Source organism: Amycolatopsis mongoliensis, assembly GCF_030285665.1.
GTDB classification, from domain to species: domain Bacteria; phylum Actinomycetota; class Actinomycetes; order Mycobacteriales; family Pseudonocardiaceae; genus Amycolatopsis; species Amycolatopsis mongoliensis.
Genome location: NZ_CP127295.1, coordinates 9058637 through 9289322 on the forward strand (window position 1 = coordinate 9058637; position 230686 = coordinate 9289322).

A 230686-nucleotide genomic window follows, 5' to 3' on the forward strand; every position below is an offset into this window, starting at 1 on the left:
ACGCTGAACATCGTCAGCGCTGCCGTCGCCGCCGATGACACGGTCGACGTGACCCTCGCCTACACCTGCGACCAGGCGTTCCACGGGACGCTCATCGCTTACGTCAACGACACCGACGCGGCGGCCTTCGGCGCCAGCGACGAATTCGCCGCCACCTGTGACGGCACCGGCCACACCGCCGTCCTCTCCGTCGACAACGAGAACGACGCCACCACCTACGCAACCGGCGACACAGCGGTCGTCGCCGCGGCGATCGACGCGACCAAAGCGGGCTCGCCGGACCAGAATGCGGCCCAGGACGTGACTCTTGCCCTCGGCTGACCCCTGCCGGTTCACTCTGGTTCCGTGACTTGCACGACCAAACACTCTCGCGTGCGCACCACGTAGCGCAAACCCCAGTGGTACCAGCGAGGCAGGACCGGAGGTAGTTCGCCGATGCCCACGAGCCGCGGCTCGGTGAGCCGGAGCAGCTCGCCTTCGAGCAAGACCTCGCACCGGCCCTGGCCATCGAACGAGCGCTCGCAGCAACTACACCTCGACCTCGCTGTCGAAGACCTCGACCGCGCCGAACACGCAGCGATCCGGTCGGGTGCCACCAAAGAAACGCACCAGCCCGATCCTGGACGCTTTCGCGTACTTCGCGATCCGGCCGGCCACCCATTCTGCCTGCGGGGTTGAAACCTTCGAGCGCACGTCCGGGCTTGGTCATGCTTCCGCCGCCGACGACAACGCCAAGCCCGCTTCAGCCACTGCAGACGACGCGGCTACCCACTCACCTGACTGCCGTTGCTCGTCAGCCGGAAGAGGTGCGCGGCCGGCGCCGGACTTCGGCCGTCGAAGACCAGGAAGCGGCGACCGTAGCTCAGGAAGGACGGCGGTCGGCGTGGGCCGGGTCCCGGATGTGTGGCTCAGAGGGTGATCTTGTCGAGGGCTCCCGACGCGCCGGCCTCAGCCGAGGGCCGCGTCGAGGGTGACCGCGGCGTCGATGAGGGCGAGGTGGGTGAAGGCCTGCGGGAAGTTGCCCAGCTGCTCACCGGTCGGTGAGATCTCCTCGGCGTAGAGGCCGGCGTGGTTGGCGTACGTCAGCATCTTTTCGAACGCCGCGCGCGCCTCCTCCAGCCGGCCGGCGCGGGTCAGCGCGTCCACGTAGGCGAAGCTGCACAAGGAAAAAGTGCCTTCCGAGCCCGCCAGCCCGTCCGGGGACGCGGCCGGATCGTAGCGGTGGACGAGGCTGTCGGTGACCAGATCGGCGCCGATCGCGTCGAGGGTCGACAGCCACAGCGGGTCCCGGGCGGCGAGGAAGCCGGTACGGGGCATCCGCAGGAGCGCCGCGTCCAGCTCGTCGCCGGTGTAGTGCTGGACGAACGCGTGCCGCGTCCGGTGCCAGCCCCGGTTCAGGACCTGTTCGTAGATGCTGTCGCGCTGCCAGGTCCAGTCCTCCACCGGGGCCGGGCGGCCGTGCTTGGCGGCCAAGCGGAGGCCGCGGTCGAAGGCGACCCAGCTCATCAGCCTGCCGTAGGTGAAGCACTTGCGGCCCGCCCGGGTCTCCCAGATCCCCTCCTCCGGCTGGTCCCAGTGTTCGCCGAGCCAGTCGAGCGCCGCGCGGACGGCGGTCCAGCCGCGGTGGGGAAGCCCGAACCCCGCCCGGTCGGCGGCGAAGACGCTGTCCAGTGCCTCGCCGTAGATGTCGAGCTGCAGCTGCCCGGCCGCGTCGTTGCCGATCCGGATCGGCAACGACCCGCGATACCCGGACCAGTGCGCGAGGCTCTCCTCCGCCAGGTCCGACGAACCGTCCACCCGGTACAGCACGGCCAGCGGTCCGCCGGCACCGCCGTCACCTTCGCGGATCCGGTCACCCAGCCAGCCGCCGAACCGGGCGGCCTCCTCGGCGAAGCCGAGTGCCAGCAGCGCGGAGACGGAGAACGACGCGTCCCGGACCCAGGTGTAGCGGTAGTCCCAGTTCCGCTCACCCCCGACCCGCTCCGGCAGGCCGAGGGTGGGTGCGGCGACCAGCCCGCCGGTGGGCGCGTAGGTGAGCAGCTTGAGGGTGATCGCCGAGCGGGCCACGATCTCCCGCCAGCGACCGCGGTAGGTGGAGCGGGCCAGCCACGCCCGCCACCAGCCGACCGTGGTGTCGAACAGTGCGGTGAACTCGGCGAGGCGGATCTCGCGCGGCGGTTCCGCGGCGCCCGTCTCGAGCACGACTCCCCGGGCCTGGCCGGCGGTCAGGACGAGCCGCAGGCGGACGTCGCCGCCGTCGACGTGCGCCTCGGTGAGGTGCTCGTCGCCGGGTTCGCGGACCGGGTGCAGCGCCAAGGAGATCTCGTTCGCGACGAAGACGGCTCCGTTCTTGACGAGGATCGCCTTGTGCGGACGGCGGCCGTAGTCGAAGCGGGGCGCGACCAGCACTTCGAAGGCGATCCGGCCGCGGACGCAACGCACCAGCCGGGCGATCCGGTGCGTCACGGAAGCGGCGGTGTCCTGCGGTGGCATGAAGTCGACGACCTCGCCGATCCCGTCCGCACCGCAGAACCGGGTGATCAGCACCGCGGTGTCCGGGTAGTACAGCTGGGTGCTGGTGTGGGGCCCGGCCGGGCGGATGCGGAACCGGCCGCCGCGCTCGTCGTCGAGCAGCGCGCCGAAGATCGACGGCGCGTCGAAGCGAGGACTGCAGAACCAGTCGATCGACCCGTCGGTGGTCACCAGCGCGGCGGTGTGCAGGTCGCCGATCAGCCCGTGCTCGGCGATCGCGGTTTCGGTCATGGTTCCTCCACAAAAGGGGCACGGGTTCGGACGCGATCACCGTCGTCGCGGCGGGCGGGAGCCGCCTCATCCGCGCGGGGTGAGGTGGCCCGGACGCGGTCGCGACACCGTGTGCGGCACCAGCGACCGGGAGGACCCCCGCCGATGACCGTGCTGCCGCTCGCCCTCGCCCAGTTCGTCGCCAGCTACGCCGCGACCACCATGACCGTGGCCGTCAGCGCGATCGCCGCCGATCTCGGCACGACGGTGCTCGGCGTCCAGACCGCGATCACGCTGTTCACGCTCACCATGGCGTCCCTGATGGTGCCCGGCAGCAAGCTGACCGACGTCCTGGGCCGCAAGCGGTGTTTCGTCGCCGGCCTCGTCGTCTACGGCGCCGGCGCGCTGCTCGCGTCGGCCGCCCCGGGGCCGGGGCTGCTGATTCTCGGGTATTCCTTGCTGGAGGGGATCGGTTCGGCGCTGATGATCCCGCCGATCTACATCCTGGTCACCGTGACCAGCTCCGACGTCGGGACCCGAGCCCGGCGCTTCGGTGTGGTCAGCGGAGCCGGCGCGCTCGGCGCCGCCGCCGGGCCGCTCGTCGGCGGCCTCGTCACGACCTGGTTCGGCTGGCGCGCTTCCTTCCTGCTGCAGGTGCTGCTCGTCGGGTGGATCGTGTTGCTGGCGCGGCGGGTCACCGAGCCGCCACGACCGCCCGGCAGGCCGCGGTTCGACGTCGCCGGCGCGGTCCTGTCGGCGGCCGGTCTGTTCTTCGTCGTGTTCGGCGTGCTGCAGTCGGGGACCTACGGCTGGTTCGTTTCGCGCGCGGACTTCGTGGTCGGCGGGGTGGTGCTGCTGCCGGCCGGCGGGCTCTCGCCGTTGTGGCTGTTCGCCGGGATCGGCGCCGGGATCCTGGCTCTGTTCTTCGCGCAGGTCCGCGCGCGGGAGCGGGCGGGTGGAGTGCCGTTGGTGCCGTCCGCGCTCTTCCGCGACCGCGTCACGGGTCTCGGCCTGCTCACCCAGCACGTGCAGTGGCTCGTCCTGCAGGGCTCGTTCTTCGTGATCGCCGTGTTCCTCCAGCAGGTCCGGGGGTACGACGCGATCGAGACCGGCCTCATGCTGCTGCCCGCGACGATCGGCATCCTGGGGTCCTCGGCGGCGGCGGGGCGGATGGCGCGCCGGCACTCGCAGCGCCGCCTGATCCGCGGCGGGTTCGTCCTCGCGATCGCCGGACTCGCGCTCGTGCTCGCCCTGGTGCGCGTGGACTCGGGGGTGGCGAGCGCGGTGCCCGGCCTGTTCCTGCTCGGCGCCGGGGTCGGGATCATGCTGACGGCGTCGGTGAACCTGGTGCAGTCCCGCTGCCCGGACTCGGCGCAGGGAGACATTTCGGGGGTCTCGCGCTGTGTGTCCAACCTGGGCTCGTCGGTGGGTACGGCGCTGGCCGGTTCCGTCCTCGCCGGGGCGCCTCGCCCGGGCGGGACGTCTTTCGCCCTGGCCCTCGCCACCCTCGGGATCGCCGCGGTGGCCGGGCTGGTCGCGGCCGTGCTGCTCCCGCGTCCGGGCGCCGGCGCGCCGGCGCCCGGCTGAGCTGTCCGATGTGGACGAACGCCGGTGCCGCACCGCGGTCACGATCACGCGCAGCACGACGCTCAGCACCACCAGGTCGGCGAGCATCTGGATCGTGACCCCGACCCGGGCCGTCGTCGAGACCGGCGTGATGTCCCCGAACCCCACGGTGGCGAACACCGTGACCGTGAAGTACAGGGCGTCGGTCCGCGTCAGCGCGGAGCCGAACGAGCCGGGCCGGTCGTGGCCGAGCACGTAGTAGAGGTCGGCGAACAGGAGCAGGAACAGCGGGACGATCAGGGCGAGCGCCTGGACACCCTGCCAGGCGGGGAACGGCGAGCGCAGGATCATCCGCACTTCGCCGACGACGAGCAGGACCACGACGGCGAGGCCACCGGCGAAGACGGCCACGGTCCAGGGCCGCAGCCCCTGGTCGACCGGGAGCAGGTAGTACAGGCAGACCAGCGCGGTGACCGTGGCCAGGGGGCGGAGCACCGCGAGGTGGACGAACCGCCACCGCCGCGCCGGGGTCAAGGCGCGAGCGCCTTGCGCTTGAGGGCCTGGTACTCCTCGTCGTCGATGACGCCCTGGTCCAGCAACCGCCTGGCCTCGGCGATCTGCGCCGCGCCGGTCCGGTCCGCCGTGGACACCGAGCGGACGTAGTCCTCGAACCGGCGCTGCGCGTCCAGTTCGCGCGCCCGCCGCCGCTCCCCCAGGTGCCTGCCCTGAGTGCCCAGGTAGAGCAGAACGCCGAGGAAGGGCAGCACGATCACCAGCAGCGTCCAGGCGACCTTGCTCCATCCGGACACGTCGGGCCTGCGGTAGAGGTCCCCCAGGACGACGAACAGCAGCCAGAACCAGGCGACCCAGCAGAAGAACACCAGCATCGTCCACATCAGCTCGAGGAACGGGTACTCCGCGCTCGCCAGGGTCATGACGTCTCCATAAGATTGTTGGTGTTCAGGACGGGATGTTCTGGATGCCCAGGGCGATGGGGTGTGGCTGATGATGTCTTGCCTCGTGAGGTGGCTTCTGAGGAGTGGCCGCTCTGTCGTTCTGGACGCCCTGGCCGCTGATTGAGATCTGCGCTCGGTCGCTGTTTATGGAGATGCCGGCGGGTCGTCCACGGGGTGAGCTGGGAAGACGGGAGGACAGGCCGGGTGGCCGTGGGCAAGGTGTGGGTCGGGATCGACGTCGGCAAAGGTTTCCACCACGCGTGCGCGGTGGATGAGACCGGCAAGATCGTGTTCTCTCGGAAGGTGGCCAACGGGCAGGCCCCGATCGAGCAGCTGATCGCCCGCACCACCGCGAAAGCGTCCGAGGTGGTGTGGGCAGTGGACATGACTTCCGGTGCGGCCGGTTTGCTGATCACCCTGTTGCTGGCCACCGGACAGCCGGTGGTGTCGGTGCCGGGCCGGCTGGTCAACCGGATGGCCGGTGCGTTCGTCGGTGAGGGCAAGACCGACGCCAAAGACGCCCGCACGATCGCCGAAACCGCGCGTCTGCGCGGTGATCTGACCCCGATCACCAGCCCGGATGCGGTGGTGACCGATCTGCAGGTGCTCACCGCGCGGCGGGAGGACCTGATGGCTGACTGGGTGCGCGGGGTCAACCGGATCCGTGAGCTGCTGGCGAGTATTTTTCCTGCGCTGGAGCGGGCGTTCGATTACTCCACCCGCTCGGCGCTGGTGCTGCTGACCGGTTTCCAGACCCCGGCCGGGATCCGCGCTGCCGGGGCGGCCGGTGTGTCGGCCTACCTGGACGAGCACGGTGCGTGGGCCAGGGGTATTCCGTCCATGGTGGACAAGGCCCTTGCTGCCGCTGCCGAGCAAACCGTTGCGTTGCCGCAGGAATCGGTGACCGCGCCGCTGATCGCGCGGCTGGCGCGGCAGCTTTTGGAGCTGGATCGGGAGATCAAGGATCTGGGCAAGCAGCTCGCTGACCGATTTGGTGAGCATCCCGACGCGGGGCGCATCACCAGTCTCGACGGGTTCGGTCCGATCCTGGGTGCTTCGCTGCTGGCCGGGACCGGCGGTGATCTGCGGGCTGCGTTCGGCAGTTCCGCGCATCTGGCGGCCTATGCCGGGCTGGCGCCGGTGCCGCGTGATTCCGGGCGGGTGCGGGGCAACCTGCACCGGCCGAAGCGCTATCACCGTGGGCTGCGCCGGGTGTTCTACCTGGCTGCGTTGTCGGCGATCAAACGTCCCGACGGTCCCTCCCGGGCTTTCTACCTGCGCAAACGTGGTGAGGGGAAACGGCACACCCAGGCGTTGATCGCACTGGCCCGCCGCCTGGTCGACGTCATGTGGGCGTTGCTGCGCGATGGTCGTGAGTTCCATCATTCACCGCCGGTCACGGCTGCTGCTTGACACGATCATTGAAACTCCTCACACCGGGGATCGGGGTGGCTCACTCGACCGGATCCCGGGCGCGCTCGCCTCACCCACGCCGGGTGAGGCGAGCGGACGTCAGCTCGTGAAGTCGGTGAGCTCGGTGTCGAGCAGGCCGCGCCGGAGCGCGATCGCCACGGCGTCGCGCCGGCTGCGGACGTCGAGCTTCGCGTAGATGCCGCGGACGTGGGTCTTGACGGTGTTCGGCGAGACCGTCAGGTCCTGGGCGATCTCGTCGATGGACCGCTGGGTGGGCAGCAGGCGCAGCACGCTGCGCTCGCGTTCGGTCAGCGGCGCCGGCATCGGCGGGGTGTGCAGCCGGCGGCGCAGGGCGAGCACTTGACCGGCGAACCGTTCGCCGCGGCCGAGCCTGCCGAGCCGGGCGGTCAGGAACGCGACGACGTCGGGGGGTGCGAAGACGAACGGGAAACGGACGTCGGCGGGTTCGGCGGTGCGCAGCGCGTGGTCGAGGAACCGCACCGCCCGTTCCTGCGCCCTGGCCGCCAGTGCTGCCTGCACACTGATCACGGACGCCTCGATCGCCACCCACGGCAGCACCATCGGCGCCTCCTCGTCCGCCAGGGAGCGCAGCACGGAACTCGCCGCGCCCGGGCGGCCGAGCCGCAGCTGGGTGCGGGCCCGCAGCACGAGCAGTTCACCCGAGCGGGCCAGCATCGGCTGAGCCCAGCGGACCGTCTCCCTGGCCTGTGCCGCCGCGCCGAGCCGCAGCGCGGCGCGGTGCTCCAGCACGGCACACAGCGCGGCGTGTTCGGCCGGGCAGGCTCGTCCGGCGCCCAGGTGCGTCCGGGCCCGGCGCATCCGCCGCAGTCCCGCCTGCCAGCCGCCGAGTTCGAACTCGGCGGCGCCACGCAGTGTTTCGGCGATCAGGCGGAGGTTGCGGGCCGTACGGGCGGGCGCGTCGCCGAGCAGCCGCCCGATCCGCTTCGCCTGGTCGACGCATTCGGCGGGTTCCCCGCGCAGCAGGGCACCGTACGCGAGCAGGGCGCAGGCCTGCGCGCCCTCGAGCGAACGCCGGGGGGCGTCCGCCGGGCAGCGGGCCGCGACGCGGCGGGCCAGCGTGTCCATCACCCGGTAGTCGCCGTCGTAGCAGGCCAGGCCGCCGAGCGTGGTGAGGCACCGGGCCACCAGGAAGTCCTGGCCGTGGTCCTGGGCGGCGTCCAGGACCCGCACCAGCTCCTCCCTCGCGGGTCCCCGCTCGTGGCAGGCGATCAGGACGCCGGTCCGCTGCAGGGTCGCGAGCCCACCGAGTCCCGTGTGCCCGGCCAGCTCCTCGTCGACCCGCTCGGCCGCCCGCACGGCCTGGACCGGGCTGCGGTCGAGCTGGGCGAGCCGGGAGTACGCCAGCTGCCGCAGCACGGTCAGTTCCGCCGAAGGCCGGTCCGGCCACGCCGCTTCCGCCCGGGCCAGCTGCAGCCCGGCGGCCGAGGTGTCGCCCGTCTCCAGGCACAGCGCCGCCGAGACCAGCGCCAGCAGCGGGTCGGCGGTGACCTGCCTGCCGTCGAGCACGGCGAGAGCCAGCCGCAGGACGTGGTGGTCGCCGCTGAGGAACAGCGTCACCGCGTGCCGGCGCAGCTGCTCGCGGAGGCGGGTGGCGTTCCCCGAACGGACGCTGTGCAGCAGCGCCGAGGCCGGCCGGTCGTGGTCGGCGAACCAGCGTGCTGCCGTCGCGTGCAGGGTCCGGGTCCGCTCCGGTGCCCGGCGCAGGAGCTCTGCCCGCAGGTAGGTGCGCAGCAGCGGGGGGAGCCGGTGCTGTGGTGGGGTCCCGCCGGAATGGACGACCCGGGCGGCCGGTTCACCGAGCTCCCGGAGCATCGCTTCGGCCTCCGGCCGGCCGCCGAGCGCGGCGGCGAGTCCGGCCGGGACATCGTCGCAGATGCTGATCGCTCGCAGCAGGTCCCGCTGTGCGGTGGTCAGCGGGGCGAGTACCTCGTCGACCAGGTAGTCGAGCACGGCCTGGTCGCGGCCGGCGAAGAAGTCGCGCAGGCTGCCGGACCGGGCCGCGGCCGCCGCGGCGAGGCGGAGCCCGGCCGGCCAGCCCTCGGTCCGGGCGACGAGCAGGCCGAGCTGCTCCGGCGGGATTCCCGCGCCGGTGCTCCGCACGAAGGTCGCGGCTTCTTCGGCGGAGAACCGCAGCTGCGGCGGCCCCAGTTCGACGAGGTCGGCCGCCAGCCGGGCACGCACCAGGGCAAGCGGCGGCTCCCGGCGGCTCGACACGGCCAGGCGCAGCCCCGCCGGCCGGTGGCGGACCAAGGCTCGGAGCCCGCGCCAGACGCAGGACGCGGTGATCTCCTGGGTGCCGTCGAGCACCAGCAGCACGGGCCCGGGCAGTGCATCGAGGGACTCGGCGACCTGGGCGAGGAAGCCGAGGTCCGTGCTCGGTGCGCGGGGCACGGCGAGCTGCCGGAGCGGGCTGGCGGCGGGAATCCGGGCGCAGCCGCAGAGCGCTTCGAGGATCGCCGACCAGAGGAGCCGGTCGTCGTTGTCGCCGGCGTCGGCGGACACCCAGGCGACCCCGCCGCGGCCGCGGCGGTGGGCCCAGTCCGCGAGCAGCACGGTCTTGCCGAACCCGGCGGGCGCGCCGACGAACACCATGACCGCGTCGCTCGCTTCGTCGAGGAGGGTGAGCAACCGCGGCCGGGAAACGAGATCCGGCGGTGGCACCGGAATCGTCACCTTGGTTCCCGGAACTCGTCTTCGGGGAAAAATGTCGTGACGGATCGGCATGCACCCTCCTTGTTTTCGGTCAGTTTCACACTGGCAGGCGGATCTTGCCACGCAATTCGCCCACTTCACCCGCGGTGGGCGAGGAAACCGTCCCGCGGACCCAGAATTGTGTGGCCCGTGAACGGTCGTGGACATTCCCGAAATAGCCGAGCAATCCGTAATCCACCGAAGCGAGGATGCGTCGCCACGCGGTTCTTGTGGGTCGGCCCGGGCGAGCTCGTCGTGCTCGACGTGCTGCGGACGGGCCGGATCGGGACCGCTGCCGTGCTGCTGTCGCTGGCGGTCGCGCTCGCGGCCCTGCCGTCCGCGACCGCGGTGAGACTCGGCCTCCGCGCCGGGATCGACGCGGTGGCACGGCTGCTCTTCCTGCCGTCACACGCTTGGTCGGCGGCCGTGCTGCTGGTCGACGTGGTGCTGATCGCCGCGGCGTGGCACACGGCGGGCCGGGCCGGCCGCCGGGCGGGTGAGCGGTGAGCCGCCACCCGGAACGGGCCCACCGCGCGCCGACGGGGCCGAATTACGTCTTCCGGGGCTGCGGCCGGATTCCCGAACAGGCGGAGGGTTCGGTAGACGATTTCCAGGGAATGCTCGTCGTGCCCGTTCCACCGGAGATGATCGTCTTCGCCACGGTCGCCGATCCCGGAAGTCTTCCGCGAATCCTGCGCCGGCTCGAGACGCTCGGGATGCGAGTGGACTCGGTGCACCGGGTCCGGGAACTCCCGCAGTCGGCACACCGGGGAATTCCGTGAATACCGGCGGCGAATCGCCGAAAGGGACACGCCGGACCGGCGCCGCGCCACGCCGGCGCCGCTGCCGGCGAGCCGGTGCCCACGAGCGCCGCGATCCCGCGGCCGACCGCGAGGCTGCCGAGCCGGAACAGCCCGGCCACCACGGCGATCGCCGCGTGGTCCGGAACCGGCACCGCTCCTCCGTGTCTGTCATGGAAGCAGGATCGGCACGGCCGCGGCCGTGCCGCTTCACCCCGGCGAGGTGATTGCTCACGGGCCGGACGCCACCGCGATGTGGCCGCGGCGGATCGCCGAGCGCAGCGCGGTGTGGTCGCGCTCGTTCTGGTCGGCGCAGGCCACCGCGAACTCGCGGACGGCTTCGGCGAACCCCGGGCCGGAGCCGAGATACGCCGCGATCGCGAGCGGGTCCCCGGTACGGGCGTGCGCCCTGGCCAGGGTCCACCCGCACAGCCGGGCGTAGGCCCGCAGCACGTTCGCCGTCATCGTCGTGACCTCGGCGACGCCCTTGCCGTCGCACAGCCTGCGGACGTAGAAGTCCCGGACGCGACCGTCGAACCCCGTGGTGCGGACCCAGCCGAGGAAGACGTCCCCGACCGCCTGCATCAGTCGCTGCCCGGTGACCACCCGCCGGCCCGCCTCGCAGCGCACGGCGGCGCCGGTGAACTCCTGCAGCACCGACGGCCCGGCTTCCTTCAGCTGGAGGAAGAGCGGGTCCTCGGCGCCGGGGCCGACGAGCAGGGCCAGCCAGCACCGGGTGCCGACACTGCCCACCCCGACGACTTTGCGGGCGACGTCGGCCAGCCGGTAGTGGTCCAGCACGGCCCGGCGCTCGGGCGCCAGCGTGCGCCGGTAACGCGACAGGACGTCGCCGAGGCGCTCCTCGAGCGTCCCGGGATCGCCGTCGCCGGCGAGGCGGCTGACCGGGACGACCAGCGGCGGACGGGCGGACAGCCGCAGCCGTCCGTCGCGGATCTCGGTGAACCGGTGCAGGGCGTCGACGTCGTTCCTCGCCCGGGCGCGGGCCAGCGTGCGGTCGAACCGGCGACGCCCCGAGGATCCCAGGCGGTGGGCCGCGATCGCCCGGAGAGCGTCGGCGTCGGCGTGGGCGTGGAAGACCTCGAGTGCCGTCCGGCCGGCGAAGTCGTGCATCGCCTGGCGGTAGGACTCGACCGCGGCGAGCACCCCGCGACGGCGCTGCGCGGGCGGGTGGGCGTTCTCCCGGGCGGCGACCTCGACACTCGCCGCGAGCCGCTTGACGTCCCATTCCCAGGGCGCGGGCAGGGTTTCGTCGAAGTCGACGAGGTCGAACACGAGCCGGCGCTCCGGCGAGGCGAACAGGCCGAAGTTGGTCAGGTGAGCGTCGCCGCACGCCTGGACGACGAGCCCGGTCCGCGGGGTCGTCGCGAGGTCGGCGGCCGCCGGCAACGCGGCGCCGCGGAAATAGGCCAGTGGGGAGGCGGCCATCCGCCCGTACCGGATCGGTACCAGCTCCGGGACCCGGTCGGCGTCCTGCCGGGCGAGCAGGGCCAGCGGATCCGGCCGCCGGCCGGGCGGCGGGAACTCGGCGTGGTGCGACCTCGGCACGGCGGCGCGAGCGGTGCGGCCCCGGGCGATCCGGTCGTCGCGGGTCGCGGTGTCCTGGTTGGTGTGCGGCATGGGCGAATCGTCGGCCGTGGCGACGGCGGAGGCGTCGCCCGCCCGGGGTGAACCGCGGCTCATCCGCCGCGGGTGACGACCCGGGACCGGCCGGCCCGCAGGGTGGGCGGCGGAGGTGCGGCGATGGCGGAACGGGCGGACGGGCGGCCTCCGGTCATCCGGCGGGTGGGTGCGGGGATCTCCGTGGCGGCCCTGCTCGCGGCGTTCGCCGTGGTGCTCGGTGCCCTGTTCCGCCACCCGGTCCAGCTGGTGCTCGCGGTGCTCCTGCTCGGGGGCGTGCTCGGCGCCGGCTGGGCGGCACTGGTGCGCCGCGGGCTTCCGGCGGTGGCCGCGGCGGCGCTCGGGGGCGTCGCCGCGGTCCTGCTCGTGCTGCTGCCGGGGGTGCACGCCTACGCACTGCTGGCGACCGCCGCGGGCCTCGCCGGCGTGTCGTTCGCGACCGCCCGGACCGCACTGGGCCGGGACCTGCCACGCCCGCCCCGGATCTGTCGCACCGGACCCGCGCGCTCGGGCGTGTTGCTGCTCAACCCGTTGTCCGGCAAGGGAGTGGCCACGGCTTCCCGGCTCGGTGACCGGGCCCGCGGGTTCGGTGCCCGGCCGGTGGAGCTGGGGCTCGGAGAGGACCTGCGCGAGGTCGCGGAGCGGGCCGTGGCCGGTGGCGCGGACGTGCTCGGGATGGCCGGGGGTGACGGCTGCCAGGCGGTGGTCGCCGACGTCGCCCGCCGGCACGGACTGCCCTTCGTCTGCGTCCCGGCGGGTACCCGCAACCACTTCGCGCGCGATCTCGGGCTGGACCGCGAGGACCCGGCGGGCGCGCTGGCCGCCTTCGGCGAAGCCGTCGAGCGGCGGGTCGACCTCGGGGTCGTGGACGGCCGGGTGTTCGTCAACAACGTCTCGCTCGGGGTGTACGCGGCCGTGGTCCGGGTTCCCGGCTACCGCGAAGCCAAGGTCGCCACGATCGCCCGGTGCCTGCCCGAGCTGCTCGGCCCGGACGCCCGCAGCCGGCTGCGGTTCCCGGGCCCGGACGGGCCGCCGGGGAGGGCCGCGGACGTCGTGCTCGTGTCCAACGGGCCCTACCGGCTCGAGCGGCTGAGCGGGTTCGGCAGCCGGGAACGCCTCGACGGCGGCGTGCTCGGCGTCGTCACGGTCGTCGTCGACCGGGCACGGGACGTGCCGGAGCTGGTCACGGCCGAGCTGAGCGGGAACGTGGCCCGCTTTCCCGGGTACCGGGCCTGGACGACCTCCGCGTTCACGGTGGAGTCGGCGGACCCGGTCGTCGACCTGGCGGTCGACGGGGAACCCCTGCGGTGCGCGCCGCCGCTGCGGTTCCACGCGCTGCCCGGTGCGCTGCGGGTGCGCCTGCCGCCCGGCGCTCCCGGGGCGTCACCGGCCGCGGCGGCCCCGAAGGGCGTCCGGCGGGCGGTCGCCGCGCTCCTGCGGGTGCTCGCCGGGCGTCCCGCACGGGGATGACGTCAAAGCCGTTCCGCTTCCTCCGGGGTGTCGGCCTGCGGGGTCTCGGCGAACGCCTCGCGCAGCCGCTCCTCCTCTTCGGTGGAGAGGTTGGTGGTCAGCAGCGAGGCGCCGGTCTCCTTGAACGGCTCGACGACCCGGTCCAGCACGGTGTCACCGGCCAGCACGAACAGCGCGGACGTCCCCGGCCGCACCTGCGCCCGGACGGTCTCGATGAACTCCTTGTCGATGCCGACGTGGGCCAGTGACCCGGTCAGCGCGCCGATCGCGGCGCCGACGGCCATCCCGAGCAGGGGGACCAGGAAGATCAGGCCGAACAGCAGGCCCCAGAACCCGCCACCCAGCGCGCCGGCCCCGGTCAGGGTGCCGAGGTCCTTGGTCTTCGGCTTCTTCCTGCCTTCGGGCCACGTCACGTACGCGGCGTCGCTGATCGAGATGAGCTGCTGTTTCTGCAGCTGTTCCAGGAGGCCGAGCGCGTTTTCGGCGCCCTCGGCGGTGGGGAAGCTCCAGACGGTCAACGTGGTCATGGTGACGCCTTTCTCGCTCCGGGATCGGGTGGTCCGTGCGGCACAGTGCCCCGGGGTCCCGGTCCGCGGCATCGCCCGTGCCGTGTGAGCCGGGGGCCGGGCCGGCGCGATCCTGATCTCACCTGACGTGGGCGAGGCCGTCCCGGTGGCGGACCGACCATGATCGCCCGGGTCCGCAAGTCCCGTCGTTCCACGGAGAGAGGGACCATGAGTGAACACACGCAGCCCAGGACCGGCGCGCCCGGAGCGGGGGCACCGCCGTCGCCGCCGGACCGCGCCGTCGCCCGGTCGCGCCGGGTCGGCTGGATCTGGTTCGCCGGGGTGATCACGGTCCTCGCCGGCCTGTTCAACGTGGTGGAGGGGCTGGTCGCGCTCTTCGCCCGCGACTACTACGTGCTCAGCCCGGTGGGTCTGCTGGTCTTCGACCTCACCGGCTGGGGCTGGCTCCACCTGATCGTCGGGATCCTCGCCGTGCTGACCGGCCTCGCGCTGTTCACCGGCGCGCAGTGGGCCCGGGTCGTCGCCGTCGCGCTCGCCGGCTTCAACGCGCTGGCACAGCTGACGTTCCTGTCGGCGTACCCGGTTTGGGGCGTCGTCGTGATCGCCCTCGACGTCTTGGTGATCTGGGCGGTCGTCGTGCACGGCGACGAAGCCACCTACGAGATCTGGTGACCCCGGAAACCCTTGCCGGACAACGCACGCCGGTGATCAGTAAAGTCGTGGCCTCCGCCCGGCGCAGGACCTCGGGACCGGGACCGATCCCTTCCGACAGCCGAGAGGTCGACTTGCCCGCTCGAACGAGGTCGCGGCCCTGGCGGATACCCGCTGCCAAGGTGACGGTGCCGCGGGTGTCCCGGATCTTCGTCCCCCGTCCCCGGGTGGCCGCGTTGTTCGACCGGGCCACCGCCCTGCCGGTGACCGTGGTCCGGGCCCCGGCGGGGACCGGCAAGACCACGGCGCTGGCGGGCTGGGCCGGCGATCGCCGGGATGTCGCCTGGGTGTCCCTGGACCGTGACGACAACGACGAAAGCCGGCTGTGGGCGGCGATCCTCGGCGCGTTGCGCCGCTGCCCGGGTGTGCCCGAGGACGGCCGGCTGCACCGCCTCGCCCCGCCGTCGCCCGGCCGGCGGACGGAGTTCCTGGCCGACCTGGGTGACGCGTTCGCCGGGCTGCGCGCGCCGGTGCGGCTGGTGCTGGACGACTTCCACGAGATCTCCCGGGCGGAGCCCCTGGAAGCGCTCGGGGCGCTGGCGCGCCACCAGCCGGCCGGCCTGCGGCTGGTGCTGGCGACGCGGGTCGAACCCCGCCTGAGACTGGCACGCCTGCACGTCGAGGGGGCGCTTTCGCGGGTGGGCCCGGCCGAGCTCCGGTTCAGCGCCCGGGAGACGGCGAGCCTGCTGCGGGCCACCGGGGCGGTGGTCAGCGACGACCGTGTCCGCGACCTCACCGAGCGCACGGCGGGCTGGGCCGCGGCGCTCGGCTGGGCGGCGGTGTCGGTGCACGGCGCACCGGACGCCGACGAGCTCATCGCCGCCGTCGACGGGGATGACCGCGCCGTGGCGCGGTTCTTCGCCGACGAGGTGCTCTCCCGGCTGCCGGCGACCACGTCGGACCTGCTGCTGTGCATCAGCGTCTGCGACACGGTGAGCGCGACGCTCGCGGCCCGGCTGTCGGGCCGCCCGGACGCCGGGGTGGTGCTGGACGAGCTGGCGCGCGCGATGTCGCTGGTCGTGTGCACGCCGGCCGAGACCTACCGGCTCCCGCCATTGCTGCGCGGCTTCCTGCGGTCCGAGCTGGCGCGGCGGTGCCCGGCGCGGGTCCAGCGGCTGCACGGCATCGCCGCGCGCTGGTACGCCGGGGAAGGGCGGTTCGGCGACGCGCTGGCGCACGCGGTGGCGGGCCGGGACCGGCAGCACGTCCTTACGCTGGCGCGCAACCACGCCGTGCGCCAGGTGCTGGCCGGGGAAGGGGATCCCGTCCGGGTCGCCCTGACCTACCTCGGCGCGGCGACGGTGGCCGCCAGCCCGCGGCTGCGGCTGGCCTCCGCGCTGGAGCACATCCAGCGCGGCGAACTGGCCGAAGCCGCCGCGGATCTGGCCGGGGCGGGCGGCGACGACGGCCTGCACGCGCTGGCCGTCCGGCACCACGCGCTGGTGACCGGGCGGCGGCCACCGCAGACGACGGTGGCACCGGTGGCGCTTTCCCCGGCGTTCGACGCGTGGGAGAAGCTCGATCTCGCGTGGCGGTCGCTGTACCGGGGTGCCCGCCGGCACGCCGTCACGCGGGCGGAAGAGGCGTTGCGCCTGGCCCACGGTGAGCAGCTCGATCACCTGGTGCTCCACAGCCGGTTCGCACTGGCCGTCGCCACCGCGCTCCGCGGGGACCACCCGGCGATGCGGCGGGCCTGCACCGGGGCGCTCGCCGTCGCGCGGCGGCACGGCTGGCGCCGTTCCCCGGGAGTGGCGGAGTGCCACCTGATGCTGGCCTACGACGACCTCATGCGCGCCGAGCCGGTCGCCGCCGCGCGTGAGCTGGCCGAGGCGACGCAGGCGGAAGCGCCCGGGTGCGCGCCGGTGCTCGTCCCGCTCCGGTGCTTCTTCGACGGCGTGGTGCGCTTCGACGAGGGTGACCGGTCGGCCGGCTCGCAGGCGATGCGGGCGGCGCGGCACCGGTTCGCCGGCGTGGACCTGCCCCGCGAGATCGCGGGGGTCTGCGCGATCGCCGAACACCACGCGGCACTCGCCGTCGGCGAGCCCCTGCACGCCGCCGAGGTCGTCGCCTGGGCGCACGGGCGGCTGCCCCGCAGCGCCGAGCTGGCACTGCTCCAGATGCGCGCCCACCTCGCCGCCGGAGAGGCCGACCTGGCCGAAACGGTCCTGCACGAGGCCGCGGCCAGGCCGGCGCTGCTGCCGGCCACCCCGGTCGACATCTGCCTGGTCGAGACCGCGTTCGCGTTGCGCTCCCACCGGCGGACCAAAGCCCTGCACGCGCTGGATCACGCGCTCACCCTCGCCCGGCCGTACGAGCTGATGCGCCCGTTCGCGCTCACCGAGCCGGAGGTCGGGCGCCTGCTGATCGACCACTCGGGCGGCTTCGGCTCGCTGGACCGCTTCGCGCAGTCCGTCCACGGCAGGCTCACGCCGCACGCACCGCGCAGCACCCTGACCGACCGCGAACAGGTGGTGCTCCGTCGGCTTCCGTCGCAGCGTTCGCTGGACGAGATCGCCTCGGACCTGACCGTCTCGGTCAACACCGTGAAGACCCACGTGCGGGCCATCTACGGCAAGCTCGGGGTGAACAACCGCCGCTCGGCCGTGGTGGTCGCGCGGCAACACGGCCTGACCTGAGCTACTCGTCCCGGCGCGGCGCGCACAGGAGCGCGTCCGCCCACCGGGCCCGCGGGTCGACGTCCACGAGCAGCGCCTTGGCCAGCAGGGTCGCGGGCACGGCGAGGACCGCCCCGAGCGGGCCCAGCTGCCAGGTCCAGAACACCAGTGCGAGCACGGTGACCAAAGTGGACAGACCGACCGAGCCCGCGACGAACCGGGGCTGGATCAGGGACTGCACGACGAAGTTCAGCACGGCGTACACGATGAGCACCGCGAGCAGGGCGCGCCAGCCGCCGTCGAGGAGCGCGATGAGCGCGGGCGGCGCGACCCCGATCACGAAGCCGACGTTGGGGACGTAGTTGGTGACGAAGGCCAGCAGGCCCCACAGCACGGCCGCCGGGATGCCGAGCAGGGCGAGCGCGGCGGTGTCGAGCGCCGCCACCACCGCACCGAACACGGTCGTCACGAGCAGGTAGGTCCGGGTGCGGGTGGCGAAACGCCGGAGCGCGGCGGTGATCCACGGCCGGTCCCGGGCGATCATGCCGAGCCGCCGGCCGGCCCACGCCGATTCGGTGCTCAGGAACAGCAGCAGGGCCAGCAGGAAGACCAGGTTCGTGACCAGGCCGCCGACGCCGGCGAGCAGGGATCCGGCCAAGCCGATCAGCTTCCCGGCGTCCACGGAGGACAGCATGTCGCGGACCTGCTGTTCGCCGACGCCGAAGCGGCGCAGGACCGTCAGGCCGTCGCGCAGCAGGTCGTCGACCCGTCCGGCGTAATCGGGGAGCAGGGCCGAGAGCTGCGCCAGGCACACCACGACGACCACGAACAACGCGAGCAGTGCGGCGTAGACGGTGGCCACCAGCACGGTGACCGTGAGCCAACGCGGGAAACCCTTGCTCCGCAACCAGGTTCGCACCGGGTCGAGGGTGATCACCAGGACGAGGGCGAGGAACGCCGGGCCCACGAGCCAGGCGACCGCGCGCAGCCCGGCCAGCACGACGACCGCGGCGGCCGCCCCCAGCAGCACCACGACCGCACGGGGCAGGGGGGTACCGGTCGCCGGCTCGTCCGCGGGCGGCCACGACACGGGCGGTGGGTGCTCCTTCGCGGTGAACCGGCCGGTGAAGCCCCGGAAGGGATGGCGTGCGGCGCGCGGCTCCGCCGTCCGGTGCCGGGACCGCCGGAACGACCGGAACCGGTGGGCCGGGAAGTCGGTGAGCGAGACTCGCACCATGCGGCACCCTCCGGAGGCAGGCGGCGGTCGGCCGTCCCACGGTGGCAGGCCGCGCACCTCCTGGGGTCACCCGGCGCGGGCGAAAGCGGGCCGGGGCGCCGGCATCGCGTCGACGGTGCGGACCGGAAGACCGGCAGCCCTACTGAGTACCGCCGGTACCTCCTCCTGCCGATCACCGGCGGGTAGTGTCGGCCGGCAAGTGGCCTGCAGCGGGAGAGGCATGCTGGACATCATCGGTCTCCGGGAAACCGATCTCGACGTCTACCAGGCCTTCGCCGGCACCAGGTCGATGACTCTCGCCGAGATCCGGGAAGCGACGGCGCTCCCCGGCGAAGAACTCCTCCCCATCCTGGAAGTCCTCACCCGCAAGGGCCTCCTCGCCCGCCTCCCCGGGACACCTCGTGCCTATTCCCCGGTACAGCCCGAAGTGGCCCTCGAAGCGATGCTCCGGCGAAAAGACCAGGAGCTCTCCGCCGCGCGGCTGGTCACCGAACGGCTCAAGGAGCGGTTTCGCGAGGCTCCCGCGAAACATCCCGTCGACCTCATCGAGGTGATCGAGGGCAACGAGCGGATCACCGAGCGGGCCGATCAGCTGCTCCGGTCGGCCGAGAACGAAGTCGCCTTCGTCGACAAGCCGCCGTATGCACAGCCGCCCACGGTGCTGCACCCCGCCGAACGCGAACTGCTCGAGCGGGGCGTGCGGTTCCGCGGCGTGTACGACCGGAGTGCGCTCGACGAACACGACCTGCCCACCGATCTCGAAGCCGGGCTCGCGCTCGGGGAGGAAGCCCGGGTCGTCCCTTCCGCGCCGCTGAAGATGATCCTGGTCGACCACGACGTCGCGCTCGTGCCCTTGCGGTCCGATCTTCCCGTCGTCGGCACCGCGCTCGTGATCCGGCGGTGCGCCCTGCTCGACGCGCTCGGTGCCCTGTTCGGGCTCCTCTGGCAGGAAGGACTTCCGCTGCGGCTGCCCGCCGCCACCGGCGGGGAGCCGGGCGTCCTGCCGCTCGACGACGCCCGGCTCCTCGCGCTCCTCACCACCGGCCTGCCCGACCGGAGCATCGCCAAGCAGCTCGGCATGAGCTACCGGACGTTCCAGCGCCGGCTCAGCAACCTCATGACCGTCCTCGGCGCCAGCACCCGGTTCCAGGCCGGGCTCCAGGCTGCCGCGCGAGGCTGGGTCACTGCGGGCGAACCACGCCCGGGTCCGCGAGCGCATAGGCCCGCTGAACCGTCTGCGTGACCGTGTTCCCCGAGCTGTCACGGGCTTCCGTGCGCAGCCAGACGAACCCGTCGGTCGCCGGCGGCTGGTTCGCCGTGACCGTCCACACGGCATCGCCCTGCGGCTTGGCGACCGCCGCCGTCCACGTGCGGCCACCGTCCACCGAAGTGGACACCCGCAGCTGCGTCACCGGTCCGCCGCCGCGCGCGCCGGAATGCGACGCGGCGGCGACGTCGAAGGTGAACGACGGCCCCGCCGGCGCGCGGTTGGCCGGGTCCAGCGGGAACCGGTAGTCCAGCTGGATGAGCGGCTGGAAGGAACACGCTCCCCCACCCGGATAACACGAGAACCCGGCCGGCGGTGCGGCGCCGGACCGCTCCGAAGCGAACGTCCACGACGTCTCGGTCCGCGGGGCGTGCCGGAACAGGACACCGCTGGGCGTGCCGACCTGGGCCTGCGCCGGCATCACGTCGGTGACGTCGAGCCGGTACACCGCGGGTTCCGGGGCGAGCCGGAACACCGGGAACAGCGCCAGCGGATCGTCCGCATTGGAGCGCGGAACCTCGGCCCCGTTCCGGAACAGGCGAGCGGTGGTGCCGGTGAAGTACCGGGCGTTCTCGTACGGGCTCGTGAAGTGCCCACCGTCGGACCACTGCAGCGCGGGGACGAACAGGTCCGGGTCCTCGCCACCGCGGCACAGCGAGCACAGCACCGTCCAGCCGCTCGCGGTCGCCGGATAACGCGCCGGATGGTCCGCCGGCAGTTCCACCGCCGTGCTGTGGAGCGCGGCGCGGAACCAGTGCTCGTCCGGCCTCGACCGCTCCCCTCGGCGGTAGCCACCCTGGACGTTCATCGCCAGGGACGCCCGCCTGCCCGCGGCATCGGTGCCGGACAGGGTCACCACGCGCTTCCAGACCAGCCGGTCGTCGCCGGGCCCGGTGTACTCCGTCCACGAACCCGGCACGGGGATCTTCGCGCCCTGGACGAGCTGGGTCTTCCAGGAACCGGTCGGGAAGGCGTACCAGTTCTTCTGCCCGGTCAGCTCCGGCCGGTCGGCGTGGTAGGTCGTCTTCGTGGCCACCAGCGTGGCCGGGTCGACCCGGCGCACGAGGTCCTTCGGCACACCGTTGGCGTCGAAGTAGCTGAGGTTGTACATCGCGTCGGGAGCCGCGCGCACCACCAGCCGCACCGAGACGGACCCGGCGGCACGCAGCGCCTCACCCTGGTCGTGACCGAGGGAAAGCGCCGGCACCACCGCGCTCGTGAGCCCGGGGATCGGCGGAGCGCCCGCCACATCGGCGTACGGGAGCACCGCGGTCCCGCCCGCGGCGGCCACCGCACGGGCCGCGTCCGACGCGCCGAGGAAGACGTCGCCCGCCGGGTCGGCCGAACCGGCCGGGACCGGGATCCGCACGAGGACGGCCTTTCCGTGGACGTCCAGCCCGGCGAGCTCGCCGGCTCCGCCCGCCCCGGCGAACACGACGGGCAGGGTCCGCTCGCCCGGCAGTTTCGCCGTCAGCGTCGGCACGTCGTACGCCGGGTTCAAAACGGTCCCGCCGGCCCGGAGGTCGACGGCCGCCTGCGCCAGCACCGCGCTGTCCTGCAACGAAATCGTGCCGGTCGAGGTCGCCGCCGCCGGGGCCACCCGGACGTCCCAGGCTCCCCCGCCCGTCGACAACCCGGCTTCCCCGATGTAGCCGTTCGTGCCCGCGGCCGGGGGAATCACCCGCCGCAGCATCACGGTGCGGTCCCGAAGATCCGCCGGGGCCGGCGTGACCAGGGTGGCCGGGACGGCGTTCGCCGCGTTCAAGGTGATTTCGGCCGTACCCGGGACGACCACCCCGGAGGCGCTGACGGCCGACCAGCGGCGCGCCGTCGCGCCGCGTTCGACCACCCAGCCCAGCGCCGAGTACCGCCCGGCGGGCACGGCGACCCGGCCGGCCCCGCCCACCAGGTCGACCTGCTGGCTGACCTGGTCGAGGAAGGGGTCGTTGCGGTTCCCGCTGCCACCGTCGTCGTCGATCAGCTGCGCCGACGCCTGCTCGGCCGGCGCCCCCGCCGAGTCCAGCACGCGGACGGTGACCGGGACCAGCGCGGCCGCGTTGTAGGCGCTCACGGTGGTGCGCACCGACCCGCCGTCCGCGGTCGTCGCCACCACCGCACCGCCGTAGACCCCGGCGGCACCTTCGTTCGGGTCCTGGCTGAGTTCGACGGACCTGGTGGACTTCGGCGGAACGGACAGCGTCGTGCTCGCCAAGCGCATCCCGGTCGGCGGCTGGGCGTTCCCGTCCCACGGGCGCACGGCCAGCTTCAGGTTCAGCTCGAGCGGCCGGTCACCGGTGTTCGTGTACGACAGGCTCCGCACGACCTGCGCCGCGCCCGGCCCGGTGCGCTCGGTGCGGCCGAAGCTCGCCACCGCCGGACCGGTCGCCTGCTGCGAAACCGCCCGGCCGACGTCGAGGAGCCCGGCTCCCTGTTCGTACCACCGCAGGCCGACGTCCTTCGCCGTGCTGACCAGGATGTTCTTCAGCGCGTCCCCCGCCGTGCCCGGGTGTTGCTGGAGCAGGATCGCCGCGGCTCCCGCGACGTGCGGGGTGGCCATCGAGGTACCCGACACCCGGGTGTAGAAGTCGTCGACCGGATCACCCAGCGAGGTGCCGGCGGCGCGGGCGGCGGCGATCCCGACGCCCGGTGCGGAGATCTCCGGCTTGACCGCCGCGTCCCGCAGCCGCGGGCCGCGGCTGCTGAACCAGGCAAGGGTGTTGTCGCGGTCGAGCGCGCCCACCGTCAGGGCCGACGACGCCGAGCCCGGCGTCGTCACCGTGCGATCGCCCGGCCCCGCGTTGCCCGCGGCGACCACGAACAGGGTGCCGGTCTTCGCCGAAAGCGTGTCGAGCTGCTGGCTCAGCGGGTCGTAGCCGTCGCTCACCCCGGCGCCCAGGCTCAGGTTGACGATCTTCGCGCCCTGTGCGACGACCCAGTCGATCCCGGCCATCACCTGCGCGGTGTCCCCGGCGCCCGAAGCGTCGAAAACCTTGGCCACGATCAGCTTCGCGTCCGGCGCGACGCCCTTGTAGCGCCCGCCGGAGGCCGCACCGGTGCCGCCGATGATCGACGCGACGTGCGTGCCGTGGCCGTGGTGGTCCGCGACATCGCCTTCACCGCTGAAGTCCTCGGCCGCGATCGTCTTGCCCACCAGGTCCGGGTGCTGCGCGTCGATCCCGGTGTCGACGACGGCGACCGTCGTCCCGGCGCCGGTCAGGCCCTGCTTCCACGCGACCGGCGCGCCCACCTGCGCGGTGCTCCGGTCCAGGGCCACGTGCACCTTCCGGTCCAGCCGGACCTCGGAAACCCCCGCGGCCAGGGTGGGTTTCCCGGCCGGGTCGCGGGACACGAGAGACCGCCAGAAGTCGGCCGCGCCGGCCTTTTCGACCTGCAGGCCGACTCCGTTGGCCGTGGGCAGCGGGATCCGCCGGTGGGTCCGCGGGAACGCCTTCCCCTTCGCGTCCAGCGCCGTCGCGGAAAGCCCCGCCTTGCCGCCGTAACGCGCGATGACCGGGATCGTCGCGGACGCCGAGTCGTCCCGGCCGTCCTCGGCGAGCTCGGTCAGGTTGAACAGGTCCCGGCTCAACGCCCCGCTGCTGACCAGCGCGAGCGCGTCCGAGGGGTAGACGAGCAGCCCTTCGCCCGTCGTGGTGATGTGGAACGCGGGCTGCGGCCGGTCCGGGCGGACCGCCGGTTCGACCTGGGCGGTGCGGTGCCCCGCGCCGTCCTGCTCATAGGTGACCACGTCGCCGGTGAGCAACGTGATCCGGTGGACCGCCGGGGGCCCGGCGGCCGGGGGTCCGGACGGTGCGGCGCCGGCGACGCCCGGCACGGGCAGCGGGGACAGGACGATCGCGGCGACGACGGCCCAGCGGCTCCACGTGCGACGTGGGCGGCCGGCCGGGTGAGGGGAACGCGGGGACATCGGACCTCACTCTCCTCGGATACCACGCGGCGGCCGTGGATCACGGCCGCCGCGAGAGGGGTTTCCCGAGGATGAGGCAGGTTTTCCCGGAACGACATGGCTTTCCCTGGCGGTGTGTCGCCATCGGCGACACACCGCCAGGAGGAGGCCCGGGCCGTGAGGGCGGCCCGGGCCTGGCGGGGGGAGGCTCAGTTCTCCATGCCGGGGGTGCGCTGGTGCAGCGAGAAGTCCACGCGGTTGTTGTCGGTGTCCGTGCTCAGGATGTCGCGGGCACTGGCCGCGGCGAGCTGCTCGGTGGCCGCGGTCTCCGGCAGGGCGGCCTGGCCCTCCCGCGGGGTCGAAGCCGCCGCGTTGAACGCGACGCCGTCGACCTTGGTGCCGGTCTGGCTGAACACGGCGACCCCGCCGTTGGCCGGGATGCCCTCGGGGCCGGCCAGGAAGAACGGCACGACGTTGGTCTGGTCCGAAATGGTGCCGGAGAAGTTCTGGCCGGTGAGCACCACGAACTGGCCCGGGTTGCCCTTCGGCTGCAGCACCATGCCCGCCGGCAGGGCGATCGTGTCGATCACGTTGTTCGACGGGCCGTAGACGCGGATCGTGTAGCCGGTCAGGTCCTGCGCGCGGTTCGACACGTTGCGGATCTCGATGAACTCGTCGGTCGCGCCATTGGGGCCACGGGTCGAGAGCTCGTTGATCACCACCGACGACGAAACGAGCGGCTGGGCTTCGGTCGAAGGCTCGGCGGCCGCGGTCGCGACACCACCGGCCAGGGTGCCCGCCAGTACCGCCAGAATTGCCGAACCGCCCAGGAGACGACGCATGACTGAGTCCTTTCGAGGTGATTTTCGGGAATTTCGAATACCATTCTCCGCCGCGAGATTAACAGTTCTCCGCCGGCGGCCACTTCAGTATCCAGGGAAGATCGACGCGACCGGAAGGGGCCAGTTATCCGGTACTTTCCTGCTCAGCCGGTCGGCGCATTCTTCCGGCGACGTCGCCGGGCCACCGCCGCGGCGAGTTCGAGTTCGTCGCAGGGCGTGTCGAGCACGCGGCTCAGCCAGCTCCGCCAGTACGGGCCGGGGATGCGTTTCCCCCGCTCCCAGCGGGAGACTTCCTCACGGGTGACGCTCGCGTTGCCGGACATCGCGTGCAGTCTCGTGGCCAGGTCTTCCTGGGACCACCCTTTCGCACTCCTCCGCTCGGCGAGCAGCTCGCACATCGAATGGAACGGAGTTCTTTTCCCGCGTGTGCTTTTTGCGGGCACCACGGACACCTCTTTCGTCGTTTCTCGCGGGGACCGGCTGAGCCGGAAGTCAGCGCCGCGACCGCGCGCAGCTGAAGTCGGCCCGGTTGTCGTCGGTGTCGCGGCTGAAGGCGTCCCGGGACTCCGCCAGCCCGGGACAGGCGACCGCGGCGTCCCGTTCCCGGCAGGGTGACGCCGAGGTCCAGGCGACGCTGTCGACCCGAACCCGCCGCTGGTCCAGGAGCATCTGGCCGTCACCGGGGATCTCCGGCACGACCAGCCCCGCCACCTCGGTTCCGCCGAAACCACCGGCGGCGACCAGGAAGTGGCCGTCGGCGTAGATCTCGGCACCGACCGGCAGCAGGGCCAGTTCGACCGGCGCCGGGCCACCGGTGCACGACCGCAGGGACCAGCCGCCGAGATCCGCCGCGGCGGCGCCGACGTTGTGCAGGTCGAGGTAGCCGGCCGGACCGCCGAGCACCTCGTGGATCTTGACCTGCGGCGCGGGGGCGGCCGCGGGGGCCGGCGGGGCACCGAGTGTCAGGGCCAGGAGCAGTGCGTCGAACCGGGTCACGGAACCGGCCTCCCCTCATCGGGAAACGGCCGCACGGTCCCTTGCCTCGTCGACGCTGATGTGCTCACACCGGTCACATTAGGAAGAAGATCGCCGGCCCGCAGGATACGGCCGGTACCGAACCTCGTCCGGTCCCGGTACCCCCGGTACCTGCGGGGCGGTCAGCGGGCCGGCCCCGGTGGCCGGCCTGGGCCTTCGAGGCGGACCTGGCCCGCCCGGGAACCGAGTGCGTGCACCAGTTCGCGCCGGCTCGCGAACCCCAGTTTGTGCAGGATCCGGCTGGAGTAGTTCTTCACCGTCTGCCGGGCCAGGTGCAGCTCGCCGGCGATTTCGTCGTTCGACCACCGGCAGAGCATCAGCGCGAGGATGTCCTCCTCCCGCTTGGTCATCACGTTGGCGTGCGGCACGGCGTCCGCGAGCAGCGGCGTCGTCTCCCCGGCCGGAACCCAGACCCGCCCGCCGGCGAGCGTGGACCGCACCGCGGCGACCAGCCGGGCGCCGCTCACCGACTTGTGCACGAAACTGTCCGCCCCGGCGTTCAGGGCCGTCGCCACGGCCGCCGGCGAGGAGTCGCCGGCGAACACGAGCACGACTGCCCCTTCGAGGTGTTCCTTGGCGAACTGGCAGATGCCCGCCCCCGCCGGCTCCCCGGAGATCGACAGCTCGGTGATGACCATGTCGGGGTGGTTCTTTTCGCATTGCCGCAACGCTTCCCGTTCGGTGCCGGCTTCGGTCACCACCCGGACGCCGGCGTAGTCCTGCAGCAGCTGCCGGACCGCGTACCTGAGCACGGGCTGGTCGTCCACCACGAGCGTCGTGACGCAGTGCATGGTTCCCCTCGGTGTGTTGTCCGGTGCTCGGGCCTCTGCGATCGTCCCGCTTCCAGTACCGGGTGAGGACCGTCAACCGGGTGATACGGCCGTCCTCCCGCGGGGCCGGCGCCGGACGGTCGCCCCTCACCCGGGGGTGCAGGCGACCGCCGCGGCCAGCGCCTGGTCCAGGTGGTGCCGCAGCACAGGCGCCGACCTGGCGGCCAGTGCCTTCACCTCGGGCGACCACCCGTTGCGGGTTTCCCGCTCGCCCTGCGCGAGCCCCCGCAGGTGCGCGGCGATCTGGTCCCGCAGCCAGGCGGCGTCGAAGTCCCGACCGGACCGGGCCGACAGGTCGGCGATCTGCCCGAGCTGGCCGGGGTCGGGCACGGAGTACAGCGTGACGGCGACCTGCGCCGAGACGGCGACCAGGTCGGCGTCCAGTTCCGTGTGGTGCGCGGCGAACCGGGGACCGAGCTCCCGCACCCGGGCGCAGCTGCCCCGGCCCACCAGGTTGCCGGTGACGATTTCGAACAGGTTGTCCTGGTGCGTCCGGTTCAGGTACTCGCGATCCTGCGGGGACACGTCGGCGCGGACCGGCAGCGGTGCGGCGCCCGCGGCCGGCACGACCGGCAGCAGGACGCCGAGCAATGCGGCGACGACCGATGCGGACCGGATGTTCATGGTGATCTCCCTGGGTTCGGGTCGGGGGCGGCGGGACGATCGTCGGCGATCGATCACGGCGCAGGCAATCCGCGTCCCGAGCCACGACGTCCCGTTCGGGACTCAGCAATCGCCTTGGCGCGGACGGCAGTGCTCGATCGCGTCGAGCAGGATCGTGCACGCCACTTCGATCACATCGGGGGTCACGTTCAGAGGTGGCAGGAGCCGGACGACGCAGTCGCCGCGGCCACCGAGCTCGACGATGAGCCCGGCCCGCAACGCGTGTGCCTGCACCGCGCGGGCGTACCCGGTGGCCGGGTGGCCGCCCTGCGGGGAGACGAGTTCGATCCCCCACATCAGGCCGAGGCCGCGCACCTCCCGGACCCACGGCCGGTCGCGCAGCGCCGAGAGCGCCCGGCCGAGCTGCTCGCCGCGCCGCCGGACGTTGCCGAGGACGTCGTCGCGCAGCATGATCCGCACGGTCTCCGCGCCGGCGGCGAAGGCCGCTTGGTTGCCCCGGAACGTGCCCGTGTGCGCGCCCGGTGCCCAGACGTCCAGGCGACGGTCGTAGAGGATGACCGCCACGGGCAGGCCCATCCCGCTCAACGCCTTCGAAGCGACCACGACGTCGGGCTCGATGTCGTACTGCTCGAACGCGAACCAGGTTCCGGTGCGGCCGCACCCGGTCTGCACCTCGTCGAGCACGAGCGGGATGTCGAGCTCCCGGGTCAGCGCGCGGACCCGGCGGGCGAACGCGCGGCGGGCCGGGATCACCCCGCCCTCGCCCTGCACCAGTTCCATGACCACGGCAGCCGGCCGCGGCACGCCACCGAGCGGGTCGCGCAGCACGCGTTCGAGCAGCCCCACGCAGTTGATGTCACAGCTGTCCGGGGTCAGCCCGAGCGGGCACCGTGAACAGGACGAGTACGGGAAGAAGTGCACGCCGGGCACGCCGTGGGCGATCGGCTGCTTCTGCGCGACGAGGCCGGTCAGCGCCATCGCCGCGTGGCTCGCCCCGTGGAAACCGCCCTGGAAGGACACGACGTCCCCGCGTCCGGTCGCGGTCTTGCAGAGCTTGAGCGCGGCGTCCACCGCGTTCGCGCCGCCGGGCCCGCAGAAGTGCACCTTCATCCGCGATCGCAGGGCCGGCGGGAGCATCGCCAGCTGAGCGTCGACGAACGCGCGCTTCGCCGGGGTCGGGAAGTCCAGGCCGTGCGTGAGCAGCCGGAGCTGCTCGTTCGCCGCGTGGACCACTTCGGGGTGGTTGTGGCCCAGCGCGAGCACCCCGGCTCCGGACAGGAAGTCGATGAAGACGTTCCCGTCGACGTCCCGAACGTAGCTGCCGGCCCCTTCGGCGAGGGCGATCGGCAGGTTCCGCGGGTAGACCCGGGCGTTGGACTCCCAGCGCCGCTGGTGCGCCAGGAACTCCGCCGACCGCGGACCGGGCAGGTCACCGGTGACGTGCGGCTGCGTGATGCCCGTCCGGGCGCCGGTCACGACCGCCTCCCGGGTGCGACCGGTTCACCGGCGATCTCCGTGGCCGGGTTGCCCCGCCAGCGCGACCCCGCCGCCGTGACGGAGCCCTTCATCAGGAACGCGTCGGCCTCGACGACGCCCGCTTCGCCGATCGTGACGCCGTAGTGGACGAACGCGCCGACGCCGATGGTGCTCCCGGTGCCGACGGTGGTGTGGTCGGACTTGAACGTGCCGTCCTCGAGCGAGTGGCACTGGATCACGCTGCCCGCGTTGAGGGTGACGTCGTCGCCCAGGGTGACCAGCGACTTCTCCGGCATCGCGCACCCGTCGTCGAAGACGCGGCGGCCGACGCGCACACCCAGCAGCCGCCACAGCAGGCCCTTGACGGGCGTGCCGTTGAACAGCGCGAGGTACCGGCCGGGGCTCAGCTTCCAGAACCGTTCGTGCCGCCAGAAGATCGGGTCGTAGATCGAGCAGAACCGCGGCCGCAGCCGCCGGAAGCCCTGCGCCGCGCGTTCGGCCAGCACCAGGAACCCGACGGAGAACAGCAGCGCGGCCACGATGCCCCCGGCCGTGGCGAACGCCCCGAACCGCGGGTGCAGCCCGCCCGCGAGCACCCCGATGCCGACGATCCCGGTCAGGTTCAGCCACTGCACGAGCACGTACCAGGCGATGGTGACCGTGTTGTGCCGCAGCTTGGCCGCCAGGCCGCGGCGCCGGGCCGCCCCGGTCCACAGGTGGTCGAAGCCCCGGTCCCGCCGGACCGAGCGGGGGATCTCGAACGCCGGCGAGCCGAGCAGGCCGACGTCCTCCCGGACCGGACCGTCGAGCGGGACCAGCACCTTGGTCGCCAGCAGGCAGTTCCGGCCGACGCGGGCACCGGGCGGGTACGCGATGTCGTTGCCCAGGAACGCTTCCGGCGCGACGGCGGTCCGGCGGAGCCGGAAGGACGAACCCGAGTAGTCCGCGTTGAGCAGCGAAAGCCCGTCCGAGACCATGGTCCCGGTGCCGACCGTGCTCAGGAACGGCGTCTCGTGCTTGACCTCGACCCCGAAGTTGGACCCGGTCTGCCGGACCGCGGACAGGTCGTACCCCAGCCCGCGCAGGTAGTGCACGATGTAACTGCTGTCCCCGAACAGGTAGGTGAACGTGCGGACGTTCGTCAGCCGCGCGATCCACCGCTGGACGGCGTGGTGGAAGCCGTAGAGCGGGTAGACCCGGTCCGGGGCGAGGAACAGCGAGAGAAATCGCGGCACCGTCAAGACCACCGCCAGGCCGCCGACCAGCGCCCCGAAGTACAGCACCGTCGACTCGACGAACCGGGCGCCGTCGACGGCCCAGCCGGCGAGGTCCGCCCGGTCCGGCTGGAAGAACCGGACCAGCGCACTCGCGGCCGCGAGTGTCGCCGGTGTCGTCACCAGCAGGAGCGCCGACAGCTGGGCAGCCGCGAACGCCGTCCGGCGCGACCACCCGGCCACCCCGGCCGCGAGCGCCTGGTAGTCCACTGTGGAGGGACGGCCGGGTGAGCCGTGCCAGCGCTCCCCGGCCGGCACGGACTGTCCGGCGGCGAGCGCGGACGCGTGTCCGAGCTGGGCGTCTTCGCCCAGCTCCGTGTCGATGTCGAGCACGGCCGTCTCGCCGACGAACGCCCGGCGACCCACCGTCACCCGGCCGGTCCGGATGCGGCCCGCCTCGGCGCGGTAACAGGTGAAGGACGAGTCCTTCCGGACGACCGCGCCCTCGCCGACGGTCAGCAGGTCGGTGCACACGGGCAGGGTCCGCGACAGGATGAGCGCGCCCGCGCCGATGTCCGCCCCGAGCAGCCGCAGGTACAGCGAATACCACGGCGAGCCGGTGAACAGTGCCAGCGGGCAGAACCGGAGCACCGTCTTGACCGTCCAGAACCGCAGGTAAGCCGGGCTCCAGAGCGGGATCTCCCCGGGTTTCCAGCGCCCCACGAGGAGCCACTTCACCGCGATCGGCACCACACAGAGCGCGGCGAACCCGACCGTGCCGGCGGTGACCGCGCGCAGGTATCCGTCGAGCAGCCCGGTTGCCGCGGAAACCCAGCCGTAGGCCGTGTCCACGAGCAACGCGGACGCGGCGACGTAGGCCAGGAAGACGAGCAGCTGGTAGGCACCGCACAGCGCGTAGGCCAGGTTCCCGGCCCGGTGCGGGGTGCCGGTGGTGATCGCCGGGGCGACCCCGGTCTCCGTCCGGGCCACCGAGCGGGCCAGCTCGCGGACCGTCGGGTGCAGGTACAGCTGCTTCACCGGCAGCGGAGCGAGCTCTCCGCACTCCCGCACGCGCGAAGAGAACTTCGCCAGCAGCAGGGAATCCGCCGCGAGGTCGTCGAAGAAGTGCGCCGTCACCGAGACCCGGTCGAGCCGGAACACCTCGGCGAGCGCCTCCGCCAGGACCCGCTCGGTCCGGGTCTCCGGGGGCACGTACGCCGCTTCGGCCACCAGCGCCCGCGGGCCGCCCGGCGCCGGGAGGTTCGCCCGGTCCGCCTTGTGGCTCGGGGTCATCGGGATGCGGTCGAGCCGCTCGAAGTACACCGGCACCATGTAGCCGGGGAGGCGCTCGCGGAGCAGGCGGCGCAGCTGCGCGACGTCCACGGCGGCGGTGTCCCGGCGCAGGCTGTAGTAGGCGACCAGCTCGGTCACGCCCGGCTCCGGGTGGTGGGTGCCGACGACCGCCTGCGCGACGCCCGGTGCCCGCAACAGGATCGACTCGATTTCGGTGAGCTCGACGCGGTAGCCGCGGACCTTGACCTGCGTGTCCGTCCGCCCGTGGTACTCGATCTCGCCGTCCGCGGTGATCCGGCCCAGGTCGCCGGTGCGGTAGATCCGGCCGGACGGGTTGTCCTCGATGCCGAGGAAGTCCGGGACGAACGCGCGCTCGGTCAGGTCGGGCCGGTTCAGGTAGCCGGTCGCGAGCCCGATCCCGGCGATGCCGATCTCGCCGAGCTCGCCGGCGGGCAGCGCCCGCGGCTCTTCGGGATCGAGGATGACCACGGAGTAGGTGGGCAGCGGCACCCCGATGGTGACCGGCCGGTCGGGGTGCAGCACCGCCCACGTCGCGGTGACAGTCGTCTCGGTCGGGCCGTAGACGTTCAGGAAGCGGCGGCCGGGCCGGTGCCACCGGCCGACCAGGTCCTCCGGGCACGCCTCGCCCGAGACCAGCAGGAACCGCAGGTCCGGCAGGTCTTCGTCGAGGGTGGCCAGCAAGGTGGGCACGCAGCACAGCGCGGTGATCCGGTTCTCCCGCAGGAAATCCTGCAGCTCGGCACCGGCCGGCGCGGCGCCGCGAGGCCGCGGCACCAGCGTCGCCCCGGACAGCAGCGGCACCCAGATCTCCTCCACGGAAAAGTCGAAGGCGATCGTCATGCCCTGGTAGACCCGGTCGGCCGGGTCGATCCCGTAGACCTCGGCCGCGACGCGGACGAAGTTGACGATGGCGGCGTGCTCGATCGGCACGCCCTTCGGCAGCCCGGTGGAGCCGGAGGTGTAGACGACGTAACAGAGATCGCCGGCCGGCTCGCCGCGTTCGGCCGGCGTCAGCCGTTCGCCGGAGCGGGCGCCGATCCGGTCCTCCTCGCCGTCGACGCAGAGCAGGGCGGCGCCGTCCGCGGCGAACCGGTCCCGCAGCGACGACACGGTCAGCACCAGCCGGACCCCGGCGTCCCGCACGATGAACGTCAGCCGGTCGTCCGGGAAGGCCGCGTCGAGCGGCACGTAGGCCGCATTGACCTTGAGCACGGCGAGCATCGCGACGTAGCCGGTCACCGGCTCGTCGAAGAGCAACGCGATCCGGTCGCCGGGCCGCATGCCCTGCGTCCGCAGGTGCCGGGCGAGGCGGTTGGCCCGGGCGTCCAGCTCACCGAAGGTCAGCCGGAGCCCGCCCGCGTCCACGGCGAGCCGCCCGGCCTGCCCATCGCGGTCGCAGAGCTGCTCGAAGAGGTGGTCGAGCCGTTCCGCGCCCGGCCGGCGGCTCCGCCCGTCGAACCCGCCGCAGGTGAGGACGCGGCCACCGGCCGTCAGCACGCCCGCGGGCGTTTCGCGCGGGCTCACGACCTCGCCTCCACCGGCCGGTCGAGACGGAACGACCGGTGCAGCGCGCGGACGGCCTCGTCGAGCCGGTCGAGCGGCAGCACCGCGGTGAGCCGGCTGTCGGAGATCGCCATCGCCGGCATCGTGGCGCCGAGCTCACCGGCGATGCGCAGCACCTCGGCGGGCAGGGCGGGCCGGTCCAGCAGGCCCGTGCCGACCACGGACAGCGCGCCCAGGTCGTCGTCCACCGACCACCGGGCGCCGAGCGCCTCGACGAGGTCGCGAGCGGATCCGGCGAACGGCGCCGGGCCATGGAGCGTGAACCGCAGCTCGCCCGGGACCGGCCAGCTCAGCGTGTCCGGGCGGAGCCCGTGCGCGACCAGGTCCGTCAGCAGCCGGGCGCCGCGGTCCGGGGACAGCCCCGGCGCGTCGATCCGCAGCAGCCGGACGTCGCGGTCGTGCGCGATGCCGATGACCTCGGCGCCGCGTTCCAACGGCGGTTCCGCCGCCCGCACCCGGGTGCTCGGCCCGGTGCGCGAGGAATGCAACACGCGCACCGTCACCCCGCGCCGCCCGGCCAGCTCGACCGACCTCGGGTGCAGGACCCGGGCGCCGCCCCGGGCGAGCTCCGCCATGGCCTCGTAGGAGATCGACGGCACCGGCCGCGTGTCCGGCACGATCCGCGGATCCGCGGTGCGCACACCCGGGACGTCGGTGCAGATCTCGCATTCGGTCGCCCCGAGCGCGGCCGCGATCGCGACCGCCGTCGTATCGGACCCGCCCCGCCCCAGCGTCCGGAGCTCACCACGGGTGTCACGGCCCTGGAACCCGGCGACCACGACGACCCGCCCGGCCCGCAAGCCCTCGAGGACGCGGTCCGGGTCGATCCGCACGATCGTCCCGGCTCCCGGTTCACCGGTCACCTCGATACCCGCCTGGTCACCCGTGAGCGAAACGGCCTCGACCCCGCGCCGGGTCAGGGCCAGCGCCAGCACCGCGGCCGAGACCTGTTCCCCGGTCGCCAGGAGCTGGTCGAGCTCGCGAGGATCCGGCCGTTCGGCGAACTCCCCCGCCAGCGCGACGAGCCGGTCCGTGGCGTCGCCCATCGCCGAGACGACCACGACGACCTGCTTTCCGGCTCCGGCCAGCGCTGCGACCTGCCCGGCCGCCCCGCGCACCAGCTCCGGCGTGGCCAGCGAAGACCCACCGTATTTCCGCACCACGAGCCTCTCCGTACACACACCGATCCCGATGTCCGAAATGTCAGGTACGGCCATACCACACGTTTTATTCACCAATCGCCCCTCTGCCGACGCAACCGGACCACGCAGTGCTCGACCCGGAAACCGATCACTCATCGATCGCCAATCCGACCCGACATCGGGAGCCGACGCGATCCGCCCCTGACGCCGCGGCATTTCGATCGATCCGCGAGCGCGTCTTTTACGCGCAAGTGCACCTTCTCGGGCGGGAGACCACGACGATCGGCCGAAAAACCTCACCACCCAGCCACACACAACCGAAAGTAGTGCGCAATTCCGACGCGGGGTACCTCCGTACGCGGTAACCGGATAGCGCCACCGGGATCACGACTTGACACCGACCGGTTCATTCGGCCGACCGGCGACTCAGCCGAAATGACGACCCTTTCCGAGCAGTCCCTCGCCAATTCGTCGCCGCGCCCCGATTCCAGCCCGCCGGAGCATATTCTCCGGTCTCCTGGACCACGAAATCGGCGTCGATATCCCCTCACCCGGGGGTGTGCCCGCCGAAACCGGCAAAGGCACACCTCCGGAAGATGATTGAAATATCACACGCCAATGTCGCCGCATCACGATTGAATCGCGCGGGCGAGCGGCGAAGACCGGATTTTCCGGTATCGTCACCACCAACCCGGACCGCCCGGCGGACCCGGCCCGCCGTCACCCGGTTCCGGCCACGAATCCCTGGAGCACCTGTGAACGCTGCTGCGCAGACCGGCTGCCGCCGTCCGGAACCGGCCGCCATCGTCCTTGCGCAGCAAGTACTCCTGCGATTCGGCACCAGGGACTTCGCCGGTGTCGCGCAATTGCTCGCACCGCGCGTCGAGTGGTGCGGCCCCACCCCGGACCGACCGGATGGCACCCGCGAGACCTGTACCCGGCGACAGGTCGAATCGTTCCTGTTCGCCTTCGATTCGGCGATGACCGTCGCCGGGCTCAGTGTCGGCCGCTGGGTCTGCGAGGAGGACACCGTCGTGGTGCTCGGCCGGATCCACTGTCAGGATCGGGCCGACGGCGCGGAGTCGTCCTTCGAGTTCGCCGTGTCCCTCACGGCGGGGGCGGACCTCGTCGACTCGTGCTGGCTGCTCGCGCGGCGGGCCGGCACCTCCCCATGACCGGCACCGCCCGTGGCCGGCGGACGCGCGAAGAACTGGTCGACGCCGCCGCGGCGATCTTCGACCGGGACGGCTTCGCGGGCACCACGCTGGACACCGTCTGCGCGGAGGCCGAAGTGACGAAGGGGGCGCTCTACTGCCACTTCCCGTCCAAGGCGGCACTGGCCGCGGCCGTCGTCGAGCGATACTGCCCCCTGTGGTGGGAACTGGCGGCACGGTTGTCCGCCCGGTACCCCAGCCCGGCCCAGGTTCTCGTCGAGCTGACCTTCGAGGTGGCCCGGCGCCTGCAGCGCGATCCGGCGTACCGGGCGAGCGTCCGGCTGCCACTGCACGCCGAACTCGCCGACCTGCTCGCACCGGCACACTTCCTCGGCTGGCTCGCCGTGGTGCGGGAACTGCTGCGGCGGGCCCGGCGAGCGGGTGAGCTCCGCGGTGACGTCGACGTGCGGACAGCGGCCGAAAGCACCGTCGCGGAGTTCGCCGGCACGCACCTCGTGGCCCGGGCGACGGCCGGTGAACACGACCTGGTCGCCCGGGTCGGCGGGATGTGGCGGCAGCGCCTGCCGGGGCTGGTCGCTCCCGAGACCTGGGCGCGGCTGAGCCTCGATCCGCCGGGCGCGGACCCGGAACCGGGGTGACCGGCGAGGGGCGCCGGTCACCCCGCGCCGGTCAGAAGATGAACTCGCACCGGGACAACGCCTCGAACCGCGAATCACAGCGGTCGGCCGCACCGGGACCACCGTCTCCGAAGTCGACGCCCTCCGCGTCGGTGAGGGTGTCGTTGCCCTCGGCGCCGCGGACGATGTCGTTGCCGGTCCCGCCGTCGAGATCGTCGTTGCCCGCACCGCCGTCGAGGGTGTCGTTCCCGGAGTCACCGCTGATCCGGTCCGGGCCGGCCTGCCCGCCCAGTGTGTCGGCACCCGGACCGCCGTTGATCGTGTCGCCGCCGGCTCCCCCGTCGGCGTCGTCGTCACCCGCGCCGGCTTCGATGACGTCCACGCCCGCTCCGCCGCTGAGCGTGTCGGCACCGGCCCCGCCGTCCAGCCGGTCGGCGCCCTGGCTGCCGAGCAGGGTGTCCGCACCGGCTTCACCGTTCAGCGTGTCGGCGCCGGCTTCGCCGTCCGCCCAGTCGGCGCCGTCCCCGCCGAAGAACTGGTCGTTGCCGGCGCCGAGGCAGGCGGTGTCGTTGCCACCGAGGCCGAACACGACGTCGTTCCCGCCGAGCGCCACGAACACGTCCGCGCCGGGCGTGCCGTACAGCACGTCCGCGCCGGCCGTGCCGACCTCGGTGGCCGGCAAGCCGTGGCAGGTCGGCGCCTGCTGCGCCACCGCCGTTCCGGCCGGAACCAGCACGAAGCCCGCGGCCAGCGCCACCGGGCAGAGCACCCGGCCCGCGCGGCGGACGGCACCGTAACGCTGTTCCTTCATCGAAACCCTCCCCTTCCGGCAGGCGGCGAAGTTCGCCGCCTGCCGGAAAGGTACGAAGGGGCTGCCGGGCCGCCCAACCCCTCGCGGTGTGATACCCCCGGCATCCTCCGGTCCGCCGCCCCCCGGTGAGCGGGGCGGAAACCGCGCTACCCGCCGAGCCGCAGCGGCTGCGTCAGCAAGGGGAACGACAGGTGCAGCGAACGCTGCCACCACGGCCAGTTGTGCGTGCCCGGCCCGTAGAAGTCGGCCGTGACGTTCGCGCCGACGTCTCGCAGCCGCTGCGCGAGCGCGGTGTTCATTTCGGCGCACAGCGGTTCGATGAACAGGTCCGGCGGGGTGCCGGGTGGGTCCAGGACCCCGGGCGTCCCGTTGCCGCACGCCAGGTACAAGGGGATGCCGACGAGGTCGCGGGCCAGGTCGTACGGATTGTGCGCCGCCCAGACGGCCGCGTTCAGGCCCGGGTCGCCCCACAGGGCCGTGGGGTCGTACCCGTCCTTCACGAGCACACCCTGGATCAGGCTCGGCCCGCGGGAGCTCTGGTAGGTCGTGTGCACGACCCCGCTGTAGGACGCGGCCGCGGCGAACATGCCCGGATGCCGTCCCGCGTACGCCATGGCCCCCAGCCCGCCCATCGACAGACCGGCGATCGAGCGGACGGACCCGGCGCCGTAACCCCGTTCGAGGATCTGGCGCAGTTCGGTCAGGTGGAACGTCTCCCAGCGGGGCGCGCCGCCGGCGCCCCGGTTGAACCAGTCCGAATAGAAGCCGTCCCGGCCTCCCGAGGGCATCACCACGAGCATTTCGGCGCCGTGGGTGAAGGTGGCGACGTCGGTCGAACGCGTCCACGACGTGTAGTCGTCCCCGGCCCCGTGGAGCAGGTACAGGACCGGCCACGTGCGCGCGGCGCCGGGCGTCCAGTCCGCGGGGTGCAGCAGCCGCACCATCGCCGTGGTCGCCAGGGCCGGCGAATCGACGGTCAGGTCGAGCATGGTGGGGCTGAGCCGGTGTTCCGCGATCACCCGCGCACCGCTGTCGGCCACCGCGCCGGACGCCACGGCGGCGCGGGCCGCGCGGGGGATCCCGGCGGCGACGGTGAACGCGGACAGTCCCGCGGCTGCGCCGAGGACGAACTTCCGCCGGGACACGCGTGAGCACGCGGGCGCCCGGTCGGGTGCTGCCGCACGGGGCTGGATCTGACGGTTTTCGAGGGGCCTGGGCATCGTTGCCTCCAGGGTGGGTGAAGGGGTGCGACTTGGCGACGCCTGGCGTCCCCGGGCGTGCTCGGGCGCGCCGGTGCGACCGGCCCGGGGACGCCAGGCGGCAGGAGAGCGGACCACTCTCCTGGACCCGCGCCGGGCAAGGACCGGCGCGGGAGTCGGGGCCCCGGGCCGTCAGGGCAGCCGGGACCGGCCGGCGCGCCGGGAACCGCGCGCGGGCAGGGGAAGGTCAGCCGGGTTACCCCGGGATCACCGGTGCGGGGCGGCTATCGGGAACGCCGTTGGGCGTAACGCAGGGCCGACCGCTGCAGCTTGCCGCTGGGCGTCTTCGGCAGCTCCGGGACGAAGTGGACGATCCGCGGGTAGGCGTGCGCGGCGAAGCGCGTCTTGACCAGCTTCTGCAGTTCCTCGGCCAACTCCGGGCCCGCGTCGCGGCCGGGGCGCACCACGACGTGGGCGGCGAGCACCTCGCCCCGCAGCTCGTCCGGGACGCCGAAGACCGCGGCCTCCGCGACGGCGGGGTGGCCCAGCAGCACGGATTCCACTTCGGACGGTCCGATCCGGTAGCCCGCCATCAGGATGATGTCGTCGTCCCGGGCGGTGAAGTGGAAGTTCCCGTCGGCGTCCCTCGCGGCCGTGTCCCCGGTGAGGTACCAGCGCCGGTCCGGGGTGAACCGTTCGGCGGTGCGCCCGGGCGCACCGCGGTAGCCGGTGAACCACATCAGCGGGCTGGCGCTCAGGTCGACCGCGAGCCGGCCGCGTTCCCCGACGGCCGCGGGCTCGGCGGAATCCGGCCGCAGCGTGTCGAGGCGCCAGCCCGGCAGGGCGCGGCCCATCGACCCGCGCCGCCGCTCGGTGCGGAACTCCGGGTGCCAGGCGTTGGCGACCACCATGCCCAGCTCCGTCTGCCCGTAGTGGTCCAGGACCGGCACGCCGAGCACGCGCTCCGCCCAGTCACCGACCTCCGGTGGCAGGGGCTCGCCCGCGGACGAACAGTGCCGGAGCGCCAGGCCGGTCGGGAGCTGGTCTTCCGCGGCGCGCAGCGCGCGGTACACCGTCGGCCCCGCGGCGAAGTTGGTGACCCGGAAGGTGGCCAGCACCGCCCAGGTGAGCGCGGCGGAGAATCCACTGTGGAGCAACAGGCTGCGCCGGCCGAGCGCGAGCGGGCCGAGGACCGCTTGGTAGAGGCCGTAGGCCCAGCCCGGGTCCGCGGCGTTCCAGAAAACGTCGGACTCCTGGTGGTCGAGCCCGAACTCCTGGTAGGCCAGCATCGACGACACGGCCCACAGCGGCACGGGCACACCCTTCGGCGCCCCGGTCGTGCCCGAGGTGAAGAGCTCGACGAGGGTCGCGTCCCCGCCCGTCGCGACCGGGACCGCCTGCGGCGGTGCCTCCAGCAGGCGGTCGAAGCAGTGGTCACCGGGGTGTTCCCCGGCGCCGCCGGTGGTGACCACCGTCAGCCGCCACGCCGCCGGGATGTCGTCGTTCGGGCCGAGCTTGGCGCGCTGGGCGGGTTCGGTGACCACGATCCGTGCACCGCTGCCGCTGATCCGGAAGGCGATGGCCGGCGGGGCCAGCGCGGTGAACAACGGCACGTGGACGGCACCGATCCGCCAGATCGCGAGCACCGTCACGACCAGGTCGCCCGACTTGCCGAGCAGGGTCGCGACGCGGCTGCCCGGACCGGCGCCGAGCTCGGCCAGTGCGGTGGCCAGCCGGGCGGAGCGAACCCGCAGCTCACCGAAAGTCCAGTCGCGCCACGACAGATCCGGCTCGACGACGGTGAAGGCCACCGCGTCGGCGGGGTGCCGGTCGCACAGCAGTTCCGCGGCGCACGCCTGCGGACGGTCGAAGAGCGAAATCAGATCCTCGACATGGCGGTGGATGCTCGTCATGGGGACCTCCTGGAGCTACGCGATACCGCCGCAGTGCCGTACCGTTGACAAAATGTCCCATCGTGCGGACGACCCAGCTACCCCCGCGTGAGGGGAGCGGGATCTGTTCGCCCCGTTCCCGAGGAGGCGGGCGTGAACCCGAACGCCCCGGCCGACGACCGACCGGAGATCTACCGCGCGCTGGCCCGGATGCGTGACGCGACCGGGCTGCCGCTCACGTTCGGCGGCGAAGTCGGCGCCGGCCGGCAGGTGAAGCTGAGCCAGCTCGCCGGGCCCAACACCGGCGCGCTCCGGGGCGTCAGCCTCGAGTACGGGCGTGGGCTGGGCGGGAAAGCGGTGGCGCAACGGCGGCCCGTCGTCGTGGACGACTACGTGCGCTCGCCCGGGATCAGCCACCACTACGACCACATCATCCTGGCGGAGGGGCTGCGCGCGATGGTCGCCGTGCCGGTCGTGGTGACGCGGACCGTGCGTGGCGTGCTCTACGGCGCGTTGCGCAGCTCGATGCCGTTGGGCGACCGCGTGGTCCAGTCCGTCGTGGAGTCGGCCCGCGAGCTCGAGCAGAGCCTCGCCGTCCGGGACGAGGTGACCCGGCGGCTCGCCTGGCTCGACCGGTACGACGCGACCGACTGCAACCGGCCGCACTGGGAGCTGGTCCGCGAGGCCTACGCCGAGCTGCGGATCCTGACGCAGACGGTCGACGACCCGGTGCTGCGCAGCCGGGTCCGGGCGGTGTGCGAGACCTTGTCCGCCGTCGCCGGCCGCCCGGAGCGGCGCGGGAACGTCCCGGTGCTGTCGGCGCGGGAGCTCGACGTGCTCGCGTGCGTCGCCCTCGGCTGGACCAACCACCAGATCGCGGAGGATCTCGGGATCACCACGGAGACCGTGAAGAGCTATCTGCGCAGCAGCATGCGCAAGCTCGTGGCTCGCACCCGGATGGAGGCCGTGGTCACCGCCCGGCGGTTCGGTCTTCTGCCCTGAGGGTACCGATTGGGGTACGGTAGTACCCGTCGGCTGCCCCTCATCCGGGGGTGTGCGAGGCTACGGAACCATGACCGCGAAGCCACCTTGGATGACGCCACCGGGAGCGCGGACGGCGCGGAGCCGGCGCATGTCCGAGGGCAAGCGCGAGGAGCTGATCCTCCGCCTGGAAAGGCTTTTCCTGGACGAGGGCTTCGCCCGGCTGACCGTGGACGACCTGGCCGGCCGGCTGCAGTGTTCGAAGTCGACGCTGTACGCGGTGGCCGGCAGCAAGGAACAGCTCGTGGTCGTCGCCGTCCGGCACTTCTTCCAGGAGGCGACCGCACGGGTCGAGGAGAAGGTCGGGCCGATCACCGATCCACCGCAGCGCATCGCCGAGTACCTCGCCGGGCTGGGCTCCGAGCTGCGGCGGATGTCGCCGGAGTGCTACGCGGACCTGCTCACCTTCGAAGCCACCGCGGAGCTGTACGCCCGGTACTCGCTCGCCACGGCGCACCGCGTGCGGGAGTCCATCCAGGACGGCGTGGCCTCCGGGGCGTTTCGCGCGATCAACGCGGACTTCGTCGGCGCCGCGGTCAGCTTGCTCATCGACGGCATCCAGCACGGTGAGCTGCTCGACCGCTCCGGACTGTCCATGGCCGACGCCTACACCGAACTCGGTGCACTGGTCCTCGCCGCGCTGACCAACCCCGACGAGGAGTAACCGCCTCCCGACACCGGCCTGCGCAGGAAAGAGCCGGTGCCCGACCTCACCGTCTCCTTCCCGCGAGGGCTTGCGCCGTCCCCGCACGTGTGTCTAACGTACGGAATCCGGTACTAAAGTATTCGATCTCGTACCCGCCCGTGGGGGCGGAGCGGAGGCGGCGATGCCTGCACGCACGGAGACTGATCGGCAGTACGAGGTCGTGCTCCGGCGCGACGTCCGGATCCCCACACCCGAGCCGGGAGTCACGCTTTCCGCCAACCTGTTCCTGCCCGAAGGCCCGGGGCCGTTCCCCCTCCTGGTGACCGCCCTCCCCTACCGGCGGGACGTCGCGGCGCTGAACGGATCGCCCACCGAACGCTGGTTCGCCGAGCGCGGTTACGCGTCGCTGCTCGTCGATCTGCTGGGCACGGGCTCGTCCGACGGCGTCCAGCGTCCGCCGTTCGACCCGGGTGACGCCGACGACGCGCTCGACGCCATCCGCTGGGGCGCCGACCAGCCCTGGTGCACCGGCGCGGTCGGGATGTGGGGCGGTTCCTACGGCGCCGTCACGACGCTGCGCACCGCCGCCCGGCGCCCGGAAGCGCTGCGCGCGATCATCGCCCTCGAAGGTCCCACCGATCCCGGCCGCGACTTCGTCCACCCCGGCGGTTCGCGCGGCGCGTTCTCCCCGCTCGCGTCGTGGTCGGTGAGCACGCTGTTCAACCAGCTGCTGCCGCCGGTGGACGACTTCGCCGACCCGAACGAGCAGGCGCGGTGGCACCGGCGTCTCACCTTCACGCCGTATGCGCTGGACATGTTCCGCAACGGCCCCGGTTCCCCGGCGTGGGCCCGGCGCCGGATCGACGTTTCGGCCGTGGAGGTGCCCGCCCTCTGCGTCGCCGGCTGGCGCGACCTGTTCGTGGACGGGACGATCCGCGCCTACGAAGAACTGCGCGGGACCAAGGCCCTGATCGCCGGGCCGTGGATGCACGTCATGCCGCAGGAGTGCCCGTTCACGCCGATCGACTTCCTCGAGATCGCCCGGACCTGGTGGGACCGGTGGCTGCTCGGCGAGGAGGCGGACGACGGTGCCCCCGCTGTCCGCCTCTACGCGCAGGGCGACCGGCCGCGCTGGCTCGGTTTCGGTTCCTGGCCACCGGAAGGCACCACCCGGGCCGAGGACCTCACCGGCTGGCGGCGGACCGCGCCACCGGTCCCCGACCCGGCCACCGGCCTGCAGTCCGGGTTGTGGTCGACCCCCGCGGGACAGTTCGGGCTGCCGTTGGACCAGCACGGGGACGACACCCGGAGCCTGTGCTACACCTCGCCGCCGCTGCCCCGGCCGCTGCTGGTCAGCGGCCGGCCGGCGGTGGAGCTCACCCGGCCGTGGCCACGGGTGTCGGTGAAGCTCACCGACGTCGACCCCGCCGGGCGGTCCCTGCTGATCTGCGCCGGGCTCGAGTGCGCCGCGGAGGGCGATGACGAGCTCACCGTGCCGTTGACGCCGACCACCTACGAAGTGGCGGCGGGACACCGGCTCCGCGTCGTCGTCGCCCCGGGCGACTTCCCCCGCGTCTGGCCGAAGACGCCGCCCGAGGGGTGGCCGGCCGCGCGAACGCTCCGGCTCCCGGTCCCCGACCCCGCGAGCGAGGTCGAGTGCCCGGTGCCGGAGCTGACCGAATTCGCCGCAGCGGACATCGATGCGCGGTTCGACGGGGAACCCGGCGGCCAGGCGTCCTGGGAGGTCACCGAAGACCTGCTGCACGACACGATCTCCCTGCGGCTGGCCGGGGGTGACCGGATCCGCCCGGAAGACGTCCCCGGCGGGCGGCACACCGTACGCGTCGAGCAGGAGCTCGTCGCCTCCGCGCACCGGACCGACCCCGGCGAGTCCACCGTCACCGGGCGCATAGCCGGCACCATCGCCACCGAGACCGGCACCCACGTCACGGTCGACGTCACGGTCACGGCGACCGCCACCACGCTCGACGCCTCCGGAAAGGTCGTCCAGGACGGCGTTCCCCTGCTCGACCGGCACTGGCGTGGCTGACCGCCCGCCGGTACCCAGCGAAAGGTGCACCATGTCGTCCGCTGCCGTCCTTTCCCGCCGCGACTTCGCCTTCGGCGGCCTGCTGCTCGCCGCCGGACTCGCCGCCGGCGCGTGCGGCGCGCCCGGCAGCGAACCCGCCACCGGCCGCACCTTGCGCATCGGCCAGTACTGGCCACCGACCAGCCTCGATCCGGCGAAGGCGGGCGGGGAGTCCCAGCTGTTCCTGCAACCCGCCTACGACCCGCTGATCTACCGGGCCCCCGACGGCAGCTACCAGCCCCGGCTCGCGACGGCGTGGCGCTACCTCGGTACCGGGAACACCGCGTTCGAGATCACGCTGCGGGACGGCGTCACCTTCAGCGACGGCAGCCCGCTGTCCGCCGACGGCCTCAAGGCGAGCATCGAGCACTTCCGCCGGTCGGCCGGGCAGGCGGCCGCCTTCCTCGCCCCGATCGCCACCATGACCACGCAAGGGCGGCTGAACCTGCGGCTGACGCTGAACCAGCCGCATCCGCTGCTGCCTTCGCTGTTCACCCAGGACTTCCTCGCGGGCGACGTGATCAGCCCGGCCGCCGTCGCCGCGCCGGCCGAACTCGCGACACGCACCTTCGGCGCCGGGCCGTACGTCCTGCTCCCCGGCGAAACCGTCGCCAACGACCACTACACCTACGGCCCCAACCCGAAGTACTGGAACGCGGCCGGCCGGTTCTACGACAAGATCACCGTCAAGGTCCTGCCCAACGAGAACACCGCGCTCGCCGCGCTCAAGACCTCGCAGGTCGACGTCGTCGCAGGCAGCTACACCATCGCGGGCGGTGCGAAGGCCGCGGGGTTCAAGGTGGCGTCGAGCCCGGCCATCGTGATGGGCCTGCAGCTCAACGACCGGGCCGGGACGCTGTGCGCGCCGCTGGCCGACGTGCGGGTGCGGCAGGCGCTCAACTTCGCCGTCGACCGGGTGCGGATCACCTCGGCCCTGCTCGGCGAGTACGGCGTTCCCGTCGACCAGCCTTCGGCGCCCGGGGAAGACGGCTATTCCGAGCAACCCTTCTACGACCACGATCCCGGCAAGGCCCGGCGGCTGCTGGCCGAGGCCGGGCACGCCGCCGGGTTCGAGCTGCCGGTGGTGATCCCGTCGACCCCCGCGTTCCCCGGCGACATGGCCCAGGCGATCGCGTCGGACCTGCAGCGGATCGGCGTCACGCTCCGGATCACCACGAAGGAGCCGGCGGCCGCCAACACGGCGCTGACCCAGTTCCCGGCTTCCAGCATGGGCTGGGGCGTACTGCCGGCGTACTTCATGGGCCGCGGGCTCTGGCTGCGGGACGCCATCGGCATGAATCCTTTCCACAGCAGCGATCCGGAGCTGGAGAGCCTCGACCAGCGGGCCGCGGCCGCCGACGACCGCGCCCGGCCCGCCCTCGACCGGCAGCTCGTCCGGCGCGTGGTGGAGCTGGGCTGGTTCCTGCCGGTGTGCCTGAGCCCGGGACTGCTGTTCTACCGCGACACCGTCGGCGTGGATCCCGTACCCGGGAAACCCTTCCCCAGCGTCGCCGCCTGGCATCCGGCCGGCTGAACGTGGACACCACCACCGGCGCCGAGGAGAGCGCGATGTCCGAACCGGATCTGTTGCTGCCACCGGGATTCCGGTGGGGCGTGGCCACCGCCGCCTACCAGATCGAAGGCGCGTGGGACGCGGACGGGAAAGGACCGTCCAACTGGGACACCCGGGCCCACCTCCCGGGTGGCCTGGCCGACGGAGCCACCGGCGACGTCGCCTGCGACCACTACCACCGGCTGGCCGAGGACCTCGACCTGATGACCGGTCTCGGCGTGGACAGCTACCGGTTCTCGGTCTCGTGGCCGCGGGTCCAGCCCGCCGGGCGCGGCCCCTGGAACGGCCGCGGCCTGGCCTTCTACGACCGGCTCGTCGACGGCCTGCTGGGCCGGGGCATCGAGCCGATGCTGACGCTGTACCACTGGGACCACCCCCAGCCGATCGAGGACGCCGGCGGTTGGGCCGATCGTGACACCGCGGCCCGGTACGCCGACTACGCCGAAGGCCTCGCCGTCCGGTTCGGCGACCGCGTCACGCGCTGGATCACGCTCAACGAACCGCTCTCGGTGATGCATGCCGGGATGACCGGCGCGTCGCAGGAGCCCGTGCGCCGCCACGCTCTCCGGGTGGCCCACCACCTCCTGCTGGGGCACGGCCTGGCCGTCCGCCGCCTGCGGGCCCGGACCCGGGGCGGGGAGATCGGGATCAGCCTCAACCTCGCCGGGATGACCGCCGCCAGTGAGCGGCCGGAGGACGTCGGCGCAGCCAGGCGAGCGGAGGTGTTCGAAGACCGGCTGTTCCTCGATCCCCTGCTGTGCGGCGACTACCCCCACCTGGACGGCAGACCCGTGATCGAAGCCGGCGACACCGACCGCGCGGTCATCGCCGCCCCGCTGGATTTCCTCGGTGTCAACTGGTACGCCCCGGCGCGGGTCGCGGCGTCGGAGTCCGCCGTCTTCGGCTACGAACGGGTTCCGTTCCCCGGGACGAGCACCAACATGCTCGGCTGGCCGGTGGCACCGGCACGGTTCGGCGTGCTGCTGGGCTGGCTGCGCGAGAACTACCCGGGCCTGCCGCCCATCCACATCACGGAGAACGGCTTCCCCGGCCTCGACGAACCCGACGTCACCGGCTCGGTCCAGGACCTGCGGCGCATCGCCTACCTGCGCAGCTGCCTGCGCCAGGTGCGCGCCGCCCTCGACGCGGGCACGGACATCCGCGGCTACCACGTCTGGTCACTGCTGGACAACCTCGAATGGGAACACGGCTACCGCCCGCGATTCGGGCTGGTGCACGTCGACTTCACGACGCTCACCCGCACCCCCAAGGCCTCCTACCGGTGGTACCGGCAGCTCATCTCGGAACAGCGTCACGACGGGAAAGGCGGGCGGACATGGGCCGGCTGATCGCACGCCGCCTGGTGGTGTCGGTGGCGCTCGTCTTCGTCGTCTCGCTGGCGGCCTTCCTGCTGCAGTCCGCCGCCCCGGGTGATCTCGCGCGCTCGATCCTGGGGCAGAACTTCAGCGTCCCGGCCTACGAACAGCTGCGCCACCAGCTCGGCCTGGACCAGCCGGTGCTCACGCAGTACTGGCACTGGCTCCGCGACGCGCTGCACGGCGACCTCGGCTCGTCCCCGATCAGCGGGCTTTCGGTCGCGGACGAGATCTCCCACCGGCTCCCCGTCACGCTGTCCCTGATCGGCTGCGCGACAACGGTGACGACCCTCGTCGGCGTCGCGCTCGGCGTCGTCAGCGCCGTCCACGGTGGACGGCTCGGCCGCGTCGTCGACGTGCTCTCGCTCATCGGCTACGCACTGCCCAGTTTCTGGTTCGCCCTCACGATGGTGACCCTGTTCGCGGTGACCGTCCAGCTGCTGCCCGCCACCGGGTACGTGGCCCTGGGCGCCTCGCCCGCGGGATGGGCCCGCAGCCTGGTGCTGCCGGTCGCGACCCTGGCCCTGCCCGGCATCGCCGTGTTCGCCAAGCAGACCCGCGACGCGATGCTGGAAGCGCTCTCCCGCGACTACGTGACGGCGTTGCGGGCCAACGGCGTCCCCGAGGCGTCGGTGGTGCTGCGCCACGCCCTGCGCAACGCGGGGATCCCAGTGGTGACCCTGGTCGGCCTGACGTTCATCGGACTGCTGAGCGGGACGGTGTTCGTGGAGTCGGTCTTCGCCATGCCGGGCCTGGGCGGCCTGGCCGTGCAGGCCACCTCCCTGCACGACATCCGGATGATCCAGGGCGTGGTGGTGGTGTTCACGGTGATCGTCGTCGTGGTCAACCTGGTCGTGGACCTGGCCTACGGCTGGCTCAACCCGAAGGCGCGGATCCGGTGACCGCGGGCATCGAGGAGTTCGTCGCCCGGGGCACCCGGCCGGGGCGACGGTGGCGGACCGCACTCCGCCGCCCGCTCGCCCTGCTGCCGTTGGGATATCTCGCGCTGCTCGTGGCCGGTTCCGCGCTGGCTCCGGTCCTCGCACCGTACAGCCCGGTGGCGACGGACCTGGACCAGGTGCTGGCCGGGCCGGGCCGGGCGCACTGGCTCGGCACCGACGCGCTCGGCCGGGACGTCCTGACGCGGCTGATGTACGGCGGGCAGGTCAGCCTGCTGCACGCCGGGATCGTCGTCGCCACCGTCGTCGGGGTCGGCGTCACCGGCGGGATCGTCGCCGGGTACCTGGACGGCTGGTTCGACCGGGCGTTCACCTGGGTGGTCGACGTGCTGCTCGCGATCCCGGTCCTGATGACCCTGCTCGTGGTGCTCACCGTCGTGGGCGAGCACCAAACCGTCGTGATGGTCGCGCTCGGCGTCCTCGTCTCACCCGGTCTCGCCCGCGTGGTCCGCGGCGCCACCTTGGCGGTGCGCAAGGAGCTCTACGTCTCCGCCGCCCGGGTGTGCGGGCTGCCCCACCACCGGATCGTGACGGCGCACGTCCTGCCGCGGATCGCCGGCCCGATCATCGTCCAGGTCTCGCTGCTCGCCGGCGGCGCGCTGCTCATCGACGCCGGGCTCAGCTACCTCGGGTTCGGTGCGCAACCGCCGGATCCCACGTGGGGAGACATGATCGCGCAAGCCGCGTCGGTGATCGACCGGCAGCCGTGGCTGCTCGTGCCCCCCGGGGTCGTGCTCGGCCTGGCGATCCTGGCCTTCGGCCTGCTCGGCGACGTCGTCCGGGACGCCACCGCCGAGCACCCGGAGCCCCTCCGCGACCGGCTGCACCGCGCGCACCGGGCGCCCGCGCCGGCGCTGACCCCGCGGAAGGAGACCTCGGCCGCGCTGCTCTCGCTGCGGGACGTGGCGGTCACGCTGCCCGGCGCCCACGGCGACCAGGTCGTGGTCGAAGACCTCGACCTGGACATCGGCCGCGGCGAAACCGTCGCACTGGTCGGCGAATCCGGCTGTGGCAAGTCGATCACCGGCCGCGCGATCTTGGACCTGCTCCCGGCGGGCGGCGCGGTCACCGCCGGGAGCCTCCTGTTCGACGGCGCCGATCTGGCCCTCGCCGGAGCCCGGGCGATGCGCCGGCTGCGCGGCTCGCGGATCGCCCTGATTTCGCAGGACCCGGTGGGCGCGCTCGACCCGGTGTTCACCGTGGCGCACCAGGTGGGCGAGCTCGTCCGGTTGCGCCACGGCGGATCACGGGCCGAGGTCCGGGAACGAACCCTCGGCCTGCTGGACGACGTGAACCTGCCGGAACCCGAACTGGTGGGGCGCCGCTACCCGCACGAGCTGTCCGGGGGCATGGCCCAGCGCGTCGCGATCGCCATGGCGCTGGCCGGGGAGCCGAGCCTGCTCATCGCCGACGAGCCGACCACCGCACTGGACGTCACGGTGCAGGCCGAGGTGCTCGGGCTGCTCCGGCGGCTGCAGGCCGAACGCGGGATGGCGATCCTCCTGATCACGCACGACTGGTCGGTGGTCGCCGGCTTCTGCCGGCGCGCCTACGTCATGTACGCCGGGCACATCGTGGAATCCGGTGTGGTCGGTGACCTGCTGGCCCGGCCCCGCCACCCCTACACCGAGGGGCTGCTCGGCGCTATGCCGAGCCGGGCCCGCCGGGGCGGGCGGCTGGCGGCCATTCCCGGCACGGTGCCGGAACCGGCGCACTGGCCCCGCGGCTGTCACTTCGCGCCGCGATGCGCCCTCGCGACGGCCGAGTGCGCCGAAGCGCCGATCCCCGTGTTCGAGCCCGCCACCGGGCACCGCACCCGGTGCCTCCACCACATCAAGCTGCTGCCCGGAGGAGAACGCGATGACCGCGCCACTGCTTGAGCTCCGCGACCTGCGCGTCGAATACCGGGCGCGGCACCCGGCGGTGGACGCGGTGAACCTCGTGCTGCAACCGGGCGAAACCCTCGGCCTGATCGGCGAATCCGGCTCCGGGAAGTCGACGATCGGGCACGCGATCGTCGGTCTGGTCCGCCCCACGGGCGGCCGGATCCTGTTCTTCGGCGAGGACATCACGCACGCGACCGCCCGGCGTCGACGTGAGCTGAGCAGGCACCTGCAGATCGTGTTCCAGGATCCGCACGGGTCGCTCAACCCGTCGCGCACCGTCGGCAGCACGCTCGCCGAACCCCTGCGGGTCGTCCGCCGGCTGTCCCGCCGGGCGGCCGAGGCGCAGGTCGCGGACGTCCTCCGGCAGGTCGGGATGCCCGCCGCCGCGGCAGCCCGGCACCCCAGCGCGTTCTCCGGCGGCCAGCTCCAGCGCATCGCCATCGCCCGCGCCCTGGTGCTGGAGCCGGAACTGGTCGTCTGCGACGAGCCGACCAGCGCGCTCGACCTGTCCGTGCAGGCCCAGATCCTCAACCTGCTGCTGGACCTGCAGCAGCGGCTCGGCCTCAGCTACCTGTTCATCTCCCACGACATCGACGTCGTCCGGTTCGCGTGTCACCGGGCCGCGGTGCTGCGGCACGGCCGGATCGTCGAGCAGGGCCCGGTCGGCAGCCTCACCGGCGCCCCTGCCCACGCGTACACGCGAGCCTTGCTCGGTGCGGTCCCGGACGCGGGCTGACCGGAGCCGGCCCTCCCGCCTGGTGTCGCGCGTCCGAGGTTCGTTGACAGGGGCCCGGGGTCGCGCCCCAATGTGGCGTTGGTTGCGTCTGACGCACCGAACGCCACATTGGGTGCGTGGAACGCACCGAACGCCACATTGGGGTGCTCGGCCCGAACGTCAAACACCTTGCGACGCCCTCCTCTGCCTAGGTGATCGCTTCCAGGACCTTCACCGCGTGCCCGATCCCGTCCTCCGCGCGGATCAGCTCGCCCAGTTCCCGCGCCCGATCCGGCGCGGTCCCCGCGACCACGTCGCCGATCGCCCGGGCCAGGCCGCTCGCCGTCAGCTCCCGCAGCGGCTGCGGCCGCGGCGCGACACCCAGCGCGGCCAGCCGCCGCCCGAAGAACGGCTGGTCGAACATGAACGGGCAGACCACCTGCGGGCGTCCCGCGGCCAGTGCCGCGGCCGTGGTGCCCGCTCCCCCGTGGTGCACGACCGCCGCCATGCGCGGGAAGAGCCAGTCGTGCGGCGCCTGCGTCAGGCAGAACGCGTCGCGCCCCAGGCCGTCGGGCCGGATGCCACCGCGGCCCAGCGCGACGACCGCCCGGACCCCGGCCACCCGCAGGGCGGCGGCGACGATCTGCCCGGTGCGGGCGGGGTCGCTGCCGACCATGCTGCCGAAGCCGAGGTAGACCGGCGGTTCCCCGGCGGCGAGAAAGGCGGCCAGGTCGGCCGGGGGCGTCCACGGGAGCCGTGGCTGCAGGAAGAAGAACCCGGACGTGTGCACGAACTCCGGGTACCGCGCCCGGGGCGGCAGGAGATGCCTGCTGAAGGCCTGCAGCACGGGTGCCCGGGTGCCGTCGGGACGCCGGAGCGGGTCGTGGGCGAACCGGCGGCGGGGCAGGCCGAGCCCGTGCCGCCGGAACCGCCCGGCACTCCCGGTCAAGGCCCGCACGAACGTCTTCGTCGACAGGTAGGACGCCCGGTTGAACGCCGCGGGCAGCGCGAACGGGAACAGGGGGTCGGCGAACGACGAGGTCGGCACCCAGAACGGTTGCAGGCACACCGGGACCGCCGGGACGCCGAGCAGTTCGGCGATCGCCTGCCCGGGAACGTTGACCTGGTGCACGACGACGTCGACGTCGTCGTCCTCGGCCAGGACCCGGCCCAGCGAGGCCAGGTCGTCGAACACCCGCTGCATCGCGACGCGGTTGCGCCGGAGCAGCTGCCACCCGAGCCGTTTCCCGCGCACCCCGCGGAAGTTGCGTTCGACCGCCTCCCACGCCGCCCGGTCGTCGACCAGCTTGTTCGTTCCGTCGTCGAGCGGGACCAGCCGCGCGCAGAACGGGTCGGCGAGCGCGGCCGACGACGTGGGCACGGCCAGCACCACCTCGTGCCCGGCCTCGGTCAGCGCCGCGGCCAGTGCCGCGAACGGCTGGACGTCGCCACGGCTGCCGTGGGTCAGCAACAGAGCCTTCACGAACCGGTCCTCCCTAGGCCGAAGCACCGACGATGAGCAGCTGCTCGTACAGCTCGCGGACGACCCGGTCGACGTCGCCCCGGGTGAAGAACCGGTCGGTGAAGATGTACAGCACCGTCAACCGGTCCCGGTACGTGGAGACGTAGTAGCCGGGGAAGAACGTGTCGCCGACGGTGTTGAGGATGTGGATCTCGGTGAACGCCACCCCGGCCGGGGCGGGGAACTCTTCGACGACACCGAGGTTGCTGATCAGCGCGTAGGAGAGGTTGCGCCCGAGGGTGTCCTCCATCGGTGCCGGGTCGCGACCCCCTTCCGGCGTCGCGAGCACTTCGTCCATCCGCGCCTTGACCTCCCGGCCGATGAGGACCGGGCTCAGCCGCGGGGACACGGCCGTTTCGGCCACGTAGGACATCATGAAGTTGGTCGTCTCGAGCTCGCCCACCGGCGGGTCGACCCGGCGCCGGAAGTCGACCGGCGAGACGCAGTACATCGGCGCGGCTTCCCGCCCGCCCGCCAGGACGCGTTGTGCCAGCAGGATCGCGCCGGCGACCAGGCCGTGCACGGTCGTCTCGTACCGGCGCGCCGCGCGCTTGAGCCACTGCGTCTCCTCGACGCCGAGCCGCAGGTAGCCGCTGATCAGGCCCGCGGTCCCGGCCGTCGGCTCGGGCGGGACCGCGGAGTGGAACAGCCGCCGGTCGTAGGGGATCAGGCCGAGCCGCTCGTGGAACAGGGCGGCGGGCGGCGCCGGCAGTGCCGTGCCCGGCTCGCACACCGGCTCGTCCCCCTCCGCGAACGCGGTGAACAGCCGCAGCAGTTCGCGGAAGGTGCCGAGCCACGCGTTCGCGTCGGTGATCGAATGGTCGGTGCGCAGGGCGACGTACCCGTGCCGGTCCCCCCGGACGTGCACGAGATCGGCGACCCCGGCCCTGGCGTCCCACGGCAGCGCGGTGATCTTCGCCAGCACGTCCGGCTCGTCCTCGAGGACGAGCAGGTCCGGCTCGTGTTCGGGCGAAACGGCGAGGACCGCTTCCGGCGCGGTGCCCCGGATCCGGGCCCGCAGGACCGGGTGCACCGCGCACAGGTGCCGGAACGCGCGGGCGAGCGCGTCGGCGTCCAGGTCACCTTGGTACTCCGCGGCCATGATCACGACCCGGTCGAGGTGGGCCAGCTCCAGGTAGTTCAGCGGACGTTCCAGCATGGTCAGGTCCATTTCCACTCCCGCGTGAAGAACTGCGTGCCGTTGACGAGCACCTCGGCCGACACGGCCGCGTCCGCGGTCCCCATGTCGATCCCGGCCCGGACGACGACCCGGTCGCCGTCCGGGGTTTCCGCGCTCTTCTCGCCGGTCGCCGTCATGCGGGCGGCCGCCGGGTCGTGCTCGGGCACGCCGAGATCGACCTGCGTGGTCATGGCGAGGAAGTCGCGGTCGTCGCCCGGGAACCGGATGCGGTCCCGCTTCTCCACCGTCAGCCGTACCGACGAGCGAAGGTGGTCGCGGGCGATTTCCCAGCGGTCGTGACCGGGCCCGCCCGTGCCCCGGCGTTCCGGCAGCGGGACCAGCAGGTCGGTGAGTGCCTCCGGGTCGCCGGCCGGCAGGCTGAGCGTGGTCGCCTGGTGGCCTTCGTATTCTTCGGCGGCGAGGCCGACGTAGTCGCCGGGGCCACGGATCACCCGGATGCCGAGCAGTCCCGGCTCCGGGGCCGGCCACAGCCGCGGGATGTCCGCCTCGGCCAGGACCAGCCGCACGCGGTGGCCCGCGGCGACCTGGTAGCACGTCGGGTCGAGCAGGACCTGCACGACGTCGTCGCGCCGCGCGGGCTGCCGGGCCAGGTCCACCGTGCCCGCCGAGACGAGCAGCGACCGGTCCTGTTCGTCGACGTCGGTCACCTTGAGCACGCACCGGGTGGCGGTCGTCCCGGGACCCAGCAGCAGCCGCACGGCCGGGCGCCCGGCGATCAGCAACGGCTCCGGCAGCGGCGCACTGGTGAACGCGAGCGTCCGGGCGTCGTCGTCGTGCTGGTCCAGCGGGTAGCCGAACCGGTCGGTCGGGTGCTTCGTCAGCCCGCTCAGCGCGCCGACGGTCGGGTCGCCCCGGCCGGTGACCGTGGCGACCGCCGACGGCCGGCTGCCCGGGGCGGACCGGTACAGGTGCCCCGAGCGGGACGCGACGAAGACGTGGTCCGCCTTCTTGTCCGGCGGCCACTGCTCCGCCCGCACCCAGCGGGCGCCCGCACCCTGGACGAAGAACGTCGCGGTCCGCTCGGAGCTACCCGGCCGCGGCTTCCGGCCGTGCAGCCACCGGTCCCACCAGGCGCAGGCCAGCGTGACCGACGGGAACGGCCCGACCGGCGCGACGTCCGGGAACGTGTGCAGCCACGGCCCGGCGATCAGCTGCTTGGGCGCCCTGATCTCCTGGTAGGCGGCGATCATCCCGTCGCAGAACAGATCACGCCACCCCGCCACGCACAACGACGGCACGGTGATCCGCCCCGCATCGATCCGGCGCTGCGCCCACACTTCGTGGCCGGGCGGGTGTTTCCAGGCGTCGGCGAACCACGGCTCGAACTTCTCCAGCCGTTCCTTCCACAGGCTTGCGTAGTTCTCCCGGTCCTCGCCGCGCAGCGGGGGCAGCAGGGCGCAAAAGATGTTGTACAGGCTCAGGTGCCCGAACATCCCGATCCCGCCCCGCAGGCCGGCCGGGTGCACGAGGTCGCGCTCGACGTCGGTCCAGCCCATCACGGGGAAGATCGCCTTCAAGGCCGGCGGGCGCTGGGCCGCGACGGCGAGCGTCGTCAGGCCGCCGTGCGACAGGCCCCACATGCCGACCCGGCCGGTGGACCACGGCTGCGCGGCGGCCCACTCCACCACCGATACGCCGTCGGCGACCTCGCCCGGGCTGAGCAGCGGCCGCGGCGTTCCCTCGGACGTGCCGATGCCGAAGCAGTCCACGTAGAGCACCGCGTAGCCGCGTTCCGCGAAGTACCGCAGGTACCGGCTCGCCGCGAGGCCGCCGAGGCCGTCCTTGCGTCCGGTGTGGAGCGTCACCAGCACCGGGACCCGTTTCGCCGTCTTCGGCAGGTAGAGGTCGGCGCCGAGGGTCAGCCCGGGCTCGCTCGACGGGATGCGGACGTCACCGCGGAAGTCGACGTCGTGGACGGGCGGGCGGGAGCGCGGCACCCGCACCGGGGGCCGGATCACCGGAACTCCCCCGGCTTGCGCGGGCGCGTCCAGCGCAGCGTCGCCCCGCCCCAGCTCATACCGCCACCGAAAGCCACGAGGAGCACGACGTCGTCGTCGAACAGCCGGCCGGAGCGGACGGCGTCGTCGAGGGTGATCGGGACCGAGGCCGCGCCGGTGTTGCCGTACCGTTCGACGGTCAGGTGCATCTGGTCCGGCCGCAGGTCCAGCGTCTTCGCCAGGTCCTGCAGCATCCGGCCGTTCGCCTGGTGCGGCACGATGAGGTCGATCTCCGACACTTCCAGCTCCGCCGACTTCGCGACGTCGACGACCAGGTCGGGCAGCACTCTCGAGGCGAGCTCCCGGACCTGCCTGCCCCGCATGGCGAAGTAGTGTTCGCCGGCGGCGAGGGTCGCCGCGCTCGCCGGCCGCCGGCTCCCGCCGCCGGGCACGGTGACGAAGTCGGCGGTCGTCCCGTCGGATCCGAGCGCGCTCGACAGCAGGCCGCGGCCGTTGCCCCGCTTGCCGAGCACCACGGCGCCGGCGCCGTCGCCGAACAGCACGCAGGTGCGCCGGTCCTCGTAGTTCAGGATGCGCGAGTAGGTGTCCGCGCCGATGACGAGGGCGTTGCGGGGCAACGGATCCGCTTCGAGCAGTGCGTGCGCGGTGATCAGTGCGTAGACGAAGCCGCTGCAGACGGAGTCCACGTCGAACGCGGCGGCCCGCATCGCGCCCAGGTTGGCCTGCACGGTGCAGGCCGTGGCGGGGATCGGCTGGTCGGGGGTCGAGGTGGCGACGATCAGCAGGTCGATGTCGGTCGCGGCGAGGTTCGCCGCGCGCAGCGCGTGTTCCGCGGCCTGGGTGGCCAGGTCGGACGTCGCTTCGTCCGGCGCCGCCACGCGGCGTTCGGCGATGCACGTCTTGTCGAAGATCCACTGTTCGCCGAGGCCGAGCCGGCGGCCGAGCTCGACGCTGGTGAGGACGGTCTCCGGCAGGTACGAGCCGGTACCGAGAATGGCCGTGTTCATTTCGGTGGCGCCTTTCTCCGTTATTCCGCGAACTTCGTGCGGTCGCACCAAACGAAGACAGCGCCGTCTTCCGGTACTCCGAGGGCGGGGCTTTCGGGGACGAAGTGCTCGTAGCCCGCCCCGAACGGGATCTTCAACCGGGCGTGAGAGAGTTCGGCGAAGCGGACGAGCACGGTTTCGGGCATTCCGTCGGGTGCTCCCTTCAAGGTCACTTTCACGGTCGGCTCGGCAGAGCCCATGGCCTGTTTCACCTCTCCCGGGTTCGGCGCGTCATCCGACGCGCCGGTGGTAGGCGCGGATCGCCAGGGGGAAGAACACTCCGAGCACGCCGGCCGACCAGGCCAGCGCACCGGTGAGCGGGCCCGCGACCGGCCCGCCGCTCAGCAGGCCCCGCACGACGTCGGCGAGCAGGCTCACCGGGTTGACCCCGGACCAGGCCCGCAGCCAGCCGGGCATGGTCGCGGCCGGGACGAAGACGTTGCTCGCGAACACCAGCGGCATGAACAGCGCGACGGCACTGCCCTGCACCGCGTCCCGGTCCCGCAGCACCATGCCGAGGAACACGGTGACCCAGCAGAAGCACAGCCCGGCGGTCACCAGGACCGCCGTCGCGGCCAGCACTTCCAGCGGACCGGTCCGCACGCGGAACCCCAGGACCGCACCCGCTCCCAGCAGCACCGCGATCGCCACGACGTAACGGACCGCGCCGGCGAGCACCACCCCGGTCAGCGGGGCCGACCGGGCGATCGGCATGCTCCGGAACCGGTCGAACACGCCGCTGCCCGCGTCGCTGTTCAGGCCGACACCGGCCGAGAGGGTGGCCATCAGCACGCTCGGCACCATCAGCCCCGGCACCAGGTCCTGCAGGTAGGCGCCCGGGCTGCCGGCGATGGCACCGCCGAACAGGTACCCGAACATGACCAGGAACAGCAGTGGCTGGACGGTGACGTCGACCAGGTGCTCGGGGTTGCGGCGGATCTTGAGCACGCCTCGCCCGGCCAGGATGAGCCCGTGCCGCACGGCGTCCGCCGGACCGACCCGGCCGCTCATCCGGCGCTCCCCTCCCGCGCCGCGGGCACCTCCGGCTCGTCCGGTGGCCGGTCGGCCGGTTTCCCCGTCAGTGCGAGGAAGACCTCGTCCAGGCTCGGCAGCCGCAGGCCCAGTTCGGCCACGGCCAGCCCGGCCTGGTCCAGCTTCCGCACCAAGGTGGACAGCACCATCGGGTCGGCGGCCGGAGCGGTGAGCAGGCCGGAGCCGAAGTCCCGGGCCGGGGTGGTGCCGGTCAGCTTGCCGAGCACCCGCGCGGTGGCGTCCATGTCCTGGGGCAGGGCGGGCCGCACCTGGACCGTGCGGCCGCCGACCCGGTGCTTGAGCTCGTCGGGCGTGCCGTCGGCGACGACCCGGCCGGCGTCGAACACCGTGACGCGGTCGGCGAGCCGGTCGGCCTCCTCCAGGTACTGCGTGGTGAGCAGCACGGTGACGCCTTCGGCCACCAGTTCCCGCACCACCTGCCACAGTTCCCGGCGGACGTACGGGTCCAGCCCGGTGGTCGGTTCGTCGAGGCAGAGCACCCGCGGCCGGCCGATCAGGCTCGCCGCGAGGTCCAGCCGGCGACGCATGCCGCCGGAGTACGTCGCCGCGGGCCGGGCGGCGGCCTCCCCGAGCTCGAAGCGCTCGAGCAGGTCCGCCGCCCGGTCCCGCGCCGCGGGGCGGGACAGTCCCAGCAACCGGCCGAACAGCACCAGGTTCTCCGCGCCCGACAGGTCCCCGTCGACGGACGCGTACTGGCCGGTGAGCCCGAGCAGAGAGCGAACCCGCGCCGGTTCCCGCTCCACGTCGAGGCCACCGATCCGGACCAGGCCGCGGTCCGGCCGCAGGAGCGTGGCCAGTACCCGGACCATGGTCGTCTTCCCGGCGCCGTTCGGCCCGAGCACGCCGACCACCGTGCCCGCCGGAACGGCGAAACTGACGCGGTCGAGCGCTGTGGTCCGCCCGAACCGCTTGACCAGATTCTCCACCCGGATCATCGGCGGCACGTTTCCTCCCTGACGCGTACTCTTTTTTTCGGCCGGGACGTGCAGAGCGGAGTAATCCGTTGTGCGGAAAACCGCTCGTCCGACCCGAGATCAATGATTCCCCGCCGGTGCTGACGGAGATATCCGAAAACCGAAGTATTCTGCCAGGGCGAATGTGGGGTGAAACACGAAAAAAGGGTGCCGGCCGCGAGCGGCCGGCACCCGTCGATCATCCGCCCGGATTCCGGGCGCCCCTCACCGCCGGAGCGTTTCCGACGGACGTTCCCCGAACCGCTGCTGGTACCGGGCGGCGAAATGCCCCGCGTGCAGGAAGCCCCATTCCGCGGCCACCTCGGTCACCGTGACGGCGTCGGACTGCGCCGCCCGCAGCTGGTCGCGCACTCCGCGGAGCCGGATCTCCCGCAGGTACTCCATCGGGCCCATCTTGAGGTGCTTGCGGAACCCCAGCTGCAGCGACCGCTCGGTGACATCGGCCTCCCGGGCCAGGCTCGCCGTCGTGTGCCGCCACTTCGGGTGGTTGTCGATCCACTCGAGCGCGATGCTCACCGCCCTGACCGGCACGGCAGGCACCTCCCCGTCGAGCATCCTCGTGTAGTTGCTCGAGTGCCCCATCAGCAGCGCGGTGGCCAGCGTGCGCTCGAACATCTCCGCGACGGCCTGCTGCTCGATCAGCGATCCCGGGCGCTCGAGCTCGGTCACCAGCATCTGCAACCCCCGGAGCCAGCTCCGGCCGTTCCCCGACCCGACGGCCATCGCGGGAGCGAACCGCAGCGGCTTCCGCAGCGGCGCACCGAGCAGGTCGCTCAGCCGGGCCTCCAGAGCGGCCCGCTCGAGCCGGACGACCAGCTGGACGCAGTCGCCCGGCCAGCGCAGCACCACGGGTTCGGCCGGTGACAGCACGCCGGCGGTCGCGATGGTCAACCGCACCCGTTCGGCCCCACACCGCGCCTCCCCCTCACCCGCAATCGGGATGAACACGGTGAAGAATGTTTCGGCCGGCCCGGATTCGAAACGCACCGTTCCCCCGTAACTGATGACGCTCACCGACATGTCGCGCAACCGCACGTGATGCATTCGTGCGTCGAGCCGCGTATCACTACCGAGCACCCGCAGGGTGTGGGGCGCCAAAACGCGGCTCACCTCCTCGCGCACATGATTCGGGTCACAAGAATGGAAGAGCTCGTAACGCGCGAGCGGCAACCGCGGCGCGGAGCCCTCTTCCCTCGACACACCGACCTCCGTCCACTATTCACTGATATTCCGAGCCGGAAGCCGCACCGTAGCGCCTTCCATGATCATTCTGGGCACGGACGGGATCGGGCGACTCCACCGGAAGGGTGAACCCACGATTCACCCCGCTTCGCCGTCCACGGCGTGCGTTCGACCGTTCCCGGCGGGTGCTCACGAAACCGCTGCCGGGGCCCCGAATCCGGGCCCGCGCCGGCCACGAATCATGGTAGGAGGACCGCCGCTCGGACCGCATCGGTCGAAAGAACGAATATCGGCCGGGCTCACACGATGTCCAGGTCGCGGGCGAAAGCGGCCAGCTGGGTCCGGCTGCGCAGGTCGAGCCGGGCGAGCATCCGGGACACGTGCGTCTTGATCGTGGACTGGCTCAGCCCCAGCTCCGTCGCCACCTCCAGGTTCGAGCACCCCTGCGCGATGAGCCGGAGCACACTCAGTTCCCGTTCGGTCAACGGAATCCGCGTGCGCTCCAGCGAGCGGCGCCGCGACCGGACGCGGAACTCGTCGAGCAGTTCGCCGGCCGCCGCGGGCGCCAGCCAGCCCCCGCCGGCGGCGACCGCGCGGACCACCTCACCCCACGAGCAGGCCCCGGAGCTGTCGACGACGTAACCGCGGACCCCGGCCTTCGCGGCCGGTACTACGTCCGCCGGGTGGTAGGACTCGGCCAGCAGCACGACGGCAGGCGGCCGGCCGCCGCGCGCGATGTCCCCGGCGACCGTCAGGCCCTCGGCCTTCAGCACGGAACGGTCGAGCACGACCACCGACGGCGCGAAGTCTTCGAGCGCGGTCACGATGTCGCTCCACGTCTCCGGCGCCTGGTACCGGACCTCGATGTCCCCCTCCTCGGCGAGCTGCCGGTGGATCCGGCGGGAACGACGTGCGCAGGACAGGATCAGGAGAACGCGGATCACGGCCGGGGCGCCCCGCTTCCGTCGCCCTCACCGGGCCGGCGCCAGCCTGCGCAATGGTACGGACCAATGGTCCCGATCAAAAGCACGTCACCTCCGGGGTCGGGTCGGCGCGGGCGCCAGGACCCGGCGCCGGCCAACGACTCCGGAAAGTAGCGCAGCGGCCACGAAGCGCACCAGCGGCACACCGTGGATCTTCATCCCGTTCGCGCACATCACCGGATCGCCACAGCCCGCTGCGCCGTCCGGTTCACGGCGTCCCCGGCGGACGGCGCAAGCCGGCTCCGGCACTGGCCGACCCGGACACTTCAGCGGCGCCCGACCCGCCTTCGCTCGACATCATCGGGATGATTTCGGGGGCGAAGGGTACGAGGAGTTTTCGCCGGCCGATCCGGGGCGGGTCCACCACGACCTCCTCCATCCGGACCAACGGACTCGCCGCGTGATACGAGTGAAGCGGTCGAAGCTAGTCGTCGGCGCCGGCGAATCCCACCCGGTAGGCGAACACGACCGCTTGGACCCGGTCGCGCAGCTCCAGTTTGGTCAGGATGGAAGAAACGTAAGATTTCACAGTCTCGAAGCCGAGCCCCATCTCCTCGGCGATCTCCCGGTTGGACAGGCCACGAGCCATCAGCCGCAGCACCTCGCGCTCCTGAGGAGCCAGTACCTCCAACGCACCGCCATCCGGCTTGGCGACGGCAGGGCGGACTCGACTGGCGAATCGCCCGATGAGCCTCCGGGTCACGGCCGGGGCCAGCAGCGACTCGCCGTGGGCGACCGTGCGGACGCCGTTCACCAATTCGCTCAGCGGCGAGTCCTTGAGCAGGAACCCACTCGCCCCGGCGCGCAGGGCTTCGTAGACGTGCTCGTCGGTGTTGAAAGCCGTCACCACAAGCACCTTCGGCGGCCGGGCGACGCCAGGCCGCGTGATCCGCCGGGTGACGTCGATGCCATCCGGTCCCGGCAGGTGGATGTCCATGACGACGACGTCCGGGCGTAGCCGTGCGACGGCGTCGACCGCGGCCGTGCCATCGGCGGCTTCCCCGACGACCTCCATGTCCGGCTGCGCGTCGAAGACCGTGACGTAGCCCGTACGGACGAGCTCATGGTCTTCGCAGATCAGCAAGCGGATGCTCATGCGCCACCGGCGATCGGGATCACCGCGTGCAGCCTGAACCGGCCGTCCGGTTGCTCACCAGCAGTCAGCCCGCCGCCGAGCGCCGCGACCCGTTGCCGCAGCCCGGCCAGGCCGCGCCCGCCGGCGAGCTCGTGGCGGACGCCCACGGAGATCGGCACCGGAGCCGCGGTGTTGGTCACCTCGACCTCGACCTGACAGTCCCGGTAGGAGGTGCGCACCTCGGTCGGCTGTCCGGCCGCGTACTTGACGGCGTTGGTCAAGCCCTCCTGCACCACCCGGTACACGGCCAAGGACACCTCCACGGAGAGCGCGCACACAGCGCCGGTTTCGATGAGTTCGACGGGCTGCCCGGCCGTACAGGTGCGCTCCACCAAGTCCCGCACGGTGCCCTGGACCGATGCGTGCGGCGCGGACTCACCCGTGGCCTCGAGCACGTCGAGCTGGTGCCGAAGCTCGGCCAGGGCTTGCCTGCCGGCCCCACCCATCGCCGCGAGCGCCTTGACGACCCGATCCGGCGACTCGACGAGCAACTGCGTGGCGTCGGCCTGCACGACGATCGCGGTGACGTGGTGGGTGACCACGTCGTGCAGCTCCCGCGCGATGCGCGCCCGTTCCGCGGCAGTCGCGGCGGCCGCCGCCGACCGCCGGCGCTCGACCTCCGCCGACCGCCGGTGGCGCACGAACGTGCCCAGCACCCAGAACACCACGAAAATCAGGTAGAAGACCAGGAAGTCGGCCAACCGGTCAGGTGATCCGACCGCGGTCAGCGCGACGCAGAGCCCGACGTGCGCGGCTGTCGCCACGGCGGCGACGGTGACCCGGCATCGCTCCAGGTGCGCGCCGGCGGAGTACAACGCGAGGTACACGGTCACCGTGCCGAAGTGCGGCTGGTACGCGAGCGTCTCGTGGACCGCGAAGGCCGCGGCGATGATCGCCAGGCTCGCGACGGGCCGGGTTCGGCGCACGGCGAGCGGCAGCGTCTGCGCCAGCACGAGGACAAGTGAAAAAAGGTCGGGCGGTCGCCGAGGCAGGTCACCGAACTCCGCGCCCATGGAGGCCAGCGCCGGCACGAACGCCAGGACGGTGAACACCACGGCGAGCCACCGGTCCCACACCAGGGCGTCGCAGGCCTGCCACCACGTCCGGATCGTCCCCAGCCGCCGGCGGACCCACGTTGTCGGCATGGCGCAGAGCCTAGTACCCCCGTGCGAGCTACACACCGATGTCCTCGGGATGGGGAATCGCGCCGATGCCCGTTCCTTCTACCCTTCCGTCATCTCAGCGACGCCGAGGAAAGCGATTCGGTGCGCGATCAGTCCGCCAGTGAAGGGAACACCACCATGACCTCCTCCGACGACACGACCGGCGCGACCGCGAGCCGCCCCGTGCCCTGGTCGCGGAGATGGCGCCTTCCGTTGCTGCTGGTGACCACGCTGATCATCATGGCGGTCGCGCAACAGCTGACCGTGACCCTGAACGATTCCGGCGCCGTCGACCTCGTGGTCGGCGTGGCCCTCGCGGCGGCGACCCTGTTCTGCTACACGCGGTTGAGCAAGCTCGTCGAACGACGACAGCAGGTGACCGAGCTCCCCCGCGACCGGGCGATGTCCGGGCTGCTGGGGGGAAGCGCCATCGGCGCGGGTGCCTTCCTGGCCACGATGCTGGTCATCCTCGTGTTCGGCGGCTGGCACGTGACAAGCGGCGATTCCTCGAAGTTCCTCGCGACACTCGGCATCATGGCCTGCGTAGCGGTCACCGAAGAGGTGGTGTTCCGCGGCGTGATCTTCCGCATCGCCGAGGAGCGCTTCGGGACCTGGCCCGCCCTGGCGGTGTCGGCGGTGCTCTTCGGCGCGGTTCACCTGGCAGGAACATCCGAAACCGGCGCGGGCACGATGCTGTGGGGCGCTACGGCGATTGTCCTGCAGGGCGGCATCATGCTCACCGCCGCCTACATCGCCACCCGCGCCCTGTGGCTGCCGATCGGCATCCACTTCGCCTGGAACGTCGTCGAAGCGGGCTTCGGCACGGCGGTGTCGGGAAAGTCGAGCGAATTCGGCGGTCTGGCCAGCACCACCCTGTCCGGGTCACCGGTGCTGACCGGCGGTTCCTTCGGCCCGGAAGCCGGCGTGGCCGGGATCCTGTCCTGCCTTGTCACCGCCGCGTTCCTGCTCGTCTTCGCCATCCGCACCGGGCGAATCCGGCGTCGTGGCGGACGCCCTGGCGTAGGCGTCGCAACGGCCGGATGACACCGTGCGGTCACGGTGCCCGTCAGCACGCAGATGGGGCCGAGGTCCGCGGCGTTCCGCGAAGCCGGCACAGGTCCTCGGTGCGCATGCGTCCGGCCCGGTGGCTGGCGAACCTCCAGGGATCCCAGCCGGCTCCGCGCGTGTCTCTCCGGCACCGTCGCCGGTAGCAGAGGACGCATTCTTCAGCCGACGACGAGATCTCGGCGGTGACCGAGCCGTATGGCGGTCAGACCCGCGCTCGCTCCCGCGTACCCTGCCGACGATGGAGGTGAGGCCGCGATGCCCTGGCCGCCGTTCTTGAAGCCGGCCCACACGATCATCAACCCGATCGCCCTCCGCCGCGCCGGACGAGCGGGCTCGCTCGCCGTTGTCATCCACCGGGGTCGCCGCAGCGGACGTACCTACCGCACACCCGTCCGAGCGTTCCGCCGCGGCGACATCGTCGCCATCGGCGCCAACTTCGGCGCGAATTCCGACTGGGTGCAGAACATCCTGGCCGCAGGCGAGGGTGAACTCCGGCTCCGGGGCGAGCTCTGCCGACTCACCGAACCCCGGCTGCTGCGCCTGGACGAACTCCCGCCGGTCTTTCCCCGCTGGTACCGATGGGTTCTGCGCTCACTGGTGCACACCCACCAGTGCCTCGTCATGCACGCCACGAAACACCAGCAGCGATGACGTTCTCCAGCGTCGCCTGGCTGTTGCCCGTCTGGAGGGACCACGACGCTGATCGCGGCCCACGGCGTTGACGACGAACCGTGAACGTCTGTTCCGTGAAGTCGGTCTGCCCGACGCCGGTCTGCTGCGCCTCGATGTCGGCAAAGCGTTCCGTGCGGGCAGCGTGCGGGAACCGGTAGAAGTCATTGCCCAGCACGAGCCGGTTCGGACGGGCATTGCCGGGCATTCGCGATGACGCGCTTGGCCATCTTGGCCGGGTCACCGAGCGGGGACTGAGCTTCCCCCGGTTGTCCGGACACCTTGGCGTTGCCACTGCCGGGTGATCAAGACGATGACTCACACCCGACAGACTGCCTCGACCATCGCGGAGTGCCCGTGTAGTTCCGAGCCGATCAGGCGAGCGCTTCACAGCTTGCCGACACACGGTGACCCGCGGTTCCGCAACCCCACACGTCACCACGGCGATGTCACCCGGTACTCCCCCACCGACACGCTCCTCAGCGTGGCGAACCGCGCCGGGCTCGCGCATCCGCCGGTGAGCGGGACATCCCCCGCCGCCCGGCTGGAACTCGCCCTCCGGGCGCCGGACAGCGGAGGATCGCGCGGTGCTATCCGCGTGGTCTTTCGAAGTGCTCGGCGGCAAACGCCAGCAGGTACGGCAGCGACGCCCGGGCCGTCCGCCAGGTGTGGCCGAAGCCCTCTTCGGTGTGGACAGTCGCCTGCTGACCGCGGGAGCGGAACGCCTCCGCGATGCGGTGTGCCGCTTCGACGTCGCCGGGTGTTCCCGTGCCGGCCGTGAGGATGGCGGCGACCGGCCGCGGGAACGGCATCGTGGGCAGGTAGTCCCGCGGCGTGTTCGCGGCGAGCAGAGCCCGGTCCTCGCCCAGCCGCTTCCTGTTGTCCGGGACCTCGTAGGGCATGGCCAGCAGCAGCGCGCCGAACGCGTCGAGGTGATGCAGGCCGATGTTGAGCGCGGCGAACGCACCGCCGGACATGCCGCCGAGCGCGCGGTGGCCCCGGTCGGCGAGCGTGCGGTAGCGCCGGTCGATGGCCGGCACCACACTGTGGGCCAGGTAGGTCTCCAGCTTCGGGCCACCGGGGACGTCGAGGCCTTCCCAGTCGCGGCGGGCATGCCCGGCGGTGAGGTCGACGCTCACCACGATCATCGGCGGGAGCGCCCGGAGCCGGTAGAACCGCTGCAGCGTGCCGGGTGCGTCGCCGGCGGCGAGCCAGTCCTCGGGCCCTCCGGGATTGCCGTGCACCAGGTAGACGGTGGGATAGCGCCGGTTCGCGTTCGCCGCGTCGGTGTAACCGGGCGGGAGCAGGACGAAGTTCCGTCCGCCCGGCACGGCGCTGCCGGGATCGGCGATGACCATCCGCTCCACGGCCGGGCCGTCCGGACCGCCGAGCCGGATCTGCCGTGTTCCGGGCATCGAGCCGTCCTGCTCGAACTCCCCTCCCAGGTCGCGCAGCGGCCCGCCACCGCGCTGGAGCAGCAGTACCAGGTCCCGGCCGGACCGCACGTAGCCGACGTGGGCGTTGACCCCGGCAGTCGTGGCCAGCAGCGCGAACACCACCGCCAGCGCGATTCCGCACCGGCGTGGGCCCGTGCGCCGACGCACCAGGACGGTGAGCCCCACGCACGCGACCGCCAGGGCCGCGCACGTGAGCCAGATCCACGGCGATTCGAGCACGCCTGTCTCTCTGGCTTGGCGCGCGACCTCGTCCGGAACCGCGACGGTCACCGGATCACCACTGCTCGCCGTCGTCCCAGCCACCCGGGTCTTCTCCACCGCCGTGACCGCCGTCGCCGTGGTGTCCCTCGCTCGCCGACGCTTCGTGGCCGCCGAACACGCCGCTCAAGCCCTGGAACAGCAACGCGCCTCCGGCGACACCGGCCGCCGCGGCCCCGGCCGTCTTGAGGAAGCTGCCGCCGGAGCGGCCCGGTGACGCGTCCGCCGGGGCAGCCTGGTCCCGGTTCTGGCCGAACATGCGCGACATGAACCCGCCCTGCTGAGCGGGTTGAGCGGGCGGCGGCGCGTAACCCGGCGCGGGGGCAGCCCCGTAGGCCGGCTGTGCGAAGGTCGTGGCGGCGGGCGGGGCCGCCTGCAACCCGGCGATGCGCGCCTGGGCCGTGCGCAGCGCGTCCTCCTGCACCAGCACGGCCTGCACGAGCAGGTAGAGCGCGTCCGGCTGGGCCCCGATGTGGTCGGCGATCAGCTCGCCGACCTGCGGGTCCTTCGCCACCGGCTGGGCCTGCCGCAGCCGGTTCGCCAGGCCGAGGATCAGCTCGCGGTCTTGGTTGTCCATGGGAACTCCCTTCCTCGACGTCCATGCTCGGCGAGGGCCGCCGCCGCGGACACCGGTGACCCGGCCCGAACTCCCCGCCGACCGGCTGCCGACGCCCAGCCGACCGGCGGGGCACGGGTCGCCGGGCCCCGGATGGCAGGACGGGCCCGGTTCCGGCGAGACTGCTCCCATGGTTCGAGTGATCGTCGTCGACGACGAGGAGCTGGTGCGCTCCGGATTCCGCCTCATCCTCCAGGCGGCGGGCGACATCGAAGTGGTGGCGACCGTCACCGGCGCGCAGGCGGTCAAGGAGGTCAGCCTGCACCGCCCCGACGTCGTCCTGCTCGACATCCGGATGCCCGACGTCGACGGCCTCACCGTCCTGCGGCAGCTGCGCGGCCTGCGGAACCCGCCCGTCGTGGCGATGCTCACCACCTTCGACTCCGACGAATACATCGCCACGGCCCTGCGCTCGGGCGCGGCCGGGTTCATCCTCAAGGACACCGCACCCGCCCAACTCGCCCAGCTGGTGCGCACCCTGGCCGCCGGCGGCGTGGTGCTCTCACCGAAGGTCACCCGCACGGTCGTCGACGGCTACCTCGACTCCGGCGCCGGCTCCCCCGCGGCCGCCCAAGTCGACCAGCTCTCCGAGCGCGAACGCGCCGTGCTCGTCCTCATCGCCGACGGACTGTCCAATGCCGACATCGCGAAGCGGATCCACGTCAGCGTCGGCACGGTCAAGGACCACGTGTCCTCGATCCTCACCAAACTCCGCGTCGGCAGCCGGGTGCAAGCCGCGCTCGTCGCCCAGCGCGCGGGTCTGCTCGGAACCGGCGAAGCGTCGTCGTGAAACGAACGAACGCCCTCCTCGCCGAGGCCGGGCTGCTCGCCGTCGCCGCCGTCGATGCCGCGTTCAACCAACCCACTGGGATCCTGGCCATTGGCGCCGCGGTCCTCGCTGTCGCCGCGCTGGTGCTCCGGCGGCGCCTGCCGGTCCCGGTCTTCGTGCTCACCTTGCCCGCGCTCGCCCTCGTGGGTTCGGTGATCGCGACGCTCATCGCGCTCTACGTGGTCGCCGCGCGGTATTCGAACCGGTACCTGCTCACCGCCTGCGGGACACTCGCCGCGGCCGGCTACTTCTTCCCCGGCATGGACTACCAGTATCCCCGCGCCGACCTGGTGCTCACCGGCATCTACGCCACCATGACGGCGGCCGCACCGATCTTTTTCGGCCGGCTGGTGCACGCGCGGCAGGAACTCGCGCTGCGGCTGGCGGACATCCGGCAGGCGCGCGAGCACGAACGGGAGCTCGACGCGCAGGCGATCCTGGCCAAGGAACGCAACCAGCTTGCCCGCGAGATGCACGACGTCGTCTCCCACCAGGTCAGCCTGATCGCCGTCCAGGCCGGCGCGCTCGGCGTCTCCACCACCGACCCCGGTGTGAAGGCCGCGGCCGAAAACGTGCGGCAGCTCTCCGTCGACACGCTCGACGAACTCCGGCACATGGTGAACCTGCTCCGCGCGTCCGGCAGCCGGACCACCGGGCTGACCCCGCAGCCGACACTGTCCGATCTGGACCGGCTGGTCGCCGGCAGCGGCATCGAGGCGCGGCTGACCGGCGCCGCACCCGAGGGCATCGACACGGCCGTCCAGCGCACCATCTACCGCACCATCCAGGAAGCCCTCACCAACGTCCGCAAACACGCCCCCGGCGGCACCGCCACGATCGAACTCGCCCACGACGACACCGACCTCACCGTGACGGTCACCAACACCCCGCCCACCCGCCCGACCCTCGCGCTGCCCAGCGCCCGCCACGGGCTCGTCGGCATCCAGGAACGCGCCGCACTGCTCGGCGGCACGGTGGCAGCCACCCCCACCCCCGACGGCGGGTTCCGGCTCCGGCTCCGCCTGCCCCTGACCGGCCACCGCCGCTAGACCCGACGGCCAAGGCCGTCCGGGACAACGTCCGCAACCCGCCGACCGGCGGGGGCGAAACCGACACCTGGCGGATGGTCCGCCGCCTGCCGCCACCGCGACATTCTCTGCATGACTCAGACACAGCCGCCGCAGGACACATCGGCTCCCCACGGGACACCGCCCGGGTCCACCGCGCCGGTCGAACCCTCGGTGGGACGGCTGGTCGGCGTGGACCTCGCCCGCGCGCTGGCCGTGTTCGGCATGTTCGTCATTCACCTCGGTCCCTCGGCGACGGCCGTGGACGGCATCGGTGCCTGGGTGCTGAACCTGGCGGAAGGCCGCTCATCGGCCCTTTTCGCCACCCTCGCCGGGTTCTCGCTGATGCTGATCGCCGGCCGCCGGGAGCCGAAAACCGGCCTGGCCGGACGGCAGGCGAAGGCCCGGATCGCGATCCGGGCCGTGGTGCTGCTGGCCCTGGGCACCGCGATGGCGATGGCCTACGGCGGTGTGGTCATCCTCGCCTTCTACGCGGTCTACTTCCTCCTGGCCCTGCCGCTGGTGCGCCTGCGGGCCAAGACACTGGCGATCATCGCGGCCGTGCTCGCCGTCGTCATGCCGCAGCTGGCGTTCGGCCTGGAGACGCTGCTGACCGAGCCGGTCACCAGCGCGCTCAAGGCCCACGACCCGCTCGAGGCGATCGGCGGGGTGGGAGTGCTGGATCTCCTCGTCACCGGCTTCTACCCGGCCATCACTTGGATGGCGTTCGTGGTCACCGGCATGGCGCTGGGCCGGCTGGACCTGACCTCCGGCGCCGTGCAGCGACGGCTGGCCGCGCTCGGCCCCGCCCTCATCGTGCTCGGCTACGGCACGTCGATGCTGCTGGCCGGCAACGACGCGTTGAAGAGCGACGCGAACTCCGGGTCGGCATCCGGGTCGCCGTCCTTCGACGGAGGATCCTTCGAGCCCAACGGGTCGGCCTCCTCGCTGTTGCTGGCCGGGCCGCACAGCGGCACGACGTTCGACATCATCGGCAGCCTGGGCGTCGCCATCACCGTGATCGTGTGTGCGACGGTGGCGATGGCCCGCCTGCCACGGCTGCACCGTCTGGCCGCCCCGATCATCGCCGTGGGCACCATGTCCCTGACGGCCTACGTCGGCCACTTCGTGGTGTCGTCCCTGACCGGGCCCGAGTCCCCGGAGTCCTCCTGGGTGCCGGTGCTCCTGTTCATCCTCGGGACCTGCGTGTTCGCCGGGGTCTGGTCCCGTTTCTTCCGCCGTGGACCGCTGGAGTATCTGCTCCACACCGCCACCACGCCGGTGAAGTACCTCCGATGAGACCAGGCCGGGGCGGCTCCCCTCCATCCTCCCGCCCCGGTCTCCCCGGTCAGGCAGCCGGCAACGGCTCAGTCCTGCAGGCTTGGCTGCGGCCGTCCGGCCGGCTGTTCGCCGGGTACGGCGAAGGTACGGTCGAACCGCCAGAAGGCCTGCGTCGGTGGCTCGGGGACGGTCCGGTGCCGCCCGGCCGGCCGCAGCGGCTGGGTCAGCGACTCCGGGTTCGTCCGTGGCGACGGGGCTTTCTGTTCCTTCGTGGGCACGCCCGCATAGCGCAGTCGTGGCAGCAGGCGTTCCTGTTTCATGATCACGCTGTGCGGAGCGGCGTAGGCGTGTTCGCCGATCTCGGCGCCGTACAACGGAACCGTGCCGTGGGCGAGCGTCGAATGCGCGCCGACGTGGACGTGGTCGATCTTCAGGACGCGGTCTTCGAAGGTGTGGGCCTGGAACATCGCGCTGACCGTCGCGCCGTCGCCGAAGTGCAGCATGTCGGGGTCGACGACCTGGGCGAACCCTTCGCCGAGCACGACGCGCTTGCCGATGTCCACGCCGATGCGGCGCAGGTAGAGCGGCAACATCAGGGTTCCTTCCAGTGCCGACAGCACGCCGCCGGCGATGAAACCCCAAGCGACGTAGAGGAAGTCCCAGCGACTGCACCAGCAGGACCACAGCGGATGCACGCCGGGCTTGACCCGGCCGAGCAGCCCCCATTTCAGCGCGAGCACGATCAGGCAGGGCAGGGCCAGCGTGGCCAGCGTCACCAGCGCCGCGCCGGGGAAGAGGAACAAAGCGAGGGGAAGCACCTTCGCGGCGTACGCGATTCCGACGAACCACGCGGTCATGACGGCCAGCGGGACGACGGGGAGCGCGAAGCGCAGCCATTCCCAGAACACCCTCGTCAGCACGCGGGCGAACGACGGATCGTGGGTGAGGCTGCGGTCGGATTCCACGATTTCGCGCCGCGGGAGCAGCATCGGCGGGTGACCGAACCACGACGTGCCGGGCCGCATGATCCGGTCGTCGGCCACCGTGCAGACGCCGATCAGGATGTCCGGCGGCAACCGCTGCCCGCCCGGGATGACCGCGTGGTTGCCCAGGAAGGTGTCGTGCCCGAGACGGACGCGGGCGAGCGTGACCGTGCCCTGCTGGATGCGGGGGCCGCCGAGGTAGATGCCGTCGGCGAAGAACGTGTCCGGGCCGATCTCGACCAGTTCCGGGACGACGTCGATGATCGTGCTGATCTCGCAGCCGCGGCCGACCTTCATCCCCGCCCAGCGCAACCACACCGGCCAGAACATTCCCCCGGAGAGCCAGTTCCCGGCCGTGGTGACCAACCCGGTCTTGAGGCTCACCCGGATGTACGCGGGACTCCACCGGCTGATGACACCTTCCTCCACCCGGCCGAGCGCCCGGGCGCAGAGTGCTTCGACCCAGACCGAAATCACCAGCGACAGACAGCTCCCCACGGCGAAGACGAGCAGGAATCCCGGGTGCGCCCATGGCTGCGTGACCACGTCGAGCAGCGCAGCGTAGGTGACGTCGAAAGCCAGCACCAGCGCGATCATGACGATCGAGAGCGGCAGTGCGAACAACCACGTGAACAGCGCGCGGGCAGCGACGGTCGCGAGCCCGTGCGCGAAGGGCGAGAGCATGCTGCCGCTGACGACCGGGACAGGCGCGCGAGGCGCCGGGCCCGTGTCGTGCGCCGGGACGCCGTCCCAGCGCCGGCCGTCGGGAACGGCGGTCCCCGACGGCAACGACGACAGCGCGGAAAGCCAGGATCCGCGGCCGAGCCGCGTGTTGGGCGACATACCCGCGCGGACGTCCACCGTGGCGCCGCCGGCGACGGTGATCCGGCCGATCGTGAGGTGCCCTTCGGCCAGCTGCACCAGGCCGAGCGAGGCGTCCTGGCCGATCGTGGCGTCGTCGCCGATGTCGAGCAGGTCCCAGCCGCCCTGCACGACGTCGACGCCGCGGTGGATGTGCACGCGCCGGCCGATCCGGGCGCCGAGCGAGCGCAGCGCCATGCACTGGAACTCGGTGCCGGCGATGGTGCCCCACGGCACGAACCGCAGCAGGTGCCGCACGATCCACAACCGCAGGTGGAACCCGCTCCACACCGGGACCCGGGTAGGTTCGAACTTGCCGATGAGCAGCCGTTTCGCCCGCACGGCGAAGAACACGGCCACCGGGGTCCAGCCGAACCCGGCGATCAGCAGGACCACGGGAAGCAGGACGATCAGCGCGACGAGCCCGATCCGCGCGGCCAGCCACGGCAGCGCGACGAACACGAGGAAGTAGCCGATCGGCGCGGCGATCGCCAGCTCCGCGGCCAGCCAGGCCGCTTGGGCCAGGGTGATGGCGACCGCACGGCGCGCCGGGGCCGCGACCGCGTCGATCTCGTCGTGGATCGCCGGGGCGGCCAGTTTCGCCAGCCCCGAAACCGTGCGGGCACGGTAGACGTCGCGGACGGCGATGGCTTCGGTGAGCGGGTTGACGCGCAGTTTCGAGATCAGCATCGCCGCCTGCAGCGAACTCCCACCGAGGTCGTCGAAGAAGTCGTCGTCGATGCCGATGTCGTCGGTTTCGAACACCGCGCGCAGGGCGGCCGCGATGAACTCCTCCGTCTCGGTGCCGGTGGTCTCGGCCGCGTGGCGCCGTCCGGTGGCCAGGGCCGGCAGGTCGTTGCGGCGCAGCTTGCCGCCGGCGCTGCGCGGCAGTGTTTCCGCCTCACCGAAGACCGCCGGAACCATGTAGGCCGGAAGGGCTTTGCGCAGGTGTTCCTTGAGCACGGTCGCATCCGGCAGGGCGCCGTCCGGCACCAGATGCGCGGCGATCACCTGGCCGGCGCCCTCGCCCTGGACCCGGCAGGCCGCCTCCCGCACACCGGGGAACCGGGCCAGCGACGCCTCGATCGCCTCCAGTTCGATCCGGTAGCCGCGCAGCTTGACCTGGGAGTCGATGCGGCCGTGGTAGAAGAGCGTGCCGTCGGCTTCGGCGTGCACGAGGTCGCCCGTGCGGTACAGCCGCCCGAGCCGCGGGTGCCGTGGGAACTTCTCGTCGGTGAGCTCCGGCTTGTTGTGGTACCCCAGCGCGAGGCCCGTGCCGCTCATGCACAGCTCGCCCTTCTCCCCCGGCTTGACCGGCTCGAGCCGCTCGTCGAGGACCCACGCCCGCATACCCGGCACCGGTTTGCCGATGGCGACGGGCTTTCCCGGCTCGACGTCGGCGCGCAGGCAGGTCACCGTGCACTCGGTCGGCCCGTAGCCGTTGACCATCCGGCGGCCGGGAGCCCAGCGCTCGGCGACGTCGCCGGGCAGCGCTTCCCCGCCGACGTAGAGCAGGCGCAGCTCGGGCAGCTCCCGCCGCGGGTCTTCGCACGCGGTCGCCCGCAGCAAGGTCGGCGGCGGGCAGAGCACGGTGATCCGTTCGCGCCGCAGCCACGGCACGAGGTCGGGGCCGAGCCGGGCCGTCTCGTCGTCCATCACCACGACGGTGGCACCGCACGCCCACGCCATCCACGCCTCCTCGACCGAGGAGTCGTAGGCGGGCGAAGACCCCTGGGCCACGCGATCCCCCGGCCCGAGCCCGAACTCGCCGACGTCCGAACGGATCAGGTTGACCACGCCCTGGTGCCCGACGAGCACCCCCTTCGGCTTGCCCGTGGTGCCCGATGTGTAGATGACGTAAGCCAGCCCCGGCGGTACCCCGGGCGCGATGCCCGGCCGCGCGGCGGGCTCGGCCGGGCCGTCGACGCGGTGCACGGCGCCGGTGTAGCCGGCCCGGACGGCGCGTTCCTGCCCGGCCCGGTCGGTGACGAGCAGCGCGGGCGCGGCGTCACCGAGGATGTGGGCCAGCTGTTCGTCGGGGAACGACGGGTCGAGGCAGACGTACGCCGAGCCGGCCCGCAGCACGCCCAGCTGCGCCAGGTAGAGGTCCTCGGTCGTGCGGGACAGGAGGATCGCGACGATCCCCGGCCGCCGCACCGCGTGCTGGACCGCGCGGGCGGCAACCGCGGAGCGGCGGTACAGATCGCGGTAGGTGACGGTGCGCCGCGGCCGCTCACCGGACGGTGGGACGTCGACCGCGATCGCGTCCGGCGTGCGCCGGGCCGACTGCTCGAAGAAGTGGTGCAGGAGAACGGGGTTCTCCTGCTGGAGCGCCTCGCTCACTCCTCACGCCCCGACGGGTTCGGCGATCCGGCCGTCCAGCACAGCCAGCAAGTACGGCGACAGCAGCCCGCGAAGCTCCTCACGCCGCTCCCCCGGCAAGTACCGGAACCCTTGGATCTCCCTGTCGCAACGGTCGCTGCCGCAGCCGCACGTGAACGGTTCGGCCATCTCGTACTCGGTGCTGCCGTAGTGGAAGGTGATCTCCGACCACGCCGGAATCGGCCGGAGGCTCAGCACCGACCGGTCACGGATCACCGCGGTCGGCTCGCAGGCGTGGTTCATGAACCGCCAGTAGTAGCGGTCCAGCACCTCCTCCAGCGGACAGCCCGCGGGCATGTCGACGTGACGCCTCTCGTCGAACTGGACGGTGTAGCGCGTCCGCGTCGCCGTGAGCTCGCCTTCGAGGGTGAACAGCCGGGTGTGGGCCGGCACGGCCTGGTTGGTGAACAGCCGGTATTCGCCGTCGCTGCGGACGACGGCGGCGCGGCGCTCGATGTCAACGGTGGACTCGATCATTCGTGGTCTCCTCAAGGGGGTGGCTTTCCGTGGCACGTCGACAAGGTGCCGGCGGTTCACGCTTCGCTCGTGAGCGTTCTCAGCGCGTTCTCAACGAACTCCTGCTACAGGTTGGGCGCTTCGCGGCGGTTCAGCCGCCGATCCGGGCGCCGACCGCGGCGAGCGCGACGGTAACCGGCTGGAAGAACGTCACGCCGCCGGTGCGGCAGTCGCCGCTGCCGCCGGAGGTCAGGCCGATCGCGCTGCCGTCGCGGGTGAACAGTGGTCCGCCGCTGTCGCCGCCCTCGGCGCACACCGTGGTCTGGATGAGCCCGGTGACCCGGCCCTCCGGGTAGTTCACGGTGGCCTTCAGCGCGGTGACCCGGCCCTGGTGCAGCCCCGTGGTGCTGCCCATCCGGAGCACCTGCTGGTTCACCTTCGCCGCGGCCGCCTGCGTGATCTTCACCGTCCGGCCGCCGCGGACGTCGACCACGCTGGGCGCCTCGGTCGCGGCGTCGTTGTAGGTGAGCAAGGAAAAATCGCCGGCACCGGGGAACGTCGCCTGCTGGACGGTCGCCGCCGGCCGGCCGCCTTGCGCTGTCGACCACTGCCGGCCGGCCGCGGCGCAATGGCCGGCGGTCAGGAAACCGGGACTGCCGTCGTTCGTGGTCACGTTGAATCCCAGGGAACACCGGGCCCGGCCGGTGAAGATCGCGTCGCCGCCGTCGGCGAACAGGGTGAGCACCCCGGGCGTTCGCTCGACCCGGATCGGTTTGCCGCGGGTGGCCGCCATCAGGCGGTCCCACTGGCCGCCTTGCACCGTACTGTCGGCCGTGACGACCGTTTGGCCGGTTTGCGCGTCGACCGCCCACGCGGTGCCGGTGATGGCGCGTGCGGCCTCGTCCGAGCCCGCGGCGTCCGCTTGCGGGAGCGCGACGGCGGCGGTGCCGGCCGCCACGAGGGCGGCGGCCGCCACCAGGATCTTGCCTCTGCTGAACTTCCTGTGCCGGGAAGGCATTTCGCTGACCTCCGTATTCGGTGATCGGGTTGTCACCCGGCTCCACGGGACGGCTGGCCGGCGCGTTCAGCGTTCCGGGGTTCCCGAGACGATCGGCTCGTGTCAAGTCGCCGATCGTCTCGGCTCAGCCGGCCGGCAGGATGCCCGCTTCGTGCGCGACGATCGCGGCCCGTACCCGGTTGTCGCAGCCCAGTTTTCCGAGGATCCGGCTGACGTAGGTCTTGACGGTGCCCTCGCCCATGTACAGCTGCCGCGCGATTTCGGCGTTCGACGCCCCGAGCCCGACCTGGACCAGGACCTCGCGTTCCCGCGCGGTCAGCGTGCTCACCAGCCGGCCCGCCGCGTCGTCGTCGGTGGCCAGGTACCGGTTGATGAGGTCCTTGGTGATCCGCGGCGACAGCACGGCGCCGCCGCGGGCGACCGCCCGCACCGCCTGGATGAGCTCCTGCGGGCCGGTGTCCTTGAGGATGAACCCGGTCGCGCCGCCTCGCAGCGCCCGGGAAATGTAGCCCGGCTCCCCGAACGTCGTCAGCATGACGACCTTGAGCGCCGGCACGCGCCGGGTGAGCTGTTCGACGGCGGTCATGCCGTCGACGTCGGGCATGCGGATGTCCATGAGCGCGACGTCGAGCGGCATCCGGCAGGCCAGTTCGACCGCTTCGCCACCGTCCCCGGCCTCGGCGACGACCTCGATGTCCTCGGCGTGCTGCAACACGAGCCGGATCCCGGTCCGCAGCAGTTGCTCGTCGTCGGCCAGCAGCACCCGGATGCGTTCCACGGCGTCAGGCCTGGGGCAGGGTGAACCTGGTCTGTCGACCAGGATGCCGGAGCGGAAGCAGTAGCGTTCGATCATGGCGGTGTCTTCCTCGGTGTAGGTGGTGGCATAAGAGCAGTCCGCGGCCGCGGGCGGGGGTGGTTCGGCGCCGCGCGCGGCGCGGTGGGCCAGCGGGTCGTCCGGGCCGACGACGTCGGCGACCTGCTCCTGGGCGACACCGATGCCGACCGAGTCGAACCGATCACCGATGCCGGGCGCGTCGAAGAGCACCATGCTGAACACGGTCACCAGGATCGCGACCGCTCCGGCCAGCCCGGTGGCCAGCACCACCGCCGTGCCGAGCCGGGCCCACCGGTCATCCGGCTCCTCGCCGGTTCCGGGCTCCGGCCCGGGCCGGCCGGGCGGCGTGATGTCCAGCGGCACCTCGGCCACCAACCGGAACCCGCGGCCCGGCAGGGAGCCGGCGGTGAACGTGCCGCCCAGCAGCCGGACCCGTTCTTCGACTCCGACCAGGCCGAGACCGGAGCCTCGCGGGCTCGGATCACCGCGCCCGTCATCGACGACCCGCACGCGGACCCGGCCCGGTCCGCGATCCACGAAGACTTCGGCCTTCGCGCCGGCCGCGTGCCGGTAGACGTTGGTCAGGCCCTCCCGGACGATCCGGTGCACCGCCTGCCGGACCGGCAGCGTGGTGTCCGTCAGGTCTTCGCCGTGCCAGGCCAGCTCGACCTCGGCCCCGCCGGCCTGGGCTTGGCGGACGAGCTGCCGGATGTCCGACCGGGTGCCGGTGTGGTCCACCGGCTGGGTCGCGCCCGCTTCGCCCTGGTGCAAGATCCCGAGCGTCGCGCGCAGTTCGTCCATCGCGGTCTGCACGGTGCCCCGGATCAGCCGTACCGGCTCGGTGGCCCCGACCGGCCGCCCCGCGTCGAGTTCGAGGCTGCCGGCGTAGAGCGAGATGAGGCTGAGCCGGTGCCCGAGCAGGTCGTGCATCTCCTGCGCGATCCGGGACCGTTCCTGCAGCCGGGCGGCCGACGCCGCGAACCGCGTCTGCTGACGGAGGGCACCGATCAGCCGTTCCCGCTGGGCCAGCAGCACCTGCACCACGACGGGCCCCACGACGCAGACAACGGCCACGACCCCGAAGCCGGCGAGCGCGGTCGGCCACTGGTAGCCCGATTCGATCAACGCGATCGTGAACGGGGCCGGCGCGGCCACGGCCAGCGCGGCACATCGCCACCGGACGGACCGCGTCCGCGCGGCCACGCCGTAGGACGTCAAGGCCAGCGTGACTCCGGCAGCCGGGTACCACCCCACCACGAACGCCGCGGCGAGAAGAGCGAACACGGGAAACCGGCGGCGGACAGCGGCGGGCGCGATCGCCGCGCCGGCTACGAGCACACCGATGCCGGGCCGGTCGCAGGGTGCGGGGCTCCAGGCCACGGTGATGTACTGCGTGGCCAAGTAGGTCACCCCGCCGGCGAAGGCGAGCAAGGCCAGTTCCCGGCCGCAGACCCCCGCTCGCGAAGCGAGCCGTGGCGCCACCACCGAGACGGGGAATCCGGTCATATCCGGTTCTACGTACCGTGCCCCCCGACGGTTCTCGGCACTTCACCGAACGTCGCGAATCCGCGGTGAGAAGCGGCCGCCACGGTGATGCAACCAGCCGGGCCCTTCCGTTCGAGAAACAACGGAACCTTGGAGGGCTACCGATGAAAGGCTGTCTGCCGTCTCGGGCGTGCTGCTTCTCGTCCTGATCGCCGCGGCCTGCGGCCGCAACGAACAGGGGCCCGAAGGCGGGCAGGCACTGCGCGCCCCATCGTACGAACCACGGGAACTCGCCGACCGCGGCCCGCTCCACCCGCCACTTCAGCTCGGCTCCCCTTCCGTACCGCCCAGGACGCACGCCGGACGTTCGCCCGCGAACGCCGGAAGAAACCCGCACCACGGACACCGCCGCGATCAAGGAGATCGCCGCCGCCGCGTGCTCGTTGCCGACCCGCCCCAGGACGCTGCCCGTCGGCGGCCCAGCGGTACGTGGTCAGGTAACCGCTGCCGGAGGCAACGGCCCCGCTGCGCACCGCCACGGTCAGCCCGTGCTCCCCCGTGCCCAGCGAGGATCGCCCGGGTGGCGAGCCCGTACCGCCTCGCGGCCACCTCCGCGTGGCGCAGGAAACTCGAGTAAACACCGGCGTAGCCCAGGCTGAGGGTCTCCCGGTCCACGCGGACCTCGCGGTCCTGCAACGGACGCACGAGGTCGTCGGCCGCGTCCATCAGCGGGAACAGGTCGCAGCCGTGCTCGAGGCCCAGCAGATCGGCGACCGCGATGAACGCTTCGAGGGGACAGTTCCCCGCGCCCGCGCCCTGCCCGGCCAGGGACGCGTCCACCCGGACCGCGCCGTTCTCCACCGCCACCACGCTGTTCGCAACGCCGAGCGCGAGATTGTGGTGGGCGTGGATCCCCAGCTCCGTGGCGGCGTCCGGAACATCCCGGTAGAGGCGCGGAAGCGATCGCGCACGCCGTCCCTGGTCAGCCGCCCACCGGAATCGGTGACATACACACAATGCGCGCCGGAGGACTGAACAGTTCACCTTCGGTTCGAGGGGCCGGACCCCGGCGGAGCCTTCGCGGACGCCCTGGAGCCGTGGATCGGCAGGTTTCCGGCAACCGACGTTCGCAGAAGCGCCGCGTCTGCGAACCGGCCAGCTCGCCGACCCGCGCTGTCCGGCACCATCGCCCGCCGAAACACCGGTTCCAGGGCGACAGTGGCGCGAACTGCCACAACGATGGCAGATTCTGCCACTGTGCTCGGCGACTGAGCTACGTAGCGTGAAGGCAGCCCGAAACGCCGAGCCGAAGGAGTCACCGACATGTCCTGGTCACTGGCCGATGTTCCCGATCAGAGCGGCCGCGTCGCGGTGGTGACCGGCGCCAACGGCGGCCTCGGCCTGGCGACGGCACTGGCGCTGGCCGGCAAGGGCGCCCACGTCGTCATGGCGGCCCGCGACGCCGCCAAAGCCGCTCTGGCCCGCGATCGCATCCGTGCGGAGAGTCCGGGCGCGTCGGTGGAGATCGTCGCACTCGACCTCGGATCGCTCGCATCCGTCGAACAGGCCGCCGGGCAGATCCTGGCGGCGCATCCCGCTATCGATCTGCTGATCACCAACGCCGGGGTGATGGCCATGCCGCAGGGGCGCACGGCCGACGGGTTCGAAACCCAGCTCGGCGTCAACCACCTCGGCCACTGGGCCCTGACCTCGCACCTGCTGCCCGCCCTGGTACGGACCCGCGACGCCCGGGTCGTCACGGTGACCAGCGGGGCCCAGCACACCGGCCGCCCCCTGGACCCGGCTGACCCGTTCCGGCTGGGCGACTACGACCCGTGGCGCGCGTACGCCGACTCCAAACTCGCCAACCGGCACTTCGCCCAGGGGCTGGACCGGCGGTTCCGGGAGGCGGGCCTGTCCGCGAGGGCCTTGACCGCCCACCCGGGGATGACGAACTCCGACCTCCAGGCCACCACGGTCGCCGCGGGCGGCGGCGGCTCCTCGGCCCGGTTCTTCCTGGTCGCCACCCGCCGGATCGGAATGGACACCGAGCGCGGGGCGCTGAGCCAGTTGCGCGCGGCGACCGACCCGCGCGCCGTCGGCGGCACCATGTACGGCCCGCGCTGGAGCACCGTCGGCGCGCCAGTCCGGCGCCGCTTGGTCCGGCGCGGCGACGATCAGGCGATCCGCCTGCTGTGGCAGGTCTCCCGGCAGCTGACCGGGCTCGACGTCGACGTCGCCCAGACCGCGACGCAGACCACGCGGGAGCCTCGGCCGTGACGGAGGGCAGGTTCACGCTCAGCCCGGCGACCAACGCCGTGCTCGCCGACCTAGGCGTGCCCACCGGACAGCTGCTGCGCGCTGCGGGACTGCCCGAGGATCTGTTCCTCGACAAGCAAGCGACGCTCACCCCGGCCCAGTTCTACCGGTGCTGGACAGCCTTGGAGGAGATCTCCGGCGACCCGGCGCTCGGCGTGACCCTCGCCCGGGCTACGCGCGCCGAGACGTTCCAGCCACCGATTTTCGCCGCGCTCTGCAGCCCCGACCTCCGCCACGCGGCGGACCGGCTCGCCACGTACAAACGGCTGCTGGGCCCGCTGCGGCTGGGCGTGGACACCGAACGCGAGGGACTGACCCTGACCATCCGCTGGGCGTCGGAGCCGCTGCCACCGCAGAGCTTCATCGCGTACGAACTCGTGTCGTGGGTGGCGCTCGCCCGGCTGGGCACCCGCAGGCTGGTGCATCCGCAGCGGATCACCATGCCGGAACCACCGCGGGGCGCGGCCGTCCAGGCGTACCAGGACTACCTCGGTGTTCCGGTGGCGCACGGAGCCGAGCCCACGGTGACCTTCACCGCCCTCGACGCCCGTTGCCCGTTCCTGACCGCGAACATCGAAATGTGGCAGGTCTTCGAGCCCGAGCTGCGCCGCCGCCTCGCCGATCTCGACCGGGTGGAGTCGACCGCCGACCGGGTCCGCGCCGCCCTGCTCGAGCTGCTGCCCGCCGGCCGGTGCGGCGTCCCCGACGTCGCCCGGCGGCTGGCGCTGAGCCACCGCACCCTCCAGCGGCGGCTGGCCGCGGAGCAGACGAGCTTCCAAGCGGTGCTGGAAGAGACCCGGCACGCCCTGGCCCGGCACTACCTGGAACGCCCCGACGTCTCCGTCACCGAAATCGCGCTACTGCTCGGCTACGACGATCCCAGTTCGTTCTACCGGGCCTTCCACCAGTGGTCCGGGACCACTCCGCAGCAAGCCCGAGCCGCCGCGACCTGAACAACCGTGACTCGCCGATGCGGCGCGAAATCCACACGCGCACCCGGTCGATTCGGGTTCAGCGGATCACATCGGACGTCTCCGACACCGACAGGGCTGCGCGCGTCGGCAGGGCTTCCCAGTCGCCGGGGACTGTGCACATCAGGGCGCCCGCTCTTGCGGCCGTTTCCAAGCGGGTGGCGATGTCACGGCCGGCGAGGCGCTCGGCGAGATAGGCGCCGACGAAGGCGTCACCCGCGCCGACCGGGTCCACCGGCCTGATCGGGAAGGCCGCCTGTTCGTGGATCCGCCCGCCAGCTCTGGCCAACGCGCCGTCGGCGCCCAGTTTCAGCACCGCTTCCGCCGGCCCCAGTGCCGCGAGTCCGTCGGCCAGTTCGACGGCACTTCCGGTATCGGTGCCGAGCAGGAGCCGCGCCTCGTCGTCGCCTGCGAAGACGATGTCCGCGTCGGTGACCAGCTCGCGGAGCACCTGCCTTGCTGCTTCGGGCGTCCACAACGCCGAGCGGTAGTTGACGTCGACCGAGACGGTGACGCCGGCGGATCGGGCGATGTCGACGGCCTTGCGCACGGCTGCGGCGGGACTTTCGCCCAGCGCCGGCGTGATTCCCGTGACGTGCAGCAGTGCGGCTCCCGCGATCAGGTCGGTGTCCACGTCGGCGGGCGACAGCCGCGCGCCGGCCCCGTGCGCGCGGTAGTACCAAACCCGGGTGGCTCCGCCCGGTGGACGTTCCTTGAGCATCAACCCGGTGGGTGCGACCGGGTCCCGGTGGGCGTGGACGTCGACTCGTTCCGCGGTGAGCTCACGGACGACCTTGTCGCCGATCGAGTCCGCACCGAGCCGGCCGATCCAGCTCACCGGCGTGCCGAGCCGGGCCAGCGCGATGGCCACATTGCTTTCCGCGCCGCCGACGCCCAGCGTCATGGTCGGCACGTGCTGCAGGTGCCCGACAGCGTCCGCGGTCAGCAGACCCATCGTCTCGCCGAGGGTCACGACTCCGCGTCGGCTCATCGGGCTCCCGCCGCCGCTCCCAGTGCCCACCGGGCGCGGCCGGCGAGCGCGTCGAGATCGCCGCCGGCCAGCGCATCGCCCAGGAGGACACCACCGAGACCGACGGCGAGCGCACCGGCCCGCAGCCAGGCCCCGACGTCCTCCAGCGCGATCCCGCCGGTCGCCATCACCCGTAGCTCGGGGACCGGCTCGCGGACGGCTTTCAGATGCCCCGGTCCGACGGTCGAGGCGGGGAAGAGCTTCACGGCAGCGGCTCCGGCATCCCACGCCGTGACCAGCTCGCTGGGCGTCATCCCCGCCGGGTAGACGGGGACACCGGCCGCGAGACCGACCCGGAGCACCTCCGCGTCGAACACCGGGCTGACCAGAAAGGACGCTCCAGCCTCGACACACCGGCGAGCGAAATCGCCTCCGCGGACACTGCCCATCCCGATGTCGGCGGCTTCGCCGAGTTCACGACGCAGCGTGGTCAGGGCCTCGAGCGCGCCCGGTGTCGTCCGGGTGAGCTCGAGGACACCAACTCCCTCGTCGTGCAGGACGCGCGCCGCCGGGAGCAAGGAGACAGGCGAATGCGCCCGCAGGATGGCGACCACCCCGCTGCGCAGCAGTGCGTCACTCGGGGACGGCCGGCTCAGCAACGCGCCCGTCACGGCCGCACCACGGCTTCCGTGGCGTCCTCGGGGACAGTCAGGTCGCGGTCCCGGGTTTCCGGGGCGAACCGGGCGGCGACCAGGCTGATGCCCATCATGACCATCATGTAGATCGCGACCGGTACCCAGGACCCGGCGAAGGCACTGATCAGGGCCGTGCAGATCAGCGGAGCCACGCCGCCGCCCAGCACGGAGGAGAACTCACGGCCGAGGGTGACGCCCGCGTAGCGGTAGCGGTTGCCGAACAGCTCCGGGAAGTAGCTCATCTGGACCCCCACCGCGCCCTGGCCGGCCAGGATGAAGCCGACCACCATGGTGACCAGGATGGCGATCGGCGAGCCGGTGTTCAGGGCGATGAACGAGGGCCCGGGCAGCAGGACGAGGGCGGTGACGATCGCCGAGTAGACGGGTTTGCGGCCGATCCGGTCGGACAGGACGCCGAAGCCGATGGCCGCGATACCGCCGCAGATCGCGCCGACGAGCAGCACCTTGGGCACGAACTGCTTGCTCACGCCTACCGAGGAGACCAGGTACGAGGCCATGAAGACCTGGTAGGTGTAGGACTGCGCGCTGACTCCGACGTTCATGAGCAGCACCAGGAACATGGGCCGCTTGCCGTGGCGGAAGATCTCGCCCACCGGTTTGCGTGGCTCGGCGTGCTGCTGCTTGAGCTCCTGGAACACCGGGCTCTCGGCAAGCTTGCGCCGGATGATCATTGCGGCGATGGTGACGAAGAGGCTGGAGAGGAAGACCAGCCGCCACCCCCAGCTCATCAGGGCCTCGTCCGGCAGGAGCTGGACGAGGATCCAGGCCAGGGCGCCAAGGGCGGTGCCCAGTGCCGCGCCGGTCATGACCAGGGAGGCCAGCCGGCCGCGCCGGCCGATGCGGGCGGTCTCGGTGAGCAGGGTCGCGCCGCCGGACTGCTCGGCTCCCGCCCCGAACCCCTGGAAGAAGCGGCATAGGACGAGCAGCGCCGGCGCCAGGATGCCGACCTGCGGGTAGGTGGGCAGCAGGCCGATCGCGAGCGTCGAACCGCCCATCAGCAGCAGCGTGGCGATCAGCACCCACTTGCGCCCGAGCCGGTCGCCGTAGCGGGAGAAGAACAGCCCCCCGAGCGGCCGGGCCGCGAAGCCGACGGCGTACGCGCTGAAGCTCGCGAGGATGCCTGCCGCGGCCGAGATGTTGGGAAAGAACAGTTTCGAGAAAACGAGAGCCGACGCCGTGCCGTAGATGACGAAGTCGTACTGCTCGAGGGCCGTGCCGATGAGGCCGGCCCAGGCTGCGCGGCGGACCGCGGTGGGCGGCGGGTTCTGCGACACGGGCTGTCCGGATGAGACGGTGGCGCCGGTGCTGTCGGTGATGTCCATACTTCCTCGGATGGAATCGTTGCCCTGTTCGGGCGGACGGACGGGGAGGATCAGGTCGTCGGCCGGATGACCACCTTGAGGTGGCGGGGATCCTGGCCCGGCGCGCGGAGCGCGGTGGCGGTGTGGTCGAGCGGGAACCGGCCGGTCAGGATCCCGGCCAGGTCCACCCGGCCGGACGCGGCGAGCGCGATCGCGGCCGGGAAGGCGTGGGCGTAGCGGAAAGCGGTGCTCAGGTCGATCTCCCAGCGCTGCAGGTACGCCAGCGGCAGGCCGTCGACGGTCGGCGGAGCCTGGCCGACGACGGTGGCGCGGGCACCGGGCCCCAGCGCCTGGATGCCTTGCCGGAGTGCACCGGGGTGACCGGAGCATTCGACCAGCCGGTCCATGGGCGGCAGGCCGAGTTGACGCGTCGCGGTGTTCACGGTCGCGGTCGCGCCGAGTGCGGACGCTTTGGCCAGCCGGTCGTCGTTGACGTCGGTGACGACGACGTCGGTCGCTCCGGCGGCGCGGGCGACCTGAGCCACCAGGATGCCGATCGGCCCGGCGCCGGTGACCAGGACACGGTGGCCGAAGCGGACTTCAGCGCGTCGTACCGCCCACACCGCGACCGCCAGGGGCTCGATCAGGGCACCGAGTTCGGTGCCGATCTCGTCGGGCAGACGGTGCACGGCCCGCCCGGGAACCACCACGTGTTCGGCGATGGTGCCGCCGGTGGGCGGTGACCCGAGGCAGGTGCCCGCGGGGCAGAGGTTGTACCGCCCGGAGCGGCAGGTCGGGCAGTCACCGCAGCCGATCGCGGGTTCGATGGCGACGCGGGTGCCGACCGGTAGCCGCGTGCTCTGGGCCGGGCCCGCGGCCGTGACGACCCCGGATGCTTCGTGCCCGAGCACGGTCGGCCGCTTCAGCACGTTTCCGCCGTTGCGGCCGTCGGCGAAGTAGTGCATGTCGGAGCCGCAGACACCGACCGCGTCCACGGCGACGAGGACGTCGCCGGGGCCCAGCGGCGGCAGCGGGACGCGCTCGATGCGCAGGTCTTCGGGACCGTGCAACACCGCGGCCCGCGTACTACCCGGAATGGTCGTCATGGTCGCGTCCTCATCGCTGTCCAGCGGGTCGAAACGGGTTCGCTGAGCTCGTCGGTGGCCTCGTGCACCGCGGCCGCCACGCCGTGCCGGACGAGAACGTCGACAAACTCCGCGACGCGCTCGGCGAACGCGTCGTGTGCGGACAGTTCACTGCCCAGCAGGCCGGTGCCGAGCGCCTCGGTGACGAACGCGCGCGTCGGCAGCGCGGCGAACGGGGCCAGGACAGTGCGCGCCGGGTCCGTCATCGCCGTCGCGTGCGGACCGGGGTCGAAGTCCTCCGGTGGCGCCATGCAGCAGAGGTAGGCCGCCACGGTGAGGGCGAGGTGATGCGGGACGCGCCCTGCTTTCAGGTGGGTCAACGCGGGAGCGGGAACGCGCTGGGCGAGCTTGACCGAGCCGTCGGAGCCGACCTGCCGGGTGCGGTGGGCCAGTGCCGAGTTCGACCACCGGTCGAACAGCTGCGCCACGTACTGCTCGAGATCGATGTCCGGCGGCACGGGCACGGTCGGCAGGTATTCATCGCGCAGGACCGACGTCGCCGCGCCGTGGATCGCCCGGCGCGCAATCGACTCGGGGATGGTGGCGCACCCGTCGAGCGCACCCAGGTAGGCGATCAGCGAGTGGGTTCCGTTGAGCAGCCGGAGTTTCAGCAACTCGTAGGGACCCACGTCATCGGTGAACAAGGCGCCACCGCGCTCCCAGGCCGGTCGTCCCGCCGCAAAGGAGTTTTCGATGACCCACATGCTGAACGGTTCCGCCGGCACGGGCACCGCGTCCCGGACCCCGAGCTGCGCGGCCACCGTGTGCCGGTAGGCGTCGGTGGTGGCCGGGACGATCCGGTCCACCATGGCGTCGGGGAACGCGACGGCGTTCAGATAGGGCTCGAGCTCGTCACGTTCGGCCGGGGGCAGCTCGGCCACGAATTCCGCGATCAGCCGGCTCGTGAGCTGTCCATTGTGGATGAGGTTGTCGCAGCTCATGATCGTGACCGGCGCACCGTGTGACCGTGCACGGTGCTGCAGGCCGCGCACGAGCAGGCCGAGCGTCGTGCGCGGTGCGGGCCGGTGTGACCAGTCGCGCAGGTCCGCGGCGAGGTCGGGATGGCCTCGGTCGAGCCGACCGGAACGCGGGTCGAAGGTGTACCCGTGTTCGGTGACGGTCAGGGTGATGATCCGGGTAGCGGGTGCGGCCAGCGCCTGCACGACCTCGCCGGGCTGGTGACCCGCGACGAGCGCGCCGGTGTGCACGGCCGGGACGCTGACCCGGGTGGCCGCGGGCGAGATCTCGACGACGGCGTACCGCATGTCCTGCTCACGCAAGGCATCGGCGACCGCGGTGGAACCGCGCGCGACACCGAGGATGCCCCAGGGGCCGTCCTCTGCCGCGAGCGCGGCGGCGGTGTGCACGGCCTGGTGCGCGCGGTGGAAGTTGCCGAGACCCAGGTGCACGATCCCGGTCGGGAGGTTTCCCCGGCGGTGCGACAGGGCCGTCGGCGGGGTGGACCCGGCGGAGAGACGGGGCAGCACGGCATCACCAATCGGTCAGGGTTCCGTCGCGCCGCCGCGCGACGGGAAGATAGGCGGGCTCGTAGGGGAACCGGGCGGCCAGGGTCTCGTCGACGTCGACGCCCAGGCCCGGCGCTTCTCCGGGATGGAGGTGGCCGTCGGCATACGTCCAGTCGTGCCGGAAGACCTCGTGCACCACGTCCGGGTAGCCCATGTACTCCTGGATCGCGAAGTTCGGTGTCGCGAGGCCGACGTGCAGGGACCCGGCCAGTGCGACCGGCGAGACGTCGGACGGTCCGTGCGGTGCGAGGCGGATCTGCCACACTTCGGCGAGTGCGGCGATCCTCCTCAGGTGGGTGATCCCGCCTGCGTGGGAGACAGCCGCCCGGACGAAGTCGATCAGCTGCTCGGTGATGAGCTGCTGGTACTCCCAGATCGTGGTGAAGACCTCGCCGATCGCCAGTGGCGTGGTGGTGTGCGCGCGGACCCGGCGCAGCACCTCCTGGTTCTCCGCGGGGGTGACGTCCTCCAGCCAGAACAGGTCGACCGGTTCCAGCGCCTTCCCGAGCCGCGCCGCCTGGATGGGAGTCAGCCGGTGGTGGGCATCGTGCAGGAGCGCCAGGTCGGGCCCGACGTGGGTCCGGATCTCGGCCAGCGCGCCCGGTGCGTGCCGCAGGTAAGCCTCGGTGTCCCACACCTCTTCGGCGGGTGCGTTGCCGCGGCCCGCCGGCTCGTACGGCGCACCGTCCTTCGTCACGCCGTACACGGAGTCGAGGCCGGGCACGCCGGTCTGCACGCGGACCGCCCGGAAGCCCCGAGCGCGGACGGCGTCGACGGCGTCGGCGAGCGCGGGCACGTCCCATCCGGTGGCGTGTGTGTAGGACAGGACCCGGTCCCGGACCGCGCCGCCGAGCAGCTGGTAGACCGGCTGACCGGTGATCTTGCCCTTGATGTCCCACAGCGCGAGGTCGACCGCGCCGATGGCGGCCATGGTGACCGGGCCACGGCGCCAGTAGACGCCGCGGTAGAGGTACTGCCAGGTGTCCTCGATCCGGGCGGCGTCACGGCCGAGCAGGATCGGGCAGACGTGGTCGCGCAAGTAGGCGGCGACAGCGAGTTCACGGCCGTTGAGGGTGGCGTCCCCCCAGCCGACCGCGCCGTCGGCGGTGGTGATCTTCAGGGCGACGAAGTTGCGGCCGGGACTGGTGACCAGGACTTCCGCGGAGACGATGCGGTCGCTCATTCCGCCACCGCCACGACACCGGTCAGTGGCTCTCCCGCCGCGAGCCGCCGGACGTTGGCCGCGATGTCCGCCGCACGCCCCGCGAAAGTCTGCCGGGTCAGCCCGGACGAATGCGGGGTCATCAACACGTTCGGCAGATCCCGGAACGGCAGCGCTGCCGGCGGCGTGGTCGCCCCGTGCTCGGGATAGCCGTACCAGACGTCGAGCGCAGCCGCGGCGATCACCTTGTCCCGCAACGCTTCGTAGAGGGCCCGCTCATCGATGACCGGGCCGCGGCCAACGTTGATCACGACGGTGCCGGCCTGCGTGCGGGCCAGTTCGTCGGCGCCGATCAGGCCGGTCGTCGCCGCGGTGAGCGGGACGCTGACCACGATCACGTCCGCGGTTTCCAGCAGGCTGCCGAGGTCGTCGATGGCCCCTGACCAGTCCAGCCCGAAGGCGACGGCGTCGACGTCACCGCTGCGCGTCACGGCGACACCTCGCGCTCCGAACGCGCGAAACCGGGACCACGCCTGTGCGCCGATGTGGCCGAATCCGATGAATCCGACGGTTGCCGCGCCGAGCGAGTCACGCCATGGCGCATCGGATCGGTAGACGGGGGACGCCCATTCATCACGGCGAAGCGCTTCGTCCTGGGCGAGGAACCCACGGCGAAGAAGGATCGCCGCGGCGACCGCGTACTCGGCGATCGAATCCTCGTGGTGATGGGTGTTGGCGACGATCGTGCCCGGCACCAGTGCGGCGACGTCGATCCCGTCGACTCCGGCGCCCGCGGCGTGCACCAGGCGCAGGTTCTTGGCCGCGGCGGCTGTCGCGGAGGAGCATCGACTCGACACCAGGACCTCAGCGTCCGCGACGGCCGCCTCGACAGCCGCGCTGTCGCGGGGATCCGGCCAGAGTGTGGCCGAACCCGGCGGAAAACCTGCTTCCAGTTCCGCACGCACCGAAGCCAAGTTCGTATCGGCGATCACGATCTTCATGCCGTCTCCAGGATCTCCGTGTTCGGGCGCGCGCCCAGCGGACCGGTCGAGGACCGGACGACCAGGTGAGTGGGCAGCCGCACGGTGCGCGGGGTCGGCCGCTCCCCTGCGACCGCCCGGATCAGCACTTCCAGGCTCAGCTCGCCCGCGCGGGCGAGCGGTACCGAGATGCTCGTCAAGCTCGGCTCGGCGACCGTGGCGAACGGGATGTCGTCCGCACCCACGACGGACAGGTCGTCGGGGACCCGCACGCCGAGCGCGCGGGCGCCGGCGATCAGGCCCAGCGCGACGAGGTCGTTGTGGGCGATCACGGCGGACGCCCCGGAGGCGACCACCCTGGCGGCCGCAGCACTCCCACCGGCCACGGTCTCGGTCTGCCAGCCGAGCATTTCGAGCTGCAGGTCGTATTCCTCGGCGAGCGCCCGGATCAGCTGCACACGATGGCCGTTGGACCAGGAATGCGCTGAGCCCTGGACATAGGCGATCCGCCGGTGACCCAACGCGGTCAGGTAGTCCACGGTCTGGCGCAAGCCGTCCGTGGCGTCGGCGACGATGCAGTCCGCTCCGGCCGCCTCGCGGTTGACCAGCACGACCGGCACCCGCCCGCACAGGTCCAGGACTTCGTCCGCCTCGAGCCGCGACGAACAGACGACGATCCCGTCGACCCGGTCCCGGAGGTGCTCGATGGCCTCGCGCTCGCGATCCGGATTGAAGTCGGTGTCGGCCAGGACCACGGTGTGCCGGCTCCGCCAGCTCTGCCCCTGCGCGGACTTCACGAACGCGGAAAACACCGGATTGGCGATGTCCGGGACGACGACAGCGATGGTGGCACTGGCGTCGGCGACCGGTTCGACGACCCGAGGAGCCGGAGAGTAGCCCAGCTCTTGCGCAACCGAGAGAACTTTGCGCAAGGTGTCCGGGCCAAGCCGGCCCGGATCACTGAACGCCCTCGATGCGGTCGAAAGCGCGACATCTGCCTGCTTCGCGACATCCGTCAGGGTTGCCCCCATGAACTCCTCCTTGAGCGACCGGCTGCAAGGAGAATGACGATATTGCGCAAGCTTGTCAAGGGTTGCCAAGGGTCTGCCGGCCATCACCGGCCGTCGACCGATCGCGCCGGCAGAAGCTCCGGGGCCTGCCGGTATGCCGGCCGCGGTCATCGCATCTGCCGGCGAGGTATCCCAAGGCCTGTCTGCCCGCACCACGCTCAACGGTGTCTCGACCCCGGCCGCGTTAGCCGACCGGCTGCAGTCGCACGCACCCATCCTCCGTGGACGCGCGCGAGGGCACGCCGCCAGCAGCTTGCCCACGTGGGCAAGCCCAGCGATGTCGAAGTCCGCTCGGACAGCGACCCACGCAGCCGATGTCTGCCAATGCGGCGATGACCGCGCCTCAAGACCCGTCAGTGCACCCGCAGCCGTTCGGTCGCGATGGTGGCGACCGTCCATGTCGCCGACGTAGCCGCGGCAGCGACGACGGTAGGCTTTCGGCAAGGAGCAACGGCGACGCGAAGCGTCGCTGCATAGGACGTTATACAGGCGTAGGCGGGTCGTGACTGCCTGAGCGGATGAACGGCTCGGAGCCCGTCGTCATGACCCGGCGGCCGCGACATCCGTCCAGCGTGACCCCACCCCACGTATCCTCGCCTCAAGTGGCCGGCCCCTCCGCCGGCACGGCCGACCTGCTCGCGCAGTGGATGGCCACCGGCAGGTCCACCCGCACCTGTCCCCCAGCGCAGGTCAGCGGCGGGTTGCGGTTCGCCTTCTGCGGCCGCACGTCAGCCACGCGCCATCAAGACCGCGTGTCGTCACAAGGCTGGCAGCGCGACATGGCCGAGCACCTCATCGCCGGACACGGCCAGATCGTCGCCGCCTACTTCGACGCCGGCACCTCACGCCGCATCCCCTGGCCGCAGCGACCTCAAGGCGCCCAGCTGATGGCCACCATCTCCGGCCCAGAGCCCTCGATCGATGCCATCGTGGTCGGCGAGTACGAACGCGCCTTCACCGGAACCCCATTCGCCATCCTGCACCTGGTGCATCCGGCACGGCATCCAGCTGTGGCTCCCCGAAACAAGCGGCCCAGTCGACCTCGGCAACCGCGACCACCGACCGCTACTGTCGCTGTTGGCCACCCAGTCACAGCGCGAAGTCCTCCGCGCCCGCCACCGCGTCCTGGCCGCGACGCACAACCGGGCCACCCACCAAGGCCGCTACCTCGGCGGACGACCGCCCTACGGGTACCGCCTCGTCGACGCCGGCCCCCACCCCAACCCTGCCGACGCCCGATGGGGCCGTCGGCTACGACGACGCGCTCCCGACCCCCGAACCGCACCCCACGTCGCCTGGATGTTCCGGCAACCCCGGGCCGTTCCTGGCGTTTGATCCGGAGATCCGGCGGGTGATCTGCTCGACCAACGCGATCGAGAGCGTCAACGCCCGCATCCGCCGAGCCGCCAAAGCCCGTGGGCACTTCCCGAACGAGCAGGCTGCTTGGTTCAAGGTGTCAGCACGGCGATCATGAGCCTGGACCCGATCGGCGCCGGCGCAAACGCTGGACGATGCGGTGGAAACCCGCGTTGAACGCGTTCGAGATCGCCTTCGACGGCTGCCTGGCCGCTGGACGCAAGTAGTTCCCTGCAACCCGAGTTACACCGTTCGTTTCACAGACCCGACCGCAGCCGTTCCAGCGCGGGCTCACCGCCTGTTGGTCGATCAGCGCGAGGCCAGACATCGCAGCGTGTCGGCGTACGCCTGAATGTGCTCAACCTCGTACGGTGAACGTGCTCAGGTGGTGATGCGCTGACCACAGGTCTCACCAGTCCACTATGGATGGTTGAGGGCGTCGGGCAGGAGGCGGCGAGCCTGTCGGAGATCACCAGCTCAGGGACGGGCCCGATACTGGCTCCGTTCCCGAGCTGACTGTGACGCGGAATGAGGCGATGGCCGAGCCATCGGGGTCAGCGCACGGTGATGACCAGTTTGCCCGTGGTGTGTCCGGTCTCTCCCAGGGTGTGAGCCCGGGCGCCTTCGGCGAGGGGGAAGGTGCCGGAGACGTGCGCGCGGAGCTTTCCCCGGTCAGCGAGTCGGGCGACAGCGCGGATCCCGGCCTGGTCGTGCTCGACGAGCAGGGTGACGGCGCGGACATGCGCCTTCTCCGCGGCGGCCTGGGTGCCTTCGGCGTCCGGCACCAGGGACACCAGGACTCCACCGGGACGGAGCACACCCACCGAACGGGTCGCGGTTTCCCCGCCGAGGGCGTCGAGGACGACGTCGTACCGCTGTTCGGTGTCGGTGAAGTCCTCAGTGCGGTAGTCGATGCAGGCATCCACGCCGATCTCGCGCAGGAAGTCATGTTTGGCCGCACTCGCGGTCCCGGTGACCTGCGCGCCGCGCTCCTTGGCGATCTGGACCGCGAGATGACCGACACCGCCGGCCGCGGCGTGGATCAGCACCCGTTGCCCCGCCCGCAGGCCCGCGGTGTCGACGAGAGCCTGCCAGGCGGTGAGCGCGGCCAGCGGCAGAGCGGCCGCCTGGACGTGGTCGATCCCGGCGGGCTTGGCCGCGAAGGCGCGGGTGGGACCGGTCACGTACTCCGCGTGGGAACCGGCGCCGTAGGGGTAAGGCAGCATGCCGAACACCTCGTCACCGGGCCGGAACAGGGTGACGCCGACGCCGGTCTCCACCACGGTGCCGGAGACGTCCCACCCCAGGGTCATCGGCGGTGGCGGCAGGAAGATGGTGTGAGCGCGGTGTTTGAAGTCTGTGGGGTTGAGTCCGGCCGCGTGCACGGCGACAAGGATCTCTCCCGGGCCGGGCGCGGGCCGCGCAAGCTCGGTCAGCCGCAGGACCTCGGGGCCACCAAGGGCGGTTTGGTGCAGGGCGAGCATCACCGGGGTGCCCGTGGAGCCGGGGTGTTCAGCGGTGTCTGTCGAAGTCATGTCGTCATCCTGGCGGGATGCCCCGACCCGCGACGATGGCAAGAAGGTCATCTTCCGATATGTTCTTGCCATGCCGCCCGACTCTGCCGTCCGCCGCGTTCCCTGCGCCGGCAGCACTCTGCTTCCCCGCGCTGCGTCGTCCCGGGCCCGTGACCTCGCCGACCGCGCGACCGAACTCGACCGCCGGATGCGCCGCCCGCGGCCGGACGCCCACAAGGTCGTCGTCCTTGTCCTCGACGGCGTCTACCCCTTCGAACTCGGCATCCCGCACCGAGTCCTGGGATCGGCCGGTGGCCGCTACGAGGTATTGTCCGCGAGCGTGGACGGACAGCCCGTACGTACCGATGCGGACCTGACCATCACCCCCGGACACGGCCCCGAGGTACTGCCCGAGGCGGACACCCTCGTCATCCCCCCGTACGCGATCTCCCCGGCCTCGGCCGCCGCCCCGGACCCGCGGGCCGTCGCAGCCCTGTCCCGCGTGCGCCCCGACACCCGTCTGGTGTCCATCTGCACCGGTGCCTTCCTGCTGGCCGCGGCTGGTCTGCTGGACGGGCGGCGGGCCACGACCCACTGGGCGCTGGCCGACTACTTCCGGGAACTGTTCCCGCAGGTCGAGCTCGATGCCGGCGTGCTGTTCGTCGACCACGGTGACGTGCTGACCTCGGCCGGGGCGGCGAGCGGGGTCGACGTCTGCCTGCACCTGGTGCGCCAGGACCACGGCAGCGAGGTGGCCAACCAGGTCGCCCGCCAGTGCGTCATGCCGCCGTACCGGGACGGCGGGCAGGCACAGTACATCGAACAGCCCGTGCCGCCGGCGAGCGCGACCGGCACCGGGCCGACGCGCGACTGGGCGCTGCAGCGCCTCGAATCGCCGCTGTCGCTGGACGAACTGGCCACCCACGCGGCGATGAGCACCCGTACCTTCGCCCGGCGCTTCCGAGAGGAGACCGGCACGAGTCCCGGTCGCTGGCTGACCCAGCACCGGCTGCGGCGGGCGCGGCACCTGCTGGAGTCCAGCGACCTGCCGGTGGATCGAGTCGCCCACGAGGTCGGCTTCGCCACCGCCACCTCGCTGCGTCGACACCTGGCGGCGGAAGCGGGGGTCGCCCCGTCGACCTACCGGCGTACCTTCCGCGCGTCGGACCCGGCTCCGGGCGCGACCGGGTAAAACCGAGTTCAGCACCCGCAACACCGACCGATCACGACCGCAGGACCACTTCCCGCTCCCACGGTGGCGAGCCGATCCGCCGTGAAGCCATGCCGTTCGAGGTAGTCCACCGCGCAAGTGCAGAAGAACCCGGCCTCGGGCGTGGCGCTCAGGCAGTTTCCGGCCGGGGTCCGGGGGCCGCCCGGGAATACGTCCAGCTCGGTGGTCTTGGCCTCGCGCGCGGCCGGGACGGGGAGCGAGCCCGCGTCGGCCATCGCGTCCAGGACGATGTCTCGCCGGGCTCTGGCCGCGGCGGGATGGGCGTAAGGGTCGTAGCGCGACGGACTGTTCACCATTCCGGCAAGCGAGGCCGCCTGCGGGACCGTGAGCTTCGCGGCGCTCCTCCCGAAGTAGGCCTCGGCCGCAGCAGCGACCCCGTAGACGTCCCGCCGAACTGCACGACGTTCAGGTACCCGGCCAGGATCTCGTCCTTGGTCATCGTGCGATCGACCCGGACGGCCAGCTTCGCTTCCCGGAGCTTGCGGGCCACCGAGTTCTCGCGGTCACGCTGCTGTGCGGCGGGGTCGCCGTCACCGCCGACGGCGTTGTTGACCAGGGCCCGGAGTACCCCCCGCGGATCGACCGCACCCTCGTCGTAGAACCGCCGGTCTTCGATGGCGGTGATGGCCGCCTTCATGGCGGGCGAAATCCCGTCAGCGGTGACCGGCAGCCGGTACTGGTCGTACAGCACCGCGATCGGGTGGCCGTCGCGATCGGTCACGGTGATCGTCAATGGCGGCTTCTCGGCCGCGAGATCGGCTTCGATCGCCGCGACCGAGTCGCCGACCTCATGGGACAGCAGGCCGGCACCGAGGGCCGGCGGTGCCGGCACCCCGGCCAGCAGGACGCCCGGCCACCGCGTACAATCCGGCCGGCCGTGCGGGTCGGAATCGCCGCGTGCCCGGGTCAGGCGCTGCGCTTCATCGGCGCCAGAGCAAGCCGGTCTGCCTCTGCCGCGGCGATCTCGTGCCGGCGGGCCGCTGCTTCGTCTCCGGCCGCCTTGGCGGACTGGGCCGCGGCCCGCTCGTGGTGGGCTTCCGCCCGGCGGGTCGCCGCGAAAGACTCCTCGACCAACCGCGTCCACTGTGGAGTGTGACGTGGGTACCGGCGCGCTTCGCCGCGGGCTTCGGCCGCCGCGGCAAGCTCCTGGTACGCCATCGCGTGGCAGTCGGCGACGTCCCCGAGCCACCGCTGCAGCTTGCCCCGGTTGAGGCCGTCCGGTTCGGCGCCGGTTTCCAGCTCGACCGCGAGGCTGCGGTGCGCTCCCGCCGCTTCCCAGACCCGCTCCGCGTCCAGGCGCAGCCGGCGGACCTCCGGGAGCACCCAGGTTCCGGAGGTCTCCTTCACCGCTACGTCGGTCGTCATGTCGTGGTCACCTTCCTTTCCTCGTTCGGGTTTCACCCTGACACGGGAAGAGGGAGTTTCAACTGACGACTGCCTTACGATCGCGGCCGCAGCCCGACCAGGGGCAGCTGCCGCGCCATCCGGCGGCGGGCGAGGTCGCTGCCGTCGTAGCGCCACCCCAGCAGCTTCCCCAGCGCGAACCGCACCACCGGACCGGCCAGGCGGTGGCGGTGCTCGTAGCCGGCGATGACCGTGACGGCCTCGTCTTCCCCGAGGACACGGTGTTCGGCCGGGAACCGGCTCCGCCCGACGACCACCTCGACCGGCGGATGGGCCTGGATGTTGCGGTACCAGTCCGCTCCCGCACCGAGCCCGGCCACGACGACGAACTCCTCACTGTCCCGGCCGACGACTTCGAGCACCGTCCGGTACATCCGCCCGGACTTCCGCCCGAGGTGGGTCAGGCACAGGAACCGCCCACCGAGCAGCCACCCGAATCCCCTGTCGTACAACCGGACCGGCGCACGGAAGACGAACCTGACAATCCGGTTCACCGCGCTGCCCCGGCAGCGGCCCGGCGGAGGTTCGTGACCACCGCGGTGGACTTGCCCGCGAGGACGCCGGCGACGTAGCGGTCGAGAACGGGAACCCGGGCCAGCCGCAGCGCCGCACGCCGGATCCCCAGCTGGAGAGCGCTCTCCGGCAAGAACCAGCGGGCACTGCGGCGGGCCACCTGCTGCTTCTCCTCTACCACCGGCCGCATCAGACGCTCGTACTCGGCGAACGCGTCGGTGACCGCCTGGTTCCGCAGCAGCTGTTCACCGAGGACGAAGGCGCCTGCGACACCGAGCGAGGCGCCTTGCCCGGCGATCAGCGAGACGGCGGAGCACGCGTCCCCGGCGAGCACGACGCGCCCATGGCTCCAGCAGGGCATGACGATCTGGGCGACCTGGTCGTAGTACACGGCCTCGCTCGGTGGACACCGCCGCAGCGCGCGAGGCACCAGCCAGCCCAGCGAACCGTATTCTTCCCGCAGCGCCGCCCTCGTGTCCTCGGGCAGCCGGGAATCATCGGTGCGGTGGACGGCGAAGGCAGCGACCCGGCCGTCGCGCACGCCGTAGAAACCCATCTGCCGCCCGATGGTGTCGGTGAGGCAGAACCGATCACCCACCGCGTGGTGGATCTCGGGGTCGGTGAACACGAACGCCGCGGTGTGGAACCCGAGGTACCGCAGGAACTGGTCGTCCGCGCCGAACACCAGCCGCCGCACCGCGGAGTGGATCCCGTCGGCGCCGACGAGCACGTCCGCCTCGACGACCTGGTCCCCGGCGGTCACCCGCACGCGGTCGCCCAGGTCCTCGACCCCCGTCACTCCGGCGGCGAACCGGAGGGCCACAGTGGACGGCAGATGCTCGCGCAGCGCCCGCTCGAGGTCGGGCCGCATGATGCCGCACAAGCGGTCCCGCAGTGTCCGGGCGAACGTCGTGTACCGCGCTCCCGCGCGACGGCGGCCTCGTTCGTCGAGCAGGCTCGCCTCGTCCACCCGGTAGGCCAGCTGCAGGATCCGTGGCAGCACGCCCAGGTCCTCGGCCGCGTCGAAGCCGGCACCGAAGAAGTCGATCATGTATCCCTGTTCGCGAGGTGCCGGCGCCCGCTCCAGCACCACCACCTCGGCTCCGTCACCCGCGAGCTTGTTCGCCACCGCCAGGCCGGTGATCCCGGCTCCGCACACCACGACTTTCACCGTTCTGCCTCCTTCGTTTCAGAGGATCCGCCGCAGTACTCCGGCCACCCCGGCCGGAGTCGTGTCCGGAGCCACCGCGCGGTGCATGAGCAACCCGTCGATCGCGGCGCCGAGCACCACGGCCGTACCGTCCGGATCCACCACGCCGAACTGCCGGAGCCGGTCGCCGAGCACGCCCCGAAGATCGGCCAGGACCGCCGCAATGCCCGCGCGCAGCGTGGTGTCCCGAGTCGAGGCGAGATAGCCCTCGACGAACAACAGCGACATGGGGTCGGTGCCGGTGTACTGCTCGACCGCCGCCACCATCGCGTCGACCACCTCTTCCGCCGTGCTCGCCGCGGCGAGCACGGGACCGAGTTCGGCCGACACCGCTCGCATCGCCCCCAGCACCGCTTCCACCAGCACGGCTTGCACCGACGAGAAGTGGTAATGCACCACGCTCGGCGTGACATCGGCCCGCTCGGCCAGCACGCGGGTACTCACCGCGGTCCACCCGCGTTCCGGGATCAGCTCGACGGCGGCGGCGACCAGTCGCCGCCGGACGGCCTCACCCCGGGTGGCGGACGGAGACGGCATCACGACCTCCTCCAGGGCGATCGCCCTGAACACTCGCCCTGCAATGACCGGATCAGACTAGCACAACTATTCGTCTATGCAACAATTTACCTGCTGATAGGATCCGGAGAATGCCGACGCGAGTACTACTCGTCGAAGACGACGTGATGATCAGCGAGGCCCTCAGTCTCGCCCTGGAAGACGAAGACTTCGCCGTGACGACCGCGCCGACCGGCGAGGACGGCTTGGAGCTGCTGGAGTCCACCACGGTCGACGTGGTGCTGCTCGACCTCATGCTGCCGGGCATCGACGGGCTCACCGTCTGCCGCGCCGTGCGCGAGCGCGGCGACCTCCCGATCATCGTCATCACGGCCCGCACCGATACCCAGGACGTCATCGCGGGCCTCGAGGCGGGCGCGGACGACTACGTCACCAAGCCGCTGGTGGCGGGCGAGCTCGCGGCGCGGATCCGCGCCCTCCTCCGCCGGGCGGCTCCGGAACGGCCCGCCCACATCACCCTCGGCGGACTCGAAATCCGGCCGGACGAGGAAGCCGTCCACCGCGACGGCGTCCCCGTGCACCTGACGCGCACCGAGTTCCGCCTGCTGGCCGAGCTCGCCGCGGCCGACGGCAAGGTGGTCACCCGCGAGCAGTTGCTCCAGCGTGTGTGGGGGCACGACTACTTCGGCGACACGCGACTGCTCGATGTCCACATCAGACGGCTGCGCCGCAAGGTCGAACCCGACCCCGACACACCGAGCCTGGTGCTGACTGTCCGCGGCAGCGGCTACCGCATCGCCCCCGAACCGTGATCCGGCGGCTTTCGCTGCGCTGGCGGGTCGCGGCGGCCTTCGGCATCGGCCTCGCGCTGGTGATGACCATCCTCGCCGTGGCCACCTGGAATCTCACCACCGGCTACATGCTCGACCAGCGCGAGCAGAGCGTCACCCGCCAGTCCGAGGTCAACGTCCGCCTCGTCACCACCGCCCTGGCCGAACACGCCGACGACCTCGACGAGCTGCTGACCGGCCTGGCGACCGGCCCGGACTCGTCGATCCTGCTGTCGCGCCCGGCCGGCTGGCTCACCAGCGGCCGGCAGCTCGATCCCGGAGTGGTCCCGCGCGGCCTGCTCGACGAGGCCCACCGCGGGATCACGGCACGACAGCGGTTCGCCGCCGACGGGATCCCGGTACTGGGAGTGGCGACACCGGTCGGCCCGGACAGCGTCTACGTCGAGCTGTACCCGCTGCTGGAGCTGGACCGCACCTTCCGCTACCTGAGCACCCTGCTCATCACCGGCACCGTCGCGGCCGCACTCTTCGGGGTCGGGCTCGGCGCCTGGTCCGCCCGCCGCGCACTGCGCCCGTTGACCGCCCTGACGACCGCCGCGTCCCGCGTCGCGCGCGGCGACCTCGCGACCCGGCTCCCCGACCAATCCGACCCCGACCTGGCCCCGCTCGCCGCGAGCTTCAACACCACCGCCGGGCAGCTGGAACAGCGCGTGCGCCGGGACGCGCGGTTCGCCTCCGACGTCAGCCACGAACTGCGCTCCCCCCTCACCACCATGGTGAACGTGAGCGAGGTGCTGGAACGCCGGCAGGACGCCATGCCGCCGACGGCGCAACGCGCACTGCGGCTGCTGAGAGCGGAACTGCGGCGGTTCCAGCGCATGGTCGTCGACCTGCTCGAGATCTCACGAGCCGACCAGGACGAGGCCGACAGCACCGTCGAGCTGGTCGACCTCGGCGAGCTCGTCCGCAACGTCGTCGAGAGCAGACCCGCCGCCGACATGCGCATCGAGACGGACTCCGCCACGCCGCTGGTCTCCGTGGACCGCCGCCGGATCGACCGGGTCGTCGCCAACCTGCTCGACAACGCCGACCACTACGGGGGCGGCGCGGTCGCCGTCACCGTCCACCGCCACGAGGGCCGCGCCCGGATCATCGTCGACGACGCCGGCAGCGGCGTCCCGCCCGCCCTGCGCGAGCGCATCTTCGAACGGTTCGCCCGCGGCCTGCACGCCGCCCGCCGCGACCAGGACACCGGCAGCGGCCTCGGACTGGCCATCGTCGCCGACCACGTCCACCGCCACGACGGCCGCGTCTGGGTCGAAGACCGCCCCGGTGGCGGCGCCCGGTTCATCGTCGAACTCCCGGAGGCCGCGTCATGAAGATCGCTCTCGCGCTGCTGGCGGTGCTGTGCCTCGCCGGCTGCGGGGTGACGACCGAGGACGAGCCGGAGCCGATCACGACTCCGGTGCCGACCGCGACCCCGACCGTGACCAGCAGGCCCGCTCCACCGACGCCCTGCCCGCCCGAATCGTCAGCCAGTCGTCAGGTGCAGCCCACGCCGTCGCCCACACAATGAGGGCATGACCGTCGAAACCCACCAGGCCGACGACATCACCGACGAGGTCCGCACCTGGCTGACCGGCGAGTTCGCGTCGCTGCTGCCCGCGGCCGACATCACCGCGATCGTCCGGTCGGCCCGCACCGACCTCGAAGGCCAGATCGTGCCCGAGGCCATGGGCGAGATGCTGCACCGGCTGGCCCGGTTCCGCGTCCTGCGCACGCTCGAACACGCATGACTTCATATCGCCAGCACTGCCCGGTGGCGACCGCGGCCGAAGTGCTCGGCCAGTCGTGGACCCTGCTCGTCATCCGCGAACTGCTGCACGGCAGCAGCCGCACCAGCGAGATCGCCCGCGGCGTGCCGGGCATGTCGTCCGCGCTGCTGGCCCGGCGGCTCAAGCAGCTCGCCGAAGCCGGCGTCGTGACGCGACTGGCATCCACCGGCGAAGGACGGTTCGCGCTGACCCCGGCCGGGCGCGACCTCGCCCCGGTGATCGAGCACCTGGGTCACTGGGGCCGTCGCTGGATGCCGCCACCGCGAAGCGGCGACCTGAAGCCGAACCTGCTGCTGCTCGACATCTGCCGGAGCATCGACCCCGCCCGGCTGCCCCGGGAAAGGGTCTCCCTGCACCTGAGGTTCGCCGAAACCCCGCCACCCCGCTGGTGGTGGCTGGTCTTGTCCCCCGAAGGTGCTTCGTCCACCGACACCGATCCCCGGCTGCCCGTGGTGGCCCGGATCGACTGCACCGTCTCCGCGCTGGCAGGCGTCTGGCTAGGCCACCGGACCTGGCGGGAAGCACTGTCCGAGCAAGCGATCCGGTTCGACGGAACCCGCGAAGCGGTCCGGAACACGATCGCCTGGCTCGGCCGCAACCGTTTCACCGAAGCAGCTCCGAAGGTTTCCGCATCGAACAGAATGATGGCACAACAGTTTGACTGAACCAGCCGGCGCCGGGATCCGTGTTCCCCAGGGAAGACACCGAACTCCCCTGGAGGCCGACGATGAAGTCCCGGAAGCCGTCAATCGCGCTGTGCGGCGTGCTCGCCCTCGCCGTCACCGCGTGCGCTCCACCCGACGCCCAGGTCGTGACGGCTCCCCAGACCCCGGCGGCGGCAAGCCAAGCGGCCGCGGCAGCGCCGTCGACGCTGACCGAAGCCAACCTCACCCAGACGCCGTTCGGGCCGATCAGCCCCGCCGGGAGGAAGCTGCTCACCATCGTGGAACAGACCAGCCTCCGCGAGATCACCACGTCGACCTGGGCCCTGCAACGCTCGGCCAACCCGGCCGTCCAGGAAGCCGCCCAGACCATCATCACCCAGCACAAGGACCTCGAAAACCGCGACACCGACATCAGCACCCGGATGGGCCTGGCCGTTCCGACCCAGCCCGCCCCCGACATGCAGGCCGGGATCGACCGCATGCGCGGCGAATTCGGGGACGCGTTCGACCGGGACTACGTCAACACCCTGCGCAAGGCCCACGCAGAGGCCCTGATCCTGGTGTCCACGGTGCGCGCCGACACGCGCAACACCCTGGTCCGGCCATTCGCGGATCTCGCGGGCGACTACATCAAGACCCACATCAACCTGCTGGAGAAGACCGGCGACGTCGACTACGCCCAGCTCCCGGTGCCAGACCTGTGAAGCAGTGGGGTCAGCGGCGGTACGGCGCCCCGGGCGCCGGCTGCCGCACCCCGGGCCGCGGCCGATACGCACCCGGCCTCGCCACCGGTGGTCGCGGCCGGGCGCCCACCGGCACGGGCCTCGTCTGCGGTCGCGGTCGCCGGGTGGGCGGCACCGGGCCGGGCCGGTTGGCCCACGAATCGAACACGACGACCAAGCCGGCAAGGACCGCGACGATCAGACCGGCGGGAACGCTGACCATCGCCACCACGATCCCGGCGACGAGCAGCATCGGCAGCGCGGCGAGCAGGCAGCACGGGTCGACCTTGCCGAACATCGGCCGCGACAGTCCGTCACGCGGGCTCATGCGCGCTCCACGAAAGTATGTTTCCTCCACTCATTGTTTCAGTATGCAATACTTTACCGATAGCTGCCAGTGGCCCTGTACACCCGGACATAACAGATCAATCAGGCGGAAGGGGAAGATTTGGCGCGGCTGTTCGGCAGGTCCATGCCCGCGTCGGGCACACTGGTGGGTATGCCTCGCAGCTCCCCTGCCCTCGACGCGACGGACGTCGACGCTGTCACCGACGCCGTGCTGACCGCTTCCCGCCTGCTGGTGGCCGTGTCGGCCCGGTCGATCGCCGCCGCCGGCGACGCGATCACCCTGCCGCAGTTCCGGCTCCTGGTGGTCCTGCAGACCCGGGGCCCGCTCAAGCACGCCGACCTCGCGGAGTACCTGCAGGTCACGCCGTCGACCGCGAGCCGGATGGTCGACCGCCTGGTCACGGTCGGCATGGTCGACCGGCAGCACAGCACCGTCTCCCGCCGGGAGATCGTGCTGGCCTTGACCCGCGAGGGCACAAAGGTGGTCCGTCAGGTGACCGCGCGGCGGCGCAAGGAGATCGCCAAGATCGTCGCCCGGATGCCGGACGAGGCCCGCCACGGCCTGGTCGACAGCCTCACCGCGTTCGCCGAGGCCGGCGGCGAGCCGCCCGCGTCGGCCATCGCCCCCGAAGCCGTCTGGACCTGACCCGGCGTCACCGGAACCGCGGCACGTTCCGGCCGGCGGCGTAGCCGGAGAGCAACTCCGTTTGCCCCGGCTGCCCTTGCGACGCCCGGCGAGCATCGGCGACGAAGTCACCCTCTTCGGCCGGGGCCCGCGATCACCCGCGTCCCAAAGCCGCGCCACCACCGCCGACGACTGGTGAGGGGTTCTCCAGACAGACCTTCCAGCCACGCTCAGCGGACCAGCATGAGGTCGCGCCCGGGATGATCGGCACAGCGGTCCGGCAGCGCAAGGTACGCCGCCGGGCGGTTCCAGAGTTCCCAGGCCGGGGCCCGCAGGGCGCGCCCACCGCCGCGGCGACGGGCGCGCACGTGGCCGGCCGGCCCGAACACCTCGCGGGCGGCCTCGTTGTCCAGCATCAGGGCACCGCCGATGACGCGAGCGCGGACAGCACCGCCTGGTGCGTGAGCCAGCCGGTCAGCTGGTGGTCGCCGTCGAGCACCGGCAAACCGGTACCGGGGGCGTTCGTCAACGCGGTCAAGGCGTCGGCGAGCGATGTCTCGCAGGTGACCAGGGGCGGCAGCTCGGCCAGGTCCCCCACGGTGCCGTCGTGGTCGTCGCCCAGCGCCTCGGCGACGGCTTGCGCCGTGACGCAGCCCTGGTAGCGGCCTTCTTCGTCGACCACCGGCAAGATGCCGTGCCCGGACACCGCCAGGGCGTGTGCGGCCCGCTCCAGCGGAGTGCCGGCGGGCAGGGGTTCGGGAAGCGGCTCGGCGACGGCTTCGACCGTCGTGGCGGCGAGCCGGCGTTCCTGCGGGTGCCGGTCGAGGTCGACGCCCCGGCGGCGCAGCTTCAGCGTGTAGATCGTGTCCCGCGACAGCGCCCGGCTCGTCGCTGTCGCGATCACGATCGCGGTGAGCATCGGCAGGATGATCGTGTACTGGCCGGTCAGCTCGAACAGCACGATCACCGCGGTGATCGGCGCCCGCGCCGCCCCCGCGAACGCCGCGCCCATCCCGATCAGCCCGTAGACGCCCGGCGAAGCGGTCAGGGACGGCAGCCACGCGTGCACCATGATCCCGAAGGCCGTCCCGCCCATCGCGCCGATGAACAGCGACGGCGCGAACACGCCGCCCGAGCCGCCGATGCCGATCGTCAGGCTCGTCGCGACGATCTTGCCCACCAGCAACAGCAGCAGGAACCCGATCAGGTACTTGCCTTCGACGGCGTTCTGCAGCACCGGGTACCCGACGCCGTACATCTGCGGCAACACCAGCAGCAGCCCGCCGAGGACCACGCCGCCGACAGCCGGACGCAGCCACTCCGGCCCGCGCCACACCCAGTCGCAGAAGTCTTCGATCCGGTACAGGACCCGGGTGAACAGCACCCCGCACGCACCCACGACAACGCCGAGCACGACGAAAAGCAGATATTCGACGGGGTTGCGCAGGGTGAAGGGCGGCAGGTCGAGGAACGGGGTGTTCCCGAACGCGGCCCGCCCGACCACGCTCGCGGTCACGCTGGCCAGCACCACCGCGCCGAACGACTCCGCGGCGAAGTCGCGCAGGATCAGCTCCATCGCGAAGAACGGACCGGCCAGTGGCGCGTTGAACGTCGCCGCGATTCCACCCGCCGCACCGCACGCGACGAGCACCCGCAGGCGGGACTCGGGCAGCCGGGTGAGGCGGCCCAGGGTGGAGCCGAGCGCGGACCCGATCTGCACGATCGGGCCCTCGCGCCCGACCGAACCGCCGGAGCCGATGGTCAGCGCCGACGCCAGCGCCTTCACCGCGCTCACCTGCGCGGGAATCCGTCCGCCGCGCTCGGCGACCGCGTACATCACCTCGGGCACGCCGTGGCCGCGCGCCTCCGGCGCGAACTTGTACACCAGCGGCCCGTAGATCAGCCCCGCGACCACCGGCGCGAGCAGCAGGAACCACGGCCCCAGCTCCGGAAGCCACGGGTGGGCGGCTCGACCGGCGTCGGCGTAGTCGGCCTGCCCGGAGAACAGGTGGGTGAACGTCGTGATGAGCCAGCGGAACACGATGGCGCCGAGCCCGGCGCCCGCGCCGATGAGCACGGCCAGCCCGACCAGACCGCTCCGGCTTTCCCGCAGCCACCGCCCGATCGGCTGCCGGACCGGGACCGGGACGCGCCTGACCGAGGTGCTGTTACCTGTAGACACTATTGCATTATGCAATACTTGTCTCAATCACGCAGCGCGGCCCCCCAACCTGCACCTTCGCTCACTGCCGGGAGGTCAGCACCGCACTGAGCCCGCTTAGCCCCAGGGGCAGCACGCCCACGACGAGGTCGGTGACGACGCTGAACGCCGGGAAATCCCGGGGCACCACGGTCCGGACCAAGGCCGGCACGCCGACCACCAGCGCCACCAGCACGTCCAAAGCGGCGACAACAGCACCATCGTCCGTGACGACCCGCACCCTGCAGCGCGTCCGCCGCGCGCTGAGGGCGACAGCCCGAACCACGCGAACGGCGTCGTCGCCGGTCACGATGCACTCCGACAGGTCCAGCAGCACCAATCCACGACCGACCTCACAGGCCATGGCCAGCTCGTCTCGGAGGAACGTGAGCCCGGCGGCACCGATCGTCCCCGAAGCGCGGATCAGGATCGTCCCGTCCGCGACGGGTGTCCGGATCGCGGGTCCGGCCACCACTGGCCACGCCGCTGCCTCGAGTGCTCGCATCTGCCCGTTCCGACCTCGCCGCTCGCCATCGTCGTGGGATCTCGCCACGCACGGATCAAGACGGCGCAGGCGCTCGCTGGACCACCGCGGCCGAACCGGCGTAGTGCAGCAGGGACATCCCGACCGCGGCGCCGACCATGGTGAACACGCCGCGAGGCCAGAAGATGTGGCTGTCGAGAAAGGACACACTCGCGATCAGCAGGAACGCCGCGCCGGGCACTACTCGCCACCCTGCGCGCACCGCCGTCGCGACCACGATCAGCACGGTGGCGGCGAGGAAGCACCCCGCGCCGATGTGCCCGAGCAGGTCGCCGACCTCGAACAGGGAGCCGACCACCGGCGTGACACCGCGCTGCGCGGCCGTCACGGTGCCCGCGGCGATACCGGCGACCGCGTCGAGACCTCCGTAGAAGGCCGCGAAACCGAACGCCGCCAGCCGCCCCGGCCAGCGAATCCACGGCGGCGCCGGCGCCAGCAAAAGCCACTGCGCCGCTGCCGGCAAGGGGAACACGGGCAGCAGGATGATGTGCAACGTGGTCCACCAGGGCGCGGTAGCCGCATCCAGCACCGCAGGATGGACGGCACCGAACCCGGCGAGCAGCAAGCCCGGCACCGCGAACAGCGCAGCCGGAAACCATCGCGGACCGAGCATCAGCCGAGAGTAACCTCGGTTGACCGGTAACCAATCAAATCAATGATTAGGGATCCCTTACGGCGCCGAGGTGAGTGAGTAGTCCAGCCAGACCCGGTCGCGCAACTCGATGCCATCGATCCGGATCCCCGGCGCGTAACCAGTGGCCGGGGTGAAGGCGTCCCGTTCGATCGATCTCGGCCGAAACCCTTGCCGCTGGTAAAACCGCAGATTCCCGATGTCGGCCGCAGCGGTGGCGACCACCAGCGTCGATCCCGACCCGCCGGCGACCAACTCGACGGCAGCACGCACGAGCAGGCCACCCACACCGCAGCCTTGCCGGTCCTCCCGCACGGCCATGTTCTTGATCTCGACCTCACCCGGTTCGTGGGTCTCGACCAGCTGCAGATGACCGATCGCCTTCCTCCCCTGCAAGGCGACGAGGACCCTTCCGGAGGCGATGTAGGAGTCCAGCTGGATCTGGGAGTCCTCGGCCAGCTCGAACAGCGGCCGCAGCCCCTCCCGCGAACCGGAATGAGCTTCCACGCGCACATCGGACACGGCGGGCGGTGAGCTCGCGGCCGGTGCGGAAGAACCGGGCGACGGCGTCCGCGTCGCCGAGTTCGGCCATCGTCCGGGCCGCGCCGAACGGTGCGTTCCAGAACTCACCCTGGCGGGGTTCGAACGGCCCGACATAAGCGTAAGGCTCGGCGACGTACTGGTCGCCCGGCGAGACACCGTAGTTCACCTGGTCGAGGGTGATCGCGACGTCGAAGTGTTCCGGCCACAGGATCGGCGTGCTGTCAGGCGCGAATTCACGAAGGGCGCGATCCCCGTCGGCGAACGCCGCCATCAGCGTCTCCACCGCGTCCGCGTCGAGGATGATCACCTCGTCGGTCCGGACGCCCGGGCCGCCGCCGTACACCCCGGCGGGCTCCCCGGCTTGGAGCCCGGCCGCCGCGGCGACGTCGTCGTACGACCGGCCGTTGAGGGGAAACCGGCCGAATCCGGTCAGGAGTTCGTCACCTTCGATGCGCAGGTCGGGTGCGGCCGCGGTGCCGAAGCCGCCGTCGGCCACGCGTAAGTCGATTCGCCCGGTTTCGCGGTGCTGAGGCCCGGCGAGCAGCAGCTCCGCGGCCCCGTGCAGGAAGCGCCGGGTGGTTTCCAGAACCTTCTCGGTCATCGTCGTACTCCTCGTGTAACGCCTGGCCCCTGCCGAGGCACTGAGTCTGCCGTCACCACTCTTTCGACGGCACAGAGTCCGCGAGCCAGGGAGGCGTTACATGACGGAGAACGGCTGGCATCGGGTCGACCCGGCGGACGTGCCGGACGAGGGCCGGGTCCGCAGCGTCACGGTCGGCGGCCGCAGCGTCGCGCTGTCGCGCTGCGGCGCGCGGCTGGGTGCGCTGGAGAACCGCTGCCCGCACCAGGGCGGCCCGCTCGGCGAGGGCTCGATCGAGAAAGGACTGCTGCGCTGCCCGTGGCACGGCTACGACTACGACCCGATCTCCGGGCAGCCGCCGGAGGGCTTCTCCGACGGTGTCGCCACCTACCCGGTCGAGCAGCGCGAGGACGGCGTGTTCGTCCAGCTCCCGGAACCGGCGAAGGCCGTGCGCACGGTCGCGGACGTGCTCGTCGAGACGCTCGTGGCCTGGGGCGTGACCCACGTGTTCGGCATGGTCGGGCACTCCAACCTCGGGTTCGCCGAGGCGTTGCGCCGCGCAGAGTCCCGCGGCGAGCTGACCTACATCGGGATCCGGCACGAAGGTGCGGCCGCGTTCGCCGCGAGCGCGTACGGCAAGCTCACCGGACGTCCGGCCGCGTGCTTCGCCATCGCCGGACCGGGCTCGACGAACCTGCTCACCGGCCTCTACGACGCGAAACTCGACGGTGCGCCAGTCCTCGCGATCTCCGGGCAGGTGCCGTCGAAGGTGCTGGGCCGGGGTGCGTTCCAGGACGTCGACCTCTCGGCGGTCTTCCGCGACGTCGCAGTGTCCACCACGACCGTCCACAGTGGAAGTGACCACGCCGAGCTGGCCGCCCTCGCGGTCAAGCACGCGATCGACCGGCGCGGGGTGGCGCACCTGGTGCTGCCCGACGAGGTCCAGGGCCAGCCCAGCGACGCGCCCGCGTCCACCCCGGCCGGCCGTGCCGCCGACCGCCGTGTCCGGCCCGAGGACATCGCCATCGACGCCGCGGCTGCGCTGGTCCGCGACGCACGGCGGCCGGTCCTGATCGCCGGGCACGGCGCGCGCGGCGCCGAAACCGAAGTCCGGCAGCTGGCCGAGGCGCTCAACGCGCCCGTGCTGACCACGTTCAAGGCGAAGGGCCTGGTACCGGATACGCATCCGCTCGGTGCCGGGGTGCTCGGCCGCAGCGGCACGCCGGTGGCGAGCTGGCTGATGAACGAGGCCGATCTGCTGATCGTCGTCGGCGCGTCCTTCTCCAACCACACCGGGATCGCCGCCTACAAGCCGATCCTGCAGATCGACGACGAGCCCGCCGCGATCGGCCGGTTCGACGCGGTCACGATGTCCCTGCTCGGCGACGCGCAGCGCACCGTCGCCGCACTCACGGCCGCGCTGGGTGTGACGAAGGCCGAAGACCAGCGTCCCGACGTCGCGGCGCGCCGGGAGATCTGGCGCGCGGAGAAGGCCCGCCGGGCCCGCGACGACCGTGGCCGCGGGGTGGCCGCGGCGGCGGTGTTCGACGCGCTCTCCAGGCACCTGCCTGCCGACGCGGTGGTCGCCGTGGACGTCGGCAACCACGCCTACTCGCTCGGCCGCTACCTGGAGTCGCAAGGCCAACCCGTGCTGATGTCCGGTTACCTCGGCTCCATCGGGTTCGGCTACCCGGCCGCGCTCGGCGCCTGGGCCGCCGCGCCGGACCGCCCGATCGTCGCGGTCACCGGCGACGGCGGGTTCGGGCAGTACGCGACCGAGCTGACCACCGCCGTCAAGTACGGCATCCCGATCAAGCACGTCCTGCTGAACAACAACGCCCTCGGCAAGATCAGCAAGGAACAGCTCGCCGGCGACTACCCGGTCTGGCAGACCTCACTGCACAACCCGGATTGGGCCTCCTACGCCGAACTGTGCGGCGCCACCGGCATCCGCGTCACCGCCCGCGACCAGCTCGAAGACGCCATGACGGCGCTCTTCGCCACCGACGGGCCCGCCCTGCTCTGCGTCGAACAGGACGCCGAACTCCTGTAACGGAAAGGAAGATCATGCCCCACCTCACGACCAGCGCCGTCCTCGACGCCCCGCCGGGTCCCGTGTGGACACTGCTGCGGGACTTCGCCGCCATCGGTTCCTGGCACCCGGTGCTGCCGCCCGCGGCGATCGACGACGGGCCGGTCGACCGCGTCGGCGCCGTCCGGGTGTCCACCGGCGGCCACCGCGAACGCCTGATAGCCCTCGACGACACAGCACGCAGCATCCGGTACGCCTTCGAGGACAACGGCGGCCTGCCGGTCCGCGACTACGTGTCCGGGATGCGGGTCGTCGCGGCCAGTACGCAGAGCGTTGTCGAATGGGACGCCCGCTACGACTGCGACGAAGCCGACGAGGACAAGGTCGCCGCGGCCGTCCGTGACGGCGTCCTGCTGCCCGGCCTCGCCGCACTGCAAACCCGATTCGCCACCGAAGGAGCCTGACCCATGCCGAGCTACACGGACCTGCGCGCCCTGTTCCTCAACTGCACGCTCAAGCGCTCCCCCGAGCGCAGCAACACCGAAGGGCTGATCGACGTCAGCCGCGGGATCATGGAGAAGAACGGCGTCGCCGTCGAAGTGCTCCGAGCCATCGACCACGACATCGCCACCGGCGTCTGGCCCGACATGACCCAGCACGGCTGGGAAACCGACGCCTGGCCCGGCATCTACGAAAAGGTCATGGCCGCCGACATCCTGGTGATCGCCGGGCCGATCTGGCTGGGCGACAACAGCTCCGTCACCAAGCTCGTCATCGAACGCCTCTACGCCTGCTCACACCTGCTCAACGACGCCGGCCAGTACGCCTACTACGGCCGGGTCGGCGGCTGCCTCATCACCGGCAACGAAGACGGCGTCAAGCACTGCGCCATGAACGTCCTCTACAGCCTCCAGCACCTCGGCTACACCATCCCGCCCCAGGCCGACGCCGGCTGGATCGGCGAAGCCGGGCCCGGACCGTCCTATCTGGACCCCGGCTCCGGCGGCCCGGAGAACGACTTCACCAACCGCAACACGACGTTCATGACGTGGAACCTCCTTCACCTGGCCCGGATGCTCAAGGACGCGGGCGGCATTCCGGTGCACGGCAACCAGCGCAGCGAATGGGACGCCGGCTGCCGCTTCGACTTCGCCAACCCCGAATACCGCTGAGCCCGCCATGCCCGACGTCGAGTTCGTGAACCTGTTCGCGGTGGCGGCGATCGCGCTCGTCGCACCGCTGCTGCTGGCGCTCATCCCGAAGCTGCGGGTGCCGGCGGTGGTGCTGGAGATCGTGCTCGGGATCGTCGTCGGGCCGTCCGTGCTGGGCTGGGTCGACGCCGACGTGCCCGTGCAGATCGCCGCCCTGCTCGGCCTGGCGTTCCTGCTGTTCCTGGCCGGGCTGGAGATCGACGTGCACCGGCTGCGCGGGCGGGCTCTGCGGCTGGCCCTGCTCGGCTACGGCATCACGCTCGCGCTCGGTCTGGTCGTGCCGGTGCTCAAAGACGCCGGGCAGGCCGAGAGCGGGCTCGGGCAGGCAGTGATCGCCGCCTGCTCAGTCGCCGATTTCGCCGCCGTCGTGCTGCTGTCGCTGCTGTTCTCGGCCTCCGGCGGCAGCACCGGCGGGCGGGTGGTGCTGCTGGTCGCGGTGACGGCGGCTGTGGTGTCACTGGCCGGGAAGTCGCGCCGGCTCGGCGTGACCCTGACCATGCTGCAGGACACCACGGCCGAGATCCGGGTCCGCGCAGCGGTGGCGCTGCTGGTCGCGCTCGGAGGCGTTCGGGCTGGAGAGCATCCTGGGCGCGTTCCTCGCCGGCGCGGTGGTCGGGCTGCTCGACCGCGACACCGCCTCACACCCACGGTTCCGGGTCGAGCTGGACGCCATCGGCTACGGCTTCCTCATCCCGGTCTTCTTCGTCACCAGCGGACTGCGGCTGGACCTCGGTGGGTTGCCGGCCGATCCCGTCGCGCTGGCGCGAGTTCCTCTTTTCCTGGCAGCACTGTTGCTCACCCGCGGCGTCCCGGCACTACTGTACACACGGGAGTTCGGCCGGCGCCGGGCGCTCGCGGCCGCACTGCTGCAGGCGACGTCGTTGCCGTTCCTGGTCACCGCTTCACAAATCGGCGTGCTGACCGGGTCGATGTCGCCGGTGGCTCGGAACGGCAGCGCTCGTGTACGCAGGCCTGTTGTCGGTGCTCGTCTTCCCCGCGGCGCGCTGTCGCTGCTGCGAAGCCGGGAGGAGGCGGCCGTAAGGTGACGGTCATCCTTTTCGGTGCCTGCCGCGGCTATATTCGCCTGGTGACGACGCTGCCGCCGGACGACGAGCTGGTCGCCGAGCTCCGCCGCGGCGACGACGCGGCGTTTGCCACCGTGCTCGACGCGTGGTCGGCGCCGATGCTCCGGCTGGCCCGCTCGTTCGTGTCCACGCACGCCTCCGCCGAGGAAGTCGTGCAGGAAACCTGGCTCGCCGTGCTCAAAGGCGTCGACGCCTTCGAAGGCCGGTCGGCGTTCAAGACCTGGGTCTACCGGATCCTCGTCAACACCGCCAAGAAACGCGGCCTGGCCGAACGCCGGAGCGTGCCCTGGACCAGCCTGCTGCCCCAGGACGAGGACCACGGCCCGACCGTCGACCCCGCCCGTTTCCAGGGCGCCGACGGTGCCTACCCCGGCCACTGGCGGGAAGCCCCGGCCGCCTGGCCATCGCCGGAGGACACCGCGCTCAACCTCGAGATCCGCCAGGTGATCACCACCGTGCTCGAGGAACTCCCCGCCCGGCAGCGCGCGGTGCTGAGCCTGCGCGACGTCGGGGACCACACCGCCGAGGAGGTCTGTGCCATGCTGCAGATCTCCGCGGCCAACCAACGCGTGCTGCTGCACCGGGCCCGCGCCGCGGTCCGGGAGCGGCTGGCGGAATACCTGAGCAAGGGGGTGAGGACGTGAACTGCGACGAATTCGTCGAACTCGTCACCGCGTTCCTCGACGACGCCCTCGACCCCGGCACCGAAGCACGCTTCATCGAGCACCTCGCCCTCTGCGAAGGCTGCGAACGCTACCTCGACCAGTTCCGCACGACGATCGACGAACTCGGCCGCCTGCCACCGGAAACCCTCTCCCCCGAATCCCGCGACACCCTCCTCAACGCCTTCCGCGACTGGCACACCCCGTGATCCACGAAGAAGTGCGGGCGGCGATTCCCGCCGACCTGGTGGGCATCGTCCGGGTGGCCGGAGCTCGCTGGGCCGTCGAAGAATGCTTCCAGAGCGCCAAGAACGAGGTCGGCCTCGACCATTACCAGGTCCGTCGATACGACGCTTGGTACCGGCACAGCACGCTGGCGATGCTCGCCCACGCCTACCTGGCCGTTACCGCCGCGAACACCCCAAAACACTGGCCTCATCCCTTTACCCTCGCCGAAATCCGCCGTCTCCTGGCACACCTGACCCGCCTGCCCGACCGCGTCCACGCCTGGGCCTGGTCAGGGTGGCGACGATGTCATCAGCATCGCGCCAAAGCCGGTCACCACCGACGACGCCACCCAACCTGACGAAGTGCGGCTGGAGCACTGGACCGTGCGTTTTCAGCCGAGGACCGGCGCTTCGCGCCGCCAATTGGCGTCAGGGTTGCCCGACCTGGTGCGTTCGCCGGCGGGTCGCCGAACTGAAGTCGAGCCGCATGAGCCAGCGGACCCGGCGGTCGACCCGCGCCGGAGAGGGCCGACCCGTTCGACGCCGGCTCCGGCGAACAACGTGGTTGTGGCCTACGTGCGCGGCGCTCGCGCCGATCCGCACCCCCTCTGTGCCGATCGGGGTAGCCCTCGATAGCTGGCCGTTTCGGCCACTTTCCAGCACGTTCAGCAGAGGTCGAAGCGGATCTCAAGTGGACCGACCCGGGAGCTTCTCCCGGGTCGGTCGGGGCCACGCCCTCTGGCACGTCCTGTTCGGGCCGATTCAGCATCACTGGACAGGCGGAGCATCCGCCCGGGACCGCAGGTCTGGCCACCGGGAGACGAGTTGGACGCCGTGCAGCAGGGGCACGACGGCCTACGTCGTCAACCAGTCCACGGGGTACGGCGGGGTCGGGTCGACGATGCGATATCGGGGCCCGACGCCACCGGCTTTCCCGAATCGTTAGTCCTGGTGCCATCCTGCAAGCATCGCGTGGGTCGCGTTCTGGACCGTCACGACCGTGTAGACCTCCGAGCCGGCGGGGACCGTGCCCATCGACAGGGTTCCGTCCGTCCTGTTGGCGTCGAAATTGACGTTCCTGTAGTACCAGTACTGGTCCCCAGGTGGGTGGAAGTTGATCTGGATCACTCCGGTGCCGGACGGCCCCCACAGAGCGTAGTCGCCCCAAACCGTCCCGGTGGCGCTGACCGTGCTGGTCGGGGTGAAACAGAAGCTGGTGTCGTAGTCACACCGATGGGTCGCGCTGCCGCTGGCCCACGCCGGCGCGCTCGTCGCCACCAGTCCGGCCACCGCCAGCACTCCCGCGGCCACCACCGTTCTCTTTGACATCAAGGAAACTCCCTTCGTGAGTTCCCTTCCAAAGTGTCAATGGCGCGGAACGTCTGCAAGGCTTTTGACGTAGCTCGAATGTCCGGGCCCTGGCCTCGGAAACGACCACGATCACACGAAGCACGGCCAGCGCCGCCACCTGCAGTAACGACGCGCCGCGCACACTGAGGAACACCGTTGCCGCGGGACGGCGTACTTGTCACTCGGGATTCCGGGACCGGGATGATCGCAGTCTTCCTGTCCCTCACGTACTACCTCCTACCTCGAGAACACGCGGGGGTTCACCCCGCTGCAGACCGAAGTGGCGTTCGTCCCGATGATCGGTTCGGTGATGACGGGAGCGACCTTCTCCGGGGTGGATCGATACCGAAGACATCGGCCACGGCCCACTCCCGTGCCCAGGCACCGACCCGGACCAAGGGTGCCGGAGAGGTCAACCGGTTGGCGATCAGTGTCTCGATCACCTGCCCGCGGGTGAGGTCGGCCAGTTCCCGGATGCCGGTGGCCTCGGTACCGCCGACGATGTTCGGCTGGACGGCTGCGCCGGCGGTGCCGGTACTGGCTCCCTCGGCATCATCCTGCTCGCCACTGCCCTCACCGAAGGCAGTGCGACCTGACCACCCACGGGTTTGTCACGCCGGCATTATCACCTTCGGCCGGTGCGCCGGGAGCCCTCGCGACGCGATCGACCAGGTGGTCGGCGAAGCGCGGGAGCGGCCCCGTCCCTCACCGGTCACGGTGCGGTAGTCGCCGAGTTTGATGCGCAGCACCCAGTCGTTTACAGACCGGTGATCATGAGGTCGTCCACCTGGAAGCGGAGGTGGTTGTCGACGGCGACCACGCCGGGTACGCACCGGGCTCTCCAGCAGGCGTGGTCGGCGCTGCTGCGCAGGAGGAGCGCGCCGTCGAGAGTGACAATCCCGTCCGCCACCTCCACACAGATCGTGTCCTGAGCGCGACCGCGGCCGACAATCTCCTGCTCGACCTCGGTCTTCAGATCGACGTCGTCGCGGAGGAACGGCCGTAGCATGTCAAGTCGGCTGACCGTGCCGATCAGCCTGCTCATGGGGTCGATCACGCACAGGCCGGGCACGGACGCCGTTGCGAGCGCCCGCACGGCGGCGGTCAACCCGGCGTCGGGGGCAATGCAGGTCGCTGGGGCGGTCATCACTTCGCCTGCGGTCGTGGCTGCCGACTTGCGCCAGCGGGCGCGTGCCGCGGCTCCGCGGAGCAGTGGTGGCATGTCCCAGCCGCCGTGGAACTCCAGTTTTGTGAGCACGTCGGCTTCCGAGACCATGCCGACCGGCCGGCCGGAGGCATCGATGACCGGTACGGCCTCGCCGGGGCGCGCGGCTTGGATCGCTACGATCTCCCTGATCGACGTTTCGCGGATGGCGGTGATCACCGCTCTCGTCATCAGGTCGCCGACGGTGATCTCACGCATCCGCCGCCTCCGGTGCGAGCCTGTCGCTCGCGAGAAAATTACAGACTTGCTAAGCTTAGCAAGTCTTACACGCTGCCGGTGCGGCCGCGTGGTGAGGAGGGACCGTCCGTGAGCAGGCCTCTCTACCAAGCCAAGGCCGAATTCTTCAAAACCCTGGGTCATCCCGCCCGGATCCGGGTGCTCGAGCTGCTCAGTGAACGTGAACACGCGGTAGCCGAGATGCTGCCCGAAGTGGGGATCGAAGCGGCGAACCTGTCGCAGCAACTGGCCGTGCTGCGGCGCGCCGGCCTGGTCGTGACCCGCAAGGAAGGCTCGACCGTGTACTACTCCCTGACCAGCCCGCACGTTGCCGAGCTGCTGGCGGTCGCCCGGCGGATCCTCACCGGCGTCCTCGCCGGTCAGATCGAGCTCCTCGACGACCTGCGGGAACCTGCCGCCGGTTCTCGCCCGTCGAAGCGCACGCGGAGCGCGTGACCGCGAGAGTCCCAGCCTCCGCACCCCTTCCGGAGCACTGAAAGTGACCGGCGAGTGTGAGCATGCTCGCGCAACACAAGACTTGCAAATTTTATTAAGTGCATAGACGATGGTGGTGTCGTCAGTGCGCCAATTTGCCGGCGCGGGCGCTGGGCCGGGAAGAGGCGGGAGACGATGAGCGAGTTCGTGACAGTCCTTCAGGGACGAGTCGACAGGGCACACGAAGATCTGGCTGCAGCCCGGCTCGCCGAGCGCGAAGACGACGTCGACCTCCACGTCGCCCGCATCAAGGAACTGCTTGATCTCGCCGAGCGGCACGGCGTGGACACCGCGACGTGGATCGACCGCGCGGAGCTGACCGCCGCCGACGCCGCCCGCTGAGGCCGGACATCGAACAGGGGACCGGAGGGCGCTGGGTGTTGAGTTCGGAAGGGCCGATGCCGGACGCCGTGGCCGGGGGCTCTCGGGTCGCGATCGTTTCCGACGGAAGCGCCCTGCCCCGCACTGCCGACGTGAACGCGATGTTGCGGGCGGACGCGGCCTTGATCAGCGATCTCAGCGGACTGGTGGCCGTCCCACGGGTGATCCTCGCCGACAGTCCTGACGGGCTGGCGGCGGGAGTGCGCGGGCTGCCGGCCGATGTCGGATCCGTCCTGCTCGCATACGTCGATGCGGAACGTGCTTATCACGTCACGAACGAACTGCAGTCCCATGGTGTTCGCCCGACAGTGTCGGAGCACGACGTGAACGCCGTCGTGCTCGCCGCGATCGCCCTGCGCTCCGTGGCTTTCGACGGCCGCAGCCTCCGACGCTGCAGCATGGTCGTCGCCGGTGCTCGGGAATCGCCGATGCTGTCGGTCATTCTCATGGCCTCGGGCGTCGCGGACATCACCACGTGGAACTCGTCCGACGCCGCCGTCTTCCCGCTGCACTCGGTGCTGCACGGGGCCGACTTGGTGATCGACCTCGTCAACGGACCCGCCGCGGCGGCGGACTACCGGCGAGCCGGGATCACGGCGATCTCCCGCGACGACGTCCATGTCGCCCCCTTCGTCGGCGTCGGCCTGCTTCGCGCGGCCGCGAGCACGGCAGGGCTGGGACTGGACATCGAAGTGCTCGCCACGTGCGCACGGGCACTGGCTCCGGTCTTGCCCTGCAACCGCCCGGTCGCCCGCGGCCAGGGGCTGACGCTCACTCGACTGATCACCGACATCGCGACAGGTGTTCACCTCGACCGTCTCTCCCAGTAAACCGTCCGGCCACGTCCCGTCTCGTGACACGGGCTCCCGGTTCAACCGTTTTTCGGACTTGCTAAGATTCGCAACTGCTGAACAAAAGATCCGCGCGAGTGCAGGAGGCTTGTCGAGTGAACAGCCCCGACCACCAGGTGAAAACGGCGTTCTTCAAGACGCTGCCCCGCCCTGCGCGGATCCGGGTGCTCGAGCTGCTGAGCCACCGCGAGTACTCGGTCGCCGAGACGCTGCCGGACGTGGGGATCGAGAAGACGAACCTGTCCCAGCAGCTTGCGGTGCTGCGCCGGGCCGCGCTGGTGACGGCGCGCAGGGAAGGCTCGACGGTGCACTACTCGCTGGCCGGCCTGCACGTGGCTGAACTGCCGGACATTGCCCGCAGGATCCTCAGCGGCGTGCTCACCGAGCAGATCGGCCTGCTCGACGACCTGCGCGACCCGGCGCATTCGGCGGTCCGGCCGCAAGCGGTGGACGGGGGATGAGCCGCGACCGCCCCGCCCGAATCCGCCTCCGTCACCAGGGCGGGGCGGTCGCTCCACGGTCGGTCGACGAAGTCAGGAGCAGGGTGTGCTGAGGTTGTGGCGCAAGATCCGCCGGACGGGCCGGGTGGCCGAATCCGCGCCGCCCCGACCGGCCGGACCGCGTCCGGACGCCGCGGAGCTGCTGGGCGGGTCGGTGCAGGTGCGGCACGTGGACGCCGGGTCGTGCAACGGCTGCGAGGTGGAGATCGGGTCGGCGTTCGGGCCGGTGTACGACGCCGAGCGCTACGGTGCCCGGCTGGTCGCCTCGCCCCGGCACGCCGACGTCCTGCTGGTCACGGGGCCGGTGACGCGCAACATGGCCCAACCGCTGCGTCGAACCTACGAAGCGGTGCCGGAACCTCGGCTGGTCGTCGCCGTCGGGGACTGCGCTCGTAACTGCGGGGCCTTCGCCGGTGCGTACGGCGTGGCCGGCGCGGTCTCGGACGTCGTGCCGGTGGACCTCGAGATCGCCGGGTGCCCGCCGCGGCCGGAGGCCATCGTCGAAGGCCTGCGGAAGCTCACCGGGCGATGAACCTCCTGGGATTGACGTTCGCGGTCGCCGTGGCGATCGGCCTGCTCAGTGCCGTCGCGGCGACCGTGGTCCCGGCGCCGTCCCGCTCCGCCGCGGCCGGGGCGGGCACCGCGCTCACCGGGAGCCTCGCGGTGGTCGCCGGCGTGCTGGCCGCGAGCGGCCAGTCGGTTTCCCTCGCTCTGCCCGCTGTGCTGCCGCTGTCCGGGGTGAGTTTCACGCTCGACCGGCTGGGCGGGGTATTCGTCGCGGTCACCGGCGGGGTCGCGGTCGCGGCTGGGATCTACGGGATCTCCTATGCCCGGCGCGGCCTGGACTCCCGGGCGGTCCAGGCCGCGCTGCCCGTCTTCGTCACGGCGATGCTGCTGGTGCCGGCCGCCGCGAGCGTCGGGACCTTCCTGCTGTGCTGGGAGCTGATGGCACTGGCGTCGCTGCTGCTGGTGCTGGCCGAACACCGGCGGCGTCCCGAGGTCGCGTCGGCGGGCCGCTGGTACGCGGTGATGACCCACCTCGGGCTCGTGACCGTCCTCATCGGACTGCTCATCGCCACCGCGCACGCGAGCGACGACACCTTCGCCGCATTGCGCGCCGCCCACCTCCCGCCCGCCACCGCCGGGACGGTGTTCGTCCTGACCTTCGTCGGGTTCTCCTCGAAGGCCGGGATCCTGCCCCTGCACGCGTGGCTGCCGCGGGCGCATCCGGAGGCGCCGAGTCATGTGTCGGCGTTGATGTCGGCGGCCATGGTCAACCTCGGGATCTACGGGATCGTGCGGGTCGGATTCGACCTGCTCGGCGGCGGGCCCCGCTGGTGGTGGCTGCTGGTCCTGGCCCTCGGCGCGGCCTCGGCGGTGTACGGCATCCTGCAGGCCGCCATGGGCACCGACCTGAAACGGCTGCTCGGCTACTCCACGACGGAGAACATGGGCCTGGTGCTGCTCGGAGTCGGCGCGGCCGGGCTGTTCACTTCCGCCGGGCGCCGCGACCTGGCCGGGCTCGCGCTGGCGGCTGCGCTGCTGCACGTCGTCGGCCACGCGGCGTTCAAGACACTGCTGTTCCTGGCCGCCGGGTCGGTCCTGCACGCCACCGGGACCCGCGACCTCGACCAGCTCGGCGGGCTGCGCGGCCGGATGCCGGCGACCACCGCTTTGTTCGGCTGGGGCGCGCTCGCTGCGTCGGCGCTGCCGCCAGGGACCGCGTTCGTGTCCGAATGGCTGCTGCTGCAAGCGTTGATCCACGGGCTGCCGGCCTCCGGGGCGGCCACCGCGATCGCAATGCCGCCGGCGGTGGCGGCGGTCGCGCTGACGGCAGGGCTGGCGGTCGCGACGTTCGTCAAGGCGTTCGGCGTGGGCTTCCTCGCCCGCCCCCGCAGCGACGCCGCGGAGAACGCGCACGAAAGCCCGCCCGGCATGCTCGCCGGAATCGGGCTGGCCGGGCTGGCGAGTGCGGTTCTCGCGGTCATGCCCGGGGTGGTCCTGCCGGGGCTGGGCCGGACGGCAGCGGTCGTCACCGGATCCGCCGATCCCTTGGCCGCGGACGCGGTGACGGTGCGGCTGGCCGGAATCACCGGTGCACTGTCACCTCTGTTGCTCACCCTGGCCCTGCTGCTCGGTGTGATCGTCACCGTCGGAGGGCTGCGGGTGGTGGCTGCGCGGCGCGCCCGCCGGGAGGCCCGGTTGTGGGATTGCGGTGCCGGGCCGATGTCGTCCCGGATGGAGTACACGGCGACGTCGTTCGCCGAGCCGCTGCAACGGGTCTTCGACAACGTGGTGCAACCCGAAACCGACGTCGACGTCACCCACCACCAGGAGTCGGACTACCTCGTGCAAGCCGTGGCCTACCGCCGCCGGGTACCCGACCGAATCGAGCGCCGGCTCTACGCGCCGGTCCTCGCCGCGGTGACACAGTGGGGGCAGGCTGCGCGGCGGCTGGCCACCGGCAGCGTGCACCGCTACCTCGGCTACGGCTTTTACGCCGTGTGCGGGCTTCTGCTCCTGCTGGCGGTGACCCGGTGAGCGCGGTCGGCATCGTCGGCGGGATCGTGCAGCCGATCGTGGTCCTCGGCGGATCCCCGCTGCTGGTGGGCGTGATGCGGCAGATCCGGGCCCGCCTGGAAGGCCGCGCCGGCGCCGGGATCCTGCAGCCGTGGCGGGATCTGCGCAAGCTCCTGCGCAAGGAACCGATCACCCCACGCGGCACCAGCGAGGTGTTCCGGGTCGCGCCGCTCGTGCTGGTGGCAACCACGCTGGTGGTGGCGGTCGTCACGCCGTTCCTGACCACCAGCTCGGCGCTCGGGCCGGTGGCGGATCTGTTCGCGGTCGTCGCGCTGCTCGCGCTGGGCACCGTCGCGCTCGCGCTGGCCGGGCTGGACACCGGCACCGCGTTCGGCGGGATGGGCTCGAGCCGGGAGATGACGATCATCGCGCTGGTCGAGCCGACCCTGCTGGTGGCGATCTTCGCGCTGTCGGTGCGGGTCGGGTCGACGAACCTGGCCTCGATCATCACGTCCACTGTGGATGATCCGGCGCGAGTGATCTCCCCGGTGAGCCTGCTGGCGGCGGTCGCGCTGGTCGTGGTGATCGTCGCGGAGACCGGGCGGCTGCCGGTGGACAACCCGTCCACGCACCTGGAGCTGACGATGGTGCACGAGGCGATGATCCTCGAGTACGCGGGCCCGGACCTCGCGCTGGTGGAGCTGGCGTCGGCGATGCGGCTGAGCGTGTTCCTCGGTCTCCTGGCGAATCTGTTCCTGCCGTGGGGTATCGCGACCTCCGCCGCGCCGCTGGCGATCGGGGTCGGCCTGCTGGCCTGGATCGTCAAGGTCACGCTGCTCGGGTCGCTGCTGGCCGCGGGTGAGGTGTTCCTGGCGAAGCTGCGGCTGTTCCGGGTCCCGGAACTGCTGGCCGGCTCGTTCCTGCTGGCTCTGCTCGCGGTCGCCGCGTCGTTCTTCCTGGCCTGAGGCGAAAGGGGACATCCCGTCATGAGCGATACCGTCTTCGTGCAGCTGCTGGACCTGGCCTGCGGGGCGTTGCTGCTGACCGCGGTGCTGATCCTCTGGCGCCGCGAACTCACTGTGATCATCCGGGTCTTCGCGATCCAAGGGCTCGCCCTGGCGGTGCTCGTCGCGGTACTGGCCGCGCACGAGCGGTCGGCCGAGCTCGGCGCGGTCGCCGCGGGGATCGCCGTCCTGCGCGCCGGGGCGCTGCCCTACCTGCTGCGCCGCGCCCTGGCCGGCCATGGCGAGGTGCGCCGTGAAACCCGCCCGCTGGTCAACGTCGCGTCCTCGCTGCTGGCCGCGGCCATCCTGACCATGCTCGCCTACGCCGTCTCCCAGCCGTTGATCGCGCTCGCCCCGTCCCCGGCGACCCAGGCGATCCCGGTCGGGCTGACCGTGGCGCTGATCGGCTTCTTCGTCCTGGTGACCCGCCGGCGCGCGCTCTCGCAGCTGGTCGGGTTCCTGTTGATGGACAACGGAATCACCACGGTCGGGTTCCTCACCACCGCCGGCACCGGACTCGCCGTGGAACTCGGCGTCTCCCTGGACGTGCTGCTGGTCGTGCTGGTGCTGCAGATCCTCACCACCCGCATGCGGGAGACCTTCGGCGACGCCGACCTCGACGAGCTCCGGGAGCTACGCGACTCATGACCACCCTCCTCCTGCTCGCTCCCATCGCGGCCCCGCTCCTCGGCGCTCTGCTCTACCTCGGTGCCCGCTGGCGTCCGGCGACCCGCTGGGCCAGCGCCACAGGCGCGGCCCTGATGCTGGGCGCCGCGAGCACCCTCGCGGTCGATGTCGCGACCGCCGGACCACGCACCGCGCTCGGCGGACTGCTGCGGGCTGACGCGCTCACCGCGTTCATGCTGGTCGTGATCGGCGCGGTCGGGTTGCTGGCCACCGCCGCGACGCCGGCGTACCTGCGCGCCGAAATCGACGCCGGTCGTGCCAACCCACGCACCGCGACCCGGCACAGCGTGCTGGTGCAACTGTTCCTGGCCGCCATGGCGCTCGCCGTGCTGGCCGCCAACCTCGGAGTCCTGTGGGTCGCGGTCGAGGCCACCACCATCGTCACCGCGTTCCTGGTCGGGCAACGCCGCACCCGCCACGCCGTGGAGGCCGCCTGGAAGTACGTCGTGATCTGCTCGACCGGAATCGCGCTGGCACTGCTGGGAACATTTCTGCTCAACTACGCGGCCCAGCACGCGCCCGGCACCCCGGGGCTGGACCTGGCGGCGTTGACGCAGCACGCGGCCGGGCTCGACCCGGGTGTCACGCGGATCGCGATCGCGCTGCTGATCATCGGGTTCGGCACCAAGGCCGGCCTGGCGCCGCTGCACGCGTGGCTGCCCGACGCGCACTCGCAAGCGCCCGCGCCGGTGTCGGCGCTGATGTCCGGGGTGCTGCTGGCAGTCGCGTTCTACGCGGTCCTGCGGGTCAAGGTCATCGCCGACGTCGTGCTCGGGACCGGCTTCGCCCGGGCGCTGCTGCTGGTCATGGCGCTCGTCTCGGTGCTGCTGGCGGCCTCGCTGCTGCTGGCGCAGCGGGACTACAAGCGGATGCTGGCCTACTCCAGCATCGAGCACCTGGCCCTGGTCGCGTTCGGCGCCGCAGTCGGTGGGCCGCTCGCCTACGCCGCGATCCTGCTGCACATCCTCGGCCACGGCCTGGTCAAGGGCGTGCTGTTCCTGGCCGCCGGACGGATCCTGCAGACCGAAGCCACCAGCCGGATCGACGCCGTCCGCGGTCTGGCCGCCCGGCAGCCACTGATCGCCGGCTGTCTCGGCCTCGGCGTGCTCGCACTCATCGGACTGCCGCCGTTCAGCGCCTTCGCCAGCGAACTCGGCATCGCCCGCACCGGCTTCGCCGGCGGGCTCGGCTGGGCCACCGCCGCCGTGCTCGCCGTCGTGGTGGTCATCGCCGCCGCACTGCTCGGGCACACCAGCCGCATGCTGCTCGGCACCGCACGCGAGGGACCCGGCGCCGCGCCCGCGCCACGGCCGATCCCGGCCACGCTGGGGCTGACGCTCGTCACCGGCCTGATCGCCAGCGCCGCGCTCGGCCTCACCGCGGGCCCGCTCGCCACTCTGCTGCACCTGGCCGCCGACACGCTCACGGGGATGTCATGACCACCAGCCCGGATCTGTTCAGCGACAAGGTCGGCTACCGCCGCTCCGCCCGCACCATCACCCCCGGCGAACTGCCCGAACGCGCCCGCGGGCTCCTCGCGCACGGCTACCGGACAGCGCTGATCGCCGGACACGACGACGGCCACCAGTTGCGCGCGGTGTACCTGTTCACCGCCGCCGATCCGGACCGGCGCGTGGAACTGCACGTCCCGCTGGATCCCGCCCGGCCCGAGGTGCCGAGCCTGGCCGCGCTGTCCTTCCCCGCCGGGCGGTTCGAACGCGAAATGCGCGACCTGTTCGGCATCGTCCCCACCGATCACCCCCTGCCCCGCCGGCTGGTCCGCCACTTCCACTGGCCCGCAGGCTGGTACCCGATGCTCAACGACACCGGCGAACCACCCGACTTCGGCACCCAGGACGGGCCTTACCCGTTCCGCACCGTCGAAGGCGACGGCGTCTACGAAATCCCGGTCGGCCCGGTGCACGCCGGGATGATCGAACCCGGGCACTTCCGCTTCTCCGTCGTCGGCGAGACCATCCTCAACCTCAAGGCCCGGCTCTGGTTCGTCCACAGAGGAATCGAGAAACTGTTCCAGGGGCGTCGCCCCGACGCCGCGCTCGAGCTGGCCGAACGCATCAGCGGCGACACCGCGGTCGGCCACACCCTGGCGTTCTGCCAGGCCGTGGAAGACGCCTTCGCCATTCCCGTCCCCGAGGACGCCCAGCGGATGCGGGCGATCCTGCTGGAGCTGGAACGGCTCTACAACCACGTCACCGACCTCGGTGCCCTGTGCAACGACGTCGCCCACGGCATTCTCCACACCCATGCCCAACGCGTCCGCGAACAGCTGCTGCGGCTCAACGACCACGTGACCGGGCACCGGCTCTTGCGCGGAGCGATCCGTCTCGGCCGGACCGACCTTGCCCAGCTTCCGGATGGGGCGGACCTTGCCGCGATCGGCGGCGACATCGCCGAGATCGTGCAGCTCGCCCTCGGCAACACGGTGGTCGCCGACCGTTTCACCGGCACCGCCGTCCTCACCCGGGAACAGGCCGCCGACCTGGGCGCGCTGGGCTACGTCGCCCGGGCCAGCGGCCTGTCCGGCGACGCCCGGTACGACCACCCGTTCCTGGCTGCCGAATTCCCCCTTGCCCACCACTCCCGCACCGACGGGGACGTCCTGTCCCGTTTCCTCGTCCGCGCCGAGGAGATCGACAACTCGATCGCGCTGATCAGCCACCTGCTCGACCACCTCGACGAGCACACCTCGTCGGCCAGCGCGCTCGCCCACACTTCGAGCACCACCGCCCGATCCGGCGTCGGCATCGTCGAGGGCTGGCGGGGCACCATCGTCCACCGCATCGAATGCTCGGCCGACGGCGTCCTCACGCGGGTCAAGGTCGTCGACCCCAGCTTCTTCAACTGGCCCGCGCTGCCGGTGGCGCTGGCCGACACGATCGTTCCGGACTTCCCGTTGACCAACAAGAGCTTCAACCTGTCCTACGCCGGCAACGACCTCTGACCCCGGGCCTTCGGGCAGGCGGCCACGCCTGATCGAGGTGTGTGCAGTCTCGCACAACCCAAGACTTGCAAACTTCATTAACTAATAAGAAGATGGATTCGTCAGAGTGGAGGTCGTTGTGCTCCTGTACCGGCATCGGACCAGAGAACAGGTGAGCGCGAGCGAGTTCGTGACTGTCCTGTCGGCTCGAGTGAGGGCCGTGCTGGAAGCCCTGAACGCCGCACGCGAGGTCGGCCACGACTACGAGAGCGACCTCCACGTGGCCCGGCTCCGGGAACTACTGGACCTGGCCGAGCGCAACGGCGTCGACACCACCGGATGGGTCGACCCCGCGGCCCTGACGACCGTGCCGTACCAGGACTGACCGATGACGACGCCCGCATCCTCGATGACGGAGCCCTGCGGGGCAGCGGAGGTGCTCGATGAACCGTGACGGCACGCGGCAACGAGACGGCGGCGAGCACCGCTGCGCGGCCGTCGTCTCCGACGGCAGCGCACTGGGCGACCACGCAGCAGGACCTGTCGGTCCGATCGTGCACGAGTTCGCCGAACACCTCGGCGGCCTGGCCCGGGTGACTGTGCGACCGGTGACCGTCGATGCCGCCGACGCGGCAGAACTCGCCGCGGGTATCCGAGCCTTGCGGGCCGAGGTCGGACCGATCCTGCTGACCCACACCGACCCGGAACGGACCCGCCTCGTCCAGCAGGATCTGCGCGATGGTGGAATGCCGCTGGTACTCACCGACCAGGACGCCACGGCGATCGCGCTCACGACGGCCGTCCTGGTCGCGGTCGCCGACCGGCCGCCCGCCTCACGGATCGGGAAAGTGGTCGTCGCCGGCGCGCAGTACCTCCCGATCCTCGCCCCGCTGCTCGCCGCAGCCGGAGTCGCGGACATCACCACGTGGAACACCTCGGACGCGGTCACCTTTCCACTGCGGCACGTGGCGTCCGGCGCCGGCGCCGTCGTCGACCTGATCGGCGCCCTGCCCGGCTGGGGCGACGAAGATCGCCACGCCGAGCTCGCGGTGATCACCCGTGGGGCCGCGCGCACCGCCCCCTGCGCCGTGGCCGGCCTGCTGCGTGCGGCCTTGCGCGACCCGGCAACGACCTTCGATCTCGCGACCTATCTCGCCGCTGCACGGGCCTTGATCACCGCGCACGCCGTCGATCTGCCGCTCACCCAGCGGAACGCCCAGGTTCTGACCGACCGAGTGACCGATGCGGTCAGGTCGCCGATCCACGCTCGCCAAGTCACGACCATCGCACGCGCAGCAAAGGAAGCCACAGGATGAGAACAACGGGCGTCCCGACGTTGAGCACGATCCCCGGACTGGACTCGGCCCCTACCACGCACCGCACCCTGCTGGCCTGGGTCCATGAGGTCGCGGACCTGACCGCGCCGCAGCGGGTGGTGTGGTGCGACGGGTCGGACGACGAATGGCGCCGGCTGACCACGGACCTGGTCAACGTGGGCACGCTGGTGCGGCTGCGGCAGCAGCCGAACTCCTTCGCCGCTGCCTCCGATCCCAGCGATGTCGCGCGCGTGGAGGACTGCACCTACCTCTGCTCGAAGGACGAACCTGACGCCGGGCCCACCAACAACTGGATGGACCCGGTCGACATGAAGATCATCATGACCGAGCTGTATCGGGGCAGCATGCGCGGTCGCACCATGTACGTCGTCCCGTTCTGCATGGGCCCGCTCACCGCCGCACACCCGAAACTCGGCGTCGAGATCACCGACTCCGCCTACGTAGCGGTGTCGATGCGGCTGATGACCAGGATGGGCGCGATGGCGCTCGAGAAGTTCGGCGACGACGCCGAATTCGTCAAGGCTCTGCACTCGGTCGGTGCGCCGCTCAAGCCCGGCCAGGCCGACGTGCCCTGGCCGTGCAGCGACGTCAAGTACATCTCGCACTTCCCCGAGGAACGCGCCATCTGGAGCTACGGCTCCGGCTACGGCGGGAATTCCCTGCTGGGCAAGAAGAGCTACTCCCTGCGCATCGGCTCGGTGGTGGCGCGGGACGAAGGCTGGCTCGCCGAGCACATGCTCATCCTCAAACTGACCTCCCCGGCCGGCGCCGTCCACTACGCCGCCGCGGCGTTCCCGAGCGCCTGCGGTAAAACCAACCTCGCGATGCTCCAGCCCACCCTGCCCGGCTGGAAAGCCGAGACCCTCGGTGACGACATCGCGTGGCTGCGCTTCGGACCCGACGGTCGGCTCTACGCCGTGAATCCCGAGTTCGGGTTCTTCGGCGTCGCACCCGGCACCGGCTACCGCACCAACCCGGTCGCGATGCGGATGATCGAGCAGGGCAACGCCATCTTCACCAACGTCGCCGTCACCGACACCGGCGACGTCTGGTGGGAAGGCCTGACCGAGCAGGCCCCGCAGCACCTCACCGACTGGCAGGGCCGGGACTGGCACCCGGACTTCGCCGAACCCGCTGCTCACCCCAGCTCCCGGTTCTGCACCCCGATCCAGCAGTGCCCGACCCTCGCCCCCGAGTGGGACGACCCGGCCGGGGTGCCGATCTCGGCGATCCTGTTCGGCGGACGCCGCGCCACCACGATGCCGCTGGTCGTCGAGTCCCGCGACTGGCAGCACGGGGTCTTCCTCGGCGCCACGCTGTCCTCGGAAACCACCGGCGCGACCGACGGTGAGGTCGGCGTGGTCCGCCGCGACCCGATGGCGATGCGCCTGTTCATCGGCTACCACGTCGGCGACTACTTCGCGCACTGGCTGGCCCTCGGCGCCGGCGCCGATCCCGCCAAACTGCCCCGCATCTTCGGCGTCAACTGGTTCCGCCGCGGCGCCGACGGCCGCTTCCTGTGGCCCGGATTCCGGGACAACTCCCGGGTCCTGGCCTGGATCACCGGCCGGATCGACGGCACCGCCGACGCCGTGGACACGCCGCTCGGTGCCGTGCCGGCCGCCGGTGACCTGGACCTGACCGGACTCGACGCCGACCCCGGCGACGTCGCGGAAGCCCTGGCCGTCCACCCCGGCGAATGGCCGGCCGAACTCGACCTCATCCGCGACTGGTTCACCACCATCGGCGACAAGCTGCCCAGGGAACTGCACGACGAATTCGACGCACTGGTCCGCCGCCTGGGCTGACCCGATCTCCGTGGGTGGAGCCGGAAGCACTCCGAATCCCCCGCCTGACTCCATCCACGGTTCCGCACCCCGCGCCGCCCTGCACCACGGAGAAGACAGCATGACGGCAGTAGCACCCAAGCCGATCGCCACGCGCCGGTATCTTGCCAGCCGCCTACCTCGAGTCGAAATAGACGCGGCCAGCGGTGGAATTACGGAGCCGGACGACGCCCATGGTGTGCAGCGTCCGGTTGATCCGGCGGTGGCCGGCGCGAGACAATCGATGCCGTTGCTGTTCACCGGAGGATGCGTCCAAGGGTGCGGTGCCGTTCCAGGACGCGAATCGGTCCCGGTTGCCGAACCGGTGGATGTCGCCGACGTCGGCCGGCAGCCGCGCGGCGCCGGACGGGCCGATACCGTGCAGGTCCACTAGCGTGGAGCCGCGGGTGATCACCAGCTCACGAAGATCCTTGTCGGCGGCCTTGGACTTCATGTCGACCGTCTCGAGTTCGGTGATCAACTCCACGATCAGACGTCGGCGGGTCTTGCCCACGATGTCCCGCGGTTTGACCGTCGCCACGAGCGCACGGGCCTGCGTCGCGGACAGGAACTTCTTCGCACCGCCGGGAAACAGCTCCAGCAGCAGCCGGTGAAGGCGGTTGACGGTTTGAGTCCTGGCGCGGCCGAGCCAGGCTCGGTGCGAGCAACGCGGCCAAGGCGACGGAGTGTGCGCCAACGGGATCGGTCTCGCGGCCGTTGCCGTGGCGAACATGGCTCACCGCGGATACGGCGGCGCCTCGGGGCCAGGCTCAGCAGGTGCCGTTCTGCACCGGGTAGTGGATGACGACCGCGCCACCGGTGGCGTAGTTGGCGACATCGGCAGCCACCTGCCGGCCCTGCGGAGACGCCCTCGCCGCGGTCATTGCCGCGGCATCAGCGAACTCGGCCTCGAAAACCGCGAAGTACGGCGTCTGTCCCTGCGTCGCTGCCACCTCGAAGCTGTAGCGCCACGCGAGCAGGCCGGGCATGCGCGTGACCAGCGGGAGGTGGTTGCTCACGTAGTAGTCGCGGAAGTGGTCGGGATCGGCGGGCTCGGGATACAAGACCACCAGCTTGTGCATGACAACCTCCGTTCGGCGTCGAGCGACCACAACACCCCGGAGTGCGCGATCAACGCGAGGTGGACGGTAGACCAGACTCCACGCCGAGATCAAATGCATTGCGGATGAGCCGATCATCGGACCGAGAGCTGATCTACAACGCCGCCCCGAAGTTCGCCACCGACCTGCAACTCAAGTGATTCGCGAACCCCTCAGGCTCCGCGAAGATCCGCCTCGCTCACGCGCCGAGGACCCACCGGCCCGCCTGCACGACGCCCGCCAAGGCGAGCCCCGCAGAGCGGGAGTCGTCGAGCACGATGAGGTCCGCCGGACCGCCCGTTCGGAGTTCGCCCGTGCCCGGCCGGATGCCGGGGACGTGGCGCGCCGGGTTCGCCGTCGCCAGGGCCAGTGCGCCGGCCAAGCCGAAGGACGTCCGTTCGGACACCGTGCGCACTCCGTCCAGCAACGTCGCCGCCGCGCCTGCCAGCAGGTCACTGCCCACTTCGGACAGACGCTGGTCCTCGCCCAGCTCGACGACGGAGCCCACCGCGGTCCGGTAGCGGCCCGGCGGTCGTCCGCCTATCTCGGTCGAGTCGGAGACCAGGAACGCGCCGTCGATCCCCTTCGCCCGCAGCATGACCTCGAGAGTGTCGTACGGCAGGTGGTGGCCGTCGGCGATCAGGCCGGCGCTGAGCCGGTCGTCCGCCAGCTGCCGCCACAGGACGTTGGGGTGGCGAGGCACCGTCGTCGGGATGCCGTTGCCCAGGTGCGTGGACAGGGAAGCGCCCGCGTCGACCGCCGCCGTGATCTCGTCCGGGGTGGCGTGGGTGTGTCCGATCGCGACGGTCACGCCCAGCCCGCGCAGCCGCCGCACCTGCTCCGGTGCCGCCTCGCCGTGGGGCGAGACCGTCACGATGCCGACCGGCCCGGCCCGCAGCCAACGGTCGACCTCGCCGGCGTCCATCGGCCGCACCGCCGATGGATCGTGCACCCCGCGCGCGCCCGGCCGGTCGGAGATGAAGGGGCCTTCGACGTGCGCGGCGGGCACGGCGCTCGCCACCACCGGGTCCGCGGCGCGCGCCCGCGCCACGCACCGCAGCGCTTCGAGGATTCGTTCCTCAGGCGCGGTCACGATCGTCGGCAACCAGGTCGTGACCCCGTGGGCGGCCAGCAGGTGGGACAGCTCGGCCACCGTGTCCGCGGTGACCGACGCGGCGTTCACGTCGAGGCCGCCGTAGCCGTTCACTTGCAGGTCCACCAGGCCGGGCGCCACCACGGGCAGCCCGTCCGGCGCCGGGTCGAGGCGGCGGACTTCACTGATCACGTCGCCCTGCCAGGTGATCCGGACCGCCACCTCCCCGGCCGGCGCCGGGATCCGGCCCTCCACTTCGGACGGTTTCACAGCTGCGGCACCCGCTCCCGTACTCGTTCGGCCGCCCGTGCGTTGTGCGCGTCGCCGCCGGCGGTGTAGCTCGAGTGCCAGACCCAGGCCTCGTCCCCGCCCGCGACCAGCTGTTCGACCGCCGATGCCAGGATCGCGTGCAGGACGAACGAGTTCAAGACCGTCGAGAGGCCGCCCACCCGGACGCCCGGCCCGGCCTCGAGGACGACGTCGCCCGCGGGGACGTGCGTGTCGACGTGGACGTCGGCGTGCGCGGGCAGGCTGCCGCTGCGCGCCCGGTGCCCGGCCGGCACCGCTGCCTCCGCCGCACGCGAGGACAGCGCGATGACGCGAGCGCCGCGGGCCCGGGCCGCCCGGGCGGCGCCGACCGCGGCCGCGTTGACCCCGAAGGCGTTGACGACCACGAACAGGGCGCCCTGCCCCACACCCGATCCGGCCACGACCGCCTCACCGTGGTCGGCTTCCCGCTCGGCGGCCGTGGAGCCCAGGGCGCCGGCGAACAGCGCCGTGGCGGGATCGGCCACGGGTGCGACGGCGATCGGGCACCCGGCACGGTAGAAGACGTCCTGCACTGCCAGCGCGGAATGGCCACCCGGTCCGTAGACGTGGACCAGCCCGTCCTGCCGCACTTGGTCGGCGACGAGCGTCGCGGCCACCCGCACGTGATCCGCCTCGTCCCGGACGATCGCGTCGATCGCGCTCTCGAGTCGCTCGCCGTAGCGCGCCAGGAGGCCTTCGGGGGCCGCGTTCACCGCGGATCGGCTTCGGCGTCGAGGTAGAGGGTGACGTTCGGATGCGTGCGCAGGGCCGTGCCGGGATGCATCGGGCCGATCGGCTCCCGGAGCGTCTGTGCGACGGCGGTCCGCTTCGCCCGCCCGGGCACCGACGCGATCACCGTGGCGGCGTTGAGCAGCCGCGGAATCGTCACCGTCACGGCAGTCGCCGGGACGTCGTCGAACGTCGCGAAGTGCCCCTCCTCCACCTGCTGGCGGCGGCTGGTCGCGTCGAGCGCCACGACCCGGACCCCGCACGGGTCCGCGAAGTCGGCCGGCGGATCGTTGAAGGCCAGGTGGCCGTTCACCCCCAGACCGAGCAGAACCAGGTCGAAGGGCTCGCGGCCGAGCAGTTCCCCGTACCGCGCGGCCTCGGCTTCCGCATCACCGGCCGGGTCGATCCGGTGCAACCGGGCGCCGGGCAGGTGCCCGACGAAGGTGGTCGTGAGCCAGGTCGCGAACCCTTGCGGGGCGTCCGGTGCCAGCCCGACGTACTCGTCCATGTGGAACAGTTCGACACGGGCCCAGTCGATGCCCGCTTCGGCGGCCAGCGCGGCGAGGGTCGCGCTCTGGCTGGGCGCGGCGGCGAGCATGACCCGCGCCGTGCCGCCGCCGCGCAACGCTTCCCGCAACACTCGTCCCGCGTGGCTCCCGGCACGCGCCCCCAGCTCGTCGCGGGTCGGCTCGCTGACGATCATCATCGAGTCCTGGGCCTTGGTCGGCATGGCCGCCCCCTTCCCCGCCGCTGTTCGCGTGCGGGCTCTTGTGCTAAACACTGTGCTCATGCAGTTGTGCAAACGTTTGAAAACGTCCGCCGGATTCCGGGTGGCGATCGTCGGCGTCGACAGCTCACGCCCCGCCCGGCTGCTCGATTTCTTCGCCGCCGCGGGAAATCCGGCACTCGGCCGGGTGACGCACGTCGTCGGGCTCGACGGCACCGACCCGGAACCGCTGGCACGGCGGTACGGCGTCACCACGACGGTCCGGGACGTGCGCGACCTGCCGGGTTCGGTGGACGCGGCCCTGCTTTGCACCCGCGACGGCCGCGAGCACGCGGCCCAGGCCCTCCCGCTGCTGGCGGCCGGCATCCCGGTCTGGGTCGACAAGCCGCTCGCCACCCGGGAAGCCGACGCGCGGGCGATGACGCGGGAGGCCGTCGCACGCGGCCTGCTCCTCGCCTGCCGCTCCGGGTTCCGCGACGCCGATGCGGTCCGCGCCGCCGCGATGCAGGTGCGCGCCGCCGAAGGTCCGGCGTCGCTCGAGATCACCGGCCCCGCGGCACCGGACAGCCCTTACGGCGGCTTGGCGCACTACGGGATCCACCACGTCGAGCTGGCCTGCGAAGTCCTGGAACAGGCCCGCGGCGGCCGGCCGCGGTCGGTCGCCGAGGTCACCGCCGACAGCGCCCGGCTCGTCGGCGACGACGTGACCCTGGACCTCCGTTTCCGCCCACCGGCGGAGTGCACCGGGTTCACACTCGCCGTGAACGGGGACGTCCGCCCGGTCACGGCGCCCGCGCGGTACCTCGAGGAGCAGGTCGAGGACTTCCTCACCGGGATCGGCGAGGGCCGCGGCACCCGGGACCCCGAAGCGCTCGTCGACCCCGTCCGGCTGCTCGAAGGGATTCTCACGACCGGATGAGGGCGCGGGCCCGTTCACCCGAGCACCTCGACCGCCGCGCCGACGGCCGCGCCCGAGACGATCCCGAAGGCGTCGACCGCGGGCACGCTCACCGCCGGGCCTGCCACCCGCAGGCCGGTGGCGGGCACCGTGGAGTTGACCACGGCGACGACCGGGTGCCCGTGGGCCCGGGCCGCTTCGACCGAGGCCGCGAACTCCGCGGAGTCCCGGCCGCCGTCGACCGGGAGCGGGCACGTCACCGCCACCACCGTGGCTCCGGCATGCGCCCGCGCGGCTTCGCCGGGCGATGACAGCGCCTCGTACGCCACCTCTCCCCGCGCCACCTTGAGGCCGTCCGCGAGCGACCGCGCCAGCTCGCTGTCCCCCACGACGACGACCGGCCCTCGCACCGGATCCGGCAGCCGCGCGCTCACGGTGCCCGCGAGGCCGGGATCCGCCCAGGACCGGCCCGCGTCGAGCTCTTCGCAGCGCGCGAGATCAATGCCGTGCGCCCGGTGCAGGCCGAGGCGGACCTTGGCGCGCAGCAGCCGCGCGACAGACCGGTCCAGCTCATCGCCGTCCAGCTCCCCGGCTGCCAGGGCCGCTTCCAGCGCGTCGAGGATCGACGGCACCTCACCGGCGGGGCACTTCACGTTGGCGACGTCGGCGCCGGCCGCCAGCGCGGCCACGGCGGACGCGGCCGTCGGCCACCCGGCGACGATGGCTCCCATCCGCAGGGAATCGGTGACGACGAGGCCGTCGTAGCCCAGCTCGGTGCGCAGCCACGTCCGGTTCACCACCGGCGACAGGCTCGCCGGGCCGGGCACGCCCAGTCCGGGCAGGGCCACGTGCGCCACCATGACCGACGCGACCCCGGCCTCGATCGCCGCGCGGAACGGCGGCAGGTGCCGGTGCTCGTGGTCTTCCGGCGTCCGGGCGAGCGGGGCCGCTTCGGCATGGGTGTCCTTGGCGCTGTCGCCGTGACCAGGGAAGTGCTTCGCGGTCGCGAGCAGCCCGCCGTCCTGGTACCCGCGAATCTGGGCGACACCGAGCACGGCCGTCCGGTCGGCCTCCAGCCCGAACGCGCGCACGCCGAGGATCGGGTCGTCCGGGGTCGTCAGGACGTCGACGCAGGGGCTGAAGGTCCAGTGGAACCCGGCGAGCCGCGCCTCGCGGGCGGCTTCCTCGGCCATCCGCCGCGCCAGTCCGGCGTCGTCGCTGTGCCCGATCCCGCGTGGGTACGGGAAGTCCGTTCCGCCGCCACCGAGGGTGTAGCCGACGCCGGACTCCAAATTGGCCGAAACGAGCGCGGGCGGCAGGCCGAGCTCGTCGGCGATCCCGGCGACCTCGACGTGGTAGCGGGCGGCCGCGGACACGCTCATGCCCGTCAGTCCGTGCAGCACGCCGAGCCCGGCGGCCAGGGCGGCGCGGGTGTCCTCGTCGGGACGGCCGTCGTCCGCGACGCCCGGGAGAACGACGAGCCGCTGGGCGAGCTTCTGCCTCGGCGTCAGGCGTTCCAGCTGCCGGTCGATCCAGGCTTCCCCCTGGTCAGCGGGGGAAATGGCACTCGGCTCTTGACTCTCGCTCGACTGCATACGTACTTTCTATCAAACGTTTGCATAGCCAGCAAACATCGATCACACATCGGAGGCGAGCCATGGTTCGCAGGACGGCCTTCCTATCGCTCGCCGCGGCCGGCGCCCTCGCCGTCGCGGGATGCGGCCTCGGCGGCGCTCCGCAGACCGGCGCGGTCGACACGTCCGGTCAGGTCACCGGCGCCATCACGTTCCAGACGCTCCAGCTGTCCCCGACCTTCGACAAGTACCTGCACGGCGTGATCGCCGGCTTCGAGAAGAAGTACCCCGGGACCAAGGTCACCTGGAACGACATCCCCAGCAACTCCGCCGCGCGCAAGACCAACGCGGACGCCGTCGCCAAGTCGCTGCCCGACGTCATGGACCTCGACACGCGCACCCTGGCGCCGTTGGCGCGCAAGGGACTCGTGGTCGACATGGCCACGAGTGCCGGCGACCTCAAGGCCGGTTTCGTGCCGTCCGCGTGGAAGTCGCTGACCTTCGGCTCGACGGTGGAGGCCGCGCTCCCCTGGTACCTCAACACGCCGGTGCTCCTGAAGAACTCCGCGCTGCTGGAGCAGGCCGGGCTCACGAGCGCGCCGGATCCGGCCAGCTACACCGAACTCGTCGAAGCGTCCACAAAGGTCGCCCAGGCCACCGGGAAGGCCGGGTTCCAGCCCACCGAGATCGGCTTCCCGAACTACCTGCTGAGCCTCGGCGTACCGCTGGTGAACGACCAGGGCACCGAGGCCGTGGTGAACACGCCGGCCGCCGTGGCCTTCGTCGATTCCCTGGCCGAGCTGCAGAAGTCCGGCGGGATCCCCGCCGACTCCGTGGCCGCCCAGCAGCGCAGCGAGATCGAGACGTTCCAGGAAGGCGGGACGGCCTACCTCGAGACCGGCGGATCCCGCCTCAAGATCATCCAGCAGAACGCGCCGGCGGTGTACTCGAAGATCACCCTCGGCAAGCCGCTCGGCGTCACCGGGCCGGGCACCTGGCTGGTGCCGCACGGGATCGCCGTGCCCAAGACGTCGGCGAACCTGCCCACCGCCGTCGCCTTCGCGAAGTTCCTGACCTCGTCGGAAAACCAGCTCGCGCTGGCCAAGCAGTCGAGCGTGTTCCCGAGCACCACCGCCGCGCTCGACGACCCGTTCTTCACCGGCGACGGCACCGGCCTGGTGTCCAAGGCACGGACGATCTCGGCCGCCAGCCTCAAGAACGGCACCACCGTCGTCCTGCCGGCCGCGGTCGATTCGGAGTTCTCCACCGCACTGTGGTCGGCCGTGCAGCCCGCGATCATCGGCGAGGTGCCCGCGGCGCAAGCCCTCGCCGACGCCCAGACGAAGCTCACCACGATCCTCAAGGCGCGGTGACGGCGATGTTGCTGAGAGACCGCAGCCCCGCGAAAACGGCGGCCCGGCCCGCACTCCGGCGGCACCGGTGGTACGTGCCGCTGGTGTTCGTCGGACCGGTCCTGATCCTGCAGGGCACGTTCCTGTTCACCCCGCTGGTCAACACCTTCGTGCTCTCGTTCACCGACGCGAGCACCGTCGGCGGCGGGCAGTTCGTCGGGCTGGACAACTTCGCGACCCTCGCCGGGGACGCCGGTTTCTGGGCGGCCGTCGGCCGGACCTTCCTCTACATGCTCTGCACCGTGCCGGTGATCGTGACCCTCTCGACGTCGCTGGCGATCCTCGTCAACACGTCCCTGCGCGGGTCGGCGGTGATCCGGTCGCTGCTGTTCTCCCCCATGGTGATGCCGCTGGCCACCGTCGCCGTGATGTTCCAGTTCGTGCTGCGCTCGGACGGGCTGGTGAACCAGGTCCTCGGTGGACTGCACGTGATCAGCCGGCCGCTGCCGTTTCTGAGCAGTTCGAACCTGGCCCTGGTCAGTCTCATGCTCGTGACGGTCTGGAAGGGCTGTGCGCTCGCCACGCTCATCAGCCTCGCGGCGCTGCAGAACGTGTCCGGGGAGCTCGACGAGGCGGCCCGGATCGACGGGGCCGGCTGGCTGCGGCGGACCTGGAGCGTCACCCTGCCCCAGATCCGCGGGACGACCGTCCTGGTCGGGGTGCTCACCTCGATCAGCGTCCTGCGGATCTTCACCGAGCCCTACGTGATGACCGGGGGCGGCCCGGGCGGCTCGACCGAGACGATCGTGCTCTACCTGTTCGAGCAGGGCGTTTCCCCCGGCACGCAGGCGGGGTACGCCTCGGCGATCAGCCTGGCGCTGTTCGTGTTCGTCCTGGCAGCCGCGGCCGTGACCTGGATCGTGACCCGCGGGAGGCGCGCGTGACCGTCATCCGAACCGGCCGCCGGAGCGGGCCGAACCGGCGCGAAGAGCGCGAGCGCGTCTCCCGCGGTGAGGCCGTCCTCCGGTGGGTGCTGATGCTGATCGCCGTGGCGGTCGTGCTCGGGCCGTTGCTCTGGCAGGTCACCACCGCGCTCAAGGGACCCGGCGAGAGCACCGCGGGCTTCCCCGGCAGCCTCGTGCCGAGCGAACCGACGCTGGACAACTTCGTCACGGCGTTCACGCAGATCCCGCTCGCGCGGTACCTGCTGAACTCCGGGGGCATCGCGGCGCTGGGCGTGGTGACGAACCTGCTGCTGGCCACCCTCACCGGCTACGCGCTGGCGCGGATCCCGTTCCGCGGCCGGAACGTCTACCTGGCCGCCCTGCTGGCCACCGCGGCACTGCCGTTCGAGGTGATCCTCGTGTCGACGCTGCTCGTCACGCGCAACCTCGGCCTGCAGGACACCCTCGTCGGCGTCGTCCTCCCGCAAGCCGTCTCGATCACCTCGATCTTCGTGATGCGCCAGGCGTTCCGGGGCATCCCGGACGAGCTCGAGGAGGCCGCGACGATCGACGGCGCCGGGCCGGTCCGGACGTTCCTGCGCATCATGCTGCCCAACGTCAAGGGCTCGCTCGCGGTCATCACGGTGCTGGGCTTCCTCGACTCCTGGGACCACTTCATCTGGCCGCTGGTGATCCTGAGCAGTCCCGAGAAGTACCCGGTCAACGTCGGCGTCCAGTATCTCTCCGGCGCGTTCTCGGCCGACCAGCGCGTCATCTCCGCCGCCGCGCTCGTCGTGATCGTCCCGCCGCTGCTGGTCTACATGCTCATGCAGCGCCACGTGTTCTCCGGGCTCGCGGGAGGGGCGCTCAAAGGATGACGACCCCACTCCCGGCCACGGTCCTGGTCGGCACCGGCGGCTACGGGCTGCGGCACCTGCGCAGCCTGCTCGGCCTGCACCGGGACGGCCTGATCGACCTCACCGGCCTGGTCGACGTCGCGGTTTCCACGGAGGCCCGGCAAGCCGTCGCCGAGCACGGCCTCGCGCCCGCCTGGTACCCGAGCCTCGAGGACGCGCTCGCCGCGGGTCCGGTCGACTCGGTGGTGATCTCGACGCCGCCGCACACGCACTTCACGCTCGCCCGGACGGCGATCGAGGCGAAAGCCGCCGTATACCTGGAAAAACCGCCCGTCACGCTGCTGCAAGACCTCGACGCGCTGGCCGCCCTCCCGGCCTCGCGGCGTGTCGAGGTCGGCTTCCAGGACGCGCGGGCGACCGTAGCGGCGCTGAGCCGCGCCTGGGCCGCCCTCGGCAGGCCGGCGGTCGACGACGTCGTCGCGTACGGCGCCCTGGCCCGCCCCGACGAGTACTACCGGCGCAGCCGGTGGGCGGGCCACTGGTTCCTCGACGGCCGGGCCGTCCTCGACGGGCCGCTGTTCAACCCGCTCGCCCACGTCGTCCAGGCGGCACTGCTCTTTGCCGCGCGGGTCGAGGACGGCTGGTCCCCGGCGCAGGTCGTGGCGGAGTGCTTCCACGTCCGGGCCCTGCCGGGCGACGACACCTCGGCGATCCGGGTCGTCCCCCACCGGGGACCGCGGGTCCTCGCGGTGGGCACCACCGCCTCGGACGTCGTCGTGCACCCGGGCGTGCTCGTACACACCGGCGACGGCGTCATCCGCGTCTCCGACGGCGGGCGGCGGGTGACCGCCTGGCGGCGCGGGACCCGGATCGCGGTCACCCCGGCCACCCCCGCGACGTCCGCGCTGCGGGCCGCGGTCACCGACCCCGACGGCGCCGGGGATCCCTTGCTGTCGCCGGCCGCCACGCGCGCCTTCGTGTTGACCGGCAATGCCGCCGTCCAGGCGATGGGCTCGCCGCACCCCGCGCCGGTCGCGGCGAGCCCGGGGCCGGACGGCGTGCGCGCGGCCGGGCTCGGCCGGCTCGTCGCGGCGTGCGCCCGCCGCGGCGCCCTGCTGTCGGAGGTGGCTCCGGCCTGGGGCGGGGCGACCCGGCGGCTCGACGTCGCCGGGTACCGTGGGCTGGTGCACCCGGACCTGTCCCCGACCGTCGTCACGACCACGCCGTCCGGGCCGGGTGCCGCATGACCCGGCGCGTGCAGCGGACCAAGCTCGCCGACGTCGCGACCGCGGCCGGGGTGTCGATTTCGACGGTCTCGCGAGTGTTCTCCAACCCGGAGCTGCTGTCCCCGGACACCGTGCGGAACGTGCGTGAAGTGGCCGCGCGGCTGCGGTTCACCCCGAACCTGATGGCCCGCGCCCTGCGCGCCGGCGACGCCCCCTACCTCGGCGTCGTCGTGCCGGACATCAGCAACCCGTACATGACGACGCTGCTCAAGGCCGCACAGGCCCGGGCCCGCGGGCGGGACATCGGCGTGTTCGTCGCGGACACCGACGACGCGGCCGACGTCGAACGGCAGATGTGCGAGCAGTTCGCCCGCCAGACCCGGGGCATCCTGCTGTGCTCGCCGCGGATGAGCGTCTCCCACATCCGCGAGATCGCGGACATGATCCCGCTGATGCTGGTCAACCGCCCGGTGGACGGCATCCCCTGCGTCTACACCGACTCGACGGCCTCCATCGCCGAGCTCGTGGACCGCCTGTGCGAACTCGGCCACGAGAAGATCGCGTACCTGCCGGGACCGGTCGGCTCCTGGGCCAACAAGGTCCGGGCCCGCGCGGTCGCCGACCGGGTGCGCAGACGCGGCGGGAGCTTGACCAAGCTCGACCCGACCGCGGCCCGGCACGAGGACGGCGTCGCGGCCGCCGCCGCGGTCGCCGAGCACGGCGCGACCGCGGTGGTCGCCTTCGACGACGTGCTGGCGGCCGGGCTCATCGAGGGCTTCCGGCAGCTCGGCCTGTCGGTGCCGGACGACGTCAGCGTCGCCGGGCACGACGACGTCCTGGCCGGCCTGGTCCAGCCGGGGCTGACGACCATCGACGGCGCCAGCGCGCGCGTCGCGCAGCTGGCGGTCGACCGGTTGCTGGCCGACACCGAGCCGGGCACCGCGCCCGACACGAGCCACACCGGCATCGAAAGCACCCTCGTCTGGCGCGCGAGCACCGGCAAACCCCGGGCCTGACCCCTGTCCGCCTCGGCTGGTTTTTCGACGGCCGCCAATGCAAACGTTTGAATCGGAGGAAACGGATGAAACAGACGCCCCACCCGGCGGCTCCGAAGGACGAGGACCAGCTGGAAGACCTGCTCTCCGCGCCGCTCGAGGGCGTGGGAACGGACCTCGCGGCCTTGGGCGGCGACGTGGTGCTTCTCGGCGCCGGCGGCAAGATCGGCCCGACCATGACGCTGATGGCCCGGCGGGCCCTCGACGCCGCCGGCTCGACGGCGACGGTCCACGCGGTCTCGAGGTGGTCGGAACCGGACGTCCGCGATTCCCTCGAACGCCAGGGGGTCCGCACGCACAGCGCCGAGCTCGGCGATCCGGACAGCGTCCGGACACTCCCCGACGCGGCCGGCGTGTTCCACCTCGCGGCGCTGAAGTTCGGCACCACGGGCGCCGAGCAGCGGATGTGGTGGACCAACGCGGCGATCCCGGCGATGGTGGCCGACCGCTACCGGGGCGTGCCCACCGTCGTCTACTCCAGCGGCAACGTCTACCCGCTGACCCCGCTGGCCCACGGCGGCTGCACGGAACGGGACGAACCGCGGCCGAACGGCGAATACGCGCAGTCGTGCCTGGCGCGGGAACGGGTGTTCGCGGCGGCGTCCGAGCGGTGGGGCACACCGACGGTGATGTTCCGCCTGAACTACGCCTGCGAACTGCGGTACGGCGTGCTCGCGGACATCGCGACCCGGATCGCCGGGGGACGCCCGGTCGACGTGACGATGCCGGCGGTCAACGTCGTCTGGCAGCGCGACGTCAGCGCCTGGGCGCTGCGCAGCATCCTGCTCGCCGACCCCGCGGCGCCGGTGCTCAACGCCACCGGTCCGGAGACGATCCCGGTGCGCCGCATCGCCTCGCTGCTGGCCGAGGCCATGGCGGCCGACGTCGAGTTCACCGGCAGCGAGGCGCCCGACGCGCTGCTCAACGACGCCGGCGACTGCTTCGCCCGCTTCGGCTACCCCAGCCTCGCCGCGCGGACCCTCATCGCGTGGACGGCCGAGTGGGTCCGGGGCGGCGGCAGGCAGCTCGGCAAGGCGACGAAGTTCGAGCAGCGCCAGGGGCGGTACTGATGACCGCCGCGGTCCGCGACCGGCTGCTCGCCGGCGTCACCGTCCCCGCGCACCCGCTCGCCGTCACCGGCGGCGGCGAATTCGACGAACGCGCCCAGCGCGCCCTCACCCGGTACTACCTCGCCGCGGGCGTGGACGGCCTGGCCGTGGGCGTGCACACCACGCAGTTCGCCCTCCACGACGACGAAAAGCTGTTCGCCACCGTGCTCGATCTCGCGGCCAGGACCGCGGTGGACGAAGGCAGGCAGCCGCTCCTGGTGGCCGGCGTCATCGGGGACACCGCCCAGGCCGTCCGCGAAGCGGCGCTGGCGGCCGAAGCGGGCTACGACGCGGTTTTGCTCTGCCCGTACGGGATGGCCGTCCCCTCCCCCGACGCCCTCCTGGACCGGGCCCGCGCGGTCGGCGAAGTCCTGCCCACCATCGGGTTCGCGCTCCAGAAAGCCGTCGGCGGGCCGGAGCTGCCGAAGTCGTACTGGAGCCGCCTGTTCGACCTCGGCTCGGTCGTCGGCGTCAAGGCCGCGCCGTTCGACCGGTACCGCACCAACGACATCGCCCGCGCGCTGCTCGACCACGACCGGTGGAACGAAATCGCGTTGCTCACCGGCAACGACGACGCGATCGTCGCCGACCTCGTCACGCCCTACCGCGGGGCAGCTGGCCGGGTCCTGCGCGTGTCGGGCGGGTTGCTCGGCCAGTGGGCGGTCGGCACGAACGCCGCCGCCGAGCTGCGCCGCCTCGCCGCCGGTCCGGTCAGCCCCGACATCCTGGCGACGGGCGCCGACCTCGTCGAGGTGAACGCCGCCGTCTTCGACGTCGCCCACGGCTTCGCCGGTTGCGTCGCGGGCGTGAACGAAGTCCTTCGCCAGCAAGGACTTCTCGGTTCATCACGGTGCCTGTCGACCGCCGAGCGGCTGTCTCCGGGCCAGGCGGAGCTGATCGAGCAGGCCCGGCACCGCTTCCCGCACCTGTTCGACGAAACCTTCGTGAGGGAGCACCGCGATGACTGGCTCGGCTGACCGGCCGCCCGTGCGGATCGTCCACCTCGGACTCGGCGCCTTCCACCGCGCCCACCAGGTGGCGTACACGCAGCTCGGCGACCCGGAGTGGGGCATCGCGGCCGTCCAAGGCCGGTCCGCGCGCCTGGCCCGGACGCTCGCGGCCCAGGACCACGTCTACACGCTCGTCGAACGCGGCCCGGACACCGACGCCTTCCACCGGATGACCGCGCTCGTGGCCGCGTACGGCGCGGACCGGGCGGCGGAGCTCGACCGGCTGGTGGCCGACCCCGGCGTCGCGGTGATCACGCTGACGATCACCGAAGCGGGGTACGTCGTCGACGAGAAGGACGTCGCCGCGATGCGCGAGAGCCGCGTGCCCCGCACGGCACCTTCCCGGCTGCTGCGGGCGCTCGACGCGCGGCGGCGCTCGGGCGCCGGTCCGATCGCCGTCGTGCCGTGCGACAACGTCCTCGCCAACGGTGCGCGGATCCGCTCGGCGCTGACCGTGCTGGCGTCCGAAATGGACGGTGACCTGCTCGCGTGGATGACGGATCACGTCTCGTTCGTCGACACCGTCTCCGACCGCATCACCCCCGCGGCCACGCCCGCCGACGTCGACCTGGTCGCCACGGCGGCCGGCTGGCCCGACCGGGCCCCGGTGGTCACCGAGCCGTTCTCCGAGTGGGTCCTCGCCGGGGAGTTCCCCGCGGGCCGCCCGGACTGGCAGCGCGCGGGCACGACGGTCGTCGACGACATCCGCCCGTTCGAGCGGCGCAAGCTGCGGCTGCTCAACGGGGCGCACCTCTTCCTGGCCATGGCGGGACCGGCCCGCGGACACGAGACCGTCGCCGAGGCGATCGCCGATCCCGAGCTCGCCCGGCTCACGGACGAGTACTGGGCGGCCGCGTCGCCCGGCGTGCCGGACGCCGCCGCCTACCGGAAGCGGCTACGCGCCCGGTTCGCCAACGGCCGGATCCAGCACTCGCTCGCGCAGATCGCCCAGGACGCCGAGCACAAACTGCGGGAACGCGTCGTCCCGCTGGTGACCGAGCTGCTCGCGGCCGGCGCCGATCCCGGCCCGGCCCTGCGCGTCGTGGCGGCTTGGCTGGCCCACACCGGCGACGCTCCCCGGCCGGACGCCGCCCTCGACCGGCTGGCGCCCGGCTGGGCCGCCGACCGCCGCCTGCGGCACGGGCTCGACCTGGCCGCTCTCGAACTCTCCCGGCTCGGCTCCCCGTCCGGGAGATGACCCGTTCCCCCAAACCCGAAGCAGGTGTCAGATGGGCTCACCACGTCCCCTCCTCCTCGCCGCGGCGGTCACCCTGGCCGCCGGGCTCCTCACCGCCACCGGCGGCACGGTCGCCGAAGCCGCGGCCTGCGGCTACGACGCGGCCGTCCTCGCCGACCAGCCGGCCGCGTACTGGCGCATGGACGGCGCCGCCACCGGGCACGAGAACGACGTCAGCGGACACGGGCTCACCGGCGCCTACGCCGGCACGCGCTCGGCGGCCACCCTCCCCGACGGCGAACGGGCGGCCGACTTCGACGGCGCCACCGGCTACCTCGAAGTCGCCGACAACCCGGTGCTGAGCCCGGCCACCACGGGCCGGTTCACCCTCGAAGCGTGGATGCGGCCCGACACGCTGGAGTTCCCGCACAGCCAGAGCTCCGGGTACGTGCACTGGATGGGCAAAGGCGAAACCGGGCAGCACGAGTACGTCGCCCGGATGTACTCGAAGACCACCACCGAAAACCGGCCCAACCGCGTCTCCGGCTACGCCTTCAACCTCGACGGCGGCCTCGGTGCGGGCTCGTACTTCCAGGACGCGGTGACCGCCGGCCAGTGGATCCACTACGTCCTGGTCATCGACTCCGCCGACACCAGCACCGAATATCCGCACGGCTACACGAAGATCTACCGCGACGGCGTGCTGCGCGACCAGGACCAGCTCGAAATCTCGGGCACCGTCATCACCCCGGCCCGCGGCACCGCGCCCTTCCGCGTCGGCACCCGGGACTTCGGGTCCTGGTTCGCCGGCGCCGTCGGCAAGGTCGCCGTGTACGACCACGAGCTCAGCGCCGAACGGATCGCGGCCCACACGGCGGCCATGACCGCGGCGTGCACTCGCGGCGGCCACGGCCACGGGCACCGGCCCTGCCCGCACCCCGGCCGTCCCACCTGACCCGGCACCCCGACTTCGGAGGAGTTCGTCATGACCGCCACCCAGCTCGTCCCGCCCGCCACCGAAACCGGCGACGCGGGCACCCGGATCGCGTCGGCCGAGGTGCTCGTCACCTCGCCCGGCCGCAACTTCGTCACCCTGCGCCTGCGCACCGAAGACGGCGTCGTCGGGCTCGGCGACGCGACCGTCAACGGCCGCGAACTGGCCGTGGCGTCCTACCTCGCCGACCACGTGACGCCGCTGCTGATCGGCCGCGACGCGCACGCCATCGAGGACACCTGGCAATACCTCTACCGGGGCGCCTACTGGCGGCGCGGCCCGATCACCATGGCCGCCATCGCCGCCGTCGACACCGCGTTGTGGGACATCAAGGCCAAGCTGGCGGGGCTCCCGCTGTACCAGCTGCTCGGCGGCCGGAGCCGGCGCGGCTGCCTGGCCTACGGGCACGCCAGCGGCGCCGACCTGCCGGAGCTGTTCGACTCGGTGCGCGCCCACCTCGAGCAGGGGTACCGCGCCATCCGGATCCAGACCGGGATCCCCGGGCTCGGGTCGGTGTACGGCGTCGCGTCCAGTGCCCACGCGGGCGTGGGCGGCGGCACCCGCTACGACCACGAGCCGGCCCGCCGGTCCGACGTGCCGGTCGAGGAGGAGTGGGACACCCGGGCGTACTTGCGCCACGCTCCCCGCGTGTTCGAAGCGGTCCGGGCCGAGTTCGGCCCCGACCTGCCGCTCCTGCACGACGCCCACCACCGGCTGACGCCGATCCAGGCGGCCCGGCTGGGCAAGTCCCTGGAGCCGTACGACCTGTTCTGGCTCGAGGACGTCACGCCCGCGGAGAACCCGGCGGTGCTGCGGCGGGTTCGGGAACACACGACCACGCCGCTGGCGATCGGCGAGGTGTTCAACACGATCTGGGACTACCGCGAGCTCTTCGAGGAGCAGCTGATCGACTACGTCCGCTCCCCGGTCACGCACGCGGGCGGGATCACCGCGCTGCGGCGCATCTTCGACTACGCGGCGGTGTACCAGATCAAGTCCGGCGTCCACGGCCCCACCGACGTCTCCCCCGTCGGCCTCGCCGCCGCCCTGCACCTCGGGATCGCCCTCCCGAACTTCGGGATCCAGGAGTACATGAAGCACTCCGCGGAAACCGACGAGGTGTTCCGGCCGACCCACCGGTTCGAGGACGGCCTGCTCCACCCGGGCGAGCAGCCGGGTCTCGGCGTCGAGTACGACGACGAGGTGGCCGACGCACACCCGTACGCCCGCGCGTACCTCCCCGTGAACCGCCTCAGCTTGGACGGCGCCATGCACGACTGGTGACGGTGGGCGCCGTTTCCACTCGCAGCAGGTGGGGCTCGGCCAGCAGGACGTCTGCCCCGGACCGGCACACGACAACGGCGATCAGCAGTCCGATCGGTCCGCCACCGACCACGAGGGCCCGCTCCCCCCGGCCTGCCGGACGTCGTGCACCGCCACCGCGACGGTCTCGGCCGGCGCCGCGTGGTCGAGCCGTCACGGTGGTCCTCGACAACACGCTCGAGGACCGCCGCTGCGAGATCCAGCGGCGGGTGTTCGGTCAGCCGGAGGTCGCCGCGTTGAACACCGGCTCGGGCACCGAGACCCGGTTCAGCCCCCACCGCGACATGATCCCGACGTAGGTGCCGTTTTCGAACAGCTCCTCGAACACCTGCTGCAGCACCGGACCCGGCTTCGAGGACTTGGGCACGTACAACGCCGGATCGTCCTTGGTCGCGCCCTGGGCTTCGGTCTGGGTGACGTACTTGTACGCCCCCTGGCGCCGCGTCACGTCGATCGCCGCGGCCTCTGTCATCCCCGCCGCGTCCGCGCGCCCCGAGCGGGTGGCCAGCAGCGTGCCGTTGGTGTCGTCGAGGCCGATGGTCTGCGTGGCCGGGCGCTTGTTCTGCGTGCAGAACCGCGACAGCTTGTTCAGCTGCTCTTCGACGACGCTGGCGGTCACCACCGCGACCCGCTTGCCGCAGGGGTCTTCGGTCCGGGTGGTCCCGGCGGTCGAGTCGACCGGGAACACGTAGGCCGTGCGGGTGGTCATCCAGGTGATCGTGTCGAACTGCTTCTCGCGTTCGGCAGTGGCCTTGACCGGGCCGTACCGGTTGCCCAGCATGCCCTGCAGCGCCGCCGACAGCCCGGTGACCGTCCCGTTCTCCGCGACCGTGCGATAAGGCGGATGGGAATCACCGGCGAACCGGATCACGCCGGTGTCCTTGATCACCTGCGGCAGCGCGTCGCGCAAGGACTGCACCACCGCGAGGTTGTCGCGGTGGACAGGGCCGGGGCTCCGGTGCCCACGGTGCATCCGGCAACCCGCCCCCGCGAGCGGTCCCGCGCAGGTAACTTTCACTGCCTGCGGCCGGACGGCACGGACCGGCGCACCAGCGGGCGGTGGTGCTGAGCTTCGAGTGGCCGCCGGACATCGCGAAGCGCGTCGTGACCGGCTTGGCCCACCTGATCCGCGAAGAGCGTCACGCTTGCCCCGGCCTCGCGGGCGAAGGCGGTGCCGCCACCATCTCCTCGCGGTCGCTGCCGCCGCGTCCGAGAGCGGCGTGTCGGCCCGATCCACCGGATCAGAGCCCCTGACTGCGGTCGGAGGCCATTCGCTGGGTGCCCATCGCCGCCAGGAAGTCGAGCTTGTCCCGGGCGTCGGTGCCCGGGCGGGGCGTGTAGACGACGACCCGCAGATTCGAGCCCTGTGTGGTGAGCACGTCGGAGTCGAGGTCGATCGGGCCGATCTCGGGGTGCTCGATCAGCTTGTGCCCGCTCTGGTGCTCGGCGACCGACGCGGCTGCCCACAGCTGCCGGAAGCCGGGCACCCGCCGCAGCCGGGTGATCAGCGCCTCGACGTCCGGGTCGTCGGGGTACCGGCTGGTCGTGGCTCGCAGGTCCGCCACGAGGGAATCCTCGAACGCGGCACGGTCCTCAGGACTGAACCGCGCGGGGTTCGGCATGCCCTCGAAGTGCATGAGCAGCAGGTTGCGGTGGTCCTCGGTCACCGTCGTCGGGTCTCCGAAGGTCGCGGCGAACAACGGGTTCCAGTGCAGCAACTGCCAGGTGGCGTCGTACACGGCGAGCGGGTGGCTCGCCAACCGTTCCAGCAGGCGGCGGACGCTGCCGGGAATCAGCCGGGGAACGCGGTGCGGGTCGGCCGAGTGCCCGGCCAGCCGCATGAGGTGTGCCTGCTCGGCGTCCGACAGCTGCAGCGCCCGGCCCAGCGAGGTACAGACCTGGGCGGACGGCTTGGCCGCGCGTCCTTGCTCGAGCCGGACGACGTATTCGATCGAGATGCCGGCGAGGACGGCCACTTCCTCGCGGCGGAGTCCCGGGGCACGCCGGGGCGCTTTGTGCGGGATGCCCACGCTCGCGGGTTCGAGGCGATCGCGCCACGTCCGCAGCGCCCGGCCGAGATCATCCATGCGGTTCATTGTGCGCCCGCGCACCTCGTTCGTGGTGGTACTCGCTGTACCAGGACATGCCGTGGCTGTTTCTCGCGTGTGCTGCGGCGCACGGTGGTCCCATGAACGCAACCCACTCCGAGCTCGTGGTGGTCACGGGCGCAAGCACCGGCATCGGGCGGGCGACCGCGCAGCGGTTGGCCACCGACGGTTTCCACGTCCTCGCAGGCGTCCGGAGCGAGGCAGCCGCCGCGGAGGTGAAGGCCGGGCGCATCGAACCGGTGCTGCTCGACATCACCGACGAGGATCAGGTGGCCGCGCTCGCCGACACGGTCCGCGCGGACCGCCGTCCGCTGCGCGCGGTGGTCAACAACGCCGGGATCGCGGTGAACGCCCCGATCGAGGCGCTACCGCTGGCCGAGTGGCGCCGGCAGTTCGACGTCTCGGTGTTCGGTCAGGTGGCGGTCATCCAGGCCTTCATGCCCGCGCTCCTGCGGAGCAAGGGCCGCGTCGTCAACATCGGCTCCACCGGCGGGAAGGTCGCCATGCCGAGCTTCGGCGCGTACTCCGGCGCGAAGTTCGCCATGGAAGCCATCAGCGACTCCCTGCGTCGCGAGGTGGAGCCGTTCGGTGTCACCGTCGCCGTGGTCATCCCCGGTGCGATCCGCACCAAGCTGGCCGAACGCGGAAACGCGACGGGGGAACGGCTGATCGCGGGCATGACCCTGGAGCAGCGAGCCCGCTACGCCGGGCTCGCGAAAGCCTTCCGCGCCACCACGGAATCCTGGGGCAGCAACGGTTTGGACGCGTCCCTCGTCGCCGATGTCGTCTCGAAGGCGATCCGGGCGCGGAAGCCGCGAACCCGCTACACGGTCGGTCGTGACGCCGCCGTGATGACCCGGCTGACGCACCTCGTGTCCGATCGCCTGCTCGACCGGATGGTGCGCCACACGATGGGGCTCTGAGCCCGGCGCTGGACGTCGGTCACGGTGCCGGCGGCGATACCGGCGACTGGTGAGTCTTCGATTATCCGGTATCACGACCGCGTCGTGCTTCCCGTGAACCAGTGTCGCGCGTCGCAAGCTGGTTGACGTTCAGGCCGCTGTAGCTGGGTGCTCGCCCGGGCCCGGCAGGGACGGGTCGAACGTCAGCTGCCGAGTGGTGCGTGCTCACTCAGGAAATGCTGCAGGAGGGTCCGGCTGTTCTCGTCCTGCCCGTGGTCTTCACGTTCGTCTACGCCACCGCCGCGGCGCGGCTGCGGCGTGCGGAGAGGGTGCTGCCGGTGACGATCACCGGGTTCATCGCGTTGTTCCCGGGTTCGGAGCTGGGCCTGGAGTGCGCCGCGGTCTTCGCGGTCTTCACTTCGCAGGCGTTTTGGCGGGTCGACGTGCCGAGCGGGATGATCCCGCTGGTCTGGAACGGGATGATGAGCTTCGGCGGCGGCTGGTTCTTCCTGACTGCGTCCGAGGCGCTCAGCGTCGGCAACCGGAACCACGCGCTGCCGGGGATCGGCGCCTACGTCGCGGCCGCGTCCGCCGACGGCGACCTCGGCACTCGCGGCGAATTGCCCTCGAAGGACGTGCACCGCTCCTGAACCCCGTCCCGCCCGAGGAGCTCTCCCACCAGAGCCCCTCTCTTCGGAGGGGCGTGGTGACGGAGCCTCGCGGGCCGACAGCGGCCGTCGGCCCGCGGGCAACGCACTCGCGCGGAGAACGGGGTACCCGCCCGGCGCCTCCGGACGGTAGACGTCCACCGCACCCGTCACCGAACGTCTACAAAGGACTTTTGCCGGATGTGCCGCGCCGGACGAACGCGTGCCAGGCCTGCTCGAACGAGCGGGTCAGGGCCGACGCCGGGGCGAAGCGGTCCCAGGCGTGGAACGCTCGGGCGTAGAGGTGCAGATCGACCGGAACACCGGCGGCGATCAGCCGTCGCGCGAAGTCGATGCCCTCGTCCCGCAGCAGGTCGAACTGAGCCAAGGCGACGAAGGTGTCCGGCAAGCCGGCGAGATCGGTGGCCCGGCCGGGCGCGGAGTACGGGTCCACGTCATCCGCACCGGCCCGGTCGCCCAGTACCGCGGCCCAGGCGTACCGCATGTCAGCGTGGGTGAAGACGACCTCGGAGGCGGCCTCCGCGCTCGACGCCGTCTCGAGACGGTCATCGAGCATCGGGTAGAGCAGGGACAGCGAGCACGGCGGCATGGCCCGGCGGTCGCGCACCATGAGCGCGGTGGCGGCGGCGGGCGCGCCGCCACCACTGGCGCCCGCGAGTCCGATCCGATGCGGATCGATCCGATGGCCGGCGGCCTGCTCGACGAGGTGGGTGTAGGCGAGATAGCCGTCCTCGGCCGCGCCGGGAGCCGGAGTCTCCGGGGCGAGCCGGTAGGCGACGGCTGCCACGACGCACCCGAGGCTCAGGGCCAGCGCGGTGTGGTAGGCGTCGTCGGCGCGGGCACTGTCGCCGAGGACCTGGGCACCGGCGTGGAACCAGAGCAGGGCCGGGAGGACGTGCTCGGCGTCCGCCGGGCGGTACAGGACGACCTCGAGCTCGGTCCGGTCGTCCCGCGGGATCCGCAGTGTCGAAATCGTCATCCGCGGGTCCGGGGGCGTCGCGGGCAGGTGAGCCGTGGCCGCGCCCAGCTGTGCGCGTAACGCCGGGATGTCGGAGAGGTCGAGCAAGGTGCCGTTCGCAACCTTGGGCAGGGCGGCGAACGCGGCGGCGAGCTCCTGGTCGAGCATGCTGTGGGTACCGGGCACAAGAAGTCCTTTCAGAACAGGGAGGGCTGGCCACTGCCGGCGGTGATGCCTCCGTCGACGGGCAGGACGACTCCGGTGATGACGCGAGCGTCGTCCGAGGCCAGGAAGGTGACTGCGCCGGCGACGTCGGCCGGCGTGCCGGCGCCGGCCAGAGCCCGGCGCCGGTCGAAGCGTTCGACCAGGCCGGCGTACTTCGTCGCCAGCTCCGCCGAACCGGTCAGCGACGGGGCGATGGTGTTCACCCGGATGCCGAACCGGCCGAGGTCGAAGGCGAGCCCGCGGGTGAGGTTCACGACCGCGCCCTTGGCGGCGTTGTAGGCGGTGAGCCTGCGGTCGCCCCCGAGGCCGGAGGCGGAGGCGATCTGGACGATGCTGCCGCGACTGTCCTTCAGGTACGGCAGTGCCGCCTGGGCACCGAAGAAGCAGCTGTCGACGTCGGTGCTCATGATCAGCCGCCAGTCGGCCGCGGTGGTCTCCTCGAACTCCTTCACGAGTCCGACCCCGGCGTTGGACACCAGCACGTCGATCCCGCCGAACCGGTCGGCGCCGGCGTCGATCATCAGCTGCACCTGTTCCCGGCTCGTGACATCGGTGGCGACGGGCAGCGCCCGGTCCGCACCGATGTCGGCCGCGAGGGCCTCCAACCGGTCCATCCGCCGCGCGGCCAGGACGAGAGCGGCCCCCTCGGCGGCGAACCGCCGGGCGATGCCGTCACCGATGCCCGAACTGGCACCGGTGACCACGACCACCTTCCCCGCGAAACGTTGCTCCACTACATCTCTCCAAAGTCAGTAACTGACACTTTCTAGGACAGTCACTGACACTAACTTGAGTCACAGACTGACGCAATAAGCATCAGTGACTGACACTTGTGATAAGGTTCCGGACGTGTCACGACGAGGCGATGAAGTGCGACTGCGGCTCCAAGAGGCCGCGCTCGAGCTGTACCTGGAGCGCGGCTACGACAAGACCACGACCGGAGACATCGCCGCCCGCGCCGGGGTCACCGAGCGCACCTTCTTCCGCCACTTCGCCGACAAGCGCGAGGTTTTCTTCGACGGCGAGACCGAGCTGCGGGATCTGCTCACCGGCGCCGTCGCCGAGGTCCCCGCCGGCGTCAAACCACTGCCCGCGCTGCGGGCCGCGTTCCACGAAGTCGTGCCGCTGATCGAGCGCAACCTGCCCGTCACCGAGCGGCGGGCACCCGTCATCGCCACCACTCCGGCCCTGCAGGAACGGGCACTGTCCAAGGGCGCGTTCCTGGTCGCCTCCCTCGCCGACGCGCTGCGGGCCCGCGGCGTCCCCGGCCCGCAGGCCGCCCTGTACGCCCAGGTGGGCATGGACACGTACTCGATCGCCATCCGCCGCTGGGGCGCCGACCGCACCGAGGACCTGCACACCCACATCGACCGCGCCTTCACCGACCTACGGCTCGCCACGAACGCCCTGAAGTGACGCCGGTCGCCGTTCTCACGATGCAGCCCAACACCTTCGGACTGTCCTAAATAGATACTCGATGCCAGGTCCGGCACCCCCGTCCAGCTTGCCACCGCCACGAGCCCCCACTTCGGAAGGGATTGCCGACGAAGCCCGCACCTCGCAGAAAAGCGTCTCCTGGCGGTTGAACAAGACGCCCGGTGCGACGAACCGTGCACTTCGACCAGATGCGGCGTGATCCCGGTTGGGCCGAGCTGACTCCAGGTCACGAGCAGCTCGAGACGACGGAGAGCTGCCCAGACGGTCTTGCGAGGAATGCCGTGCGCAGGGACGCCACTGCGATCCGGCCCGGGAGTTCACACGCCGCGCTGCACGCGGCTGTCCTGTCGCCCGACGAAAGACCGGGCTCCCTGGTGTTGCCACGCTCGCGCATCTCGCTGCCCCGAGGTCAGGCTGGAAAACGTCGCTCGCCTGCCCAAGGGGCCGCAGTACACGCAACCGCTTCGGTGGTCTGCAGGTGAGAGCGGTCAGTCCTGTTGAAGTGCTGATGTGGGGAACCGGTCTGCACGTGCTGGCCGCCGACTCGGCCGATGGTTACGCGTGGCGGACGGTCGCGACCCTGTCGGAGCCCGGCGTCGAGACCGACCAGTGGATCGGGAACATGTGCCTCACCGGTTCCGGCCGGCGCGCGGTGGTCGTCTACGCCCCGCGCCACTTCACCAACCGGGAATACCTCGCCGAACGCGGCGGCTTCACCGCCGTCGTCGACCTGAAGCTGTCGATCACCAGCAGCCTCGCCTGTTCGACCAAGTCTTGGTCGAACAGGAAATGTGAAGGAGGGTGCTCCGGGCCAGCCCGCGGATTACTCGAAGAATCCCGCGGCAGCGCGACCATACCCCGCCGGGAGTTACAGTGAGCGTTTTGCAGTCCCAGAATTCGCAGGGCCTTGACAACCGATCAGCAATGACGCAGGACGGATGTCCGTCCAGTGAGTGTTGACGTACTCGACGGCCTCGTTCCGACAGACGCCGCGAAGGGCCACGATCCAACCGTCGGGAACTGGGATCGTTGCGGGCCACAGAGAGTGCTGGAGCTCGTCGTTGGTGAGCACGTGGAAGGTGCCGTCGGGGTCGTCGAAGGGGTTATCGGTCATGACGGACCTGCTTTCTCCGCAGTGGCCGAAAGGTTGTCTGCGGCAATCGAGAATACCTGCCTGTGGACAAGAGCTGCAGTGATTCCGGAACGCGGGTGCCGTGCGTCGCGAGTTGTCTGCGGTGGAGTGTGATTGTGCCAGGTGAGTTCGACAGCTCCCCACGCAAAGAGGCCGCTTCGCGGGAGGCGCGGGAGCACCCGGTACCCCGGGCACGCGGTGACGGAAAGTCATCCGTTCCCTACGGGCGGTCGAAGTTCCCGTCCCTTCGGCGAGGCGTGTCACCCGGCGGGAATCTGAATGCCTGGTACCGGTTCGGCTCCGGTACCAACTGGCTCGGGGGAAAGGGGCACAACACGGCCGCCTGGTGGTCGCAGGGACCGATGCCATGGCCACCGGCGAAGTCCAGGCACGCGTACTCGGTCACGATGTCGCCCCGGGCGTCGGGGCTTCGCGGCGGGTCAGTTGTTCGATACAGAACGGGAGGAGATCCGCCGTTGGTGGCGTCCCGGGAGGTCCACCGGCTGCCTTGACCGCGGCCCAGGTGCGGGCGCAACGCAGCCTCGGCATGCGCTCTTCCAGGTAGAACTCCACGACGGTGAGGTCGTGTGGCGCCCATCGTTCCGTGAACAGCGGCACGAAGGGCGCCATGGCGGACTCCGGGTTTCGGTCGGTGTGGGCGATCAGGCGCCGCCCCCACTCGTCCATTGGTACCGTCTCGACACGATGCCCCGCCGCGTTGAGCTGCTCGACGAACTCACCGAGCAACGCGTACCGGGGATTGTTCAGATGCCACGTTCCACCGGCCGCTCGCTGGTGCAGTGACATCCGGACCAGCGACCTGGTCACGAGGTCGACGGGGGTGAAGTCGAGCGGGAGTCGTATATCCGGCGCCACGCGAAGGTCCGCAAAGGAGCGCAACAGTCCACTCAGGAAGGTGTCGCAGGGCCACGTCCCGGTTTTCGTGTGACCAGTGACGTCATGGGGGCGGTAGATGTTGAGAGGCATGCCGCGGTCGGCGGCCGTGCGGAGCATGGTCTCGGCCACCCATTTGGTTTCCGGGTAGCCCATGAACAGCTGGTCCGGCCGCGCTGGCAGGGTCTCCTCGTCCACGCTCCGCACCCCGGTCAGGCCCAGGGAGGAGAACACGGCCTGGGTCGATACGAAGTGCACCGGCACGGCGCCGCCCGCCGACGACAGCCGGATGATCTCCCTGGTGCCTTCGACGTTGACCTGCTTCAGCGCGCTGTAGGGATAGAGGAAGTTGACGTGTGCGCCGTTGTGGTAGATCAGGTCGGCCCCGGCGAGACGCCGGTAGCGCTCGACCGACAGGCCGAACCGAGGCAGGCCGAGGTCCGAGGCGATCGCATCGACCCTGCTCTCGTCGGTGATCGGTACGGCCCACTTGCGAGCGCTGTCCAGGACCCTGCGGCGCGCTTCACGGTCGTCTCGGGCTCGGACGAGGCAGCTGACAGTGGCTCCCGTGGTGTCGAGCAGTTCTCGCAACAGGTGCGTACCCAGGAATCCGGTGGCACCGGTCAGCACGACGTGCCGCGGGTCGGCTTTCCGCGCGGTGACCGCTGCGAAGTGGATGTCCGGCGCCAGTTCGGCGTCGGCCACGAAATCGGGTATCTCCCGCCGCTGCCCGGGCGCGGTTCCCGGGTGTGCCAAGAGAAGAGACCTGGCCTCGTCGGCTACGGCGGAGACCGTGGGTGTGTGCAACAAAGCACGCATCAAGCGGCCACTGTGGTCGTGGCTGATCCCGAGTTCCCGCATCGTTTCCGCGGTGAGGCGGGCGGCGTGCAGTGAATTGCCGCCGATGTCGAACAGGTTGTCGTGTACCCCGATGCCGTCGCGCTCGAGGGTTCGCGACCAGATGTCCGCGACCCGTTCCTCGATCGGGTCGCGGGGGTGCGTGGTGATCGCCTGTTCCTGTGCCTCGTTGGCACGCCGGGCCAGGGCCCGCTTGTCGATTTTGCCGTGTGATGTCAGTGGTAGTGAGCCCAGTTGCACCAGTGCCGAAGGCACCAGATATCCCGGGAGTGTGCCGGTAAGCCTGCGAAGCACGGCGTCGAGGTCCAGTGGCGCTGCACCACTGGACACCACGTAGCCGACGAGTTGGCAGCTGCCGGCGCTGCCCGGGCGCGCGATCACGGCCGCGTTGTCCACTCCGGCCTCAGCGGTGAGCGCGGCCTCGACCTCGGCAGGCTCGATCCGCACACCGTTGACCTTCACTTGGTCATCTACGCGGCCTAGGTACTCCAGCGCGCCGTCTGCTGTCGAGCGGACGAGGTCGCCGGTGCGGTACATGCGGCCGCCAGGCGGGCCGAACGGGCAGGCCACGAAACGTTCCGCGGTCAGTGCCGGCTGGTTGAGGTATCCGCGGGCGATCCCCGTTCCCGCGACGTACAGCTCCCCGGACACGCCTGCGGGCACCGGTCGTAGCGCGGTGTCCAGCACGTGGACCCGGACACCGTCTCGTGGCGTGCCGATGGGGATCCTCCCGGGAACCGGTTCGCCCGGGCCGATGTGATGGGTCGTGGCGAACACCGTGACCTCGGTCGGGCCGTACGCGTCCACCACCGTGGTGGTGGGACAGCACGCCAGCACCCTCCGGACGGCGGTCGCCGGGACCTGCTCGCCACCGGTCCAGACCTCCTGGACGCCTGCCAGGCACCTCGGCGCCTGGGTGGCCAGCGCCTCGAACAGTCGCGCGGTCAGGAACAGGGCGGTGACCCGTTCGTCGATGATCGTTTCCACCAGTGCAATGAGGTCCAGGTCGTCGCAGGCGGCGAGGACGGCGGTGCCGCCGCGCAGCAGCGGCGGCCACAGCTCGAGGGTGAACGCGTCGAACGTGTGCGGTGAATGCACCAGTACCCGCGCGTGCGCCGGGCCCGCGAACCTGTCGTCGAGTGCCATCGCCACCACATCAGCCTGGGTGAGGACGACGCCCTTCGGGGCACCGGTGGTGCCGGACGTATAGATCACATGGGCGGCGTGTCCGGCACGCACGGGCCCCCGGCGGTCCGCGTCGGTCAGATTTGCGGGATCCTGCCGGGCACCGGCCCGGGTAGTGGCCGGGTCGTCCAGCACCAGGACCGGGCTGTTGCCGGGTGGAACGGCATGGCGGTGCGCCCGGTCGGTCACGACGACCGCCGGACGGGCGTCGGCCCGGAGTGCCGTGAGCCGCCGGGTGGGATGGTCCGTATTGAGGAGCAGGTAGGCGGCGCCTGCTTTCGCCACAGCGAGCATGACCACGACCAGTTCCGTGGAGCGCGGCAGTGCCAGCGCAACAACGGTGTCCGGCCCCGCGCCGGCCGACACCAGCAGTCGCGCCATCCGGTTGGCCCGGGCGTTCAACCGTACGTAGGTCGTCGTGCCGTCACGGCCATCCGTCGCCACCGCATCCGGGGTACGTGCTGCTTGATGCTCGAAAACCTCCGCGACGACTGCTGTGCGATCTCCGGTACGGTCATCGGCCGAGCGCTGAGCCGGAGCCGGGCTGATAGTCAGCTCGCTGAGGGAGCGGGTGGGATCGGTCACGGCTGACGACAGGAGCAGGCGCAGGCCGTCCAGCAGTCCTCGTGCAGTGACCGGGTCGAACAGATCAGTGCGGTACTCGGCCACGCAGACGACACCCGCCGGCCTGCCACGGCCGTCGTGCTGTTCCCAGAACTCGAACAGCAAGTCGAACTTGGCCCCACCCGCAGGCCATTCCTCGACCCGTGCCGGCGTCCCGGTCAGGTCGATTTCCGCCCAGGCCATGTTCTGCAGGGCGAGCGCGACCTGAAACAGGGGGTGCCTGCCTGCCGAGCGTGGCGGGTTGAGCGCGTCGACGACCTGGTCGAAGGGCACGTCTTGGTGGGCAAGCGCGTCGAAGGTGGTCCGGCGTGCCCGGTCGAGCAGCGCGGTGAACGCCGGGTCACCCGAGGTATCGGTGCGCAGGACCAGGGTGTTGACGACGAACCCGACCAGGTCGTCGAGCTGCTGGTCGGCGCGCCCGGCCGTGACGGTGCCCAGCGGGATGTCGTCGCCGGCGCCGTAGCGGGTCAGCAGCGCGGCGAGACCGGCCTGCAGCACTACCAGCAGACTTGCCTGGTTGTCCCGCGCCAGGGCGAGCAGCCCTCGGTGGAGGGCGGCGTCCCACGTCGCTGTGACCCGTCCGCCGCGGCTGGTCGGGGAGGCCGGCCGTGGCCGGTCCGAGGGCAGGGGTAGCTGCGCGGGCAAGCCGCGCAGTGTTTGGCGCCAGTACGCCAGCTGGAGGTGGGCGAAGCTCTCGGGGTCGCCGTCCCGACCGAGCCGGGCCAGTTGGGCCAGTGTGTGGTCGACGTACTGGAGCGGCGGTGCCGCCCACGTCGGCGGCCGGTCGGTGACCCTTGCCCGGTAGGCGTGCTCCAGGTCGCGGAACAACGGGCGCACCGACCAGCCGTCACAGGCGATGTGGTGGATCCGCACCAACAGGACCGCATCGTCGGGACTGGTGTGCAGCAGGGTGGCGCGAAGCGGCGGCTCACGGGTGAGGTCGAACGGCTCGACCGCGAGCTCGTGGATCCGGCCGGACAGCGCCGAGCCCGTGATGTTCTCGACGACCAGGCCGACCCGGCTCGGGTGCGGCTTCAGGATCCGCTGCTCCGGCACACCCGTCTCGGCGGGAAAGACCGTGCGCAGGCTTTCATGGCGGGCCACGATGTCGGCTATCGCCGTCTCGAGTGCGGCACGGTCGAGCGTGCCGCTCAGCCGGATGACGAACACCAGGTGGTAGCTGGGGTCGGTGTCGTCCACCTGGTTGAGATGCCACAACCGCGTTTGCCCCGCCGAGAGCGGCACGCGGACCGGACGTGGCCGCCGCTGGACGGGGACGTCCGGGGTGGCGGTGTGGTCCGCGTCGTGTACGAGGCGTGCGAGCCGGGCCACGGTGGACGCCTCGTAGATCGCCGGCAATCCGATGTCGACCCCATGGGACCGGCGGATCCGGTGCGTGATCCGCGCCGCGTGCAGTGAGTTGCCTCCGAGTTCGACGAAATCGTCGTGTGCGCCGATCGACGGAATGCCGAGAACGTCGGCCCAGATTCGCGCGACGGCACACTGCGTCTGCTCCTCCGGCGGGACGGAGGCCGCCGTTCCCCGCCGCGGCAACGGTCGCTCGGCCAGCCGCCGGCGATCGGTCTTCCCATTGGCAGTCAGGGGAAGCACGTCGATCGCCACCAGCAGGGAAGGCACCATGAATTCCGGCAGGGTGCGCGTCAGCTCCCGCCGCATCCGGTCGACGTCGACCGCCGCGGCACCGGTCTCGGTGACGTATCCGACGAGGCGCTTGTCGCCGTCGACGTCCTCGCGGACCACCACGGCCGCCTGCGCGACACCGGGCAGGCCGAGCAGTGCGGCTTCGACCTCGCCCGGTTCGATGCGGAAGCCGCGCACCTTCACCTGGTCGTCGCTCCTGCCCCGGTGCACCAGCGTCCCGTCGACTTCACGCCGCACCACGTCGCCGGTGCGATACATCCGTTCCCCGGGCGCACCGAACGGGCAGGCGACGAAGCGTTCGGCAGTCAGGTCCGGCCGGTTGAGGTACCCCTGCGCGAGGCCGATACCCGCGAGGTACAGCTCGCCGGTGCCGCCGGGCGGCACCGGCGCCAGAGCGTTGTCGAGGACGTGGACGTGCCTGCCGTCCAGCGGTCGCCCGATCGGTACGACGTCCGGCACCGGGCCGGGAGGCACCATGCGGTGGCACGTCGCGAACACCGTCGTCTCGGTCGGACCGTACACATCGAACACGACCGTCTCCGGGCACTGCGCGAAGACCCGGCGTATCGCGTCGGCGGGCACCGCCTCTCCCCCGGTCCATACCTCCCGCACCCCGGCGAGGCATTCCGGCGCTTCCTGGGCGATCAGCTCGAACAGCCGCGTCGTCAGGAACACGGCGGTCACCTGCCCGCCGCTGATGCTCGCGGCGAGCGCGGCGATGTCCGGCCCGGAGTGCCTCGCCAGCACGGCGGTGCCGCCGTTGAGCAGCGGCACCCACAGCTCGTAGGTGAACGCGTCGAAGGTGTGCGGCGAGTGCACGAGGACACGGCGGTGCGCGGCATTCGCGAACCGCCGGTCAGCGGCCAGCATCGCGACGTCGGCCTGCGTGACGACCACCCCTTTGGGCTTGCCCGTCGAACCCGACGTGTAGATCACGTACGCGGCGTTGCTCGCTGACACCGAACCCAGGGCGTTCTCATCCACCAGGTCGTCCTCGCCGAGGGCGGCCAGCTCAGCGCGTGTCGCAGGGGCTGCCAGCACCAGTGTCCGAGCCGGCGAACCGACGTCTACGGGTAGCGGTGCGTCCTTGGTGATCACGACCGTGGGGTCGGCATCGGCCAGCAGTACCGCGACGCGCTCCGACGGCTGGCCGAGGTCGACGGGGACATATGCCGAGCCGATCTTGACGATGGCCAGCATCGCCGCGATCAAATCAGCGGACCGCGGCAGTGCGACCGCGACCCGTCTCTGCGGCCCGGCACCGTGGGCCACCAGCAGCCTCGCCAGCCGGTTGGCGCGCTGGTCGAGCTCGCGGTAAGTCAGCTCACCGGCCGGGCCGGACACCGCGATGGCGTGCGGATCGGCGGCGACCTGCTGCGCGAACAGCTCCGCCGGCGAAGCGTTCACGGGCACGCCGGCCTTGCCCGGCGCTGCCGCCGGGATCACCCAGTCCCTCATGGAATGCTTGTCCTTCCGCTAGAACGCCCGCACGCTGGCCGACATCAGCGGGCCCGTTCGTGCCAGGTGTGCTCGGAGCACGGTCGAGGTCAAGCCGTGACGGCGCTTGAAGTCGGGGTTGCGGCGGCCGGCGGCCAGCCACGGCAGGCCTCGCCGGATCCCTTCCTCGACGACGCCGGCGAACAGCAGGTAGAACGGACTGAACCGGTCGCAGGCGGCCAGATCAAAACCGCTGGCGAAGAAATGCGTGCGGCGCCGGTCGAACAACACCAGCGCCGCACCGACCAGCTCGCCGTCGATGCGCAGTTCCTCCAGCCACGCATGGGTACCGAGGTGGGCGACGAAGTTCTGGAACAGGCCGGGTTGGTAGTAGTCGGCATTGTCGAACTTCGTCGCGGTGTGCCGGGCCAGCCGCACGAACCCGTCCAGATCACCGTCGCGAGCGGGCATCCACCGGCGCCGGACCCCCGCGCTGTCCCCGCGCCGCAGGTACTGCCGCATGATGCCGCGGCGCTTGGCGCTCAGCCTGCCGAGGTACACGTCGATGCTGGGACAGCCGGAAAGGTCGGTGCCCCAACCGACCTCGATGTCCACACCGGTATGACCGGCCCGGTCCAGCCACGCCGACAACGGGTCGAGCCGGTCGACGTTCACGAACCCGTGGGCCGCGGCGCCCCATTGGCCGGCCAGCTCACTGAGGACGGTGACAGCCGCGGGCCACGAGCCGGCGTTTCCCACGACGGTGGGCAAGGTGCTCTGGTAGCAGTGCCACACGTGCGACAACAGCACAGGTTCGTCGGCCTCGCCCGGGAGATGGTCGTGCAGGACGTGCATGGGGTCGGTGCCGTGGGTGAGGAACGCGGGCAACACCGCAACCGGCTCCCCGTCCGCGGCGCAGACCGTGAGGTAGGCGGCTTTCTCCACGGGGTGCAACGGGAACTTCTCGAACGCTTCCAGGAAGACCCGGTGGTAGAAGATCGACGCACCTGTCCGGTCGACGACCTGGTCCCACCGCTCGGGGTCGAGTTCGGCGATCCGCGTCGCGACCGCCACGGAGAAGTTCATGCCCGGTACCCGGCGTCCCGCTCCGAGGTCCACACGAGGATGACCTTGCCCGCCGTCGTCGAAGTGGCCACCTCGAACGCCTCGACGTGATCGGCGGCAGCGAAGTGATGGGTGACGACCGCTGCCGGGCGGATCCCCGCGTCCAGGAGCGCGCTGACCTGGTGCCAGGTGTCGAAGATGCGCCGCCCCGACACGCCCTGCACCGTCAGCATCCGGGTCGAGATGTCGGCCCAGTCAGTCGGCACCGGCCGGTCCGGCAGACCGAGGACGACCACGCGGCCGCCGCAGCTCATGTGGGCGAGCAGTTCGGTCAGGGCCTCGGGGTGCCCGGACATCTCCATGCCGACGTCGAACCCGTCGAGCCGGTCCAGGTCGCGTAACGCGCGGGCGAGGTCCGCGCTGCCGGGGCAGGTGATCGTCGCGCCCTGGCGCTGCGCGAGGCGGCGCCGGTGCGGGCTGGGCTCGACGACGACCACGGCGTGCGCCCCCAAGTAGCGGGCGACGGGAATGGTCATCAGCCCGATCGGCCCGGCGCCGGTGATCGCGACGACTTTGCCGCGCAACGGGAAAGTATGTGCGGCGTGCACCGCGTTGCCGAACGGGTCGAACAACACAGCGGTGTCCAGGTCGACTCCGGGGCGGTGCTGCCAGATCGCGGTGGCGGGCAGGACGGCGTAGTCCGCGAACACACCATCGCGGAGGATCCCCAGGCCGCGCGTACGCGGGCACAGATGTCGCTCGGCGTGCCGACAGTGGCGGCAGTTGCCGCACACCAGGTGTCCTTCCGCGGAGACCGTCTGCCCGATGCGCAGGCCGCCGGTCCCGGCGGCGGCGGCCACGACCTCACCGACGAACTCATGACCGGGTATCAGGGGCGGCCGAATCGTACGGGCAGCCCAGGTGTCCCAGCGGTGGATGTGCAGATCCGTGCCGCACACGCCAGTCCGCAGCACCCGCACGAGTACCTCACCGTCCGCCGGCGTGGGTGTGGACACTTCGCACAACCGCAGCCCGGGGCCCGCGTGGTCCTTCAGCAGCGCACGCATCGTGGCGGGCACTCGCTCGGCGATGGTGACAGTCGCTGCGGCGGCGGTCACGTGTGGACCTTCCGTCCACCCGCGGACAACGCGGCGAGGTCGACCGCTACCCGGCGGTCGTTCATGTCGACCAGCCACCCCTCCAGGTCGAACAGCCACCACGCCGTCACTGTCACCAGATAGAACCGGCGCGGTCCGTCCGCTTGGAACTCCGCCAACGGCAGGCGCCACTTCTGCCTGGTCTGCTCGTCCGAGAAGTTCCGCCGGTAGTAGAATTCGGCCAGTTCCTCGAGTTCCCCGGCGTCAACGGCACGGGCAGTGCCGGTGAACTGGGCTCCGTCCAGCCCAAGCGGGTTCGGCACCCCGATGCGGAACACACTGCCCGATACGACCGGGGCGGCCTCGATGTTCCGGGAGTGCTGCGCGTTCCGCAGCGAATACCAGAGCAGACGCATCGGTTGGCGCATCGGCACGTAGTTCACCGTGGACGCCCATGGCCCGTCAGGTCCGCACGTGGCCAGGGTCATGAACCTGGCGTGCTCGATCAGATCTTCGCTGCGGTGGATGAGCGATCTGCTGCTGCTTGTGGTCATAGCCGCGCCTTGCCTTTCACACAGCGGAGAAGAGCGGCATGGGGCACCGAGAGGTACGGCCGGAAGTACGCCATGGCGGACACGTCCGTCTCGGCAGCCGAGGTCCGGTGCGGCAGCCAGTCGACGGTCTCGAAGCCGACTTCGCCGAGCACGGCGTTGAGCGTGTCCTCCGTCCAGTACCGTGCCGTGACAGTAGCTTCGTGACCGAGCGCACGAAGGTCCAAAACGACCGGGGAGCCGTCGTTGCGCTCGGACTCGCGCAACCGGAACCCGTAGGGCGCGTAGTAGTCACCGTCACGATGGAAACGGGGATGGATGGGCAGAGTCACGAACACCCCGCCCGGCCGCAACGCGTCGGCAGCGGTCCGGCACAGGCCGGTCAACTCCGCGATCGTTGTGGTGTAAGGCAGGACGTACACGCCGAGCACCACGTCCATCGTCCCCGCGAGCTCCGCGGGCACCGGCCCGGCAAGGTAGCGGGCACCAACGGGGTCATCCTGCTCGCGACGCTGCGCGTACGCGACCATGCCCCGCGACTCGTCGACACCGGTGACTGCCGCGCCGAGACCAGCGAGCTTCCTCGTGTACACCCCGCTGCCACAACCGAAATCAAGAACCCGCAGACCACTGACATCGCCGAGCGCCGCCAGCACAGAAGGAAACTCCAGCTCCTGCCGAAACGGTTGCCGAGAGAACTCCTCGTACAGTTCGGCAAGGTCGTCGAACTGGCCCGCCAAGCCCGCCGCCGCAAGATTGCCATCGACGCTGGTGCCACCCATGAATGACCCCCTATACATTTTTCGGAATGCAAATTGCACCTCAGTGTGCGTTGAGTCGATACCGCTGTCAGTCCAGCGATCGGGTGCGTCGCATGCTCAGCGGAGGGACGCGTCGAACACTTAGAGTTACATATCGGGCACGGGGCGCGATCGCGCCATGGCAATCCGGTGTGGCGCCTGCGTCCGGCACTTTCGAACGGAGCGAGCTCGCCCAGCAGCTCAGGCTGTGCGATCGACAAGGGCGACGGCTACGACAAGTCCCGGTCGTCCGGAAGAGCCGGGCTCAGCTGGATCGAATGCGCGCCCCCTACAGAACGCCCCGTCGAACTGGGCATCGCCGGCGAAGGCCGCCACGCGGAACCAGGCGTCGCCGGCAGGTGGTGGACCTGCCCGAGGTGCGCCCGTCGGTGACCGAGCACTGCCTGCACCGGCTGCGCTTCCGCGGCTACCGCGAGGTGTTTCGCTGTGGTGTTGAGGATGTCTTCCGCGCCGGTCGGGTCGTCGGCTGGCCGGGTAGCCGGCAACTCCAGCAGATCGGCCAGGGCGACGGTTCCGGTGCGGCTGAGATCAACCTGCATCTGGCCGTTTGGCGAGTGAATGTCGCAGGCCAGGTGCGCGGCGTATTCCCGCCGCTGTTCAGGGGTCAGCTCGGCCAGAAGACAGCGCGTCCTGAACCGCTCCCCAACCGTCCGGGACGCAGCAAAGACCGGTCGCGGTCAGCCGCGCAGGTGCGTCCGGGCGGCCTGGCCAGGGGCGCCGTTGAGGCGGTGCCGCTCGTGGATGTAGACAGCCTGGCCGACCGCGCCGAGCATCATGCCGAACGAGCCCATGATGAACAACCAGATGGCGACGACCTCGGTGGCGTGCCAGATGAACAAGACACTGCCGACGAAGAAGATGACGTTGCCGACCACCCCGATGGCCAGGTGCACAGCAGGGAACTCACGGATGAAGAGCTTGACGTTCACTCTCGAGGACTACCCGCCGCGAAAGCGGACAACCACTCGATTGGCCGGGGCAAGAGCTCGGCAGCGCAACGAATGGTTCGCGCACCTCGACACGGGTATCCGCAGCGCGGCCGCAAGCGGGAAAGGGGAAAGAGATGTGTCGTCTGTTCGGTTTGTCCGCCGCACCCCAGCGGGTGCACGCCACGTTCTGGCTGCTCGAAGCACCGGACAGCCTCGCCGCGCAAAGCCGGCGCGAACCCGACGGAACCGGCCTGGGGATCTTCGACAGCGACGGCAAGCCGCACGTGTCGAAACAGCCGCTGGCGGCATACGAAGACAAGAAGTTCGCTTATGAAGCCAAACAGTACGAATCGGCGACATTCCTCGCGCATATCCGCTACGCCTCCACCGGCGGCCTCGAACCGGCCAACACCCACCCCTTCGTCCAGCACGACCGCCTCTTCGCCCACAACGGCGTCATCGGCGACCTCCCCGCAGTGGAACAGCGGTTGGGCGACTACCGGCACCTCGTCGAGGGCGACACCGACTCCGAACGGTTCTTCGCCCTCGTCACCAAGGAGACCGACGCCCACCACGGCGACGTCGGCGCCGGGATCACCGCCGCCGCCCGCTGGGCCGCCGACAACCTGCCGATCTACGCCCTCAACGTCATCCTGACCACCCCGACCGAGCTGTGGGCACTGCGCTATCCCGACACCCACGACCTGTTCGTGCTGCAACGCTCCCCCGGCGGTCCACACGGCGACCGGCACCTGGAGCACGCCAGCGCCGCCGGCCGCATCCGCGCCCGCTCCGGCGAACTGGCCCGCCACCGCGCCGCCGTCGTCGCCAGCGAACGCATGGACGAAGACCCCGGCTGGCACAACCTCGAACCCGGCCAACTACTGCACGTCGGCCCGGACCAAGTCGTCACCCGCCGCACCATCCTCGAACACCCGCCGAAGCACCCCCTCACCCTCGACGACCTCGGCGCCCACGCCGCCGCCTCCCAGCAAGGCCGGTAACCCACCCGGAGGACCCCATGCCGCTCAGCCACCCCGCCCACCCCAGGACCAACGCCGCGACGACGTCGCGGCAGAAGCCGACGACCGCGGCGAACGCGAAGCCCGTCGAGGCCGGTCCCCCGCCAGGCGGGAGCGCAGGCCATCGCCGCGGCGACCAGTGTCCGGTCGCAGCCGAGACACCGATGAACGGCGACGAGGTGGACGTAGTCGAGCGTGGCGGCCCGGCACGGAACACCAGGTCGGTGATGGTCCACTTCGGGGCTGTCGGCACGGCGGCGTCAGGTCCGGCTGCGGCGGCCGATTCCGCCAGGCGCCGGGTGTGTTCGACGATCGCGCGCCGGGCGATTTCCGCGTTCAGTTCAGTCATGGGAGTGCAAAGAGGGTCCAAGCTCAGCACGGCTTTAGTGAGCGGCGCGACCGAGACGAAGCGGGCACCGTGCCGGTCGGTCGGCGTGCATCGATCAGCATGAGCGAGGGACACCCGAACGCTCAGCGTTGAGCACTCGGCCGGCCCTGACGCCATGGCTTGGTGCGCCTGCCGTACGCCATTGCTGTTGCTGCATACGCAGTGCCGGGCAGCGGCGCTGCCGCGGAGCGCATGAATCGACGCCGATGCGAGATCCATGCCGGCCGCCGACGGCAAGGCCGGTGACGCACAAGCTGATCACCAATCGGGAAGTCCCGGCCTTCCCGGCGGCGCAGCCGACTGCACCCGGTCGCCTGGAAACGCCGGCGTCATTCGTCAGCGCAAGTCGAGTACGACCTTGCCGGTGATACCGTTCTCGACTGCTTCGTGCGCGGCCGCCACGTCCTCGAGGCCGAAGGAGTGGACCGGCAGAGGCGAGAGCAGGTTCCGCTCCAGCGCCGAGGTGATCTCCGTGGCCGCGTGCAGGAGTGCGTCCCGCGGTTCGGTGAGGAACAACGCGAACCTCAGCACGAGGTTCGGCCACATCAGCCGGAACACCGGCAGCGTCGGGTCCACCGGTTGCGCCGCGTAAGTCACGATCGTCGCCCCTGCAGCGGCGACGGCCAGGTCAAGCTCCAGGTTGTCGGTCAGCGCGACCTCGATGATCCGGTCGACGGGGCCGGTCGCGTCGAGAATCTGCCGCGCCGCGTCGGCGTCCCGGTAGTTCACGACGAGGTCCGCACCGGCGGCACGGGCGAGCGCCGCCTTCTCCGGTCCGCTGACAGTGGTCACGATCCGCGCGCCGGCGATCTTGCCGAGTTCGATCGCGTAGTGGCCGACGGCGCCCGCTCCGGCCGCGACGAGCACCGTGCGGCCCTTCGGCGAGCCGTCGGCGTGCAGGCACCAATGCGCGGTCATCGCCGGGATGCCCAAACTGGCGCCCAGTTCGTCGGACGTCCCTTCCGGCAACCGGACCGCTTGTTCCGACGGCACCACGGTCCATTGGGCGGCGGTCCCCCACGGCGTGCCGGAACCGGCCATCCAGATCCACACGCGTTCACCGATCCGGCCGGTGTCGACACCCGCGCCGACCGCATCGATCACACCCGTGCCGTCCTGGTGCGGGATGCGGCCATGGCGCTCCCCGACAGGCCCGAAGTCCTCAGGTGAGGAGTTCGTCCGCATCCACATGTCACCGGGGTTGATCGCGGAAAGCGCGACGCGAACGCGCACCTGGCCGGGGCCGGGTTCCGGTCGCGCGACGTCGAGCACCTGCAGCACGGTCTTCGCGGGGCCGTTTGCGGTGAAGAAAGCTGCCTTCATCGTCGGTATTCTCCAAATGGTTCTGATGTGGGCGCCGGGCTTGCAGGCCTGGCGCTAGAGAGTGGCTGCGACGTCGCGCATGACCGACTCCAGGTCGCGCTCACCCTCCGGTGTCTGCACGCCGTGCTCCAAGGCCAGCGTCATGAGCTGCGCGGGCAGGCTTCCGCTCACCAATTCGGCCCATGCGGCGTGCTCCGCCTTCAAACCGTCAGCCAGATCCGCCGGCGGGACCAGCCTCTTCGCTGCGGCGATGAGCTCCGGTGAAAGCGCGGCGATCTTCTTCGCCACCTGGTCGACGACCGCGTCGAGTTCAGCCGCAGGCACCGCGCGGTTGATCCAGCCGTAGGCGGCGGCCGTGTCGGCGTCCACCAGGTCCGCCGTGAGCAGCAGTTCGAGAGCCCGGTTGCGCCCGACCCGTTCGCGCAGGTACTGCGTTCCCCCGCCACCTGGAACGATGCCCATCAGCACCTCGGTCTGGCCGAGACCTGCGGTCTCCCTCGCGGCGAAGGTCAGATCGGCCGCCGCGACGAACTCGGCGCCGCCGGCACGAGCCTTGCCGGCGAGCTTGACGATCGTGACCTGCGGTTGGTGACGGAGCAGTTCACCGACCCCCTGGAACAGGTTGGCATCCGGGTTCCGGTCGGCGATCTCGTGTAGTTCTTCCATCTGGTCGAGGATGTGGATATCGACGTGAGCGAGGAAAAACTCCGAGTTGGCGCTGGAGAAGACGATGACGCGGACCGAGCGGTCGTCACGCAACGTGTCGAGCACCTCGTGCAGTTCGCGGATCAAGGTCCCGCCGAGGACGTTCACGGGCGGGTTGTCCAGGGTGATCCATGCCACCCCTGCGTCGATGGTGACACCGAGTGTCGTGTACGTGTCCAGGTTCACGGTTCCCCTAGGTTGTCGTCGAGCCGGTAAGTTTGCGATGTATACCTACCCTGGTCCACACGTCACGAATGATCAATAACGCACTTTCCGAGCACTAAGGATCCCCATGGACACCACCTCGCCCGCCCCGGCCGCCGAGGCTCCGCGGTTCAGCGCCGACTGCCCGAGTCGCCCGATCCTCGATCAAGTCGCTGACAAGTGGTCGATGATGGCGATGCAGGTTTTGGAAGAGCCGACCCGGTTCAACGAGATCAAGCGGCAACTGGACGGCGTGACGCAGCGGGTACTGACCCAGACGCTGCGTCGGCTGGAACGCAACGGCCTGATCCGGCGCCGGGTGCTCGAGACCTCGCCGATCGGCGTCGAGTATTCCCTCACGCCCCTGGGCGAGTCTTTCCGCGGACCGTTCATCTGCCTGCACAGGTGGACGATCGAGCACAGCGGCGAGGTCATCGCCGCGCAACACGAGTACGACGAGCGGTCCTCAGCCTGCTGACCCGGGAGACCGGTGCCCCGGCTCGGAGCCCGTCGAGGCGGAACGCAACCACGCGCGGCGCGGCTGTGGCCGTTTCACGCACGATCAGCGCGGTGACAGCGATCGGAGATGCCGGGCTGTTGCAGCGTCTCGTACGCAGCGCCTGCGTCGACACGAGCGACCGAAGAATCGGCGATCACCAGATCCTCGCGCCTGCTTCCGCGCGCGAACGCGCTTTCCCCGGAGACTCGGCGAGGCGCCGCGGCGTCCTCATCGCCCGGCCCGACAGCGTTCACCGGACACCGCGTGGCATGAATTCGAGGGCGAGAACTTCAGCCCGAGCCCGGCACGGCCGTCCTGCACTGGCGCGGCAACCGCGCGGTGCCGCGCCTGCGGTTGCCAGCCCGATGAGCTTGTTGTAGCACCCCTGCCCCAGTACCCCGATCGAAGGAGGCATTCCCGGCACGGTGTGCAAGTAGCCGCCGATGAGCGCCTGGACAGTACGCCGGGCCAGCAGCCGGTAAGGCTCCCCATCGGCGACGAGTTCCGCCGGCGCGACATCGGCTTCCCGGTCACCTTGTATGAGGCGGCCCGCTCGCTGCCGGCTACCTGGCGGCGGCGACCGGGACCCGGCCGGCGGAGTTCGCGAGCCGGATCGCCAGTCCCGACGTCCGGGGCATCTTCGAGCACTCCATCGTGGACGGTGCGCCCGGTGCGATCACCGCTGAAGCCTGTGAACGAGCACTGCGGCTGCGCGAGGAGCGGCTCGTCGCCCATCACCGGCGGATGTTCGCCACGTCGGGGGCGACCGCGTTGGTTTTCCCCACCACGCCGCTGCCGGCCGGCTCGACCGCGACACCGCCGAAGTGGTGCTGGACGGCCGGCGGCTGCCCACGTTCGAAACCTACATCCGCAACACCGGCCCGGGCAGCATCGCCGGCCTGCCCGGCGTGACCGTGCCCGCCAGCACCTCGTCTTTGCCGGTGGGCATCGAGCGGCTCCTGTCCGAAGCGCTTCCGGGGTAGAGTGCGCGGATGGCGCATCCGCCCGCCGAGGGTGTTCCACCGCTGCCGGCCCAGGACCCGCCGCGACCGTCCGTGCAAACCCTGGACCGGGGCTTGCGGCTGCTCGAACTGATCGCGCTGTCCCACGTCCCGCTCCCGTTGGCCGAGCTGGCCGAGCAAATGCGGCTGCATCGCTCGATCGTCTACCGCCTGCTGCGGACCCTGCAGGACCACCGGCTCGTCACGCACACACCGCAGGGGTACACGCTCGGTACGCGGGCGCAGTCCCTCGGCCGCCGCACGCTGCCGGTGCTGCAGCGGATCGCCAAGCCCGAGATCGCCAAGCTCGCCGCGCGGGTCGGCCTCACCGCCTTCTTCGTCGTCCGCGACGGCGACGAAGCGGTCACCCTGGTCTCCGTCGAGGTGGAAAGCACCCGCTCGCGCGCCGTCTACACACCCGGCGACCGGCATCCGCTCACCCGCGGCGCGCCCGGCATCGCGATGCTCGCCGCCGAACCGCCTCGGGAAGGCGAGCGGCCCGAAGTCGCGAATGCCCGCGAAGCCGGCTTCGCCAGCACCGCGAACGAGGTCATCCCCGGGCTGGCCACCATCTCCGCCCCTGTGACGTCCGGACCGGACACCGCGGTGGCGGCGGTCGCGATCGCATTCACCGTCGAACGTCCGGGCCGCGCCGCGGTCGACGCTGTCCTGGACACCGCGCGTGTCATCACCGGCCGCGTGCGCGCCGCGCTGTCCACGGGCGCGATCGTGCCCGGCGTGAACTGAGCCGTTTCGCATTGCGAACCAGGGCGTTGTCACCGTGCCCGGCCACGTCTTAGCGTCTGCGCTCCCCCGCTGACCGCTTGGGAAGGGATCGCGGCTGTGCCAACGGTGAAGGACGTCAGCTTCGAGGTGCTGCGCCGGTTCGGGCTCACCACCTTGTTCGCCAATCCCGGTTCCACCGAGGTGTCCCTGCTCGCCGGCCTGCCATCCGATCTGGACTTCGTGCTCGGCCTGCACGAGGCGTCCGTGATCGGCATCGCGACGGGGTACGCGCTGCGCACCGGCCGGCCCGCGCTGGCCTTGCTGCACACCACCGCCGGGCTCGGCAACGCCGTCGGCGCGCTGGCCACGGCCCGCGTGAACCGCGCGTCGCTGGTGGTCGTCGTCGGGCAGCAGGACCGCAGGCACCTGGCCGCGGAACCGTTCCTCGCCGGGCGACTGCACGGCCTCGCCGGGGAGTACCCGGTCTGGCAGCACCAGCCGGAGCGGCCCCAGGACGTGCCGGCCGCACTCGCCCGGGCGTGGCACGAAGCACGCGACGCCCGCGGCCCCGCGATCGTTGTCGTCCCCATGGCCGACTGGGACGCCGAGGCCGACCTCGACGCGCCCTTCACCGCGCCCGCGACCCTCCATCGTGGACGTGGTGTCGACGACGCGGCCCTGGCCGAAGTCGCGGCCTTGCTCGAAGGCTCGACCGCACCGGTCGTCGTCGCAGGCGCGGGCAACGACTCCCCGGCCGGCTGGGCCGCGCTGACCGGGCTGGCCGAGCGGCTGGACTGCCCGGTGTGGCAGGAAGCTTTCGGTGCCCGCGCCGGCTTCCCCCAGGACCACCGGCTGTTCGCCGGGCACCTGCCTGCCGCACGGTCGGGACTGCGGAAGGCTCTGGCCGCCCACGACGTGGTGCTCACGGTCGGGGCGCCGGCGTTCCGGCAGTACCCCTACGAATCCGGCGCCTTCGTCGAGTCGGGCACCCGGCTCGCGGTCATCACCGACGACCCGGCGGAAGCGCACCGCAGCCCCGCCGACGTGGCCGTCGTCGCCGACCCGGCCGAGGCCGTCGCTCTGCTGACGCGGCGGTTGCCCGCAGCCTCCGGACCCGCGCGCGAGGCTCTCCGACGCCCCCGCCCGTCCAGGCCTGGCCCCGGGGATCCGCTGCGCGCGGTGCACGTGCTCGACGCGCTGGCGGAGCGGCTGCCGCACGACGCCGTCCTCCTCGAGGAGACCCCGTCCAGCCGACCGGACCTGCACGCGCTCGTCCCCGCCCGCGCGCCACTCGGCTTCCTCAGCGCGGCCATGGGCGGGCTCGGGTTCGCCCTCCCCGCCGCGATCGGCGTGCGGCTGGCCGGACCCGACCGCCCGGTGGTCGCGGTCCTCGGCGACGGCGCTTCGCTGTATTCGATCCAGGCGCTGTGGAGCGCCTGGCACTACCGTGTTGGCGCGCTGTTCGTCGTGCTGGCCAACGGCCGCTACGCGATCATGGACCGGTTGTCGGAACAGGCCGGCGCGGCCGTACCCGCGTGGCCCCCGTTCACCGAAGTGAGCGTCACGACGCTGGCCCGCGGCTTCGGGTGCCCCGCCGAGCGCGTCGAGGACCATCCGAACCTCCTGGCGACGCTGGACACCGTGCTCCCGACGCTGGCCGGCCGCCGGGAACCCCTGCTCCTCGAAGTGGCCGTCGAGCCCGGCGACCACTACCGCGCACGAACGCACCACGGGAAGGGATACCGGTGAAGGTAGTCATCATCGGAGGCGCCGGCGGGATCGGCTCGTCGGCCGCCTTCAACCTGCTCTCCGCCGCGGGCACCTACGAGGTGGTACTGGTCGACACCAGACCCCACATGATCACCAGCCACACCATGGACCTGGAGAACGCAGCCGCGCTGGGACGGAACGCGACGACGGTCCGCGGCGGCACGGCCGAGGACGCCATCGACGCCGACGTCGTCGTGCTCAGCGCCGCGGTTCCCTTGCGACTCAACAGTTCTCGACTGGTCTTCCTCGCCGACAACGCGCGCATCGTCGACGAGGTGCTGGCGCCGCTGGCCGGCTCGGGGTTCGCCGGCGTGGTGCTGATGCTGACCAACCCGGTCGATCCGCTGATCACGCACGTGCACCGGCAGGGCTGGCTGCCCCGGCATCGGCTCGTCGGCTACACCCTCAACGACAGCCTGCGGCTGCGCACCGGGATCGGCCAGGCGCTGGACCGGCATCCCCGCGACGTCGGTGCGTGGATGCTCGGCGAGCACGGTGTCGGTCAGGTGCCGCTGTACAGCCGCGTCACAGTGGGCGGGCAGCCGGTCACCCTGACCGCCGGTCAGCGCACCGCGGCCCAGACCTACGCCGACACGTGGTACCAGCGCCACGTCGCCCTCGACTCGGGACGCACGTCGACCTGGACCACCGGGCTCGGCACCGCCCGCATGGTCGAGGCGATGGCCACCGAATCCGGCACCCTGCTACCGGCTTCGGTCGTCCTCGACGGCGAGTACGGGATCGCCGGGGTGAGCCTCTCCGTGCCGGTCGTGCTCGGCCGCAAAGGCGTCGCCCGGATCGAGGAATGGGACCTCACAGCCGACGAGCGCGTCGGCATGAACTCCGCCGCGGCGCGCGTCGAGCAGACCGTCGCCGAACTCCACCAAGCCTGACCTCGAAGGGACTCAACGACGATGTCCACAGCAGACTCCCTGCTCGATCCGGCCGGCTGGGCCGGAAGCTTCTTCAGCGACGGCTGGCGAGTGTCCACCCGCGACGCTCCCGTCACCGAGCCGGCCACCGGCGCCGAGCTGGCCCGGATCGGCCTCACCGACGCCACGGACGTCGCCCGCGCCGCGGCCTCGGCGGCGGAAGCCCAGCGCGCCTGGGCCGCCGCGGGATACCACGAGCGGGCCGCCGTCCTGCGCCGCGCCGGAGAGCTCTTCCAGCGGCACGCCGACGCGGTACAGCACTGGCTGATCCGCGAAGCCGGGTCGATCCCGCCCAAGGCCGCGGTGGAGACGGACACCGCGGCGCAGGAATGCTTCGAGGCCGCCGCGCTGGCCTCGACACCGGTGGGCGAGGTGCTGCCCACCGCCTTCGACCGGCTGTCGTTCACCCGCCGCGTCCCCGCGGGCGTGGTCGGGGTGATCGCGCCCTTCAACTTCCCGCTGATCCTGTCCATCCGCTCGGTCGCACCCGCGCTCGCCCTCGGCAACGCGGTGATCCTCAAGCCCGACCCCAGGACCGCCGTGTCCGGCGGCGTCGCCCTCGCCCGGATCTTCGAGGAGGCGGGCCTACCCGCCGGTCTGTTCCACGTCCTTCCCGGGGGCGCCGAGACAGGGGAGGCGCTGGTCGTCGATCCGTGCGTGCGGGTCATCTCGTTCACTGGCTCGACCGCGGCGGGCCGCCGCGTCGGCGAACTGGCCGCCCGGCACCTCAAGCGCGCCCACCTGGAGCTCGGGGGAAACTCCGCGCCATCGTGCTGGAGGACGCCGATCTCGACGCCGCCGTGGGGCTGGGCGCCTGGGGTTCCTACCTGCACTCCGGGCAGATCTGCATGACCACCGGTCGGCACCTGGTCCACGAGAGCCTGCTCGAGGCCTATGTGGACAAGCTGGCCGCGAAGGCCGAGGCGCTCCCCGTCGGAAATCCGGCCGGCGAGCAGGTGGCACTCGGCCCGATCATCGACGCCGGCCAGCGGGACAAGATCCACCGGCTGGTCGAATCCACTGTGGCGGCCGGGGCCGAGCTGGCCGCCGGCGGTACCTACCGCGACTTGTTCTACCGGCCCACCGTGCTCGCACGAGTGAGCCCGGACATGCCCGCCTACCGCGAGGAGGTGTTCGGCCCGGTCGCTCCGGTGCTCTCCTTCGTCGACGCCGACGAGGCGGTCCAGCTCGCCGCGGACAGCGAGTACGGCCTGAGCCTCGGCATCGCCACCGCCGACGCGGCCGCCGGCCTCGCGCTCGCCGGGCGCATCCCCACCGGCATCGTGCATATCAACGACCAGACGGTCGGCGACGAGGCGGTGGCCCCGTTCGGGGGAACCGGCGCCTCCGGCACCGGGAGCCGGTTCGGCGGGGCCGCCGCGAACATCGAGGCGTTCACCGAGACGCGCTGGATCACCATGCGCGGCCGCCCGGCCGCGTACCCCTTCTGACCACACATACCTGGAGTGGCGGAAGTTCCGCGCCGAGGAGGATCCCATGCCGGACACCTACCGGGTGGCCGCCGTCCAGGCCGAGCCCGCCTGGCTCGACGTCGGTGCCGGCGTCGAGAAGACGATCGCGCTGATCGGTGAGGCGGCCGACGCGGGCGCGGCGCTCGTGGCCTTCCCGGAGACCTGGCTGCCCGGGTACCCGCTTTTCCTGTGGCTGGGCGCGGTGGCCGGGCAGATGCCGTACATCGCCCGCTACCACGCCAACTCCGTCAGCGTGGACAGCCGGCACCTCACGGCGATCCGCCAGGCCGCCCGCCGCAACGGCATCATCGTGGCGCTCGGCTACAGCGAGAAGGACCACGGCAGCCTCTACATGGCCCAGACGGTCATCGGCGCCGACGGCGCGATCTTGCTGCACCGCCGCAAGCTCAAGCCGACCCACGTGGAACGCAGCCTGTTCGGCGAAGGCGACGGCAGCGACCTCAAGGTCGTCGGCACCGACCTCGGCGCCTCGGCGCGCTCAACTGCCGGGAACACCTGCAGCCGCTCAGCAAGTACGCGATGTACGCCCAGCACGAGCAGCTCCACATCGCGGCGTGGCCGGCTTTCGGCCTGTACAAAGGCATCGCGCCCGCGCTCGGGGCGGAGGCCAACATGGCCGTCACCCGGACCTACGCCCTGGAAGGCGGTTGCTTCGTCGTGGCCGCGACGCAGGTGATCAGCGACGCGGGCATCGACGTCTTCGCGGCCACCGACGAGCAACGCGCCCTCGTCACCGCCGGCTCGGGCTGCTCCCGCGTCTACGGCCCCGACTCCGCCCGGATCGGCGACGCCCTCGACGAGCACGCCGAAGGCCTGGTGCTGGCCGAGATCGACCTGGCCCTGATCGACCTGGCCAAGAACGCGGCCGACCCGGCCGGCCACTACGCCCGTCCCGACGTCACGCGCCTGCTGCTCAACCGCACCCCGGCCCCGGCGGTCGTCACGCCCGAGCAGCCGGGGCCCCTCTTTCCCGAGCTGGAGGAAACCGACGACGAAGCACGGCCTGAGTGAACAGAAGTCCGCGCAAGGTGACAGGCTGTGAACGAAGGCAGCAACTGCCCTCGGATCCGCCTGCGTGCACTCGTACGATCCCTTCGGCGGCATCAACCGACCGTGCGAAGCCGAGCACAGTCCGTCACCGGGAGTACTCATCGCGACCCTCGCGACCCGACTGGGCCTGGCCGACGCATTCCGTCGTGTCCCGGGGCACCTGAGGTCCAGCCCCTGAATGACGGCCCGGTAGCCGACGCGGAGCCGGCGACGACGTCCGGCTCCGCATCACGTTCGCCGCGGATCGCAGAGATCCAGGCAGCGGAACCCGAGTCCGCTGACGCCGCATCCGGTGCCCGACGTCCCTGGACTCACCCCTGGTGGTAGATCATGGAGCCAACCACTCCCCGCCAGGAAACGAGGATCCGTGTCACCGCAGGCCAGAACCGCCGTCGACCAGGGCCGGGCCACCAGGAAAGCGGTCATCGACGCCGCCGTCACGCTCTTCGGCACCCACGGCTACCGCGGCTGCTCGCTGGCGCAGATCGGTGAACGCGCCGGGATCGGCCGGTCCGGCGTGCTGCACCATTTCGGTACGAAGGAGCAGCTGCTCGTCGCGGTGCTGGAGGAGCATTACCCGAGTGTGCGGGACCGGCCCGAAGCCAAGGCCATGGCCCGCGGCGAGGCAACCTTCCCCGACCTGCTCGACGAGGTCGCCCGCGTCAACAGCCGCAACCCGGAGCTGGTGCGGTTCTTCTCCGTGATGATCGGCGAGAGCCTGACCGAGGACCACCCGGCCCGGCAGTTCTTCGTCGAGCGGTACGACGCCGTTCGCGCCGTGTTCACCACGGCGGTGGCAGGCCCCGACGCCGACCGGCGCGTGCGGACGCTGGTCTCGGTGGCCCTCGCGGCCATGGACGGCCTGCAACTGCAGTGGCTGCGCAACCCGGACGAGGTCGACCTCGTGGCCGGGGTACGCGTGATCACCGATCTCCTGCGCGCCCAGCTGCCTCAGGGATAAGTCCGTCCGAGGCATTGCGCCTGGGCTACCCCTGACGTAACGTACCGACTGTCCAGTCAGTCGGTACGTTACAACGGAGTACGCCGTGACACTCGCCTCCAACAGCACATCAGCCGCCACCGGCACCGACAGCGCCCCCGAACTGAACCTGCGTCTCACCGGGCAGGCCGTCGACAAATGGTTCGTCACCCGCTACGTCCTGGCCCTCGCCGGGCTGTGGACCGCTCTTCTCACCCCCGCATCGGTCACCCTGGCCATCCGCGTCGGTCAGCTGAACCCGGAGGGCAAAGCGGGTTCGCTCGCCGTCGTCGCGAGCGTCGGCGCGTTCGCGGCCCTGATCGCCAACCCCGTGTTCGGCGCCCTCAGCGACCACTCGACCTCCCGGTTCGGGCAGCGCCGCCCGTTCATCGCCGGCGGATTCCTGCTCGGCGCCCTGGCCACGATCGGAATCGGGTTCGCGCCCTCGATCGCCTTCGTGGCCATCAGCTGGGCCGCCGCCCAGCTGGCGTTCAACGCGGCCGTCGCCGCACTCATCGCCGTGCTGCCGGAACGCGTGCCGGCCCGGCTGCGCGGCCGCGTCGCCGGATTCATGGGTATGGTCCCGCAGTTCGGCGTCGTCGGCGGCACCTTCCTCATCCAGTTCATCGGCACCGCCGGGGTCTGGATGTTCTTCGCCCCGGCTGTCATCGGTCTGGTGCTCGTACTGCCGTTCGTGCTGACCCTGCGCGAAACACCGCGCTCCCGCGAGCAGGTCGGCCGGCTCGACTGGCGGGTGCTGGCCGGCGCGCTGTGGATCAACCCCCTCAAGCACCGCGACTACGCGCTGGCCTGGGCCGGCCGGTTCCTCGCCTGGATCGCCCTGTACCTGCTGACCACCTACAAGACCTACTATTTGATCGACAAGCTCGGCTACACGACCAAGAACGTCGCCTCGATCCTGTTCGACGCGATGCTCGTGCTGGCCGTGTGCGTGGCCATCAGCAGTGTGGGCTCGGGGTGGCTGTCGGACCGCATCGGCCGCCGCAAGCCGTTCGTCGTGGCCGGATCGCTGCTGTTCACCGGCGGGATGCTCGTGGTCGCCTTCGGGACCGGCATCGAGCACTTCCTGCTCGGCATCGCGATCTCCGGCCTCGCCCAGGGCCTCTACCTCGGGGTGGACTACGCACTCATCGCCGACGTGCTGCCGGACCAGAACACCGCGGCCGCCAAGGGCATGGGTGTGTTCAACCTGGCCGGCACCATCCCACAGACCCTCGCCCCGGTGCTCGCCCCGGCCCTGCTGGCCATCGGAGCCGGCGGCGGCCGCGGCAACTACACCGCGATGTACCTCTTCGCGGCGGTGTTCGCGCTCGTCAGCGCCGCCTTCATCCAGCTCATCAGGGGTGTGAAATGACCGACGGCAAAGCACGGCTCACCGCGGGGGCGGACTACTGGTCGACGCATCCGGTGCCCGGTCACGGCCCGGTGCGGTTCGCCGACGGCCCGCACGGCCTCCGCGTACAGGACGACGACAACCCCGACCACCTCGGTATCGGCCGCAGCGCGCCCGCAACGTGCTTCCCACCCGCGGTCACGCTGGCCTCGTCCTGGGACGTGGACCTCGTGCGCGAAGTCGGGGCGGCACTGGGCCGTGAAGCCCGCACGCACGGCGTGCACGTCGTGCTCGGCCCAGGCCTCAACATCAAACGCAGCCCGTTGTGCGGCCGCAACTTCGAGTACTACTCCGAGGATCCGCTGCTGTCCGGGCTGCTCGCCGGCGCCATGGTGGAGGGCCTGCAGTCGCAGGGGGTCGGGGCGTGCGTCAAGCACTTCGCCGCGAACAACCAGGAAACCGACCGCATGCGCGTCAGCGCCGACATCGACGCACGGCCACTGCGCGAAATCTACCTACGGGGTTTCGAGATCGCGATCCGCGAAGCGAATCCGTGGTGCGTGATGTCGTCGTACAACCGCATCAACGGCACCACCGCTTCCGAGAACAGCTGGCTGCTCACCGACGTCCTGCGCGAGGAATGGGGGTTCGACGGGGTCGTGGTGTCGGACTGGGGCGCCGTGCGCGACCCGGTCGCCGCGCTGCAGGCCGGCCTGGACCTGAAAATGCCCGGACAGGAGAACGGTCCCCGCGTGCACGACGGCGACGTCGACGAGCAGGTGCTCGACCGGACGCTCGAACGGCTGACGCTGTTGGCGCGGCGCACCCGTGCCGAAAAGGCGGCGGCGAACCCGGAGGAGCACCACGAACTCACACGACGCACCGCGGCCGAATCCGCCGTGCTGCTGAAGAACGACACCGGGCTCCTGCCGCTGTCACCCTCGCGGCGAGTGGCGATCATCGGCGAGCTCGCCCGCACACCGCGGTACCAGGGCGCGGGCAGCTCACGCGTGAATCCAACCACCGTGGTCAGCGCGCTCGACGCGGCCGGACGGCGACTGCCCGGCCATGCATTCGCCCCCGGCTACCGAATAGACGGCGAGCCGGATGCCGCACTGCTCGAAGAGGCCACCCGGGTCGCAGCGGAGGCGGATATCGCCGTGCTGTTCCTCGGCCTGCCGGACAGCCACGAGGCCGAGGGAGCCGATCGGACGCACATCGACCTGCCGGCGGACCAGCTCGCACTCATCGACGCGATCGCGCAGGTCAACCAGCGGATCGTGGTCGCGTTGAGCAACGGAGCCACGGTGACGACAGCACCCTGGCGTGACCAGGTCACCGCGATCGTCGAGTTCTGGCTGACCGGGCAGGCCGGCGGCGACAGCACGCTCGACGTGCTGCTCGGCGAGGTCACCCCGTCCGGCAAGCTGACCGAGACGATCCCGCTGCGGCTGGAGGACACCCCCGCGTTCCTCGACTTCCCCGGAGAGAACGGGCACGTCCGCTACAGCGAAGGCATTCACGTCGGCTACCGCTACTACGACACGCGGAAGATCGACGTCGACTTTCCCTTCGGGCACGGCCTCTCCTACACCGAGTTCCGCTACGACGACCTGGCTGTGACCGTGCACGACCTCGCCGACCCGGTCGCGATGACGGTGTCTTCGGAGCTGGCGAACACCGGCGACCGCACGGGAGCGGAGGTGATCCAGGTGTACATCGGCGACCGGACCGGACTGGTCGTCACACCGGAACAGGAGCTGCGTGCCTTCACCAAGGTGTGGCTCGCTCCGGGTGAAGCCCGGCGGGTGTCGATCCCCGTCCGGCGGGAGCACCTCGAACACTACGTCCCCGGTACCGGCTGGGCCTTCCCCGGCGGGCCAGTCGAGGTCCGCGTCGGATCGTCCTCCCGCGACATCCGGCTGTCCACGTTGGTCACGCTGCCCGGACATCCGGTGGAGAAACAGCTGACCGCGTGGTCCACACTCGGCGAGTGGTCCGACCATCCTCGGCTCGGGACCGCGTTGTGGGAACTGCTGGAAGAGCGGGGAGGGGCGCGCGGGCGGATGGGCGACCTGCTGAGCGACGAGGCCGGGCGGCGGGCGGTGCTCGGCTCCCCGTTGAAGGGACTGCTGGAGTTCCCCGGCATTCCCCTGGACGACGCCGATGTCGAAGCGTTGCTCGCGAAGCACTGCACCTGACGACCTCACCTGCTGCTCAGTCGCTGTGGGCGGCAGTGCTCGCGCCTGCCGCCCGTTCGGGCCGACTGCCGGGAGGGTTCGCAAGTCCAGCCTGAAGTTCCCGGCACTGGCGTTCCCGCGCTGCGACCCGTTCGGCTCGTGACTGGATCCGGTGGTCGTCACAGCCTGCGGTCGGTCACTCTCGCCATTCACCGGCGCAACGCCGCCAGGCCGAACACGCCAGCCGCCATAGCCGCGGGGTACTACACGGCCACCAGCACTCCACGGAGCTCCTCCGGAAGGTCCGAACAGGCGACGAGCAGAGACCCGTGCTCGGCGGACAGTTCACACCCCAACCCGCGAATCCCGGGCAGCCCACCTTCGTCGGCCGGCACCGCTCCCAGCAGCGCAGCGAACAAGACGACAGAATAGACGACGACCGCGGTGGCTCCAGCGGCTTGGCAAACCTGGGCCGGTCGCCGGTGCCCGACGAGATGCAATTCTGGTGGGCGAACAGCTGTTCGCCCACCAGAACGCCTTCACGAGGAGATTCCATGGGGGCTCCGGCCGCCTACCCGGTCGAGTCCATCGACAACGCCGCACGGATTCTGCTGATGCTGGTGGACAGCCCGGCACTACGCGTCGCGGACGTGTCAGCCGAACTAGGCGTTGCGAGGTCGACGGCCCATTGGTTGCTGACCACGCTCCAGGGCCGGGATCTGCTCCGAATCGAGGTGCTCGGTCATCTCGTCGTTGAGCGCGGTTTCCAGGACGTTCTTGGTGAACAGCTTCAGCAACCCGTCCGGGCCGGTCAACGCCAGCCCGCGAGCTTTCGCCTCGGCCACCATCGCCGCGGCGGCGGCCTGCTCCGGCGACAGCTCCCGCGCCGGCTTGGACTCACGCTTGCGTGGACTCACAAGGTCTGATGTCATCACTCACAGTGCCCGTCCCGCCGGACCTACGCCCGGCGTGTCGGGCCGGAAACACCGATCTTGGAACAGTCCCCCTTCCACTGCTTCGTGGAAGTGGCTTGTGGACGCGGGGTAGTGTTTCAGGGGTCGGCGAACCGTCACGCGCACTTCGATCTTGTGCGTACGCGGGAAGTCGTACTCGCGCAGCACCGGAACCGGCTCGTGGCGGCCCAGGCAGTGGGCAAGCTCGACGGGCACGACGCGAGACCCGACCCGAGCAACCTCAAGGAGATCGCGCGCCGCGCAGGCCTGGTCGTCGGGGTCGCGGCTGGCGGCCATCCGGTCGAAGATGGCACGGGCAGCGCTGCGAGTCAGTAGCGGGGACTCCCCCCGTTCGATTGACTCCTGACCCGTGAGGTCGCGTTCCGGTCTTGTCCGCCAGGGCCTCCGACGACGGCTGGACCTGGGATTTCGTCCTGCCTAACGGCCCATCGTCAGACTGGAACGCATCCGACACCGGAGCGGAAGGTGGGCGAACCTGTGGAGCTGTCCGAACGATCTACCAAGACGGTGCAGGACCAGGCCTTCACGGTCTCGAGCATCGACGACGCCGACCATCGCACGCGCTCCATCGCGATCGGCTGCTTCGACGGCGTGCACCTGGGTCATCGGGACGTGATCAGCGGGTGCGACACCGTCCTCACCTTCGCGCCGCACCCGCTTCGGGTTCTCCGGCCGAGCCAGGCCCCGCCGCTGCTGACCGGCCACGCTCGGAAGCTGGCCAAGCTCTCCGCGCTGGGAGTCCGTGAGGTCGTCATCATCCCGTTCGACACGTCTTGGGCGAGCCAGACCGCCGAAACCTTCGTGGACGAAATCCTGGTCGGAACGCTGAACGCGAGCCACGTCTCGGTCGGGTTCAACTTCCGGTTCGGCGCCCGCGGTGCGGGCACGGCGGGCCGGCTCCGGGAGGACCGGCGGTTCGGGACCCGGGTCGTCCCCGCCGTCACCGCCGGGCCGGTGGTCGTGTCGTCGACGGTCATCCGTTCCCTCGTCGAACGCGGCAAGCTGACGCAGGCGGCGAAGCTGTTGGGAGCTCCTCTCGTGCAGCCGGCGACGATCCGGAAAGATCGCACCCTCCACTTCGCACCAGATCTCGCCGTTCCGGCTGACGGCGTGCACGTCTGCCAGGTGGACGGTGTCCTCACCCAGGTGTCGTTCACCGGCCGGCCACGCATCCTCGATGCCGCCGAAGCATGGGAAACGAAGACAGGCGAGGTGATCGTCACCTTTCCGGGGTGACACCGGCGCGCTACGCCCGGACGGCGCGAGTGGTACGCAGGATCGGCACGGAAGCCGCCAGGGCGGCCACCACTACGACGGCCAGACCGATGCGGACATCTCCGGCGGCGGACGGCACTCCGAGAACAGCGTCCACCGACCAGCGCCCAGGACCGGTGAAACCGAGCGCCACGACGACCACCGCGAGCACCAGCGGGTACTCGCCGCCGCCGGCGGTGTTCCACCGGGCGCCCGCTTTGAGATTCGTGGCCACGGCCGCGACCAGCATCGTGCCCGCACCGACGGCGGCGCCGAGCGGAGTGGCGAGTCCCACGGCGAGGAGGACGGCGGCGACCAGTTCGCACAGCACAGCCGTGGCGGCCATTCGCCGTCCAGGGTGTTGACCGAGGCCTTCGAAGATCGCGGCGGCCTTCGCCATGCCCGGCCCGTGGAACCACCCCACCGCCTTCTGCGTGGCGTGGGCGTACAAAACGAATCCGAGCACCGCCCGCACCACGAGCAACCCGATATCCATGATGAACCTCCTGATCAGACGGTCGAGTACTTACTTCAGGCGAGCGTGAAACGACCGTCGGACAGCGTCAGCCGGACCTCCACGCTTCCCTCATTGATCTGCCACGGCACGATCCGGTACTTGCGGATTCCCCGGGCGTGGAAGGGGTCACGGTCGGCGATGTCCTTGGCTTCGGTCACCGAGTCCGCCCGGAGAACCAGCAGTCCGGCACCGGAGTAGCGGTAGTCGTCGTCGAGCATCGGGCCGGCGAAGAGCAGTTCGCCGGCGCGTTCCAGTTCGGTCAGCCACGCCTTGTGCTCGTCGAGATGGGGCCTCATGTCCTCGGGGGACATGCTCACCGGTTCGGTGAAGCACAGGAACACCACCTTCTGCGCTCCGGTGTGCCGCTCGTCGGGCTTCGCTTTTCGGCTTTCCATGGTCGTATCCGTTCTCCGGTTACCGGTTCGGGGAAGTGCTCAGCATCGTGGTGAAGGAATCGAGGGCCGCGTCGAGCGCGTCCTCGTAGGGCAGTTCGGTGAACCGGTAGAACGATCGCCGGCCCGCCGCCAAGGCCCGGCCGGCGACCGACGCGGCTTCCGCCAGCTCCCTTGCTTCCGAACGCACCCGGCCGGCGGCGATCTTGGTGATCGCGCCGAACCGCTCCGCTTCCGCCGCGGAAAACGGCACGCCGGTGATGATGTTGCGCAACGCGTGCCGCGGCAGCATGCGCTGCAGCGGCGGTACTTGGGCGATCATCGGCCAGATGCCGATACCCGCTTCGAAGGTGCCGAGCCGCGCTTGCGGTGCCGCGACCGCGAGGTCGCAGCAGCACACGATCGAAAAGCCGGAGGCGAGTGCGTCGCCGTGGACGGCCGCCACGAGTGCCGTGCCGATCCGGGGCAGCAGCTTCAGGAGCTTCACCAGCGCGGTCGCGAACTCGGCCGGATCGCCGCCACGCTGGAGCTCCGCGACGTCGAGTCCCCCGCAGAACCGCTCACCGTCGGCGGCCAGCACGATCGCCAGGATCTCCCGGTCCTCGTCGGCGGCCGAAATGGCGTCGTGCAAGGCGTTCATCACGACCGGGTCGAGCAGGTTGTCGCTCCCGTTGGCCAGCGTGATGGTCGCGACGGACCCTTCACGCGTGGTCCGCACCGCTCCCGATTTCGGCATCGTTCACATCCCGTCGCGGCGTTTGGTCGGCACGCCTTCGTTTCCGGCGCGTTCTCGACGAAACCACGGCCGGCCGACCGGGACAACGACGGCTAACGGCCCTTCTAACGGCGCAAGTGCGCCACGAGCCGCTTCACCTCCGACGAAGGGGCGACCCCGAGCTCGCCCATCGCCGCCACGTAACGGCGGAACACGGTCAGGACCGCGTCGTCGCTGCCGGTGGCGTGGGCGAGCGAGATGGCCAGGTGCCAAGCTTGTTCCCGGTAGGGGTCCCGGCGGAAAACCTCGTCCAGCAGTTCCCGCGCGAGCCCGTGCCGGCTCAGCCGGAACGCGATCCGGGCGGCGTCGACGCGCGCGATCGCGATCCGCTCGTCGAGTTCGGTCCGGCGGGTCCTGACCCACTCGCTCGTCAGCGTGGCCAGGTACGGGCCCGCGACGGCGCGGTCGATCGCGGCCCGCGAGGTCGCCAGCCGTTCGACGTCCGGCTGCCGGGTCGCGAGCAGGAGCTGGTCTTCCATCGCTCGTGCGGTTCCCTCGACCCGGCCGGTGAGCGGGATGGCGAACGACTCCCCCTCCTGCGTCGGCGCAAGCTCCGCGGGAAGGACCGCCCTGAGTTTGAACAACGCCTGCCGCAGGTAGCTACGGCTCGCCGCGTCGTTCCGCCCGTCGAAGACCGCGGCGGTGATCTGGCGCCTGGTAGCGGTGTATTCCTTGGTGCTGAGGAGAAAGCTCAGCAACTCGACGCTCTTCGTCAGCCCCGGTTGCACGAGTTCGCCGTCCGACACCAGGCGGGGCTCGCCGAACTCTTCCAGGACCAGGCGGGGTGACCGCGCCCTCACCCGCAGCGAATCCTGCCGGGACAGGAGGTCGGTGATCTCGTGCCAGCGCGACATCCGTGTGGGAGACGCGTCGGCGGAGCGGGTGGCCACCTCCGGCACGTCGGTCAACGCCGCGAGCAGCAGGTGCTGAACCCCCTGCGCCGACGACACGTCGAGGGCCAGCCGTGCCGCTCGGTCGGAGCGGCCCTCGTCACCGGTCCGCCAATGCGCCTCCGCCAGGTACGCGGCGGCGGTGGCCAGCTCGAGCCGCCGGTCGCCGGCCCACATGCTCTCGACCGAACGGGACAGCACCCGCCCGGCCTCCGCGCAGCGACCGCGAAGCAGCAGGGCCAGGCCGCGCCACATCTGACCGACCTCGCGGGCGAACGCGTAGTTCGCGAGCCCCGCCGCCTCCGCCGCGGCGAGCGCCCGTTCCGCCTGCTCGGCGTCCTGGTCGAGCCGCAACCACAGCTTGGCCTCCAAGAGCAGGCTCAAGATGTGGTAGACCCGTGACCCCGACTCGGCGATCAGCTCCCGGCCCCGGCGGAGCGCGGTCCACGCCTCGGCGCCGCGACCGAGGTCGAGCATGAGCTCGACCTCGTCGAAGGCGTGCAACCACAGCGGCCGCGCCGATTCCTTCCGTTGCTCGTAAACGGACATCGCTTCGTCGATCCGGCCGCCCGCCCGGAGACCTGCCACGGCCCACGGGGCACCGAGCACGGTGCGCCACGGATCGAACGGCCCCGGCGCTCCCAATCCCGAAACACGGCCTCGGAGGTACCTGCACCTGATGAGGATGCCGTCGAGCGGTCCGGACGGCGCCGCGGAGGCTTCGGGGAGCGCCGGCGCCTCCCCTGTGGCCAGTGCCATCAGCACCGACGCGACGGCGTGGGTCCGCCCGCGCGGCAGCCGCGAAACCAGCGACACGGCGTCTTCGATCCGGCCGAGGTGCCAGAGACACCACGCAGCGAGGGCGGTTGCCTCCTCGTGGTCCGGGGACTCCGGTCCGGGGAGCCAGCAGTCGCCGAACCGGTCGAACAGCTCCGCCGCCCGGCCGAACTGCTCGAGGGCGAACGCGACCCGGAGCGCCACGGCACCGATCCGGGGGGTCGGGCACCGGCTCGACGACCCGAGCTGGTCCCACCACCGCGCGGCCGGTGCGAAATCGCCGCGGGCCACCAGATCCGGCAGGAGCTCGGCTGCACGGTCCCAGGCACGGCCGACGTCGCCGATCCTCAGCAGCGCGTCGACGGCCTCTTCCTTTTCGCCCTGCTCCACAAGGAACTCGGCGTGGCGCCGCTCCAGCACCGCGTACACCTCCGCATCGTCGCGTTGGAGGGCTTCGCGCAAGAAGTCGCGGAACTGACCGTGCGGGGTCATCCGGGTGCCGTCCCGCGACCAGGAAACCGGAAGGTGCTGCGCACGCAGGCGCGCCATCACCCGTGACGGCTCCGGCTGTCCCAGCGCCGCTGCGCCCGGCACGGTCACCTCGTCCAGCAGGCTCGTGTGCAGCAGGAACGCTCGCTCGTCTTCGGTCAGTCCATGGAGGACGGTGTGGGAGAAGAACCCGCACAAGCCCGACGTCGAGCCGCCGCCCCAGGCTCCGAAGCGCACCCCGGTGACCCACCCGCCGGTCCGGCGAACGACCTCATGCACGTCGACGCTCTCCTGCCCGGCCAGCCGCAGGACCTCGGCCGTCTCGGTGGCGTCGAACGCGAGATCCTCGTCCCCCACCACCCCGATCGGCGCCGAGGTGGCAGGCCGCGACAGCGGCACATCGACCCGGGAAACCAGCACGAGGTTCACCCCGGCCGGCAGATAGCGGGCGAAGGCGTCGAGGACCGCGATCGAGCCGGCGTCCCCGGTGATGCGCTCGACGTTGTCGCACACGATCACGAGACTGCTGCCCTGCAGGCTTTCCGCGAGCAGCCCGGCCGACTCGCCGAGGTGCAGCCCGGTGCGGAGAGCGTCGCTCGCGACCTGGCCCGCTGCCGGCACGTACTGCTCGACCGCGGCCTCGAGGTAGACCGGCAACCGCCCGGCCTGCTCGGTGCCATCGAGGGAAACCCAGGCGACCGGACGCTCCAGCGCGCCGACGGCCTCGGCGACGGCGGTGGTCTTGCCCGCGCCGGCGCTCGCGCAGACGGCCACGACCGTCCGCGCCTCCAGCAGCGCGTGAAACCGGCGCACCACCCGGGAACGCCGGACGACGTCCGCGCCGAATTCGGGAACCAGCAACTTGCGGCGGATGACGGGCCGGCTCGGACCAGTCCTGATCGCACTGTCCACAGTCACCTCACCGAGCGAGCGTCCGATCCACCGGCGAGACCGTCACCAGGCATTCTCCGGGTTCTAACGACCGTACGCCCGCGTCGTCGGCCCCAAATCACGCATTCACGCGATGCGGGACGGCCGGTCGCCGGCGCAGTCTCTGTCCCACCTTCAGCCGACGATGCTTCCGGAGGTTCCGGTGACCACTTCACCAGCAGTCGATCCCGCGCTCGCGTTCCGCGCCACGATGTCCCGGCTCCCCTCGGGTGTCTCGGTGATCACGACCCGGTTCGGTGACGCACCGATCGGCATGACGGCCAGCGCCGTCACGGCGCTCTCCCTCGACCCGGTCCAGCTTCTCGTCTGCGTGGGCAACCACCTGTTCACCAAGCGGGCGATCGCTCAGCACGGGCGGTTCGGGGTGAACGTCCTCGGCGAGGATTCGCAGGAGCTCGCGAAGCGGTTCGCCGCGAAGGGTGATCGTTTCGCCGGGGTCGACTACGACGAGGACCACGGCGTCCCGATGCTCCGCGACGCCATCGCCGGCGTCGTCTGCGAGGTCGCCGGCGAGCTCCCGGGCGGCGACCACACGATCTTCGTCGGCAGCGCGCGGCAGTTCGGTCACCGCTCCGCCGGCCGGCCGCTCCTGCACTTCTGCGGCGAGTTCGGCCGGATCGCCTGAGCGATGGCGCGACCGTCCCCGCTCGACCGCCTCCAGTCGGCCACCGATCCGATCGTCTTGATCAGCGGACCCGCCGGAGCCGGGAAGACCACCTTGGTCGAGGCGTGGGCCCGTGACGAGCCCCGCGTGCGCGTCCTCAGCCTCACGCGCCACCACAACACGGCCGAGTCGCTCCTGAACGCGATCTTCGCCACCACGGGGACCACCGCATCGAGCCGCATCGCCCCGGAGGACGTGCTTCGCTGGGCCGAGCAGCTCGGCCGCGTGCCGTTCACCCCGGAACACCCCGGCCGGCTCGTCCTCGACGGCGCGGAGACGATCACCGATCCGGAGGCGCGGCTGCTCCTGCGCGATCTGGTCGACCACCGGCCGGCCGCGCTGCGGCTGGTCGTCACGACCCGGCACCGCAGGCCGGACTGGCTGACTCGCGGTCTGGCCTGTGGTGCCGCCACGACGATCACCGCGGAAGACCTCCGGCTCCCCTCGACGAAGACCGGCGAGAACGTCCACGACTGCGCAGGATGGGCGCTGGCGGTCACCCTGGTCGACCGCCTGGGTCGCGCGAAGGCCGCCGACGCCATCCGGGACTTCCTTCGTGACGAGGTGCTGGCCCGGGTGACCACCGAGGTCCGGCACCTCCTGCACGCGGTGTCGATCACCCCCGGAACCACCCCGGCACTGGCCATCCACCTGACCGGCAATCCCGCCGCGGGCCGGTTGCTCGCCGAGTTCGCCGACACCACCCAATTCGCGACCCGCACCGGGAACCACACGTTCCGGTTGCACCCGCAGCTGGCCCGCGCGTTGACCGACGAACTCGCCACCGAGCACTGGGAGTCCTACACCGCTCTGCGCCGGCGCTACGCGGATTGGCTCGCCGGGCAAGGCCGGGTGGACCGCTCCACCCGCCTGTACGTGGAACTCGGAGACGAGGACACGGCGAACGCGACGCTGGTGGCGCAGTGGCAGCGCACTGTCCTTTCCGGACACGCCGAGCTCGTCGACGGTGCGCTCGGCTGCCTGCCGCCGCTCCGGCTCGCCCGCGACCCACGTCTGTGCCTCATCTCGGCCATGGCGCACCTCGCCGGCGGCGACTGCCACGGCTGGCAACGGTGGGCCGACGTCGCCGAGGCGATCGGCGGCGACGCCGTACTGGAGCCGGGCGTGCCGGTGGCGGCCGCGCTCGCCGTCTCCCGCCGGTTCGCGCGGGCGGTGACCGACGGCACGGTGTCCGGAGAGCCGTGCGACGCCCCTCCGCGGGGATTGTGGAGCGCGCTGTCGGCGATCACCGAGGGACTGGGCTCGCTGTGGGCCGGGCAGTACGCCACCGCCACGGCGCGCTTCCACCGGGCGGAGGTCGAGGCGCGCGTCTCGGGCGACCGGCTTGCCCTCGTCCACGCGCTCTCCGGTCTGGCCCTGACAGCCGCTCTCGGCGGTGACGACCGCGCTCTCCCGCACGCCGGCGAAGCGATCGCGATGGCCGGCGAGCTGTCGCCCCGCTGCCGGTGGGTCGCCGCCAACGCCCACCTCGCGCTCGCCACCGTCCACCGTTCGGCCCGCGCTCGCCAAGACGCGATCGATGCCGCGAACGACGTGCTCAGGGCGTTCGAAGGCGTGTCGTCCGCGCTGGGGCGACGCACGCGCGCTCGAGCGACGGAGCTGTTGGACGACCTCCACCGGGCCGAGGTGCGGAACCGGAGAACACCGGAGCCGCGCCTGTCGTCCCGAGAGCAGCGGGTTCTGCGCGCACTGTGCGGTCCCCTGACCCTGCGCGAGATCGCGGGCGAGCTCTTCGTTTCGCACAACACGATCAAGAGCCAGGTGAATTCGATCTTCCGGAAGCTCGGGGTCCACGACCGGGCGGCCGCCGTCGCGGCCGCCCGGTCACGGCGCTGAAGCTCACACCGCGGCGGCGCTGTCCTGCCTGCGCGCGTATTCGGCCTGGCTCAGGTACTCTGTACTGCTTTCTTCACGCGGTGTCTCGATGCCGCAGATCTGCCGCGCGTAGTCGGCGATCGGCCCGGCGGCGGACATCTCGGCGCGGCGCATGGTGAGCGTCCGGATGGCCAGCAGCGGCGTGCCGTTGAAGTTCTCGAAGGTCGCCATCCGGGCGCCCCAGTCCGACTGGAAGAAGTCGCGGATGACGCGGCTGATCTTGAGCCGGTCGTGCGGCCGGCCCACCGGACCGGTGTGCAGCGCCTCGAGCCAGGGCCGCAGCTCGGGCTGCTGCCACTGGCCTTCGGACGGGAACACCAGCGCCGCCCGCCCGGCGATGTCGACCAGTTCCGCGCTCAGCCGGGCGATGTTCTCGAGGTAGTACGCCCGGCCGAAGTCGAACATCAGCACGTTCGGCTTGTAGGTCCCGCCGGGGGTGATGAACCCTTCGTCCTCGCAGCCGACCACGTGGGCCTTGAGCGTCTGGTGGAAGCCGGCGAACTGCGACACCCGGGCCATGACCGGCGGCAGTTGGCTCGTCCCGGTGTGTTCGGTGATCAGCAGCGCGAGCCCGAGCATCAGCTCCGCGCGGACCATTTCCCGGACCAGCCCGGTGTAGTGGACCCAGTCGAACACCCGCTGCGGGTAGAACGACGCGTGCTGGGGGTTGCCGAGGTGGAACACGCGGTTCCAGGGGATGAAGACGTCCTGGAAGATGATGGTCGTGTCGAGCTCGTCACCCTGGGCGGCCATCGGGTGTTCGACGGTCTCGCCGTCGCGCACGTTGCTTTCCCGGGACACCATGGTGACGCCGGGGGCGTTCGGCGGAACGGCGGCGAAGATGATCTGCTCTTCGGTGATGCCCGGGCGGTAGAAGACCCCGATGTTGATGCGGTCGCAGAAGACGGCGCCGGTGGCGATCGCCTTGACCCCGGTCACGACGATGCCTTCGGCCGAACGGGACACGACGCGCAGTGCGGGCGACTCCGCCTGAGCCGACTCCCGCGACCGGTCGGTCTGCGGATCGACGAACGCGATGGCCGCGTTGAGGTCGCCGGCCCGGATCTCCTCGAAGAAGTCGAGGATGCCCGGGGCCAGATCGCGGCCGTCGGTGCCGACCGACTGTTCGCTCCACGGCGCGGGATCGTCCACGTAGGTCCGGAACACCGAGTTGTTGACGTCGGGCGACCGGGGCGCCGAGCCCGCCCCGAGCTCCCGGATCACCGTCTCGTGATACCGGCGCTTGCGCTTCAACCCCTCTTTGTCGGTGTTCTTGAACCACATCATCGACCGGCGGGTGCCGTCCTCGTCGACGAACGTCATCACGTCCTCGAGGTCGGGGCGGTGGTGCAGGTCGTAGAAGTCCGCGGTGAGCTTCGCGAAGGCACGCGTCTTGGGGTGGGTGGCGACGTTGTCGATCAGCTCGTCACCGACCCAGACACGACGGCCGTCGTTGAGCGCTTCGAGATATTCTTTGCCGGTACGCATGGGGAATCCCTTCAGTGATGGGCACCGGTGAGTGTCCGGGCGCCCGGGGTGAAAGCGGCCCGCGCGGCCGAGGATCACCCGGGTGAAACCGGCCCGGGCTCCCGTTGCGCACCCCCGACCGGGCTTGCATGCTGTCGGGATGACCGCCGTCCGCCCCGAGATCGCCGACGCGCTCGCGCGCCTGCGCCAGGGCAAGCCGGCGGCGCTCCTGGTGGAGCTGGATCCGGGAACCCGGACCGCGGACGCGTTCCCGGAGCTGCGGGCGGCCGCGCGGGACGCCGGCTTCACCGTCGTCACGGTCACCTCGGTGGAAAGCGACCAGCTCTCGGCCCGGTCGCGGCTCCTGGAGGCGCTGGCGGGGCCGGGGACCGCCGGCCACGGGCCGGGCACCACCCAGGCGGCCGAACTCCTCGACTCGATGTCGCGGGACGCGCCGGTCGTCGTGGTGGTCGAGGACGCGCAGTGGAGCGATCCGGCGACGCTGCTGGCGTTGCGGACCCTGCCCCCGGTCCTGGGCCACCTGGCGGTCCTGTGGGCGGCCGGGGTGGCGCCGGGCAGCTCGCGAGCCGCCCGCGCGACGGAAAGCCTGCGGCGGGTCGGGGCGGTGACGATCCCGGCGGGAACCGCCGTCCCCCGGTCCACGACCAGCACGTCGATCGCTTTCCTGCAGGTCGGTGCCGTCATCGGCGTGGAGTTCGCACTGGACGTCGCGGCGCGGGTGCTCGAACGGTCGGTGGGCAGCCTGCTCGGCGAGATCGACGCCGCGATCGCCGCCGGGACGATCGTCGACGACGGTTCGATGCTGCGGTTCACCGACGCGCGGCTGCGCGAGAACATCTACGACGCTTTGCCACCGTCGGCCCGCAAGGCGCTCCACTACGAAGTCGCCAAGGAGATGCTGCGGCCGGGAACCGAGCCGCAGGCCGTGTGGCACCTGACCCGCTCCACCGGCCGGCTCACCGAAGCCGACCTCGAAGTCGTTCGCGAGGCGATCGACCGGCTGGCGGCCGTGTCCCCGGAAGACGCGGCCGAGCTGGCCTTCGAGGTCAGCCACCTGTTCCCGGCCCCGGACCCGCGGCACACCGAGTTCACGACCACGGCGGCGGAGCACCTGGGCAACACGAGCCGCGTCGGAGAGGCGCTCTCGACCCTCGAGCGGGTCAACCTCGGCGGCTTGAGCGACCAGGAGGAGGCCCGGCTCCGGCTGGTCGCGGCCCACCTCCACCAAGCGGCCGGTGACGACACCGAAGCGATGTCCCACGTCACCCGGGCATTGGCGCTCCCGGACGTCGGCGCCGAGCTCGAACTCGCGCTCATCAAGACGCAGGCGGTCGGCCACCTCAACCTGGGCGAGATCGAGGCCGCACGGCGGATCACCCGGTCCATCCTGGACGCGGCCCGGCACAGCCCCGATCCCGCCACGAAAGTCAGTGCGGACCTGTTCGCTTCGCAACTCGCCTTCGGCCAGGCGAAGGTCACGACCGCCCTGCAGCTGGCCGAACAAGCGGCGGCGGGAGTGGAGATTTCGGCCACCCGCCCCCTGAGCGTTCCCCGGATCCCCGAGCTCTGGCTCGCGACCGTCCTGCTCTCGACCGACCGCGCCGACGAAGCCCCCGACCTCCTGCTCGCCGGGCAGCGCCACGCGGAGAAGCACGGGCTCGCCTGGTCGATCCCCTACTGGCACACGATCCGGGCCATCGAGCAATGGCTGCGGGACGAACTCGACGACGCGGCCGCCGAAGCCGAAACCGCCCTGACCACCGCCGAGCGGCTGGACATCACCCGGTCACTCCAGCTCACGCGGCCGGTCCTGGCGATGGTCGAAGCCGACCGGGGCAACGTGACCCACGCCCGCCGGCTGCTCGGCGGCGGTCGCTCCCTTTCGGCCCGGCCGCGCACCTACGACATGTGGACGGCGGCCGCGCTGATCCGGCTGGCGCCCGAGGAAGCCGCCGACGCCCACAGCTGGCTCGGCCGGCACGCGAACGTGTCCCGGTTGATGACTTTGCCCCCGAGGGTCTGGCCCACGCTCGTTCCTCGTGGCGCATCCGGGGGAAAGCTCTTGTCCCTGCTGGACGACATCGCCCGCACAGCGGGAGACCAGCGTGTCGTCGGGTCCGCCGTCGCGGCCGCGAGGTCGGCGAGCCAGGGTCCCCCGGCGCGACGCCCGAAGGCGGCCGGCCGCGTCCCGTGGGGGTGGGACAGCCTGACGGTGTCCGAGCTCCGGGTCGCCAAGCTCGTCGCCGAAGGGCACACCAACCGCGCCATCGCCGAACAGCTCCGGGTCTCGGTGCACACCGTCGGCACGCACCTGCGCCACGCCTTCACGAAACTCGACATCAACACCCGCGTCGAACTGACCAGGCACGCGCTGCAGCACGGCGTGCTGCCCGAGGAACCGTAGATCGCGTATTCGTGTGATGCCCCGCCGGAGGCGCTCACCGAAGATGAGGACTGACAGCGTCGTCCGGTGAGCAAAGGAAACACGATGGCTGAACTGTTCTCGGAAGCCCGTTCGGTCGACGTCGTGGCGGCCAGTTTCGCCGCGACGCCGGATCTCCGTCTCCGGCGGATCATGGTTTCCCTCGTCGAGCACCTGCACGGCTTCATCAAGGACGTCCAGCTGACCGAAGCCGAGTGGACGAACGCGATCCGGTTCCTCACCGAGACGGGTCAGCTCTGCTCGGCCACCCGGCAGGAGTTCATCCTGCTGTCGGACGTGCTCGGCGCGTCCATGCTGGTCGAAACGCTCAACAACCGGTCGGACGGCGTGCTGACCGAGTCGACCGTCGAAGGCCCCTTCCACGTCGTCGACTCGCCCGTCCGGGCCCTCGGCGCGACGATCGCCGGCGACACCAAGGGGGATCCCTGCCTGGTCACCGGCACGGTCACCGACCCCGACGGCCGCCCCGTCCCCGGCGCGACCGTCGACGTGTGGCAGGCCAACGCCGAAGGGTTCTACGACATCCAGCAGCCCGGCCTCGATCCGGAGCAGAACCTGCGCGGGTTGTTCACCGTGGACGGTGACGGCGCGTTCCGGTTCCGCACGATCGTGCCGCGCTACTACCCGATCCCGGACGACGGGACGGTCGGGGAACTCCTGGCGGCGACCGCGCGGCATCCGAACCGGCCGGCGCACATCCACTTCGAGATCGCCGCTCCCGGTATGCGGACCGTCACGACGCACCTGTTCGTCGCCGGGACGCCGTACCTCGACTCGGACGCGGTCTTCGGGGTGAAGGACAGCCTCGTGCGGGAGTTCCCCACAGTCGACGATCCGGGCCGGGCCGCCGAAGCCGGCCTGCCCAACCCGTTCCGCACGGTGAACTTCGACGTCGTCCTGCAACCTTCCACAAAGGACTGATGACCGTGTCGCTCGAAGAAGAGCTCCAGGCGCAGCGAACGGCGGCCTGGAGCCGGCGGGACGCACGTGAGCGCGTGGTCCGGGCCGCGGCCGTCACCCGGGTCGCCGAGTCCGGTCTGGCCGAAGGCGCGCTGGGCGTCGGCGAACCCGTCCCCCGGTTCACGTTGCCGGACGCGCTCGGCCGGCCGATCGCGATCGGCGAACTGCTGCACCGCGGGCCGGTCGTCCTCTCGTTCTACCGCGGCGGGTGGTGCCCGTACTGCAACCTCGAGCTTCGCGCCCTCGAAGGCGTGCTCGCGGAGATCACCTCGCTGGGCGCGCCACTGGTCGCCATCAGCCCCGAACTGCCCGACTCGTCCTTGTCGACCGCCGAGAAGAACGCGTTGACCTTCCCGGTTCTGTCCGACCACGGGAACCTGGTCGCGCGGCGGTTCCGGATCGTGCACGCGATCGCCCCCTCGGTCGTGGCCTACCAGCTCCGCAACGGCAACGACGTGGCGGCGTACAACGGAGCGAGGTCTGCCGAGGTCCCGTTGCCGGCCACCTACGTGATCGACGCGGACGGCAGAATCAGGTTCGCGTCGGTGGACGCCGACTACACCCGTCGCGCCGAACCGGCCGAGGTCCTCGAAGCTCTTCGTTCGGTGGTGGCCGACGCGGGGTGATCCGCCCCGCGCTTCCTCAGGTCGGTTCGAGACCGCCGTCCACCGTGAGGACCTGACCGGTGAGCCAGGTGGCGTCCGGGTCGGCGAGCCGGACGATCCACGCCGCGACGTCCGCGGGCAGACCTCGGCGGCCCAAGGGAATCCGGTCCGCCTCGTCCTGCTTGATCCGCTCGACCACGTCCGGGGGCAGACCGGCCGACGCCAGTGCTTCGGACTCCGTCGGTCCTGGGGCGACGGCGTTCACCCTGATCTTTTCGGGGGCGAGCTCCAAGGCCCAGCTCCGGGTGAGCATCTCGACGGCGCTTTTGCCGGCGGCGTAGTGGGATCCGCCGGCAGGGGCCGGTGCCCGAAGGTGCTGGAGACGTTCACGATCGAGCCGTGCACTGCACGCAGGTGCGGCAGGGCGGCGCGGGCGAGCGTGCTCGGCGCGGTCACGTTGAGCGCGAACAAGTCGTCGATGCCCGGATGTTCCCGCGCGGTCTCCGCCAGCGCGTCCTGGCGACGGCCGACCCCGAGGACGTGGGCTCCGGCCTCGGCGAAGGCGATGGCGGCGGCCCGTCCGATGCCCGACCCCGCGCCGGTGACGAGCACGACGCGGTCGGCCAGGTGGCCGGCGGGCGGGTGCACAGTGATCACGAAAGCTCCTTTGTCCGACGTTCTCCGAACACCGGTCAGCAATCGCTTGCCGGCGCCTGGCCCGCCCACGCGTGACGAAGCAGCCGCACGACGCCCTCACGGGTGATCGGCGCCGGATTCGCGTACGGGTTCGCGACGACGCGCTCCGCGATCGGCTCGATGTCGGCCTCGCGCATCCCCAGATCCGCGAGCGAACGGGGTGCTTCCAGCCGCCCGGCCAGGTCCCAGAGCGCTCGCGCCGGATCCGGCTCCCCCAGCGCCCGGGACAACGCTTCGGCAGCAGCGGGCGCAGCCGCCTGGTTGTAGGCCAGAGCGTGCGGAAGCACCACGGCGTGCGTCGGCGAGTGCGGGAGATCCAACGTCCCGCCGAGGACGTGGCAGAGTTTGTGGTGCAGGGACATCGTCGTGGCGCCCAGGCACGCTCCGCAGAGCCACGCCCCGTAGAGCGCGCGGGTCCGGGCCTCGACGTCGCGGGGGTTGCGGACGATCGCGGGCAGGGCGGCCACCATTTCCTGCGTGCCTTCCTCGGCGAGGAGCGAAACGATCGGCGAGGCGTCGGGGGCGTAGAGCGCTTCGACGGCGTGGGCCATGGCATTGATCCCGCTCGTCACCGACACCGGGACCGGGAGGCCGACCGTCAGGTCCGGGTCGTAGAGCACACTCGCCGGCAGGACCCGGGGGTCTTTGCCGGTCCGTTTGACGCCGTCACCGGTCAGTCCCCAGACAGTGGTCATCTCCGATCCGGCGTAGGTGGTCGGCACCGCGACGACGGGCAGGCCGTGCTCGAGCGCCACGGCCTTGCCCAGCCCGATCGCCGAGCCGCCGCCCACCACCACGCACCCGTCCGCGCCCAGCTCTGCCGCCCGATCCCGGGCGCGGTTCGCCACCGAGAGGGGAACGTGCATCCGGGCCTCCGCCAGGATCCCGGCGGAGAGCTCCCCGAGCGCCGCGCCGACCAGCTCACCGGTACGCACCTGTCCTGGTGAACACACGACGAGCACGCGGCGCAGGCCGAGGTGGGCGATCTCCTCCGCCAGCACCGACACCGATCCGCTGCCGAACCGCACGCGCATCGGAAGCGCCTCGTAGGCGAACGATTTCAGCACCACTTCGTCAGTCCTCTTTCCGGTCCACCGGCACAGGCACGTGCGACATCGTTCACGTGGCGGGCGCCGGGCACATCACGTGAATGCGCGATCCTCGGAGCGGCCCGCGCCACGGTCGGCGGCCCGTGCTTCAGTTCCGCCGCTCGGGTGGCACGTACTCGAAGGTCGGGCCCGCGGTCGTCGTCCCGTCGCCGGTGGGCATCTTCATCAGCGCCAGCGCTTGCTTGCGCAGCCCGAACATCGTGCCGACCGCGTCCATCATCCCGCCCGGGTTTCCGGTGAAGGCCTCTTCCAACTGGTAGAGCAGCAGGCTGTAGGTCTGGTTGAACTCCTCCTGGGCGACGCGGATGGCGCTGCCCTCCGGGTAGTCGGCGGTCCGCGGGTTGTGCCGCATCGGCAGCACGCCGTCGAGGTCGACCGCGATCTCCTCGCCGGTCGGCCCGGACTGCGGGGTGTCGCCGGTCCGGTAGCGGCGGCCCACTTTCAGCTCCTGGAACCGGAAGTAGTGCGCGACCTCTTCCCGGTCGGGGTGGAAGACGTCGCGGTCGCCGTCCCACACGTCCGTGCGCGCGGCCCCTTCACCCTGCTCGACGATTTCCGCCAGCGCGGCCGACGCGGACTTCAGGTCGTGGACCGGCAGCACCTCGCCACCCCCGCCGCGGAGGTGGAACTCGCCGATCTGCCGGGCCGGGTCGCCGGTGAACACCTGCTCCTCGCCCAGCTTGTCGCACAGCGTGCGCAACCCCTGCTCGATCGCGGCGTAGAACTGGCCGATCGTCCGGTACTCGTCGCTCTGCGGCGGCGCGTCCGCCGACGCGGGCTGCTCGATGCGCAGGAACAGCTCCAGGGCCTCGGGACCGAACGGGGCCAGGTGGACGTGCACGGACCGGTCGCCGTGGGGCAGCGGATGCGGGTACGGCGGCAACAGGTCCGGCGTGTCGAGCTTGGGCGAGCCGCCGACGGCGTTGAGCAGGTTCGCGGCCAGCGCCAGGTGGATCATCTCCTCGGCGAGGACCGTGCCCACGACGTGGGTGGCTTCGGGGTTGCGCGCCGGGTCCAGCGAGTACAGGGCGCACAGGTAAGGCGGAATCGTCGCGTGCTCGAGCTCGATCGCCCACTGCAGGTGGCGGCGGAGATCGTCGATCGTGTCGATGGCGTGGGCGCCACGGGTGTCCATGCGGTACTCCGGTTCGTCGGGTCGGTGTCGACAGCCAGGACAGGACGCCACCGCGGTTTGTGACAGCCGGGCTGTCACAAACCGGGAGCCTGTCCGGTCCTTGCTGGAGAACGACGTCCCGGAGCGGCCGGGACGCGGGAGGAGGAGGCACACCATGAAGATCGTCGTGATCGGCGGCAGCGGGCTGATCGGCTCGAAACTCGTCCGGAAACTGGGAGAACACGGCCACGAAGCGGTCCCCGCGTCACCCGACTCGGGCGTGAACACGCTGACCGGCGAAGGGCTGGCCGAAGTGCTGGAGGGCGCCCAGGTCCTGGTCGACGTCTCGAACTCGCCCTCGTTCGCCGACGACGCCGTGCTGGACTTCTTCCGCACCTCCACCGGAAACCTCCTCGCCGCCGGAGAGAAGGCCGGGGTGGGGCACCACGTGGCGTTGTCGGTCGTCGGCACCGAACGGCTCACCGAAAGCGGCTACTTCCGCGCGAAGATCGCGCAGGAAAAGCTCATCAAGGAGTCCGGGCGGCCGTACTCGATCGTGCACGCCACGCAGTTCTTCGAGTTCGTGGGCAGCATCGCCCAGGCGGCGACCGACGGGACCACCGTGCGCCTGTCGGACGCGCGCATCCAGCCCATGGCCGCCGACGACGTGGCCGCCGCGGTCGGCCGGGTCGCTGTCGGCGCACCGCTGAACGGCACCCTCGAGGTGGCCGGCCCCGAGCAGTTCGGGCTCGACGAGCTGATCCGCACCGGGCTGGCCTTCCGCGGTGACCCCCGCGAGGTCGTCACCGACCCGGAAGCGCGCTACTTCGGTGCCCTGCTGGACAAGGACATGCTGCTGCCCGGTCCGGGCGCGCAGCTGGCCGCCACCCGGTTCGCCGACTGGCTCCCGCTGAACCCGCCGCCGGCGAAGTGACCATGACCGAGCACCAGATCGCGACGTCGGTCCTCGTCATCGGGACCGGCGGGGGCGGCCTGCGCGCCGCGATCGAGCTGGCCGAGCGGGGTGTCGACGTCCTCGCGGTCGGCAAGCGGGCGAAGTCGGACGCGCACACCACACTCGCCGCCGGCGGCATCAACGCGGCCCTGGCGACGATGGACCCGGAAGACTCGTGGCAGCAGCACGCGGCGGACACGCTCAAGGAGAGCTACCTGCTGGCCGATCCCGAGACCGTGCGGATCGTGACCGAGAACGCCGCCCGGGGCATCGAGGACCTCGAACGCTATGGAATGCCCTTCGCGCGTGAGGCCGACGGGAAGATCTCCCAGCGCTTCTTCGGTGCGCACACCTACCGCCGGACCGCGTTCGCCGGTGACTACACCGGACTGGAGATCCAGCGCACGCTGGTCAACCGGGCGGCGCAGCTCGGCGTCCCGGTCCTGGACACCGTCTACGTCACGCGAATCCTGGTCCGGGACAACGTCGTCTTCGGCGCCTACGGATTCGACCTCGCGGACGGGACGCGGTACGTGATCCACGCCGACGCGGTGATCCTCGCCGCGGGCGGGCACACGCGCATCTGGCGCCGCACCTCGTCCCGCCGCGACGAGAACACCGGCGACTCCTTCCGGCTGGCCGTGCTGGCCGGCGGCCGGATCCGGGACGCCGAACTGGTCCAGTTCCACCCGTCGGGTCTGATCGCGCCGGAGAACGCCGCGGGCACGCTCGTCTCGGAGGCGGCCCGCGGCGAAGGCGGGGTGCTGCGCAACGCGCTCGGCGAGCGGTTCATGGCCGAGTACGACCCGGACCGCATGGAACTGTCCACTCGCGACAGAGTGGCGCTGGCGGCCTACACCGAGATCAAGGAGGGACGCGGGACGCCGGGTGGCGGGGTGTGGCTCGACGTCTCGCACCTGCCGAGGGAGACGATCATGCGCCGGCTCCCCCGCGTCTACCAGACCCTGCTCGAACTGCAGATGCTCGACATCACCCGGGAACCGATCGAGATCGCGCCCACCGCGCACTACTCGATGGGCGGGGTCTGGGTCCGGCCGGAGGACCACGGCACCGGCGTCGAGGGCCTGTACGCCCTCGGCGAGGCGGCGAGCGGTCTGCACGGCGCGAACCGGCTCGGCGGCAACTCCCTGATCGAGCTGCTGGTCTACGGCCGCATCGTCGGTGAAGCCGCCGCGCGCTACTCACGCGACCTGGGAGCGCAACAGCGGTCGCCGGCGGCGACGGAGGAAGCCCGGCGCGAGGTCGACGAGCTGCTGGCCGCCGACGGCCCGGAGAACGTACGCGCCCTGCAGCGCACGGTGCGGAACACCATGACCGAACACGCCGGGGTGGTCCGCCACGAGACCGGCCTGCGCGCCGGCCTGGCCGAGCTGGACGAACTGGAAAGCCGGGTGCGTGCCGTGGGCGTCCACCCCGACATCGCCGGGTTCCAGGACCTGGCGCACGCGTTCGACCTCAAGGCGGCGGTGCTGGCCGCGCGGGCCACGCTCGAATCGGCGCTCGAACGCCGCGAGACGCGTGGCTGCCACAACCGCGCGGACCACCCGGACCTCGACGAGTCGCTGCGGGTGAACCTCGTCTGGTCCGGGCCCGGGCGGGTCGCGCGCGAAGAGCTTCCCCGGTCCCGGGGGAAATCGCTTCGCTCATGCGCGAGGTGTCCACCGCGGGCAAGCTCGTCGAATGATCCTCCGGGGGGCCCGGCCGCGCGGCCGGGCCCCCCGGGAGCCGACGTCGTAGAGTCGTGGGGTGGCGGATTCCGGGATGAGTGCCGAACTCGGCGACCTGGCCGATCTCGAGGCGGCCACGGCCGCCTTCACCCAGGTGCGGCCGCGCCTGTTCGGGATCGCCTACCGCATGCTCAGCAGCGTCACCGAGGCCGAGGACCTGGTGCAGGAGGTCTGGCTGCGCTGGCAGACCTACGACCGGTCCACGGTGACCAACCCGGAAGCGTTCTTGGCGACGACCACCACCCGGCTGGCCATCAACGTCCTCCAGTCGGCCCGGAAACGCCGGGAGACCTACATCGGGCCGTGGCTGCCCGAACCGGTCGACACCGCCGCGGACCCGTACCTGGGCGCCGAACGCGGTGAAGCGCTGGAGTTCGCGACCCTGCTGCTGATGGAGAAGCTCACCCCCGGCGAACGCGCGGCCTACGTGCTGCGGGAAGCCTTCGACTACTCCTACGCCCAGATCGCCGACATCCTGTCGTCGACCGAAGCCGCCGTGCGCCAGCTGGTCAGCCGGGCCCGCAAGCACCTCACGAGCGAGCGGCACGCGTCCGTGCCCGCGGCCGAGCAGCGGGAACTGCTGACCACGTTCCTCGCCGCCGCCCGGTCCGGCGACCTGGCCGAACTGGAGCGGCTCTTCACCCCGGACGTGACCAACCTGTCCGACGGCAACGGCCGCAAGGGCGTCGCCCGCCGTCCGCTCGTGGGCAGCGTCCGGGTGGCGAAGTTCCTGCAGGCGATCTCCAGCTGGTTCTGGGACGACATCGACATCGAGTGGACCCAGGCCAACGGGCAGACCGCCGCCGTGCTCCGCCAGGACGGCATCGTGTACGGCCTGCTCACGGTCAGCGCCACCGCCGAGGGCATCGATCAGCTGCTGTGGCTGGTCAACCCCGAAAAGAACAAGGCGGTGCAGGTCCCGGCCTGACCCGCCGGCGGGAGGAATCCGTGTTCGACCCGCATGACGCGACCGTGCGCCGGTTCGCCGCGGCGTGCCGCCGGCGGGACAGCGCCGCGCTCGAAGCCGTCCTCGGCCACGACGCGGTCGCGACGTGCGACGGCGGCGGCCTGGTGCCCTCGCCGCCTGGGCCGGTGCGCGGCGCGGCGGAGGTCGCCCGGCTGGTCATCGACGTCATGGGCGGGCGCGCGGGCACCGAGCTGACCGTCGAATCCGTCAACGGCCGCGCCGGGCTCGCCCTGCGGCACGTCTCCCGCGCCGTCGCGGTCGTCGCCGCCGAGACGGCCGGGCCCCAGGTCACCGCGCTCTGGATCGTGCTCGACCCGGCCAAGCTGACCGGCTGGCACCGCGGTTGACCGGGCCCGCACCGCGACCGCCGTGCGGGCCCGGTCCCCTCACCGTGCCAGCCACTCCCGGTAGGTGGTCTTCGCGATGACGGCCCCGTCCTTGGCGACGAGGGCGTCGCCGGACGCGGCCGCGAACAGGCCGGCCTGGTCGTCGGTCACGACGGGACGCCGGTCACCCTGGGCGGCGAGGGTGATCCGGCCCAGCTCGTCGAGGGCGAACACCTCCGGCCCGGCGACGTTCCGGGTCCCCCGCAGCGGGGCCCCCATGCTGACCTCGGCCACCGCCTGGGCGACGTCGTCCGCCGCGATGGGCTGGATGCGCGTCGCGGGCAGGCGGACGGTGTTCTCGTCGGAGGTCCAGGACATCGTCGCGGCCATGAACTCGAAGAACTGCGTGGCGCGGACGATCGAGTACGGCACCGGCCCGGCCATGAGGATGTCCTCCTGCAGCACCTTGGCGCGGTAGTAGACCAGGTCCGGCACCAGGTCGGCGCCCACGATCGAGAGGATGACCGCGTGGCCGACCCCGGCCGCGCCCGCCGCCTCCAGCAGGTTGTCCATGGTCGTCCGGAAGAACGCGGGCGAAGCCTCGTCGAACGTCGGCGAGTTCGTCAGGTTGACGACGACGTCGGCCCCGGCCAGCGCTTCGGCGAGGCCCTTTCCGCTGAGCAGGTCCAGCCCGGTGGACGGCGAGTGCGGGACGGCTTCGTGCCCGTTCGCGGCCAGGATCTTGACGACCCGGGAGCCGATGAGCCCGGTCCCGCCGATGACGGCGATCTTCACTTCCTCGACCATCCCTTCGCCCGGAGTTCGTCCTCGGTCACGAGGTCGACCATCGGCTTGCCCGGCTCGCAGAGCATGGTGACGGTGAACCGCACCGGGACGTCGTCGCGGTTGTTGCCGTCCTGGTAGTGGATGACCTCGCCGCCCGGTTCCCAGAACGCCTCACCGGCGCGGACGACCCGCGGCGGCTCGCCTTCGAGCTCGAAGACCATCTCGCCCTCCAGCACGTAGCCGAAGGCCGGTCCGGGGTGGCGGTGCGGCGGGGTGCCGGGGTCGCCCGGCGGGTACTCGATGACGATGGTCATCGCATGCGCCCCCTCCGGGATGAAGGGCGGTTTCGCCTCCTGTAGCACGGTCAATGACATGAGAAGACCTCCTCGGCCAAACGGGTACACCCGCTAGGACCGGACAGCCCCGCGATTTGTGACCGGCCGACCGTCACGTGCCGCGGGGCGGCGTCGCGAGGGTGCCGCTCGCCGACAGGAGGCGCAGTTCGCGGCCCCGCTGGACCGCCGCCCCGCGGTCGGTGGCGCCGAGCTTGGCGTAGATCCGGCGGATGTGCGTGTTGACGGTGTTCAGGGAGACCAGCAGTTCCCCCGCGATCTCCGGCCGTGTCAAGTTGGTCGGCAGGTACCGCAGGACGCGCAGCTCGCTGGGACTCAGCTCCTCCAGAGGTGCCCGCACCGACGGCGCCGGAACCCCACCGCGTACCGCGTCGAGGATGGTCGCGATGAGTGCCGCATGCCTGGTTTCCCACGCCGGCAAGGCTTCGAGAAGCCGCCACGCGCCGGTCATCGCGAACGGGAGCACCAGCCCGTCCGGCTCGGCGAGGTCGAGCGCCCGTTCGAGGGCGGCCGCGGCGGCGCGCTGGTCGCCGTCCTCGGCGCGGGCGAGGGCGGTGATCAGGTGCCCTTCGATCCGCGTGAGCACGTCCTCGTCAGCGACAGGCTGGAGCGCCGGAGCGGGGGCGTGCTCGGCGCGGGCCCGGGTGGCGGCCGTCCACGCGGCCACCCGGGCGGACAGCACGTGCTCGTCGGCCATGGTCGCCTGGCTCTGCCGCGCGGCGGCGAACTCGGTCAGCGCGGCGCGGTGGTCGCCGCGGGCGGCAGCGAGGAGAGCGGCGACCACGTGCACGAGCAGCCGGATGCCGGGTTCGCTGTCGGCGTCGGCGGCCTGCCTCGCCTGGTCCAGCCGGCGTTGCGCTTCCTCGAACTCGCCGGTCCAGGCCAGGACCCAGGCGAGGGTGGCCAGGGCGGGCGCGATGACCGGCTCGGCGTCCCACCCGTGCCGGACGGCGAGCGCGATCGCGCCCTCGCAGCGCCGGCGGGCCAAGGCGAAGGACCGGTGCGTGGACGCGAACCCGAGGTGCGCGAGGGCGGCCACCTCCAGGTACGGGCGGTCGAGGTCGCGGGCCAGGGCGGCAGCCGCCAGCAGGTGGCGTTCGCCGTCGGCGGGCCGCCGCGACCACGCCTCGGTGACCCCGACGTTCAGCAGGACGACGGCACGCAGGTCGGCCCCGGCGGCGGGCAGGGCGTCCACGTTCGCGACCACGCAGTCGAAGTGCCCGCGCAGCCGGGCGAGCAGCAGGTCCAGCGCGGTGACCGCCATCCGGTCCGCGCCGGCCGACCGGGCGGTCTCCAGGTGCTCCGCGGCCTCGTCGAGCCGCATCCGGCCCAGCGCGTCGATGGCGCGGACGAGGGCGAGCGAATCATCGGGCGCCGGGAACGCCCGCAGCAGCGCCCGCACCGTTTTCGCCTCGCCGTCGAGGGTCATGGTGAGCGCGTGGCCGGACAGCAGGGCGGCTGCCTCGGCCCAGTCGCCGGCGGCCTGGAGGTGCCGGACCGCGTCAGCGGGCTGCGCGTGCTCCGCGAACCACCAGGCCGCGAGCCGGTGCAGGCGCGGAATCTCGGCGGCCTGGGTGCGGCGCAGTTCCAGGTTCAGCAACCCGGCGAACAGGCGGTGGTAGCGGAACCAGGTGCGCGCGGGGTCGAGTGCCACGACGAAGGCGTTGGCCTCGGCCAGGTCGAGCAGGATTCGCTCGGACCCGGTCGCGCCGGTGAGCAGGTCGGCGAGCGCGCCGCTGACGCGGTCCACAATGGAGGTGCGCAGCAGCAGGCGCAGCACGTCGGCGGGCTGCCGCTCCAGCAGCTCGGCCATCAGGTACTCGGCGACGGTCCGGTCGCTGCCCGAGAACGAGGCCACGAACCGTTCCGGGTCGGGGTGACCGGCCAGCGACAGCACCGCCAGCCGCAGTCCGGCGGCCCAGCCCTCGGTCCGCTCGTGCAGGACCGCGATCACCCGTTCGGGCAGCGTGATCCCGGCCGCGGCCACGAGCGCGGCGGTCTCCTCGACCGTGAACCGCAGCTGGGCCGGGCGGATCTCGGCCACTTCCCCCGCGAGCCGCAGCTTGTGCAGGCCCAGGGGGAGGTCGCGGCGGGTGGCCACGATCGCGTGCGCCCGCGGCGGGAGGCCCGCCAGCAGCGCGGACAGCTCCTCGGCGGCACCGAGCTCGTGCGCGTCGTCGACGACCAGTACGAACGGACCCGCCACGCCGCTGATCTCGGCGATCACCTTCTCGCGGCCGTCGCAGTCCGGCGCGGCGTAGGGCGGCTCCCCGCCGCACGCCGCCCGGATCCCGCCGAGCACGCTGAACCAGAACAGCTCCGCCCCGGGCCGCACCGACACGAACGCGATCCGGCGGTCCTGCCCGTGGCGCTCGGCCCACAGGCGCAGCAGCGACGTCTTCCCGCTCCCGGCGGGCCCTGAGACGACCGTCACCCTCTTGTCCACCGCGGCTTCCAGTGCGGCGACGAGGCCGGCGCGGTCGATCAGGGCGGACACGGACCGAGTGTAGGTCGCCGTGATCACCTGGATCCAGTGACGACCGCTCACCTGATGGGTGACGAACCTGGCCCCATGACCACAACGAACGAACTGCCGGACTTCGCGCCGGTACCGCACTCCGCGCACGGCCCCGCCGTCAACGAGCAGGGTTACTTCGTCGGCCGCGTGGAGAAGAACCTCTACTGGGTCACCGACGGCGGCTACCAGGCCGCGTTCCTGACCACCCCCGACGGTGTGGTGCTGTTCGACGCGCCCCCGACCATCGGGCACAACCTGCAGCGCGCCGTCGACGAGATCGCGTCGGCCAACGGCGTGTCCAACAAGGTGACGCACCTCGTCTACTCCCACCACCACGCCGACCACATCGGCGCCTCCTCGTTGTTCGGCAAGGACGTGGTGCGAGTCGGCCACGCCGACACCAAGCGGCTGCTGCAGCGCTACGACGACCCGGCGCGGCCCCTGCCCGACGTCACCTTCGAGCAGGACCACACACTGCGGGTGGGCGGCGAGCGCATCGACCTGGCCTGGCGCGGCACGAACCACACGCCGGACAACATCTACCTCCACCTGCCCGACCACGACACCCTGATGCTCATCGACGTCGTGGTGCCGGGCTGGGGATCGTTCGCCGCCTTCAACGTCAACAGCGATGTGCCCGGCTCCATGGCCGCCCCCGGCACCGCGCTGTCGTTCCCGTGGAAGCACTTCATCGGCGGCCACCTCGGCCGCCTGGGCACCCGCGACGACGTCGTGCTGCACGGGCAGTACATCGAGGACATCGCGGAGAGCGCGCGAGCGGCGTTGTCCACTGTGGATCCGATGCCGTTCTACGCCAAGTACGGCGACAACACCTGGGCGGCGGTGAAGGCTTACCTCGACACGGCGACCGAGTACGCCGCGGCGCCCGTGGTCCGGAAATACGCCGGGGTGCTGGGCGCGGCCGACGTCTTCATCGCCAGCACGACGTTCGTCATCCTGGAGTCCCTGCGGCTGGAGGCCGGGGTCGGCCTGCAGATCCACCCGTGAGCCGTCGAACGTGCCGAGCGGCTGTGCCCGACACCGCGCCGCCTCGGCACTCGGCCGGCGCCGGCATCGGTCCGGAACGACCTGACCCACCCCGTCGAGGAGCCCCACGTGTTACGGCCGGGTGCCGGAGGGGCCGAGTTCGCCGAAGTCGATGCGCAGCGACTCGAGCATGGCCATGGCGTTGTCGACGGTGAAGACGTCGGCGGCGGCGAGAACGCCGGTGTACTTGGCGGCGACCGGTGCGGCGGCTGTCGCGGCGACGGCGTCGAGATAGGCCTTGAAGATGGCCCAGGAGTTGCCGCTCGGCCCGTACTTCTCGTGGAAGGGGGCGGGGTCGACCGAGGCCTCGGCTGCGCGGGTGCCGGCCAGGAGGTCGGCGACGTACTGCTTCTGGACGGTGGCGTCGGCGCGGACGCCCAGCCGGGAGAGAGCACGTCGACGACCATGAGCGTGGCGTAGGCCGGCGCGTGGACGAAGATGTTGTCCGGGGAGTGGCTCGGACCGTGGTAGGCGAGTTCGAGGTGCTCGCCGGCGACGTGCAGGACGTAGCGGTCGTCGAAGGTCACCGTGGGTGCCGGACGGCTGGGGTCGACGTCGATGCGCAGCAGGCGGCGGGTCTCGGTGTGGCCGATGCGCACCACGTCCTTGCCGAACAGGGAGGCGGCTCCGATGTGGTCGGCGTGGGAGTGGGAGTACACCAGGTGCGTGACCTTGCCGGGTCGGCCGTCGGCGCGGGTCACCTCCTCGATGGCCCGCAGCAGGTTGTGCCCGAGGGTGGGCGGTGCGTCGACGAGCACGACGTCCTCCCTCGTGTGAGGAACATGGCCTGGTAGTAGGAGTCGGTGACCCAGTACAGGTTGCCCTTGATCTGCCCGACGAAGTAGCCGTCGGCGTTGAGCGCGGGCCCGACCGAGCCGGCCGGGATCGGGGCGTAGCCCGGAAGACCGGGCGAGCCGGTCGCGGAAGCGGTGCCCGGGAAGGCGCCGGGCAGCGAGACGGCGGTGGGAACCTCGGCGGCGACCGACGCGCGCCTCAAGAACGCGCGGCGGCCGGCGGGCTCAGGTAGTCATGTTTGTCCTCTTCAGCATGGGCGGTCGCCGCGGTCAGGAGGGGTGGAGTTCGACGACGGCGCGATAGCCGGCAGGTTCCGAGGTGATGTGCAGGCCCGGATCGTCGAACATGCGCCGCAGCGAGGCATGCCATTCGGGGTTGCCGGTGGCCTTGTCGAGCGCGGTGCCCGAGGACCACTCGGCGATGTGGACGAACCGCACCTCGGGGGCGTCGGCGAGCGGCCGGTGCAGGCGGGAGCGGATGAAGCCGGGCTGGGCCGACATGATCCGGGCGTTCTCCTGGTACACCTCGACGAAGTAGCCGGCTTCGGCGGCCGGCACGGTGTAGTGCTTGATGACGGTGACCGGCTCGTCGACACCGGTCTTCGATTCCAGGGATTCGGTCACCGGTTTCCCCTTTCCCCTTCCTCGACCGCTTCGACAGCGCCGAGAAGTCCGCGGAGGTTGACCTCGTAGCGTTCGGCCTCGGTGGGGTCGAACTGCCATTCGGTGACCGGGGTGCGGGCGGCGTCTTCGAGGTGGCTCGATTCGGCGATGTCCAGCTCGGCCTCCACCTCGATTTCGAGCCCGTGCAGGAACTGTCCGTTGTCCGGCGTGCTCATGTCTCCTCCGTAGAACTGTGGTGACCCGTCGCCCGGTCACGAGCTGAGACAAGACAGCCCGCCGTGTTGTGACAGGCGCGGCCGAAGTTCCGTGCCGGTCACGAACGCCGGCGCTGCGCTGTCCTAGCTCGCGACCGACCGAGTGGGATGGAGCGAGCCCTTGCCGCCGATGAACACCAGGATCCGGATCCGCGTCCGGATGAGCGCCCGCCCGATCGACGAACCGCACCGCGCGTCGAGCCAGCTCGAGCTGCTGTTCGACCTCGTCTTCGTGGTCGCCGTCGCGGCCGCCACCGCCCAGCTCGCGCACCACATCGCCGACGGACACGCCTGGACCGGCCTGATCGGGTTCCTCCAGGTGTTCTTCGCGATCTGGTGGGCGTGGATGAACTTCACGTGGTTCGCGTCGTCCTACGACACCGACGACGTGGCCTACCGGCTGCTGACCATGGTGCAGATGGCCGGGGTGCTCGTCCTCGCCGCCGGGGTGCCCGCCACGGCCACCGGCGACTACCGCGCCGTCGCGGCCGGCTACCTCGTCATGCGGATCGGGCTCGTCACCCAGTGGTTGCGGGCCGGCCTCGAGGATCCGGCGCGCAGGCGGACCGCGTTCCGGTACGCCACCGGCATCACCGTCCTGCAGATCGGCTGGGTGGGCTGGCTCCTCCTCGGCGAGACGGGTGTCCTTTCGCCGGGCACCCGGCCGGTGTGCTTCCTCGCGCTGGCTGCTGCGGAACTCGCGGTGCCGCGCTGGGCCGAGCGGCCCGGCGCCACCACCTGGCACCCGCACCACATCGCCGAGCGCTACGGGTTGTTCACGATCATCCTGCTCGGCGAGAGCGTCTTGGCCGCGATCACGGGTGTCCGGGGAGCTTTGCAGGCGGCGGAGATCAGCGCCGCGTTCGTCACGATCGCGGTCTCCGGACTCGTGCTGCTCTTCGCCACCTGGTGGCTGTACTTCCTGGAACCGGCCGGGGACGGGCTGAGCGATCGCCGTGAAGGGTCCTACCTGTGGGGCTACGGCCACTTCGGCATCTTCGCGGCGCTCGCGGCACTCGGCGCGAGCCTGGAGATCGCGGTCGAGGACACCGGACACCACCTGCCGGCCTCACCGCTTCTGATCAGCTACGCCGTCGCGGCCTCCGTGGGCGTGTTTCTCGTGCTCCTGTGGCTGGTCCACGTGCCCATCGTGGCGAGGACCGTCCTGCGTCCCGGCGCGGTCCTGACCTGCGCCACCGTCGTGTTCCTGCTCCCGCTCGCCGCGCCGTGGACCGGTGTGGCCGTCGTGGTCGCGGGCATCGCAGCGGCCTGCGCCCTGCTGGTCACTTTCACCATCACCCTGGAAAGAAAAGGAAATCCCTCATGACCGAGCACATCCTCGAACCGGCCGCGCAGGACTTCGCGGACGCGACGGCGAAGCCGCCGTTCCAGTACGAACTCGGCCCCGAAAGCGGGCGGAAGGTCCTCGACGTCCAAGCCGCCCCGATCGGCCTGCTGCCGGTCGACGAGAAGTGGATCACGGTGCCGGCTCCGGTCGGCGACGTCCGCGTGCGCATCGTCAAACCGGCCGGTGCGGCCGGTCCCCTGCCCGTGGTCCTCTAGGTTCACGGTGGTGGCTGGGTCTTCGGCAACGCGGGCACGCACGACCGGCTGGTGCGGGAACTGGCCGCCGGGGCCGACGCGGCGGTCGTTTTCGTCGAGTACTCGCGGTCGCCCGAGGCGCGGTACCCCGTCGCGGTCGAACAGGTCTACGCGACCGCGCGGTGGATCACGACCGACGGTGCCGCCGAGGGCTTGGACGCGTCCCGCCTCGCGGTCGCCGGTGACTCGGTCGGCGGCACCATGTCCGCTGTCGTCGCGATCCTCGCCAAGCGGCGCGGGGACGTGACGTTGCGGCACCAGTCGCTGTACTACCCGGTCACCGACGCCGGTCAGGACACCGGCAGCTACCGCGAGTTCGCCGACGGCCCGCACCTCACGGCCAAGGCCATGGCCTGGTACTGGGACGCCTACCTGCCCGAGGTGTCCCAGCGCGCCGACGTCACCGTGTCCCCGCTGCGCGCGGGTCCGGAGGACCTCGCCGGACTGCCGGAGGCCTTCGTGGTCGTCGACGAGAACGACGTCCTGCGCGACGAGGGCGAGGCCTACGCGCGCAAGCTCGTCGCGGCCGGCGTGCACACGACCTGCGTCCGCTACAACGGCACCCTCCACGACTTCATGATGCTCAACCCGCTCCGCGGGACCGCGGCCGCGACCGGCGCGATCGAGCAGGCGTGCCGGGTGCTGCGGAAAGCGCTCCACGGCTGGGAAACCGACACAGAAGGAGAAGAACCATGACCGAACAGAAGCCGACCGCCGTCCTGGTGCACGGTGCGTTCGCGGAATCCGCGAGCTGGCACGGTGTCGTCGAACGACTGCTGGCAAGACAGGTGGACGTCGTCGCGGCGGCGAACCCGCTGCGCGGCCTCACGAGCGACGCCGCGTACGTCCGTGACGTCGTCGCCGGCATCGGCGGACCGGTCGTGCTGGCCGGACATTCCTACGGCGGCATGGTGATCACCGAGGCGGCGGCCGGCAACCCGGCCGTGACCGGGCTCGTCTACGTGTGCGCGTTCGCCCCCGAGCGCGGGGAGAGCGCGCTGCAGCTGTCGGCGAAGTTCCCGGGCAGCACACTCGGCGAAACGCTGACCGCCTACCCGGTCGCCACCGGAGGCACCGAGTTCGCGATCCGGCCGGACGCCTTCCACCACCAGTTCGCCGCCGACGTCCCGGCCGCCGAGGCGGCGGTGATGGCCGCGACCCAGCGCCCGGTCACCGAGGCGGCGCTCACCGAGGGCCTCCCGGCGGAAACCCCGGCGTGGCGGTCGGTCCCGTCCTGGTTCGTGTTCGGCGACCAGGACCGCAACATCCCCGTCGCCCTGCACCGGTACCTGGCGGAACGCGCCGGCGCCAAGGGCGTCCGGGAGGTGGCGGGCGGGTCGCACGCCCTCAGCGTGTCGGACCCGGCCGCGGTCACGGCCGCGATCCTCGACGCCGTCGGCCGCCCGGCCGCGTAAGGAACTCCGTGAACGGCACATCGAGTCCCTCAATGTGCCGTTCACGGCTCCGGATTTCGCGCCGGGCTGTCACACGCCGCAGGGCTGTCTTGTCTTCACTGGTGCCGGTATCACGACGATGCCCGGCGGACAGGAGGTATGCCGTGACGACCGTGGTGACCCCCATCGCGGAGGCGGAAGCCGGGCACCCGTCGCCGGCCGAACCGAGCCGGTACGGGCGCATGTTCCCCGGCCTCGCCCCGCTGGTCACCGACCCACGGCTGCTGACGCGCGCGGGCGGCCACGGTGGGATCTGCGACGCGGCGGCCACGCCCGGACCGGGCGGCGACGACGACGCGACCGAGGCCGCCGGGTGGCCGTTCTTCGGCCAGCTGATCGCGCACGACACCACCGCCGACCGCTCTTCCCTCACCAGTGACCTGCACCCGGGAGCGCTCCGCAACGCCCGCGCACCGAGGCTCGACCTGGAGATGCTCTACTCCGACGGCCCCATCGGTTCGCCGTTCCTCTACGACACCGGGGATCCCGCGAAGTTCCTGCTCGGCCACCCAGATGGTCGCGACGTACCCCGCAACCAGCAGGGGGTGGCCCTGATCGGCGACCCCCGCAACGACTCTCACCTGGTCGCACTGACCCTGCACACCGCACTGCTGCGGGCACACAACCACATCGTGGACCTGCTACGGGACGACGGCGTGCCGGATGCTTTCGACCGGGCGCGGCAGACCCTCACCTGGCACTACCAGTGGATCGTGGTCCACGACTTCCTGCCCAGGCTCGTCGGGCTGCCCCTGGTCGAGCACGTGCTCGACGAGGGTGGCCGGTGGTTCGCGCCGTCCCCCGGACAGGCCCGCATCCCACTGGAGTTCTCCCACGCGGCCTTCCGATACGGCCACAGCCAGATCCGCCACACCTACCGGCTCGCCCACGGGGGCCCCGAACTGCCGCTCCTCCCGGACTTGGTCGGGTTCCGGCCGGTGCCCGCAAGCCGGTGCCTCGATCTCGCGCTCATCTTCGACCTGCCCGGCCGCCCGCCGGCACAACGGGCGAAACGCATCGACGGCCGCCTTCCCGCGAGCCTCATCGCACTGCCCGAGCAGATCACCGGCACGGTCGACACCGCCGCCCACCGGTCGCTCGCCGTCCGCGACCTCCTCCGCGGCGAGACCACCGGACTGCCCAGCGGCGAATCCGTCGCCCGCCACATCGGCGTGCCGCCGTTAACCGCGGACGAAGGTTCCTGGCCACACGGCACGCCACTGTGGATCTACGTCCTCAACGAAGCCCAGCACCACGGCGGCGGCGACCGCCTCGGCCCGGTCGGCGGCCGCATCGTCGCGGAAGTCCTGATCGGACTGCTGCGCGCCGACCCGGCGAGCTACCTGAGCCGCGAACCCGACTGGCGACCGACCCTGCCCGCCGCGGGACCGGCCTACGGCCTGGCCGACCTGCTCACGCTGGGCCACACGCAGCCGGCAAGCTGATTCGTCGAACAAGGAGGATTTATGCCTGGAAAGCCGCAGTTCGAGGGACTGGTCGCGATCGTGACCGGGGCGAGTTCCGGGATCGGCCGCGCGGTGGCTCTCGATCTCGCCGAAGCGGGGGCTCGGGTGCTGGGTGTCGGGCGGCGCGCCGACCGGCTTGCCGAAAGCGCCGGCCGCCACCCGTCCATCGAGACTGTTGTCGCCGACATCTGCGCCGACGAGGCGCCCCGGAAGATCGTGGAGGCGGCCGTCGACCGCTGGGGACGGCTCGACATCCTGATCAATAACGCGGGTGCGTTCGTCGGGATGCCGCTGGAAGCGGTGAGCGCGCAATCCATCGAGGACATCATCGCCGTCAACGTCACGGCGCCGAGCATGCTCGCGCACGCCGCGCTGCCCCAGCTGATCGAACACCAGGGCGCGATCGTCAACGTCTCGAGCACCTACGGCCACCGTCCCCTCCCTGGCGGGGCTCACTACGGCGCGTCGAAAGCCGCGATCGAGTCACTCACCCGCAGCTGGGCACTGGAACTCGCGCCCCACCGCGTCCGGGTCAACGCCGTCGCGCCCGGCCCGACCGAGTCGGAAGCACTGCTCGCCGCCGGGTTGGGCGAGGAACAGATCACGCAGGTGAAAGCGGGCGAGGCCGGCAGGATTCCACTCGGCCGCCGCGGTGAGCCCGAGGAGATCGCCCACTCGATCCGCCACCTCGCCGATCCGGCGACCACCTGGGTGACCGGTCAGGTTCTCGCGGTCGACGGCGGGCTCGCGCTCACCTGAGGGCCCGGCGGGAGATTCTCGGTATGAAGCACGACGGCCGGAGTCCGCGGCGACGGTCACAAATCCCACCGCTGTCCGGTCTTCGCCGGCGGCGACGACGACGACCGTGAGGAGATTTCAGTGATGGAAGGTTTTCCCGCGCCGGATCAGGGCCTGATTGTGACGCACTTCCTGACCGTGCGCGACGTCGAAGTGTCGCGCGAGTTCTACGCCGGGATCTTCGGCGGGCACGTCGTGCTGGCCGAGAACCCCGCCACCGTGCGCGTCGCCAACACGTGGATCATCATGAACCCCGGCGGCGGCCCCACCCCGGACAAGCCGGACGTGACCCTGACCGCGCCCGAGCCCGGTGACCCGGTGTCGGCGTTCCTCAACGTCCGGGTGGCCGACATCGCGCAGTTCCACGCTCGAGCCCGCGCGAAGGGCGCGGAGTTCCTGACCGAGCCGCAGGACCGCGGGGCCGAGGTGCGGTGCTACCTCCGCGACCCGGACGGCTACCTGATCGAGATCGGCCAGACGACCGGCCTGCTCACCAGGTGACCGCATGCCGGCGGGCGCACACCCGCCGGCAGCCGTCAGTCCACGAAATACGAGTCGTGTTCATCAAGGAACTTGGCGCGTTCGTCCTGCGCGATCTCGCCGATCTTCTCGAAGTACTCCTCGCGCGGCGCGCCAGGCGTGAACAGCAGCAGCATCTCGGCCGGGGAGTCGGCGTCGTTGCGGAAGGCGTGCAGCCCGCCCTGCGGCACGTGGAGGAAGTCGCCGGCCCGGCCCTCGATCCACTTCTCCCCATTGAACAACCGGACCGTGCCGTCAAGGATGTAGAAGGACTCCGAGATCGTCCGGTGGAAATGCGTGCTAGGTCCACCGGCCCGCGGCTTCATCATGACGCGGTACAGGCCGTACTCACCGCGCGTCTGTTCGGTAGTAGCCAGGTAGTGAATGCCGTCACCGGGCGCACCGAGGTCGGGCGGGGTATCGGCCGCGCGGAAGTTCGCGCTGACCTCGCCAGAGCTGCCGAAATAGACCTTGTCCGGGTACGACATGACCACCATCCCTGTCTGTGCTGTCTCTCTCGACAACACAGACAAGGCGATGACGGTCCGTGTGACAGGTCAGCGGGTCGGTTCCTCGTTCCTCGATGTTCATGCGGCCGGTTGCTGATACTGAGCTTCCCCAGTTGTCCGGACACCTTGGCGTTGCCCCGGTATCCCCAGTCGAAGCGCCGACGTGAACAGCCCGGAACAGGGCGCGCCGAACCCAGTAGCTCCAGTGCTCACCACCATCGACCACGATGACCATTCGCGGCGGACGAGGGGTGGTGCTCACCGAGGCGTACGAAAGGCTTCCGTTCGATGTCACCGCCGGATTGAACCACGCGGACAGAGAGGCTGCCCCATCCCAACGCGCTCTGCGAAGTCACTCGTCGCCGGACCATCGCCTGCGGAGCGCATCGAGCTGTTTCTGCGCGATCGGTGTGCTGCCGCCACTTCGCGGCGCTGTTCCGACTTCGGCTCAGCCCGAGCTGCCTCACTGTCAGCTTCCGCCACCTTCCTCGTCTGCCGCACGTGCGCGTCAAAGCGGGCCCGACCTTCGGCGTATCGCTGCCCCCACTCCTCACGCTGCTTGTCGAAGCCTTCCTGCCACTCCTGGGTGTCCGGGTCGAAGCCCTCGGGGTAGATGTAGTTCCCCTCGGTGTCGTACTCGGCGGCCATGCCGTACTGGGCCGGGTCGAACTCGGTGTCCGGCGTGACACCCTCGTTCGCCTGCTTCAGCGACAGCGAGATGCGACGGCGCTCGAGGTCGATGTCGATGACCTTGACCATGACGTCACCGTTGACCTGGACGACCTGCTCCGGGATCTCGACGTGGCGCTCGGCCAGCTCCGAGATGTGGACCAGACCCTCGATGCCCTCTTCGACGCGCACGAACGCACCGAACGGAACCAGCTTCGTGACCTTGCCCGGCACGATCTGGCCGATCGCGTGGGTGCGGGCGAACTGGCGCCACGGGTCTTCCTGGGTCGCCTTCAGCGACAGCGAGACGCGCTCGCGGTCCATGTCGACGTCCAGGACCTCGACCGTGACCTCCTGGCCGACCTCGACGACCTCGGACGGGTGGTCGATGTGCTTCCAGGACAGCTCGGAAACGTGCACCAGGCCGTCGACGCCACCCAGGTCCACGAAGGCACCGAAGTTGACGAACCCGTCGCCGCCGCCGTCGAGGCGCACGCGTCGGTGTTGAGGTCGTACGGCCCGGGATCGTCGCCGTCCCGGTCGCCGGCGCAGCCGGGTACTTCGGCGGCGAAGAAGCCCTCGCCGAGCTGCTGATCACCGAAGTCGAAGCCCATGCCGGTGTCGAGTGCCGGGTCGGGGTCGCCGACGGCCTGTTCGCCGCGACCCTCGCAGCCCGCCGCGCGACCTTCGTCCCACCGGGGAGATCGGCCGGCTTCCTGGCGCCCTTGTCGGTCGCCGCACGTCCGGACCGGACGTGTCGCTGGTTGCCGTCCGGGCCGCGCTTTACCTTGCCGCGCCCGGGAAAACCGAACGAGGTGAACAACTCCATGCCCCGAAACCCCGCCACGGGCCGACACCGCATCACCCGGCGCACCAAGATCGCAACGGTCGGCATCAGCCTCGCCCTCGCGGCAGGCTCCCTGGTCGTCGCGACGACGACCGGCGGCACCGGCACCGCCGGAGCGTCCGAAGTGGGTCTCGGACATCTTCGGGGTGTCCGGGCGGGCCATGCTGGCCGCGTTGGCCGCGTTGGCCGCCGGTGAGAGCGACCCGAAACGCTCGCGCAACTGGCCCGCACCTCGATGCGCCGCAAGATCAGCAGGCTGGAGGAGGCCGTCACCGGCTACTTCACCCGATCACCACGCGTTCCTGCTGTCCACCATGCTGGCCCGCGTGGATGCCGCCACCGCTGACATCGCCCGGGTGGACGCCAGGATCGACGAGCTGATCGCCCCTTTCGCGGCGGCGGTCGAGCGACTCGATGAGATCACCGACGTCGGGCGGACCGCCGCCCAGGTGGCCATCCCCGAGATCGGCCTGGACACGGCGCGCTTCCCGACCCCCGGCCACCTGTGCTCCTGGGCCAAGTTCGCGCCGGGGGTGTCGGAGTCGGCCGGCAAGGACAAAGGCGCCGGTGCCACCGGCCACGGCAACCCCTATCTGGCCCGAGTCCTCGGTGAGGCCGCCGTGGCCGCCGGCAAGACCGACACCTTCCTCGGCGAGCGCTACCGGCGCATCGCCCGCCGCAGCGGCGCCAAGAAAGCCATCATCGCGGTCGGCCGTTCCATCCTCGTGATCATGTGGCACCTGCTGTCCGATCCTGACACCCGGTTCCGCGACCTCGGCACCGATTACTTCGCCCGGCACACCAACACCCAGCGCAAGATCCGCAATCACATCAGCCAGCTCAACGCCCTGGCGCCTGAGCTCCACACGACAGACCCGGCTCCGCTGCGCTACGCCGAGTGCCTTCGGCCTGCCCACTCACCACCGATTTTCGGCTCAGAAGGTGATGACCTGATCGGCCCACGCCGTCCAGCCGGCGAGGTCGTCGAGGGTGGCGCCTTTCACCAGGGCCTCGGTGGCGATGCCGCGGGCATCGAGGCAGGTGCCGCAGCAGCCCACGTCGGCGCCGCGGCGGGCGGCGGACTCGACCATCCGGTCCAGGTGGTAGCGGCCGTCAGGCACCTTCTGCCCCGCCACGGCACAGCCGACCGCGTCGCCGATCAGGAAACGCGCACGGCGCCGTCCTAGCGGCGGGCCAGAACGCCGGCCAGTCGCAGGCCGTTCCAGGAACGCTCGGTGCCGCACGGAGGGTCGTTGAGGATGAACAAGACCCTGCGGCTCACGGCGTTCCCCTGACGCGGAGAGGGCGGGCTATTCGTCCGGGTGTTCCTGCATCTGGAGGAATTGGCCGTGCCAAGTGTGGTACCAGACCGCACCGGTGGTCGCGTTGACCGACAGCATGCCGACGATGTGGTCGCCGTCCAAGGTGTGCAGGGTGTAGTAGCCGGGGAACCGGTCGGGTTCGCCGGCGTGCAGACCGGTCCGGTGCTCGCGCAGCCACAGGTCGGCGATCCGCACTGCCTGGTCGGGCCCGATGGCAGCGGCTCCGGCCTGATCACGGGCCGACATCATGCCGTAGGCGGTGTTCCACATCATGGCCGGGCCGGACTCCAGCTGGACAGTGCCGCTACCGGGATCGATCAGAACTTCGGTCGCACGGCTGCCGTCGGCGGCGAGCAGCTCGGCGTAGTAGCCGTTGCTGAACTGCATGACTTCCCCTACGTGCAGGCCCCGTTGACCAGCGAAGCGCCCGGCCGCCTGGTCAGCGTCGGCCATGTTGCGCACCGGCCCCTCGCCCGCAACGCCACCCATCATCGTCGTGGGACCGGACGGTCCGGAGACGCCGCCCACGACCCACACGAGCGAGGCGATCAACGCGGCCGCCGCAGCAACCAGCACGGCAAGCGGCAGCCAGCGCCCACGGAGCGCGGTCATCGGGACCTCGGTTTGCCGGCAGCGAGGTGTTCCCGCGCCTGGGTATAGGCGTCGATGTCGATCTCGCCGGAGGCAAAGCGGCGGTCGAGAATCTGCTCAGGTGTTTCCTGTGGTGGCCGGCCGCGACCCTGCTCGTGGCCGCCGCCGGGACGCTGCTGCGTGAGGCGAACCACCGCCCACACGACCAGGCCGATCAACACGATCCACAGCACGGGCATCAAGGCCATCCAGGCCCAGCCACCGCCGTTCCAGTACATCATCGTGCCCACCTCCACGGGGTCAGCCACCGCCTCCCATACTGTTCGCGCGGACCGATAGCTGCTGCCAGAGCCTTCGGAAACAGCGACCAGGGCCTTTCGGCCTTGCCGTCGCGCCCGGCCGGCACCGTTGGCCCCGCACATAAACCAGCAAATGTCCGGCGGGCGTGAGTGCCGCTGGCCTTGCTGCCGGTCAGCGGCTTGCTGGCCATGGCCCTCGGAGACTGGCCCCTGGCTGACAGGGGCGATGCCCCGCCGCTCACCGCCGCGCCGTGGGCGGCCCCCGGCTCTGCTGGCGCTCATCGCACCGGCCGTCGGCGGTCTCGTCTTCGGGCTACGAGCACAACGGCGAGGCCGACGCGCCGGTCTCACGCCGGTCATCGTCGCCAGCCTCGCGATCGTGGGCTCGATCGCGCTGAAGGTCCTCGCGTTCGTCATCACCCGGTGACAAGCTGAGCCAGGTGGGTTATCGCACGAATCGAAGTCTTTTGCTTCGACAGGGCGGTCAGCCGACCTGGGCGGAGATCTAGGCGGCATCGGCACCGACGAAACCCAGCAGTGCGGAACCGGCTGTGTGTTGCCAAGGTTGTCCGAGCAGGCGGATCCCGGCGACGGGAGTGACGCCGCGGGTGTGGCGAAGACGACCGTGTTCGTCGCGCACCGCGAGTACGTTGATCCAGCTGTGGTCTTGGTGGAATCCGGTTGCCCGGACGGTCCGGCCCTTCGTCGTCGCGTTCGGAAGCGCGGGTCACCGGGCGGGAGTGTGCTTTTCGAACAGCACGTCCGGGTGCGCAGGGGCGGGCTGGTCGAGCAGGGGGGCCGGGAGGGACCTCAGGTAGCGGTCGAAGAACGCCAGGACGTAGGTGTTGACGATGCGGTGCGCCTTCGCGCCGTCCAGCGGGCCGGTGATCCCGAGTGGGCGCAGCAGCGGGGAGATCAGCTGGGCGTCGCCGAAGTCGGCGTGGTACATGCCCGGGATCCGGATCAGGTAGCCGTCCGCGGGGAGCCGGTCCCAGACGGCGCGCATGGTGTTCAGCGACCGGTCGATGTCGCTCTGCCGCCAGCCTTCCTGCCGCATCGTGTCGCTGTCGCGAGTGAGGAACATGGTGGGCTGGGTCAGCCCGGCCGTGACGACGGGATCGGGCATCCAGGAGTCCATGCTCAGGCAGGCCCGGAACCGCGTGTCGCGCAGGCAGCCCATGCCCGTGATCTCCCCGCCGAGCGAGAGCCCGAACAGGCCGGTGTGCGCCAGGTCGAGGCGGCCGGTCAGCCGGCCCGTCGGATCGGCGCGGTCGACGGCGCTCAACCGGTCGAGGGTGAAACGGGTGTCCTCGGCGATGTGGGGGAGGATCGCGTCGGCGAAGGTGCGGTCGGTCATGCGGGTGTCGAAGTCCGCGACCTGCCCGTCCGGGAAGACGACGGCGGCACTGGAGTACGGGTGGTCGATCCCGGCGACGATGTAGCCGTGCGAAACGAGCTCTTCGACGCCGAGCGTGTCGTACTGGCGGTAGCCGGCGAGCCCCGTGGCCAGCAGCAGCAACGGGAAGGTGCGGGGAGCAGCCGCCACCGGGGCGGCGGGGATCGCGTTGGTCCGGACGTCCTTGAGGTGGCTGAACACGAACGGCGGCAGACCGCCGCGGCGCGCGAGCGCGTCGAGCGCGCCGGCGTCGGGCACGTACGCAGCACGGGGCGCGTGGTCGTCCCGGTCGGCCGGGTACCAGACCTGCACCATCACCTCGCGCCGGTCGGCGGGGTCCGCGGTGAAGATCTCGGGCCGGTCCTGGTCCACCCAGTGGTAGGTGATGGTGCCGATGCCGTAGGGCCCGGTCGGCTCCGGGAAGGTGAAGACGGGGACCAGGACCGGCAGCGCCGTGGACGCGGCCAGCCCGAGCAGCCCGCCGGCGATCGCGGCACTCCTGAGGGTAGGGCGCAGCATCGGCCGTCCCGGGCGAAGCAGCCGGTAAAGCCCGGCCAGGACGAGCACCCCGGCCACGACGTAGGCGGGGACCAGCTGCCAGCGTGGCCCTTCCACCAGTACTTGTGCCGTCGCGACCGGCACCAGCAGCGCGGTCACCACCGGCCGCAACCACCGCGCCCTGCCCCGCAACGGGATCACCGCCGCGGCGAACGCGACCGACTCGACGCTCATCAAGAGTATTTCCAGCGGTCTCACGATTCCCCCCCGCTCCCGGGCCGAGCCGACATCGTGGCGGATCCGGTCACGTTCGCAGCAGAGCCCATGTGCCCCGACAGGGGGTAGGACAGCACCGGCCCGGCGGTGACTTTCGCCTCTCGCCGCAGGGACCGCACCGGCCCGACCGTAAAGCGGGGCAACGAAAAGAGGGAGGTTACCGCCGTGAACACGTCTTCCCGGCACGACCTCGACATCCTGCTGCGGCAACCCCGGGGACGATCGGTGTCGCTCCACCTGCCGACCCGCCGCGCGGGCGACGGCGCCCGACAGGACCCGATCGCGTTCGGCAACCTGACCGCCCGCGCGGAGGCGGAACTGACCGAAGGCGGACTGCGCCGACACGAGGTGCTCGACATCATGCGGCCCGCACACCGGCTCGCGCCGACCCGGAGTTCTGGCGGGACCGCGGTGACGGGCTCGCGGTGTTCCTGCGCCCGAGATGGTGGCGTGCCTTCCGGCTGCCGCTGCCGCTCGGCGAATCGGTCACCGTCGCCGACCGCTTCCACGTCTCCCCCCTGCTCCCCGTGCTCGCCGGCCACGACGAGTTCTTCGTGCTCGCGCTGAGCGAGAACGAAGCGCGGCTCTACAACCGCGACCGGTGGCGGATGCACCCGGTGCTCGTTCCCGGGCTGCCCCAAGGTGTCAAGGACGCGCTGCGGTACGACGAGCCACTGAAGCAGCGCGGCCACCACCTGGGCGTCCGGATCGGCGTGAAGGAACGCACCGTGGTGCATGGGCAAGGGATCGGAGGCGAAGTGCAAAGGAACGCCTCAGCCGGTACCTGCACACCGTGAGCCATGCCGTCGACACGTTCCTGACCAGGCAACACCGCCCGCTCGTGCTGGCCGGCGTGGAGCGCATCCGGGCGGCCTACCGCGAAATCACCCACTGCCGGCACGTCCTCACCGCCGGGATCCCGGGCAGCCCCGACCACGTGCCGCCCGCGGAACTGCACACCCGGGCCTGGGAGCTCGTGGCACCGGTCGCGGCCGGTGCCGAGGCCGAGGCCGTGACCCGCTGCGGGAACACCGCCGGCACCGGGCTGGCGTCCGACGACACCGTCGAGGTGGAGACGGCCGCCAGGGCCGGACGGGTCGAGGTGCTCTTCGTCTCGTCCGAGGCGACCCCGAACGAACAGCCGAGGTGCGAGACGGCAGCGGTGAGCACCCTGCGATCCGGGGGCACCGTCCACGTCGTTCCGGCCGCCGGCGTGCCCGGGCGAGGCCCGCTCGCGGCGCTCTTTCCGGTATCGAGGTTCGCGGCCGTGGCAACGGCAGCAGGCCAGTCCGCTTGGGGGCGCGCGGGCCCACGGCACGATCGCCAACTCGGGTAGGGCCGGCCAGGTGGCGGGTCGGGTGTTCGCTCACGACGACCGCGGGGCAGACGGCGGTGTGCAGGCAGGCGCGGCTGACCGGGCCGACCACGAGTTGGTCGGTGGGTTCGCAGGCGCGCACGAGACTGGCGGCGGGCTCGCCGTGCTCGATGCGGTGCTCGAGCGGGAGCCCGCCGGTGATCCGGTCGAGGTCCGGGCGCAGCCGGGCGCGGACGGCGCAGCCGCCGGAGCTTTTGACGAGCGGATAACCGGCACGAGGGGACCACCACGAGCATCGACGAGGCAGCGGGCCAGTTCCGGACGGAGGCGCAGGGCCACCGAAAACGACTTTCGGCAGCGGCGTGGTGCCGTACGTCCCTCGTCCGAACCGTTCCCCGGGCGACAGACTGGGTTCAGGTATAGAGCAGACAGCGTTACCAGCGATGCGAACTTCCGGACAGCTTTCCCGCCCGCGCCGGCCCTCTCGGCCGAACGCTGCTCGAGTGTTTTCCGACGACGCCGACCTCCGCCGTGCGCCGGAAACCAGCGGACGTCGGCGCCGGGCGGGCGTCCTGCTGCTGACCGCAGGCGCCGCATACTCGTTGTGGCTGCTGGAGTTCGTCCTGCCGACCGGGCTGTCCCCGGTCCGCAGCTTCGTCAGCGAGCACTACCCCGTGTTCCAGCCCTACCAGCACCTGTTCCGGGCCGGGGACCTCGTTGCCGGAGCCGGTTTCGTCGCCACGGCCTGGCTCTTGCGGCGCGTCCTGCCGCCGAACCGGCCAGCAGCCGCGGTGCGCTGGTCCCTCGTCGTGTTCGGCATCGCCACCGTGGCCGACGCGATGTTCGTGCCGGACTGCGTCTCCACCGTAGACCCGGTGTGCGCACGCCTCGAGGTCACCGGGCAGGTCTCGTGGCACCACCTGGTGCACCTCGGGTCCAGCGTGGTCGCCCAGCTCGCGGTGGTCACCCTCGCGTTCGCGGCCGGCCGGCTCGCCGTCCACTGCGGTTCGCGGGCCGACCGGTCGCTGATCCGCCTGCTGTGCACGATCTGGGCCGTGGCCGGGCTCGGCTGCGTCGCGCTCTACCCGCTCGGCTGGCCCGGGATCCCGCAGCGGATCCAGCTGCTCGCCATGTCCGCCGCCGCGGTGGCTGGCGCGATCCGCTGCCTCCGCGGTCCCCCACCGCGCTACGGACGGTCTCGTCAGGCCGGTTTCACGGCCGGGCCGAGGGGAACGAGGCGACGGGGCAGATCGCGCGGCGGAGAAGGGCTTGGCTGGTCGAGCCCAGCAGCAGGCCGCGCAAGCCGCCCCGGCCGTGAGATCCGGCCACCACGAGCTGGCCCGGCGCGTGTGGCCCAGCAAGGTGCGCGCGAGCCCGGCGATGGCGATCTCCAGCTCGACCGGTACCTCGGGATACCGGGCCCGGACCGCGAAATCCGAGGTCGTCGGAGCCTGGCTCACCGACGGCCGCTCCGAACGCCTCGAGTGGGCAGTTCGACCCGCCGACCTTCACGTCGCGCGACTTCACTCCACGACGCGCAACGTCGCCGGGATGTCCATGCGGCGCAGGCGACGCAGGCTGAACAAGGGGGCCAGCGAAACCGTGACGATGCCCAGCCCGAGCGCCGTGAGAACGGTGGTGGGTGCCAATGCGGCGCTGACGCCGAGGTCGGGCATCACGCGCGGCAGGGTCGTCGTGGTGATCCAGGCCAGGACGCCGTAACCGCCGAGGATGCCGACCAGCGTGCCGATCGTGCCGATCGCCACGGTCTCGACGGTGGTCATGGTCAGCACGGTGCGCACGGGCAGGCCGAAGGCCAGCATGGTGGCGTGCTCACGGGCCCGCTCGTCCACGCCGATGCTCGTGGTGTTGACCGCGATCAGCAACGCCAGCAGGAGCGTGACCGCCGCGGCGACCTGCAGGACGCTCAGGTACTCGTCCAGGGTCGTGCGCATGCCCTCGGTGGTCGCCTGGGCCGTGTTCGCCGCGCTGATGTGCGGGATGGCGACCAGCGCTCGCCGCACGTCGGTGACGTCCACACCGGGGCGGGGGTGACGGTCAGGGTGTTCGTGACGCCGGTGAAGCCGAACGGTGCGGCGGTGGCTTGGTCCAGGTAGGCGAGCATGCGCATCGGGTTGGGGTGGAGGCCGGCCACGCGCATCGTCGTCCGGTCGGTGCGCAGGCCCTCGGGAGTGGCGCGGGGGTGGTCGAGGACGATCGTGTCGCCGACGTTCACGCCGAGGTCGTGTGCCGCTTCCTCCGCGAGCACGAGCCCACCGGTGGCGGCGCCCGAGACGATGCTGGGTGACCACCTGGCCCCGTCCGGCAGTACCTCGGCGACGAGGTCGACGTCCGCCGCGCCGGACCGGGCGGTGACGGGCAGCAAGAGGCCGGCGTCGGCGCGGCCGACCTGAGGCAGTGCGCCGACCGTGCGAACCGCGTCCGCGTCCTGCCGCTGGAAGCCGTCCAGGGTGACGATGACGCGGTCGGGCGCGGCGTGCAGGAACTCCCGCTCGGCTCGGTCGAGCGTGCCGTGGAAGGTGTCGATGGCTCCGGTGGTGGTGACGAGTGTCGTGATCGCGGCGGCGATACCCAGCGCGGTGAGCGCGGTGCGGCGCGGCGTGCGCAGCAGGTTGCGGATCGGGATCCGGTGGTAGCCGCGTCCGGGCAGCCGCAGCCGGCGCAACACCGGGGCGAGGCCGCTGCCGCGGGCCGCGAGGTGCCCGACGCGGATGGCCTGCACCGGCTGCACGCGCAGGGCCCGCCACACCGGCCAGGCGACCCCGGCGAGCGGCAGCACGAACCCGAGCGCGGCGGCCTGGAGGAACACGCCGGTCTGGAGCGGGGTCCGCCAGATCGGCAGCGGGAGCATGTCCACGAAGACGTTCCGCAGCGGTATCCCGACGACCCAGCCGACGACCATGCCCAGCCCGACGCCCAGCAGCGCGATCTGCGCCCCGAACAGCAACGGCCGCACGGCGAGCCACCGCGACGGCACGCCGAGCGCCATCCCGATGCCGATCTCCCGCCGCTGGGCCTCGACGACCCGCGTGGTCAGGTTCAACGCGGCGAACACCGCCCCGAGCAGGACCAGCAACGCGATCACCCGCCAAAGCTGGGTGTCGCCCTCGATGTCCTCGTACAGGACCCGGTAGGCGTCGATGTCGTCGCGGGTGCTCACGGTCGCGGCCCGCGTCGCCGGGGTGTCGCGCAGGGCGCGGCCCAGTTCTTCCGCGACGGCGGCGCGGTCGCAGCCCGGCCGCAGCGTGAGCACCAGGTCGTTGACCTGCCCGGCCGCGCCCGTCACCCGCTGCGCGCTGTGCAGATCGGTGAACAGGACTCCGTAGGAGGACTGGCTGAGGAAGGGCGTGGCGCCCTGTCCTCCGGTGATCAGGAAGTACTCCGGGGACTGCCCGGCGCCGACCACCCGGACCCGGCTGCCGCCGGACACGGTCAGCTCGCCGGGCACCAGGCCGGCGTGCCGGCCGGCGAACGCCGAGTCGACCACGACCGCGGCGGTTCCGTCGTCGGCGGGGCGCAGCGCCCGTCCCGCTGTCGTGGAGACACCGTCGACCTGCGGTCCCGGCGTGCTGTCGGTGCCGGCGATCTCACCGGAGACGAGCAGGTCGCCCGGCCCGGCGAGCTGGGTCGGCACGACGAGCCGCTCGCGGGCGGCGGTGACGTCGGCCGCGCGGGAGAGACCGGCCACGACCGCGCGCAGGACGCCCTCGGTGGCGGTGGTCCCCTGCGGCAGCCGGACCCGGAGGTCGTGGACGTGCAGGAGGGCGAAGCTCGCGTCGTTGGACTGCCGGCGCCACGCCGAGGTGCTCAGCAGGCTCGCATAGGTGCCCGTCCCGAGCGCGATGACCAGCGCGATGGCGGCGACCAGCGGCCACCGGCGCCGCAGATCCCGCCAAGACCACTTCAACCACAACCGGATATGCGCCATGGCACGCCTACCAGTGCAGGTCCGCCAGCTCGGCACGGCCACCCTCGGGTGGTCCGTCGCCCACGATGTGCCCGCTGGAGAGCTCGATCACCCGGTCTGCCGCGCGGGAGATCTCGCGGTTGTGGGTGACCACGATGACCGTCCGGCCCGCTCGCGCCTGATCCCGCAGCAGCTCGAGGATCTGTACGCCGGTGCGGAAGTCCAGCTCCCCGGTCGGCTCGTCCGCCAGCAGGATCGGGTTGCCGGTGGCCAGTGCCCTGGCGATGGCCACCCGCTGTTGCTCGCCCCCGGAGAGCTGGTGGGCGAAATGGTCCGCACGCTCGCCGAGTCCCACCTGTGCCAGCACCTCCGCCGCGACCCGGCCCGGCTCGTCCCGGCCCGCGACGTCCGCGCCGAACTGCACGTTCTCCCGCGCGGTCAGCCCGGGGAACAGGTTGAAACTCTGGAAGATGAAGCTCACCGTGTGCCGCCGGATCCTGGTGCGCTCCGCCCGGGACGCCGAGGTCAGTTCGACTCCGGCCAGCCGGACCGTCCCCGAGGTCGGGTTGTCCAGTGCACCGATCATGTTGAGCAAGGTCGTCTTGCCCGATCCCGACGCGCCGAGGACCACCACGAACGCCGACTCGTCGACGTGCAGGTTCACCTGGTCGAGCGCCTTGACCGTCGCACCGCCCACGGTGAAGTACCGGCAGACGTCGTCCAGATCGATCCGGGTGCCCGCCGCCTGTCCGTGCGCGTTCACGATCCGCTGCGGCTCCAACGCCGAGTCCATGAACCCGTTGTCCCACCCGGAAGTCGTGCCCGCCAGGGACCGATGACCCGACGCTGAGGCACGAAAGTCCCCACGGTCGTGAAGGTGCATCAGCGGCGGTGCGGGAACGAACCAGTCAGCCCACCGTTCGCCGTGGTGGCGTCGGTGTCGAGGAAGGCAAGGACATCTTGCGCGACGCGCCCTCTGTCGATGCCCAGGTGCCCACGTCCCGGGTAGAGGATCAGCCGGGCATCGGGAATGCCGGCGGCGGTTTCCTCGAACAGTTCCCGTCCGTAGCAGGCGTCCTGGTCGCCGCCGGCGACGAGCGTGGGTGCCGTGATGTCGGAGAGCCGCGTCTTCAGGTCGAAGTCGTCCTCGGCGTCGATGGTGGCAACCAGACCGGGATCGGCAGGACGCGCGATGACCGGTCCGAGGAGCCAGCCCAGCGCCCGCATGATCCGGCGGGTGACGGGTTTGGCGCCCATGATCGCCGTCATCGCGGCACCGGCGCGCCGTGGCCGGTGCTGCCGCAGCGCTTTCGCGGCGCTTCGTTGCGTGCTGAGTCCGAACGTACCGAGGCGATAGGCGGCCGAGACGATGACCAGGCGGCGCACGACGTCGGGGTGGTCGGCGGCCAGCTGCAGCGCGATGCTGCCGCCGGTGGAGACGCCGACCACGTCGACCGGGCGCCCGAACCACCACCGCAGGGCCTCGGCGTGCTCGCGGGCCAGCTCGGCGATCGTGGTCGGCGGGGTGCCGTCGCCGCGGCGGGCGATCCACCAGACCTCGCGGCCCTCGGCCAGCCGTTTGCATTGCTGCGCCTCGAACCACTTGGCCAGGCCACGCGGCGCTTTCTGGTGTGTCTCCAGGCCGGGCAGGAAGACCAGGGGCTCGCCCGTACCGGTCCGCACCGTCATCATCCGGGCAACGGAAGCCGGGGCCGTGCGCGCGTGGTGGCCGGCGCACAGGTGGTCGTGGAGGAACTCGGCCTGGACGGTGCAGAGCCGGTCGAACCACGGCGGCAGGTAGACGTCGAAGTGCCCGGCGGGGTAATGCCGGACCTCGGCCGACGGCGCCTTCGCGGCGATCTTGGCGGCGAAGCGGCTGGAGGCCTCGAGGTCGTGGTCGGCCACGCACATCAGCAGCGGCATGGCCAGCCGCTCGGCGGTGCCGCGGCGGTAGCGGGGAAGGGCGAACACGAACCGCGGCGCGATGGCGTTGCGCCAGCCGGTGGCCTCGCCGCCGAGTGCCGCGAACACTTCACCGGCGCGGGGTTCGACGAACGCCGCGACCCGGCCGGGTTCGTCGACGACCGGGACGAGATACGGGGGTTCTCCGCGCCACCAGCGGACGAGGTCCCGCCCGGCAGCCACCGTGAACCGCAGCGTCAGCTCGATCACGTCACGCTCGAACCGCTGGGCGAGGGTACGGCCCCGCCGCCAGCCGTCGATGACCGGTACCTGCGCCACCACCGCGGCGATGGCCGGGTCGTCGGCGGCGACCGCGAGCACGTGCCCTCCGCTGAGCGAGGTGCCCCACAGGGCGATCCGGGCGGGATCGATCCCGGGCAGGGTGCGGGCGTAAGCGACGGCCGCGCGGTAGTCCTCGCGTTGCGCGCGGACGTCGATCACCTGCCGCGGGCTGCCCTCGCTGTCCCCGAAGTGCCGGTAGTCGAACACCAGCACGGCCATTCCGCGGGCGGCGAACCGTTTCGCGTAGTCCGGCAGCCCCAGCCGTTTCGTTCCGCTTCCCCCGTGCGCCATGACCACGCACGGCACCGGCCGCGCGTCCCCCGGAGGCCGGTAGAGGTCTGCGACGCACCCGACACCCGCAACCGGGAAGGACACTTCCTGCGGCTCGTCTTTCGACGTCATGATCGCGCTCCTGCCGGTTCGGCGTCCGAGACCAGGGCGAAGTAATTCTCTTCTTCTTGGACGAAGTGCAGGCTCAGCACGGTGTAGAGCCCGTAGAGGCCGGACAGCAGGTCGTCGAGCTGGGCGGGGTCGATCCGGCCGTCGGCCTCCGCGAGCCGCAGGTGGTGGCCCAGGCGGCGGGCGAGCCGCTCGATCTCGGCGTGGGCCCGGCTCATCGTGGCGGTGGCTTCGTCGCTGCCCAGCGGCGCGGCCAGTGCCGGGTAGAGCTGGGTCTCCTCGGCCCGCTCGTGGGGCAGCAGCCGCTCGACGAGGAACGTGTGGACGCGCTGGAGTTCGGCGAGTGCAGCCGGGGTCGCGCCGCTCCCGGCGAGCAGGTTCGCCGCGTCGCGCACCATCGGCAGACTGCCGCGCAGTTCGTCGTGTTCGGCGGAGAAGCGGTGCAGCAGCTGTTCCGTGGCCGGGGTCAGGGTGATCCCGCCGGCGGGTTTGCCCCGCAACGCGCGCAGCGCGTTGAGGATGACCGCGACGTCGATGCCTTCCTGCAGCAGCGCCCCGGCGGCGGGCGGCAGCCAGCCCAGGGCCGCGACCGCCATCGCGGCCAGCGACAGCAGCATCCCGGTCGCGGCGCTCTGCACGGCGATGCGGCGCGCGCGGCGGGCGATGTCCATCGCGTCGGCGAGCCGGTCCAGCCGGTCGGTGGTCAGCACGATGTCCGCGGCCTCGGACGACGCCGTGGAGCCTCTCGCGCCCATGGCCACGCCGACGTCGGCCGCGGCGAGTGCGGGCGCGTCGTTGACCCCGTCGCCGACCATCACCGTGACGTCCCGTTCGCGTTCGCCACGGACGGCCGCGACCTTGTCCGCGGGCGTCTGGTCCGCGCACACGCTGTCCAGCCCCAGAACCGTGCCGATTTCCTCGGCCGGTTCCCGCCGGTCACCGGTGAGCATGACGAGCCTGTGCAGCCCCGCCGCGCGCAGCCGCCGCAGGGTGCGCGGAGCGTCGCGGCGCAGCGGATCCCGCAGCAGCACGGCCCCGGCGGGCTCGCCGTCGACGGTCAGCCACGCGAGGGCGGCGCCGTCCAGTCCGGCCCGGCCGCGCACCGCCGTCGCCCACGGCTGTTGCGCCGACGGCCGGGCCGGCTTGCCGACCTCGACGCGGTGGCCGTCGACCGTGGCGGTGACGCCGCGGCCGGGTTCCTCGACGAGGTCCAGGGGCAGGGACAGGTACAGGCCGCGGGTGCGGGCTTCGGTGGTGATGGCCTCGGCCAGCACGTGCGGCGAGAGCTGCTCCGCCGAGGCGGCCAGGCGCAGCACCTCGGCCGTCTCCCACCCGGGCGCGGCCGCGACCTCCACCACGGCCGGTCGCCCGGCGGTCAGCGTCCCGGTCTTGTCCATCACCAGGGTCCTCGCCCGGCCCAGCGTTTCCAGCGCGCCGCCGCCGCGGATGATCACCCCGAGCCGCGACGAGCGCGACAGACCCGAGACGATCGCGACCGGCGCGGCCAGCAGCAACGGACACGGCGTGGCGACCACCAGCACCGCCACCGCACGGACCAGCGAGCCGCTGAACACCCACGCCAGTCCGGCCAGGACGAGCGAGAGGGGCAGGAACCAGGCGGCGTACCGGTCGGCCAGCCGCACCACCGGGGCGCTCTCGGCGCCTGCCTGCCGCGCGAGCCGCACGATGCCCGCGTAGGTGCTGTCCTCCGCGGTCGCGGTGGCGCGCAGTTCGAAGGCCGACCCGGCGTTCACCACGCCGCTGCGCACCGGTTCGCCCACGGCACGCTCCACCTGCATCGGCTCGCCGGTGAGCACCGACTCGTCCAGCACCGCGGCGCTCTCGAGCAGCCCATCGGCCGGGACGACCTCGCCCGGGCCGACCACCAGCAGGTCACCAGCCGCCACCTCGGACAACGGCACCACCGACACCGTGTCACCGCATCGACGCCGCGCCGACCGCGGCGCGTGTTCGAGCAGCGCCCGCAGGTCGTGCGACGCGCGCCGTTCCGCCGCCGCGTCCAGCGCTCGCCCGGTCGCGAGCATCACCGCGATCAGGGCTCCGGCCAGGTACTCGTGCACCACCAGAGTGCCCACGAGCGACAGCACCGCGAGCAGGTCCACCCCGGCCCGCTTCCGCCGCAGCGCAGCGATCACCCACCACAGTGCGGGGATCACGGCCACCAGCGTTGCCGCCGCCCAGCACCCGTCGGCGAACCCGCCGGCGCCGGCCAGCCAGCCGACGCCACCGGCGAACAGAGCACCAACGGTGACGATCACCAACGCCGGCTCGGCCCATTTCCGCAAGGACCGCCAACGCATCCCTGACGTCTCGGGCGAAGTCTCGTCGTTTTCGATCACCGGTGTCCTCCCGCGGTCCGGGCCACTGCCGTCCATCCGACCCCGCCATCGCCGCGCGGAGTAGAGGACCAGAGCACCGCACGCAGGGTCTTTCGTCTCTCCTCACCGGGGCGATACCGGAGTCGGTACGGTGACGGCCGATCGCTTCCGTCAACACTCTGATCACGGTCGAGCCGGGGCGGCTGTACGCGTCCACGGCCACTCCACCGGCCAGCACGTAGACCGTGTCGATCTCCTTGGTGGCGATCCCAAGGCCGCGATCGGCGATGGCATGGTCCGCGACCCGCCTGCCATGGCACGCTCCCGTTCTACGGTGAGTCCGGGCTGACCCGCCACAGGGCGAAGGCGGCCCAGGCCAGCCAGGCGAACAACAACACGCCGTAGATCGCGTAGCTCCAGCCCAGAACGGGTCTGAAGAGCTCCGAAAGGATCCCGATCACGCCCGTCGCCAGACCTAACCAGGCGAAGCCCTTCGAGAAGGTTCCCCGCAGCATCAGCAGCGAGACGAGCAGCACGCCGAGCGTCTGCAGGAACCCGAGCACCGCCGGGACGTCGTTGAGCGCGATGAGGACCTCCGCCCCGGCCACGAAGGGAGCCTTCCCCGCGGCGGTCGTCGCGTCGGCATATTTGTCGCTCAGCAACACCAAGGCCAGCGAACCGTCGCCGGTCGTGGGCACCGCCAGCGACAGGGCCCACGACGCGACGGCGATCAGGCCCGCGGTCACAGCGAAGCTCCTGCCCTGGTGCCGGAGGGCCACGGCCAGCGCCAGGAAGGTCACCATCAGGAAGATGCCCGGGGCCAGCCACAGCAGCTGCCGGACGACGTACAACGTTCGGTGCGCGTCGATGTACTCCAGCAGCTTCGCGCCGTCCGATACCGGCGGAGCGGCGGTGACGACGACCAAGACCAGCGCCGTGCCATACAGCAGCACGGCCAGGCCCGCGGAAACGGCTCCAGCACGGTAGAGCGGGCCCCACGACGTCGCCGCGGACCGCCGGGCTGTTTCGGGCAAGGCACTCACCTCCCACGTGGCTCCCGGCACGACCACCGCATCCGCCGCGACGGATCTGACCAGCAAACCGCCCGCCACGGCAGGCAGCAAAGAGCAGTTCGGCCGCGGTCCGGAGGACCTATTACCCCCTGCAGTAGTTCG

201 protein-coding genes and 19 pseudogenes (1 of these 220 only partly in view) are annotated in these 230686 nt (G+C 71.5%); 107 read left to right on the forward strand and 113 right to left on the reverse strand.

Annotated elements, in window-relative coordinates; genetic code table 11:
* Both QRX60_RS43460 and QRX60_RS43465 read left to right on the forward strand, forming a co-directional pair.
* Positions 1-321, forward strand: the 3' portion of a protein-coding gene (locus QRX60_RS43460; protein ID WP_285997305.1) for a hypothetical protein. It extends 108 nt beyond the left edge of the window; 321 of the gene's 429 nt are visible here — the last part of the coding sequence; the start codon falls outside the window, past its left edge; the stop codon is at positions 319-321.
* A gap of 114 nt (positions 322-435) precedes the next feature.
* The gene (locus tag QRX60_RS43465) at positions 436-678 is read left to right on the forward strand and encodes a VOC family protein (RefSeq protein ID WP_285997306.1); all 243 of its coding nucleotides are present in this window, start codon (positions 436-438) and stop codon (positions 676-678) included.
* Positions 679-948: 270 nt separating this feature from the next.
* On the opposite strand, the gene QRX60_RS43470 is transcribed toward QRX60_RS43465, so the two are convergent.
* Positions 949-2763, reverse strand: a complete 1815-nt coding sequence (locus tag QRX60_RS43470; protein ID WP_285997307.1) for a glycoside hydrolase family 15 protein — start codon at positions 2761-2763, stop codon at positions 949-951.
* A 144-nt stretch (positions 2764-2907) separates the two neighbouring features.
* On the opposite strand from QRX60_RS43470, the gene QRX60_RS43475 reads away from it, so the two are divergent.
* Positions 2908-4329 (forward strand): MFS transporter, encoded by a 1422-nt coding sequence (locus tag QRX60_RS43475; protein ID WP_285997308.1) that lies wholly within the window; start codon positions 2908-2910, stop codon positions 4327-4329.
* 90 nt (positions 4330-4419) lie between these two features.
* Here the strand turns inward: QRX60_RS43475 and QRX60_RS43480 are convergent.
* A pseudogene (locus QRX60_RS43480) lies at positions 4420-4659 on the reverse strand (ion channel); the annotation flags it as partial.
* A 179-nt stretch (positions 4660-4838) separates the two neighbouring features.
* Positions 4839-5243: an SHOCT domain-containing protein gene (locus QRX60_RS43485; RefSeq protein WP_285997309.1), complete on the reverse strand. Its 405-nt coding sequence runs from the start codon at positions 5241-5243 to the stop codon at positions 4839-4841.
* Between the two features lie 225 nt (positions 5244-5468).
* Here QRX60_RS43485 and QRX60_RS43490 point away from each other — a divergent pair, with 225 nt between their 5' ends.
* The gene (locus QRX60_RS43490; RefSeq protein WP_285995415.1) at positions 5469-6677 is read left to right on the forward strand and encodes an IS110 family RNA-guided transposase; all 1209 of its coding nucleotides are present in this window, start codon (positions 5469-5471) and stop codon (positions 6675-6677) included.
* Between the two features lie 99 nt (positions 6678-6776).
* Here QRX60_RS43490 and QRX60_RS43495 read toward each other — a convergent pair whose 3' ends face one another.
* Positions 6777-9443, reverse strand: a complete 2667-nt coding sequence (locus tag QRX60_RS43495; protein WP_285997310.1) for a LuxR C-terminal-related transcriptional regulator — start codon at positions 9441-9443, stop codon at positions 6777-6779.
* Between the two features lie 222 nt (positions 9444-9665).
* On the opposite strand from QRX60_RS43495, the gene QRX60_RS43500 reads away from it, so the two are divergent.
* A complete protein-coding gene (locus QRX60_RS43500; protein ID WP_285997311.1) occupies positions 9666-9917 on the forward strand; it encodes a hypothetical protein in 252 nt (83 codons plus the stop codon).
* 524 nt (positions 9918-10441) lie between these two features.
* Here QRX60_RS43500 and QRX60_RS43505 read toward each other — a convergent pair.
* Positions 10442-11848 (reverse strand): DUF2252 domain-containing protein, encoded by a 1407-nt coding sequence (locus QRX60_RS43505; protein ID WP_285997312.1) that lies wholly within the window; start codon positions 11846-11848, stop codon positions 10442-10444.
* A 123-nt stretch (positions 11849-11971) separates the two neighbouring features.
* Between QRX60_RS43505 and QRX60_RS43510 the strand changes: the two genes are divergently transcribed.
* Positions 11972-13318 carry a diacylglycerol/lipid kinase family protein gene (locus QRX60_RS43510; RefSeq protein WP_285997313.1) on the forward strand — a complete coding sequence of 449 codons (1347 nt, stop codon included), beginning with the start codon at positions 11972-11974 and terminating at the stop codon, positions 13316-13318.
* A gap of 2 nt (positions 13319-13320) precedes the next feature.
* Here QRX60_RS43510 and QRX60_RS43515 read toward each other — a convergent pair whose 3' ends face one another.
* Positions 13321-13845 carry a DUF1269 domain-containing protein gene (locus QRX60_RS43515; protein WP_285997314.1) on the reverse strand — a complete coding sequence of 175 codons (525 nt, stop codon included), beginning with the start codon at positions 13843-13845 and terminating at the stop codon, positions 13321-13323.
* A gap of 207 nt (positions 13846-14052) precedes the next feature.
* Here QRX60_RS43515 and QRX60_RS43520 point away from each other — a divergent pair, with 207 nt between their 5' ends.
* The gene (locus tag QRX60_RS43520) at positions 14053-14517 is read left to right on the forward strand and encodes a DUF7144 family membrane protein (RefSeq protein ID WP_285997315.1); all 465 of its coding nucleotides are present in this window, start codon (positions 14053-14055) and stop codon (positions 14515-14517) included.
* Positions 14518-14693: 176 nt separating this feature from the next.
* Positions 14694-17192: a LuxR C-terminal-related transcriptional regulator gene (locus QRX60_RS43525; RefSeq protein WP_285997316.1), complete on the forward strand. Its 2499-nt coding sequence runs from the start codon at positions 14694-14696 to the stop codon at positions 17190-17192.
* Position 17193: 1 nt separating this feature from the next.
* Here the strand turns inward: QRX60_RS43525 and QRX60_RS43530 are convergent, their stop codons facing one another.
* Entirely contained in the window at positions 17194-18408 is a 1215-nt protein-coding gene (locus QRX60_RS43530) for an AI-2E family transporter (RefSeq protein WP_285997317.1), read from the reverse strand.
* Between the two features lie 220 nt (positions 18409-18628).
* Between QRX60_RS43530 and QRX60_RS43535 the strand changes: the two genes are divergently transcribed.
* Positions 18629-19651, forward strand: coding sequence for a helix-turn-helix domain-containing protein (locus tag QRX60_RS43535; protein WP_285997318.1), 1023 nt, complete (start codon positions 18629-18631; stop codon positions 19649-19651).
* On the opposite strand, the gene QRX60_RS43540 is transcribed toward QRX60_RS43535, so the two are convergent.
* From QRX60_RS43540 to QRX60_RS43580, 9 genes are all read right to left on the reverse strand, one after another.
* Positions 19590-23600 carry a S8 family serine peptidase gene (locus tag QRX60_RS43540; protein WP_285997319.1) on the reverse strand — a complete coding sequence of 1337 codons (4011 nt, stop codon included), beginning with the start codon at positions 23598-23600 and terminating at the stop codon, positions 19590-19592. The two genes, QRX60_RS43535 and QRX60_RS43540, sit on opposite strands and share 62 nt — an antisense overlap.
* A gap of 188 nt (positions 23601-23788) precedes the next feature.
* Complete coding sequence (locus QRX60_RS43545; RefSeq protein WP_285997320.1) at positions 23789-24421, reverse strand: lamin tail domain-containing protein; 633 nt, start codon at positions 24419-24421, stop codon at positions 23789-23791.
* Positions 24422-24564: 143 nt separating this feature from the next.
* Positions 24565-24819 (reverse strand): helix-turn-helix transcriptional regulator, encoded by a 255-nt coding sequence (locus QRX60_RS43550; protein WP_285997321.1) that lies wholly within the window; start codon positions 24817-24819, stop codon positions 24565-24567.
* Between the two features lie 94 nt (positions 24820-24913).
* On the reverse strand, positions 24914-25417 hold the full coding sequence (locus QRX60_RS43555; protein ID WP_285997322.1) for a lamin tail domain-containing protein: 504 nt from the start codon (positions 25415-25417) through the stop codon (positions 24914-24916).
* A 161-nt stretch (positions 25418-25578) separates the two neighbouring features.
* Complete coding sequence (locus QRX60_RS43560) at positions 25579-26247, reverse strand: response regulator (protein ID WP_285997323.1); 669 nt, start codon at positions 26245-26247, stop codon at positions 25579-25581.
* Positions 26248-26373: 126 nt separating this feature from the next.
* The gene (locus QRX60_RS43565) at positions 26374-26910 is read right to left on the reverse strand and encodes a DUF4142 domain-containing protein (protein ID WP_285997324.1); all 537 of its coding nucleotides are present in this window, start codon (positions 26908-26910) and stop codon (positions 26374-26376) included.
* 102 nt (positions 26911-27012) lie between these two features.
* Positions 27013-28386 (reverse strand): diaminobutyrate--2-oxoglutarate transaminase family protein, encoded by a 1374-nt coding sequence (locus QRX60_RS43570; protein WP_285997325.1) that lies wholly within the window; start codon positions 28384-28386, stop codon positions 27013-27015.
* On the reverse strand, positions 28383-32438 hold the full coding sequence (locus QRX60_RS43575) for a Pls/PosA family non-ribosomal peptide synthetase (RefSeq protein WP_285997326.1): 4056 nt from the start codon (positions 32436-32438) through the stop codon (positions 28383-28385). The genes QRX60_RS43570 and QRX60_RS43575 overlap by 4 nt, the downstream gene beginning before the upstream one ends.
* Positions 32435-33640 (reverse strand): aspartate kinase, encoded by a 1206-nt coding sequence (locus QRX60_RS43580; RefSeq protein ID WP_285997327.1) that lies wholly within the window; start codon positions 33638-33640, stop codon positions 32435-32437. The genes QRX60_RS43575 and QRX60_RS43580 overlap by 4 nt, the downstream gene beginning before the upstream one ends.
* Before the next feature lie 959 nt (positions 33641-34599).
* On the opposite strand from QRX60_RS43580, the gene QRX60_RS43585 reads away from it, so the two are divergent.
* On the forward strand, positions 34600-34794 hold the full coding sequence (locus tag QRX60_RS43585) for a hypothetical protein (RefSeq protein ID WP_285997328.1): 195 nt from the start codon (positions 34600-34602) through the stop codon (positions 34792-34794).
* Entirely contained in the window at positions 34791-35432 is a 642-nt protein-coding gene (locus QRX60_RS43590; RefSeq protein WP_285997329.1) for a ScbR family autoregulator-binding transcription factor, read from the forward strand. The genes QRX60_RS43585 and QRX60_RS43590 overlap by 4 nt, the downstream gene beginning before the upstream one ends.
* 31 nt (positions 35433-35463) lie before the next feature.
* On the opposite strand, the gene QRX60_RS43595 is transcribed toward QRX60_RS43590, so the two are convergent.
* The 3 genes from QRX60_RS43595 to QRX60_RS43605 form a co-directional block, all read right to left on the reverse strand.
* Complete coding sequence (locus QRX60_RS43595; protein ID WP_285997330.1) at positions 35464-36222, reverse strand: calcium-binding protein; 759 nt, start codon at positions 36220-36222, stop codon at positions 35464-35466.
* Between the two features lie 146 nt (positions 36223-36368).
* Complete coding sequence (locus QRX60_RS43600; RefSeq protein ID WP_285997331.1) at positions 36369-37367, reverse strand: alpha/beta hydrolase; 999 nt, start codon at positions 37365-37367, stop codon at positions 36369-36371.
* Between the two features lie 338 nt (positions 37368-37705).
* Positions 37706-39334: an AMP-binding protein gene (locus QRX60_RS43605; RefSeq protein ID WP_285997332.1), complete on the reverse strand. Its 1629-nt coding sequence runs from the start codon at positions 39332-39334 to the stop codon at positions 37706-37708.
* 132 nt (positions 39335-39466) lie between these two features.
* Here QRX60_RS43605 and QRX60_RS43610 point away from each other — a divergent pair, with 132 nt between their 5' ends.
* The 8 genes from QRX60_RS43610 (at position 39467) to QRX60_RS43645 (ending at position 49619) form a co-directional block, all read left to right on the forward strand.
* The gene (locus QRX60_RS43610; protein WP_285997333.1) at positions 39467-40315 is read left to right on the forward strand and encodes a helix-turn-helix transcriptional regulator; all 849 of its coding nucleotides are present in this window, start codon (positions 39467-39469) and stop codon (positions 40313-40315) included.
* Between the two features lie 130 nt (positions 40316-40445).
* On the forward strand, positions 40446-41018 hold the full coding sequence (locus QRX60_RS43615) for a TetR/AcrR family transcriptional regulator (protein ID WP_285997334.1): 573 nt from the start codon (positions 40446-40448) through the stop codon (positions 41016-41018).
* A 163-nt stretch (positions 41019-41181) separates the two neighbouring features.
* Complete coding sequence (locus tag QRX60_RS43620) at positions 41182-43050, forward strand: CocE/NonD family hydrolase (protein WP_285997335.1); 1869 nt, start codon at positions 41182-41184, stop codon at positions 43048-43050.
* Between the two features lie 31 nt (positions 43051-43081).
* On the forward strand, positions 43082-44623 hold the full coding sequence (locus QRX60_RS43625; RefSeq protein ID WP_285997336.1) for an ABC transporter substrate-binding protein: 1542 nt from the start codon (positions 43082-43084) through the stop codon (positions 44621-44623).
* 35 nt (positions 44624-44658) lie between these two features.
* Positions 44659-46011 carry a GH1 family beta-glucosidase gene (locus QRX60_RS43630; protein WP_285997337.1) on the forward strand — a complete coding sequence of 451 codons (1353 nt, stop codon included), beginning with the start codon at positions 44659-44661 and terminating at the stop codon, positions 46009-46011.
* Positions 45999-46940, forward strand: a complete 942-nt coding sequence (locus tag QRX60_RS43635) for an ABC transporter permease (RefSeq protein WP_285997338.1) — start codon at positions 45999-46001, stop codon at positions 46938-46940. The genes QRX60_RS43630 and QRX60_RS43635 overlap by 13 nt, the downstream gene beginning before the upstream one ends.
* Positions 46937-48877, forward strand: coding sequence for a dipeptide/oligopeptide/nickel ABC transporter permease/ATP-binding protein (locus tag QRX60_RS43640; RefSeq protein WP_285997339.1), 1941 nt, complete (start codon positions 46937-46939; stop codon positions 48875-48877). Before QRX60_RS43635 ends, QRX60_RS43640 begins: the two co-directional genes overlap by 4 nt.
* Entirely contained in the window at positions 48858-49619 is a 762-nt protein-coding gene (locus QRX60_RS43645) for an ATP-binding cassette domain-containing protein (protein ID WP_285997340.1), read from the forward strand. Before QRX60_RS43640 ends, QRX60_RS43645 begins: the two co-directional genes overlap by 20 nt.
* Positions 49620-49806: 187 nt before the next feature.
* Here QRX60_RS43645 and QRX60_RS43650 read toward each other — a convergent pair whose 3' ends face one another.
* The 11 genes from QRX60_RS43650 to QRX60_RS43700 all read right to left on the reverse strand — a co-directional run bounded on the left by QRX60_RS43650 (position 49807) and on the right by QRX60_RS43700 (position 61797).
* A complete protein-coding gene (locus tag QRX60_RS43650; RefSeq protein ID WP_285997341.1) occupies positions 49807-51081 on the reverse strand; it encodes a glycosyltransferase in 1275 nt (424 codons plus the stop codon).
* Positions 51082-51094: 13 nt separating this feature from the next.
* The gene (locus tag QRX60_RS43655) at positions 51095-52291 is read right to left on the reverse strand and encodes a phthiocerol/phthiodiolone dimycocerosyl transferase family protein (protein ID WP_285997342.1); all 1197 of its coding nucleotides are present in this window, start codon (positions 52289-52291) and stop codon (positions 51095-51097) included.
* A complete protein-coding gene (locus QRX60_RS43660) occupies positions 52282-54279 on the reverse strand; it encodes a CocE/NonD family hydrolase (RefSeq protein WP_285997343.1) in 1998 nt (665 codons plus the stop codon). Before QRX60_RS43660 ends, QRX60_RS43655 begins: the two co-directional genes overlap by 10 nt.
* The gene (locus QRX60_RS43665) at positions 54276-55286 is read right to left on the reverse strand and encodes a 3-oxoacyl-ACP synthase III family protein (RefSeq protein ID WP_285997344.1); all 1011 of its coding nucleotides are present in this window, start codon (positions 55284-55286) and stop codon (positions 54276-54278) included. Before QRX60_RS43665 ends, QRX60_RS43660 begins: the two co-directional genes overlap by 4 nt.
* Before the next feature lie 20 nt (positions 55287-55306).
* Positions 55307-55525: a DUF5988 family protein gene (locus QRX60_RS43670; protein ID WP_285997345.1), complete on the reverse strand. Its 219-nt coding sequence runs from the start codon at positions 55523-55525 to the stop codon at positions 55307-55309.
* Between the two features lie 31 nt (positions 55526-55556).
* Positions 55557-56336, reverse strand: a complete 780-nt coding sequence (locus QRX60_RS43675) for an ABC transporter permease (protein ID WP_285997346.1) — start codon at positions 56334-56336, stop codon at positions 55557-55559.
* Positions 56333-57313 (reverse strand): ATP-binding cassette domain-containing protein, encoded by a 981-nt coding sequence (locus tag QRX60_RS43680; protein ID WP_408630291.1) that lies wholly within the window; start codon positions 57311-57313, stop codon positions 56333-56335. The genes QRX60_RS43675 and QRX60_RS43680 overlap by 4 nt, the downstream gene beginning before the upstream one ends.
* A gap of 243 nt (positions 57314-57556) precedes the next feature.
* Positions 57557-58552, reverse strand: coding sequence for an AraC family transcriptional regulator (locus QRX60_RS43685; RefSeq protein WP_332845802.1), 996 nt, complete (start codon positions 58550-58552; stop codon positions 57557-57559).
* A gap of 281 nt (positions 58553-58833) precedes the next feature.
* Positions 58834-59478, reverse strand: a complete 645-nt coding sequence (locus QRX60_RS43690) for a response regulator transcription factor (protein WP_285997348.1) — start codon at positions 59476-59478, stop codon at positions 58834-58836.
* A 463-nt stretch (positions 59479-59941) separates the two neighbouring features.
* Positions 59942-60613, reverse strand: coding sequence for a response regulator transcription factor (locus QRX60_RS43695; RefSeq protein WP_285997349.1), 672 nt, complete (start codon positions 60611-60613; stop codon positions 59942-59944).
* Complete coding sequence (locus tag QRX60_RS43700; RefSeq protein ID WP_285997350.1) at positions 60610-61797, reverse strand: sensor histidine kinase; 1188 nt, start codon at positions 61795-61797, stop codon at positions 60610-60612. The genes QRX60_RS43695 and QRX60_RS43700 overlap by 4 nt, the downstream gene beginning before the upstream one ends.
* A gap of 240 nt (positions 61798-62037) precedes the next feature.
* Here QRX60_RS43700 and QRX60_RS43705 point away from each other — a divergent pair, with 240 nt between their 5' ends.
* Together QRX60_RS43705 and QRX60_RS43710 are read left to right on the forward strand one after the other, a co-directional pair.
* Entirely contained in the window at positions 62038-62859 is an 822-nt protein-coding gene (locus tag QRX60_RS43705; protein ID WP_285997351.1) for a CPBP family intramembrane glutamic endopeptidase, read from the forward strand.
* 279 nt (positions 62860-63138) lie between these two features.
* Positions 63139-63534, forward strand: coding sequence for a nitroreductase family deazaflavin-dependent oxidoreductase (locus QRX60_RS43710; RefSeq protein ID WP_285997352.1), 396 nt, complete (start codon positions 63139-63141; stop codon positions 63532-63534).
* On the opposite strand, the gene QRX60_RS43715 is transcribed toward QRX60_RS43710, so the two are convergent.
* The 3 genes from QRX60_RS43715 to QRX60_RS43725 all read right to left on the reverse strand — a co-directional run bounded on the left by QRX60_RS43715 (position 63503) and on the right by QRX60_RS43725 (position 65844).
* On the reverse strand, positions 63503-63760 hold the full coding sequence (locus QRX60_RS43715; protein ID WP_285997353.1) for a hypothetical protein: 258 nt from the start codon (positions 63758-63760) through the stop codon (positions 63503-63505). The two genes, QRX60_RS43710 and QRX60_RS43715, sit on opposite strands and share 32 nt — an antisense overlap.
* A 382-nt stretch (positions 63761-64142) precedes the next feature.
* Entirely contained in the window at positions 64143-65279 is a 1137-nt protein-coding gene (locus QRX60_RS43720; protein ID WP_285997354.1) for an alpha/beta hydrolase, read from the reverse strand.
* 4 nt (positions 65280-65283) lie between these two features.
* A complete protein-coding gene (locus tag QRX60_RS43725) occupies positions 65284-65844 on the reverse strand; it encodes a DUF2076 domain-containing protein (protein WP_285997355.1) in 561 nt (186 codons plus the stop codon).
* A 169-nt stretch (positions 65845-66013) separates the two neighbouring features.
* On the opposite strand from QRX60_RS43725, the gene QRX60_RS43730 reads away from it, so the two are divergent.
* The 3 genes from QRX60_RS43730 to QRX60_RS43740 all read left to right on the forward strand — a co-directional run bounded on the left by QRX60_RS43730 (position 66014) and on the right by QRX60_RS43740 (position 69078).
* Positions 66014-66673, forward strand: a complete 660-nt coding sequence (locus QRX60_RS43730) for a response regulator (protein ID WP_285997356.1) — start codon at positions 66014-66016, stop codon at positions 66671-66673.
* A complete protein-coding gene (locus tag QRX60_RS43735; RefSeq protein ID WP_285997357.1) occupies positions 66670-67761 on the forward strand; it encodes a sensor histidine kinase in 1092 nt (363 codons plus the stop codon). Before QRX60_RS43730 ends, QRX60_RS43735 begins: the two co-directional genes overlap by 4 nt.
* Positions 67762-67872: 111 nt before the next feature.
* Positions 67873-69078, forward strand: coding sequence for a DUF418 domain-containing protein (locus QRX60_RS43740; RefSeq protein ID WP_285997358.1), 1206 nt, complete (start codon positions 67873-67875; stop codon positions 69076-69078).
* Between the two features lie 68 nt (positions 69079-69146).
* On the opposite strand, the gene QRX60_RS43745 is transcribed toward QRX60_RS43740, so the two are convergent.
* The 5 genes from QRX60_RS43745 to QRX60_RS43770 form a co-directional block, all read right to left on the reverse strand.
* Entirely contained in the window at positions 69147-73247 is a 4101-nt protein-coding gene (locus QRX60_RS43745; protein ID WP_285997359.1) for a non-ribosomal peptide synthetase, read from the reverse strand.
* 3 nt (positions 73248-73250) lie between these two features.
* The gene (locus QRX60_RS43750) at positions 73251-73763 is read right to left on the reverse strand and encodes an SET domain-containing protein-lysine N-methyltransferase (protein WP_285997360.1); all 513 of its coding nucleotides are present in this window, start codon (positions 73761-73763) and stop codon (positions 73251-73253) included.
* A 130-nt stretch (positions 73764-73893) separates the two neighbouring features.
* Positions 73894-74760 carry a S1 family peptidase gene (locus QRX60_RS43755; RefSeq protein ID WP_285997361.1) on the reverse strand — a complete coding sequence of 289 codons (867 nt, stop codon included), beginning with the start codon at positions 74758-74760 and terminating at the stop codon, positions 73894-73896.
* Between the two features lie 124 nt (positions 74761-74884).
* Positions 74885-77101 carry a hybrid sensor histidine kinase/response regulator transcription factor gene (locus QRX60_RS51530; protein ID WP_332845803.1) on the reverse strand — a complete coding sequence of 739 codons (2217 nt, stop codon included), beginning with the start codon at positions 77099-77101 and terminating at the stop codon, positions 74885-74887.
* Between the two features lie 393 nt (positions 77102-77494).
* Positions 77495-78124: a hypothetical protein gene (locus tag QRX60_RS43770; protein WP_285997362.1), complete on the reverse strand. Its 630-nt coding sequence runs from the start codon at positions 78122-78124 to the stop codon at positions 77495-77497.
* Between the two features lie 279 nt (positions 78125-78403).
* Here QRX60_RS43770 and QRX60_RS43775 point away from each other — a divergent pair, with 279 nt between their 5' ends.
* Together QRX60_RS43775 and QRX60_RS43780 are read left to right on the forward strand one after the other, a co-directional pair.
* Positions 78404-79360 (forward strand): oxidoreductase, encoded by a 957-nt coding sequence (locus QRX60_RS43775; RefSeq protein ID WP_285997363.1) that lies wholly within the window; start codon positions 78404-78406, stop codon positions 79358-79360.
* Entirely contained in the window at positions 79357-80352 is a 996-nt protein-coding gene (locus QRX60_RS43780) for an AraC family transcriptional regulator (protein ID WP_285997364.1), read from the forward strand. Before QRX60_RS43775 ends, QRX60_RS43780 begins: the two co-directional genes overlap by 4 nt.
* A gap of 58 nt (positions 80353-80410) precedes the next feature.
* On the opposite strand, the gene QRX60_RS43785 is transcribed toward QRX60_RS43780, so the two are convergent.
* The 10 genes and pseudogenes from QRX60_RS43785 to QRX60_RS43825 form a co-directional block, all read right to left on the reverse strand.
* Complete coding sequence (locus QRX60_RS43785; RefSeq protein ID WP_285997365.1) at positions 80411-81361, reverse strand: sugar kinase; 951 nt, start codon at positions 81359-81361, stop codon at positions 80411-80413.
* Positions 81358-82011: a bifunctional 4-hydroxy-2-oxoglutarate aldolase/2-dehydro-3-deoxy-phosphogluconate aldolase gene (locus QRX60_RS43790; protein ID WP_285997366.1), complete on the reverse strand. Its 654-nt coding sequence runs from the start codon at positions 82009-82011 to the stop codon at positions 81358-81360. The genes QRX60_RS43785 and QRX60_RS43790 overlap by 4 nt, the downstream gene beginning before the upstream one ends.
* Positions 82008-83378, reverse strand: coding sequence for an MFS transporter (locus QRX60_RS43795; protein ID WP_285997367.1), 1371 nt, complete (start codon positions 83376-83378; stop codon positions 82008-82010). Before QRX60_RS43795 ends, QRX60_RS43790 begins: the two co-directional genes overlap by 4 nt.
* 50 nt (positions 83379-83428) lie before the next feature.
* Positions 83429-84430, reverse strand: a complete 1002-nt coding sequence (locus tag QRX60_RS43800) for an alcohol dehydrogenase catalytic domain-containing protein (RefSeq protein WP_285997368.1) — start codon at positions 84428-84430, stop codon at positions 83429-83431.
* 29 nt (positions 84431-84459) lie between these two features.
* A complete protein-coding gene (locus tag QRX60_RS43805) occupies positions 84460-85989 on the reverse strand; it encodes a mannitol dehydrogenase family protein (protein WP_285997369.1) in 1530 nt (509 codons plus the stop codon).
* Positions 85990-85993: 4 nt separating this feature from the next.
* Positions 85994-87211 (reverse strand): D-mannonate dehydratase ManD, encoded by a 1218-nt coding sequence (manD, locus tag QRX60_RS43810; protein ID WP_285997370.1) that lies wholly within the window; start codon positions 87209-87211, stop codon positions 85994-85996.
* A complete protein-coding gene (locus tag QRX60_RS43815) occupies positions 87208-88191 on the reverse strand; it encodes a 2-hydroxyacid dehydrogenase (RefSeq protein ID WP_285997371.1) in 984 nt (327 codons plus the stop codon). The genes manD (QRX60_RS43810) and QRX60_RS43815 overlap by 4 nt, the downstream gene beginning before the upstream one ends.
* A complete protein-coding gene (locus tag QRX60_RS43820; protein ID WP_285997372.1) occupies positions 88188-89201 on the reverse strand; it encodes a LacI family DNA-binding transcriptional regulator in 1014 nt (337 codons plus the stop codon). Before QRX60_RS43820 ends, QRX60_RS43815 begins: the two co-directional genes overlap by 4 nt.
* 144 nt (positions 89202-89345) lie before the next feature.
* Positions 89346-89639, reverse strand: a pseudogene (locus QRX60_RS51675) (DUF2399 domain-containing protein); the annotation flags it as partial.
* A gap of 199 nt (positions 89640-89838) precedes the next feature.
* Positions 89839-89976 (reverse strand): hypothetical protein, encoded by a 138-nt coding sequence (locus QRX60_RS43825; RefSeq protein WP_286003887.1) that lies wholly within the window; start codon positions 89974-89976, stop codon positions 89839-89841.
* A 582-nt stretch (positions 89977-90558) separates the two neighbouring features.
* Between QRX60_RS43825 and QRX60_RS43830 the strand changes: the two are divergent.
* Positions 90559-90823 (forward strand): annotated as a pseudogene (locus QRX60_RS43830) (transposase); the annotation flags it as partial.
* 327 nt (positions 90824-91150) lie between these two features.
* On the opposite strand, the gene QRX60_RS43835 reads toward QRX60_RS43830, so the two are convergent.
* Entirely contained in the window at positions 91151-92080 is a 930-nt protein-coding gene (locus tag QRX60_RS43835; protein WP_286003822.1) for an NADP-dependent oxidoreductase, read from the reverse strand.
* A gap of 121 nt (positions 92081-92201) precedes the next feature.
* On the opposite strand from QRX60_RS43835, the gene QRX60_RS43840 reads away from it, so the two are divergent.
* A complete protein-coding gene (locus QRX60_RS43840) occupies positions 92202-93302 on the forward strand; it encodes a GlxA family transcriptional regulator (RefSeq protein WP_408630177.1) in 1101 nt (366 codons plus the stop codon).
* A gap of 8 nt (positions 93303-93310) precedes the next feature.
* Here the strand turns inward: QRX60_RS43840 and QRX60_RS51680 are convergent.
* From QRX60_RS51680 to QRX60_RS43865, 5 genes and pseudogenes are all read right to left on the reverse strand, one after another.
* Positions 93311-94173 (reverse strand): annotated as a pseudogene (locus tag QRX60_RS51680) (transglycosylase domain-containing protein).
* Positions 94174-94247: 74 nt separating this feature from the next.
* Complete coding sequence (locus tag QRX60_RS43850) at positions 94248-94706, reverse strand: hypothetical protein (RefSeq protein WP_285997374.1); 459 nt, start codon at positions 94704-94706, stop codon at positions 94248-94250.
* A gap of 74 nt (positions 94707-94780) precedes the next feature.
* Positions 94781-95239 (reverse strand): nitroreductase family deazaflavin-dependent oxidoreductase, encoded by a 459-nt coding sequence (locus QRX60_RS43855; protein ID WP_285997375.1) that lies wholly within the window; start codon positions 95237-95239, stop codon positions 94781-94783.
* The gene (locus QRX60_RS43860) at positions 95236-96429 is read right to left on the reverse strand and encodes an FAD-dependent monooxygenase (protein WP_285997376.1); all 1194 of its coding nucleotides are present in this window, start codon (positions 96427-96429) and stop codon (positions 95236-95238) included. The genes QRX60_RS43855 and QRX60_RS43860 overlap by 4 nt, the downstream gene beginning before the upstream one ends.
* Before the next feature lie 18 nt (positions 96430-96447).
* Positions 96448-97005: a TetR/AcrR family transcriptional regulator gene (locus QRX60_RS43865; protein WP_285997377.1), complete on the reverse strand. Its 558-nt coding sequence runs from the start codon at positions 97003-97005 to the stop codon at positions 96448-96450.
* 110 nt (positions 97006-97115) lie between these two features.
* Between QRX60_RS43865 and QRX60_RS43870 the strand changes: the two genes are divergently transcribed.
* From QRX60_RS43870 to QRX60_RS43895, 6 genes are all read left to right on the forward strand, one after another.
* A complete protein-coding gene (locus QRX60_RS43870) occupies positions 97116-97796 on the forward strand; it encodes a response regulator transcription factor (RefSeq protein WP_285997378.1) in 681 nt (226 codons plus the stop codon).
* The gene (locus tag QRX60_RS43875) at positions 97793-99154 is read left to right on the forward strand and encodes a HAMP domain-containing sensor histidine kinase (RefSeq protein ID WP_285997379.1); all 1362 of its coding nucleotides are present in this window, start codon (positions 97793-97795) and stop codon (positions 99152-99154) included. The genes QRX60_RS43870 and QRX60_RS43875 overlap by 4 nt, the downstream gene beginning before the upstream one ends.
* Positions 99151-99351, forward strand: a complete 201-nt coding sequence (locus tag QRX60_RS43880; RefSeq protein ID WP_285997380.1) for a hypothetical protein — start codon at positions 99151-99153, stop codon at positions 99349-99351. Before QRX60_RS43875 ends, QRX60_RS43880 begins: the two co-directional genes overlap by 4 nt.
* Positions 99352-99355: 4 nt before the next feature.
* Entirely contained in the window at positions 99356-99571 is a 216-nt protein-coding gene (locus QRX60_RS43885; RefSeq protein WP_285997381.1) for a hypothetical protein, read from the forward strand.
* Positions 99568-100275, forward strand: coding sequence for a winged helix-turn-helix transcriptional regulator (locus QRX60_RS43890; RefSeq protein ID WP_285997382.1), 708 nt, complete (start codon positions 99568-99570; stop codon positions 100273-100275). The genes QRX60_RS43885 and QRX60_RS43890 overlap by 4 nt, the downstream gene beginning before the upstream one ends.
* 62 nt (positions 100276-100337) lie before the next feature.
* Positions 100338-100979, forward strand: a complete 642-nt coding sequence (locus QRX60_RS43895) for a DUF4142 domain-containing protein (RefSeq protein WP_285997383.1) — start codon at positions 100338-100340, stop codon at positions 100977-100979.
* A 10-nt stretch (positions 100980-100989) separates the two neighbouring features.
* Here QRX60_RS43895 and QRX60_RS43900 read toward each other — a convergent pair whose 3' ends face one another.
* Positions 100990-101325 carry a hypothetical protein gene (locus tag QRX60_RS43900; RefSeq protein ID WP_285997384.1) on the reverse strand — a complete coding sequence of 112 codons (336 nt, stop codon included), beginning with the start codon at positions 101323-101325 and terminating at the stop codon, positions 100990-100992.
* Between the two features lie 171 nt (positions 101326-101496).
* On the opposite strand from QRX60_RS43900, the gene QRX60_RS43905 reads away from it, so the two are divergent.
* Positions 101497-101991: a MarR family winged helix-turn-helix transcriptional regulator gene (locus QRX60_RS43905; RefSeq protein ID WP_285997385.1), complete on the forward strand. Its 495-nt coding sequence runs from the start codon at positions 101497-101499 to the stop codon at positions 101989-101991.
* A 209-nt stretch (positions 101992-102200) separates the two neighbouring features.
* Here the strand turns inward: QRX60_RS43905 and QRX60_RS43910 are convergent, their stop codons facing one another.
* The 6 genes from QRX60_RS43910 to QRX60_RS43935 all read right to left on the reverse strand — a co-directional run bounded on the left by QRX60_RS43910 (position 102201) and on the right by QRX60_RS43935 (position 106489).
* Complete coding sequence (locus tag QRX60_RS43910; protein WP_285997386.1) at positions 102201-102386, reverse strand: hypothetical protein; 186 nt, start codon at positions 102384-102386, stop codon at positions 102201-102203.
* The gene (locus QRX60_RS43915; protein WP_285997387.1) at positions 102386-104152 is read right to left on the reverse strand and encodes a chloride channel protein; all 1767 of its coding nucleotides are present in this window, start codon (positions 104150-104152) and stop codon (positions 102386-102388) included. Before QRX60_RS43915 ends, QRX60_RS43910 begins: the two co-directional genes overlap by 1 nt.
* Before the next feature lie 61 nt (positions 104153-104213).
* Positions 104214-104642 carry a hypothetical protein gene (locus QRX60_RS43920; protein ID WP_285997388.1) on the reverse strand — a complete coding sequence of 143 codons (429 nt, stop codon included), beginning with the start codon at positions 104640-104642 and terminating at the stop codon, positions 104214-104216.
* Positions 104643-104730: 88 nt separating this feature from the next.
* Complete coding sequence (locus tag QRX60_RS43925) at positions 104731-105327, reverse strand: hypothetical protein (protein ID WP_285997389.1); 597 nt, start codon at positions 105325-105327, stop codon at positions 104731-104733.
* A 57-nt stretch (positions 105328-105384) separates the two neighbouring features.
* A complete protein-coding gene (locus QRX60_RS43930) occupies positions 105385-105741 on the reverse strand; it encodes a GNAT family N-acetyltransferase (RefSeq protein ID WP_285997390.1) in 357 nt (118 codons plus the stop codon).
* Positions 105683-106489, reverse strand: a complete 807-nt coding sequence (locus QRX60_RS43935; RefSeq protein WP_285997391.1) for a hypothetical protein — start codon at positions 106487-106489, stop codon at positions 105683-105685. Before QRX60_RS43935 ends, QRX60_RS43930 begins: the two co-directional genes overlap by 59 nt.
* A 100-nt stretch (positions 106490-106589) precedes the next feature.
* Here QRX60_RS43935 and QRX60_RS43940 point away from each other — a divergent pair, with 100 nt between their 5' ends.
* From QRX60_RS43940 to QRX60_RS43975, 8 genes and pseudogenes are all read left to right on the forward strand, one after another.
* The gene (locus QRX60_RS43940) at positions 106590-108521 is read left to right on the forward strand and encodes a thiamine pyrophosphate-binding protein (RefSeq protein WP_285997392.1); all 1932 of its coding nucleotides are present in this window, start codon (positions 106590-106592) and stop codon (positions 108519-108521) included.
* A 14-nt stretch (positions 108522-108535) separates the two neighbouring features.
* Positions 108536-108964 carry an SRPBCC family protein gene (locus QRX60_RS43945; protein WP_285997393.1) on the forward strand — a complete coding sequence of 143 codons (429 nt, stop codon included), beginning with the start codon at positions 108536-108538 and terminating at the stop codon, positions 108962-108964.
* 3 nt (positions 108965-108967) lie between these two features.
* Complete coding sequence (locus QRX60_RS43950; RefSeq protein ID WP_285997394.1) at positions 108968-109672, forward strand: flavodoxin family protein; 705 nt, start codon at positions 108968-108970, stop codon at positions 109670-109672.
* Positions 109673-109679: 7 nt separating this feature from the next.
* A pseudogene (locus tag QRX60_RS43955) lies at positions 109680-109928 on the forward strand (cation:proton antiporter domain-containing protein); the annotation flags it as partial.
* 391 nt (positions 109929-110319) lie between these two features.
* The gene (locus tag QRX60_RS43960) at positions 110320-110757 is read left to right on the forward strand and encodes a cation:proton antiporter domain-containing protein (protein WP_286003824.1); all 438 of its coding nucleotides are present in this window, start codon (positions 110320-110322) and stop codon (positions 110755-110757) included.
* A gap of 113 nt (positions 110758-110870) precedes the next feature.
* A pseudogene (locus QRX60_RS43965) lies at positions 110871-111440 on the forward strand (RNA polymerase sigma factor); the annotation flags it as partial.
* Positions 111437-111667 (forward strand): anti-sigma factor family protein, encoded by a 231-nt coding sequence (locus QRX60_RS43970; RefSeq protein WP_285997395.1) that lies wholly within the window; start codon positions 111437-111439, stop codon positions 111665-111667. The pseudogene QRX60_RS43965 and the gene QRX60_RS43970, both read left to right, overlap by 4 nt.
* 44 nt (positions 111668-111711) lie before the next feature.
* A pseudogene (locus QRX60_RS43975) lies at positions 111712-111940 on the forward strand (IS701 family transposase); the annotation flags it as partial.
* A gap of 687 nt (positions 111941-112627) precedes the next feature.
* Here the strand turns inward: QRX60_RS43975 and QRX60_RS43980 are convergent.
* On the reverse strand, positions 112628-113014 hold the full coding sequence (locus QRX60_RS43980) for a hypothetical protein (RefSeq protein WP_285997396.1): 387 nt from the start codon (positions 113012-113014) through the stop codon (positions 112628-112630).
* 778 nt (positions 113015-113792) lie between these two features.
* On the reverse strand, positions 113793-114458 hold the full coding sequence (locus QRX60_RS43985) for a CBS domain-containing protein (RefSeq protein ID WP_285997397.1): 666 nt from the start codon (positions 114456-114458) through the stop codon (positions 113793-113795).
* A gap of 108 nt (positions 114459-114566) precedes the next feature.
* Here QRX60_RS43985 and QRX60_RS43990 point away from each other — a divergent pair, with 108 nt between their 5' ends.
* The 13 genes from QRX60_RS43990 (at position 114567) to QRX60_RS44050 (ending at position 127000) form a co-directional block, all read left to right on the forward strand.
* On the forward strand, positions 114567-114932 hold the full coding sequence (locus tag QRX60_RS43990; RefSeq protein ID WP_285997398.1) for an ArsR/SmtB family transcription factor: 366 nt from the start codon (positions 114567-114569) through the stop codon (positions 114930-114932).
* A 174-nt stretch (positions 114933-115106) separates the two neighbouring features.
* Positions 115107-115313, forward strand: a complete 207-nt coding sequence (locus QRX60_RS43995) for a hypothetical protein (protein WP_285997399.1) — start codon at positions 115107-115109, stop codon at positions 115311-115313.
* 56 nt (positions 115314-115369) lie between these two features.
* A complete protein-coding gene (locus QRX60_RS44000; protein WP_285997400.1) occupies positions 115370-116182 on the forward strand; it encodes a hypothetical protein in 813 nt (270 codons plus the stop codon).
* 116 nt (positions 116183-116298) lie between these two features.
* On the forward strand, positions 116299-116664 hold the full coding sequence (locus tag QRX60_RS44005; RefSeq protein ID WP_285997401.1) for an ArsR/SmtB family transcription factor: 366 nt from the start codon (positions 116299-116301) through the stop codon (positions 116662-116664).
* 85 nt (positions 116665-116749) lie between these two features.
* Positions 116750-117235 (forward strand): NADH-quinone oxidoreductase subunit B family protein, encoded by a 486-nt coding sequence (locus QRX60_RS44010; protein WP_285997402.1) that lies wholly within the window; start codon positions 116750-116752, stop codon positions 117233-117235.
* Positions 117232-119244: a proton-conducting transporter transmembrane domain-containing protein gene (locus QRX60_RS44015; RefSeq protein ID WP_285997403.1), complete on the forward strand. Its 2013-nt coding sequence runs from the start codon at positions 117232-117234 to the stop codon at positions 119242-119244. Before QRX60_RS44010 ends, QRX60_RS44015 begins: the two co-directional genes overlap by 4 nt.
* Positions 119241-120188 (forward strand): respiratory chain complex I subunit 1 family protein, encoded by a 948-nt coding sequence (locus QRX60_RS44020; protein WP_285997404.1) that lies wholly within the window; start codon positions 119241-119243, stop codon positions 120186-120188. The genes QRX60_RS44015 and QRX60_RS44020 overlap by 4 nt, the downstream gene beginning before the upstream one ends.
* Positions 120189-120209: 21 nt before the next feature.
* Positions 120210-120875, forward strand: coding sequence for a hypothetical protein (locus QRX60_RS44025; protein ID WP_285997405.1), 666 nt, complete (start codon positions 120210-120212; stop codon positions 120873-120875).
* The gene (locus QRX60_RS44030) at positions 120872-122353 is read left to right on the forward strand and encodes a proton-conducting transporter transmembrane domain-containing protein (protein WP_285997406.1); all 1482 of its coding nucleotides are present in this window, start codon (positions 120872-120874) and stop codon (positions 122351-122353) included. Before QRX60_RS44025 ends, QRX60_RS44030 begins: the two co-directional genes overlap by 4 nt.
* Positions 122350-123876: a hydrogenase large subunit gene (locus QRX60_RS44035; RefSeq protein ID WP_285997407.1), complete on the forward strand. Its 1527-nt coding sequence runs from the start codon at positions 122350-122352 to the stop codon at positions 123874-123876. Before QRX60_RS44030 ends, QRX60_RS44035 begins: the two co-directional genes overlap by 4 nt.
* A gap of 199 nt (positions 123877-124075) precedes the next feature.
* Positions 124076-124240, forward strand: coding sequence for a hypothetical protein (locus tag QRX60_RS44040; protein ID WP_285997408.1), 165 nt, complete (start codon positions 124076-124078; stop codon positions 124238-124240).
* Between the two features lie 58 nt (positions 124241-124298).
* Entirely contained in the window at positions 124299-125171 is an 873-nt protein-coding gene (locus QRX60_RS44045; RefSeq protein ID WP_285997409.1) for a hypothetical protein, read from the forward strand.
* The gene (locus tag QRX60_RS44050; protein WP_285997410.1) at positions 125168-127000 is read left to right on the forward strand and encodes a phosphoenolpyruvate carboxykinase (GTP); all 1833 of its coding nucleotides are present in this window, start codon (positions 125168-125170) and stop codon (positions 126998-127000) included. Before QRX60_RS44045 ends, QRX60_RS44050 begins: the two co-directional genes overlap by 4 nt.
* A 154-nt stretch (positions 127001-127154) precedes the next feature.
* Here the strand turns inward: QRX60_RS44050 and QRX60_RS44055 are convergent, their stop codons facing one another.
* The 5 genes from QRX60_RS44055 to QRX60_RS44075 form a co-directional block, all read right to left on the reverse strand.
* Positions 127155-127751, reverse strand: coding sequence for a transposase (locus tag QRX60_RS44055; protein WP_285997411.1), 597 nt, complete (start codon positions 127749-127751; stop codon positions 127155-127157).
* 37 nt (positions 127752-127788) lie between these two features.
* Complete coding sequence (locus QRX60_RS44060) at positions 127789-128100, reverse strand: EthD family reductase (protein WP_285997412.1); 312 nt, start codon at positions 128098-128100, stop codon at positions 127789-127791.
* Between the two features lie 217 nt (positions 128101-128317).
* Positions 128318-129481: an N-acetylglucosamine-6-phosphate deacetylase gene (locus tag QRX60_RS44065; protein WP_285997413.1), complete on the reverse strand. Its 1164-nt coding sequence runs from the start codon at positions 129479-129481 to the stop codon at positions 128318-128320.
* Positions 129478-130233 carry a sugar isomerase domain-containing protein gene (locus QRX60_RS44070; RefSeq protein WP_285997414.1) on the reverse strand — a complete coding sequence of 252 codons (756 nt, stop codon included), beginning with the start codon at positions 130231-130233 and terminating at the stop codon, positions 129478-129480. Before QRX60_RS44070 ends, QRX60_RS44065 begins: the two co-directional genes overlap by 4 nt.
* Positions 130230-130979 carry a 6-phosphogluconolactonase gene (locus QRX60_RS44075; RefSeq protein WP_285997415.1) on the reverse strand — a complete coding sequence of 250 codons (750 nt, stop codon included), beginning with the start codon at positions 130977-130979 and terminating at the stop codon, positions 130230-130232. The genes QRX60_RS44070 and QRX60_RS44075 overlap by 4 nt, the downstream gene beginning before the upstream one ends.
* A 100-nt stretch (positions 130980-131079) precedes the next feature.
* On the opposite strand from QRX60_RS44075, the gene QRX60_RS44080 reads away from it, so the two are divergent.
* Positions 131080-131895 (forward strand): Gfo/Idh/MocA family oxidoreductase, encoded by an 816-nt coding sequence (locus tag QRX60_RS44080; RefSeq protein WP_285997416.1) that lies wholly within the window; start codon positions 131080-131082, stop codon positions 131893-131895.
* Between the two features lie 14 nt (positions 131896-131909).
* Here QRX60_RS44080 and QRX60_RS44085 read toward each other — a convergent pair whose 3' ends face one another.
* A complete protein-coding gene (locus QRX60_RS44085) occupies positions 131910-133469 on the reverse strand; it encodes a glycoside hydrolase family 3 N-terminal domain-containing protein (protein ID WP_285997417.1) in 1560 nt (519 codons plus the stop codon).
* A gap of 62 nt (positions 133470-133531) precedes the next feature.
* Between QRX60_RS44085 and QRX60_RS44090 the strand changes: the two genes are divergently transcribed.
* From QRX60_RS44090 to manD (QRX60_RS44135), 10 genes are all read left to right on the forward strand, one after another.
* The gene (locus QRX60_RS44090) at positions 133532-134821 is read left to right on the forward strand and encodes an extracellular solute-binding protein (protein WP_285997418.1); all 1290 of its coding nucleotides are present in this window, start codon (positions 133532-133534) and stop codon (positions 134819-134821) included.
* A gap of 5 nt (positions 134822-134826) precedes the next feature.
* A complete protein-coding gene (locus QRX60_RS44095) occupies positions 134827-135744 on the forward strand; it encodes a carbohydrate ABC transporter permease (RefSeq protein ID WP_285997419.1) in 918 nt (305 codons plus the stop codon).
* Positions 135741-136622 carry a carbohydrate ABC transporter permease gene (locus QRX60_RS44100; RefSeq protein WP_285997420.1) on the forward strand — a complete coding sequence of 294 codons (882 nt, stop codon included), beginning with the start codon at positions 135741-135743 and terminating at the stop codon, positions 136620-136622. The genes QRX60_RS44095 and QRX60_RS44100 overlap by 4 nt, the downstream gene beginning before the upstream one ends.
* Positions 136619-137848: a Gfo/Idh/MocA family protein gene (locus tag QRX60_RS44105; protein ID WP_285997421.1), complete on the forward strand. Its 1230-nt coding sequence runs from the start codon at positions 136619-136621 to the stop codon at positions 137846-137848. The genes QRX60_RS44100 and QRX60_RS44105 overlap by 4 nt, the downstream gene beginning before the upstream one ends.
* Positions 137845-138843 carry a LacI family DNA-binding transcriptional regulator gene (locus QRX60_RS44110; RefSeq protein ID WP_285997422.1) on the forward strand — a complete coding sequence of 333 codons (999 nt, stop codon included), beginning with the start codon at positions 137845-137847 and terminating at the stop codon, positions 138841-138843. The genes QRX60_RS44105 and QRX60_RS44110 overlap by 4 nt, the downstream gene beginning before the upstream one ends.
* 65 nt (positions 138844-138908) lie before the next feature.
* Positions 138909-139952: an NAD-dependent epimerase/dehydratase family protein gene (locus QRX60_RS44115; protein ID WP_285997423.1), complete on the forward strand. Its 1044-nt coding sequence runs from the start codon at positions 138909-138911 to the stop codon at positions 139950-139952.
* Positions 139952-140968 carry a dihydrodipicolinate synthase family protein gene (locus QRX60_RS44120; RefSeq protein ID WP_285997424.1) on the forward strand — a complete coding sequence of 339 codons (1017 nt, stop codon included), beginning with the start codon at positions 139952-139954 and terminating at the stop codon, positions 140966-140968. Before QRX60_RS44115 ends, QRX60_RS44120 begins: the two co-directional genes overlap by 1 nt.
* Positions 140952-142199 (forward strand): mannitol dehydrogenase family protein, encoded by a 1248-nt coding sequence (locus tag QRX60_RS44125; RefSeq protein WP_285997425.1) that lies wholly within the window; start codon positions 140952-140954, stop codon positions 142197-142199. Before QRX60_RS44120 ends, QRX60_RS44125 begins: the two co-directional genes overlap by 17 nt.
* A gap of 31 nt (positions 142200-142230) precedes the next feature.
* Positions 142231-143133, forward strand: a complete 903-nt coding sequence (locus tag QRX60_RS44130) for a LamG domain-containing protein (protein WP_285997426.1) — start codon at positions 142231-142233, stop codon at positions 143131-143133.
* Positions 143134-143163: 30 nt separating this feature from the next.
* Positions 143164-144456 (forward strand): D-mannonate dehydratase ManD, encoded by a 1293-nt coding sequence (gene manD / locus QRX60_RS44135; RefSeq protein ID WP_285997427.1) that lies wholly within the window; start codon positions 143164-143166, stop codon positions 144454-144456.
* 256 nt (positions 144457-144712) lie between these two features.
* Here the strand turns inward: manD (QRX60_RS44135) and QRX60_RS44140 are convergent, their stop codons facing one another.
* Both QRX60_RS44140 and QRX60_RS44145 read right to left on the reverse strand, forming a co-directional pair.
* The gene (locus QRX60_RS44140) at positions 144713-145414 is read right to left on the reverse strand and encodes a type 2 periplasmic-binding domain-containing protein (protein WP_285997428.1); all 702 of its coding nucleotides are present in this window, start codon (positions 145412-145414) and stop codon (positions 144713-144715) included.
* A gap of 322 nt (positions 145415-145736) precedes the next feature.
* Positions 145737-146582 carry a helix-turn-helix transcriptional regulator gene (locus QRX60_RS44145; protein WP_285997429.1) on the reverse strand — a complete coding sequence of 282 codons (846 nt, stop codon included), beginning with the start codon at positions 146580-146582 and terminating at the stop codon, positions 145737-145739.
* Positions 146583-146683: 101 nt separating this feature from the next.
* On the opposite strand from QRX60_RS44145, the gene QRX60_RS44150 reads away from it, so the two are divergent.
* Together QRX60_RS44150 and QRX60_RS44155 are read left to right on the forward strand one after the other, a co-directional pair.
* Positions 146684-147526, forward strand: coding sequence for an SDR family oxidoreductase (locus tag QRX60_RS44150; protein WP_285997430.1), 843 nt, complete (start codon positions 146684-146686; stop codon positions 147524-147526).
* A 215-nt stretch (positions 147527-147741) separates the two neighbouring features.
* A complete protein-coding gene (locus QRX60_RS44155; RefSeq protein WP_285997431.1) occupies positions 147742-148155 on the forward strand; it encodes a hypothetical protein in 414 nt (137 codons plus the stop codon).
* 178 nt (positions 148156-148333) lie between these two features.
* Here QRX60_RS44155 and QRX60_RS44160 read toward each other — a convergent pair whose 3' ends face one another.
* Together QRX60_RS44160 and QRX60_RS44165 are read right to left on the reverse strand one after the other, a co-directional pair.
* On the reverse strand, positions 148334-149317 hold the full coding sequence (locus QRX60_RS44160) for an alpha/beta hydrolase fold domain-containing protein (RefSeq protein ID WP_285997432.1): 984 nt from the start codon (positions 149315-149317) through the stop codon (positions 148334-148336).
* A gap of 11 nt (positions 149318-149328) precedes the next feature.
* Entirely contained in the window at positions 149329-150090 is a 762-nt protein-coding gene (locus tag QRX60_RS44165) for an SDR family NAD(P)-dependent oxidoreductase (protein WP_285997433.1), read from the reverse strand.
* 136 nt (positions 150091-150226) lie between these two features.
* On the opposite strand from QRX60_RS44165, the gene QRX60_RS44170 reads away from it, so the two are divergent.
* Together QRX60_RS44170 and QRX60_RS44175 are read left to right on the forward strand one after the other, a co-directional pair.
* Entirely contained in the window at positions 150227-150772 is a 546-nt protein-coding gene (locus tag QRX60_RS44170; protein WP_285997434.1) for a TetR/AcrR family transcriptional regulator, read from the forward strand.
* A 550-nt stretch (positions 150773-151322) separates the two neighbouring features.
* Complete coding sequence (locus QRX60_RS44175; protein ID WP_285997435.1) at positions 151323-151670, forward strand: hypothetical protein; 348 nt, start codon at positions 151323-151325, stop codon at positions 151668-151670.
* Here QRX60_RS44175 and QRX60_RS51685 read toward each other — a convergent pair.
* The 8 genes from QRX60_RS51685 to QRX60_RS44215 all read right to left on the reverse strand — a co-directional run bounded on the left by QRX60_RS51685 (position 151662) and on the right by QRX60_RS44215 (position 163048).
* Complete coding sequence (locus tag QRX60_RS51685; RefSeq protein ID WP_408630292.1) at positions 151662-152294, reverse strand: MbtH family protein; 633 nt, start codon at positions 152292-152294, stop codon at positions 151662-151664. The two genes, QRX60_RS44175 and QRX60_RS51685, sit on opposite strands and share 9 nt — an antisense overlap.
* A gap of 33 nt (positions 152295-152327) precedes the next feature.
* On the reverse strand, positions 152328-158606 hold the full coding sequence (locus tag QRX60_RS44185) for a non-ribosomal peptide synthetase (protein WP_285997437.1): 6279 nt from the start codon (positions 158604-158606) through the stop codon (positions 152328-152330).
* A gap of 18 nt (positions 158607-158624) precedes the next feature.
* Positions 158625-159671 (reverse strand): GNAT family N-acetyltransferase, encoded by a 1047-nt coding sequence (locus tag QRX60_RS44190; protein WP_285997438.1) that lies wholly within the window; start codon positions 159669-159671, stop codon positions 158625-158627.
* Entirely contained in the window at positions 159668-160717 is a 1050-nt protein-coding gene (gene tdh, locus QRX60_RS44195) for an L-threonine 3-dehydrogenase (protein WP_332845879.1), read from the reverse strand. The genes QRX60_RS44190 and tdh overlap by 4 nt, the downstream gene beginning before the upstream one ends.
* Before the next feature lie 47 nt (positions 160718-160764).
* Positions 160765-161301, reverse strand: coding sequence for a pyridoxamine 5'-phosphate oxidase family protein (locus QRX60_RS44200; RefSeq protein WP_285997440.1), 537 nt, complete (start codon positions 161299-161301; stop codon positions 160765-160767).
* Positions 161298-162080 carry a class I SAM-dependent DNA methyltransferase gene (locus QRX60_RS44205; RefSeq protein ID WP_285997441.1) on the reverse strand — a complete coding sequence of 261 codons (783 nt, stop codon included), beginning with the start codon at positions 162078-162080 and terminating at the stop codon, positions 161298-161300. Before QRX60_RS44205 ends, QRX60_RS44200 begins: the two co-directional genes overlap by 4 nt.
* 248 nt (positions 162081-162328) lie before the next feature.
* Positions 162329-162658, reverse strand: coding sequence for a hypothetical protein (locus tag QRX60_RS44210; RefSeq protein ID WP_285997442.1), 330 nt, complete (start codon positions 162656-162658; stop codon positions 162329-162331).
* 138 nt (positions 162659-162796) lie between these two features.
* A complete protein-coding gene (locus QRX60_RS44215) occupies positions 162797-163048 on the reverse strand; it encodes a YrhK family protein (RefSeq protein ID WP_285997443.1) in 252 nt (83 codons plus the stop codon).
* Between the two features lie 134 nt (positions 163049-163182).
* On the opposite strand from QRX60_RS44215, the gene QRX60_RS44220 reads away from it, so the two are divergent.
* Positions 163183-164052 carry a class II glutamine amidotransferase gene (locus tag QRX60_RS44220; RefSeq protein ID WP_285997444.1) on the forward strand — a complete coding sequence of 290 codons (870 nt, stop codon included), beginning with the start codon at positions 163183-163185 and terminating at the stop codon, positions 164050-164052.
* Between the two features lie 742 nt (positions 164053-164794).
* On the opposite strand, the gene QRX60_RS44225 is transcribed toward QRX60_RS44220, so the two are convergent.
* Positions 164795-165781 (reverse strand): NADPH:quinone reductase, encoded by a 987-nt coding sequence (locus QRX60_RS44225; protein WP_285997445.1) that lies wholly within the window; start codon positions 165779-165781, stop codon positions 164795-164797.
* A 54-nt stretch (positions 165782-165835) separates the two neighbouring features.
* Positions 165836-166672, reverse strand: a complete 837-nt coding sequence (locus tag QRX60_RS44230) for an enoyl-CoA hydratase/isomerase family protein (protein WP_285997446.1) — start codon at positions 166670-166672, stop codon at positions 165836-165838.
* A gap of 106 nt (positions 166673-166778) precedes the next feature.
* On the opposite strand from QRX60_RS44230, the gene QRX60_RS44235 reads away from it, so the two are divergent.
* The 11 genes and pseudogenes from QRX60_RS44235 to QRX60_RS51690 all read left to right on the forward strand — a co-directional run.
* Positions 166779-167168 carry a winged helix-turn-helix transcriptional regulator gene (locus tag QRX60_RS44235; RefSeq protein ID WP_285997447.1) on the forward strand — a complete coding sequence of 130 codons (390 nt, stop codon included), beginning with the start codon at positions 166779-166781 and terminating at the stop codon, positions 167166-167168.
* 845 nt (positions 167169-168013) lie between these two features.
* Positions 168014-168172, forward strand: coding sequence for a hypothetical protein (locus QRX60_RS44240; RefSeq protein WP_285997448.1), 159 nt, complete (start codon positions 168014-168016; stop codon positions 168170-168172).
* 9 nt (positions 168173-168181) lie between these two features.
* Positions 168182-168937, forward strand: coding sequence for an IclR family transcriptional regulator (locus tag QRX60_RS44245; RefSeq protein ID WP_285997449.1), 756 nt, complete (start codon positions 168182-168184; stop codon positions 168935-168937).
* Positions 168938-169033: 96 nt separating this feature from the next.
* Complete coding sequence (locus QRX60_RS44250; RefSeq protein ID WP_285997450.1) at positions 169034-170665, forward strand: thiamine pyrophosphate-dependent enzyme; 1632 nt, start codon at positions 169034-169036, stop codon at positions 170663-170665.
* Entirely contained in the window at positions 170662-171579 is a 918-nt protein-coding gene (locus QRX60_RS44255) for a malate dehydrogenase (protein ID WP_285997451.1), read from the forward strand. Before QRX60_RS44250 ends, QRX60_RS44255 begins: the two co-directional genes overlap by 4 nt.
* A gap of 21 nt (positions 171580-171600) precedes the next feature.
* Positions 171601-173069 (forward strand): annotated as a pseudogene (locus QRX60_RS44260) (aldehyde dehydrogenase family protein).
* Between the two features lie 46 nt (positions 173070-173115).
* Positions 173116-174122, forward strand: a pseudogene (locus QRX60_RS44265) (carbon-nitrogen hydrolase family protein).
* Between the two features lie 406 nt (positions 174123-174528).
* A complete protein-coding gene (locus QRX60_RS44270; protein WP_285997452.1) occupies positions 174529-175122 on the forward strand; it encodes a TetR/AcrR family transcriptional regulator in 594 nt (197 codons plus the stop codon).
* 85 nt (positions 175123-175207) lie between these two features.
* On the forward strand, positions 175208-176515 hold the full coding sequence (locus QRX60_RS44275; RefSeq protein ID WP_285997453.1) for an MFS transporter: 1308 nt from the start codon (positions 175208-175210) through the stop codon (positions 176513-176515).
* The gene (locus QRX60_RS44280; RefSeq protein ID WP_285997454.1) at positions 176512-178695 is read left to right on the forward strand and encodes a glycoside hydrolase family 3 C-terminal domain-containing protein; all 2184 of its coding nucleotides are present in this window, start codon (positions 176512-176514) and stop codon (positions 178693-178695) included. The genes QRX60_RS44275 and QRX60_RS44280 overlap by 4 nt, the downstream gene beginning before the upstream one ends.
* Positions 178696-179288: 593 nt before the next feature.
* A pseudogene (locus QRX60_RS51690) lies at positions 179289-179342 on the forward strand (hypothetical protein); the annotation flags it as partial.
* Here QRX60_RS51690 and QRX60_RS44285 read toward each other — a convergent pair.
* Both QRX60_RS44285 and QRX60_RS44290 read right to left on the reverse strand, forming a co-directional pair.
* Positions 179337-179591 (reverse strand): hypothetical protein, encoded by a 255-nt coding sequence (locus QRX60_RS44285; RefSeq protein WP_408630303.1) that lies wholly within the window; start codon positions 179589-179591, stop codon positions 179337-179339. The pseudogene QRX60_RS51690 and the gene QRX60_RS44285 sit on opposite strands and share 6 nt — an antisense overlap.
* A gap of 18 nt (positions 179592-179609) precedes the next feature.
* Positions 179610-179924, reverse strand: a complete 315-nt coding sequence (locus QRX60_RS44290; protein ID WP_285997455.1) for a hypothetical protein — start codon at positions 179922-179924, stop codon at positions 179610-179612.
* Between the two features lie 201 nt (positions 179925-180125).
* On the opposite strand from QRX60_RS44290, the gene QRX60_RS44295 reads away from it, so the two are divergent.
* Complete coding sequence (locus QRX60_RS44295; protein ID WP_285997456.1) at positions 180126-180884, forward strand: FAD synthetase family protein; 759 nt, start codon at positions 180126-180128, stop codon at positions 180882-180884.
* Between the two features lie 10 nt (positions 180885-180894).
* Here the strand turns inward: QRX60_RS44295 and QRX60_RS44300 are convergent, their stop codons facing one another.
* The 4 genes from QRX60_RS44300 to QRX60_RS44315 all read right to left on the reverse strand — a co-directional run bounded on the left by QRX60_RS44300 (position 180895) and on the right by QRX60_RS44315 (position 185603).
* Complete coding sequence (locus QRX60_RS44300) at positions 180895-181380, reverse strand: DoxX family protein (RefSeq protein ID WP_286003826.1); 486 nt, start codon at positions 181378-181380, stop codon at positions 180895-180897.
* A gap of 53 nt (positions 181381-181433) precedes the next feature.
* A complete protein-coding gene (locus QRX60_RS44305) occupies positions 181434-181814 on the reverse strand; it encodes a YciI family protein (protein ID WP_285997457.1) in 381 nt (126 codons plus the stop codon).
* A 19-nt stretch (positions 181815-181833) separates the two neighbouring features.
* On the reverse strand, positions 181834-182547 hold the full coding sequence (locus QRX60_RS44310) for an enoyl-CoA hydratase/isomerase family protein (protein ID WP_285997458.1): 714 nt from the start codon (positions 182545-182547) through the stop codon (positions 181834-181836).
* A 104-nt stretch (positions 182548-182651) separates the two neighbouring features.
* The gene (locus QRX60_RS44315) at positions 182652-185603 is read right to left on the reverse strand and encodes a BTAD domain-containing putative transcriptional regulator (protein ID WP_285997459.1); all 2952 of its coding nucleotides are present in this window, start codon (positions 185601-185603) and stop codon (positions 182652-182654) included.
* Positions 185604-185835: 232 nt separating this feature from the next.
* Between QRX60_RS44315 and QRX60_RS44320 the strand changes: the two genes are divergently transcribed.
* A complete protein-coding gene (locus QRX60_RS44320; RefSeq protein ID WP_285997460.1) occupies positions 185836-186318 on the forward strand; it encodes a flavin reductase family protein in 483 nt (160 codons plus the stop codon).
* A 3-nt stretch (positions 186319-186321) separates the two neighbouring features.
* Positions 186322-188214, forward strand: a complete 1893-nt coding sequence (locus QRX60_RS44325) for a LuxR C-terminal-related transcriptional regulator (RefSeq protein WP_285997461.1) — start codon at positions 186322-186324, stop codon at positions 188212-188214.
* A gap of 3 nt (positions 188215-188217) precedes the next feature.
* Here the strand turns inward: QRX60_RS44325 and QRX60_RS44330 are convergent, their stop codons facing one another.
* Positions 188218-189741 (reverse strand): 4-hydroxyphenylacetate 3-hydroxylase N-terminal domain-containing protein, encoded by a 1524-nt coding sequence (locus tag QRX60_RS44330; RefSeq protein ID WP_285997462.1) that lies wholly within the window; start codon positions 189739-189741, stop codon positions 188218-188220.
* Positions 189742-189880: 139 nt separating this feature from the next.
* Here QRX60_RS44330 and QRX60_RS44335 point away from each other — a divergent pair, with 139 nt between their 5' ends.
* The 3 genes from QRX60_RS44335 to QRX60_RS44345 all read left to right on the forward strand — a co-directional run bounded on the left by QRX60_RS44335 (position 189881) and on the right by QRX60_RS44345 (position 193770).
* On the forward strand, positions 189881-192145 hold the full coding sequence (locus QRX60_RS44335; protein WP_285997463.1) for a helix-turn-helix transcriptional regulator: 2265 nt from the start codon (positions 189881-189883) through the stop codon (positions 192143-192145).
* Positions 192146-192229: 84 nt separating this feature from the next.
* The gene (locus tag QRX60_RS44340) at positions 192230-193105 is read left to right on the forward strand and encodes a dioxygenase family protein (protein ID WP_285997464.1); all 876 of its coding nucleotides are present in this window, start codon (positions 192230-192232) and stop codon (positions 193103-193105) included.
* Positions 193105-193770, forward strand: coding sequence for a peroxiredoxin-like family protein (locus QRX60_RS44345; protein WP_285997465.1), 666 nt, complete (start codon positions 193105-193107; stop codon positions 193768-193770). Before QRX60_RS44340 ends, QRX60_RS44345 begins: the two co-directional genes overlap by 1 nt.
* A gap of 16 nt (positions 193771-193786) precedes the next feature.
* On the opposite strand, the pseudogene QRX60_RS51695 reads toward QRX60_RS44345, so the two are convergent.
* The 3 genes and pseudogenes from QRX60_RS51695 to QRX60_RS44365 form a co-directional block, all read right to left on the reverse strand.
* Positions 193787-194475: pseudogene (locus tag QRX60_RS51695) on the reverse strand (SDR family NAD(P)-dependent oxidoreductase).
* Positions 194442-195515 (reverse strand): maleylacetate reductase, encoded by a 1074-nt coding sequence (locus QRX60_RS44360; RefSeq protein WP_285997468.1) that lies wholly within the window; start codon positions 195513-195515, stop codon positions 194442-194444. Before QRX60_RS44360 ends, QRX60_RS51695 begins: the two are co-directional and overlap by 34 nt.
* A gap of 127 nt (positions 195516-195642) precedes the next feature.
* Positions 195643-196689 carry a ferritin-like domain-containing protein gene (locus QRX60_RS44365; protein ID WP_285997469.1) on the reverse strand — a complete coding sequence of 349 codons (1047 nt, stop codon included), beginning with the start codon at positions 196687-196689 and terminating at the stop codon, positions 195643-195645.
* 154 nt (positions 196690-196843) lie between these two features.
* Here QRX60_RS44365 and QRX60_RS44370 point away from each other — a divergent pair, with 154 nt between their 5' ends.
* The 4 genes and pseudogenes from QRX60_RS44370 (at position 196844) to QRX60_RS44385 (ending at position 200685) form a co-directional block, all read left to right on the forward strand.
* Positions 196844-197602, forward strand: coding sequence for an SDR family oxidoreductase (locus tag QRX60_RS44370; protein ID WP_285997470.1), 759 nt, complete (start codon positions 196844-196846; stop codon positions 197600-197602).
* Positions 197603-197604: 2 nt separating this feature from the next.
* Positions 197605-199143 (forward strand): annotated as a pseudogene (locus QRX60_RS44375) (FAD-dependent oxidoreductase); the annotation flags it as partial.
* 355 nt (positions 199144-199498) lie between these two features.
* Complete coding sequence (locus QRX60_RS44380) at positions 199499-200299, forward strand: sigma-70 family RNA polymerase sigma factor (protein WP_456298875.1); 801 nt, start codon at positions 199499-199501, stop codon at positions 200297-200299.
* 20 nt (positions 200300-200319) lie between these two features.
* The gene (locus tag QRX60_RS44385) at positions 200320-200685 is read left to right on the forward strand and encodes a sigma-70 family RNA polymerase sigma factor family protein (protein WP_285997472.1); all 366 of its coding nucleotides are present in this window, start codon (positions 200320-200322) and stop codon (positions 200683-200685) included.
* A gap of 39 nt (positions 200686-200724) precedes the next feature.
* Here QRX60_RS44385 and QRX60_RS44390 read toward each other — a convergent pair whose 3' ends face one another.
* The 3 genes from QRX60_RS44390 to QRX60_RS44400 all read right to left on the reverse strand — a co-directional run bounded on the left by QRX60_RS44390 (position 200725) and on the right by QRX60_RS44400 (position 204300).
* Complete coding sequence (locus QRX60_RS44390) at positions 200725-201459, reverse strand: SDR family oxidoreductase (RefSeq protein WP_285997473.1); 735 nt, start codon at positions 201457-201459, stop codon at positions 200725-200727.
* Complete coding sequence (locus QRX60_RS44395) at positions 201456-201764, reverse strand: cupin domain-containing protein (protein WP_285997474.1); 309 nt, start codon at positions 201762-201764, stop codon at positions 201456-201458. Before QRX60_RS44395 ends, QRX60_RS44390 begins: the two co-directional genes overlap by 4 nt.
* A gap of 133 nt (positions 201765-201897) precedes the next feature.
* A complete protein-coding gene (locus tag QRX60_RS44400; protein ID WP_285997475.1) occupies positions 201898-204300 on the reverse strand; it encodes a LuxR C-terminal-related transcriptional regulator in 2403 nt (800 codons plus the stop codon).
* Between the two features lie 75 nt (positions 204301-204375).
* Here QRX60_RS44400 and QRX60_RS44405 point away from each other — a divergent pair, with 75 nt between their 5' ends.
* The gene (locus QRX60_RS44405) at positions 204376-205329 is read left to right on the forward strand and encodes an MBL fold metallo-hydrolase (protein WP_285997476.1); all 954 of its coding nucleotides are present in this window, start codon (positions 204376-204378) and stop codon (positions 205327-205329) included.
* A 108-nt stretch (positions 205330-205437) separates the two neighbouring features.
* Positions 205438-205788 (forward strand): hypothetical protein, encoded by a 351-nt coding sequence (locus QRX60_RS44410; protein ID WP_286003888.1) that lies wholly within the window; start codon positions 205438-205440, stop codon positions 205786-205788.
* A 59-nt stretch (positions 205789-205847) separates the two neighbouring features.
* On the opposite strand, the pseudogene QRX60_RS44415 reads toward QRX60_RS44410, so the two are convergent.
* The 4 genes and pseudogenes from QRX60_RS44415 to QRX60_RS44430 form a co-directional block, all read right to left on the reverse strand.
* Positions 205848-206126: pseudogene (locus tag QRX60_RS44415) on the reverse strand (MBL fold metallo-hydrolase); the annotation flags it as partial.
* Complete coding sequence (locus tag QRX60_RS44420; protein WP_285997477.1) at positions 206066-206365, reverse strand: hypothetical protein; 300 nt, start codon at positions 206363-206365, stop codon at positions 206066-206068. The gene QRX60_RS44420 and the pseudogene QRX60_RS44415, both read right to left, overlap by 61 nt.
* Before the next feature lie 67 nt (positions 206366-206432).
* Positions 206433-206786 (reverse strand): antibiotic biosynthesis monooxygenase family protein, encoded by a 354-nt coding sequence (locus QRX60_RS44425; protein WP_285997478.1) that lies wholly within the window; start codon positions 206784-206786, stop codon positions 206433-206435.
* On the reverse strand, positions 206783-207001 hold the full coding sequence (locus QRX60_RS44430; RefSeq protein ID WP_285997479.1) for a hypothetical protein: 219 nt from the start codon (positions 206999-207001) through the stop codon (positions 206783-206785). Before QRX60_RS44430 ends, QRX60_RS44425 begins: the two co-directional genes overlap by 4 nt.
* A 169-nt stretch (positions 207002-207170) precedes the next feature.
* Here QRX60_RS44430 and QRX60_RS44435 point away from each other — a divergent pair, with 169 nt between their 5' ends.
* From QRX60_RS44435 to QRX60_RS44460, 7 genes and pseudogenes are all read left to right on the forward strand, one after another.
* Positions 207171-208367: a low temperature requirement protein A gene (locus QRX60_RS44435; protein WP_285997480.1), complete on the forward strand. Its 1197-nt coding sequence runs from the start codon at positions 207171-207173 to the stop codon at positions 208365-208367.
* Positions 208364-208603 (forward strand): hypothetical protein, encoded by a 240-nt coding sequence (locus tag QRX60_RS51535; protein WP_332845804.1) that lies wholly within the window; start codon positions 208364-208366, stop codon positions 208601-208603. Before QRX60_RS44435 ends, QRX60_RS51535 begins: the two co-directional genes overlap by 4 nt.
* 12 nt (positions 208604-208615) lie before the next feature.
* A pseudogene (locus tag QRX60_RS44440) lies at positions 208616-209338 on the forward strand (alpha/beta hydrolase); the annotation flags it as partial.
* Positions 209335-210057 carry an alpha/beta fold hydrolase gene (locus tag QRX60_RS44445; RefSeq protein WP_285997481.1) on the forward strand — a complete coding sequence of 241 codons (723 nt, stop codon included), beginning with the start codon at positions 209335-209337 and terminating at the stop codon, positions 210055-210057. The pseudogene QRX60_RS44440 and the gene QRX60_RS44445, both read left to right, overlap by 4 nt.
* A gap of 143 nt (positions 210058-210200) precedes the next feature.
* Entirely contained in the window at positions 210201-211541 is a 1341-nt protein-coding gene (locus QRX60_RS44450) for a peroxidase family protein (RefSeq protein ID WP_285997482.1), read from the forward strand.
* A 21-nt stretch (positions 211542-211562) separates the two neighbouring features.
* Positions 211563-212321 carry an SDR family NAD(P)-dependent oxidoreductase gene (locus QRX60_RS44455; protein WP_285997483.1) on the forward strand — a complete coding sequence of 253 codons (759 nt, stop codon included), beginning with the start codon at positions 211563-211565 and terminating at the stop codon, positions 212319-212321.
* 123 nt (positions 212322-212444) lie between these two features.
* On the forward strand, positions 212445-212861 hold the full coding sequence (locus QRX60_RS44460) for a VOC family protein (RefSeq protein ID WP_285997484.1): 417 nt from the start codon (positions 212445-212447) through the stop codon (positions 212859-212861).
* Positions 212862-212896: 35 nt separating this feature from the next.
* Here QRX60_RS44460 and QRX60_RS44465 read toward each other — a convergent pair whose 3' ends face one another.
* Together QRX60_RS44465 and QRX60_RS44470 are read right to left on the reverse strand one after the other, a co-directional pair.
* Entirely contained in the window at positions 212897-213367 is a 471-nt protein-coding gene (locus tag QRX60_RS44465; protein WP_285997485.1) for a cupin domain-containing protein, read from the reverse strand.
* 373 nt (positions 213368-213740) lie between these two features.
* A pseudogene (locus QRX60_RS44470) lies at positions 213741-214522 on the reverse strand (S1 RNA-binding domain-containing protein); the annotation flags it as partial.
* Between the two features lie 32 nt (positions 214523-214554).
* On the opposite strand from QRX60_RS44470, the pseudogene QRX60_RS44475 reads away from it, so the two are divergent.
* Positions 214555-214791: pseudogene (locus QRX60_RS44475) on the forward strand (DNA polymerase Y family protein); the annotation flags it as partial.
* A gap of 427 nt (positions 214792-215218) precedes the next feature.
* A pseudogene (locus tag QRX60_RS51700) lies at positions 215219-215530 on the forward strand (transposase); the annotation flags it as partial.
* A 309-nt stretch (positions 215531-215839) separates the two neighbouring features.
* Here the strand turns inward: QRX60_RS51700 and QRX60_RS51705 are convergent.
* The 3 genes from QRX60_RS51705 to QRX60_RS44490 form a co-directional block, all read right to left on the reverse strand.
* Complete coding sequence (locus QRX60_RS51705) at positions 215840-216148, reverse strand: DsrE/DsrF/TusD sulfur relay family protein (protein ID WP_408630178.1); 309 nt, start codon at positions 216146-216148, stop codon at positions 215840-215842.
* Positions 216149-216214: 66 nt separating this feature from the next.
* The gene (locus tag QRX60_RS44485) at positions 216215-216838 is read right to left on the reverse strand and encodes a hypothetical protein (RefSeq protein ID WP_285997487.1); all 624 of its coding nucleotides are present in this window, start codon (positions 216836-216838) and stop codon (positions 216215-216217) included.
* Positions 216835-217098, reverse strand: a complete 264-nt coding sequence (locus QRX60_RS44490; protein ID WP_285997488.1) for an SHOCT domain-containing protein — start codon at positions 217096-217098, stop codon at positions 216835-216837. Before QRX60_RS44490 ends, QRX60_RS44485 begins: the two co-directional genes overlap by 4 nt.
* Positions 217099-217342: 244 nt before the next feature.
* On the opposite strand from QRX60_RS44490, the gene QRX60_RS44495 reads away from it, so the two are divergent.
* Entirely contained in the window at positions 217343-217543 is a 201-nt protein-coding gene (locus QRX60_RS44495; protein WP_285997489.1) for a hypothetical protein, read from the forward strand.
* A 300-nt stretch (positions 217544-217843) separates the two neighbouring features.
* Here the strand turns inward: QRX60_RS44495 and QRX60_RS44500 are convergent, their stop codons facing one another.
* Entirely contained in the window at positions 217844-219244 is a 1401-nt protein-coding gene (locus QRX60_RS44500; protein WP_285997490.1) for an alpha/beta hydrolase family protein, read from the reverse strand.
* A gap of 596 nt (positions 219245-219840) precedes the next feature.
* Here QRX60_RS44500 and QRX60_RS44505 point away from each other — a divergent pair.
* Positions 219841-220622: pseudogene (locus QRX60_RS44505) on the forward strand (baeRF3 domain-containing protein).
* Between the two features lie 422 nt (positions 220623-221044).
* A pseudogene (locus tag QRX60_RS51710) lies at positions 221045-221749 on the forward strand (DUF998 domain-containing protein); the annotation flags it as partial.
* A gap of 64 nt (positions 221750-221813) precedes the next feature.
* On the opposite strand, the gene QRX60_RS51715 reads toward QRX60_RS51710, so the two are convergent.
* From QRX60_RS51715 to QRX60_RS44540, 7 genes are all read right to left on the reverse strand, one after another.
* On the reverse strand, positions 221814-222128 hold the full coding sequence (locus QRX60_RS51715) for a universal stress protein (protein WP_408630179.1): 315 nt from the start codon (positions 222126-222128) through the stop codon (positions 221814-221816).
* Positions 222125-222556 carry an ABC transporter permease gene (locus tag QRX60_RS44515; protein ID WP_285997491.1) on the reverse strand — a complete coding sequence of 144 codons (432 nt, stop codon included), beginning with the start codon at positions 222554-222556 and terminating at the stop codon, positions 222125-222127. Before QRX60_RS44515 ends, QRX60_RS51715 begins: the two co-directional genes overlap by 4 nt.
* A complete protein-coding gene (locus QRX60_RS44520) occupies positions 222529-224529 on the reverse strand; it encodes an ABC transporter permease (RefSeq protein WP_285997492.1) in 2001 nt (666 codons plus the stop codon). The genes QRX60_RS44515 and QRX60_RS44520 overlap by 28 nt, the downstream gene beginning before the upstream one ends.
* 28 nt (positions 224530-224557) lie before the next feature.
* The gene (locus tag QRX60_RS44525; protein WP_285997493.1) at positions 224558-225322 is read right to left on the reverse strand and encodes an ABC transporter ATP-binding protein; all 765 of its coding nucleotides are present in this window, start codon (positions 225320-225322) and stop codon (positions 224558-224560) included.
* A gap of 89 nt (positions 225323-225411) precedes the next feature.
* Complete coding sequence (locus QRX60_RS44530) at positions 225412-227175, reverse strand: alpha/beta hydrolase (protein ID WP_285997494.1); 1764 nt, start codon at positions 227173-227175, stop codon at positions 225412-225414.
* Positions 227172-229493 carry a heavy metal translocating P-type ATPase gene (locus tag QRX60_RS44535; protein ID WP_286003827.1) on the reverse strand — a complete coding sequence of 774 codons (2322 nt, stop codon included), beginning with the start codon at positions 229491-229493 and terminating at the stop codon, positions 227172-227174. The genes QRX60_RS44530 and QRX60_RS44535 overlap by 4 nt, the downstream gene beginning before the upstream one ends.
* A 347-nt stretch (positions 229494-229840) precedes the next feature.
* A complete protein-coding gene (locus tag QRX60_RS44540; RefSeq protein ID WP_285997495.1) occupies positions 229841-230623 on the reverse strand; it encodes a hypothetical protein in 783 nt (260 codons plus the stop codon).
* Positions 230624-230686: the final 63 nt, after the last annotated feature.

Excerpts from the sequence above, each read along its gene's own strand:
- QRX60_RS43465 (WP_285997306.1), top strand. The coding sequence starts at position 436 with ATGCCCACGAGCCGCGGCTCGGTGAGCCGGAGCAGCTCGCCTTCGAGC.
- QRX60_RS43565 (WP_285997324.1), bottom strand. The coding sequence starts at position 26,910 with ATGAACATCCGGTCCGCATCGGTCGTCGCCGCATTGCTCGGCGTCCTG.
- QRX60_RS44210 (WP_285997442.1), bottom strand. The coding sequence starts at position 162,658 with ATGCAGGTTGATCTCAGCCGCACCGGAACCGTCGCCCTGGCCGATCTG.
- QRX60_RS44525 (WP_285997493.1), bottom strand. The coding sequence starts at position 225,322 with ATGGACTCGGCGTTGGAGCCGCAGCGGATCGTGAACGCGCACGGACAG.
- QRX60_RS44120 (WP_285997424.1), top strand. The coding sequence starts at position 139,952 with ATGACCGCCGCGGTCCGCGACCGGCTGCTCGCCGGCGTCACCGTCCCC.
- QRX60_RS43730 (WP_285997356.1), top strand. The coding sequence starts at position 66,014 with ATGGTTCGAGTGATCGTCGTCGACGACGAGGAGCTGGTGCGCTCCGGA.
- QRX60_RS43775 (WP_285997363.1), top strand. The coding sequence starts at position 78,404 with ATGTCCTGGTCACTGGCCGATGTTCCCGATCAGAGCGGCCGCGTCGCG.
- QRX60_RS43475 (WP_285997308.1), top strand. The coding sequence starts at position 2,908 with ATGACCGTGCTGCCGCTCGCCCTCGCCCAGTTCGTCGCCAGCTACGCC.
- QRX60_RS44325 (WP_285997461.1), top strand. The coding sequence starts at position 186,322 with ATGGCGCGACCGTCCCCGCTCGACCGCCTCCAGTCGGCCACCGATCCG.
- QRX60_RS44535 (WP_286003827.1), bottom strand. The coding sequence starts at position 229,493 with ATGCGTTGGCGGTCCTTGCGGAAATGGGCCGAGCCGGCGTTGGTGATC.
- QRX60_RS43980 (WP_285997396.1), bottom strand. The coding sequence starts at position 113,014 with ATGTCAAAGAGAACGGTGGTGGCCGCGGGAGTGCTGGCGGTGGCCGGA.
- QRX60_RS43910 (WP_285997386.1), bottom strand. The coding sequence starts at position 102,386 with ATGCTGGACAACGAGGCCGCCCGCGAGGTGTTCGGGCCGGCCGGCCAC.
- QRX60_RS43675 (WP_285997346.1), bottom strand. The coding sequence starts at position 56,336 with ATGAGCGGCCGGGTCGGTCCGGCGGACGCCGTGCGGCACGGGCTCATC.
- QRX60_RS43615 (WP_285997334.1), top strand. The coding sequence starts at position 40,446 with ATGTCCGAGGGCAAGCGCGAGGAGCTGATCCTCCGCCTGGAAAGGCTT.
- QRX60_RS44235 (WP_285997447.1), top strand. The coding sequence starts at position 166,779 with ATGGACACCACCTCGCCCGCCCCGGCCGCCGAGGCTCCGCGGTTCAGC.
- QRX60_RS43695 (WP_285997349.1), bottom strand. The coding sequence starts at position 60,613 with ATGAGCATCCGCTTGCTGATCTGCGAAGACCATGAGCTCGTCCGTACG.
- QRX60_RS44030 (WP_285997406.1), top strand. The coding sequence starts at position 120,872 with ATGACCACCCTCCTCCTGCTCGCTCCCATCGCGGCCCCGCTCCTCGGC.
- QRX60_RS43905 (WP_285997385.1), top strand. The coding sequence starts at position 101,497 with ATGCCTCGCAGCTCCCCTGCCCTCGACGCGACGGACGTCGACGCTGTC.
- QRX60_RS43505 (WP_285997312.1), bottom strand. The coding sequence starts at position 11,848 with ATGCCGCACACCAACCAGGACACCGCGACCCGCGACGACCGGATCGCC.
- QRX60_RS44130 (WP_285997426.1), top strand. The coding sequence starts at position 142,231 with ATGGGCTCACCACGTCCCCTCCTCCTCGCCGCGGCGGTCACCCTGGCC.
- QRX60_RS44150 (WP_285997430.1), top strand. The coding sequence starts at position 146,684 with ATGAACGCAACCCACTCCGAGCTCGTGGTGGTCACGGGCGCAAGCACC.
- QRX60_RS43630 (WP_285997337.1), top strand. The coding sequence starts at position 44,659 with ATGTCCGAACCGGATCTGTTGCTGCCACCGGGATTCCGGTGGGGCGTG.
- QRX60_RS44495 (WP_285997489.1), top strand. The coding sequence starts at position 217,343 with ATGCCCCGCCGCTCACCGCCGCGCCGTGGGCGGCCCCCGGCTCTGCTG.
- QRX60_RS51685 (WP_408630292.1), bottom strand. The coding sequence starts at position 152,294 with ATGGCATCGGTCCCTGCGACCACCAGGCGGCCGTGTTGTGCCCCTTTC.
- QRX60_RS43895 (WP_285997383.1), top strand. The coding sequence starts at position 100,338 with ATGAAGTCCCGGAAGCCGTCAATCGCGCTGTGCGGCGTGCTCGCCCTC.
- QRX60_RS44485 (WP_285997487.1), bottom strand. The coding sequence starts at position 216,838 with ATGACCGCGCTCCGTGGGCGCTGGCTGCCGCTTGCCGTGCTGGTTGCT.
- QRX60_RS43485 (WP_285997309.1), bottom strand. The coding sequence starts at position 5,243 with ATGACCCTGGCGAGCGCGGAGTACCCGTTCCTCGAGCTGATGTGGACG.
- QRX60_RS43590 (WP_285997329.1), top strand. The coding sequence starts at position 34,791 with ATGACCGGCACCGCCCGTGGCCGGCGGACGCGCGAAGAACTGGTCGAC.
- QRX60_RS43925 (WP_285997389.1), bottom strand. The coding sequence starts at position 105,327 with ATGCTCGGTCCGCGATGGTTTCCGGCTGCGCTGTTCGCGGTGCCGGGC.
- QRX60_RS43820 (WP_285997372.1), bottom strand. The coding sequence starts at position 89,201 with ATGGGGGCAACCCTGACGGATGTCGCGAAGCAGGCAGATGTCGCGCTT.
- QRX60_RS43740 (WP_285997358.1), top strand. The coding sequence starts at position 67,873 with ATGACTCAGACACAGCCGCCGCAGGACACATCGGCTCCCCACGGGACA.
- QRX60_RS51535 (WP_332845804.1), top strand. The coding sequence starts at position 208,364 with ATGACCGAGCACATCCTCGAACCGGCCGCGCAGGACTTCGCGGACGCG.
- QRX60_RS44365 (WP_285997469.1), bottom strand. The coding sequence starts at position 196,689 with ATGGACACCCGTGGCGCCCACGCCATCGACACGATCGACGATCTCCGC.
- QRX60_RS43890 (WP_285997382.1), top strand. The coding sequence starts at position 99,568 with ATGACTTCATATCGCCAGCACTGCCCGGTGGCGACCGCGGCCGAAGTG.
- QRX60_RS43710 (WP_285997352.1), top strand. The coding sequence starts at position 63,139 with ATGCCCTGGCCGCCGTTCTTGAAGCCGGCCCACACGATCATCAACCCG.
- QRX60_RS44430 (WP_285997479.1), bottom strand. The coding sequence starts at position 207,001 with ATGAGCACGCCGGACAACGGACAGTTCCTGCACGGGCTCGAAATCGAG.
- QRX60_RS43545 (WP_285997320.1), bottom strand. The coding sequence starts at position 24,421 with ATGCGTCGTCTCCTGGGCGGTTCGGCAATTCTGGCGGTACTGGCGGGC.
- QRX60_RS44380 (WP_456298875.1), top strand. The coding sequence starts at position 199,499 with ATGCTCAGCAGCGTCACCGAGGCCGAGGACCTGGTGCAGGAGGTCTGG.
- QRX60_RS44490 (WP_285997488.1), bottom strand. The coding sequence starts at position 217,098 with ATGATGTACTGGAACGGCGGTGGCTGGGCCTGGATGGCCTTGATGCCC.
- QRX60_RS44245 (WP_285997449.1), top strand. The coding sequence starts at position 168,182 with ATGGCGCATCCGCCCGCCGAGGGTGTTCCACCGCTGCCGGCCCAGGAC.
- QRX60_RS43560 (WP_285997323.1), bottom strand. The coding sequence starts at position 26,247 with ATGCACTGCGTCACGACGCTCGTGGTGGACGACCAGCCCGTGCTCAGG.
- QRX60_RS43680 (WP_408630291.1), bottom strand. The coding sequence starts at position 57,313 with ATGATCCGGGTGGAGAATCTGGTCAAGCGGTTCGGGCGGACCACAGCG.
- QRX60_RS44290 (WP_285997455.1), bottom strand. The coding sequence starts at position 179,924 with ATGGCCGCCAGCCGCGACCCCGACGACCAGGCCTGCGCGGCGCGCGAT.
- QRX60_RS44455 (WP_285997483.1), top strand. The coding sequence starts at position 211,563 with ATGCCTGGAAAGCCGCAGTTCGAGGGACTGGTCGCGATCGTGACCGGG.
- QRX60_RS44370 (WP_285997470.1), top strand. The coding sequence starts at position 196,844 with ATGAAGATCGTCGTGATCGGCGGCAGCGGGCTGATCGGCTCGAAACTC.
- QRX60_RS44115 (WP_285997423.1), top strand. The coding sequence starts at position 138,909 with ATGAAACAGACGCCCCACCCGGCGGCTCCGAAGGACGAGGACCAGCTG.
- QRX60_RS44500 (WP_285997490.1), bottom strand. The coding sequence starts at position 219,244 with ATGAGCGTCGAGTCGGTCGCGTTCGCCGCGGCGGTGATCCCGTTGCGG.
- QRX60_RS44405 (WP_285997476.1), top strand. The coding sequence starts at position 204,376 with ATGACCACAACGAACGAACTGCCGGACTTCGCGCCGGTACCGCACTCC.
- QRX60_RS44530 (WP_285997494.1), bottom strand. The coding sequence starts at position 227,175 with ATGACGTCGAAAGACGAGCCGCAGGAAGTGTCCTTCCCGGTTGCGGGT.
- QRX60_RS44435 (WP_285997480.1), top strand. The coding sequence starts at position 207,171 with ATGAACACCAGGATCCGGATCCGCGTCCGGATGAGCGCCCGCCCGATC.
- QRX60_RS44200 (WP_285997440.1), bottom strand. The coding sequence starts at position 161,301 with ATGACCACAAGCAGCAGCAGATCGCTCATCCACCGCAGCGAAGATCTG.
- QRX60_RS44310 (WP_285997458.1), bottom strand. The coding sequence starts at position 182,547 with ATGCCGAAATCGGGAGCGGTGCGGACCACGCGTGAAGGGTCCGTCGCG.
- QRX60_RS43725 (WP_285997355.1), bottom strand. The coding sequence starts at position 65,844 with ATGGACAACCAAGACCGCGAGCTGATCCTCGGCCTGGCGAACCGGCTG.
- QRX60_RS44095 (WP_285997419.1), top strand. The coding sequence starts at position 134,827 with ATGTTGCTGAGAGACCGCAGCCCCGCGAAAACGGCGGCCCGGCCCGCA.
- QRX60_RS51530 (WP_332845803.1), bottom strand. The coding sequence starts at position 77,101 with ATGACCGGATTCCCCGTCTCGGTGGTGGCGCCACGGCTCGCTTCGCGA.
- QRX60_RS43585 (WP_285997328.1), top strand. The coding sequence starts at position 34,600 with ATGACCGTCGCCGGGCTCAGTGTCGGCCGCTGGGTCTGCGAGGAGGAC.
- QRX60_RS43885 (WP_285997381.1), top strand. The coding sequence starts at position 99,356 with ATGACCGTCGAAACCCACCAGGCCGACGACATCACCGACGAGGTCCGC.
- QRX60_RS44145 (WP_285997429.1), bottom strand. The coding sequence starts at position 146,582 with ATGGATGATCTCGGCCGGGCGCTGCGGACGTGGCGCGATCGCCTCGAA.
- QRX60_RS43850 (WP_285997374.1), bottom strand. The coding sequence starts at position 94,706 with ATGACGACCGACGTAGCGGTGAAGGAGACCTCCGGAACCTGGGTGCTC.
- QRX60_RS44060 (WP_285997412.1), bottom strand. The coding sequence starts at position 128,100 with ATGCACAAGCTGGTGGTCTTGTATCCCGAGCCCGCCGATCCCGACCAC.
- QRX60_RS43535 (WP_285997318.1), top strand. The coding sequence starts at position 18,629 with ATGCTGGACATCATCGGTCTCCGGGAAACCGATCTCGACGTCTACCAG.
- QRX60_RS44015 (WP_285997403.1), top strand. The coding sequence starts at position 117,232 with ATGAACCTCCTGGGATTGACGTTCGCGGTCGCCGTGGCGATCGGCCTG.
- QRX60_RS43870 (WP_285997378.1), top strand. The coding sequence starts at position 97,116 with ATGCCGACGCGAGTACTACTCGTCGAAGACGACGTGATGATCAGCGAG.
- QRX60_RS44445 (WP_285997481.1), top strand. The coding sequence starts at position 209,335 with ATGACCGAACAGAAGCCGACCGCCGTCCTGGTGCACGGTGCGTTCGCG.
- QRX60_RS43715 (WP_285997353.1), bottom strand. The coding sequence starts at position 63,760 with ATGCCCGGCAATGCCCGTCCGAACCGGCTCGTGCTGGGCAATGACTTC.
- QRX60_RS43495 (WP_285997310.1), bottom strand. The coding sequence starts at position 9,443 with ATGCCGATCCGTCACGACATTTTTCCCCGAAGACGAGTTCCGGGAACC.
- QRX60_RS44110 (WP_285997422.1), top strand. The coding sequence starts at position 137,845 with ATGACCCGGCGCGTGCAGCGGACCAAGCTCGCCGACGTCGCGACCGCG.
- QRX60_RS43655 (WP_285997342.1), bottom strand. The coding sequence starts at position 52,291 with ATGGACCTGACCATGCTGGAACGTCCGCTGAACTACCTGGAGCTGGCC.
- QRX60_RS44075 (WP_285997415.1), bottom strand. The coding sequence starts at position 130,979 with ATGCCGACCAAGGCCCAGGACTCGATGATGATCGTCAGCGAGCCGACC.
- QRX60_RS44045 (WP_285997409.1), top strand. The coding sequence starts at position 124,299 with ATGAACCGTGACGGCACGCGGCAACGAGACGGCGGCGAGCACCGCTGC.
- QRX60_RS44090 (WP_285997418.1), top strand. The coding sequence starts at position 133,532 with ATGGTTCGCAGGACGGCCTTCCTATCGCTCGCCGCGGCCGGCGCCCTC.
- QRX60_RS44465 (WP_285997485.1), bottom strand. The coding sequence starts at position 213,367 with ATGTCGTACCCGGACAAGGTCTATTTCGGCAGCTCTGGCGAGGTCAGC.
- QRX60_RS44035 (WP_285997407.1), top strand. The coding sequence starts at position 122,350 with ATGACCACCAGCCCGGATCTGTTCAGCGACAAGGTCGGCTACCGCCGC.
- QRX60_RS43530 (WP_285997317.1), bottom strand. The coding sequence starts at position 18,408 with ATGGTGCGAGTCTCGCTCACCGACTTCCCGGCCCACCGGTTCCGGTCG.
- QRX60_RS43605 (WP_285997332.1), bottom strand. The coding sequence starts at position 39,334 with ATGACGAGCATCCACCGCCATGTCGAGGATCTGATTTCGCTCTTCGAC.
- QRX60_RS43550 (WP_285997321.1), bottom strand. The coding sequence starts at position 24,819 with ATGTGCGAGCTGCTCGCCGAGCGGAGGAGTGCGAAAGGGTGGTCCCAG.
- QRX60_RS43940 (WP_285997392.1), top strand. The coding sequence starts at position 106,590 with ATGACGGAGAACGGCTGGCATCGGGTCGACCCGGCGGACGTGCCGGAC.
- QRX60_RS43750 (WP_285997360.1), bottom strand. The coding sequence starts at position 73,763 with ATGATCGAGTCCACCGTTGACATCGAGCGCCGCGCCGCCGTCGTCCGC.
- QRX60_RS43880 (WP_285997380.1), top strand. The coding sequence starts at position 99,151 with ATGAAGATCGCTCTCGCGCTGCTGGCGGTGCTGTGCCTCGCCGGCTGC.
- tdh (WP_332845879.1), bottom strand. The coding sequence starts at position 160,717 with ATGCGTGCGCTGCTGAAGGACCACGCGGGCCCCGGGCTGCGGTTGTGC.
- QRX60_RS43645 (WP_285997340.1), top strand. The coding sequence starts at position 48,858 with ATGACCGCGCCACTGCTTGAGCTCCGCGACCTGCGCGTCGAATACCGG.
- QRX60_RS43755 (WP_285997361.1), bottom strand. The coding sequence starts at position 74,760 with ATGCCTTCCCGGCACAGGAAGTTCAGCAGAGGCAAGATCCTGGTGGCG.
- QRX60_RS43935 (WP_285997391.1), bottom strand. The coding sequence starts at position 106,489 with ATGACCGAGAAGGTTCTGGAAACCACCCGGCGCTTCCTGCACGGGGCC.
- QRX60_RS44335 (WP_285997463.1), top strand. The coding sequence starts at position 189,881 with ATGACCGCCGTCCGCCCCGAGATCGCCGACGCGCTCGCGCGCCTGCGC.
- QRX60_RS43995 (WP_285997399.1), top strand. The coding sequence starts at position 115,107 with ATGAGCGAGTTCGTGACAGTCCTTCAGGGACGAGTCGACAGGGCACAC.
- QRX60_RS43785 (WP_285997365.1), bottom strand. The coding sequence starts at position 81,361 with ATGAGCCGACGCGGAGTCGTGACCCTCGGCGAGACGATGGGTCTGCTG.
- QRX60_RS43515 (WP_285997314.1), bottom strand. The coding sequence starts at position 13,845 with ATGACCACGTTGACCGTCTGGAGCTTCCCCACCGCCGAGGGCGCCGAA.
- QRX60_RS43510 (WP_285997313.1), top strand. The coding sequence starts at position 11,972 with ATGGCGGAACGGGCGGACGGGCGGCCTCCGGTCATCCGGCGGGTGGGT.
- manD (WP_285997370.1), bottom strand. The coding sequence starts at position 87,211 with ATGAGCGACCGCATCGTCTCCGCGGAAGTCCTGGTCACCAGTCCCGGC.
- QRX60_RS44185 (WP_285997437.1), bottom strand. The coding sequence starts at position 158,606 with ATGAGGGACTGGGTGATCCCGGCGGCAGCGCCGGGCAAGGCCGGCGTG.
- QRX60_RS44515 (WP_285997491.1), bottom strand. The coding sequence starts at position 222,556 with ATGCGCACGACCCTGGACGAGTACCTGAGCGTCCTGCAGGTCGCCGCG.
- QRX60_RS44305 (WP_285997457.1), bottom strand. The coding sequence starts at position 181,814 with ATGGAAAGCCGAAAAGCGAAGCCCGACGAGCGGCACACCGGAGCGCAG.
- QRX60_RS44155 (WP_285997431.1), top strand. The coding sequence starts at position 147,742 with ATGCTGCAGGAGGGTCCGGCTGTTCTCGTCCTGCCCGTGGTCTTCACG.
- QRX60_RS43865 (WP_285997377.1), bottom strand. The coding sequence starts at position 97,005 with ATGCCGTCTCCGTCCGCCACCCGGGGTGAGGCCGTCCGGCGGCGACTG.
- QRX60_RS44105 (WP_285997421.1), top strand. The coding sequence starts at position 136,619 with ATGACGACCCCACTCCCGGCCACGGTCCTGGTCGGCACCGGCGGCTAC.
- QRX60_RS44345 (WP_285997465.1), top strand. The coding sequence starts at position 193,105 with ATGACCGTGTCGCTCGAAGAAGAGCTCCAGGCGCAGCGAACGGCGGCC.
- QRX60_RS43840 (WP_408630177.1), top strand. The coding sequence starts at position 92,202 with ATGCCGCCCGACTCTGCCGTCCGCCGCGTTCCCTGCGCCGGCAGCACT.
- QRX60_RS44460 (WP_285997484.1), top strand. The coding sequence starts at position 212,445 with ATGGAAGGTTTTCCCGCGCCGGATCAGGGCCTGATTGTGACGCACTTC.
- QRX60_RS43520 (WP_285997315.1), top strand. The coding sequence starts at position 14,053 with ATGAGTGAACACACGCAGCCCAGGACCGGCGCGCCCGGAGCGGGGGCA.
- QRX60_RS44205 (WP_285997441.1), bottom strand. The coding sequence starts at position 162,080 with ATGGGTGGCACCAGCGTCGATGGCAATCTTGCGGCGGCGGGCTTGGCG.
- QRX60_RS43815 (WP_285997371.1), bottom strand. The coding sequence starts at position 88,191 with ATGAAGATCGTGATCGCCGATACGAACTTGGCTTCGGTGCGTGCGGAA.
- QRX60_RS43900 (WP_285997384.1), bottom strand. The coding sequence starts at position 101,325 with ATGAGCCCGCGTGACGGACTGTCGCGGCCGATGTTCGGCAAGGTCGAC.
- QRX60_RS43665 (WP_285997344.1), bottom strand. The coding sequence starts at position 55,286 with ATGAACACGGCCATTCTCGGTACCGGCTCGTACCTGCCGGAGACCGTC.
- QRX60_RS44330 (WP_285997462.1), bottom strand. The coding sequence starts at position 189,741 with ATGCGTACCGGCAAAGAATATCTCGAAGCGCTCAACGACGGCCGTCGT.
- QRX60_RS44085 (WP_285997417.1), bottom strand. The coding sequence starts at position 133,469 with ATGCAGTCGAGCGAGAGTCAAGAGCCGAGTGCCATTTCCCCCGCTGAC.
- QRX60_RS44280 (WP_285997454.1), top strand. The coding sequence starts at position 176,512 with ATGACCGACGGCAAAGCACGGCTCACCGCGGGGGCGGACTACTGGTCG.
- QRX60_RS43635 (WP_285997338.1), top strand. The coding sequence starts at position 45,999 with ATGGGCCGGCTGATCGCACGCCGCCTGGTGGTGTCGGTGGCGCTCGTC.
- QRX60_RS44340 (WP_285997464.1), top strand. The coding sequence starts at position 192,230 with ATGGCTGAACTGTTCTCGGAAGCCCGTTCGGTCGACGTCGTGGCGGCC.
- QRX60_RS44225 (WP_285997445.1), bottom strand. The coding sequence starts at position 165,781 with ATGAAGGCAGCTTTCTTCACCGCAAACGGCCCCGCGAAGACCGTGCTG.
- manD (WP_285997427.1), top strand. The coding sequence starts at position 143,164 with ATGACCGCCACCCAGCTCGTCCCGCCCGCCACCGAAACCGGCGACGCG.
- QRX60_RS43540 (WP_285997319.1), bottom strand. The coding sequence starts at position 23,600 with ATGTCCCCGCGTTCCCCTCACCCGGCCGGCCGCCCACGTCGCACGTGG.
- QRX60_RS43835 (WP_286003822.1), bottom strand. The coding sequence starts at position 92,080 with ATGCTCGCCCTGCACCAAACCGCCCTTGGTGGCCCCGAGGTCCTGCGG.
- QRX60_RS44000 (WP_285997400.1), top strand. The coding sequence starts at position 115,370 with ATGCCGGACGCCGTGGCCGGGGGCTCTCGGGTCGCGATCGTTTCCGAC.
- QRX60_RS43985 (WP_285997397.1), bottom strand. The coding sequence starts at position 114,458 with ATGCGTGAGATCACCGTCGGCGACCTGATGACGAGAGCGGTGATCACC.
- QRX60_RS44050 (WP_285997410.1), top strand. The coding sequence starts at position 125,168 with ATGAGAACAACGGGCGTCCCGACGTTGAGCACGATCCCCGGACTGGAC.
- QRX60_RS43620 (WP_285997335.1), top strand. The coding sequence starts at position 41,182 with ATGCCTGCACGCACGGAGACTGATCGGCAGTACGAGGTCGTGCTCCGG.
- QRX60_RS44125 (WP_285997425.1), top strand. The coding sequence starts at position 140,952 with ATGACTGGCTCGGCTGACCGGCCGCCCGTGCGGATCGTCCACCTCGGA.
- QRX60_RS43795 (WP_285997367.1), bottom strand. The coding sequence starts at position 83,378 with ATGGACATCACCGACAGCACCGGCGCCACCGTCTCATCCGGACAGCCC.
- QRX60_RS43945 (WP_285997393.1), top strand. The coding sequence starts at position 108,536 with ATGCCCCACCTCACGACCAGCGCCGTCCTCGACGCCCCGCCGGGTCCC.
- QRX60_RS44055 (WP_285997411.1), bottom strand. The coding sequence starts at position 127,751 with ATGTTCGCCACGGCAACGGCCGCGAGACCGATCCCGTTGGCGCACACT.
- QRX60_RS43470 (WP_285997307.1), bottom strand. The coding sequence starts at position 2,763 with ATGACCGAAACCGCGATCGCCGAGCACGGGCTGATCGGCGACCTGCAC.
- QRX60_RS44395 (WP_285997474.1), bottom strand. The coding sequence starts at position 201,764 with ATGACCATCGTCATCGAGTACCCGCCGGGCGACCCCGGCACCCCGCCG.
- QRX60_RS44190 (WP_285997438.1), bottom strand. The coding sequence starts at position 159,671 with ATGAACTTCTCCGTGGCGGTCGCGACGCGGATCGCCGAACTCGACCCC.
- QRX60_RS44025 (WP_285997405.1), top strand. The coding sequence starts at position 120,210 with ATGAGCGATACCGTCTTCGTGCAGCTGCTGGACCTGGCCTGCGGGGCG.
- QRX60_RS43625 (WP_285997336.1), top strand. The coding sequence starts at position 43,082 with ATGTCGTCCGCTGCCGTCCTTTCCCGCCGCGACTTCGCCTTCGGCGGC.
- QRX60_RS43950 (WP_285997394.1), top strand. The coding sequence starts at position 108,968 with ATGCCGAGCTACACGGACCTGCGCGCCCTGTTCCTCAACTGCACGCTC.
- QRX60_RS43670 (WP_285997345.1), bottom strand. The coding sequence starts at position 55,525 with ATGGGCTCTGCCGAGCCGACCGTGAAAGTGACCTTGAAGGGAGCACCC.
- QRX60_RS43700 (WP_285997350.1), bottom strand. The coding sequence starts at position 61,797 with ATGCCGACAACGTGGGTCCGCCGGCGGCTGGGGACGATCCGGACGTGG.
- QRX60_RS43595 (WP_285997330.1), bottom strand. The coding sequence starts at position 36,222 with ATGAAGGAACAGCGTTACGGTGCCGTCCGCCGCGCGGGCCGGGTGCTC.
- QRX60_RS44220 (WP_285997444.1), top strand. The coding sequence starts at position 163,183 with ATGTGTCGTCTGTTCGGTTTGTCCGCCGCACCCCAGCGGGTGCACGCC.